Raw genomic sequence first — 228,205 nt, 5'->3', positions numbered from 1 at the left:
GTCGGTCAGTTCATCGAGCGCGGTCGGTTGCAGTGGAGCGTTGAAGGGCAGTGCCAAGCCTGCCCGAAGACATGGTGCGAGATGGACACCGGCCCAGCTCCCGAAGAGATCAGGCAGGCCCTACTGACCGAACACGGGCCCGCTCGGCTTCGCCTTGCGGACAAGGACGCAGGCTTCGTTCCTGTGCTTCGGGCCCTGCGCGAGATGCAGCTCTCGCTGGGCGAAGCGCGGCTGATGGCCGCCGACCTTAAGGAAGTCGGCCTGGTCGGCACGTCCGTGGAAATGGCCTACCTCGCTGAGGGGCTACGCAACCGGTTCGTCACCGTAACCATCACCTCGTCGCCTACCTGACCAGGGATGGGTTGACAAACGGCTGAGCCGGGACAGTTCGTCGACGCTCGCGCCGTGGCGGGTTCCGTTACTTCCTGGTGACGTTTTCGGCCTGGGGTCCCTTAGTGGTCTGCGTCGTAAGTCCTTCGGGGGTTGATCACGCTGCCTTGGCGGCGGAGGATTCTTCTGGGTGATCGGCGGTGTGCCGGTCGAGCCTGGCCAGCAGATCGTCCAGGTCGGTGGTGGTGAACTTCCACTGGAACGGCTGTGCCGTGGCGTTGTAGCGGTCTTCGAATGCTCGGAGCCGGTCCGCGACCTCGTTGAGGTCGGTGAAGTCGTTGGGTGTCACGACCTTGCGCTGCACGACGGAGAAGTAGATCTCCACCTGGTTTAACCAGGAGGCGTGGACCGGGGTGTGGACGAGGACCGCGTTCGGGTAGGCGGCGGTCAGCCGGTCGGCGGCCTTCTTGCCGCGGTGGGAGGAGCCGTTGTCCACGACCCAGAACACGCGTTTCGCGCTGGCGTAGGGCTCTTGGGCCATGACCTGGCCGACCAGGGCCATGAACGGGGCGATGCCGGTTCTCGGCTCGCAGCGGCCGAAGGCCTTCGCGTGGTGGACGTCGTAGGCGGCCAGGTAGGCCAGGGCTCCGCCACGGCCGTAGGTGTGGTTCACCCGCATCGCCCTGGCCTGCCCGGGGGCCAGGGTGGGGTGACAGCGGCAGCGGGCCTGGACCGAGGTCTTCTCATCCGCGCTGATCACGTACTCGTCCGCGCCGAACGCGCCATGCGCCGCCTGGCCCGACAGGCCAACACCCTCGGCTTCACCGTCCGCTTCGACCCCATCGAAGCCGCATAACACCACCGTCACCACGGCCTCACTGACCTGGGCTCAAGCTTTGTTTTCGGACCAGGCCAGCGTGAAGATGTCCATCACGAACCCTCGCTCGGCAACAAACACGGTCCGCAAATACGGGATCGGCATCGGAATGACCGCCTAACGGATCGGTGAGGGTGGGCCGCTGGCATCCGTCGCATCCCGCGCCGAGGACCCGCCCATGCGGGCGGGCCCCGGAACCACGGCGGTTCCGGGGCCCGCGGGAGCCGTAAGGGGCGTCAGGGCGCGACGAGTTGGTGCTCGGCGCCGATTCCCGACGCGTTGCCCTCGGTGTACAGGCTCAGTTCACCGTCGGACCAGCGGACGAGGGTGTCGTCCGGCCACGGGTTGTCGCTGAAGTCGCCGCCGGTGACGAGCATGGCGTGCTCCCACAGGTTGTTCGGCGCCTTCCACTGGTGCTCGCCCCAGCTGTCTCCGGTGCCGGTGAAGTCGTCGTAGCAGGTCACTTCTCCGTCGGACCAGCGCACCACCAGGTCCCAGGTGTCGTTTCCGGTGTAGTCGCCGGAACCGATCTCCACGGCGTGCTCCCACAGCTTGTTCGGGTTGACGACCTTGATCTCCTTGCCGAGGCTTGTGCCGGTGTTCTGATAAACCGTCAGTTCCCCGTCCGACCAGCGGACCACCAGGTCGTCCTGCCACTTGTTGCCGCCATAGCGTCCGGCGGTCAGGGCCTCGGCATGCTTCCACGTCGCGTTCGCCGGCATCAGCTGCTTCTCACCGTGGAAGCCGTTCTCGTCCACCGAGGGATACAGAGTGAGTTCGCCGTCGGACCAGCGGACCACCAGGTCGGAGCCGTTGTCGCCGGTGAAGTCGCCCGCGACGACCTGCACGGCGTGGTCCGCCCAGAGCTTGTTCGGCCCCTGGACGCGGATCTCCTTGTCGAAGTAGTTCAGCCCCTTGCCGGCGCCCCGGTAGATGGTCAGCTCCCCGTCGGACCACAGGACGAACATGTCCATGAGGTCCTCGGAGACCGGCCCGTTCAGCGCGAAGTAACCGGAGGCGATGTCCTTGGCGTGCTTCCACGTGGACGCGGCCGGCAGGACGATCGGCGTCGGCTGCCGGCCGGCCACCGCGGCGTCGTAGATCCGCTTCAGGTCGCTGTCGAAGTACGAGGAGTACGAGGTGTCGGCGCTGTGCCCGCCGGTCTGCCAGCCGCCGGTCACGCCGACGACCTTCGGATCGTCGCCGCCGATAATGAACGGTCCGCCGGACGTGCCGGACACGTAGCCGTCGCAGTCGATCTGCGAGAACGTGCCGCCCTTCCACTCACCCTCGTCCCCAGTGGTGAACTTCTTCATCGGCGAGGTGCAGTCCAGCGGATCCTGCTTCGGGTGGTAGTGCGGGTCGCCGTTGTCCAGCCACGGGTAGCCGATCACCCGGGTCTTGGGGTGATCGAAGCCGGTGTCGTAGCCAATCGGGATCGCGCCGACGACGTCCTGGACCTTCTTGCCGTCGGACCGGGGCTCGGTCTTGAGGATGGCGAAGTCCAGGTCAGTGTTGTCGTGGTCACCGCCGCGGCGCAGATAGCGCGGGTCGGCGTAGATCTGCCCGACCTTGATGGGGAACAGCCCGTACGGGGCCGGGTGGTCCTTGCTGTGCTTCGGCACGAAGACCTGCTTCATATGCTGGTCCTGGTTGTCGAAGCAGTGCGCCGCGGTCAGGACCAGGTCCTTGCCGGGCGACGGCACCACGGTGCCGGCGCAGTAGCGGTGGTAGAGCTCGCCGTCCCTGCGCTCGTCCCAGTAGAACGTACCGACTTCCTTGATGCCCTCAAACGTGTGCGACGGCGACCGCAGCAGCTTCTTGCGCTGCGCGGCGGACAGCCTGGCCTCGCGGGCCTGGTCCTCCTGCGCGGGCAGGGCCTCGGCCATGCGCTCGGGGGTCCAGTACTTCTCCAGCTCGGACAGTGAATCGGAACCGTCGTCCGGGGCGCCGCTCGTGGGAGGCATCGTGGGCGTGGGCGTGCCAGACGGGCTCCCAGTCGCCGTGCCGCTTACGCCTGGGGCGGACGGGGTGGCAGGACCGGTGGTGATGTTCGACGGTGACGGCCCGGTGGTCGTGCCGAGCGTCACGGTCGGCGAAGCGGACGAACCGGCCGGCGAAGCGGTTCCGGCGGACGCGGTGCCGGGCGTCGGACCGGCCCACGCGGGCGCGGACAAGGTGAGTCCGGACAAGGTGATTGCGGCGGTCACCGCGGTGACGGTGACAAGGCCGTGCCTCAGCCTCATTTTCCCCCTCCATATGGTCATTCCGGACCGTGGTCAGAGATCCGGATCTTGTACGAGCCATCGACCGTAGCCAATGACGGCCCCCCATGCCGAATCTTTGTGCGACATCACTCCATGCGGCGCGGCCGGGCAACCCGAGGTCGCGAAAAGGCATCTGACCCGGTATGGCGACGACACCTCACCCCTTCATCGGCTCAATCCGGCGGGCCCGCGCGCTCGGTCTCGTCGTAGGAGCGTGCCTGGCCGCGTCCGCGTGTACTTCCACGGGCGACTCCGCCCGGCCGTCGGCGCGGCCGTCCGGCGGGACCGGCCAGCCGTCCGCCTCCGCGCCCGGATACCGGAAGGCGTACGACGCGGGATTCGCGGTGGGCAAGCGGCTATTCGAGGACGGCGGCAAGGGCGCCGCGGTACGGGAGGTGAACGGCGGGTGCCTCCGCCGCTCCCTCACCGCGAAGCCCACGGCGGTGGTGGACCTCGACCGGGGAGCATGGGTCCTGGGCTGCAAGCAGGGGACCGGAAACAGCACCCCTAACCCGCCGAGCGGCCCCGTCACCCGGCACGAGCCGGACACGGACCTGCTCCATCGCTTCGGGAGCTGGGCGCGGAACAACGAGGCCGCCGAATCCGCCCGCCACCTCACCCGGGTCACGCTGGTCCACCTCGACGCCACCGAGTACGACGTCGAGCTCACCACCACGTACACCGCCGGAGCCGACGGTCCCGGCGTGCGCCGCCTGGCCCGCGACTTCGCGCGCTGGTGGGACGGCGACGACGGTGACGGAACAGCCTGGAATCTCGTCGTCGCCGACACCGATGGGCAGCGCCTTGCTACCCGCAACCTGCACTCCGTGGGGGAATCATCGTGACCGACGCACCGCGCAGCCTTCTCGTCTCCCTCCTCGCCGCGGGCCTGTTCGCGCCCGTAACGATCACGACGGCGATGGCGACCAGTGGGGGTTGCACTTCATGGCTCAGCAACTCCGGGATGAGCGGAAACGTCAAGTGCACGGACAGGTGAGTGACTACTGGACGCCTGCGCACCATGCGGTCGAGCACGAAGACGCCGAGACCTTGGCCCGGCTTCTGACTGCCGGTGCTGATCCCGACGGGGTCTTCAATAATCTGACGCCGCTCACGCACGCGATCGACACTGAAGGCGATGGTGCCCTGCAGAGCGGCCAGTCACTGATAGGACTCCGTTAGGTCTGTCTCGATCTTGGTGTCGCGGGTGTCCTGCTGGGCAGGGGCTGTTGGCAGGTGGTGCAGATGCCGGTCCAGCACTTCAGGGTGTTCTGGAGGGTGTCGAGGACCTGGTAGAGGGTGAGGCTGGGCCGGGGACTTTTGGGCCAGGCGTTGTTCGGTCAGGAAGGCGTGGGCGGCGGTCACGACGGTGACGTGGTGGTGCCAGCCGGGCCAGGAGCGGCCTTCGAAGTGGTCCAGGCCCAGGCCGTGTTTGAGTTCGCGGTAGTCGTGCTCGATGCGCCAGCGGACCTTGGCCAGCCGGACCAGGTCGGTGATAGGAGTGTCCGCCGGCAGGTTGGACAGCCAGTAATCGGTGGGGGCCTCGGCGTCTTCGGGCCATTCGATCAGCAGCCAGCAGCCAGGCAGGATGCCGTCCCACCAGCCTTGTTCTGCTGAGGCTCCGGCTTTGATCGGGTGCTCGACGGCTTTGCCTGCCGGACGGACACGTGTGGCGGCGAAGCGGGAACGTAACTCTCCTCGCGAGCCTTGCCGCCAGGTGAGGGTGGTGAAGGCCTCTCGCTCGAGTCCCTTGGCAAGGGCCGCCGCTGAGGGTGCCCGGTGTCGGTAGCGGGGCTGGGGCCAGCAGCCGACCGGCCCGTTGCGGGCGGGGGCCTCAGGTTCCGCGTCGAACGGGTGGGCCGTCACATCGGCCCGGATGGCGAGCACGTAGGCGAGTTGGCGGTCGTCGAGTGCGGCCCGCAGTTGTGCGTTGGTGCCGTAAGCGGCATCGGCCACCACCGCCGGCGGCGTCATCCCCCAGTCGGCGAGGGTGTCGAGCATGTCCAACGCCAGGCGCCACTTCTCGCGGTGCGTGACCTCGGGCGGGATGATGGTCTTGGTCCGGCGGTCGCTGTCCGAGGCCCATTCCTCGGGCAGGAACAGGCGCCATTGCAGCGGGCAGGAGGCGGTGTCACTCACCGCGTGAACACTGACGGCGACCTGGCAGTTGGCGCGTTTACCCAAGGCTCCGCAGTACTGACCTCGTTGGCGAATTCGTCAGGCGGCCGCGGAGAGCCCTTGGATGGACTGATGATGGAGGCAACCAGTCGCGGGGACGGCGTCCATGAGGTGTTGGCCATGTCCCTGCCTGCCCACGAACCCCTTCCGGTACCGGACTTGACTGCGCAGGTCGCACGGGCCGCCTTCCCGGACGGCTGCCTCGGCATGCGCCTGCGCGATGCCCTGGGGCCGGTCTTTCGCGACGACGACTTCGCGGATCTGTTCCCACGACGCGGACAGCCGGCCCTCTCGCCGGGGCAGCTGGCACTGGTGTGCGTTCTGCAGTTCGTCGAGGGACTGTCCGACCGCCAGGCCGCGACCGCAGTCCGGGAACGGATCGGATGGAAATACGCCCTCGGCCTGGAACTGACCGATTCCGGCTTCGACTTCTCGGTTCTGAGTGAGTTCCGCGCCCGGCTTATTGCCGGCAAGGCCGAGCGCCGGGTACTCGATCGGCTCTTGAAGGTGTGCCAGGACCACAAGCTCCTCGGCAGAGGCGGAGCGGCGCGCACGGACTCCACTCATGTGCTGGGCGCGGTGCGCGTGTTGAACCGACTGGAGCTGGTCGGCGAGACCGTGCGTGCCACACTGAATGCTCTGGCCATCGCCGCTCCTCGCTGGCTCGGCGGCTGGATGCCTCCGACGTGGGCCGACCGCTACGGGCATCGGGTGGAGAACTACCGGCTTCCCCAGACCGAGGCCGGGCGACTGGCCTTCGCGACAGCAGTGGGGGCCGACGGCGCGGCGATCTTGACCCGGGTGGACGCCGACGACGCCCCTGCCGTGCTGGAGGAACTCGAGGCGGTGCAAATCCTGCGGGCCGTGTGGCCGCAGCAGTACCACCTTGCTGGGGACTCCCCGCGCTGGCGGGCACCCGAGGAGCTGCCCTCCTCGCAGGAGCGAATCGCTTCCCCCTACGACGTCGAATGCCGTTATGCGATCAAGAGGACCACGAGGTGGACCGGCTACAAGTGCCACCTGACTGAGCACTGCGGCCCCGACCGGACCCATCTGGTCACCGACGTGGACACCACCGACGCCTCCCGAAGCGACCAGAACGTGATCGCGTCGATCCATGACCGCATCGACGAGCGGAACGTGCTGCCCGACGAGCACCTGGTCGACACCGGCTATATGGCCGCGGCCACCCTTCTCGGCGCGGCCCACAACCGCGGGGTCCGCCTGGTCGGCCCGATGCCACCAGACACCAGCTGGCAGGCCAAAGCCAAAGAAGGCTTCGACCTCACTGCCTTCGCCGTCAACTGGCAGGCGCAGACCGCAGTCTGCCCCCAGGGCGCGGTAGCCCGGCAGTGGCGCGAGCGGCTCGACAGCCGCGGCCACCCCGTCATCCGGATCCGGTTCTCCGACCAGGATTGTGCGGCATGCCCGGTGCGCGGCAAGTGCACACGGAGGGCGCATGAGCCACGCGACCTGGTCTTACGTCCGCAAGCTGAGCACGAGACCCTGCAACGGCAGCGACAGGAGCAGGGTACGACCGCTTGGAAGGAGAGCTACGGTCGGCGCGCAGGGGTGGAGGGAACGATCTCGCAGGCCGTCCGGGGCCCCGACATCCGACACGCCCGCTACCGCGGGCTGGCCAAGGTGCAGCTCCAGCAGATTTTCTCCGCTGCCGCCCTGAATCTCCTCCGGATCGACGCCTGGCTCACCGACACGACCTTGGCACGAACCCGGGCCTCACGCCTCGAAGCGCTGCCCGCGGTGGCCTGACGAATTCGCCAACGGGGTCAGCACTGCGGAGCCACGGCGACCGACATCTGGCCGTCCTTGGGCACCGACACATCGTCGATCACCCAGGCGGCCGGGTTGACCAGCGGCAGCAGGCGTTCGTTGATCCGCCGCTGCACCGGAACCGGATCCCAGGTGGACTGGTTCACGAACTGCTGCAGGTTCTGCTCGTTTCCGTCCGGCAGCCGCGAGGCCATCGCCTGGATCGACTTGCGGCGGCCGTCCAGCATCAGTCCCCGCAGATAGCAGTCGCCCTTGGCCCGCTGGTCCTTGCGCGACACCGAGGCGAACACATCAGCCACGAATAACGCCAACTTCGCCCGAGCACGGTTCACTTCATATGCGTCCACACACCCACCATGCTCCTGAACACGCGAGACACAAAGACCTAACGGAGCACTACTAAGGGCGTCTGAAAAGCCTGTTAGTGAGCTGATCTCGGGAGGCGCCGCACGAGGAGCATGGCCATGGTGAGGTAGATGGCGTTCTCCGAACACACGCGCAGGTACTCGTAGTCCTTCGACAGGCGGCGGCACCGTCCCAGCCAGGCGAACGTCCGCTCTACCACCCAACGCCGCGGGACCACCGCGAAGAGGGACACTGCCGGAGGCGGTGCCCCCACCCGAGTCCAGGTCGAGCGGAATCCTCCGTCGCGGCGCTGCACGACCTCCACGGTGATGCCGGTGGCCTCCCGGGCCCAGGCGTGGAAGTCGGCGCCGCGGTATCCCTGGGCCGCCCACACGTGCCGCAGACGCGAAAAGGCATCGACAGCCCGGGAGAACAGCACCACGGCGCCGTCGCGATCGCCGACGCTCGCCGGGCTCACACAGGCCACCAGGACAGTGCCGCGGGTATCGACAAGCAGGTGGCGCTTGATGCCGCTGACCTTCTTGCCGCCGTCGTACCCGTGCAGGCCACCGCGCTCACTGGCCCGGACGCTCTGACTGTCCACGATGGCCGCGCTGGGCGTGGGATCACGGCCGAGTTGCACCCGCTCGCGTTCGCGCAGCGCCGTCAACATCCGCTCCCACACGCCTTCTTGCTGCCATCGCCGCCAGTAATGGTAGACGGTTTGCCACGGCGGCAGATCATGCGGCAACAGCCTCCAGGCGCAGCCGGCCCGCAGCGAGTACGCCAACGCGTTGAGGATCTCCCGCCGGGTGTGTCTCGCCGGTCGTCCATCGGGCTTCACCGCCGGAACCAGCGGACAGAGGATCTCCCACTCCGGATCGGACAGATCCGTCGAGTAACGGGTACGCAGCCCGCACACCCCAGCCCCCCGTTACCCGGTGGGGCGCGACGCTCGTCCGGGCCGCGGTGTTCGCGTGGTGCAACGCCTCCGTCACCGACGCCCACATCCTTGCCTGGGCGGCGGACCAGGACTGGTTCGCGGTGACGGCCGACGAGAAGGAGACGGCTCAGCTCGCCGCTGTCGGTGCCTCGGCGCGGTCCATCGTGGAGGCGAACCCGGACTTCGCCCCCGGAGCAGCGGAAGACGACGAGCCGCCGCTCGCTGGCGACGGAAAGCCTGTGCGCGCTGCCGCCGTGGCCGTCGTCCGGCGTGGGACCGGTGCGGCCCACCGCGCCTTCGGGCTGCTGACCCTGCCCGATGTGCACAGCGGCCGCCCGCGGCATGTGCCGTCGGCCAGCTGACGGCATTGGGCCGGAAATCACCCCGGCCAGCTCCTAGACGGCACCCCCCGGAGGGCGCCGAAGGTGCGCTGTGCGTCCAGGGCGCCGTCCCACAGCTTCCCCGACGCCTTGTCCTCGTGTGCGTGCGGCCACCAGGCGAAGCCAGACGGGCTCTCCGGCGGCGGCGCCGGCCGCGGATTGACCTCTCCGCTTCCTCGCTCGTATGCGCTTCATCTGAGTTGGATCGCGCAGGATGCAAACTGAATCGGAGCAGTATCGCCTTCGACGCCGTCACCGATGACGAGAAGTGCACCCGCAACACCTACGCCCGCCCCACCGGCACCAGCTACACCACGACCGGCTACCTCTATTCCGCCGATAGGACAAGGCGGCAACCGCCGCTGAGACACGACAGACGCCTTGTCGCTGTTCGTCGTGGACCGCAACGGTGCCGACTGCGGGACCATGGCCTCGTCCCGGACTGCTGGGCGCGCTCGTCACAGGCCCGGCGCAGCGCCGGGGCGCGGGGGTATCGGGCTTGCGACGGGGGCGGGCCACCCGCCGGGCCGGCTGACGCCCCGTGTGGCGGACCGGCAACGGTGTTCGCCACACGACAGGCCGTTGATGTGGGGCGAGGACGACAGCGGTGTTCTTCTCATCCGCGTGCCGTTCACGGCACCGCGTTCGGCGAGCCTTCTGCCATACGGTGCCGGCCCGGCAGAGGTTCTACCGGACCACTTCGCGACCCAAGCCGACCTGGGACTACAGCTCTACGATGCGCTCGTGGACGGGGCCACCCTGTTGAACCTGCTGGCCATAGCGATCTCCGTTTCCGCAGTGCTCGCCTCGATGTGGTTCGGAGCACGGCAGGTGCAGATCGCTCGGCAGGCGAACTACATACCCGCTTTGATGGACCTGCTCGCCGAGTTCCGCTCCGCCGAGCTGCACGAGCAGTACGCCTACGTCTGCCGCGATCTCAACCGTGAGCATGCGCCGGACGGTGGCCTGCGGGGCCTGCCGCCTCCCGCGGCGGCCCAGCCGCTTCCGCAAACGGCTCCCGCGAGCGCAGTAGCTTCTCGATCCGGGGCTGCTGCGCTGATGAGGGCTGCGGCGATGCCGACGAAGACGAGGAAGTGCTCGGCTGTCGGTGATCAGGTGGATTTTCGATCCCGGCTTGCCACGGTCGGTCGGATTCGGTCCGGTCAGCAGCCCCCTTTTGCCGCCCGCACGCTGACGGAGTCCCCGCCAGGGGCCGGGGGTGATGGTCACCTTGCTGGTGAGGCGGCGGACCACCGAACCCGCCGGCGCCAGCGTTCGGGGGCACGTTCCCGCGGGGGTGCGGGGTTGAGGTCGCTGACGGCGACGTTCACCGCCTCGGCGGTGGCGGTGAGTTGGAGGGTGTATCGGCCGCCGCCGTGGCGCAGGCCGTTGGTGGTGAGCTCGGACACCCCGAGTGCGAGGGTTTCCGCCGTCCCGGGGGCCGCGGCCAGCTCGTCGGCGAAGGCGCGGGCGGCGTCACGAGCGTGAGCGATACCGGCGGGGCTCTCGCCTTCGACACGCACAGAGACCCTGGGGCCTCGCGCGCGCGTCGTCTGCGTGTCGGTCATGCGCTGCCACCTCGCCCTTGGATCGGTTGTGCGGCCCGGCTCAGCGTGTGCCCGCCCGCCAGGGCTTCAACCCGGGACGGGACTCTTCAAGGTGCATTTGCGGCAGAAGCCCGCGCATGGGCTCGCAAGAAAACCTGTTGTGGTCACAGTAGACATTGGCTCGGCGCAGGGTTATTGTTTCTGGCGTACCCAGGAAGTCGATGAGGGTGCGGCAGAGATGAACTGCCGTGCATGCAGGTCAAGCAGGACGCGGCCCCCTCCCCCAGGGGTTGCGAGCAGTACCCGCGTTATCCAGCAGTACAACCGTGTAACCGAATGAGGTAAGGAGCAGACGCCATCAGGATCGCCCGGGCGAGGAAGAAGTCCGCCCGGGTACCGCAAGGCCCCGGATTGGAAGGTGGTCCCCGGTCACGCATCGCGATCCCCGCAGCCCCGCCCTCCCGGGCGGAACCTGCGGACAAAGAAGGCCGGCGCAGTTGGCCGGTAGATGGTGTTGAAAGCTCGGGGCCCGGGTGCCGTACGGCGCTCGGGCCCCCCGACGTGTCCCCTGGAAGAAGAGGTCTATGCCCCCTGCCAGTTCCCGTCCCGTCGACAATCTCGACGATGACGACTACCCCGCCTACACCATGGGCCGGGCCGCCGAGATGCTCGGCACCGCCCCCGCCTTCCTCCGCGCCCTGGGCGAGCACCGCCTGATCACCCCGCTGCGCTCCGAAGGCGGCCACCGCCGCTATTCCCGCTATCAACTGCGCATCGCCGCCCGCGCCCGCGAACTCGTCGACCAGGGCACCGCGATCGAGGCCGCATGCCGCATCGTCATCCTCGAAGACCAGCTCGAAGAAGCCCAGCGCATCAACGAGCAACTGCGCACCCAGGGCGGCGAGGCACAGCCGAAGGCCCCGGCCTGATCACCAGGCCGGGCGACAGGCGGACAACACCGACCGCCGGTGAGTGAAGCCGCCTTCATCAGAGTGCGACGGCACGCGCTCAGGCCGCTTGGGTGAGTTCGGCGCGGCCGAACAGTAGCGCGTAGCCGGTGGGGAGCTGGCGCAGGATGCGGGTGAGCAGTTCGGGGCCGGCCAGGGCGGCGACGGCGGCGAGGACGGAGCCGGTGTCCCAGCGGGTGGTGGCCAGGGTCATACCGCTGCGGGTGGCGAGGTCTTTCACGAAGGCCCAGCCGGTCAGGGGCTGAATGTCGGGGATCTGTTCGGTGAGGATGCGTGCGGCTTGAAGGGGCAGGCTGGCGGCCAGTTCGACGCGTTCCTCGCCCGTCAGCTGGCGTCCGAGTCCCGAAAGGACCAGGCGGACGGCTTCTTCGGCCCGTTCCCTGGTGGGGTAGGCGCCTTCGTAGCGGACCTTCTCCAGCATCTGCTCGTACGTCATCACGGGCGCGTGCTGGAGCAGTGCACGTCGGTCGGACATCACTGCGGTGGTTGCCTTTCTGTCACCGAGCGTGGTGTCGGTGCTCCGACACCGGGGGTGTGGTCACGTGGGCTGGGGGCGGCCGAAGAGGAGGTCGTAGCCCGGGGGGAGCTGGAGCAGGATCTGCGCCAGTAGGTCGTCGCCGGCCGCGTCGGCGACCGTGCTGAGGACGGCGCTGACGTCCCAGGTAGCGGTCTGCTCGGTGGCCCCCTCGATCCAGGCCGCCGTCGCCCTGATGAACCGCTCCGGTGGCAGCGGTTCGGCGCTTTGCAGCGGGTTGAGCAGGATCAGGGCGAAGCCCTCCGGCAGGCGCGCCGCCAGCTGGGCACGTACCTCGCCGACCAGGTGTGCGCCCAGCAGGGCGAGGACCACGCGGGCCGCGCGTTCTGCTTCCTGCTCACTTTGGTACTCGCCGCGCTCCTTGACCTGGTCGAGGAACGCTTCGATTCGCAGGGTCACCTCGGCCACCACCCTTCTTCGGCTGCTGTGCTCCGGTGGGTGCGGAGGGCGGGGTGAAGGGGAGATCAGGTCCCCGCCCTCCGCCGTTGATCGGCTCTTTTCGCCGGGGTCAGCCGGAGATCTCCTTGCGGGAGGATTCCCCGCCGATGGCGATCTTGCGGGGCTTGGCGCGCTCGGCGATCGGGATGCGCAGGGTGAGCACCCCGGCGTCGTAGTCCGCCTTGATGTGGTCGGTGTCCAGCATGTCGGCCAGCACGATCTGGCGGGAGAAGACGCCCAGCGGCCGCTCGGAGAGTTCCATCTGCACGTCGTCGGCCTTCGCCACGGGCCGGCGCTCGGCCTTGACGGTCAGCATGTTCCGCTCGACGTCGATGTCGATCGCCTCCGGGCTCACCCCCGGCAGGTCGAAAGCCACCACGTACTCGTCACCCTCGCGGTAGGCGTCCATCGCCATCGCGGACGGCCGCGACCACGTGCCCGGGCCCACCAACTGCTGAGCCAGCCGGTCGAGCTCACGGAAGGGGTCGGTGCGCATCAACATCGTGAAACACCTCCAGAAGGATTCGCGGCAGTACCTGCCAATGCGCCTTACGCAAACCGTTGTAACATGTCATCCAATCGATGACAAGCACGCAGTCATCGAACCGACGACACTCGGGAGGTGCCCATGACAGCAGCCGACCAGCCGGCCTCTTCCCGCACCGACGGCCGCAGCCCGACCTCGTTCCTCGCCGCCGCCGCGGCCCTGCACGCCATAGACGACGCTCTGCATGCCGCCCGACAAACCACCTCCGACGCCCCTGATGCCGGCCCCGAACCGGAGCAGGCCCTGGCCTCGCTGCTGCTGCTGCGGCAGGTCCGCGAACAGCTCGCCGGATGGGAAACCGGCCTGATCGAAACAGCACGCGGCGCGGGCGCCAGCTGGGCCGACCTCGCCCACCCGCTCGGCGTCGCCAGCCGCCAGGCCGCCGAACGCCGCTACCTGCGAGGCCGACCCGGCCCCACCGGAACCACCGGCGAACAACGCGTTAAGGCCACCCGCGAACGCCGCGCCGCCGACCGCACCCTCACCGCCTGGGCCCGAAACAACGCCGCTGGCCTGCGCCGCATCGCCGGCCAGATCACCGCCCTCACCGACCTCCCCACCGCCGCCCGCCTCCCGCTCAGCCAACTCGACGCGGCCCTCGCCCAGGACGATCCCGCCGCCCTCGTCCGCCCCCTGAACGCGACCCGCCCCCACCTGACAACCGTCCACCCCGACCTCGCCGCCCGCCTCGACACCCTCACCAACTCCGCCGACGCCACGATCGCCGCCTCCGACTGAGTCGGCGCTTCCAGAGCCGGTACAGCTGTCGGCGCTGAGAGGGATCTTGCTGCCGGAGGCGCCGTCAGCACGTACTGGGCACGGCGCGGGCGGAGGGGTACGAGCCTGCCGCCAGTTCGCGGACCCGTGGTTCGCTGTCCACCTCGTACAGCACTCAGCAGACGGGGCCGGCAGAGGAGTCGGCGGATCCGCCGGAAGCGGATCAGACGAAGGACGGATCCTCGGAAAACATCACCGCAATCCCCACACAGGCGAAGCTCGTTTCCGGTAGTTTCCAGCCGGAATTCCCGGACAGACGGCCTCGCAGAGGAGGGGCTCATCGTGAACCAGCAGGCCGGAAGATGGGAGTTCTTCACCAACCACGCCCGCGTGCTGCTGACCATCGCACGCGACCCTGCTGCCACCCGCATCCGCAACATCGCCACGGTGTGCCATATCGCCGAACGCACCGCCCAGAGCATCGTCACCGACCTCGAACAGGCCGGCTACCTCAGCCGCGAGCGCGTCGGACGGCGCACGTGTTACACCCTCCATCTCGACGGCACCCTCCGCCACCCAGCGGAGGCCCACCTGCCCGTCCGGGAACTGCTGGAGCTGTTCACCCGTCACGACAACGAGCACTGAAGCCACGGCCCGCCCGCCCACGCCGTCGATACAGAGCTACCGGCACCGCAAACGACTGCACAGCGCCCCTAACTTCTCATGCATGCATCAGGAACAGGCACTGCACAGGACAGGGCGAACGGCAGCCGCTGAGATCCCACACATCAGACTATGGTCCCCACCGGACTGCGCGTGGCCTCTACGGGCTCGGGGACCTGGGACGGGATCGACCTCGTCGAGGCGGACCCGCACAGCGTTTGGGCGCGGGTCGGGCTGGTACCGCAGGATCGGTGACACGCTGTTCGCTGCCCACCGCCGCGCGGTCCCGTCCTCCCGGCCACGAGACCGCCGACGATTCCGAGCCCGGCTCCGGACCGAGCTGCCGAAGACGGCGCTGGTTGGCCCGGTGCCGCCGCGGGCAGTGGTGAGGCCCGAGTACATCAAGGCCGTCACGGAACCCGGCCACAACACCTTCCCCGGCAGGCTGCGGGGCGTCAGTGACCACGGCGCGCAGCGCGTGCTCGAGGTCGAAGTGGCCGGACAGCTCCTGAGGGCCAAGACGCCCCGGGAGGAGGGAGTTCCGGCGGGCGGGTCCTATTTGCACGGCCGGATAGCAGGAGAAAAGGCGCGCCCACCCGCGGATCGGCCTGTCGCCCCATGCCCGTCGCGTACACAACGCATGTTGGCTGCGGGCGAATGCGCTGCTCGGAGCGGGGCAGCCGTCTCCCCTCCGCCGCCACACCCGGCGGAAACGACCCCAGAACAGCGAAGGATGCCCATGATCTTCATCACCGCCAAGTTCCGAGTCCGCCCCGAGCATGCCGACCGTTGGCCCGAGATCACCGCTGACTTCACCCGGGGCACGCGCGCCGAACCCGGCTGTCTGTGGTTCGACTGGTTGCGCAGTGTCGACGACCCGACGGAGTACATCCTGGTCGAGGCCGCAGGGCCGCTTCCTTGAGGATGTCGATGAGGGCGACGGTGCCCCACTTCTTGCGGATCGCCTTCTTGAGCTTGCGCAGATTCTTCGGTTCCTTCTGCGGCTCGGGTTCGGTGAACTTGATCGCGCCGCCTCGGTGCTTGCCGCTGATGGTCACCCACGGCAGCTTCGGCAGCCTGGTGTCCAGGGCGCCGAGCTCGGCGCGCATCTCGCTCTGGAGCTGGGCGATGAACACTTTGGCGTCGCGCGGCTTGTTGAGCTTCTCGTAGTACTCCGCGCGTCGGACCTCGAAGTCGTCGGGGAGGTCGTCGTCGGGGTTGCGCCACTTGTCGGCGCCGACCACCCAGATCTCCTTGCAGCGCAGCCGGTCGCGCAGAGCCTGGAAGACGCACGCCTCGTACACGGTGCGCATGACGCCCTTGGACCCCTTGTCTGGGGTGAAGATCGCGAACTCCAGCCAGTCCTTGCGCACCACCCCCTCCAGCGGGATGGTCCCGCCGAGCGGCAGGTAGGTGGTGGAGGAGTCCTTGTGCCGCTCGATCAGCTTCAGGGCCTCGATGACGGGCTCGTGCCTGTCGTTGGAGGAGCGGAAGTCCAGGACGCCGAGCAGCTTCATCAGCCCGCTGCGGTAGTGGTTGCTGTACAAGGACTTGAACACCTCCCTCTTCGAGCGGGCGAAGGCAGCATTGGTCGCTTTCATCTCGGCGACCAGGTCCTTGAGAGTCTTCTCCCCGCCGGCCGCCGGGAACACCACGTCGCGCACGCTGCCCTCGGGAGCGCCGAGTGAGGCGGCGGCGATCTTCCCGAGGAGCCCGGCCTTGCCTCGGACCTTGGTGAACTCGGCGACGAACGCCTCGGTCACCTTCTTCTCCGCTCGCGCATTGATGCGGTGCACGGTGGAGTTCAGCAACTCGACCAGGGTGTCGGTGATCTCCCGCTGCCGCTGGAACAGCAGCGCGGCCAGCAGCACGTGCCGTACGGGGCCGTCGAAGCGCCGCAGATGGCTCGGGGAGGCGGCCGACGCTCTGGCCCTCCACGCGTTGATGACCTGCACGCCGATCCCGGTGAACGCCTCGGCCGGGACGCCGACGGTGCGGACTTGCCCCAGCTTGGATATCTCGTCCAGCAGCGAGTTGGGGCTGACGTTGCCCGGATGGGCCTTGATGTCCGCCAGGACCGACTCCACGTCGTCTTCGTCGTCTTCCGGGGCGTCGCCGTCCACGGCCGTGCTGTCGACCGGCTTTGTGCCGTCGCTGGTTGGGTCGGTGAAGACCAGCGCGTCCAGCCGCGGCGTGCAGTGCTTCGCCCGAGCGAGCCGTGCGGCGACCTCGGTGACGGCCCGCTCGTCGGCCTGGTACAGCGCGGAGCGGATGATCGTGTTGACCTGGGCCGCAGTGGGCGGCTCGATCAGGTCCACACGCATCTGCCGAAGCAGCTCGGCCCGCACTTGTTCCTCGCGGCGCTCGTCGTGCCAGATCACGTCCACCAGGTTCGAGACGAGCTTGACCAGGTCGGTCTTGGTGCACTCGTGCCATCCGGTCAGGTCCCGCAGCTCGCTGCGGTGCCGCTTCGCGGCACGCGAGGTGAAGTCATAGAACCCCAGCTTGGACGCGGCGACGCCCACTTGCCGGGCGACGTGCTCGACCGCGTCGGGCGGCAACTCCATACGCATCCGGGGAAACCGGCCGCGCCAGGTCAGGAATTTGAGCTGGACGGCGAAGCCCAATCTCGTCGCCCCGGTCTTGTTCCGTAACCATCCTGCCTCGTCGCCGGACAGGGTGAAGTGGTCCACCACCCCGTCCAGACCCAGATCCCGCCCCACTCCACAGCCCCTTCCGTCACCCCCGTACCTGGCATCGGGCTGGAAGGTAGAGGCGCGCTGTACTCCGGGCGCGGAAATCCCGGAACCGCGCTGGCCCGGTGGCCGGACCTGGAGGGCGCCTGGGGGCCGTCACTCTCCCCGTCCGGGCGCCTGGAGCGTAATCCGGCACGATCGCGAAGCTCGGGACGGCCGGCGAGTGGTCAACCCTTCAGTCGTCGAAGCGGTGGCGGGAGGCCTCGATGTGACCGAGGTACCGGTGGGTCCAGTCACACAGTCCGTCGATCGTCACTCGCAGAGCCTGGCCCGGCTCGGTGAGGGTGTACTCGACCCGCGGCGGCACGACCGGGTGCACCGTCCGCTCGACCAGTCCGTTGCGCTCCAGCATGCGCAGGTTCTGGGTGAGCATCTTGTGGCTGATGCCCTCGATCTCGTCCCGCAGTTCACCGAAGCGCAGGGTGCGCTCCCCCAGCGCCTCGATGATCAGGAGGGCCCACTTGTTGGCGACGTCCGAGAAAATCTCCCGAGCCAGAGAGTCGGCGCGCCTCACGTCCGCTTCGTCGGGCGAGCCTATGAACTGCTTGGTCACCATAAGGTTCCCCAGTCACTGAAAAGTGCGTTCTTCCATGTCAGCAACCACTCTCTTACGGTTCCCAAGTAACCACAAGAGAGTAAATGCGTTGCGACGCGCCCTCATGACAAGGAGGCAGCAGCATGCCCATCACCCTGGTGAACCCCAGCGGACTGCCGAAGATCGATGCCTACCGGCAGATGTCGATCGCGACCGGCTCGAAGCTGCTCTTCATCGCAGGCCAGGTCGCTTGGGATGCCGACGGTGTCACGGTCGGCGAGGGTGACCTCGCCACTCAGGTCGAGCGGTGCTACCTCAACATCGGCACCGCCCTGGCCGAGGTCGGTGCCTCCCTCGACGACGTGGCGAAACTGACCGTCTACGTCGTCGACTGGACCCCTGACAAGATGCCCCTGCTCATGGAAGGGATCAACCGGGCGGTCACGAAACTGGGCGTCACCCCGGCACCCCCGGCCACCCTGCTGGGCGTTGCGGCGCTGGACGTACCCGAGCACCTGGTCGAGATCGAAGCCACCGCAGTCATCGACTGAACAGGCCCTCCTCGCCCGGGGCAGCTGGCTTTGCTCATGAGCTTTGGGTTTTGAAGTCACTGGGGCACTTGCCACGGAAGCATTGAGGCACTTCCGGTGAAAGGCCCTGGCCATATCGCAGATGTCGCGAATCCGGGGCGTCGCGCCCCTTGGTCGCGGTGACATCGTGGGGTTGCCGCAACGAGGATGGCCCTGGACCACGATCGTGGTCCAGGGCCGTGGCCCGTGCCTGCACGGGCCACGGCAACGGGCCGGCGCCCGGCTGGGCTCAGCGCTTGGCCACGAAGACGTGCGCGGCAGTCTGCGTGGGGAGTTCAGCGGCCTCCCCACCGCTGCCGACCATCACGCCGCCGGGCAACGACGTCACGCTCACGACCGCGCCGGGCTGTACTCCGGCGTGCCGCAGGATGTGCATCAGCCGGGGGTCGGTCTGAATCTGCTCCCCGATGCGCCGTACGACCGCGCTCGCACCGTTCTGCCCGGGCTCCAGATCGCTGAGGCTGACCATGCTCTCGTCGGGCAACGGATCCACCGTGCTCGTCCCGCCGAGCTCCTCCAGGCCCGGGATTGGGTTGCCGTAGGGCGACCGCGTCGGGTGCCGCAGCAGCTTAAGGACGCGACGTTCGACGGCCTCGCTCATCACGTGCTCCCAGCGGCAGGCTTCGGCGTGGACCTGCTCCCACTCCAGGCCGATGACGTCGACGAGCAGGCACTCCGCGGGGCGGTGCTTGCGCATCACGCGTGTCGCCAGGTGGCGGCCCTCGTCGGTCAGCTCCAGGTGCCGGTCGCCGGCGACGGACACCAGACCGTCCCGCTCCATCCGCGCCACCGTCTGGCTGACCGTCGGACCGCTCTGGTGCAGGCGCTCGGCGATCCGGGCACGCAGGGGGACCGCACCTTCCTCCTCCAGCTCGAGGATGGTGCGCAGATACATCTCCGTGGTGTCGATGAGTCGGGACATGCTGTTGGTCAGGCGGGGGTTTCGGCGGTGGCGGTCAGGACCGCGCGGCCGAGGATGTGGCCGGCCATGGTGAAGCCGAGGACGGCCGGGGTGGCGTCGGCCGCAACGCCGATGGACTCGACGTCGAGGGCGTGCACGACGATGAAGTAGCGGTGCGGGCCGTGCCCGGCCGGCGGGGCGGCGCCGATGAAGCGGGCTGCGCGGGCGTCGTTGGGCAGCTGGAAGGCGCCCTCGGGCAGGCCCGAGCCGGTGTCATCGCCGGCGCCCTCGGGCAGTTCGGGGACGGTGGCGGGGATGTCGGCGACCGCCCAGTGCCAGAACCCGGACCCAGTGGGGGCGTCGGGGTCGTAGACGGTGACGGCGTAGCTCTTGGTGCCTTCCGGGGCGTCGCTCCAGGACAACTGCGGGGAGACGTCCTTGCCGCCGGGGACGCCGAAGATGCCGGAGAACTGCTCGGGCGACCAGGCGGCGCCGTCGGTGATGGTGGTGCTGGTAACGCTGAAGGAGGCCGCCTCGGGGAGGCGGTCGAAGGGGTCGTTGGCGCTCATCGCGTCGTTCCTTTCATGCCGTGCTGTTGGGTAGCGGTGATGCGGCCGACGCAGGGCCCGCAGCGTCGCGTAGAGGCACCGCCGTCGCCGTTCATCGCCATAGATCGACGATAACATTAATAATCGATTATTTGCTGGATCGTCTATGATGACGGCATGACTCAGACGGCCCACACCTCGACCTCGTCGGGGAAGCAGATGCTCTCCGAGCAGGTCTACGCGCATCTGCGGGGCGCGATCCTGCGCGGGGACTGCGCCCCCGGTGACGCACTCAAGCCCCACGACTTGGCCAAGGAACAGGGCGTGAGCCTGGCCGTCGTGCGCGAGGCGCTCGTGCGGCTGGTCGGCGAGGGCCTCGCCGACCGGCTGCCCAACCGCGGCTTCGCCGTTCCGGCCTTCTCCGACCGCCGCTGGCAGGAGATCGCGGAGGCCCGCCGGGCCATCGAACCGGTCGCGCTGCGCATGTCCGTCGAGCGCGGCGACGTCGACTGGGAGGCCCGCGTACGAGCCGCCCACCACCGCCTGGCCCGCACCCCGGCCCACGTGCCGCAGGAGGGCGAGTACTACAGCGCCGCATGGTCCGAAGCCCACCGGGTCTTCCACCGCACCCTGCTGGAGGGCTGCGGCAACCTGGTCCTGCTGGAGACCTTCGACCGGATGTGGACCGCGAGCGAGCTGGCCCGCCGCTGGTCGGCGCACCGCCACCCCGACCGGGACCACGTTGGCGAGCACCACCGGCTGGAGGAAGCGGCGCTGGCCCGCGACGCCCACACTGCGACCGAGGTACTGACCCAGCACCTCACTCTGACCGCAGCCGGACTGACCGGCTGCACCCACCACGAACCCGCGAAGGGAGCCTGATCGCCTCGCCATGACCTGATGAGTCGGCCGGATCTCCGCGGCCGACTGGGCTGAGATCCTTGCCGCCGCCCTGCGAGCCATGCGGCCACAGGGCTCCGCAGAAAGGCTGCGGAGTCCCGTCGCCGGGTGGTCGGGAACCTCCACAGTGACCTCGATACGGACATGAAGCCCGCTGGGGAGCCTCACCCTGGCGAGAACGCACGAGCCGCCGACGCCTCAACCGTAGGCGGCGAGACGGCCCAGCCACTCCCTCAGCAGATGTTGTTCCGCGCTGCTGAGGGTGGTCTGTTCGGGAAGCGCTGCGCGCAAGGCGCGGGCGGCGCCCGCCGGGCCCGCGTCCTGCACGGACGGCCGTTGATTGGATACGGCGGCGACCATGGACTCCCGCAGAGTGGTCAATAGGGCCGGGTTGCGCCGGTGCTCCGGCAGGGACAGCCAGGTGAGCACTGCGCCGCGCGCTGTGGCATGGATGATCTGCGCCGCGAGTTCCTCGTCGACGCGGAGCCAGCCGCTGGCGGCGAGGCGCCGGATACGGCCCATCAGGATCTCCATGCCGGCCCTGAAGGCGGCCGAGGTGGCCCTCGTGGGTTCGCTGTACATCAGTGTGTACAGCGCGGGATTGGCCAGGCCGAACTCGACCGCGACGTCCCAGCCGGCTCTCAGGTCCTCGACGGGGTCCCGCGGGTCGGGGTCGACGTGCTTGGTGGCGAGAAACGCGGTGAAGCCGTGCTCGGCCACTGCGTCGAGCAGCCCGTCCTTGTCGCCGAACAGCCGGTAGATGGCCGGCGGCTGCAGGCCCGCTGTTTCAGCGACCGCGCGGGTGGTGACCGCGTCGCGGCCCCCCCGCGTCAGCAGGTCGATGGCGGCCTCGATGACCCGCTGTCGAGCCTGTTCGCGGCCGATGGCCGCAGCGTCGGAGGCGCTGCTCCGGCTAGGTGGACGTGGCGACATAGATCAACGATACCGCGTGAACGGTTCCATCGTTAGTATCGATGATACGCTTTGAATGATTCCACTGGAAACCGAGTGCGGAGGAGCATCGCATGTCTGACCGACTGCGGATCATTGCATTGGAAGAGCACGTCGTCCCGCCCGCGATCATGGAGGCGTGGTCGCGGTCCGGGGTGCCGGAGCTGCCGAACCTGGGGTTCGGCGACGGCCCCGTCGCCCAGCGACTGCGCGACACCGCGGAGATGAGGCTTGCGCACATGGACGACCAGGGAGTCGACATGGCGGTGCTGTCGATCTCGTCACCGGGCGTGCAGAACCTGCCTGACTCGGATGCGGTCGCCGCGGCCCGCGACACCAACGACCAGCTCGCGGCGATTGTGGCCGGCAACCCCGACCGGTTCCAGGCGTTCGCGGCGATCCCGACACAGTCGCCGTCGGCCGCGGCCGCGGAGCTGGAGCGGGCGGTCACCGAGCTGGGCTTCCCGGGCGCCATGCTCTACGGGCGCACCGGATCCAAGCTCGCCGACGACCCCGAGTACGACGAGCTGTACGCCGCTGCGGAGAGGCTGCAGGTCCCCCTCCACTTCCATCCGCAGATGCCTGTGCAGGCGGTGATGGACGCCTACTACTCCAACATCGGCCCCATCGGGACCGCACTGGCAGGGCCCGCGATCGGCTGGTACTACGACCTGGGCGTGCAGTACCTGCGAATGATCTTCTCCGGCGTCTTCGACCGGCACCCCGATCTCCAGGTCATTGCCGGCCACTGGGGAGAGGTCGTGCTCTTCTATCTCGACCACACCGGGTTCTTCGCCGACGCCGGTGGCCTGGCCCGCCCACTCGCCGACTACTTCAAGCAGAACTTCTGGGTCGCCGGCAGCGGCACCGTCAGCCCCCGCTACCTCCGCTGGACAGCCGAAGTCGTGGGGCCCGAACGGATGCTGTACTCCACTGACTACCCCTTCACCTACGGGTTCCGCCCTGGTGGCTTCCCCTACGTGGACACCAGCGCCGGCATCGCCCGGTCCTTCCTGGAGGACGCCCCCTTCACCGACGAGCAGAAGGCCGACATCGCGCACCGCAACTGGGAGCACCTCACGTCCCGCGCCACAAACCACACCCGGCGACCTAGCTAGTGCTGCTGCCGCGACACGAGGATCAGCGCGTGACAGCCCAGACCGGACGTGGCGGCCGGCCCCTCGTCACCACCACCATGGCCGCGTACTCGCTCGGCATGAAACCCGACAGCTTCCGCACGTGGGCCCGCCGCCGCCAGATCACGGCCGCCGCCTACCACCGAGAGCCCGACAGCACCGGCCAGGCCGCCGCACTGTGGGACCTCACAGATGGCCCTGCACATGCAGCGCGGTGGTGAAGTACCACAGCAGGTAGGCCGCCATGACGAGGATGACCGGCACACCGACGAGGAGGCGGGCCAGCAGGATCAGGGTCCTGGCCCATGGCTGTCCAGGTCCCACGGCGACATCGGGGCCGGCGGGGTCGTACGAGATCGCTATTTCGTCGGGCCCCCACTGAAAGCCGGTGCGACGGACTTCGTGAGTGGCTCCGGTGGCGTCGGTGAACTCGTACACCCGTTCCCCTGGGGTGTTCTCGTCCGCCCCGGGCGCGTAGCCCACGTATGCGGCGACGGTGGTCACGCCGTGATGGTCCAGCAGCGACCACATCACTGCGGCGCGCCACGTGCCGCGAACGACGGCACATCCAACCACTAGCCCCGCGAAGTTGCAGGCCCACAGCACGGCGAGGGACCGGTCACCCTTCAGTATGGGGAGCAGAAGGCCGACGACGAACAGGCAGGTGAGCGTGCCCCAGGCACACCACCGGCCCGCGGACAGGCGCCGGTCGGGTCGCGGCCGCGACCCACGGGCCGTTGTCCTGGACGTATTGATCTCCGCGGGTTCGACGGAATCCATTAGTGCGCACACCCAATCCTCGAGAACGGGAGCAGTACGAACGGGAGCGGTACACGGGTACGTTGTGGGGGCCGTACGAATGTCATTCGCGAGGGCAGCGGGTCATCCCGGCGGGACGGCCCCGACGACAAGGGCGGTCGTGGCGTCCGCGCAGCCCCAGGCCAGGGTGACTCCGGCGCCTCCGTGGCCATAGTTGTGGACCATCCGTTGCACCCTGCCCGGCGGTCGGGCGTCGGCCTCCAACCGGACGCCGCCGTTTCGATGGGGCCGCAGGCCCACCAGGTGGCCGACGACCGGGGCGCCGGCCAGTTCCGGCAGCAGTTCGGTGCAGCGGCGCAGGATCGAGGCCGCGGTGGCCGGGGACGGGGTGGTGTCCCACTCGCCGACCTCGAAGGAGCCCCCGAGGACGATGTCCGTGCTGCGGGGGTGGACGTAGGTGTAGCCGTCGGCATTGTCCTCGTCGCGGATGGACGTGTGCAGCCCCGGGTTGGCGACGAGGACCAACTGCCCCCGCACCGGCCGCACTTCGGTGTCCCCGCACAAGGCGCGGGCGCCCAGCCCGGAGGCGTTCACCACCGTGGGAGCCCATACGCCCGCCTGTTCCAGGGCATCGATACGGCGCGGGATCAGCGTGCCGCCCGCTGCGGCGAAGGCCTGCTGGAGCCAGGGCAGGTAGCGCGACATCTCCACGGACGGAACGGTGAACGCCCAGCCCGAGGTGAAGGGGGCCCGCACCTCCTCCCTCCGCAGGGTGCGGAGGTCCGGGATGGCCGCCGCCCACCAGGGAACGCCGTGGGCCTCGCCGCGCAGTAGCATTCGGGTGGGGCGCATGACCACACCCGGCACCTCGTGTGCCGCCTGGCGGGCGAACTCGTCGTAGGTCCGGGTGGCCCAGTCCAGTACGCGCGTCTCGAACCGTGTGCGGGTCGGGTACCAGACGGCCGCCGCGACCGATGACGTCGTCTCGGCTGACGGCTCGGCTGTGACCACGGCGACCCGGGCCCCCGCCTGCTGCAGGCGCAGTGCAGTGGTGAGCCCGATGACTCCGGCGCCGACGACGACCACGTCGAACATGCCGCTCATGCCACCCATGTCTCCCCCTTGATCGCCGAACCGTCTGCGAACCACTGTCGGCGGGGAGTTGGCGCACTGTCCAAGACCAGTCATGTTCAGAACCATAAGAAACGCTTATAATCGGACGATGGACTTGCGGCGACTGCGGTACTTCCTGGTGCTGGCAGAGGAGTTGAACTTCACGCGAGCCGCGCGTCGGCTGCACATCGCCCAGCCCGCCCTGAGCCAGCAGATCAAGGCGCTGGAACGGGACATCGGCGCCCCGCTGCTCGAACGGAACAGCCGAGGCTGCCGGTTGACCGCCCTCGGTGGGGTCGTCGCCCGCGAAGCCGGCGAACTGCTGACCCACGCGGACGCGTCACAGGAGCGGATCCGTGCCGCTCTCGGCGGACGGCAGGGGCAACTGCGCCTGGCCCTCACGCGATCGGCCCGCGGCGGTGCCGTCGACGCGCTCATCGCCGCGTTCCGTACCCACCATCCGGATGTCGATCTCGTCGTACGGACAGGGTGGTCGGCGCACAACATCACCGAACTGCTCGCCGGGAGGCTGGACGCCGCCTTCGTCCGCCCCCCGTTGGACAGCGCGGGGCTGGAGTGCCGGCCCATCGCCCGCGAGGAACTCCTCCTGGCTGTCCCCACGGATCATCCGCTCGCCCACGAACGCAAGATCACCCGCCGGGACATCGCCGCCGAACCCGTGATCCTCTGGCCCCGAGAGAACGCCCCCGGCATGCACGACCTGATCACCCGGCAACTGTGGCCCGACGGCGGACCGCGCATCGTGCGGGAAGAACCCGACGACGAGCAACTTCTCCTCAGCGTCGCCGCCGGCACCGGCATCGCGCCGGTGCCCGAAGGACGCGCCCGTGCGCTGCGCGTATCCGGGGTGCGGCTCAAGCGCGTGACCGCACCCATGCCCACCGTGGACCTCGCCCTGGCCCATCAGCCACGCCGTGTTGTTCCGGCACTGCGAGGGCTGCTGAGCCTCGTCGACGCGCCGGACAGCACCCCCAGAAGGCCCAGAACTACACCGTCCACACCACCGTCGCATTCTTCGCCCACGGCCTGAACAGCCGCTCACGGCGCTAACGCAACGGTGTTGCCGTCATGTGCGTCGGATGATCAGCACGGCCACGTCGTCGAGGTGGTCTACCGCGACCGCGGCGTCGAGGATGCGGTCGGCGGTCTCCTCGGCGTTCAGCCCGTCGTGGATGGCTTGGGCGGCCAGCGTTCCGGCTCGCTCCAGTCCGGCGTCCAGTGGCAGGGCCGGCCCTTCGACCACGCCGTCGGTGACCATAACCAGCGCGGCGTCGTCGCCCAGTGTGAAGGTTTCTTCGGCGTAGTCGGCGTCGGGCAGGACTCCCAGCACCGGGCCGCCCGGCATCTCACGGATGCTGTGGCTGCCGTCGTCGCGTGCGTACAGCAAGGGCACATGGCCGGCGCTCGCGCCGGTGACCCGCCCATCGTCCGGGTCGATACGCAGCATGGTGCAGCTGGCGAATCGTGCCGCGTCCATCGTGACGAGTAGCTCGTTGGTGCGCGTCAGCACGGCTGCGGGATCCGGTTCGTGGGCGGCGATCGCGCGCATGGAGGCGCGCACCTGCCCCATGGCTGCGGCAGCGTCCACATCGTGCCCTTGGACGTCGCCGATTTCCAGGGCGATGGCACCGTCGGGCAGGACGAAGGCGTCGTACCAGTCTCCGCCGATGTCGAGCCCGTCGCGGCTTGGTTGGTAGCAGGCGGCGGCCTCCAGGCCCGGGAGGTGCTCGGGCAGCGTGGGGAGCATGGTCTGCTGGAGCGCCGTGGCCAGCTCGACTCGTGCCTCTTGCAACCTGACGCGCTTTAGTGCCTGGCCTGCAAGGTCGGCAAGAGTACCCATGAGGGCCCGCTCATCCGGGGACGAGTGGTGTTCGCTGTCGTAGGTCACCAGCCAGGCCCCGAGCGGCTGATCGCCACCCGGGCTGAGGGAGGTGATCGAGATGGCGTAGCCGGAGTCGAGCTGGTCGAAGTACGGCACCATGGCCCCGTGCGGCCAGCGGCGGACGTAGTCCTCCTGGTTGGGAATGAACTGCGGCTCGCCAGTGCGGATCACATAGGGCAGCGCGCTGGGGGCGTCCAGCGGCAGGCCGTGCAGGGCGGCCACCGGTATCGGGATCCCGGCATCGGAGGAGACGCGCAGGCGGCCTTTCGTGACGAACGCCAGCGCGGCGCCGGTACCACCGAAGGTCGCGGCGAGCCGGGTCAGGACGACCTGCTGTACTTCTTGCTCCGTGACTGCGGTCATCACGGCGGAGGAGAAGGCCGCGATCTCGTCAGCGCGCTGACGCTCAGCACTCAGCGCGACCAACGCTCTGCGTCGGCGCGCTTCCCTCTTGGTGTCGTCGCGGATCACTCCGAAGACCCGCTCAGGGCCGCCAAACCCCAGAATGACCCGACGGGCCCGGCAGACCAGAAGGTGCCAGCCATCGCGCTCGGTAAGGAACCGCAACCTGATCCAGGGGGACCTGGCGGCCGTCGAACGCACGAGCCGCCGCAGAGCCCCGCGGGCATCGGGGTGGACTCGCCGAACCACCTCGGACAACGACATGGAGGCCTCCGGGAACAGCGCCGCCAAGGCGGGTGCACCACCCAGCCACTCCAGCTCGCGCTCCTGGGGTGAATACATACACAGACCGAGGTTGGCGGCCTTGGCCGCGAGACGGAACGGGATCAACAGGCCGCCCCGGTCGTTTCCCGCGTCCAACGAGTGCACCCACAGCGCCTCGCCACCTACGGGATCATTCACTGGTCGCGCCTCGACAAGGCAGACGACAGATGCTGCACCTGCCCCGGGGAACTCCAGCACCCGCATCGCAACCGTCTTCGTCGTGGCGGCGTGGGCCACGAGACTCTCGACCGCATTCAGCTGACTTGCGGGCAACAGATCACCGAAGCCACGACCCACGCACTGCTCCACTGACCTGCCCAGTGTCCTGGCCATCGCCGCGTTGAGGCTGCGGATAGCTCCGTCCAAGGTCAAAAGAGCCGACGGTGTAGCCATCTGAAGAAGTTCGTCCGAGGCATCCATTTCGCCGCTCACTACCCATCTTCGAGCGATATGACCTCGTTGTCCTTCAATAACAGTATCTGCGTGCAGAGCAGGTCCCTCCACCAGCAGGGGCATGCGACAGGGCGCAAAGCGCGGGACACCAGCGGACAGCCGACTACCTGCGGGTCGACCGCCTGACCGCCACCCACCAGCTTGACCGGCTCCCGGGCGAGCTGGTCAAGCTGGGCCGCTACCTACTGATCACGCTGATTACGATCGACGGGGTATATCACCATCGGTGATCCGGTTGTCGCGATCGGCGTGCGTCGGTGCGCTCGAGTGGCAACCCGCTCAGGGTCGGGTGAGGCCTGGATGATGGTGAGGATCATCATGATTACTCACCGTACTGGTCGTGTCGGTGTGCGGGTTGCGTTCAGCGAGGACGGTGAACAGGGTGGCGACGATGGCAAGTCCGCCGTATCCGAGGGCGATCTGCGGTAGCGAGAAGGCGTTCGAGAGTTGGCCCGAGATGAGGCTGGGGAAGGCGGCGCCGCTGTAGCAGAGGAGGTAGATCGCGCTGAAGGTCGGCGCCCGGTCGGCGAGTGTGCTGCCGTACAGCAGGCCGCGGGTGGCGGCGCTGATGGCAATGCCTTGACCGGCGCCGGCGACGACGGTTGCGGCGATGAACAGCGCCAGTGTGCTGATGGCGATCGCTGCAACGATGCCGATCCATCCGGCCAGGAAGATGGTCATGCCGATGCGTTGGGCTGCCGCGGATGTGAAGCGGCCGCCGATCGGAGCGCCGAGAACGCTGGGGGGCATGTAGGCAGCGAACACCAGTCCCAGGAGGAGTGGGACGTGGGTGTGGGGTTGATCTGCGACCAGTGCGGGCATGAAGGCCTGGTAAAAGGCCCCGGTGGCCCAGGCGGCCAGGAACACCGCGGCCGCGACAGGGAGCAGGTGCCTGACCCGGGCCGCTACGCGGACCCGGGGTATCAGTGATCGCCAAGCGCCCGGCGTCGACTTCGCGGTTTCTGGGCTGATGACGATGAGTGCGGCTGCCAGTACGAGGAGACCGGCGCAAACCAGGTAGATGAGGTCGCGTGGCCAGGGGGCGAACTGGACCAGGGCGCCGGAGGCGATGGCGCCGAGGGTGAGGCCGAGCATGGGTCCCTGGCTGGACGCGACGGAGGCCAACCATTCCGGCCTGGTGGGTGCGGTGTCGACGATGTAGGAGGTGAGGCTGCTGCTGGCCAACCCCGCACCGACGCCCATCAGTGGCCGACCGGCCAGCAGGGTGCCGATGTCGTGCACGTTCAGCAGGAGCAGACAGCCCAGCAGGAGCAGTCCGAGGCTGGCGATCGCGGTGAGCCGCCGGCCCAGATGATTGGACAGTCGTCCCAGCACCAACAGTGTGGCGATAGTGCCGACGGAGTACGTGACGACGGCCAGTGAGATGCTGGCGTCGGTGAACCCGTCCTCGGCCCGGTAGGTGTTGAACAGGGGGATCAGTGCGGCCGTCGCAGCAAACGAGGCCACCAGGGAGACCACCGCAGATGAGAATGCCAGCCGGGGCGATTTACCCCCACGAGCCAGGTTGCTCACCAGGGCGGTTTCAAAGTCTTTTCGATCAAGGATCTGTGCTGGTCACGGCATCATGACGAGGGGGTGGTGGGCCGCCACACATGCAACGAAGCTCCGGTTGATGCCGGTGACCTACCAAGTCGCCTGTATCGCCCGGAGCTTCGATGTGTCGTCAGTCTGCCACCGTGTGTCTGGTCAAGTCGCCCTCGCGTCAGCACCGCGTGATCGGCGACCTGCCGTCCCGGCTGGCGACCTTGCCCGATCCACGTGACCGGCGCGGAAGGCGTCACCCGTTCGTGAGCGTGCTGCTGATGGCCTGCTCCGCGGTCATGTGCGGGGCCCGGTCCTTCGCGGCGATCGGGCAGTGGGCGCGAAACGCTCCGCAGGACACCCTGGCCCGGCTCGGCGCCCGGACCGTGTCCGCCTTCGCTGCGTGCATCGCGCCGAGCACCGCGACAATCCGTCGGATCATCAACCGAGTCTGCCCCGGTGGCCTTGCCGACCTGCTGGGATGCGACCCGTCCGGTGCCCACACCCTGGCCGTGGACGGCAAGAGCGCCCGAGGCTCCCGTCACGGCGACGCCCCGGCTGCACATCTGCTTGCCGCCATGACCGGTGGCAGGCTGACCGTCACGCAGCTGCGCGTGCCGGACAAGACGAATGAAATCACCTGCTTCGCCGGCCTGTTGGCCCCGTTCGACCTGACCGGGGTGCCCGTGACGGCCGATGCCCTGCATGCCCAGCGCGGCCACGCCCGCTTCCTCGTCGAGGACAAGAAGGCGCACCACGCCCTGTGCGTGAAGAAGAACCAGCCCGGTCTCCACGAGCGGCTGCACATGCTGCCCTGGAAGGAGGTGACCGCGAAGTTCTACGACCGCACCGAGGGGCACGGCCGCAAGGAGACCCGCGTGGTGCAGGTCCTGACCGTCGATGACCTCGACTTCCCGCACGTCGCGCAGGTCGCCCGGGTCGTACGCCACCGCACCTGCCTGAAGACCGGCAGACGCAGCCGCGAGACGGTCTACGTCATCACCGACCTGACCAGCCAGGAAACCTCCCCACAGCGGCTCGCGAAGATCATTCGCTCGCAGTGGGTGATTGAAAACCGGCTCCACTTCGTGAGAGACACTGCCTTCCGCGAGGACGCCTCCGAGGTCCACGCCGAGCACGGCCCCGAGAACATGGCCACCCTGCGCAGCTTCGCGATCAACTGCCTCCGCGCCGCCGGCCATCACAACATCGCCGCCGGACTCCGCGAGATGTCCTACGAGCCGTTCACCCGACCCCTGGCTCTCCTCGGACTCTGCTGACCAGCACGGACGCGCCACCACGGGGCCGTCGGGAATCTACGTGTTGCTTCCGGGACTTGGGCTCGTTGACATGGTATGGGGTGTTTCGATGAGTTGATCGGTCCGTTGCGGGCGAAGTTCGAAGCGGTGGTTCCGCACTTGAATGAGCGCCAGCGCCGCTTGTTGTACGGCGCGGAGGCCCGGCAGCTCGGACACGGCGGAATCGCCGCCGTCGCCTCGGCCGCCGGAGTATCGAAGGGCTGTGTCAGCCGGGGCATGGCCGATCTCGAGCAGGGTGGCGAACCGGTGGGCCGGGTGCGCCGCACCGGCGGGGGCCGCCCGACCGCGGCCGACAAGGACCCCGGACTGCGTACCGCGCTGCTGGACCTGGTCGACGACAGCACGCAGGGCGACCCGATAGGGCCGCTGACCTGGACCACGAAGTCGCTGCGCAACCTCGCGCGGGAGCTGGCCGCCCGGGGACACGACGTCGGACGGGACACGGTCGCGGCACTGCTGAAGGAGGCCGGATTCAGCCTGCGCGGAAACGCCCGCGTCCTGGCGGGCAGCGCGCATCCCGACCGCGACGCCCAGTTCCGGCACCTCAACGCCCAGGTGAGCCGGTTTCTGGACGCGGGCGACCCGGTGATCAGCGTGGACACGAAAAAGAAGGAACAGATCGGACTGTTCGCACAGGCCGGACGGGCGTGGGTCCGGGTGTGCCGGTCAAGGTCCTCGACCACGACTTCCCCTCCCAGGCCACCGGCACCGCGATCCCGTACGGCATCTACGACGTGGGACGCAACGCCGGCTTCGTCGTGGTCGGTACCGACCACGACACCGCCGCGTTCGCCGTCGCCAGCCTGCGCCGCTGGTGGAACGAGGAAGGCCGCGCCGCCTACCCCGACGCGAAGCGCCTGCTGATCACCGCCGACGGTGGCGGCTCCAACAGCTCCCGCGCCAAAGCCTGGAAGGCCAACCTCGCCGTCCTGGCCACCGAGACCGGCCTGGAGATCAGCGTGTGTCACCTGCCTCCGGGAACATCGAAGTGGAACCGGGTGGAGCACCGGCTGTTCTCCTTCATCTCCATGAACTGGCGCGCCCGCCCGCTGACCAGCATCGACGTCGCGCTGAACCTGATCGCCTCCACCACCACCCGGACCGGACTGCGCGTGACCTCTCGGCTGGACGAGACCAAATACCCCACGGGGATCGAGATCGACGCTCAACACGCCGCCGCCCTGAAGATCAACACCGATGGCTTCCACGGCGAGTGGAACTACACCATCCCGCCCCAGCCCGGCGTCCCGCCGGTGCCGCTGCAGCCGCCCGGCCGCCGCGCTCACCCCCGCACGGCCCACACCTTCGATACGGCCCTGGTCACCCACCCTGCCCTGACCGGCATCACCCGCCAGGCCCTGGACCGCCTTGTCGCCGAGCTCCGCGACATGATCGACGCGATGCCGCCGGGACAACGGCCCCGGCACCGGAAACTGGCTGTCGAGAACATCATCTGGGCCGCCGTCCTGGACCAGCGCGGCCTGCCCGCCTCGCTTCTCGCCCACCTCTTCCATATCGGCGAGAACCAGATGCGCACCCTCATCCAGCAGGCCCGCCCCCTGCTCCAACGGCACGGCCACCGCAGCGAGCCACTCCCAGTCCGGCTCGTCGACCCCGCCGAACTGGCCAGATACGTCATGAACGCGACGTCAGGCACGAGTTGACACGACACGCGCTACTAATTCATCGACGGCCCCGGGGTTGCTCACTGGTGCCACGTCTTGCATCTAGTACTACAGCCGGACTTCGCGCGGGCCGTCGCCGACAGCACTCGCGTTCCGAGTCGGCGGGCCGGGATTCTGCCTGGCGAGCGTCGCGAGAGTGACCTCGCAGCTGACGAATGGTCAGTTCTGAATGCCTTCGGTGACGCCGCTGACCTGCGGGAACGCGGAAGTCCGGCTGTAGTACTAGCCGTGCCTTTCTGTTGGTCTGAATCACCCCGGGAGTTTGTGGAAGTCCTGGGCTGTATCTCTGCCGAAGGCACCGACGCCGGGCAGAGCTGGGCCGACACACGCCGGCCAAATGACGCACCACGCGACACCACTCGTAAGCAAGAAGTCACAACGAATGGAGGTCAGCGTCCGTCTTGTTAGTGTCGAACCGCGGCGCCGTCTTGCCAACCACTTCGCGATCTCGCCCGTTCCTCGTCGCCCTCCCGCCGCTGCCTGCGCCGGTGAGCGTGGTACGACGCGGAGGGGCGGTGCATCTAAAGGATGGTGAGCCGACGAGGCGCCAAGTCGGTCCAGGGCGAATGACCCGTCGGCACTACCTTCCTGGCCGTGCTGGGGTAAACCCGTCGCGCGCTTCGGATGCCGATACAGGCAATCACGTCTGAACGCCGGACAGCTACGCCAGGTCGTGCTCGATCGCCGTGAGCTCCTCGTCGTGGCCGCCTTCCGCGGGTTCGTGCTTGGGGTAGGCAACGGCGCCGGGATGGACCTTATCGATGAGGTCGGCGTACTCGAGGTTGCGGTCGATGAACTCACCCACGACCGGGCAGATGCTGGTGATTTTCTTCCCGCTCTCGCGGATCTCGTCCAGCACACGAGAGACGAGCTCCGTGGTCACCCGATTTTTGCGGTAGGCGGGACCGACCCAGATCGTCAGCAGCACAACGCGGCCGGCCACGAACCGGTACGAGAGCTCGGCGATCGCTTCATCACCGAGGGGGCGATCCAGCGATCGTGCTCCGCGTCGTTGAGGACATCGAGCTCCCAGCTGAACTCACGTCGCTAAGACCGGGCCGGTCAAACGAACAGGGTGCCGTCGCGAGTCCAGTCCGCGAAGCCGAACACCCGCTGTCCCACTGACAGCCCCGTCGTGCCATAGCCGAGAGCGGTGACCACTCCGGCAAGCTCGTGCCCGGGAATCGACGGTGTCCGGTCGCGGCCGAGGCGATCGGTCGAGGTCGAGGGCCACGTCAGCTCACCCGGAGTGAATCCCGACGCATGAACCTGAACTGTGCGCCACGCCTCAGCGCCCATCATGCTGGGGCTCATACGGCGGGAGACACTGTTCTGCGAGGTGTCGGACGGCAGCAGTGTGACTCCTTACCTGCAGCACGCCCAGCCCAGTGACGAGAGCGGGCGCGGCCTGCTCATCGTTGCGGAGACCGTCCTTCGATGGGGGTACGGCGCGACCTGACGGGCAAGACCATCTGGACGGAGCAGGAGCTGTCGCATGATGGCCCCAGCGGGCTTCGAGCCCCTTGACGGATTGAGGGGCAGGGAGGCGGCTGCACGCCGGGATCGCGGCCGAGCAGGAACACATTGAGGACCGCCCAGAGAGCCGTCGTGTGCTGAGGGCACTCTTCGGCCGTGGACGATCCGCAGGAGGATGTGCCGGAGCTACTTGTCCGGCTGCGTTGCTTCGACCCTGATGTTTTTGGCAGCCACAGCCTCCTCGGCTGTGACCTCCTCTGCGATGTCGATGACCCGGTGCAGGCTCGCTGAGGGGATCACCACGCCCCCCGCGTTGTCCATGTAGACGTAGTCGCCGGGGTTCACGCACACGCCTGAGATTTCGACGGTGATGCCGAAGTCATGGGGCATCACCGTGTCGCCGCCCCAGCGGACGGCCTCTCCTCTGCACCACGTGGCGAAACTGTAACCGCGCAGCTGGCCGAAGTCCCGCAGCCGGCCGTCGGCCAGGACGCCGGCGAGCCCGTGGCCGTCTGCTCTGGAAAGTTTGGTTCCCCCGCCGTGCGACACATCGGGGTAGCCCCCGCTGGAGAGCACGAGGACTTGGCCCGGAGTAGGCGCCCGTCCGCCGAGTGCCCCGTAGAAGAAGTACGCGAAGTCGCGGCCTGGCTCTACCAGGTCCTCGCGGTATGGCATGAAGGAAATGGTGGCTGCACGTCCGAACAGTGTGCGGTTGGGGTCGGGGCTCGCCATGGAGGGAATGTGGACCCGGTGACTGTGGACTCGTCCTATGGCATCGACGAGCGTGGCGCACCCCAAGCGGGCGGTTTTCGCGGCCAGGGTCTCGTCCTTCATGTCCGGTCTCTCCTCTACAGTCATCCGTCGCGGACCAAAGATTAGAGCGCTTGCCGGGCCGTTTTCGCGGCGAATCAGGCGACGCACCTTCCCTCATGAACGCTACGCCGTGGCACCCTGCCTCGCCTCTGCGCGCGTCTAAAAAGGGTCTATCAGGAATGAGGCCCTGCCTCACATTCGTTGGTGACGGAGAGTTGTGAGGGTCGTTGACCTTCATGTGATGGATGTCAACGAGCTTGTGCAGACGGTGTTTTCGGGTCTGTCCCCGCTGGTCATGGAGGATGTGGCCGACGGAGGTGAGCGGATCGTGGTGCGGGCCCGGACGCAGCTGGACACCGTGGTCTGCCCAGCGTGCGGGGCGTCGTCGGGGCGGGTGCACGGCTATCACTGGCGGACGGTGGCTGACGTTCCGGTCGACGGGCGACGGGTGGTGGTCCGTGTGCGGGTGCGGCGTCTGGTGTGCCCCACGCGAGGCTGCCGCAACACCTTCCGCGAGCAGGTGCCCGGGGTGTTGGAGCGATACCAGCGACGCACCGCTCGTCTGACCAGGCAGGTCAAGGCCGCGGTCAAAGAGTTAGCGGGCCGGGCGGGATCACGTTTGCTGGCGATCCTCGCGGTGGGCCTGTCCCGTCACACGGCTCTGCGCACCCTGCTGCGCATCCCGTTGCCCACCGGGCGGGTGCCCCGCGTGATCGGCGTCGACGATTTCGCCCTGCGCCGGCGGCACCGCTATGCCACCGTGGTGATCGACGCCGAGACCCATGAGCGCATCGACGTGCTGCCCGACCGCACGGCCGACATATTGGAAGCGTGGCTGCGCGAGCATTCGGGTGTCGAGGTCGTGTGCCGCAACGGCTCAACCACCTACGCCGAGGCCATCCGCCGCGCCCTGCCCGACGCGGTCCAGGTCGCGGACAGGTGGGGCCCCTGACCCAAGGCCGGGTAGTTAGCGTATTTCCGCTGGCGGCAAGGGGGTTGAGCGAGTTCCCGGGCTGCTGTAGGTGGCGGGGCCGGTCTTGGTGATGAGTCCGTTTACGGCCCATCTGTCGAGCTGTCGGTACACCGTGCTGAGGGTGATGTCGCCGAGGTGGCGGGCGAGGTCGCGGGTGTGCCACTGGCGGTCGGGTTCTGCGTGAAGGAGTTCCAGGACGCGCTGTCTGCACCGGTCGGCGGCCGGTGTGTGCCGATCGTCGTGCGAGACGGTGGGCAGGTCGGGATCGGGTTCGAGGATGGTGACGTCGAGGTCGGTGACCAGGCGGCTTGTGTCGGGGCGGCCGTCGTCTTGGCGTTCGGCGTACCGGGAGACCGGTGACCTGACTTTTCGGGTGCTGATGCGGGGGCGCCGCTGCGGGAGGAGCCCGGCCAGGACCCGGTTGCCGATGACGCCGGTGGTGCGGTTGCCCAGGGTGGCGGGCTTGATGACGTCGGCGGCCTGGACCACGAGGTCGCGGGCGGTCTGGATGGCTATGGTGAAGCCGCAGCGGTCCGGGTCGGTGCCCGGCCGGGACTCGGCGGCCTCCACCATCACGGTCCGAAGCGTTCGATGATCACGGGAATTCCGAGGCCGCGCTGGCGGCCGTTGGCCTTCGGCACGAACACCCGCTTGACGGGCCGGGGCTTCCAGAGTGCCGCCCGGTGCTGCATCCAGTCGGCCAGCTCGGCCTTGCCCTGGGGCAGCAGGACGACTCTCCCGTCGACTTCGGCCGTCTTGCGGCCAGCGTTGATCTCCGTCACGCGCCGCACGCTCAGCCGCGTGTTGGAGCGGGAACGGAGCATCAGTTTCTGGAGATTGCGGACCTTCCTGAGGGTCCCCTGCCCGTGATGCCGTGAAGATCCTCTGTCTCAGCCGCCGTACTTCCTCCTCCGCCTTGTGCCAGTCGATCGACTGCCGGTCGTTGGGGCCGTCCTCCGGTCCGTTCACCGCGCCGCTGTCGCCCAGGGCGGTGTGCACCCGGGTGGTTCCAGTCGTCATGGCGTCCAACTTGTCCTTCGGTTCCGGTGCTGATGGTCATCGCTTCCTCACAGGCTCACCTGACCCACGTCTGCACCCTTTCGGGTCCGGGCAGAGCGCCCGTATCCGGCCGGTTATCCGGAGCTCCAGCGGAGGTGCTGGCCATGTGCTCCGGTTTCCCGCTGCCTTTCGGCCACCGGCGTTGGCTTCTTGGGTCATCCTGTTCCCGCTGGGGAGTTGGGCCTTCCTTGCGGTCGGCTGACCGGACGTCTGTCCGGACCTCAACGGGGTTTCCACGTTCCGTACGAGTGAGATACGACCGGGGTGGGTGCCCCCTAAACTCCGGGACGGCGGTGCTCTCCCGGCTGACGATGGGTGTTCAGCCGGCGCCTGCCGCTTCTCAGCGGCCAGTCCTGCACCCCGCTGGTGCTTTCCATCTGCGGAGCCCAACGATCACGAAGCATCATCAGGGGTTCACTCGCGTTCACCCGTCCGGTCTTCCCCTTGCCGGTGACTCCCGGATGGAACGGGAGTCCTTGGGCGTCTCCTCCGGGCTTCACACCCCGCCGTTGCCAGCGGCAGGACGGTTGCAAGTTCCGGGGTCGTGTGGCTGGTCGGGTTGTGACCGGTTGGGGCGCATAGCAGAGCAGGCACGGGCTTCGTGATCATTATGGTGTCCAAGCCAGATGATCACGAGGTGGCCCGCGCCTGCTGCTGCATCCTCTCCCATCCCTGCCGTGCTGGTGAAACCGGGACCGCTGGACACCGGCCGGATCGCCGACCTGCGCCCCTGCTTCGACTCGGTACCCGACCCGCGCGCGCGGCGGGGCCGGTGGTACTCACTCACAGCGATCCTGCTGGTGTGTGCCTGCGCGGTCGTCTCGGGAGCGAGGAGCATCGACGAACTCGCCGAGTGGGGTCAGCGTGCCTCGAACGCACTCCTGGCAGTGATCGGGATCCGCCGGCACCTGCTCAGATGGCGGCGCACCCCGGCGCCGGCCACGATCGGCCGTGTGCTGGGGGCTGTTGACGGTGACGCCCTGGACCGGGCGGTCGGCGCCTACCTGGCCGACCGGCACCGCGCCGCCACCGAACCCGCCCAGGCTCCGTCGCCCTCCGCGTCCGGGCTGTCGCGCGCGATCGCTGTCGACGGCAAAGCGCTCAAGGGACCAGCCCGTCTCACCGCGACGCGCCGGCATCTGCTCTCCGCTGTCACTCACGGCACCGTCGTGACCCTCGCCCAGGTGGAGGTCGGCGCGAAGACGAACGAAACCACACACTTCCGGCCGCTCCTGGCACCGCTGGACCTGACCGGCACCGTCGTCACCTTCGACGCCCTGCACTCGGTCAAGGCGAACATCTCCTGGCCGGTCGAGACCAAGAAGGCCCACTACATCGCCGTGATCAAGACCAACCAGCCCATCGCCCACGCCCAACTCGCCGCCCTGCCCTGGCAGTCCATCGCAGTCCAGCACACCGCCTCCGGGACCGGACACGGACGCCGCGAGTCCCGCTCGATCAAGACCTGCGGGATCGCCGACGAACTCGGCGGAATCGCCTTTCCCCACGCTCGCCTGGCCATCCACGTCCATCGCCGCCGCAAGCAGACCGGCCGGCGTGAGACCCGTGAGAGTGTCTACGCCGTCACCAGCCTCGACGCCCAACCAAGCCGGGCCCGCCGACCTGGCCGCCGCGATCCGCGGGCACTGGGGAGTGGAGAACTCCTCGCACCACATCAGGGACGTCACCTTCGCCGAAGACACCTCCACCGTCCACGCCGGGACCGCGCCACCGGCCATGGCAACCCTCCGCAACCTCGCCATCGGCGTGCTGAAAACCCTCGGAGCCGACAACATCGCCAAGACCACCCGGGCGATCCGCGACGAGCCCCAACGAGCACTCCCCATCCTGGGCATCACCAGCAATCCGGACACCTACGGAACTTGATCAAGCCCTGTCGTCATACGGTTCTTGTCGTTCTGGTCACCAGACGCGGGGGGCGTGGGTGGTCCAGGTCTGCCAGATAGCGGGGGTCCGCCTCGAAGCCAGCCCGGAGCGTCTCATTCCGCCTCCAGGGGGATTGACAGGGCCACGGTGCCGCGCATGTCGACCCAGACTGCCCCCTTCGTGCGCACGATCCGCAGGACGACCTCGCTGCAGCTCTGGCACCGGGCCAAGAGCCCCGGCGCGTCTGCGTAGACGTGGAGGCGTGCTACAGGTCCTGTGCATCCGCAATGGGCGCATTGGCTTGTTGCGACGGTCACGTCGGCCACGAAGACTTCGGACAAAGGGCCCGCCAGCACGTTGCCGTCCACGTAGCGGGCATCCGCTACGCCCTGCTCTGCAGGAATCATGTCAACCTCCACTGCCGCCGAAGCGTTCGGTGCGGATGCGTCCCGGGTCGTGCCCGAGTAGCACGAGGTAAGCCGCGACCTTCTCGACGAACGCTGTGGGCCCGCAGACGTAGCAGGTCGGTTCGAAATCCGGCGGCCAGCCGTGCCGGACCAGGTCCTCCGGGGTAATACGTCCAGGCGGCCTGGGCGCTCCCGGAGGAGCCTCACGGGTGTGGATAAGGGTCGTGTCCAGACCCGGTGAGCCGCCACGCAGTTCGGGCACGTAGAGGTGCTCGGCGGGTGTTCGCAGGGAGTACACGAGCCGGAAGGGCGTGCGGCTGCCGGTCGCCGCGCGGGAGCGGATCATACACATGAGCGGCACGAGCCCTGAGCCACCGGCAACCAACAAAACCGGCTCGGTCTGCTCCGGGCTCCACACGAACCACCCTCCGACGGGCCCCCGCAGCTCCAACTGGTCACCGGGCATCAGCTCATCTGCCAGGTAAGGCGACACCTCTCCTCCGGGTGTGCGCTGAATCGTGAGGTCCACGCGGGCACCGTCCGCCACCGAGGCGATCGAGTAGCTCCGCTGAGCGCTGTAGCCGTCCTCTGCGGTCAACCGCACGTCCACGTGCTGCCCTGCCAGGTGTCCGGGCCAGTCCGAGACCTCCAGGGACAGCGTGCAGGCCGAAGCGGACTCCTCACGTCGGCTGGTCACGTCGGCCACCCTCCAGCGGAGGCGGTCGCCTAGTCTCCCTGGTACCGCTGTTCTCGCCATGGGTCTCCGTAGTTGTGGTAGCCGGCGGTTTCCCAAAAGCCAGGCGTGTCGCTCTCCAGCAGTTCGATCCCGCGCACCCACTTGGCAGACTTCCACAGGTACAGGTGGGGTACGAGCAGCCGGGCCGGCCCACCATGTTCGGGTGCGAGGTCGTCACCGTCGTAGCTGTAGGTGATCCACGCCTTGCCATCGAGCAGATCCGCGAGCGGGACGTTTGTGGTGTAGCCCCCGTAAGAGGTAACGAGGGCATACTCGGCGGCTGTCTCCACATCTGCGAGCAGAACGTCCAGTGATACTCCTCGCCACTCGGTGCCGAACTTCGACCACTTGGTCACACAGTGCAGGTCGACTGTCGGAGATTCCGACGGAAGCGCCATCAAGGCGGCCCAGTCCCGTGTATGCCGTCGTCCGTCCTCAGTGGTTACAGAGAGCTCCCAGCTGCTCTTCTCTACGTGAGGCGTGGGCCCGGCGGACAGCACCGGGAAGCCATTGGTCTCGTACTGCCCAGGTGGCAGTTTCGTGCCTTCGGACGGCCTCCGCCCGTGAAATCCGCGCGAGATAATCGTCATGCTCACCGTTCCCTTTTGTCGGTTCTCGTACAGTCGTTGCGACGGCTTTCCGATTAGCGTCTGCGGGAAGCTTTCTCTTACCCCCATGTCACCGGGCGGGCGAGGCACTCTCAGCACCAGAGACAGTCGGACACGCCTGGAGAGTGGCCGCGAGCCCTAGCAGTCATGGATGCGCTCAGCAAGCGGGGAGGGGCGCCTGCACTCAACGCTACCTGGGTATCCAGACAGGCGCCGCCGCTACCGTCCCTCGGAGTGGCTACTCGCCGCGTCATGTAACACCGTGTCCCGCGAGTGAGCGAGTGGTCCGTGGCTCCGGGCCTGGCGCGAGCGCGGGGAGGCCAGGATCCTTTCAAAAGGATCTCCCGCCGACCTTGGCTTGACTCTGTCGGTGATCTTGGTGTTTCCCAGTGCGCGAGGATGATCGGCGGGCATGCTCAGTGCTGTTTCGAAGGCCGATACAAGCGCAGCACCGGCTGGGGCAGTGGGGCGAGCGCTGCCGCGAGGAAGGCCCGGTCCCCCGGGGCGAACGCGACTCTCGGCGGGCCGAGTTGTCGTCCCAGGACCGCGCGCTGGTGCCGCAGCGCCAGGATCTCGGCGTCTTTCTGACGGTCACTCATCGGCAGCAGAAACGGCACGCCAAAGGCGCGGGTCACGGTCAGGTAGGCGAGCCGAAGCAGCACGAGCGGTCATCATGCCCTGACTCGCGCAGTCCGTTCTGACCAGGGCGGACGAAATGGTCGGCACGCACAGGATCACCGCGTCTGGTGCGGCCGCTGTCATTGCGTGCAGTACGCCGTCTTTTTGTCGAATGCGTCCGCTTGGACGGCTGACGCGCCCTGACGCCGCACGCGCTCGGCCCCTGCAGGCGAGCGGGACAGGCCTGTGACCTGAGTAGGGTCGGGGACTGGCGCGGTGGCCGATGCTCCGTTTCCAGTCCCCGACCCTACTCAGGGCATTGAGGACGCCGTGAAAGCGGGCGGCCCTGATGTCGTGTACCGCACCGGGCAGTGCTGGCGGCGCCCAGCGCCGTGCCGTCAAAGGTTGTTCCGACCGAAGGGAACCGTCCCACACCGAGGCGGTGTGGGACGGTCCCTTCATGCGCGCGGCGGGCTACCCGGACAGCCCTGGCGCTCAGCGCGCGGGCAGGGTCACCGTGCCCCAGAGGGGCTGGTGGTCCGAAGGGTTGGCGGTGTTCGAGCCGATGGTGCAGCCGGACCAAGCAGCGGAGAACGAGGCGAAGAGGTAGTCCAGCTTGGAGCTTCCCCTGGTGGGCCTGTTGGCGGGCTGATCGCACTCCTTGTAGTACAGCGGCTGGAGGACCGGCACGCTGCTCCCGTCCGGCGTCACGTCGGGGTGGCGTTCAGGCACGTTGTGTTTGGCCCAGGCGGTGCGGAACTCCTCGCTGCGGGTGACGAGTTCGCCGATGAGTCCGGTCAGCTCGCTGTCGTGCGGGGCGCATCCGGCCTCGGTTCGCAGCAGTGAGACTGTGGTGTTCAGGGACTCCTCCCAGTCAGGCTCGACGGCGTCGTACCGGGCCAACAGCAGCGTGACCGGAGCCGTCGGAGTTCCGATGACCCTGCCGATCACCGCTTCGGCGGTGGTGCGGGCGCACTGGCGAAGTGTCGGTATGCAGGTGCTGCAGTATTCCCCCGCGCTCTCCGGTCGCTCATCTCATCTGTGACGAGACGCTCGCGGTCGTCGCGGTGCCGACAGCCGCGCTGCTGCGACACGTGCGACCGAGCCGGGCGGCTCAGCGCGAGGCGGTCGAGGCTGCGGGGGACGCCGTTGGGGTGCTCGACGGCACCGCTCCGGCGCCCCCGCCCGGCAAGGTCTTGCCACCCGTCTGAGGCGTCGCGCCCCCGAGCGCCGGCAGCGCGAGGCAAAGCATCGTGCCGCCTGCTGCTGGCGTCGCGGCCGTCACCGTACCTCCGTGGGTCTCCGCGATCTGCCGCACGACCGCGATGGAAGATCATAATCATCGTGCTGACGGCAGGGATCGCCGTCTTGGTCCTGTGCATGATCTACGGGCCCCACTACTTCATTCGCTGGGCGGACGACCCGGGCAAGTGCGGACGACCCGGGCAAGTAAGGCCCACGAGACACCGACCGGGCACCATGTCGGCGATCTACTCATCCCACACTGGTTCGGTCCGGGCCGTCCCTGGGCCGCGCGAGGGCGCCCAACGCTGACAGATGACGACAGCGGCCAACAATTGCTGATCCCTTCGGACTGTTGTCGGGTGGCGGTAAGGGCGCGTCCGGTGCCGGCCGACGACCTCGCGCACGGTTGCCCGTGGCTCGGCGACCAGGCGGCTCGTTGAGCTGTGCATGATGGGGCGTGGGGCGCGTGCGTGGACGGTACCCGCCTGCTCGCAGCGATCACCACCGCCTCACACCTACTGCACGAACTCCTCGGCGCCTGCAGGCTCGTTGACGACGCGCTGACTCCGACCGTTCCACGACCACGGAGGTGCCGGAAAGCAGGCCACCCTACGGCCTGGAATCACACAGCCACCGTGGACCGCCCGAACGCCTGTGCCCAGGGGGTGCTGTCAGCGGCAGGGCGGGGATTTCGGCGTGTGGCCCCGGTCCGGCCGGGACGTGGCGTCGCGAGCGGAAGAACGCCCTGGCCCGTCCCGTGCGATCAGACCGTCTCCGCTCGGGCTTCAACGTCCTCGATACCGGTCGGGCGGCCGGCCCGGCTCCAGCGGGCGTAGAGGCCGCCCGCGATCAGCAGCGTGGCCGCCAGCGACAGTACGGGCCAGCCGCGGAGCAGGTTGACGACGAGCGTGAAGGCGACCGCCGCCGCGGCCAGGCCGTTGACCCAGGCCAGAGCGGGCTTGCGCTCCCGGCGCGCGAAGCGGGCCATGGCGACCAGGCCGACCAGGAAGCTGACGAACACCGCGACCGCGTAGAACAGCACCAGCTCCTGCTCCTGACCGGCCGCCGCCACAATGATCAGCGCGGCTGCGGCGAGGTACACCACGACCGACCAGTACGGGGTGTGGTGGCGGTTGGTCCGGCCCAGCACCGGCGGCAGCACGCCCGGCCGCTCGACGGTCCCGGCCAGCGCCTTCAGCAGGCCCGGGCCCGCCTGGAAGGACGAGCTGGCCGCGGCGAGCAGCAGCAGCGAGCTGGTCAGCTGGAACGCCCCGTACAGCCAGCCCGGTCCGGTCGCGGCGTGCGCGATGTCGGCGATCTGCGTGGAATCGGTGCCGGGGATGCCGATGTGCAGACGTACGGCGAGCGCGGTCAGGGCGAGGGTGAGGCCGCCGACGATCACCACGAGCAGCGCGAGGGTGCCGCGGCCGAAGCGGCGGCGGTGGCTGTCGTCGAGCTGGCCGAGCTGGGCGATCGCGGTCGACGGCGCCTCGACGCCGGTGGCCAGCGCCATCGCGACCGGGAACGCCAGCACCACCGCGAGCATCGCCGAGCGGCCCGGGTCGGCTGTCGTCGCCGCGTGGCCGCTGGTATGCGGCGCGGTGAAGCCGAGCACCAGGACGGCCACGGAGATCACCACGAACGCCACTGTCATCACGGCGAACAGCAGCCGCCCGCCGTGCCCGAACCAGGTCAGCCCGGCCACCACCAGCAGCAGGACGAGCGCCAGCGGGATGCGGATCGGCGCGAGGCCCGGGAACAGGGCGATCACCGCACTCGCCGCCGCCGCGATCGAGATGCCGATGGTGAGGACGAAGTCCACGACCAGGGCACCTATCGGCAGGAACGTCCAGCGCGGCCCGAACGCCCGCCCGGCCGCCGCGGCCGCGCCCCCGCCCTTGGGGAAGCGGCGCACCAGCTGCCAGTAGTTGGCCGTGACCACGACGACGAGCCCCACGACCAGGCTCATGGTGGGGAGCAGCAGTGCCAGGTCCCCGTGCAGGGCGCGCAGCGCCGCCTCGATCGCGTACGCCACGGAGGACACCGGGTCGGCGATCACCGCGAAGGCGAACGCGAAGAAGAGGACACTGCGGCGCGGTGTACGGCCGCGGGTGAGGGAGCCTGCCGCCGCGACGGCAGCCTGGCTGGTAGTGGTCACGCGAAGACCTTTCATAGACAGAGAGTTGAAGGAACTTCGCCGACCAGACTTCCCGGCACACCGGCCTCAACATTACGTCAGGAGAGCATCAGTGAGCCGTCAAGAATGCGTTAATTCGACCAGGAGGATCACTGGCCGGCGCCGCCCATCTCCGCCATGAAGAGCACAGGATCGCTGTCGAACCCGTGAATCATCCCGCGCAGCTCCCAGGCTCCGGAGTCGTCCGGGGTGAACTCCGCGACCGTCGCCGCAGTGGACCCAGCGACCTGAGCGAAGTCGTCCCCCATCAGTTGCCGGTACCCCTCGACGACCACCACTCCGGCGTTCGACAGGTCCCCGAACGTACGAGGACCACCGTCCTGGTGGATGGCCACCCCCACCACCACCCGCCCATGGGCGGACGGCATCCGGTCGAACTCCAGGACCATCACCTCGACGAAGCCGAAGCCCCGGCCGGTCTCGCTGTGCCGGCTCATGTTGATGGTGCCGTCCGGGGAGCGGCTCTCGGTGTGAACCACGTACACCGGTCGTCCGTGCGGAGCGTCCGCGGAGTACACCGCGCCGATGATGTCCAGGTGGCGAGGCGGCTCCCCCAGCGGACTCGGGTCCCACCGGAGCCTTACCTCGACCTTTCCCAGCCCTCTACTGACGCTGCCCACGCCGCCTCCCCCGCCTCACGCTGTCACGGGACATCCCCCGCATGGTCAAGTATGGCCACTGACCAGCCTATTGATGCTTCCTTAGCGAAGGACCGCCGACTGCAGCTGCGCCGACGCGGCTCCCTGCCCATGCGTCACGACAAGCGGTCTCGGGGCTCGCCGCCGCGGCGCCGCCCCGGTCCCGGCCCCAGCCCCAGCCCCAGCCCCAGCCCCAGCCCCAGCCCCAGCCCCAGCAGGCATTCTCGGTCCCGGCAGGCATTCTCGATGTCCCCACCGACCATGCAAAGGACGCCGGACAAGAGCGGGCATCACGTACGGCAGGGCCTGGGGACGTTACCACCGGCAGCGGCAACAGACGGCCTCCAGAACATCGAGGCAGAGCTGTCCATCTGGGAAGAGGAGCAGGTGGTGTGGTCCCAGAGGGCGTTCCCCGTGGCCGAGCTGGCGTCCCACCTGACGCTGTGGCTCCAGAGTCCGGCTGCCGACCAAGAGGACTTCGAGCTCGACTCGATACAGGCGGAGCCGGGGCCGATCCCCATCGTGAGCTCCGATGAAGGCCGGTGGGTCGGTTCCATCGTCACGCCGGACGTCTGGACCTCACTCGTCGCTTGGGATGTTCTTGTGGCAGAGATCAAGCAGTTCGACCGTTCCGTGCGCGAGGGCGTTGCCGCGATGGGCATCGAGCTCGTCTCACCCCAGAGCCCTGACGGCTGTTCCGGCCGGGTTGACCGAGCGGGATGATCACGGTGTGGCTGGTGTGATCATGGCGTCGGAACCGTCCTGCATGGTGCCGTTCGCCGGGCTGAGCCCGCGCTGCTTCCGCAAGCTCGCGGCTGCTCTGCCCCGCGAGGGAGCGGACGCCGTCCGGCGCGGCCGGCATGGAGTCTTCCGCTGGAGGACCGTATCCTGCTCGTCGCGGCGTACTGGCGCACCCACTCGGAAGAGTCGATACCCCGGACAAGTACGCACCTTTCGCCGAACAGCCTCATTGGCCTGCGGTGCATCCAGCAATCGACTAGGACGTGTGTCGAACGAGCTGGTCACGGTGACTCGTTGGCGGTAGCGAGGGGAACGGTCGCCCGGTAGCGGACGGCAAGGCTTTGTCGTCCTCCTGGCGCGCCCGCGACAGTCGGCCGTGTCGAACTTCGGTGGCCGGTGCCGTCCTTGCCGATCCTGCAGAAAGTGCCTGCGCCATCGGTGAGGGGTGGCCGCACTACGATCGCTCCCGTGCCTGATACCACCACCCTGAACGGGAGCGGTCTGCCCGCCACGGTCATGAATGCGTGCCTGCGTGAAGGCCGCGGCGGCAGCCCGACCGCAGTGCTGGACGAGACGGCCCTGAGCGACGATGAACGCCGCGCTGTGCCTGTCCTGATGGGGACGTCGCATGCCGTCTTCGTCTCGGTTGAGGACAGCGGGCAAGACGGTCCCGACGTGTCGCTGCGCTTCTTCACCGCCGCGGGGGAATTGCCCGCGTGTGGTCATGGAACGGTCGCGGCTCTGGCATTCCTGGCCGAGTGCGGAGGGGGCAAGGAGTGCCAGGCCACCGTCCGCACGTTGGGAGGCGTCTTCACCGGCCGGGTCGCCCGGGTGAACGGCCAGTTCAAGGCCGCCTTCGAACCGGGGTTTGTCGACGTGTGTGAGCCTGCAGTGGGCGAACACGATTCCGTCCTTCATGCCTTGGGCGTCACCCCGGACACGCTCGCTCCCGGCACCTGCGTCGCCTCGCTGGGGCGGCCGCGGCTGCTCGCTCCCATGTCCACGCGATCCGCTCTCGCCGCCCTGGCCCCGGACTTCGACAGGCTTCGTGACGCCTGCGACCGCCTTGGACTGCTGGGCTGTTACGTGTACTGCGTGCCGACAGTCGAAGGCCGCGTCACGGCCCGTATGTTCGCCCCGTCCATCGGCGTCCCAGAGGACATTGCCAATGCGAACAGCACCGCCTGCCTTGCCGCGTGCCTGGCCCGTGAGGGCATGACCGACATCACAGTGGACATGGGCGACGCCCTCAGCGCCCCCTCCACCATCACCGCTGCCGCCTGGCAGAGCGAGGCAGGCCCTCGGGTCCACGTCGGTGGCACCGCAACGATTGCGCGAGTCGTCCGCCTTTAGTGCGGGGAGAAAGAGCTGGTCACAGCCGCTCGCGCAGCGGTGCCCGTTCGCCGGAGCCGGCGACCTGAGCGTCTCCCGGGGAGCGGCGGCGGGCCGGGCTGCGGTCACCGGGCGTGGATCCGCTCCTTGATCTCGTGCCGCAGCGCTGTGTTCGGGTCGGGGTCGCGGTAACCAGAGGAAGATTGTCCGGATCACGTCCCTCGACCGCGGTGAAGCCGTCAGTCACCTCCCGGGACGAGATGTGGCAGGGCGCTCCTTGAGCATCCGCTCACACCGGTGGAGATCCTGAAGGCTGTCCGTCGTCCAGATCACGTCCTGGACGCCAATGCCGCCCAGGACGTGGGGATCGCGCCCATACGCCGCAAGTACAATGCGGACCAGGTGCAGCGCGCGGTCGGCGTCATGATCCCCTCGTCGAGCGCGGCGTGGAGGTGGGTGGAACGGCCGGTCGACAGCAGGATCGACACCCCGCCCTGGATTCCCGCCAGCAGCGCCGCCGCGGTCCGGTCGACGTCGAGCGAGGCAGGCACATGACCGGCGGCCTGCATGACCGGATGCCCGTCGCCAGGTGCTCCTGCCACTGGCGCAGCAATTCGTTCACGATCACCCTTGCCCCGGGTGTGTCGCGGCCGATCTGCAGGAAGAGCGAGCCGAGCGGGCAGTGGTCGCCCTGTTCTTCGTAGCGCTCGATGACCGCGTCACGCCACCGGTACCCGGCATCCCACGAGTCCAGACACCCGAGGTAGGGCTGCTGGTCTTCGAGCGTCGGCCGGGACGCTTTCGCGCCGCTCGCCTTGTCGACGTGGATGTTGTCGCGGTCGACGCCGGCCCGCAGCAGGGCGTCATCTGATGCTCGGGGTTCCAGTCGGCGGTCGAGACCTGGGCGTAGCCGATGAGCATGTGCCGGAATCTATCGGCCGGACCCTTCACCGACGTTGATTTCTGACGTGAGTTGCCGACGCCGTCCACCTGCGGGTTCGTGATCACCGGGGTGAGGGTGCCGTCGTTTGCCGACACTGCGACTGGTGGCAGTGGGGATTGACATCACTGGTGCGTCAATCATCCTGATCTTGGTGTTGGTACTGGCGCGCCGCGCGATGCAAAGCTGAAGCCCCATCTTCCCCGGTGATCTGGCGGGTAGCGAGAGGCAGTCTGAATGGACACCTTCAAGACGAAGAACGGTTCGGCCCAAGGCTTTCGGGCCTCTACCGACGTCGTCGCCGTCCTTGGCATCCCCTATGCCGCCCCGCCGTTCGGCGCCAACCGGTTCCGGGAACCTCTCCCGGCACCGGCGTGGACCGGAGTGCGGGACTGCACGGACTTCGGCCCGGTCGCCCCGCAGTCGGCACAACTGCCCGGCGCACCCGCGTGGTCTCCCGACGACGAGGACATCCTCACCGTCAACATATGGACCCCGGCCCCGGAGGGCGGCCGCTTGCCCGTCCTGGTCTGGATCCACGGCGGCGCCTACACCTTCGGATCCTCAGCCCAACCCGACTTCAACGGCACCGAACTGGCCCACGCCGGTCTGGTCGTGGTCACCCTCAACTACCGGCTCGGCTTCGAAGGCTTCGGCCACATCCCCGCCGCCGAAGCAACCACCTACCCGGACAACCGGGGCCTGCTCGACCAGGTCGCGGCCTTGTGCTGGGTTCGTGAGAACATCGCCGCCTTCGGTGGCGATCCGGGCAACGTCACGGTCGCCGGCCAGTCCTCCGGCGCCGCATCGGTTGCCTGCCTGATGGTGATGGGTCGCGCCCGTGGCCTGTTCCACCGTGCCATCGCCCACAGCGCCGCCAGCCCTTGTTACACGCTCGAAATCGCTGCGGCAACCACCCGCGAGGTCGCTGCAGCGGCGCGCTGCCCTGCCACACCCGAGGGCCTGACATCTGCGACTCCACAGTCCCTGGTCATCGCCTCCGACCAGGTAGTCGACGACTACCGGCGGAACCCCGCCTCCGGATCCCGCCACTACGACCCCTCGCTCTACGCCCCCATCCTTGACGGCGATGTCCTGCCCACCGACCCACTCACAGGGATGGCCGCCGGTGTGACCCGGGGAGTGGACCTGCTGGTCTGCCACACCACGCAGGAGTACTGGTTGCTCGACGCCGTCGGCAGCAGCGCGAAGATCACCACCGATGAACAGCTGGCTCTCTTCGCCGAAGACTTCGGCCTTCCTGACGGCCTGGTGGCCGGCTATCGCGCTGCGATGCCCCACGCCCCGGTGCTCGACGTCTACCTCGCCGTCTTCGGTGATCTACTGTTCGGCGAGTACAGCAACCGACTTGTCGAGCTTCACGCCCAAGCCGGTGGCCGGGCGTTCCTGTCGCGTTTCGATCGTCGGCGCACCGGCCCGAACGCAGTCGTGCGGGCCTGGCACTGCGCGGACATCCCCTTCGCCTTCGGCAACCTGGACAGCGACTGCCTGGCATTCCTCATCGGCGGCGCACCCACCTCCGCGGACCATGGACTGGCACGCCGCATGGTGCGCGCGTGGGCCGATTTCGCTACCACCGGAAACCCGGGCTGGCCACCGGTCAGCAACTCCACGACCCAGGCCAAAATATGGAGCACCGACGACGCCCCCACCGACGACAAGCCCGCCGCGGTCCGTGCTCTTTGGGGCAACGTCGAATTTCCAGTCCTGTGTCCGTGAACTGGGGAACCACCCCGGCACCCCGAATGGGTCGGAGACGTGCGGCCCCCGCGGCCCGACGTACTACCCGCTACACCCGCACTGATCCCTACGTGCAGGTGCAAATACGCAGACTGTCGGGTCAGATGACCGTCTGGTCCGGCCGGTCCCGCGCACTCTCTCGGTTATCGCCGTCCGGTGGGTTGCGGGGCGCGTGACGGTAGCCGCTGGGAGGTTCAGGCGGGCGGCCATGTCGAGGTTTACCTCACCGTCCGGGCGCACATGGGACCAGAACAGCGGAGTCAGACCACGCCGGTCGGCGGGGGTGAGTAGGTCCGCCCACTCGGGTTCGTCCAGGACGTCCTGGAGCATGAGGGCGCTCGAACAGCCGTACCGGTGCGCGGAAGGGCAGAGTCATAGTCGTTGCGATGGCGGTGGTGATGCTCCCCAGGACGTCCGCTATCGCCTTGAGCAGGTAACCGTCTCCCACGAAACCGCGGCGGGATCGAGTCGCCGGGAGTGACACCACATCGGTTTCCCCAGTTCCGGCAGGAGAAACGGCCCGCTCCTTGAGCGCGACCGCCGTCTCCGGGTTCCCGGGGCGGGCTGATACCACTGCCGAGTGAAGTCTTCCGGCGAAGGCGGCCCGTGAACGGTACGACCACAGGAAGCGGCGCCGTAGAGAGGCGCGACGGGCGAAGACCGGTCGCGGAACTACGCCGTCCAGCACTACGTCGACATCCTCGCTGCCGACCCGGAAGTCCTGCGATCGATCATCGCGTCAGGTCCTCCGTCCGGTCGGTGCTCGGTTGCTGGGTGGTACGTAGGGCCACCGACTGACGAGCACTCCGCGACGGGTAGGGACCTTGAGGACGTACGGTCTACCCACCCTCTCCACGAGCGTCCTACTGACGATGGCATGCCCGAAAGCTGATACAATCTCGCCCGCGGTCACCCATCGTTGCGACTGGACCGCGTCGCACGGAGCGACTCCTGATCACGCGAGGTCGCCAGTTTCAGCCCCCGCCACGGACGCCGTGCGGGGAACTCATCCCCGGTCCGGCCATCGAGCAGACGGCCGTCGGCCTTCTGGGTCAGCCCACCGACCTGCTTGAACAACAGAGCCACCCGGAGATCGACACACCGGTCTCGAATATCGCGGACCCAGGCCAAGTCCAGCGACCGGTGAACCGAGCCGCTCTCGCCGCCGACGATCACCCAATCGATCCCCGACAGCTCCCGGGACGGCACCGGCCCCAGCAACGGCTCCAGCGACAAGAACCGGACGGCAGCCGGGATCCTCCGCAGCTCATCAGCCCGCCAGCAGTACTCATCCGACTCGATCGAAGTGCCGATCCAGACGTTGGACAGCGACTACGGACTCAAGGCGTTCCAGTTGGCCACACGCTGGCGCACGTCCTCGCGCACGGCCATCTCCGGCGCGCCGTTACGCCGAACTTCCTCAACGGGCTTCACGACGGGTCGGTCGCCTCTCCGTCGCAGGCGGAACAGCAAGCCCTCCCGACGCCGTCAGCCGGCCGACGGAACGTGCCGCGGGCGGCCGCCGTGCACGTCGGGCAGGGCCAGCAGCCCGAAGGCGCGGTGGGCCGCACCCGTCCCACGCCGGACGACGGCCACGGCGATGAGGGCCGTCGCGGCGGGCACGCCGAGCCACCAGCCCAGCAGATGGATCAGAACACTTGAGGCTACGGCGCTGCCGAGCGCCACTCCGAAGACGGCACCCAGCACCGCGAGCACGATGCGGACGTGCCCGGGTGCCGCACCGCTGCCTGGCTCACGCTCGCCCGACCCGAGCCAGGAGGCCATCGCTCCCAGCATCACGGGTACGAGGACGGCTCCCATCCCGTACAGCGTCAGCGCGACCGGCGAAGACAGCCAGTCGCCGACGCGCGACAGGACTTGCCTGAAGCCCGGGTGCTCCGGCCAGGCCGCGAAGGTTTTCCGGTCGGCCGAGAAGAACCGCTGGTACCCGCGCCCGTCCCAGCCGTGGACCAGGATGAAGAACATCCCGAGGTATCCCACTCCGGCCTGGAGGAAGGCGGCGTACGCGCGGCCGGCCGCGATCAGCCGCGCAGCGACCCAGTATCCGAGTAGGCCCTGGCTCACGTTGGTTGCGGCGAACAGGGCGACCAGCCAGGCGGGCAGCGCTTCGTGCCCAGGCGCCACCTGCATCGTCTCCCAGTCCGGGAAGCCCCAGAGCAGCCATGCGCCGCTGGGCGCGAACAGCACCGAGCAGTACAGGACGGTGCCCATCAGGTACGGGTCCGAACACCGAAGGACGCGGCGGCGGGGCGAACCGGGCCTGCCGGCGAGTTGGTACGCGGCGGCGGTCGCGAAGCTTGCGCCGATGCCGTACGACCAGAAGACGTCGACCTGGACCATCGTGCTCTCCTCTCCGGAATGACACGTCATTCCGCTTCGAAGGCAGAAGAAATGAACGGTCCTTGCGGGCCCGCGGCTCAGGAGGAGCCGAGGCCGTCGAACATGAGGGTTTCCACCGTGTGAATCCACGGCTGACGCATGCCGGCGGGGTCCTGCACGTGCAGCAGGCGTACGGCTCCCGTCACGATCATCCCGTTCACCGCGAGCCCGACCACATGGGCGTCCAGATCGCGACGCAGAAAGCCACGGTCCTGGCCGTTGCGGATGAACGCGGCGGTGTACGCGGCTGCCGCCTCCATGGCCTTGCCCGCAAGGTCGGGCTCGGCGCGGTCGATGGCTATCGCGTCGTAGAACAGAATGCGGCCCAACTCCGGCTCGGCAACGACGAGTTCGAACAACTTGTGGCCGATCCGCCTGACCTGCTCCCGGTACTGCGACAGTGTCTCCGAGGAGCCGGGGTCTTCGTCGGACAGCGCGTCCGTTATCCGGCCGAGCGCTCGCGATACCACGCTCCGCGCGATGTCCTCCTTGTTCCTGAAGTAACGGTAGAACGTGCCGTGTCCGGCGCCGAGTTCCCGCGCGATGTCAGAGATGCCGGTCGCGTGGTAGCCGCGTTCGGCGAATACCTTTCCCGCGGCGCGCAGGATCGCGTCCCGCTTGTCGACCACGCCTCCGGGCACGGAGTTCCCCTCACGTCAGCGGAACGCGGAATGACGTGTCATTCTCGAACTGGCCACCGGCCACCGTCAATAGACCCGACTCCGTCCGCCGGGCGAGGAAGCCGAAGCAGACAGCGTGATAGGGCCGCCTCGCGGCGGCGCTGGGCACGGGCCGCCTCGATCGGGGACGGCTGGTCGGCCAGAGGGTTCCGTGGCCGGGGATCAGCGGGAGGGGAACCGGCGTCGGAACCGAGTTACGCGGGGCTGGTGCGGGCGGCCGTCCGGTGTCGTGCAGCGCGAGCCGATCCGGGCGTGCAGTTGCTGCGCCCGCTCGCAAGGAGCGGTGATCCGGACGGTGCGGTCGGTACCGACGGGGGCGTCCTCGTCAAGAACAGAGCCAGACTCGATTCCCCCAGCGGCTGAAGCCGCTGGTCCCAGGAAACTGATGGAAGGCGGCCATCAACTCCCATAACACGCTGCCTCTTTGGCGTCGCCGACTCTCAACGGGCTCGTGGCGCAGGCTTTCCTGTACGTCATCCTGGGGCGACAGCGTCAGGGCCGTTATCGCCCGCTGCGAGGAGTTCCTGGCGACCATCTTGGCCCAGCCCGCCTGGACCACCCCCTGGGGCAGGTCCCAGACCCAACCGCCGGCCATCCACCTCAACCCAGTGCGCGTCCTGCCGAACAGCCTTGACTCCGTGATGCCCCCGCCCACCGGGCATAGGTGGACCTTCCCGCAGAGCAGCTACCTTCGGCGGCAGGCACGCGAACCACTCCAGGCCACCGAGCCTGACGACGCGGCGTACCAGGCTGCCTGTACCCGCTTCGAGTTCCTCGCCTCCATGATCGCGTTGGACTCTGCAGATGAGCGCCGACGTATGCCCTGGGTAGGACAGTTCAACCTGCCGCTGTTTGAACGCACACGGCACTTCACGGCCTGCTGCTCCGACGTGGCGCCCGGCTTCCTCCAGACGCCCGGCTACGCCACCGCGCCACTACGAGCGATCGCCGCCATCCGGCACCTGCCCGCTGGCACCGGAGCCGTCCGGTCTCATCAGTGCAGCCGGCAGGGCCTTTTCGCGCCGTCGAACGCCGACTCAAGCAGTGTCCTGGCCTGGGCGACGGCTGGACGAAGCAGTGGCCCGTCTCGTGGCGGGCCGACGGGGACGACGCATCCTGCTCGGTACAGGACCTCGTACACGAGCAGTTGCGTGGATCGCAACCCGCCACCGAACCGGCGTGGGAGCACGTTGCCCGTGCGAGGCGGTGCGGTGAGGTTGCCGTCGCTTCAGCCGCGCGGGCAAGTGGTGCGAAACGACGCCTGAGCGGGTCCTATCGGTGGGCGTCGGCGGTGATCAGACGGGCCAGTTCGGCGGGCATGGACAGGAAGGGAGAGTGGCTGGAGGGCAAACGGTATGAGCGATCAGCTCGGGCCGCCATCGCCTCCTGGAGCACGGGCGGCAGTACCGCGTCCTTCTCACAGACGATGTAGCTGGAGGCCACTGTCTTCCACGCCGCTGCCGTGAGCGGTTCGCTGACGGATTTCACCGTCTGCAGGACCAGCCGTTCGGCGGCGCGGTCGGCGTCCTCCTGGGCGGCGTCGGCGTAGAAGTACGTGTACGGATCGTCGGGGGCCGGGAGCGTGCCGCTGTCACCGCTGGGAAGCTGCCCTCCGCTCTGGCCGGCGAGCGAATCGCCCTCCTCGAGCTGGAACGCGGACAGATACACGAGGCGGGACACCTTGGGGACGCCGACGGCAGCCTCCGTCGCGGGCAGGCCGCCGTAGGAGTGCGCGAGGACGGTTACCGGCCCCTCGATGCCGTCCAGGCAGGCGCGGACGGCGAGGGCGTCGTCGTACATGCCGGCGGTGTTGTCGGGGTCGGCCGAAGCGCTCGGCAGATCGACGGTGGCGACACGCCATCCCAGCGCGGTGAGTTCGGGGACGAGTTTCTCCCAGCACCAGGCGCCGTGCCAGGCACCGTGGACGAGCAGGATCGCGGGCTTGCTGTGTACTGCACTGGTCATGTAACGGCCTTTGACGGGGAAATTTTGCGGCAGGAGCGCGCCCTGCACAAAAGCGGAGTGGTACCCGATGTGGTCCCGGGCGCATGGGGCAGGCCGGGAGCAGGTGAAGGCGCTTGGCTCATCGTCGACGCTAGGGGGGCGGTGCGGGACGGGCCATGCTTCACCGTCCGCGCTTCTTGCGCGGTCGTCCCCGACACGTCCGGCGAGGCCTGCCGAACACGTCGGGGAGGCCTCGCCGGACGATCGGTCAAGAGGAGCGGACCGTGGAACATTCCCCGGCTTCACGGGGTGTATTAGGTTCTGCGGCAGGCCGCGGTCACGCACACCACTGGCCGCGGCGTCACCGAGGAGCAGCACGTGGGAGCCGGGGCCGACCGCGTGGTTTGCGGAGTCCGCGGTCCGGGCCGCGCCCGGACCGCGGCTTCCGCATGGTCTGCCAGGCGATGTCGGCGCACCGGGCCGCAGGATGCCGCCCGGCGCGGGTGCCGGACCGGGGCAGCAAGCAGGACGAGGGAGTGAGCAGGCACGTTGTGCGCGTGGTGCCGAAGGACAGCCGCCGTCGCATGGTCGCGTGGATCGGTCGCTGCACCTCGCCCAGCCGGCCCGTTCCTGCGGCACACGCTGCCCGCGTCCAGAACCTGTGAGACAGTGCGCCGCCGACCCGAGCAGGGCCCGCTGACCGGACCGCTTGGGCGACTGCGGCCGGAGGACAGCCAATGGACCCCCTGACCGACGTACTCGGCCTACTCGACCTGCGCACCGCCCAGTTCGGGCGGCTCGAAGCCGCGGAGCCGTGGGCCGTCGGTTTCCCGGGCTACCGGCACATCAAGTTCGGTGCGGTGCTGCAGGGCACGTGCCGGGTCACCGTGGCCGGCCTCCCGGAACCCGTGACGCTCGCCGAGGGCGACTGCTACCTGATCGGCAACGGCCGGACGTACGAGCTGTCCGGCGGCCGGACGGTGCGTGCGGTCTCCAGCACAGAGGTCTTCGCGAACTATGCCCCGGGATCCACCGTCCGGATCGGATCGGCACGGGACGCGGTTGTCGTAGGGTGCGGATTCGACCTCAGCGAGGCGGACTCCGCGGTGCTCCTGGACGTCCTCCCGCCACTCATCCACGTCGGTGGCTCGTCCGGTGTCGCGGACGCCGTCCGGGGCGCGCTCGAGATGCTTCGCGCCGAGACCGACGCTCCCGGTCTGGGTACTCCCTTTGTCACGGAACGGCTGGCGCATGTCCTGTTGGTCCATGTGCTCCGGGCCCATGTCGCAGACCGCGGCGCCGCCGAGGGTGCCTGGCTCACCGCCCTTGCCGATCGCCAGGTCGGGGCGGCACTGGCTCTCCTGCACGACATGCCGGCGCACCGCTGGACCGTCGCGGAACTCGCAGCCAAGGTCGGCATGTCGCGGTCCCAGTTCGCCGCCAGGTTCACGGAAAGCGTGGGCGTACCGCCCCTGGAGTACCTCGCGGGCTGGCGAATCCGCTCCGCGGCACGCGAATTGCGAACCGGCGACCGCACTGTGGCGGCAATCGCCACCCGCTGGGGCTACAGCTCCGAGAGCTCCTTCAGTCACGCTTTCAAACGCGTGATGGGAGCTTCGCCAGGGCACTACCGGCGGCAGAACCGCTCCCACTAGCCTCGGCGGCGCACCACCGGAGGCTGTGCCGTGCAGGCCACCGCGCCGCACCAGGCACTGCGCGGTGCGGCAGATGCAGCAGCGCCCCGGACGAAGGGGAAGTCCGGGGCGCTGCTGCATCAAAGTGAGGTCAGACCCGCCAGGAGCGGATGCGGTCGGCTGCGTCGTATCCGTCGGCGCGGCCGGCGTCGATGTCGCGGGCGAGGTCGATCAGCGCGCCGTACGGCGGGTCGATGGTCTCGCTGGCGGCGTCCATGTACGCGGTGACGATCGCGGCGCCGTACAGGGCGTTGCGGGCCGGGAGGGGGCGCAGCCGGATGATGGCGTGCATCAGGGCGGCTGCGCGCCAGGCGTTGTCGACGGTGATGCCGACCTGGGGGGTGTTGACGCGGTGGCGGGCGACGGCGGCCACGAGGTTGGAGAAGTCGTGGACCGAGGGCTGCTTGGGCAGGACCTCCGCTTGGCGTTCGAGGAGCCAGCGGATGTCGATGTGAAGCTCCACGTCAGGCCGCCCGCCCCGAGGCGTCCAGCCGGTCCGGGGCCTCGTCGGGGAAGGCCGCGTCGAACGCAGTCGCGTTGTCGGCGATGAACGTGCGGAAGACCTCCGCGGCGCTGTCCAGTCTGGGGTCGCGGACCACGTTGTGCGCGGCCTCGGTGATGAGCGCGGTGACCGTGGTGCCCTCGGCTTCGGCCCGCTCCCGCAGTTGCGCGTGGAGCTCTTCGGGAACCCGGATCGTCACTGACTTCGACATGTTCCGACCGTACAGCAGGGTGTACAGCACGGGGGCAGATACGGCGGAACCGAAGCCGTACGAGGCCCCATTCCAACCTCGGGTTTGGGGCGCCGGTGGCACAGACGACAGAACTGATCAGTGACACCACCTGGGAGAACGCCGGGTTCATGAGACGGATCGGGCCGCTGAAGAGGTCCCGACCCTGGATCCAGGACCCAGCCCCGTGCGCGGAGACCACCGGGAGAAACAGCGATCTCGCGATCGCGATCGTCACGCACGCCTACTGGAGCCCGGCCGACGCCGGCGACCGGCCCAAAGCCCCCTCTCGATCAGCTCCGCGCGCACCTGTTCCTCGCGACGCTTGTCGTGCCAGATCGCGTCGACCAGGTGCGCGGTGAGCTTGACCTCCTCGTTCACCCCGTACTCGTGCCAGCCGGTCAGCCGACGCAACTCACTTCGGTGGCGTTTGGCCGTGCGCCCGGTGAAGTCGTAGAACGCCAGCTCCGCGGCCAGTACTCCGACCTGCTTGGCGACGTGCTCCACCGCATCTGGCGGCAGCTGGATACGCAGCTTGGGAAACCGGCCCCGCCAGGTGAGGGACTTCAACTGCACGGCGAACCCGACCGGGTCGCTCCCGTCTTGTTGCGCAACCACGTCACCTCGTCGCCCATCAGCGTGAAGTGCTCATGACCTGCCAGAACGGCCACCAACTTCTCCTACGCGGCGAAGACGGGGACCGTGGCGAATGGCATCTGCTGGCCGCCCGCCACAATCTCCGCAAGATCTTCCGACACGCCGGGATCACGGGACTTGCTGCCGCGACCGGCTGACCGCTCGGGCACACAGGCCCCCACCGAAGCTCCGCCATCTTGAAGTGGCTGGTCAGCGGGGCGGCGTGACCTCGTTTCGGGGTGCTCGTGCTGGTCGTGGGCGGCAGTCTGTGTTGTAGATCGTCCGGCGGGGTGGTTTTGCCGATGCGTTCGCCTTCCTCGATCGGTCTACCCAGCGACACGACCGTTCTCGACAGGAGTGCCATGTCCACCATCCAGCCAGTGATCGTGACTGCCGACCAGGCCGTTCTGCTCGGCTTCTATACGAAATTGTTCGGCGCTGAGGAGATCTTCCGGGTACCGGCGGAAGGCCCGGCCTTCTACCTCGGCTTGCGCATCGGCGACACCGACCTCGGGCTGGTGGCCCAGGCGAACCCGGGGACTGGGGCGGCGTCGCGGATCCTGCTCAGCATCGGTGTCGACGACGTCGACGAGACGCTCGGCCGGGTGGAGGCGCTGGGCGGCTCGGTCCGCGGCGGCCCCAACGACATGCCGTGGGGACAGCGCGTCGCCCACATCCAGGACCCCGACGGCAACCCGGTGAACCTCACTCAGCCGATCCCGGCCCGGTGACGCTGTTCCGGGGACACCTCCGAGCACGCCAGGCCACCAACGGCGATCACGCCCGATCACGACCACACGGCCAGTTGCCGTGAGGCGCCCCAAAGAGCGTCCAAAAAGCCTGCCAGCAGTCCGATCACACCGACCCGTGTCGGTGAGAACCCGGAACGGCTTCGGCCCCATCCGGACGCTTCGCAGCGGGCAGTGTCGCCGACGCGGGTATCGTCGCGCAGCTCGGTGAAGGTCTGGGCGACGTCGTCGGCGGAGACGGTGGTCATGACGCGGTAGACATCACCGGCGTCCCTAGCCCACCCGGGCTAACAGACGCGCATGTCCCCGGCATCGGGCGGCACAGTGTTGATGCGAGCTCCGGGAAGCTGCTTCCCTCGTCGCACCGCCTCTGCCGCCAGGAGCAAACACCCTCGAAGCGATGAGCACTGTATGACGTGCTGGGAGGATCCGTGCACGACAAACCGCTGAGCAGGATCGTCAACGAACTCTTGCGTCTGCGCCACGACTCGTCACACACGTCACAAGACCGGTCGTCGCCTGCCGGTTTCGGCTTGGATTCCGCGCTGGTCAGCGACTTCGTTGCCGGCACACTGGATCCCCAGGGCGAGGCGGCACTTGCCGACCAGGTAGCGCGGCTCCTGCCGTTCCACTGGGTCCTGCCCACCAAGACCACCGAGTCGGTAACGCAGGTCATCGACCACCTCGGTGGTCAACGTGAGCTGATGGCATGGCTGGACCGACACGCAGGACTGCCTCGACTGGTGGCACGGATGTACGTCCTCGAGGGACTGCTCGATCAATTCAGCGAAGAGCCCGCGGTCGTCACCGCCCTGCGCGAATCACGGGAGCAGACCCCCTATCCACCCGGCCTCAAGGGTTACCTGGTCCCGGAAACCGACGACGAAACCCTCGGCAGCATCGCCTTCAAGATCGAGGAGCTGCTGGGCGACGGTCGAAAGGATGAGGCTGTTGAGCTTGCGCTGGCCACGGTGGCATGGCTCCGCCAGGTGGCGCCGCGCGCGGAACAACTCGATGCCAAGGTCGGTGACATGGGCGAGCTGATGGATCATGTTCGCCAGGACATTCAGGCCGCGGCAGCCGAGACCTGAGCAACGCAGCCCTCGGAGGACTCGAGGCTCCTACGAGCCCGCAAGTCGCGCTGATCGTCGGCCGTCGTGCGTGGGCCGCGGCTCCAGGAACGGCCGACGCGTCCGTTCGCAAGGTGGTCGGACGGGCCGTCCGGGCGGGTGAGCCGGTTCAGTCTGCCCGCCAGGTCCAGGCCCATAGGCAGTACGACGTTCCCGCGAAGGTCAGCTCGGCAGGCGCTGTGCCGAGGCGCATGCCGGACGCCAGGTGGGCGCTGAGCACGTATCCCTCTGAGAGCAGAGGCCTCACTGCCCGACGTCTGCACGTCTGCACGGTCCTTGTCGCACGCGAGGTCCCCCCGCCGACACCGCGCTTCGGTCGTCACCTTCGCCTCAGCCATGGGGCCAGTGCGCGAGACCGCTGCCCGATGGAACCTGAAGCGTTGCTTCCCCTGGTGAGTCGTAGAACTCGTAAGCATCGTGGAGGCCGCTGATCTCAAAGACCTTACGCAACCGCGCAGAGGGACACGTGATACGGAGTGAACCCTCGTGCTCACGGATGCGCTTCGTGCTTGCTACGACCGCCCCCAGCCCTACGGAGTCCAGGAACGGTACAAAGCACAGGTCCAGGACGAAGTGGCGGTGCCCCTCATCGAGCAGCTTGATCACTGCTTCGCTGATCCTGGGCGAGGTGTGGACGTCTATCTCGCCATCGACCTCGAGAACGGTCCAGCCGTTCACCACGTCGTAGCTGATGACCATGCGCTCGCCGCGGATGATGTTCGTTCGCATTGCCTGCCATCCCTCTTCGCCTTCCGGACGGCATAAGATCCCCAGCATGGCGCGTAGCACGGGCGTGCTCAGGTGCCTCTGGCCGCCTGCAGATATGTCTCACTCCACTCCAAGTCGCCCGCATGCTGATCGCAACCTGGAATCATGTCGCCCCTCGCCCACGGCGGGGGGGACGGAGCCCCGACCAGTGGAAATGCGGCGACGACAGCATCCGGCTGCGGCTCCCGAAAAGCTGATCAGACACGAAGGCACGGAGTACGTCGTGGTGATCGCGTAATCGCGGCTCGGGCGCGTGACCATCGTTCTCATGCCTTCCGGTCGATCGGCGCTGTGGTGTGGACCTCGGCGTCCGGGGCCAGCCGCAGGCCGGCCATGGCGGGGAAATCGGTGAGTTCGATCCAGCCGCCGTCGGTTCCGTCGTCCCAGCTGGCCCAGAGCCTCGACTCCTCGCCGCACCAGGTGTCGATGTCCTCGCCCGGCTGCTCGACGGTCCCCTCACCGTGCCGGTACCGCAGGTACAGGTATTGGCCCGTGGTCGTCCAGGCTCGGTCACGACCTGAACGATGTGATCGTCATCGGCGACGGCGAGACTGGTGGCGACCATGCGGTCCCCCTTCGTGGAGGAGAAACGCGCGTCGAGGGCGGGGCAGCCATCGACCCTATGGTGCGTCTGGCTGGTGACGGAGGCAGCGCCCCAATCGTCGGCCAGGTGACGGGTGCCCTCAGCAGCATCCTTGAGTTCAGCCGGCCCGGCTCCGTGTACATCCATGACCAAGGAGGCCCCGATGGAGCGCCACGACGACCATGCCGCACGGCGCGCAGCGCCCAGGCTCTGCCGACGCGCCACACGCCCCGCCGCCCGATGCCCCAGGCGGCTCACCGTGACGGATCCCGCGACCCTCCCCCGTCGCCAACAGCCGTGCCATGATGGTGAGTTATGACTGAGGGGGAGGATGTGGCAACCCGTGCGATCCGGGTCCGGCTGGACGGGACCGCTAGCCAGAGCGACATCGACGCTCTGAAGAAATGGCTGGAGCGGGAGAAACCACTGGAGGAGCTGGTCAGAAACGGCGATCTGCGGATCCAGGAGAGCGCCGGGACCGACAAGCAGGGGACGGACGAGCACGGCAGGCCCATGGGTGCCGCGATCGAGATCCTCATGCTGCTCTCCGGGGCGGCTGCCCAGTCCGCGTTCGACACCGTGTTCAAGCAAGTCGGGAGGGGCGTCAAGGCCTGGTACGAAAACCGCCGTTCCGTGGAGAGCGGCGATCCGCCCGACTACGACGTCGACCCGGTGACCCTCGACGAGAGGTAGGCCGGTGCTCCGCTTCGACCCGCGTGGAGAGGTGAACCGGGCACTGCTGATCGGCGTGTCCGCGTACGACTCCACGCGGCCGGACGACCCGCACGGCGTCCCCGGCGACCTCGCCGCCGTGGCGCACAACATCTCCCTGCTGGAAGAGGCGTTGCCGCGCGGCGGTGTCTTCCGCAAGGGAGAGGTCGTCGTCTCCGGGTCGCCGTACCTGGACGCGTTCAGCGAGTCGCTGCGCATCGCCGCCGACGAGGCCGAGGGGCTGCTCCTCTTCTACTTCGCCGGTCATGGGGCCGTGCCCAGTGCCGGCGACGAGCTCTGGCTGCAGATGCGCAACGCGCGCGTCGTGCCCGGCAGCCGCGCTGTGTTCCCGGGCGCCGACCCTTTTTCCAGCGTGCTGACCGTGCTCGCCACGAGCCGGGCCCGACATGTGGTCGTCGTCCTCGACTGCTGCAACGCGGGTAACGCCGCCCAGGTGTGCGAGGCCCTCGCCGATCGGCGGCGCTTCTCGGTGCTGATGAGCGTGCAGGCCAACAACCGGATCGACGCGGGGGACGACGCGAGCGCCACCCCGTTCACGGCGCGGCTGGTGCGGCTCCTGGAAGGCGGCATCGACCGGCAGGGCGCCGACGTGGGGTTCCAGGACCTGTCGGAGGCGCTCACCGCACACATGTCCCACCACAGGACCCTCCGCAACGAACGGTGGGAACCGCAGCGGTGGGGCGACACGGACATCCTCCTCTCGAGCCCGTCCACCGCGACACCGCCCGAGCCGCCGGCAGCAACCCCCGGCGTTCGGCCGCCACCCGTGCATCCGCTGCCATCCGCGAAATCGCCGCAGGAGGCCTCGAAGGGGGCAGCCGAGCCTCGCGGTGAGCCGGAACAGCCGTCCGGCTCAGCGGAGTTGGAACAGCCCTCACCGCCGTCGCGGCGGCCCCCGGCGCAGCCGGCAAAGGCCGCCGAACGTGCCGGTGAACTGCCGTGGTGGCGACGCCTGTTCACCCGGTTTCGCGCCTGGACCCTCGCCGTGCCGTCCGCGGCCGGCCGGGTGCTGCTGTGGCTGCGGAACAAGCCCCGCCACACGGCGGTGGCCGCAGCCGTCCTGATGGCCGCGGGCATCGGCGGCTACCTGGCCTTCGCCGGCACCGGTCCCGACCAGTCCTCCTGCGGCCCGCCCCTCGAACTGCGCCTGCTCACAGACCCGGACATCGAGTCCACCGTCCGTAAAGCCGCGGACGCCTATCTGACGTCCGCAGCGAACACCACGCCCGGCGGCTGCCGACGCAGCGGGATCACGGTGTACAGCGCGGGCACGGCGGACGCCGTGACGGGTTTCCGCGGCCAGTCCGACCCCTGGCAGCGTCCCGTCAGCGACGACCTCGACCCGCAGCGCGACATCGGCCCGCAGCCGGACATCTGGATCCCGGCGACGTCCGCGAGCGTGGCCCGGGCGCAGCCGGTCGAACCGCCGCGCACGTACCTGACGCTGGAGCCGGACGGCCCGTTCGCGTACTCCCCGATGGTGCTGTCCGTGCCGCAGAACATCGCAGAGGCCTCGGTGAGCGGCCGGACCGGGGTTTCGCTCGCCGCGCTCAGGAAGAAGCTCACCCGGCAGCAGAAGGACGCCGACGTGCGGCGCACCGACCCCGAGTACACGGATTCGGCGTTGCTGGCGACCGTCGGCCTGTACGGCCCCGGCGCGGCCGGCGTGAGCACGGCGGAGGGAAGCGTGGCGCAGTCGGGACCGCCCTCGCTCACGGGCTCGGACCTGCTGTGCACACTGCCGGACGACCGGGCGGTCGACGACCGCACCGCCGCGCTCGTACCCGAGTTCCTGATGGTCAGCGGCGTCGGCTGCGACCGGACGACGCGCAGCAGGCGAATGGCCGAGTACCCCACGGACGTCCCGGCCCTGGACCCCACCTTCGTCCGTGTCCGCTGGGAGGACGCCGAACGCGACAAGTCGGCCCGGGACGAGGCCGTCGGGCGCTTCCGTGTCTGGCTCACCCACGGAGACGGTGACGCCGAGAAGCCCGGCGGCGGACTGGACGTCTTCGGCGACGACGGCTTCCGCACCGTTTCCGGCGCCCACGACTTCCTCACCGCTCCCGACACGGAGGCCGGGACCCTCGCCCACCCCGGCCGGCTGCCCTCCCCCGCCGATGCCGACGCGATGACGACGGCTCTGCAGCGCTACCGGAACGCCAACGGCCCGGGCCGGGTCCTGTTCCTCCTCGACAGCTCCGGCTCGATGGGCGACCTGTGGGAGGGGCCGGGCGGCGCCCCCGGCATCCTGAAGCAGTCGCTGGGCGGCCTCGGCGATCGGGACGAGTACGGCATCTGGGCCGTGGCCTCACGCGGCGGCAGCCCGTCCAGCGTGCTGTTGCCCTTCGGCCGCCACCGGCGGGCGGACGCCGAGAAGACCATCGACCGCAAGACAGCGGTCCACGACGTCGAAGCCGATCCGTACGGCGCGCTGAAGGCGGCCCTGGACTACATGGCCGGGCGTGGCAAGGACGATGAGCGTCCCCAGCTGATCGTGTACGTCACCGACGACGAGGACAACAACCACCTCACCGGCGGAAAGCTGGGCGATCTCCTCACGAAGGCCGAGGACAAGGGCGTTCCGGTGGTCATGGCGGCCCTCGACAGCGGCGGCTGCGACCGGGGCAAGCCGGACGCGCGCGTCTCCGAGGCGAGCGGCGGCCGCTGCCTGGACACCATGAGCGATCTCGTCGCAGGCCTGCGCGACGAGGTGGCGCGCACCGGAACGGGAGACGAGTGATGCGATCGCGGACACCGGGGTTGCGGTGGGTGCTCGCCGCTCTGCTCACGGCCTGCGCGGCCTGCACCGGCGGCGGCACCTCCCCGCAGTCCGGTGCCACGATCGCTCCCGGCAGCTCCGGGGACATCGTCGTCGCCAGCGGGCGGGACGTGACGGGCAAGGGCGGCATCCGCCAGCAGCTCATCGACGCGTGGAACACCCAGCAGGACCGGCTGCACACGAACCGCCACGCCCGCCTGGTGGAACTCCCGGGCTCCGCGGACGAACAGCGCAGCCAGCTCCTCGGCGCGCTCCAGTCCGACAGCGCGCAGTACGACGTGGTCAACCTCGACGTCACGTGGGTGCCGGAGTTCGCCGACGCGGGGCTGATCCGCCCGCTGCCCGAAACTATGGTCGACGGCGACGTCATCAAGTCCGTGGCCGGCACGGCTCGCTGGGACGGCAAGGTCTACGCAGTGCCGTTCAACAGCGATGTCGGGCTGCTCTATTACCGCCGTGACTACCTGGACCAGGCGGGCGTGCAGAACACCGACCTGAGCAAGGGCCTCGACTGGGCGGAACTGAAGGAGCTGATCGGCACGCTCGACGAGAACACGGGCAAGGACAGGCCGAGCGGCTACGAAAAGGGCTGGACCGCGCAGTTCGGCGCCTACGAGGGCCGCACGGTCAACGGTGTCGAGGCGTTCGCGTCCGCCCCGGGCGGCGTCACCCTCACCGACGGCGACGGCCGCTACACCGCCTCCGTACAGGATCTGGAGATGGGCCTCGCGGAACTGCGCAGCCGTACCCAGGGCCCGTACCTCCTCAAGGACGCCCTCCATTCCGACGAGGCCGCTTCGCTCACCGACTTCGCGAACGGCCGAACAGCGTTCCTGCGCCACTGGCCGTACGCGTACCGCACCCTCCACCAGTCCCTGAGCACCACGCAGCTCGGCGTGGCCCCGCTCCCCGGCACGGCTGTGCTCGGCGGGCAGAACCTCGCGGTCACCCGGTCGTCCGGACAGGAGGCCGGGGCACTCGACTTGATCAAGTTCCTGACCGGCGCGGAGAGCGAACGCTGTCTGCTCGACGCGGGGTTCGCGGCTACGCGGAAGTCCGCGTACCGGGACAACGACGTGACGTGCCGGTCCGCGAAACCCTCCGGAGCCGCGACCGTCACCACCTCGCCCTCATCGTCGGGCGAGAGCACGGACCGGATGCCGCGCGACGACCACGGACGGCCCGAGTACGCCCGCGGCATCCTCCTCCCGGCCCTCACAGGGGCCGTGTCACGCCCACGCACCCCGCTCTACGGCGCCTTCACCCAGACCTTCACCACCGAGCTCGGCAAGCTCTTCACCGACGACCCGCCGAGCGACAGCGAACTGGCCAAGGAGCTGGACAAGGCGCTTCGGGGTGTCCTGCCCGACAGCTGATCCCCTCGGTGTAACCCGGCGTGCGGCATGGTCGCGTTTCTCCGGGATGGCGTGCCGGCTCTGCGGTCCGCATAGGGGGCGCGACGGGGCGGCGGCGCCGGGACGCCTCAACGGGCAGGGTCGAGAAGAATCTTGCGGACTCCGTCGGCGCGGCTGTTGAACAGTTCGTATGCTCCGGAGCCTTCGGAGAGGGCGAAGCGGTGGGAGACCACGACCTCCGGGGTGATCCGGCCGGCTTGGGTGAGGGCGATCAGGGCAGGGAGCTCGTAGTGGATCGAGCACAGTCCGATGGCGAACTCCAGCTCCTTGATCTGGGCCAGTCCCATGTGGAAGGGAAAGGCCTTGTTCTGGCTGACCCCGATGACACTGACCCGGCCGGCCTGACGGACGGCTTTGAGAGCGAGTTCGATGGTGGCGTCCGAGCCCACGGCCTCCACCACGGCATCCGGTCCGCGTCCCGCGGTCATCTCCCGTATGGCCGCCCGTGCGTCCTCGCCCTCGACCGGCTCGACGCCCAGGGTGGCGGCGAAGGCCCGGCGCTCCGCGACCAGATCCGCGCCCAGTACACGCGCGGCGCCCATCGCGAAGGCGGACTGGGCGGCCATGAGCCCGACCGGGCCGAGGCCGATGACCAGGACGGTCTCGCCCGGCTGGATGCGGGCGCGACGACAGCCGTACCAGGCCGTGGGAGCGTTGTCCGTGAGGACCACGGCAGCGGCGTCGGAGATGCCCTCGGGCAGGTGCACCAGGTTGATGTCCGCGTAGGGCACGGCCAAGGCCTGGGCTTGACTGCCCGGGAGCTGCGGGCTCACGCCGTAGCAGAGGTCCGTCGGATTCTTGGCGCGCTCGCAGCGGGCGGTGAACCCGGCCGCGCACGTCCGGCACAGGGTGCAGCCGACCGAGGCGGGAACCATGACCCGGTCGCCGGGCTTGAAGCGCGTGACCTGGTCGCCCGTCTCGACGACCACGCCGACACACTCGTGTCCCGGGGTGTAGCCCAGTTCCGGGCTGAACGGATTGCCCCCGTAGATGTGCAGGTCGCTGCCGCAGATGCCGGCCGTGGTGACCTGGACAACCGCGTCGGTCGGCCTGGTGAGGGTCGGGTCGGGGACATCCTCGTAGCGAATGTCGTGGCGGCCCTGGTAGGTCAGCGCCTTCATCGGTTTTCTCCCTTCTCGCTGCCCTGCTCCTCCGCGACCTTGAGCACCAGCTTGCCGCGGTTCTCACCGCGGAACAGCCGCATAAGGGTCTCGGGGAACGCCGCCACTCCACCGGACACCACGTCCTCGAGCGACTTCAGCTGCCCCTTCGCCCGCCACTTGGCCAGCTGTGCGATGCCCTCGGCATAGCGGTCGGCGTAGTCGAACACCACCATGCCCGTCATGGTGGCGCGGTTCACCAACAGTGACATGTAGTTGGCGGGGCCCTTCGGCTCGGTGCTGTTGTACTGGGAGACAGCGCCGCAGATGACGACGCGGGCATCTCGCGCCAGCCGGAGCAGCACGGCGTCCAGGACCTCACCGCCGACGTTGTCGAAGTACACATCGACGCCGTCGGGAGCGTGTTCGCGCAGCGCCTTGCGGACGTCCTCGGTCTGGTAGTCGATCGCGGCGTCGAACCCCAACTCTTCGACCAGCAACCGGCACTTGCGCTCGCCGCCGGCGATGCCTACGACCCGGCAGCCCAAGGTCTTGGCGATCTGGCCGACGACGCTCCCGACCGCCCCGGCCGCTCCGGAGACGACGACGGTCTGGCCGGGCTCGGGACGTCCGATGTCGATCAGACCGAAGTAGGCAGTCAGGCCCGACAGGCCGAGGGCGCCGAGGTAGGTCGGCAGAGGCGCCGCCGCCGGGTCGGCCTTGGTGATGTCGCGCCCGTCCGACAGGCAGTACTCCTGCACGCCGAACGCGCCCGACACATGGTCGCCGACCGTGAAGCCGGGGTGCCGGGAGGCGATCACCCGTCCCACCGCGCCGGCACGCATCACCTCGCCCACCTCCACCGGGCGGATGTAGGACCTGCCCGCGTTCATCCAGCCGCGCATCGCCGGGTCGATCGACAGGTAGAGCACCTGCACCAGGAATTCCCCGTCGCCCGGCTCACCGACGGGCTCCTCGACGTGCTGCCAGTCAGTGTCACGCGGCTCGCCCACGGGACGTGCGGCCAGGCGCACCTGGTGGTTGATTGTGGTCATCTCCGGCGGCTCCTGCAGTCGGCGGTGGATAGGGGCCGGCGGGCACACCCGGCAGGCTGCTCGTCGCCGCGTATCGGCCCCTGAGGCATACCGTCCAGTCGGTACGTCGCCGTGAGCGTACGGTGCCGCCTGGCCGGGGGCAAGAGAGTCCGGGTGCGACGTACGACGCATACGCACGCCGCGGCGCCTCGCACCGCGCGCCCGCCGGCGTCCGCGCGCCCGGAGACCGCACTGCGAGGCTCGCCCTCGCGGGCCTGCTCGCCGTGGCCGTGCGGGGCGAACTGGCCCGCCCCGAACTCCAGTTCGTGAACGAGCACACTTGCAACCAGGTCTTCACCATCCATGGCACCGTCATGATGCTGCTCTTCGCGACACCCATGACGTACTTGATGTTCGGCGGCCTGACAGTGGTCTCGGGTTTGTCGTGCCCGGCGGCGCGGCCGCGTTCGGCTGCCCCCAGTCAGCCGGGCGAGTACTTACGTCCGCGAAACACTCACTTCGCGGGACCCATCCCACCATCACTCGAGGCCGTGGCACGCGAGATTGCTCCCAAAGAGAGCCTGACCCCTGTCACTCGCATGAGAAAACGGATCCATGTCCGGGCCCGGAGGTCCGAAAGGACATCGCACGGACATGGTGGCCTGATGGATAAGCCGTCCCACTCAGCTGGCTGCCCGGCCTGATCCTCGGCGTCTCGCGTACGACGCTGGCGATGTCCCGTGACCGGCACGTGCCGCACGCCCTGCCCGTCGCCGACCCGAGCTCGCACGTGCCGCACCGCGCCGAGCTACGGGCTGCTCTCGAAGAGTGGGCATGCCGAGAGCCTGACGCGCGGGTCGGGTGGTCCTCGGGTCATGGGTGGTCACTGACGGTTTCGTCGGGTCAGGTGGCTGGTTCGGGGCAGTGCCGCGAGGTGGCTGAACGCGACGGTCAGCTGGTGGCTTCAGGGCTACGTGACGGGGAGCTGTATGAACGTTGAGCGGCGGATCCGGCAGGCACGCCCGGGTCACCACCGCCAACGGCCGCGACCGCCACGCGTTCGAGGCACACTCCTGGTCCCTGCGCTGCGGCATGAAGAGGCAAGGCCATGATAGGAGGGCGGGTCGCTGCGAGTGGGGTGACCTACTGATGGGCGGTGTCGTCCTGACCGGCCGAGGTGAACGACCCGTGGACGCTCTCCATGGCGAGGGAGGCTTTGGGGTATCCGATGTAGCCGGCCAGGAGCGTCATGAGGGCGGTGAGCGTCTCCTCGTCGAGCCCGTGGCGTCGTGCCAGTTGCAGATGGGTGCCCAGGCGGTCTTCGGCCACGCCTTGGGCGGCCAGGGCAGTGATGATGGCGATGCTGCGATCCCGTCCGTTCAGTGCGGGATGTGCCCATGCGGTTCCGCCGGCGGCCTGGAGCGCCTCTTCGGCGAACGGCAGCCCGACGCGCCTGGAGAAGGCCGCGAGCACCTCCTCCTCCGGCACGGCGAAGATCCTCGCGTAGGCTGAGATACGGCGCTCTCGTCGGCCGTCGGATTCTGGGACGTTTGGGCTCGCTGCACCCGGTTCGGTCTGTGTGCTCATTGCGTGGATTCCCTTCTGTTCACACTGCGGGCCAGCGATGTGCGCGCCGCGTCCTGGCCGACAGGGGGCAGGAGGTCGGGCGAGCGGGTGGCTGTCTGGATGTGCCGTGGGTTTCAGCCTGCGGGGTCGGCGTCATAGAAGGTCCGAGCGGCGAAGCTGATCCATTCGGGCCGTTCCCAGGTGTTCCAGCGAGCGCGGGCGTCCTTGTCGATCGTGGCCGCCGCTTCGTCGGCGGAGGCACCGGCTGCCCGCAGGCGACCGGCTTCGTCCCGGACGTAGGCGAGGTAGTCGCGGACATCGCGAATCAGCGAGACGTCGCTCACCTCGCCGTGGCCGGGGACGACGATCTCGGGGTTGAGGGCGGTGAGCTGGTCGAGCACGGTGATCCAATGCGCGCCGTCGACGTCGGCGTCGTACGGCGGAAAGTACGGCGTGATCGGGAAGATGCGAGTCTCGAACAGGTCACCGCCGAACAGCACGCGGTCGTCGATGAGCACGGTCTGGTCGGAGGCGGTGTGTGCCGGGCCGACGGTGCGCAGCACCGCTGTGCGACCGCCGAGGTCGATCTCGGCCTGGCCGTCGTAGGTGAGGTCGGGGTCGATGAGGTCGACGCCCTCGAACTCGGCCGCGACGGCGGCGCTCAGGCCTTTGAACATGTCGATGTATGCGGCGCCCTTGCGGCGCAGTTCGTCGCGCTGGCCCCGGTTGTAGATGATCGTTGCGGCGCCCTTGAAGGCCTGGGCACCGAAGCCGTGCTCGGGGTGGAAGTGCGTGACGGTCAGGTACAGGCGCCGCTCGCCGGCCAGTCGTCGGGCTTGGTCCAGGACGTAGCCGCCGTTGCGGGGGCCGATGCCCGTGTCGATGACCAGCGCGGCCTGCTCGCCCACGATGATGCCGACGTTCGGGACGAGCTCCACGCGCTGGTCGGGGATCACGAAGACGCCGTCGGCGACCTGCACCGGCTCGCCGCTCACGATCGGCGCCGACGCCTCACTCACGTCAGGCGCGCGGTGCCCGGTCGGCTCGGTCCTCGCCTCGCTCGGCGAAGGTTCTGTGGTGCACATGGACCTACTCCAATCTAAACAGTGTTCAGATGACGCTTCGAGCGTAGCATCGATCTGAGCACTGCTAAGATGGGGACATGGCCAAAGGGCACTACCATCACGGAGAACTGCGGAACGCACTGCTGGGGGCCGCAGAGGCGCTGGTCCGCGAACGCGGAGCCGAGGGCTGGTCACTGCGAGAGGCCTCAGCCCGGGTCGGAGTCAGCTCGAGCGCCGCCTACCACCACTTCGCCTCTCGCGACGCCCTCGTCCGCGCACTGTCCGAGCGCGTGCTCGGCGGGCTCGGGGAACGCATGAGCAACGCCGCCGGGCATCCGGACGGACCGAGTGCCGACCACCAGCAGCGCCTGGTCGCCGTCGGCCGCGCTTACGTCCGTTGGGCCCTGGAAGATCCAGCGGTCGCCCGTCTGGCCTTCGGCGCGGGGGGCACGGACCCGGAGACCGTGATCTCCCCCCACCCGCACGACGTGCTCGATGTGGAACTCGACCGGCTCGTGGATGCCGGTGCCCTGACCGCCTCAGCCCGCCCTGGAGCCGCGTTCGTCCTCTGGGCGGCTATACACGGGCTCGCCACTCTGCTCGGCGATGGGCTCATGAGCCTCGACGGCCCGCAGGCCGTCGATCGAGAGGTTGAGCGCGTCGTACGAGCCGTCCTCAGCGGCCTGACCCAGGAAACCGCACCGTCCCGAAAGTGGCCGACAGCGCGTTCCGCCCATACAGAACGCCGGTCCAAGCATCAAGGCGACACCTCCGCGGACGAGCCGCAGGCGGTCGCTCCGACTTCGCCCAAGGATCGACCACCGCACTGACCCGGCGGCGACGAAGACGGACGGGCGATCTCGCCGTCGCCCTCGGCATCTCCCCGGATGGATGGAGACGTCGTTGCGGCCGCATGCGCGCGGGAGCTCGGCGAGAAGACCGACGGCCGCCGAAACGCCTCGCCGCGTCAACGCCCGAGGTTCTCGGGGGCTGGACCTGGTCGCCATCGGCGCGGTCGAGGACCGATCGCCGCCAGCTACTCAAGGCGTGCCCGACCAGCGCAAGATCCTCTCCCTGCCCTCACAGGAGAGGTGGCTCCGCATGACGCTCAGGCCGCGCCTTGGGCGGCGCCTGCCGCGGTGCTGACGGGGTGGACGGTGGCCGGTGAGGCTGTTTGCCCTGTGACCTCCTGCGCCTCGGCCGGCGATTGAGGGCCGACAGCAGTGTTCTTACGGCGTTTGCGAGGGGCGGCCGAGCGGGGTGGCTGGCTGCGCATGTGGTCGCGGACGCGGGTCATGATGTCGCCGAGGGCGTGCACGTCCTGGTCGGACAGGGGATCGAACAGCAGGAGGCGTGCGACCTGGATGTGGCCGGGCAGGACGTTGGCGACACGGGCAAGGCCGGTGTCGGTGATGGTGACCAAGGTGGCGCGCTGGTCGTCGGGGCAGGGGCCGCGCGTGATGAGGCCGGCTTTTTCCAGTAGTCCGGCCTGGTGGGTCAGGCCACTGCGGCTGTAGACGACACCGTCGGCCAGTTCTGTCATGGTGAGCTGCCCCTTGGCGTCGGCGAGGCGGGCCAGCAGCTGGAACTGGACGTAGCTGAGATCGCCCTCGGCCCGCAGCTGCTGTTCGACGGCGTGCTGGAGCAGGCTGACGGCCTCCATCAGCGCGAAGTAGGTCCCCAGCTGTTCGGGATGCAGGGCATCGGTGTCGGCCATCTCGCCATTCTATTTGCTTCGAGTTCGAAGCACACCCCCAAGTCGAAGTGACGGCCGTCACAGTCGTTAAGCATTGCTTCGATCTCGAAGCAAGCTATGGTTGGTACATGCTTCGACATCGAAGCAATTGAGATGAGGAGGAACCGATGAAGGCCGTGCGCTACCACCGTCATGGCGACAGTGAGGTCCTGGTCCACGAGGAGGCCGCCCGTCCCGTCCCGGGTGCGGGACAGGTGCTGGTGAAGGTGGCCGGCACCTCGTTCAACCCGGTCGATGCAGCGATCCGTGCCGGCTACCTGCAGCAGGTGTTTGCTGTCGCCCTCCCGCACGTGCCGGGGATCGACGTCGCCGGAACCATCCTCGAACTCGGCCGCGGAGTCACCGACTGGAACGTCGGTGACGAGGTCGTCGCGTTCCTGCCGATGAATGCGGCCGGCGCGGCCGCCGAATACGTACTCGCACCGGAGAAGGTGCTGGCCGCCGCTCCCAAGACGGTCGAGCTGGCTGACGCCGCGGCCCTGCCCGCGGTCGGGTTGACCGCCTGGCAGGCGCTGTTCGAGCACGCCGACGTGAAGGCCGGCCAGACCATCCTGATCAACGGGGCCGGCGGAGCGGTCGGCGGCTACGCCGTCCAGCTCTCCCACCAGGCCGGAGCCAAAGTGACCGCGACCGCCAGCGCACGCAGCGCCGAGCGCGTCCGCGGCTACGGCGCCGACCGGATCATCGACTACACCGTCACACCCGTCACCGAGGCAGCAGGCGAGCAGTTCGACGTCGTGCTCAACCTGGTGACCACCTCGAAGCAGGAGACCGCCGACCTCGTCGGCCTCGTCAGGGAGGGTGGGGTGCTGGTCAGTACCACCACCCCGGCGTCCGAGGATGCCACCCGCGGAGTGCGGACCGTGCGGGTCTTTGCCCGCAGCGACGCCGACCAGCTCACCACCCTCGTCGCCCGCGTCGACGCCGGCGAGCTGAGGATCGACGTCGCCGACCGCCGCCCGTTTGCCGACCTCGCCGCCGTCCACCGCGAGGCCGCCGCCGGCCAACTGGCAGGCAAGACCGTCCTGCTGGCCGGCTGAGCCCCGCGGAACACCGGGCGGCCCCGGCCCACCCCGGGTTCCTCGCTGGACGGACCACGCGACCAATCGCAGCTGAACCCCGCGATCCCGAAACACCCCTCCACTGCCCGACCACACCCTCTTCGGCAAGGAGCACGCCATGTCTCTCTCCCTCGACCCCGAAGTCGCGCAGGCCCTGGCGCCCATGGCCGCAGTCACGGCCGACGCGACGCCGCCGGTCGGCGACGTAGCCACCCGCCGCGCCGTACTGGAAGGCATCATCGCCCATGCCGGCGACGCCCAGCCGATGCCCGCCGACGTGACCACCACCGACTACCACGTCACTGCCGGCGACGGCGCGCAGATCCTGATGCGCTGGTACACCAAAGACGGCTCGTCTCCCGGCTCGGCCGCGCTGTTCCTCCACGGCGGCGGCATGATCCTCGGCTCGGTCGACCTGTTCGACGGGCCCGTGGCCCGGTATGTGTCCGCCAGCGGCGTACCCATCCTGTCGGTCGACTACCGACGCGCGCCCGAGCACCCGCACCCCACCCCGGTCGAGGACGCCCACACCGCCCTGACCTGGCTGCACCACCACGCGGCCGACCTCGGTGTCGACACCGGGAGGATCGCCGTCATGGGCGACAGCGCCGGCGGCGGACTGGCCGCCGCCCTGTCCATCCTGGCCCGCGACCGCGGCGGTCCGGCCATCGCCCGGCAGATCCTCATCATGCCGATGCTCGACGACCGCACCACCGTCCCCGATCCGCACATCGCCCCGTTCGCCCTGTGGTCCTACGACGACAACGCCACCGGGTGGGGCGCCCTGCTCGGCGAGGCCGCCGGCGGCTCGGACGTGCCTGCCCACGCGGCCCCCGCCCGCATAAGCGATCCGGCCGGGCTGCCGGCCGCCTATATCGAGGTAGGGCAGCTCGACATCTTCCGCGACGAGGACCTCACCTATGCCGTGCGCCTGAGCCGCGCCGGGGTGGACGTGGAGTTCCACCTCCACCCCGGAGTCCCCCACGAGTTCGAGTCCATCGCCCACACCACCGACATCGCCCGCCGCGTCACCGCCGACCGCGTCCGCGTCCTGCGCTCCCTGTGATCTCACCCGGCCCGGCCGCTCGGGCCGGCCCGGGCCGGGCGCGGACTGCGCAAGCCCCTGCGGCGACAGGACCGACCGCCGCAGCCCCCTCACTCCGGCCGCAGCACGGCCGGTCACCCACACTCACTCTGCTAAGGAAATGATCATGACGACGGTTTTCGAACCGATCGAGCTGGGCGGCAAGCGTCTGGCCAACCGCATCGCGATGGCGCCGATGACCCGCAGCCGCGCCTACGGACCGGGAGCCACCGCGACGGAGCTGACGGCCACCTACTACGCCCAGCGGGCGAGCGCCGGACTGATCATCACCGAGGGCATCCAGCCGTCGGTGGTCGGCCAGGGCTACCCCGACACCCCGGGCCTGCACTCTGCCCAGCAGGTCGCCGCCTGGCAGCAGGTGACCGACGCCGTCCACCGTGAAGGCGGCACTGTCTTCGCGCAGCTGATGCACACGGGCCGGATCGGCCACCCCAGCCTGCTGCCCGACGGCCTGACCCCGGTGGGCCCCTCTCCCGTCGCGGCGAAAGGTCAGGTCTTCACCCCCCAGGGCCCCAAGGACTTCGTCACGCCGAAGGAACTGGGGTCCGAGGAAATCGCCCGTACCATCGCCGACTTCGCCGACGCCGCGCGCAACGCGATAGCCGCCGGTTTCGACGGGGTGGAGATTCACGGGGCAAACGGCTACCTGATCCATCAGTTCCTCGCCCCGGGCGTCAACCGGCGCACCGACGACTGGGGAGGCTCGGCCGCAGACCGTGTCCGCTTCGGCGTCGAGGTCGCCGCAGCCGTCGCCGAGGCGATCGGCGGCCACCGGACCGGTTTCCGTATCTCCCCCCGCAACCCCTTCAACGACATCGCCGAGACCGATCCGGCGGATGTCGAGGAGACCTATGCCACCCTGGTGGCCCGCCTCGCCCCGCTGGGCCTGGCCTACCTGCACATGGTCGAGGGACCCGACCGCGACCTGACCAGCCGCCTGCGCAAGGACTGGCCCGGCCTGTTCATCCTCAACCCCTTCACGCATCCCGAGCCCACCGGCCCGGACGCCCTCGGCCTGATCCAGGACGGCACCGCAGACATGGTCGCCTTCGGCACGCTGTTCCTGGCCAACCCCGACCTGCTTCACCGCCTCGCGGTCGGCGGCCCGTTCAACACCCCCGACCCGGCCACCTTCTACGGCGGCGACCACCACGGCTACACCGACTACCCCGCCCTCACGTCCTGACCACCCCCGCCCAGACGGGTCGTCCCGCCGGAAGCCAGATAGAACAGGGATATCACCAGCGTGGCAACCCCCAGGGCCATGTGGACAGGGCGCGGCCGGAGATGGTGCGCGAGCACGTCGCCGACCGTGTAGCGGCCGGTGTTGTGAAATGGCTCTGCGACCAGTAGGAGGATGACGGCCCAGGCAACGATGGGGCCCACCAGACAGGGGATGCCGTCGAACCCGGCCAGAGCGATGAGCCCGGGAGTGCCCAACAGCGTCGCGGCGGAAATGAAGTCGCCGAACAAGGCGATCCCGTTGCGGGCGCAGGACAGGCGACCACCGCTGACGAAGAAGCGACGGGGCGTGTCCGATTGCGAAGCGTCCAAGAGGGAGATGAGCAAGACACTGACGACGAACACCGCGAAAACGGTGATGCCGAGTCCGGTGTGGGGCGCCCGGGCGAGCACGGAGGCGGTGATCAACGCTCCTCCCCTCGGTGCCCGAGCCGGGCGCGGACGCTTTCGACCAGCGGATCCAGGGTGGTGCGCGCGTATCGCGCGTACCACCGGCAGACCGCGAGCGTGGTGCCGCACTGCAGCAGCGCCAGCCCCAGCCCGACGTTCACATGACCGACAAGTCTGAGCGCCATCACGTCTGACGCCGTGCTCGCCAGGAGGGCGTTCAGCAGGTACAGGCCGACCACGGCGGCGGCGACGGGGACGGGGACGGGGACGATCCTGGAGCGGCGCGCGGCGCGCAGCCTCGCGAGGGAGGCCATCGCCTCAGGCGTGGCGCCCTCCTCGGGGGTTCCCCCGCGTGCGACGGCGGTCGCCTGCGTGGCCCGTGGAGCCCGTGGGGCGGCTCATGGATCCCGTACACGACATCAACTCCTCATTGCGGCGGTGGCGCGAGGTCGTGTCCGAAACGGGGCCTCACACCCTACAACCGAACGCCGTTCGGTTGCCGGAGCCTAGGCTGAGTCACGCCGCCGGACAAGGCGTTGGTGCAAAACGTCGCCGGAAAGTCGGTGGAGGGCGGGGCTGCGGCCATGGACCCGGCGTGCCGCTGCCGTCGGCGCCGCCGCGCAGTCGGCGCGCGGGCGGGTCCCGTCAGTCGTGCGGATCAGGAGGAGCCCTCGGCGGACCCTTGGGGCGCCGCGACGCGTGCGTGCAGGCGGTCGAGGCCGTCGAGGAACATCTCCAGGGCCAGTTCGAAACTGTCCCGGTCGATGGTGTCGGCGTGGTCCCGCAGGCGGTACGCGTCCGTCAGGTGCGCATACTGCTCGACGTAGACCTGGGCCTCGCCCTCGAACCCACGGGCGAACGAGGTCATCGCCGATCCGATGACCAGATACTTGGTCGAAGCTCCGATCATCGTGGCGTAACGCGGCGGCCACCCGCCCCGCACCAGGCCCCCGTGCACGGCATCGGCGCGGCGCAGCGACGCCTCACGGCGGGCCGGTCCGTATGCCAGGAACGGCACGATGTGGGGATGGGCGGCGAGGGCGGCGCGGTAGGACCGGGCCCAGGACGCCACGCCGTGGCGCCAGTCGCCGGTCTCGAAGGCGGAGACGTCCACACTCTCCATGATGGTGTTGGCGACATCGTGCAGGACGTCGTCCTTGGTCTTGACGTGCTCGTACAGCGAGGAGACCTGGACGCCGAGCTCCCGGGCCAGCTTGCGCATCGACAACTCGGCGAGCCCGTCACGGTCCACGATGGCCAGTGCCGCGGCGCAGATCCGCGCCCGGCTGAGGATCGGCCTGGTCGGTCGGGCCACCGCTGCACCCCCGCATCGCTCCGCGCTCCGCCCTTCGTAGCGCCCTGACTCCCGCACTCACGGTAACCCGCGGTCCGGTAACCGAACGTTGCTCGGGTCACACAAGCCCGATCCGGCATTCACTTGCTAAGCGTTCAGCCAGTCTCCTAAGGTGAGCGCCTCACGTTGGAGGTCTCGATGTCACAGCCCTACGAAACCGCCGGGCAGGCTCAACCGCGACTGATGCCACTCCCCGAGGAGCACTGGGATGCAAGGACCCGGAAGCTGCTGGCCACCGCGGCTCGCGACCCGGGGGGCCGGATCCCGAACATCTTCACCACGCTCGTGCGCCATCCCGAGCTCTACGAGCAATTCATGCCCTTCGGAGGTCAGTTGCTCCGTCGGGGCCTACTGCCAAAAAGGCTCCGCGAGCTGCTGATCCTGCGTACCTCCTGCAACACCGGCGCCCGGTACGAGTGGGGACGGCACCTCCCTCTGGCCAAATCCGCCGGCGTCGCGGATGCGGATATCCACCGCATCACCGACGGACCGGAAGCGCACGGTTGGACGGACCTCGAGAGGCACCTGCTCCGCGCGGCGGACGAGCTGAACCACGATGCGCGGTTGTCCGACACCACCTGGGAGGTCTTGGCCGAGCACTTCGGCGACGCCGAACTGATCGAGATCGTCATGCTGGTGGGGCAATACCACATGGTGGCGTTCTTCCTTAACGCCACCGGTGTGGAGCTGGACCCCGGTTTCGACAGCACAGACTTTGTGGAAGGGAACCGGAACCATGGCTGAGGGGCATCTGGAGCAAGCGGCACGTCGCCTGGCCGGCCGCAAGGTACTGGTGGTCGGCGCGGGCACACGCCCCGACGACGACCCGCGAGCACCCGTCGGCAACGGCCGGGCGATCGCCGTCCTGGCCGCGCGGGAGGGCGCCGACGTGGCGTGCGCCGACGTGGCCGCCCCGGCCGCCGCCGCGACCGCCGAACTGGTCGGCTCCGAAGGGAGATTGAGCGTCACCGTGGTGGGTGACGCCACGGATGCCGATCAGTCGGTCGCGATGGTCACCGAGGCGGTCCGCGGGCTGGGGGGACTGGATGCGCTCGTGATCAACGTAGGGGTGGGTCTCGGTACCGGGCTGGAGGGTTCGTCTCCCGAAGACTGGGACCAGGTGCTCTCCCTGAATCTGCGTGCGCCCTTCCTCGCCGCCAAGCACGGCCTTCCAGCGATGGCCGACGGAGGCTCTGTCGTCTTCATCGGGTCGGTCGCCGGATTGCGCGCCGCCACGAACTCGCCGGCCTACGACAGTTCCAAAGCCGGCCTGTTCGGGCTCACCCGCCATGTCGCCAAGGAGGGAGCAGCGCGCCGGATCCGCGCCAACCTGGTCGTCCCCGGCCTCATCGATACCCCCATGGGACGGCAGGCCTCGTCCCATCGAACCTCCCGTACAGCCTCGTTCGAGCGCATCCCGTTGGGCCGCCAGGGAACCGCCTGGGAGGTCGCGGAGACCGTCACGTTCCTGCTCTCCGACCGCGCCTCTTACATCACCGGCCAGAGCCTCGTGGTGGACGGCGGGCTGAGCGCCGTATGACAGCGCGGCATCCCGGTCCCGGTCGGCCCCCGCCGGACGCAGCGGGCGGCGGGGCCGCGGGCGACCGAAGTCTCAGTCGTCACCCCGAGTCGACGCGAGCGCGAGCACCAGCGTCTCGTGGCCGGCCCGTGCGATATCCGCCAGGCGGGTCCGGGCAGAGTCCAGTTGATACTGCAGGAGTACGCCGCGAGCGATGCTCTCCACCAGATACGCCTGCGCGACCACGTCCACGTCCGGGCGGATGCTCCCGTCCGCGACCCCCCGCCGGATGTCCTCCTCGACGCCGGCCCGCACGAGACTGAGATGGTCGGCCATCAAGCCCTTCACCCCGTCGGCGCTGCCGACCGCCTCGGCCAGGAGCACCAACAACGCCCGCACCCGCACCCCGGGCTCCGGTTCCGCCAGACGGGCGAAGAACTGATCGAGCTTGGCCAGCACGGCTTCGAGTCCACTCATCCGGGCATAGCCCGGCAGCGCCTGGAGCACGTCGATGAACGTTTCGCGGATATCGGCGACCACGGCTTCCACGAGCCCGGCCTTGGACGTGAAATGGTAGTTGACCATGCCTCGGCTGACTCCGGCACGGTCGCCGACCTTCTTGTTACTTCCCGCTCGAAGATCCACCGTCGACCGTACAGACCCGCTTTCCGACGGCTTGGCGGGACAGCGTTTCGCACGCCTTCCAGTCCCGTCCGACGTCCAGGCTCGGCCGGTGGGGCAGCCGGAGCAGCGCGCCGAGGGCGCAGGACCGTTCACCACCAGGCTCACGTGGCGCCTTCCCGACGGTGGCACCGCGGTGTGGGAGTCGCGTCTCGCGCGGCGGCGCGGAATGCTCGTCGTCCGTTCGCCCGGCGCGGCGGCCGGTGGGCGCACCCGTGCGGATGCTATTGCCATCGGCCGGCTGCGCAGACTCAACGTCATCGCGGCGATCGCCTTCGTCGTCGGCGGGGCGCTCTTCGCGGCCGGCGCGGCCGTTGCCCAATTCGGCTCCGGCGACGCCACCGAGTGCGCCTCGATCTACTTCGTGCGCGGCTTGTTCTTCAACACCGGCGGCTACGCCTCGCTGCTTCAGGTGATCAACGCACCCCGCTACGTCGGCGATGGCCAGGGCCGGCTGGTCTACCCCAAGACGGTCCGCGACGAGGTGAAGGCTCTCGCCGATCAAATCGTGGACCTGGTCAACGTCGGCATCGACCCGACTGAGTTGGGGGAGCCGACCCCGGGCGCTGCCCGCCGTCACATGCTGCCGTCCGGCGGCTGGTTCGAGACCCAGGCCCTGCCGCGGATGCGGCCGCGCCTGCTCGCGGTGGTGCTCGTCGTCCCGCCGCCGCACCTGCTGTGACCCCAGCCGTACGCTGCGGCCTGCGCAGCGATCGGCAGCAATCGGCGCCCGCTCCTGCCGATTCATGGCGGGCGCCGTTGCGCATCCCGGGTCGAACCCTCCCTCGCCTCGCAAACCAGTCGACAAACGCTACTACTCGCAGCATCGACTCACCGTGGAGGCCGCGCCCGATCCGTCGGTCCGGCCACACTGGCCCGAGGCGAAGGTCGACCGGATCGTGGCCGCCTGCTCGTTCCGCGCTGTGCCCCCGACCCTGATCTCGCAGGTCCGGTGGGCGGGAAGATCCTGCTCACCCTGTCGCGCTGGTTCTACGGATACGCCCGCGTCCTGGCGTCTCGCCGGTCGCCCCGGCATCCGCCGCGACCGCCGCATACGTACGCTTTCCGCCCGTCGCGCGGTACAACGCCACCGCGTCATTCCTGAACTCCGCCGGATACGGAGACTTATGTCCCACCCGGACACCCTTCCTCGGATCCACAAGATCCATTGTCAGAGTGTCCACACGGAGGGGGTCCGCCTCAGGCCTCATTCGAGGCTGCTGGCCAAGTGGGAGTCCGGCGGAGTGCGAAAGTTCCTCGTGCTCGCACAACGGTGGTGGCGGGCGGCACCTGGAGCATTGGCTTCAAGCGGGTTCGACTGGCCAGGACAGTCGAGACGTCCTTGAGCGGCTTGGTCTCCTTGTAGTGCAGTACAGTCCCATCGTTCTTGATCAGGACGGCTTCCCACTCGAACTTCGACCCGTCGGCGACCTCGTTGTTGTACGGGAACTCGATGGCGAACTTGTCAGGCGACGCCTGGATGCCGGCACCGTCGTAAAGCACTCCGCCGCCATAGTCCTTCGGGAGGTTCGGCCTGGTTCCCGGAGGGTTCGGCGCGAAGACCGTCCGCCACTCGAATGAGGCCAGTTCGCCCGGTTCCGCCTTCAGCAGGTCGGACAGCACGGCGATCTTCCTGATGTACGTGCCCGGGGTGAAGACGTGCATCACCCCCGAGGGACCGTTCGCCTTCTCCGTCAGTGTCGAGAAGTCCTCCCAGTCGAGTTGTTCGTAGTCCACGCCGAACTGGATCTCGGTCTTCGGTGGCTGAGGCTCGTGCGCGTCCCACTGCACAACACCTTGCAGCAGCAGGCCGTTCGCACCTGTTCCCTCCGCGGAGGCACCGTTGAAGGAGCCGTCGAGTTTTCGGTACCCGTACTGCATCAGATACTTCTGAACGTGAGCCGGGTCCTTTCCAAGATTGAGGGTGACCGGTATTACGTTGTCCCCCGTGATGTCCACTCCGTACTGACTCCGGTCCAGGTTCCTGAGCTGAGCGAAGGAGAAGGAGAAACTGAAGGTCTGGGTGCGCATGTCATTCTGCTTGAACTCACCCGACAGGTTCATCTTTTCAACCTCGTGGAAGTCCTTCAGTCTGACAGAAACCCCACCGAAATAGCCTTCGGGAGCGGGAGCTTCACGGTCCGGCACGACGTCCGCGACCATAAGGTCCAGGGCGGATTTCGCGAAGGCGTCGAGGATGCTGCTCTGCAATTGCGCAACCCGACTGTCATCGAAACCCTCAGGGCGTACTAACCATTCAATTACCACGGCTCCGCTGCTGGTCAGTTCACTCCGGATCAGATCCAGATCCGCTTGCGCTCCCACCAACCCGAAGTAGCTGGCCCGCGCCTTGGCGTTGGCGCTGAAGTAGTCGTACACCTTATGGGTTTCGGCGGTGATCTTGTAGTGGGCTCCCGGATAGAGGACGTCGTAGTCGTAGTCGAATCGCACGGTGACGGGAAAGCCCGCCGGTGTGCCCAGAATGCCCCACGCGGTGTCAGCGCCGTCCGCCGTCAGCGGAAGTGTGATCGGAAGGCTCGTCTGCACGCCGATCGGAACGTCGCGATAGGCGACCGGGTTCTCGACCAGCCCTTCGAGACCTCCGATTGTCATCCGCCCGTTACGCAGGCCGAGAGGCCTCAAGGTGACGCGCTCGACATCAGGGGGAACGAAGGGGCTGTTTCGCTTGATGGCCTCGGTCCAGGCCCTCTCTTCGTCCACGGACCCGATCACCGGCGCGAGGTCGATCTGGGTGGCGAGCATTCCGCCCTTCGTCTCCAGACCACCCCCGCCCTTCTTCCTGTTGCGGACCAGTACGAGCCGGTACTTGTCGCCGTCCATAGCGATGCGGCCTGCCCTGGAGGCGTAGAACCACGTCTCGGGCGGTGTGGCCTTGAAGAAGGCGAGAATGGAGTCGTCGGAGAAGACGAGCGGTGCGGCGGCATCGACAAATACGTCGTCAGACATGTTCTTTCCTTCTCGGTGACACGTTAATGCGACGGAATCGCGGCGAGAAATGCCGGATCTTCTCGGACCGCGAACTGTCCGAACGGCACAGTCATTCTCCTCGTATGCGATCTCCCAGTCGCAGCGCCGCGATGAAAAGAGGTCGGCCCGAGCATGCTGGCCCAATTCGCCCTCGTCAAGAGCCTGCGGGTAACCACATCTCGTTTAGTACTCCGATCGTAGAGTTGATTGACATGTTCCCAGGCTGCGGCATCGCGTGACTGCGGTGACTGTTGGGAATTTCTCTAGTTACGCAAAACTGCTTCGGGAGAGCTGGGAGGCAGTCGTGGACCGAGTGCGGTCACAGGCCGTACGGACGGCAAGATCTCTGCGGCAGCGGATGATCTCGGCTTGCGAAGTGGTCTCCATACGCCGCTCCGTGTAAGCGCACATAATGAACTCTTGCCAAGTTAATCGCACACAGGGCGAGTTGGCGTAGGAGCCGACGCGACGCTGGGTCGTCGAGCGAACCTTCGGCCGGCTGATACACCACCGCCGGCTCGCCCACGACTACGAAACCCACCCGCACCGCTCCGAAGCCATAATCCACGTCGCGATGATCGACCTCATAAGCCGACGCCCCACCCACGAATCCACCCCGAACCGGCGCAACACCTGAGCCCGGAACCAAACAGGACCGCCGGGACACAAGCGCTCTTTGAGGACGGTTCGCCACCCGGCGGCGCCCAGGTCAGTGGCACTCAGCCTCGTCGCGAGAGCACCGCCCTCGCGTCGGCGAAGCCCGCCTATCCAGGTGATGACCACCGACGCGTACGGAGTGCCGGCACGGTGAAAGTTGGTCCATGAGCACTGTCATGGATCGCGCGGAGATCGTTTTGTGGGTACGGCATGCGAACGGCCGGTGGTCGACCAGGGCGGTCTGGGTGGTGGTGCTCGACGGGGAGGCGTATGTCCGCTCGGCTTTCGGACGGCGCAGTGCCTGGTACCGCCGGGTCCTGCGGCACGCGGACACGGAGGTGGAGGTGGCCGGGGTCCGGCTGTCCGTCACCCTCCAGCCGGTGGACGACCCCGAGCTCGTCCAGCGCGTCTCCGGTGCCTACCGGGCCAAGTACGGGCCTACCTGGCCCGGCCCCGTCGAGTCGATGAACCGGCACGAGGCCGCGGCCACCACCATGCGGCTAACGAATGTCGGGCAGGTCTCGCAGTTGCCTGCGTGAGGTGAGCCCAAGCTTGCGAAAGATGTTGCGCAGGTGCGCGTCGACCGTCCGCGGACTGAGAAACAGCTTCGCCGCCACCTCCTTGGAGGTGGCGCCGTCGGCGACCAGGCGTGCGATGTGCACCTCCTGCATCGTCAGCTGGTCCGATGCCTTCGACGTGCGGCTGCGGGCCTGCTCGCCCGTGGCGCGCAACTCGCCGGCGGCGCGCTCGGCGAACGCCTCCACACCGAGGTCGGACAGCGACTCGTGCGCCAGCCGCAGCGCGGACCGGGCGTCACGCCGTCGGCCCTGGCGGCGCAGCCACTCCCCGTACAGCAGATGTGCCCGGGCGCGGTAGACGACCAGTGCGCTGTCGTCGAGCAGGCCGATCGCCTCCTGGTAGGCGGACTCGTCCTCGGTCACCAGGGCCCGCGCATAGGCCTCGACGCCAAGACCCCACGCCTGCCGGCCCGCCTGCGTGCGCTCTTGGAGGGATGCGAGGGCCACGGCGGCGACCTCGGTCTCGCCGCACCGCATGGCCGCCTCGACCAGCTCGGGCAGGGCAAGGCCCGCCGTGCCGACGGCGCCGTACTCGACCGCCTGCTTCGCCGCTTTCAGCGCGGCCGGGTAGTCGGCCAGGCCGTTGCTGAGCACGGCCGTCGCCCACTGCACGCTGAGGCTCATCCGGTGATCCACCGACGCGAACAGTTCGACGGCATCTTTGCGCCGGCCGCGCATCGCGGCCAGGTGGAGGCACGGGTAGACCAGCGGTGCCGCGCCGGTGGCGTCGGCGATCGCCTCCTCCTCGGAGATCAGCTCCATCGCGGCACCGAAGTCGCCCGTGTGCACTGTCGCGGTGGCCTGCATGGCCAGTCCGATGGGCAGCGCGTGGAAGGAGCCCGACTCGCGGCCGGCCGCGACGGCACGGGTGGCGATGCCGTACAGGGCGTCGAAGTTCCACAGCTCGGTGGCCACCATGAAGCCCAGTGACGGCCGCCTGGCCCACACCTCCTCGCCGGCGTCGCCGACGACCGGCCCGAGGATCTCCCCCGCCGCCGGACGCCCGTCGCTGACCAGCCTGATCAGGCCGGTCAGGACCGACGCCGCGCCGGATACCGGCTCGCCCCACGGCGGGGCCTTCCTGACGGCGTCCACCACGTGGTCGAGGCCGCCGAGCAGAAGGCCCATCTCGATGGCGTCCAGATAGCACTCCCGTGACCAGGCGGGGTCGGTGGCCGCCAGCCGGGCGGCGGCACGCAGGAGGTACGCCGTGGGGCCTTCGTCCCCCCGGCGGCGGACGAACGACAGCCTGCCGCGGAGCAGGTCGGCCCTGGCGGCCTGCCTCAAATCGTCGGTCCGGACGGTGGTGAGCAGGTCGGCCGCCATGTCGAAGTCGCCCACCGAGAGCTTGGCCTGGACAGCGGCGAGGACCCGCTCGGCGCGTTGGACCGGGCTGATCGTGAGCGCGGCCGAGCGTTCGAGGAAGGCCGCCGCCGCCGCGACACCGCCACGTTCCTGGGCGCGCGTGGCGGAGGCTTCGAGCTCGGCGGCGACCTCCTCGTCCGGGCCGGCACTGGCCTGGGCGCGATGCCAGGCCCGCCGGTCGGGGTCGGCGACCGGGTCGGTCACGGCGGCCAGCGCCTCGTGCGCCCTGCGCCGCTCCGCCGGCGCCGCGGCGCGGTAGGCGGCCGAGCGGGCGAGGGGGTGGCTGAATCGGATCCGAGTGCCGAACTCGACCAGCGGGACGGACTCCGCGGCGGCAGCCGCGTCGATGCCCAGGAGTTCGGCCGCACGCCACAGGAGGCCCGGATCGCCGATCGGGTCGGCGGCGGCGACGGTCACCAGCAGCCGAGCCGACGGCGACAGGAGCTCCAGCCGGGACCGGAAGCTCTGCTCGATCACGCCGGGTACCGAGTCGGGTTGGGCGAATCCGCCCGCCATCCCGGCGAGTCCGGCGGTCCTGGGAAGCTCCACCAGCGCGAGGGGGTTGCCACGTGCCTCGGCCAGGATGCGGTCGCGCACCCGCTCGTCCAACGGAGCGCGGATCGCCGCGGCCAGCAGCGCGCGGGCATCCGATTCGCCCAGCGCTTGTAGCGAGTGGCCGGGCAGCTCGGGCAGGAGGCTCGGCTCGCGGGCCGCGAACACGACGGCGATCGACTCGGCAGAGACCCGGCGGGCCAGGAAGGCCAGCGCCTTGGCCGACGCCTGGTCCAGCCACTGTGCGTCGTCGACGAGGCACAGGAGCGGGCGTTCCCGCACGGTCTCCACCAGGAGGCCCAGCGACGCGACGCCAACCAGGAACGGATCGGGTGTGCCGGCGTCGAGGCCGAAAGCGATCTCCAGTGCCTTGCGGTGCGGCGCGGGCAACGCCATCAGCCGGCCAGTGACGGGCGCGAGCAACTGGTGCAGCGCGGCGAACGGCAGCTCCATCTCGAACTCCGCGCCGGACGCCTGCATGACGAGGAATCCGGTCGCGGCCTCGTCCAGATGCCGCAGCAGCGCGCTCTTGCCGATGCCCGGCTCACCGCGCAGGACCAGGGCGCCGCCCCGGCCCTCGCGTGCCGCTTGGAGCAGGGCGTCGAGCTGGCGTATCTCGTCCTGACGACCGATCAGCACATCTGTGTATGTCTCGGGCATGTTCGAAAACCTATGCGGTCGTGCGCCGCAGGGGAATCCGGGAACGACCCAGTCGCCCAAGGGCCTTGCGCAGGGAGTCGTATAGGCGATGACTACCGACGCGAGCGGCGGACGCCCGCTGCGAGTGTCGAGCCATGACCCGCACCGCACCGCAACGGACCACCACCGGCTGGATACCGCTGGCGGTTTTGGCGACCGCCCAGTTCCTGGTCGTGCTGAGCACGTCGATCGTGAACGTCGCCCTGCCCCAGATCCGGGCCGGGCTCGATCTGTCGGACACGGGTCAGGCGTGGACGGTCAACGCCTACGTGCTGGTCTTCGGCGCGCTGCTGCTGGCGGGCGGGCGCGCGGGCGACGTATACGGCCTTCGCCGCGTGTTTCTGCTCGGCATCGGTCTGTTCGTCCTCTCCTCCCTGGGCGCGGCACTGGCGCCCACGTCGATCGTGCTGATCACCTGCAGGGCAGTGCAGGGAATCGCCGCCGCGTTGCTGGCGCCCACGGCGCTTGCCCTCGTGCTGACGCTGTATCCCGACAGGGAGCGGCGTGGCACCGCGCTCGGAGTGTGGGGCGCGGTCTCCGGTGCCGGCGGGGCAGCGGGCGTGCTGCTGAGCGGGCTACTCACCGGCCTGTACGGCTGGCGCGCGGTGTTCGTCGTGATGGTGCCCCTCGCCCTGGCAGTCCTGGTGGCCACCTGGCTGCTGGTCGGGGCCGACCGGCCACGCGGCGGAAGCCTGGACGCGCCGGGCGCGGTGACGGTGACGGCGGGGCTGGTCGCGCTCACCTACGGCCTGTCAGGCCCTTGGCCGCTCGCCGTGATCGGTCTGGCGCTGCTCGGCCTGTTCGTGGTGCTCCAGCGCCGCGCCGCCGGCCCGCTGCTGCCGGCGCGCATGAGCGTGGTGGCGGTGCCCAACGTGCTGATGTCCCTGCTGGGCGCGGTCTGGCTCGGCCTGTTCTACTTCCTGCCCCTCTACCAGCAGCACACCCTCGGCTACTCGCCCTTGGAGGCCGGGCTGACCCAGCTTCCCCTCGCCCTCATGATCACCCTCTCGTCGTGGGTCACCGGCAAAGTCTCCGGCCGCCATGTGCTCCCCGTGGGCCTGCTGGTCCTCGCGGCCGGACTGGCCTGGCTGTCCCGAACTCCGGCCGACGGCACCTTCCCTGTGGACCTGCTCGGCCCGACGCTCCTCATCGGCATCGGGCTGGGGGTGGCCTTCGTCCGGCTCACCGCGATGTCCTACACGGGCGTCTCGGCCGCCGACAACGGCCTGGCCGGCGGGCTGGTCAACGCCACCCGGCAGATCGGCGGAGCCATCGGCCTGTCCTTTTTGACCCTGCTCCCCTCCTTCGGCGCGGCCTTCCTGGCGTGCGCCGTCCTGACCCTGCTCATCTCGGCCCTCTCGACGCGAAAGGCATGACCATGCCCCTGGACAAGCCGTACATCAGCGGCCACTTCACCCCCGTTGCCGACGAGATCACCGGCCGCGAGCTGAAGGTGCGCGGCACCCTCCCGCCCGAGCTGAACGGCCGCTACTTCCGCAACGGGCACAACCCCAAGCCGGGCATCACCCCCACCCACTGGTTCCGCGGCGAGGGCATGATCCACGGCGTCCGCCTCACGGGCGGCCGGGCCGAGTGGTACCGCAACCGCTGGGTGCGCACCCCCTTCCTGGACGGCGTGCCGTTCACCGGAACCGAGCTCGAAGTCAGCGCCGCCGCCACCAACATCATCTTCCACGGGGGCCGCTACCTGGCCCTGCAGGAGGCCAACCTGCCCTGGGAGGTCAGCGCCGACCTCGACACGATCGGCGTCTACGACTTCGGCGGCAAGCTCACCAGCGCGATGACCGCCCACCCCAAAGAGGACCCGGAGACCAGCGAGCTGCACTTCTTCAGCTACAGCCCCTTCCCGCCGTACCTGACCTACTACGTGGCCGACGCCTCCGGCGACATCGTCACGTCGGAGGTCATCGACGGCTGTGGCCCGTCGCTCATGCACGACTTCGCCATCACCCGCGAGCATGTCGTCTTCATCAACTCGCCGGTGGTCTTCGACCACGCCGAGCACTCCGGCATCCCCTACCGCTGGCACGACGACGTACCGCTGCGCATCGGCGTGATGCCGCGCGCCGGGGGCAAGACCACCTGGTTCGAGGTGGCCGACCAGGCGGCGCTGTTGCACGTAGCCAACGCCTACACCGACGCGCAGGGCCGGATCGTCCTCGAAGCACCGCGCTTCGACCGTTCCGCCTGGGAGAACTCGTGGAAGTGGTGGGTCGGCGCTCCCGGCTACGGAACCAGCCCCGACGCCGGCTCGACCTTCTACCGGTGGATCATGGACCCGGCCACGGGCAAGGTCAGCACTGAGTCCCTCAACGACCTGGCCACCGAGTTCCCGTCGATCAACGACGCCCGCACCGGTTCGGCCTACCGCTACAGTTACGCCATCGCCTTCCCCGGCGCGGGCCTGTCGGGCTACCACACCGTCAAGTTCGACACGCGGACCGGCCAGGAGAAGCTGCTCGCGCACGGCGAGGGCCGGATGCCCGGCGAGGCCGTCTTCGCGCCCGCCGAGGGCGGGACCGCCGAGGACGACGGCTACCTGCTCACCATCGTCAGCGACCTCAAGGCCGACGCCTCGGAGCTGCTCGTCCTGGACGCAGGCGACCTGAGCACCGTGGCCGCCGTCGAACTCCCCCGCAGGGTGCCCGCCGGCATCCACGGCCACTGGATCCCCGACTCCGAACTGCCCGCCTGACCCGCCCCAGCCGCCCGGGCCGCTGTCTCGCCGATGCGGCCCGGGCTCCGAACCCGCCCGGCGTCCAGGGCCGCTGGATCCCCGACTCCGAACTGCCCGCCCGACCATTCCCAGCCGCGCGGGCCGCCGTTGACTCCCCCACGGCGGCCCGGGCCCCGACACCGAGGAACCGCCATGACCTACCCCACGACCATCGACAAGAACGCCCCCGTCGTCGCCGACCGCACCATCCGGATCGCCGCTCCTCTCGAGCAGGTCTGGCAGCTGCACACCAGGATCGGCTCCTGGCCCGTCTGGCAGTCCGCCATCACCGAGGCCCGGCTCAACGGCCCCATTGCCCCCGGCACCACCTTCCACTGGGTGACCGCGGGCCTGTCCATCGACTCCGCCGTCTACGCTGTCAACGCCCCGCACCGCATCCTGTGGGGCGGTCTTGCGCACGGCATCACCGGCGTGCACGAGTGGACCTTCACCGAGGACGGCGACGGCGTCGCGGTCCGCACCCGGGAGTCCTGGGCGGGCGCGCCGGTCGACGCCGACCCGGACACCCTCGCCGCCGCGCTGGACGCCTCGCTCAGCACGTGGCTCGACGCCCTGAAGAAGGCGGCGGAGTAGTGGCCGAGCCGCTCTTTCCTCACCGATCTGGTATTGGCCTTCGTGCTGGCGATCAGCGGCGGCCTGCTGGGCCGCCGGGCCGGCCGCCCCCGCGCAGGCCGAGCGGCCTTTCGGCCGTACAGCCGGACACGGCTCGTCGGCCAATCTGTGCTGTGCACGGCCCCCCTGCACAGCCCTGTGAACTGCGAAAAGAGGATGTGACACAGCTTCATGCCGGGCGACCACTTGAAAGCCGTTGGCTACCTGCGCCGGATGGCCTGGTCCGCCAACGAGCTGTATGAGCGCCTCGGTCCGATCAAGTGCCTCAAGGAGGCGTACCTGCGCGTCCTGGAGTTCGCGCCCGGCCGGCACCGGCTCTACTCGCGGACGAGAAACCCCAGCTGGACCGGGACATGCGGGGCGTGCTGTGGGCGCGCTGCGCGTTCAACCCGGTCGATGAGAACAGGATGCCGACGAGCGAACTCCAGTGGAGGATGATGCCACCCGCACCGGCAGATGGTGACGATGCAGACCCTCCGCCGCCAAGCTCGCACACCACGCACGGGTCATCAGCAGCGCCACCTCAGATCCGACGGGATCAGGCCACGACTCCACAACCAGGAACATCGGCGCCGGCACACCGCGCCGAGGCACGCCGTCTAAACCTGCAAGGCTCACCGATCACGCCCACGGGCAGGCGGCGAACCTGCGGCGGGCCTCAGCCTGGTGCACGCCTGCCCGGGGTTGCGGGCACAGTGCGTGCGGTTCCCCGTCGGCGACCGCGGTTCCCCTCCCGCCGCACGCCTGGCTACCGGGACTTATTCGCAGTGCATCGGCCTTCAGGCCGATGGTGAAGCGAATCTCGCGATAGCCACGCGGAGTGTCGCGGTGACGTGCCTGCGGAAGCAGGCCGGTGAGGGGGTGCGGAGCGACGGAGCATTCAACCTGGCGGAGCCGGGCGGTGCTTGGTTCAGGCGGGGCGGTTCTGTTGCTCGATGTACTGCTTCACGATGTTCAGGGGGGCGCCGCCTACGGTGCCGGCGAAGTAGGAGCCGGACCAGAGCTTGTTGGCGCGCCAGTAGTGCCGCACCAGGTCGGGGAACTCCTGGCGCAGACGTCGGGAGGAGACCCCTTTGAGGGAGTTGACCAGCTTGGTCACGGCGACCTTGGGCGGGAAGTTCACCAGGAGGTGGACGTGGTTGTCCTCGCCGTTGAACTCCGCCAGTTCGCATTCGAAGTCCGCGCAGACCGCCCGCATGATCTCCTCCATGCGCCGAAGATGAGCGTCCTTGAACACCTTGTGCCGGAACTTGGTCACGAAAACCAAGTGAACGTGCATGACAAAAGCACAGTGGCGACCAGTGCGAATGTTCTCCGTGTCAGGCATAACCCAAGTATGCAAGATGCCGGTCATACAGCTTCGGTGCGCCTTCAGGGTGTACCCGGAGCCCGGTCAACGCGGGGCGCTGGCGCGGGCGTTCGGGTGCGCCCGGGTCGTGTTCAACGACGCGGTGCGCGCCCGGGAGGACGCCCGCGCGGCGAGGCTGCCCTACCCCAAGGCCGCAGCCCTGTCCCAGCAGCTGATCACCCGCGCCAAGAACACGGCGGAACGCTCCTGGCTTGGCGAGGTCTCCTCGGTCGTCCTGCAGCAGGCCCTGCGGGACGCGGAGAGCGCGTACAAGAACTTCTTCGCCTCCCTGAAGGGGGAGCGCAAGGGCCCGAAGGCGGGCGCGCCGCGCTTCAAGTCGCGTAAGGACTCCCGGCAGTCGATTCGGTTCACCGCGAACGCCCGCTGGAAGATCACCAGCGGTGGGCGGTTGTCCCTGCCGAAGATCGGCGAGGTGCGGGTGAAGTGGTCCCGGATCCTGCCCGCCGTGCCGTCCAGCGTCACGGTGATCCTGGACTCGGCGGGAAGGTACTTCGCCTCCTTCGTCATCGACACCGACCCCGCCACCGACCAGGCCCGGCCGCCGGACTGGCGGCATCGGCCTGCGGAGCGCCGGTAAGACCAGAACCCGTTCTGGCACAGCGTAAAGAAACAGGAAGCCACGGAATCCCCGCCGAAAACCGTGCCGCGTAGCGGCAGCAACCGGTAGGGACGGCCAGAATCCTCGGGCTTCAGCCCGAGGAGCATGTCAAAACGTGCCAACTTCTGTGCGACGAGCCGCAACGGTGCAGGCTGCCGGGTGCTGGTGTCTGCCGCATGGTGCCGCGGCACCATCCCGCAAACCGCGGGTTCGGCCGTTCCTCATGCCTGCCGCGATGTCCCCAGAGACGTGTGGCTGCCGTGCCACGGGTACTCAAGCTCCCATATGGAGATCGGCCCATCGGGTAGTCCTCTCGGGGTGGCGGGATATTCCGTGTCGTTCGGAGAGGGCCGCGATGATGCCGTTCCCGCGACCGTTTTCCTTGTGTTCGGCGGGGTGGGAGCCGTCGGGCGATGTGGGCCGTTGAGGTACTGGCCCCGCGTCGGTGACCTCGATGCGAAGCGCGCGACAGTTGCTGTCCTCGGGCATGGACAACCGAAGCACTGCTGGAGGCAGTGCGTGGACGATCGCGTTGGTGGTCAGCTCCGAGATCACCAGGAGGGCGTCGTCGGCTGTCGGGGTGGGCACGCGCCATTGGGCGAGGACGGTGCATGCGAGTCGGCGTGCGGCGGAGACGGCCTCGGGGACGTGCGGCAGTGCGCAGACGTGCTCGACCCTCGAGGGCGGGGCCGTATCGGCGTCAGACGTGCTGGTGGCCGGGATGCTCATCCTCGGCCACCTCCACTGGTCTTTGCTTCTCATGTCGGAAGCGCCGGCTGGTTCGGTGCCGGTGGCGGCGGTCGGGTTACTCGGCGGTGGCGAGGATCCGGGCCAACGCCGTGACGGCCTGTTCGGCGTCGCGGCCTTCAGCGCGGACAGTCACGGTGCTTCCGGCGGTGGCGCCCAGGCCCATCACGGCGAGGACACCGGTCGGATTGACTGTCCGGTCGGCGTACTCCAGCTGTATGGCGCTGGTGAATCCGGCTGCGGTGCGGGCGAGTTGGCCTGCAGGGCGGGCGTGCAGGTTGGCGGGCAGGACGACGGCGGTCTCGTGCTTGGACGTGGTCGTGGCGGTCGTGGTGGTGGGGTCAGAGCTTGTGGACATGGCGGGCCTCCTTGGCGGCGTTGGCGACGGTCTTCAGGTCGGCGCCGGATGCGGCGGTGACGACGGCTGCGACGGCTCCTTCGACGAAGGGGGCATCGACGATCAGCACCTCGGGGTGGGGATGGTCTTCCAGGACGGTGCGGGCGGTCAGGACGGAGCTGCCGAGGTCGGGCAGGACGACGACGCCCGTGCCGCGGTCGGCGTGCCGGATGGCGGCGAGGACGAGGTCATAGCTGGTGCCGATCCGGCCGTCGTCGGTGCCTCCGGCGGTGGCAAGGGGGACCGTGTCGGAGCCGATCTGCTCCACCAGCAGGCGAAGGCCGGCGACCAGCTCGGCGCTGTGGGACACGAGTACTATGCCGACAGGTGTTCTCATGAACAGCTACGTTAAATCTCGGAACGCTATTCATCAATACTGAATGAGGGAGAAATTTTCTATGGTGCAGGCGGTGCAGCGGGCGGTGCAGATACTGCGGGAGCTCGCGTCCACCGGACCCCGGCTCGGAGTGACCGAGCTGGCCGACCGCCTGGGCGTGGCCAAGCCGACCGTGCATGCGCTGTTGCGCACGCTGGAGGCCGAGGGGCTGGTGGTGCAGGACCGGGACAGCTCGAAGTACCAGCTGGGCCCTGACCTGGTACAGCTGGGCAACGCCTACCTGGACACCCAGGAACTGCGGACCCGTTCGCTGACCTGGGCGGACCAACTCGCGAACCGGACGAACGAGGCGGTGTGGGTGGCCGTGCTCACCGGCGACCACGTGCTGGTGGTGCACCATGCCTTCCGGCCCGAGGGGGCCGTGCAGATCCTCGAGGTGGGCGCCAGCATCCCGTGGAGCACCTGCGCCCTGGGCAAGGCCATCGTGGCCTTCGTTCCCGCCGGCGAGCGCGAGCGGCTGCTCGCGGGTGAGCTGTCGGTGCTCACCGGCGCCAGCATCACCGACCCGGAGGAGCTGGCGGGCCAGCTGAAGGAGTTCCTCAGGACGGGTTATGCGATCGAGGACCAGGAGTCAGCCATCGGGGACGCGGGTATCGCATCTCCCGTCTTCGACCGCTCCGGTGAGGTGGTCGGCGCTCTCGGCATCGTCGGCCCCGTCGAGCGGCTGCTGGCCGAATCAGCACGTCAGGAGCTTGCGGTCGCAGTCCGGGAGACCGCCCGCAACCTCTCCCGCGACCTGGGCGCTCCCCGCGGGACGGCCGCACGCGCCACGATGACCTGACCTGCCCGCGCAGCCCGGCAGCGGCTGCCCTCCTTCCCTCACCCCGCCCTCTGATCCAGGCCCCTCGGCGCGCCGAGGGGCCTTCTCCTTGCCGAAGGATCGCGATGGCTGTCGAACCTCTTGACAGGTAGGAAACGCGGGCTTAACTTCCGGAACAGCGTTCATCCATAGTGAACTGCCTACAGCCGGATACTTAAAGCTGCCCGGTTTCCCCTGAGCCGGGCCGCCAGGTTGCCCGACCCCTGACCACCTGGCGGCCACCTCCCTTCACAACCCGCTCGCATGCGGAGGAGGTGAGACGCCCAAGCTGCCGCTCGGCACTGGGCGCCATCATGGAAGAGAACACTTACCCTCAGAAATTGCTCGCCGAAATGCTGGGCACCGCGATGCTGGTGTTCATCGGCGTCGGTTCGGTCCCTGCAACCCTCATCGTCAACGGCAAGGCCCCCTTCACCTTCGCCGATCTGGGCATGATCTCGCTGGCGTTCGCCACCGTGGTCATCGCGATGATCTACGCGATCGGCCACATCTCCGGCTGCCAGATCAACCCGGCCGTCACCCTCGCGCTCGCCGCCACGAAGAAGATGCCCTGGCGGGACGTCCCCGGCTACATCACCGCCCAGGTCGCCGGTGCGGCCCTGGGGGCCCTGGCAATCATCGGGGTGCTCGGCCACAAGGCTGTAGACCTCGGTCTGGGTATCGCCTCCTACGGCCCTCAGGTCAGTGCCGGCCAAGCCTTCTTCGCCGAAGCTGTCGGCACGGCCATCCTCGCCTTCGTCGTCTTCGGCGCCATCGACCACCGCTCGGCCGGCGGCTTCGCCGGGCTCGCCATCGGCCTGGCGGTGTTCGCCATCATCATGGTCGTCGGACCCGCCACCAGCTCCGCGATCAACCCGGCCCGCGTCGTCGGCCCCATGCTGGTCGGCCAGTTGTTCAACGGCACGGTCCACTGGAACCAGCTGCCGGTCTACCTGATCGGCGACGTCGTAGGCGCGGTCGTCGCCGGATTCCTGTACGTCGCCCTGAACGCCCGCCGTGGCATTGCCACCGCCACCGAGACGACGACCGAGCCGGTCGCCGCCGCTGAAGGAGCCCTGTCATGAAGAAGCTGATCAACGCCCCTGAAACGGTGCTGGCCGAGGCGCTGTCCGGGATCGCCGCCGCCCACACCGGACTGAAGGTCGACGCGGAGAACAAGGTGATCGCCCGCGCCGCGGGTACCAAGCCGGGCAAGGTCGCCCTCGTCTCCGGCGGCGGTTCCGGGCACGAGCCTCTGCACGGCGGCTTCGTGGGACGGGGCATGCTCGACGCCGCCTGCCCCGGCGAGGTGTTCACCTCGCCCGTGCCCGGTCAGATGCTGGCCGCGGCCCAGGCCGTGGACGGCGGCGCGGGCGTGCTGTTCATCGTGAAGAACTACACCGGCGACGTCCTCAACTTCCAGATGGCCGCCGAACTGGCCGCCGAAGAGGGCATCACGGTGGAGACCGTCCTGGTCGACGACGACGTCGCCGTCCAGGACTCCACCTGGACAGCCGGGCGCCGCGGCACCGGAGCCACCGTCTTCGTCGAGAAGATCGCCGGCGCTCTCGCCGAGCAGGGCGCCGACCTCGCCGCCGTGGCGGAGATGGCCAAGCGCGTGAACGCCGCTTCCCGGTCCTTCGCCGTCGCGCTGACCGCCTGTACCGCGCCCGCCTCCGGCAAGCCCGGCTTCGACCTGACCGAGGACGAGATAGAGGTCGGCGTCGGCATCCACGGCGAACCCGGCCGCAGCAGGGAAAAGCTCCGCCCGGCCAAGGAGATCGTGGCCACCGCCCTGGACGCCATCCTCGCCGACCAGCCCCTCGACGCCGGTGACGAGACCGTCGTCATGGTCAACGGCCTGGGCGGCACCCCGCTCATCGAGTTGTACGTGGTCTTCAACGAGGTTGCCGCCGCACTCGCGGACAAGGGCGTGGTCATCGCCCGCAACCTCGTCGGCAACTACGTGACCAGCCTGGACATGGCGGGTGTTTCCCTCACCGTGTGCAAGGCCGATGCCGACATGCTGTCCCTGTGGGACGCGCCCGTGAACACCCCGGCCCTGCGCTGGGGCATCTGAACCGAGCCGGGGGCGGGGCCGCGCAACACGCGAGGGCCGGGCCGGTGCCTTCCCGCTGCCAGCCTGCCCGGACCGCACCCCTCACGCCGTCGCCCCCGCCCCCGGCTCATCCCACCGCCAACCAACCCCGTACCGACCACGAACGGAGACTCCGTGGACACCGACCTCGCCCGCACGTGGGTGCAGGCCATCGCAGCCGCCGTGGACAAGCACAAGGACCACCTCACCCAGCTCGACTCGGCCATCGGCGACGCCGACCACGGCACCAACATGCACCGCGGCTTCTCCGCCGCCGTCACGGCCTTGGCCGACTACGAGCCGGATACCGTCGGGGCCGTACTGGTCAAGACCGGCACCACCCTCATCTCCACCGTCGGCGGCGCCTCCGGACCGCTCTACGGCGGCGCCTTCCGCGCCATCGGCAAGGCCCTGGACACCCCCACCGCCGACACACAGCAGCTCGCCGCCGCACTGGCCGCCGGCCTCTCAAGCATCCAGAAGCTCGGCGCGGCCGCACCCGGCGACAAGACCATGATCGACGCCTACGCCCCCGCTCTGGCGGCCTTCCAGCAACAGGCCGACGCCGGAGCCGACTTGGCCGCCGCGGCCGTGGCCGCCGCCGACGCCGCCGAAGAGGGCATGCGCGCCACCACACCGATGCAGGCCCGCAAGGGCCGCGCCTCCTACCTCGGCGCCCGCAGCATCGGCCACCAGGACCCGGGCGCCACCTCCACCGCCCTCGTCTTCCGCGCCCTCGCCGAGACGCTGGGGGCCCGATGACCGACCGCCGCACCTACACCGGGCACACCGCCGCACCCGGCATAGCCCTCGGCGTCGTCCACCGCACCGACCGGCCACCCACCCGAACGGCGCTGCCCCACCGCACCAGCGGCGACCCCACGCAGCAGATCACCGACGCCTTCGACGCCATCGCCGCCCGCCTGCTCGACCTGTCCACCTCGCTGCGCGAGCAGGGCAAGGACGAACAGGCCGACATCATGGAAGTCAACAGCTACATCGCCCAGGACCAGGATCTGCGCGACCAGGCCATCAAGCGGGCGAACGACGGCCAGCCAGTACCCGTCGCCGTCCGGCAGGCCGTCGACACCTACGCCGGAACCATCGCCGCCCTGGACGATCCCACCCTCGCCGAACGCGCCGCGGACGTCCGACAGGTCGGCCGCCGCGTCCTGGCCCACCTCCACGGCGACACGGGCCCCGCCCCCGACCAGCCCCTCGTCCTGGTCGCCCACGAGATCGGCGCCGCCGACCTGCTGGAACCCGGCCAGACCGTGACAGCAGCCATCTCCGTGACCGGCGGCCCGAATTCCCACGCCGCGATCGTCGCCCGCTCGCTTGGCATCCCCTTCCTCCTGGCCGTCGACCCCCAGCTGCTCGAACTGCCGGACGGGCAGGAGATCCTGGTCGACGCCGACCAGGCCCGCGCGGTCGCCCACCCCGACGACGAGGAACGCACCAGGGCCCTGGAAGCAATGGAGACCGCCCGAGCTCGCAGACTCGCCCTCGCCGAAGAGCGCCACCTGCCCGCCGAGACACTCGACCAGCACCGCATCGTTCTGCGGGCCAACGTAGCCACCCCGGCCGAGGCCCGCGCGGCCCTGGCCACGGGCGCCGAAGGTGTCGGCCTGCTCCGCACCGAGCTGCCCTTCCTCAACCATCCCGCCTGGCCCACCCGCGAACAGCACGCGGCCACCCTCGTCCCCGTCCTGCGCGCTCTCACCGGACAGGTCGTCACGGCCCGCACGCTCGACTTCGCCGACGACAAACTGCCGCCGTTCCTCGCCCGCCTCCAGGGCGCGCGGCTCGGGCGTGGCCTCCCCCTCATGCTCGCTCAACCGGACGCCTTCGCCGACCAGTTCAGCAGCCTGCTCAGCGCCGGAGCCGACACCGACCTGCGCATCCTGATCCCCATGGTCGCGAGCGTCGACGAACTACGCGCCTGCCGACGCCTCCTTGAGGCCGCAGCCACCGAAGCCGACGTCCCGATGCCACCCCTGGGCATCATGGTGGAACTCCCCGAAGCGGTCGCCGCGGCCGACGACCTCGCCCGCGAAGCCTCCTTCTTCTCCATCGGCAGCAACGACCTCACCTGCCAGATCCTGGGCCTGGACCGCCGTGACCCAGCAGCCACCCCGGCCATGGCGGCACATCCCGCCGTACTCGACGCCATCTCCCGCGTCGTCACCGCCGCCCACCGTCACGATCGCCAGGTCTCCGTCTGCGGTGACGCCGCCGCACACCCCCTCGTGACTCCCCTCCTCATCGGCCTCGGCTGCGACAGCCTCTCGGTCGGCCCCGCCGCCCTCGACGAGGTCCGGGCCCGCATCCGCCGGCTCCGGCACGACACCTGCGCCTCCCTGGCCGCCGTCGCCGTCACCCGCGAAACCCCCGAAGAGGTCTGGCAACTCGTCGAGCAGTGCTGCCGGCCGTCGCTGCCCTGAGAAGAAGGCACCCGAACTGTGAAGAAGCTCATCAACTCGCCCGATGAGGTGCTTGCCGATGCCCTCGTCGGTATGGCCGCCGCGCACCCCTCGCTGACGGTCGACACGTCCCACCGCTATATCGCCCGCGCGGGCGGCCCAACCCCTGGGAAGGTCGGCCTGGTGTCAGGCGGCGGATCCGGGCACGAGCCGCTGCACGGCGGGTTCGTCGGGTACGGGATGCTCGACGCGGCCTGTCCCGGTGAGGTGTTCACCTCACCCGTGCCAGACCAGATCCTCGCCGCCACACGAGCCGTGGACAGCGGGGCGGGGGCCCTGCACATCGTGAAGAACTACACCGGCGACGTACTGAACTTCCAGATGGCCGCCGAACTGGCCGCCGACGACGGCGTGCGGGTAGAGGGCGTCCTGGTCAACGACGACGTCGCCGTGGAGAACAGCACGTGGACCGCGGGCCGACGGGGCACCGGAGCGACGGTGTTCGTGGAGAAGATCGCCGGTGCGGCAGCCGAGCTCGGCGCGGACCTGGGCACGACCGCGGCTTTGGGCCAGGAGGTCAACGACCGATCCCGTTCCTTCGGGGTCGCGCTCACGCCGTGCACGGTGCCCGCGTCCGGCAAACCCGGTTTCGAACTGGGCGAGGACGAGGTCGAGCTGGGCGTCGGCATCCACGGCGAGCCCGGTCGCGCCCGCGGCAGGCTCGCCTCCGCCCGGGAGCTCGTGGGTATCGCACTGGATGCCATCCACGCCGACATGCCGCTCTCGGGCGAGGTGCTCGTGATGGTCAACGGCCTGGGCGGCACCCCGCTGATCGAGCTGTACGTGGTGTACGCCGCCGTTGCCGAGTGGCTCGCCGGCCACCGCGTGCGGATCACCCGCAACCTGGTCGGCAACTACGTCACCAGCCTCGAGATGGCCGGCTGCACGATCACGGTGTGCCAGCTCACGCCACGGCTCACTCATCTGTGGGACGCCCCGGTCGCGACCTCCGCGCTGCGCTGGGGATGCTGAGCGGCCGAGGCCGTCGACGCCAGACCGTACGAGATCGTACGAGGGAGAGGGACGACGATGGACGCAAGCATGTTCCGGGCCTGGATCCATGAGGCCGCCCGATCGGTGACCGACAACGCCGATCATCTGACCCGCCTCGACTCCGCTGTCGGCGACGCCGACCACGGCATCAACATGCGACGTGGTCTGCAGGCGGCGGTGGCGATGCTGGACGAGACCAACCCCTCCACCCCGGGTGCGGTGCTCGCCACCGTCGGCCGGGCATTGATCAGCAAGACCGGCGGCGCCTCAGGACCGCTGTACGGCACCGGCTTCCGGCAGGCCGCGCGCACCCTGGGCCAGCATCCCGACGTCTCCGCCGCACAACTCGGCGCGGCGTTGGAGGCTGCCCTCACCGGCATCCAGCGGATCGGCGCGGCGCTCGAGGGGGACAAGACGATGATCGACGCCCTCAGCCCGGCCGTGACCGCGTACCAGACCGTCATCGACACCGGCGGCGACCTGACCAACGCCACCCGCGCGGCGTACGACGCCGCTCTGCGGGGCCTGAAGCAGACCGCCGACATGCAGGCCCGGAAGGGCCGCGCGAGCTACCTCGGCGCCCGCACCATCGGCCACGAGGACCCCGGCGCGGCGTCGACCGTCCTCATTCTGTCTGCCCTCGCGACCGTCAGCTCGGCGGGCGAGCGGCGTGCGGACGGTCATCAGTAGGCCCCTACACGTTTGGTTGGCCCCCGGCGGCGAGGCGGCCTCGCCGCCTGCACAGACAACGGGCAACCTCGCCGTCGATGCCAGGCCCCACCCCGCCGGGCAAAGACGACGGACGGCCGAGCCCCGGTACTGAGCGGATCGCCACAGCGACCGCCGCCGAGGAAGTGGTCGAGGTCTCGAACAGCTTCGAGGCTGACGCGTAGTTCGCGTCCGCAGACATCTGCCACAGGACGCACGAGGCCATGGCCTCATTCATCGACGTCACGTTCATCACGACACGACAAGCGCACTCGCGCGATGAGCGGAGCGTCCGCGACGCGTGGACGCGCCCCTGAATCGCGCACGTTCAATGGCGGGGAGAAGGTGCGAGGGCAAGTGCAAAGACAACGGGACAGCAACCTGAGGCGGTGCGCCCCGAGTAACTGGAGCGTGCGCACCCAGCTGCTGGCCGTGGTGGTCATCCCGATCATCACCGCGCTCGTACTGGGCGGTCTGCGGGTCGAATCCGCCGTGCGGAACGCACAGGACATCGACAACGCCCGTCAGCTCGTCCGTGTCGTCGACAAGGGCACGGTGCTGTTGCAGGAGATCGAGGACGAACGCGATCTCACCGCCCTCTACGTCGCGGCCGGGCGTACGGGCGACACGAGCCGACTCGAAACGCAGCGCTCGAAGGCAGACGCGGCCCTGGCCCGGGCCCGTGGCGAAGCCGCTCGTGTCCATGGAAGGACGAACGCGGTCCTGGCCACCCAGCTCGCGGTGCTCAACGCCTTCGGGCGGAAGGTGGCGTCACTGCGCCACACGGTAGCCCAGTCGACGATGCGCTGGCCGACCGTGGTCAACGCATACACGGCCTTGATCACCGAGCTCACCGACGCCCTTCACCTTCTCGCGCCGGACATCGCCGACCAGGCCCTTGTCATGAGGGCCGAGACACTCGAGACCTTCGCCCAGGCCACGGAGAAGGCGTCTCAGCAGCGCGCACTGCTCAGCGGCGTACTGGCCCAGGGACTCTTCGATTCGGACGAGGCCCAGAGCGTGACCCTCGCCAGCCGACAGCAGCAGGCATTGACCGGCCAGTTCCTGTCCAGTGCGCCGTCGGCTCAGCGTCAGTTCTACGAGCGCACCGTCATCGGAAGGGACGTCGACAAGGCCGACACGTTCCAGAAGCAGACACTCGCCCTGCAGGACTCCAGCCGCCCCAGCCTCGATGCCGACGCGTGGTTCGACACCATGACGAGCAAGCTGGACCTGATGCGACGGGTCGAGCAGCGGCTCGTCGGATCGGTCGAGGACGAGAGCTCGCGCGAGCAGCGCCAGGGCGAGCGCGCACTGTTCACAGCCTCGCTCGTCGAGCTGTTGATCCTCCTGCTCGTGCTCGGTGTGACGCACGTCCTGGTGCAGTCGATCGTCGGCCCGCTGCACACCCTGCGTGCCTCCGCTCTCAATATCGCGCAACGCCGCCTGCCCGACGTGGTCCGGTTGCTGCGGGAGCCCAGCGGCGCGCAACTGAAGCCCATCGAGGTCGAGCCCACGGCCGTCGACTCGACCGACGAGATCGGTGGTGTCGCCCGAGCGTTCGACGACGTCCATCGCAACTCCGTACGGCTGGCGTTCGAGCAAGCGCAGCTACGCGGCCGCATCAACACGACGTTCGTCAACCTCTCGCAGCGCAGCCAGAGCCTGGTGGAACGGCAGCTGGAGCTGATCGACCACTTGGAGAACGGCGAACAGGACCCCGACCTGCTCGCCAGCCTCTTCAAGGTCGACCACCTGGCCACCCGCATGCGCCGCAACGGTGAGAACCTACTCGTCCTCGCTGGCGAGAAGGCGGGCCGCCGCTGGAGCGCTCCGGTCCGGCTCGTGGATGTCCTCCGGGCCGCCATCAGCGAGATCGAGCAGTACCAGCGGGTGCAACTGCGCGGACTGGTCACCGCGGACGTCGACGGCCGGGCGGTGAACGACGTCGTTCATCTCATCGCGGAGCTACTGGAAAACGCGACCACGTTCTCCTCGCCGGACACCGAGGTGCTCGTCACGTGCCTGCTGCTGTCCGGCGGTGGAGCGAGGGTCGAGATCCAGGACAACGGCATCGGCATGTCCACCGAGGACCTGGCGGAGGCCAACGAGAGGCTCCTGAACCCGCCGGTCGTCGACGTCGCGGTGGCGCGCCGTATGGGCATGTTCGTCGTCGGCCGGCTCTCCGGCCGCCACGGCATCCGCGTCCAGCTCCGCGGGTCATCGCCCCACGGCGTCACAGCAGCCGTCATGCTGCCCCAGAAACTGGTCCGGGAACACGAAGATCACATGGATCCTCCCGGCCTGTCAGCCAGGTACAACGCGCAAGGGCGCCTCACCGGCTGGCGCAACTACGACACGGTCGAGCAACTCGATAAGAGCGCGCCGGCCGGACGCGCCCACCGGACACGTCACGGCGCCCGCCCGGCCAGTAAGGAGTGAGCATTGTCGGATCCTCGACGAGCCATGGTTGACGGAGCGGCCCCACGCATGGCGAATCCCGGCTACTTCAAGGCGTCTTCGATGGCCTCGAAGATGTCGGCGTCAGTCTCCTTCTGCCAGTCGGGCAGGTCGGGCCAGTCGGCGACGTACTCGGCGCCACGGTGCCCGGGCCACGTCGGGATGTGCCCGTGTCCGTCAAGCCGAGCTCGCGGTGGAACGGGGCGAGGAGCGGTGAGCACTCGGCATGCGCTGGGGGTGAACCGGCTCGGTGCTCTGGCCATTCGGGGCTATCCCCCGTGAGTACCGCCTCATCCAGACGCGAACGCGTCGGGGCTGCCAAATAGCCATGCTCATCACGGTCGAGCCGAGGCGTTGGACGGCGGCGCGGCGGTCGGCCGGCTGCATGGCGCGCCCTTGCGGGGCGATGCCCGGCGGTGAGGCCGGGCTGGTTGACCCAGGAGGTGGCGACCGACGGTAGTGGGCGGCTCGGCCACCGCCTGGCGCGCCGCGCCGGCCGGGCGGCAGTCGAGAGGAGACCTAATTCCAGCGTCTCTCGGGCTGTTAGCCTGCGCGCATGTCAGACCTGGGGCCCGTCGCCTGGCCGCCTGAGCCGATCAGGACCGAGAGGCTCGTGCTCCGTGAGCCCGAGGCCCGGGACCGTGCGGCGTTCATCGAGCTGCTGGCGTCGCCAGAGGTGCACACCTACCTCGGCGGCCCCCGACCGCGTGACGAACTTGGGCGCGAGATGCCCGGGGCGCCCGAGCGGTGGCCCGGGAGTTTCGTCGTTGATCTCGGCGGGGCGATGATCGGCCAGATCCTGCTCAGGAGAGCAACGGGGCACCGTCGCCCGGCTGCCGCGGGGAAGGCCGATCTCGGCTACCTGTTCCTGCCGCGAGCGTGGGGATTCGGGTACGCCGCCGAGGCGTGCGCGGCGGCACTCGACTGGTTCGACGGCGTCCTTCCCGGCGAGCCGGTGGTACTCCACACCCAGACCGCCAACGTCGGCTCGATGCGCCTCGCGGCAAAGCTGGGGTTCACCGAGGTAGAGCGGTTCCATGCCTGGGACGCCGAGCAGTGGCTCGGCCTGCGGTCCCCGGTCACGCGCTCCGATTGAGCCCAAGGCCGCGAGGTTGGGTAGCCCGAGGGTAAGACTCCCTCGGGCTACCCGACCTCGCGCGCGTGCACCCGCAGAATGTCCAGGTGGTCGGTGCGCAGCCGGCGCAGCGACACCTCTACCGCCTGCCGGAGATTCTTGCGGTGGTTGCCGGCCGCGTTCACATCGCACGCCCGGATTCTGAAGGATGGTCTCCGAACTGCTGGCGGTATAGGTGGTCGCGGTGTCGATGAAGCTGCCGCCTGCGTCCGCGTAGGCGGTCGAGGATTCTGCCGCCGGCCTTGGTGTCGAGGCCCCAGCTCTCAGTCGCTGTCGTCGATATCCGCGGGCTCGTCCGGATCCCGGAAGGGCCGCAGTCCCTGGCCGGCGCCGCTGGCGGTGATATTGAACTGGTAGCGGCCGAGGAAGTTGATGTGTCGGTCCTTGAGCGGGGAGAGTCGGGCCACGTCCTCGTCCTTGATGTCGTGTCCCTCTGCGCGAAGCTGGGCGACGGCGGCGTCCAGGTAGCGGGTGTTCCACAGCACCACGGCGTTGAGGACCAGGCCGAGTGCGGCGAGCTGGTCCTCCTGTCCCTCGCGGGACGCCTGGCGGATCTGGCCCCGGCCGCCATGGCAAATCGCGCGGGCCAGCCGGTGGCGGGACTCCTGCACGGTCAGCTGCCGGTTCATCAGCCGCCGGTAGGTGTCGTCAACCGGGTCGACGACAGCGAGCAGGTGATGGTCTTGTCGATCCGCCCGTACTCGGCGAACGCGGCGCCCAGCGGGGTCGGGTGCCTCTCGCGGCCGAACATCCGCAGCGGGTCGTAGGCGGACCTGGTTCGTGATGAGCGACCCTGCGACGCGGAGCATGTCCGGCCAGTGCTTCGCGATCCGCTTCACGTTGACCTTGTTGCAGGCGACGGCCCCCGACGGCCTTGACGGCCGCCCCCAACTCCCAACGGAGGCTGAGGTGTCCAGGTAACTAAATACGAAGCGTTGTCGGTCGCGACCATCTCCGGCTTCACCCCGCCGTCGAGGCTCAGCAGGGTGTAGGGGCTGTCGCGAAGGCCAACAGTCCGCCCACAAGCGCGGCAAGACCATCGGCGGCGCGGGCGTCACCGACGAGTCCATGCTGTCCATGGCCCTTCACCTGCGCGATCAGGAGATGAGCCTGCGCGACATCGCCAAGCGGCTCGTCATCACCACGGGCGCGAAGAAGGGCCAGCACCCCTCGCCCGCCACCGTCATGCGGATGCTGCGTGAACACGACGAGCAGGCCGCCACGGTGGTGAGCGCGTGATCACTTCGCTATTTTGCGGCTGGTGTCTGGGCTAGGACTTCGGGGCTATACGCCCCGCGCCCGGGCCGGCTGGTGGAAGTGGCCGAGGTCACGCACGGCACGATCCTCATGGTCCGCCCGCGTCGCCTAGCCGTGGTGCTGTCGGCGGCAAGCTGCTGATGTCATGCGCCACTCAAGCGTAAAACGGACGCAAAATAAGCACAAACGGACTCAATCGGGCTAAATGCAGGCTAAAGTGGGCTTTACGCCAGTAGGCGAACTAAGTTTCGATCCCAGGAGTTACATGGCCTCCGAAGTGACCCCCGCTCCCGACTCGATCCCTCACGCCAACGCCGCCTTGGCCGCCGACTGCGACCAATGCCATGGCTGGGGAACCTTGATCACCCGCCACGGGCGTCTTGAACTGTGCCCCACCTGCCAGGCCGACGCCGACCGGGCGCACCGTGACAGCCACCCAGCCATCCGAGGATCTACACGACCGGAATGAACCCGACGCCAGGGATGCTCGTTTCGCCGTCGCCTTCGGGGCGCCGCAGCCGATGTCGGAGTGGTGGAGGAATCCGGGCCATCTGCATAGCGGGCTCCGCCGTGGGCACCGGCAGGAGGTCGTCGCCCAGTGACGCTGGACGTCAGTGGCGTCCGGGGCCCGGCTGATGGGTGCAAGGGTGCAAGGCCGGAGTGGAGGGCACGGGCGGAGATCACAGGTTCTGGGAGAGCGTCTCGCAGTAGCCCAAGGGGGACCGTCCCTGGTAGAGGTCGCCTCCAGCAGGACCTCGGGCCAGGCACCGGTGTGCGTCATCGGGATCCCGCGTACTCGGAGGCCATGCACAGCATCGTTCTGACGCTGTTCAGCGTCTCGCCCTCGCCGCCGGCCTCCACCAGGCGGGCGCGCAGGACGCGGTGCGCCTGGTCCAGCTTGCGGAGGCCTACGCTTGGCCCGACCTGAGGGGGCCTGTTGCCGTCGCGGGCGGGTCTCACGTCTCCGTTCGTCGGGTTGACCCGTGGTGGTCGCAGCGACGATGGAATATCGCGCGGTACTCCCTCGGCCGCCGGCCCGTGTGCCTGGCAAAGATGCCGCTGAACGCCCCAGGGTCGCGGTACCCGACGTCGGCGGCGATGCTTGCGATGGTCCTGTCGGTCGTCTCCAGCAGGTGTCTGGCTCGACGCACCCGCACCGTGTGCAGGTACGCGAGTGGCGTCTCGCCGGCTTCGTCGCCGAAGCGACGGAGCATGGTTCTCGTGCTTACGTGGAACTCCTGGGCGAGGGCGGGCAGGTCATAGCGAGCACTGAGGTTCTGGTCGAGCCACCGCTTGACGCTGAGTGAGAACTCCCTGCCCACAGTGGGTATGAGCCCCGAGTCGACATAGGGAGCCTGCGTGGAACGTGCATCATCAACGAGTGCGATACGCGCGGTGCTACGGGCGACGCGGGGACCGTCGTGCTCGCGGATGAACTGCAGCGCGAAGTCGTACATGGCACTGAAGGCCGCTGTGGTCGTCACCCCTCGGTCGGTCACGACCAAGCTCTCCGGGCGGGGCGCACGTCGGCGTACCGGCGGGCGAACCGATCCGCGAACAACCAGGATGTGGTCGCTTCGCGTCCGCCGAGCAACCCGGCTTCAGCGACCAGGAAGGCGCCCACGCAGATCGATACGACAGCTGTCCCCGAGGCCGCCTGCGACCGAATCGAGCTACTTCCGGTCCCAGGTTTGCGAGTGTCGCGTCGAGATCGAGCGTGGGCGAAAGCTCGAAGCCCGGCACGATCAGGACGTCCACCGGGCGAACGGCCGAGACGTCGAGCACCGAGCCGCCGGACGCGATCACAAGCCGCCGGGTCGAGATGACCGACGCCTCGTAGGCCGGCTGAACCGACCCTTGCGCCGCGGCGACGTGGGAGAAGCCGGCATCACGCACCCAACGCGCGAACCGCGCGACGTCGGGGCTGATACCCGGCATTTCGGGCATGAGGATGACTGCCGGTCCTGACCCGAGCGCGAGACGGATTGAAGGTTCTCGCCTACCGCTTCGACAACGACAGGTGGTGCACTGGCCGGCGGTTCGCCGCTTACCGAGCGCTGCTCGGGGACGCATTCGACGGCCGCGTACTGAAAGCCGAGACGGCGAACACGAACCCTCCGCCCTTCTTCCGTGACGTCGTCGATTGCGCCCACAGCGTCGTCACGGCACACCTCGTCGACCAGGACGGTCACCCCACCATGCGGGCCCGGAACGAGATCATCGCCTTCCTGGCCGAGCGCCTCGGGACGCGGCCGGAATGAGCCCTTGGCGCTCCGGCACCTGGCGATGCGACGGAGCGCCGCCGCATCCCGATGCGATCGGGTCGTCGACCTGGGGGCACTCGTGACCGACCCTCGGTGACCGCGAGTGACACAGGCCATTCAGACTTCGATGACACACGCTCAACCTTCAGTGGCACAGGACAAGCGCGATGACCCGGCTGCTGTCCACTTCGCACTGGACGGCTCCGGGGCATGGCGGGCACTGGACTCGAACTGTGCGGCGATGCTGTTCCACACAACGCCGTCCCGCCACCGTCGACCTGCCGCCGACCCAGGCCGGCAGCATCCCCGACGAACTGCGTCCGCGTCTGGAAGCGCCAACGCGACGCCGAGGTTCAAGGACTCAACGCCCTCCGCGCCGGCCTCACCCTCACCTCAACTCCCGTCCCTGGCAAACGCGTCGTCCTCGTGGCCCATTCCAAATGCACCACGACGGCCGGCTCCAGGGACAGCTGCCCCATGGGCGATCAAACCCCCTATGAAATTCAGACATTGGTCCCCAAATCCGTTGTCGGCAACAAGCCCAACTGCGAGACTCCTCGGCACCTGACCGGAGAATTTCGCCGGTGTCTTCAGTAGACAGCTTCAAGACTCGCGACGCTCGGACCTCTTCCTCCGCACCTACCGGATGTCGTTCGGCTCTCCACCAGTCTCCAGTGAGAAACCGGGAGAAGCTCATGTCCACACGACGCAGCCTGTTCGCGCTCGTCACCGCGGTATTGACGATGCTGGCCATCGCCGTGGCCGGCACACCTGCGCAGGCCGCAGGCTTCAGCCCAATCAACGTCTGGAACTCGAGCCACTGTCTCGACAATGCCACTGAGAACGCCGCGAAGCTCCAGATGTGGTCGTGCAGCGGTGGTTCCGAGCAGAAGTGGCTCGAAGGGTTCAACACCCAGACCGGCCTGTTCACCTTCACCAACCAACGCACGGGACGATGCATCACCGCGCCGGCCTCGGGATCGGGAACGGTCACGATGGCGTTCTGCAACGCGGCCGCGACCACCCAGCAATGGCGCGTCTTCTTCGCGGACAACCCCAATGGGCCGCCCTCAGGCTGGTACGACGTTTGGCAGAACGTGTCGAGCGGGCTCTGCCTGTCGACGCCCAGCGTCGGAAACGGCACCCTCCTGCAAACGACGCCCTGCGATCCCTCTGATCAGTACGACAGGTGGCACCAGCAGTAAGAACCCGCAGGCAGGGGCGCCTCAACTGTCGTGATGACCGCAGTTCGTCGGGGATGCTGCCGGCCTGGGTCGGCGGGAGGCCGACGGTGGCGGGACGGCTCCATGTGGAACAGCATCGCCGCACAGTTCGAGTCCAGTGCCCGCGATGCCCGGAGCCGTCCTGAGCAGGGCAGTCAAGATCCGAGGGCACGAACCGCCCAGTGGTCCATCTTCGGTGACAAACGCTCAACGTTCAGTGGCACAGGACATCAGCGCTACCGAGGCAGTCTCCGACGAATTGCGGTGTTGCGAGTGACGGAATGCGGATGGATCTGGAGAGGGGCCACTCCGTTGCGGCACGAGCCGCGCCTGCGCAGTTCAGCGAATTCCGGATCCTTAGATCAGACGCCACCCCGCCGTGCTGCCTACCCTTCCCGTCGGAACGCAGCCAGGATTGATCAGCGCGGTGCCGTCGGCCCAGTGCTCGGTGGGCAGCCCGTGACGTCCGGCAGCGGAAGGTTCAGCGACCGGCCACCAACGTTATTGGCCACGTTCGTGGTACCTGCACTCCGTCACCTGGGCCAGGTCGGGGATCGCAGGGGCGAGCGACGGATACCCGGACACACGGTCAGTTCCGGCGAGCAGGGCACGCTGGAGCACGGTGTCTGGCGTGTCGGCGACGACCGCGTCGAGGGCGTCATCCATGGCCTTTTCCCCTCAGGAGACCACCGTGATCTCACTGTTCTCCCTCTCCGGCAAAACCGCCCTAGTGACCGGGGGTTCCCGCGGCATCGGCCTGATGATCGCCCGGGGCCTGGTCGAAGCGGGAGCCAAGGTCTACATCAGCTCCCGCAAGGCGGAAGCCTGCGAGGAGGCCGTGCGCGGACTTTCCGGTCCCGGCCAGGCGGTCGCGCTGCCCGCCGACCTGTCCCGCGAAGAGGAGTGCCACCGACTCGCCGCAGACATCAGCGAGCGGGAGGAGCGGCTGCACATCCTGGTGAACAACGCCGGCGCCACCTGGGGCGCGCCCCTGGACGAGTTCCCGGTCAGCGGCTGGGACAAGGTGATGGACCTCAACCTGCGCAGCCCCTTCCTGCTCACCCAAGCCCTCCTGCCGAAGCTGCGCGTCGGCGGGTCGACGGAGGACCCTGCGCGGATCATCAACGTCGGATCCATCGACGGCCTGCACGTCAGCCCGGCCTCGGCCTACTCCTACGCGGCCAGCAAGGCGGGCCTACACCACCTGACCCGCGTCCTGGCCAAGGAGCTCGGCCCACAGGGCATCACGGTGAACGCCATCGCGCCCGGCCCCTTCGAGTCGAAGATGATGGCCGCGACCCTGGACACCATGGGCGAGGCGATCGCGGAGGCGGCTCCGCTGCGCCGGATCGGGCGGCCGGACGACATGGCGGGCGTCGCCGTCTATCTGGCCAGCCGTGCGGGCGCCTACGTCACCGGCGCCGTCATCCCCGTCGACGGCGGCCTCGGCACCACGGTCTGACCTGCCAGCGACCGCTCCCCTCCCCCTCGCACAAGCAACCCGAACCCGAGAAGAAGAGCACCGGACCGCGGCAAGGTCAGGGGGGTCGCGCGGGGCGAGGCGATCTCCTTCCGGGGAATCCCTTATGCCGCGTCGCCGGTCCGCTGCCGGCGTTGCAGGGTGGTGAGCTGCGCCCGGTCTTGGTCTGGTGGCGCTTGGGCGGTTTCACCAGTGGCTCCGGCGGATGGGACTGGTTTTCCCCGGCCGCCTTCGACTGGAGCGGCAGGCTGCTGTCGGAAGCCGAGCTGGCCGGCCTGCGCCCGCTCACGGCGCGCATGACGTTCCCGTCCGCCAGGCTCGCACCATCCCCGAGTTTCTGGACCTGATCCGGCAGCGGGCCAAGGCCACGCCCGAGGGCGAGCAATCCGCACCACCACCAATCTCGACCAGGCCACCGACCGGCACCCGGTTCTGGTCAAGCGCGACGGCCACAACGACGTCGTCAAGACCTACGCGCTGCGCCTGGCGGGCATCACCGAGGACACCCCCGTACCGCCGGGCGGAGTCATCGGCCGCGACATGCTCCGGACCACGCTCTAAAACCGAAGTAGAGATTCCACAGGTGGTCAGATTCTCAGCGCGGGACCCCGCCGACTGTCCGGATCCCGTCGGGAATCGGGCAGTGAACGGGCACATGTCAGTCGCCGAGCGGGCAACAGTCCTCCGCGCTGCGGAGCCCTCCAGGGCATCGTCCAGGGCCTCCGCACTCCAGGAAACGGGCACATTCGGTCGTGAACTGCTCTACGACGAACCTGGTCAGTATGGGCAATCCCCTTGTAGAAATTTGGCCACCGAAGTCCGAACGGGCCGGGCTCCGGGAAACAACCAGCGCGGGCGCAACGCGCAGAGCCGTGAAATGGAGGTGTCGCCGTGGATGCCGATGAACGAAGACGCGGAATTGTGGAAACGGCACGCCGTTCCGGATCCGTGGACGTCGGAAAGCTCGCTGCCGACCTCGGGGTCTCCAAGGAAACCGTGAGGCGCGATCTGAACCTATTGGAGAGGCACGGGCTGGTCCGGCGTATCCACGGCGGTGCCCATCCTGTGGAGAGCGCGGGCTTCGAGACCACGCTCGCCTTCCGTACCACCATGCACGTCCCCGAGAAATCCCGAATCGCGGTCGCTGCGGCCGAACTGCTCGGGGATGCCGAGACCGTCTTCATCGACGAGGGCTACACCCCGCAACTCATCGCCGCCGCGCTCCCCCGCGACCGGCCACTGACTGCGGTCACCTCCTCGCTGGCCACCGCCGGGGACCTGGCTTCCGCCGAGAACATCACCGTGCTGCTCCTCGGCGGCCGGGTGCGCGGCGGGACCCTGGCCACGGTCGACCACTGGGCGACCCGCATGCTGTCCGGCTTCGTCATCGACCTGGCGTACGTCGGCGCGAACGGCATCTCCCGTGAGCACGGACTCACCACCCCCGATCCCGCGGTCAGCGAGGTCAAGGCACAGGTCCTCAAGGCCGCCAGACGCCGGGTCTTCTCCGGGGTCCATACGAAGTTCGGCGCCGTGAGCTTCTGCCGCTTCGCGGACGTCACAGAGTTCGACGCGATCGTCACCGACACCGGGCTGCCCGCCTCCGAAGCGCACCGCTACTCCCAGCTGGGTCCCGAGGTCATCCGGGTCTGAGCGCAGTTCATTTCCATCTCGCAACCCCCGCAGGTCCTGGGGCTTGGTTCCCCACTCCCTCGAAACATCTCCTTGGAGTCAGTCATGCGCACACGAAGAATGATCCATGTCCTCACCACGGCCACGGCCGCGGGCTCGCTGCTGGTCGCCTGTAGCGGGGCGGGCGGCTCCTCAAGCTCTGGTGGCGGCGGCAAGTCCGTCAATGTGCTGATGGTCGGCAATCCGCAGATGGAGGACATCGCGAAGCTGACGAAGAGCACGTTCACGAAGGACACGGGCATCAAGGTGAACTTCACGGTCCTTCCCGAGAACGAGCTGCGCGACAAGGTCACCCAGGACATCGCCACCCAGGCCGGCCAGTACGACGTCGCCACCATCGGCGCCTACGAGGTACCGATCTGGACCAAGAACGGTTGGCTGCACGAGCTCGGCTCCTACGCCGGCAAGGACACGAGCTTCGACAAGGGTGATCTGCTCAAGCCGATGGTCACGTCCCTGTCCGGCTCCGACGGCAAGCTCTACGCCCTGCCGTTCTACGGCGAGTCGTCCTTCCTCATGTACAACAAAGACGTCATGAAGGCGAAGGGCATCACGGTGCCCGCGCACCCGACCTGGCAGCAGATCTCCGACATCGCGGCCAAGGTCGACGGCGCCGAGCCCGGCATGCGGGGCATCTGCCTGCGCGGTCTGGCCGGCTGGGGCGAACTCGGGGCGCCGCTGACGTCGATGGTCAACACCTTCGGCGGCACCTGGTTCACCAAGGACTGGAAGGCCCAGGTCAACAGCCCGGCGTTCAAGAAGGCGACGAACTTCTACGTCGACCTGGTCAAGAAGCACGGGGAGGCGGGAGCGGCGCAGGCCGGCTTCACGGAGTGCCTGAACGCCATGAGCCAGAAGAAGGTCGCGATGTGGTACGACGCGACCAGCGCGGCCGGGTCTCTGGAGGACCCCAGCTCCAGCAAGATCGCCGGGCATGTGGGCTACGCCTACGCACCCACCGTCGAGACCAAGAGCAGTGGCTGGCTGTGGAGTTGGGCGTGGGCCATGCCCAAGACCACCAAGAACGCCGACGCCGCCTCGAAGTTCATGCTGTGGGCCTCCAGCAAGAAGTACGAGAAGCTGGTCGGTGAGAAGCTCGGCTGGGCGCGCGTTCCGGCCGGCAAGCGGGCCAGCACGTACGAGATTCCGCGGTATCAGAAGGCCGCTGGAGCGTTCGGTGACCTCACCCTGAAGTCCATCGAGCAGGCCGACCCGGCCAACCCGGGCGTCCAGCCCAGGCCGACCGTGGGCATCCAGTACGTGGCCATCCCCGAGTTCCAGGACCTGGGAACCAAGGTCACCCAGGAGATCTCCGCCGCCATCGCCGGCAAGACCAGCGTGGACAAGGCCCTCAACGACGGCCAGAAGCTCGCCGAGGACGTCGCGAAGAACTACCAGTGACCGTCACGCCCGGCCGGCCCCGGCGCCGGCCGGGCACCGCTTCCGCACCCCCGCCGTCACCGGCAGAGGAACCATCCATGACCACGCTCACCGCTCCCCCCAAGACAGCACCACCGCCCAGCCGACCGCGCACGTCCACCGGCGTCAGCAGATGGAAGCGCCGCATCCCGCTGCTGCCGGCGCTCGTCTTCACCATCGCCGTCACTCAACTGCCCTTCGTGGCCACGCTCGTGATCTCCACCTTCCAGTGGAACATCCTCAAGCCGGGCGACCGGCACTTCGTTGGCCTGTCCAACTTCGAGTTCGTCTTCACCGACGAGCGGCTGCGCAACGCGGTCCTCAACACCATCGTCCTCACCGCATCCGTGGTGCTCATCAGCGTGGTGCTGGGCCTCGGTCTGGCGATGCTGCTCGACCGCCGGTTCGTCGGTCGCGGCCTGGCGCGCACCCTGCTCATCGCACCGTTCCTCGTCATGCCGGTCGCGGCGGCGCTGCTGTGGAAGCACGCCCTCTACAACCCCGACTACGGCCTGCTCAACGGCACCCTCAACGCCGTATACCGGCTCTTCGGCGCGGACAACGGCCCCACCATCGACTGGGTGTCCTCCTATCCCATGCCCGCCGTCGTGGTGTCGCTGGTGTGGCAGTGGACGCCGTTCATGATGCTGATCCTCCTGGCCGGTCTGCAGGCGCAGCCCGGTGACGTCCTGGAGGCGGCGAAGGTCGACGGCGCGTCGGCCATGGCGACCTTCCGCCACATCACCCTGCCCCACCTGCGCCAGTACATCGAACTGGGCATCCTGCTCGGCACGATCTACGTCGTGCAGACCTTCGACGCCGTCTACACCATCACCCAGGGCGGCCCCGGCTCCCAGACCACGAATCTGCCCTACGAGATCTACCTGACCATGTTCCGCAAGTACGAGTACGGCCAGGCCGCCGCCGCCGGCGTGGTCGTCGTACTCGGCTCGATCGTGATCGCGACCTTCGCGCTGCGCACCATCGCGTCGCTGTTCCGCGAGGAGGTATCCCGATGACCGCTCACGCAGCAGTCGCCGCGCCCGGCACGCGATTGAAGAAGCTCCTCCGCCGCAACGACGACCACAGCGGCACGCCCCGGCTGTCACCTCTGTGGACCTTCGTCGCCTGGCTCGCCACCCTGGCGTTCTTCGCACCGGTCGCGTGGATGGTCCTCACCTCCTTCCACCAGGAGGCGGACGCGGCGACCAACCCGCCCAGCCTGCTGGCGCCGCTCACCTTCGACCAGTACAAACTGCTGTTCAGCCGGGACATCACTCCGTTCCTCCTCAACTCGGCCATGGCCAGCGTCATTTCGACGCTGCTGGTGCTCGCCCTGGCCGTGCCGACGGCCTATGCACTGTCCATCAAGCCGGTCCGGAAGTGGACCGACGTGATGTTCTTCTTCCTGTCCACCAAGTTCCTGCCGGCCATCGCGGCCCTGCTGCCGGTATACCTGATCGTCAAGGACATCGGGATGCTGGACAACGTGTGGACGCTGATCGTCCTCTACACCGCCATGAACCTCCCGATCGCGGTGTGGATGATGCGCTCCTTCCTCGCCGAGGTACCCAAGGAGATCCTGGAGGCAGCCGAGGTCGACGGCGCCGCACTGCCCACCGTGCTGCTGCGCATCGTCGCACCGGTCGCCATGCCGGGACTCGCGGCCACCTCGCTGATCTGCTTCATCTTCAGCTGGAACGAGTTCATGTTCGCCGTGAACCTCACCGCGACGCAGGCGTCGACCGCGCCGGTCTTCCTCGTCGGCTTCATCACCAGCGAGGGCCTCTTCCTCGCCCGGCTCTGCGCCGCCGCAACGTTGGTCTCCCTGCCCGTCCTCATCGCCGGGTTCGCCGCCCAGGACAAACTGGTCCGCGGCCTGTCCCTAGGAGCAGTCAAGTGAAAGCCGCTGTCATCGAAGCCCCCGGCAAGGTAACCGTTACCACGGTGCCCGACCCCTCTCCCGGGCCGCGCGAGGTCGTGGTCGACGTGGCGGCCTGCGGGCTGTGCGGGACCGATCTGCACATCCTCCAGGGTGAGTTCGCACCGACCCTGCCGGTCGTGCCGGGCCACGAGTTCGCCGGCGAGGTCGTGGGCCTCGGCGGTGAGGTCACCGAACTCGCCATCGGCGACCGGGTCGCCGTGGACCCCTCGCTCTACTGCAACGAGTGCCGCTACTGCCGAGTGGGACGCAACAACCTCTGCGACCGGTGGCAGGCGATCGGCGTGACTGTGGCGGGTGGCGCCGCCGAATACGCCGTGGCACCCGTCGCCAACTGCGTACGCCTGCCGGACCACGTGGACCTCCAGGACGCGGCCCTGATCGAACCACTGTCCTGCGCCGTACGCGGCTACGACGTCCTCAACAGCAGACTCGGCGCCCACGTACTGATCTACGGCAGCGGCACCATGGGCCTGATGATGCTCGAGCTCGCCAAGCGCACCGGTGCTGCCTCGGTGGACGTCGTCGACATCAACCCGGAACGGCTGACGACGGCCGAGGAACTGGGCTGCTCCCAAGCCGCGCTCTCGGCCGACGAGTTGGGGCGGCCCACCGGCTGGGACGTGGTCGTCGACGCGACCGGCAACGCCGCTGCCATCCAGGACGGCCTGGACCGGGTCGCCAAGGCCGGGACCTTTCTGCAGTTCGGGGTCTCCGACTACGCGACGACTGCCACCATCTCGCCGTACCGCATCTACAACCACGAAATCACCATCACCGGCTCCATGGCAGTGCTGCACAGCTACGAACGCGCGGCGGAAGTGTTCGCCACCGGGGTGCTCGATCCGCAGGCGTTCATCAGCCACCGACTGCCGCTGACGGAGTACCCGCAAGCACTCGACCAGTTCGCAGCCGGCCAAGGACGCAAGATCGTCGTGCTGCCCTGACTTTCAAAGGCGTGACGGCGGGCCGGGCGTCCACGGTCCATCCATTCCTGGCCCCGGCCGGCCGTCGGCGCAGGACACGCAACGGTCAGAGGTGTTCGCACGGCAGGCCATGCAGCCACTTTCTGCCTGTACCGAGCGGTCGTCCCCGGAGAACCCATCGATCTCCGGGGCCTTCGAGGCCCGTCTCACCTCTTCGACGTGGCCAGCGGGCAAGGAACCACTCAACGCCAAGGAGATCGCGGTGGAGTTGGGCCCGAAGGCGACGCCGGCGAAGGTCGAGGGGGCCCGCTCGAAGGCCCGGCGCCTGGCAGAACGCGGGTGGCTCCGACAGGAGCGTCGGTGATGTTCAGCGCCGGCCGGCGACCCGTGGCCGCGCCGGACGCCGGCCCATCCGCGTGGCCATCGACCACCGGATCATCGCCTCGCTGGAAGCGGGCAGAGTTTCGTAATCACGGGCCGGACGACGGGAGTTCATCACCCACGTGAACGTGCGCTCCCCAGCGCTTCGGGAACACCACGAACCCTGCCATGCCGTCGGTGCGCTCGACGATCTCCAAGGTCAGAGCGGTTTGTTCCGGCACCGGCCGACGAGGACTCACCGCCGCCCGCCAGCTGACGCTCTACGCGGCCCGAGAGGCAGAGGCGGGGCGCCGCGTGGACATGGAGGCGGGTACGGCGAAGCTGTTCGCTTCGGAGACAGCCATGCAGCTCGCCCTCAACGCCGTCCGCATTCATGGCGGTTACGTCCACTCCACCGAGTTCGACGTCGAACGCTACTTCCGCAACGCCCCGTTGATGATCGTCGGCGAGGGCACCAACGAGATACAGCGCCATGTGATCGCGAGCCAGCTTGTCAGGCGCGGAGGGCTGGACGCCTGAGTGTCGGCGTGTACGTGAAGTACGTGCACGACACCACTGGCGGCCAGTACTTCACAGATGACCTGACCGCCGACCGGGACGACGGGGACGGTCTCCGTATGGCCTTGTTGGCCACCCCCTCGTCTCCCGCGACGGTGCGCACGAACCGTTGGTGCGGGAGTTCCTGCCCATCGCGCCAGCCGGGCCGCAGCCGGCGCCATGAGGGTCAGCCGGCCGGGGTGAGGGCCGGGCGGAACCCGGACGAGCGGGAGACGACGGCTTCCTACCTCTGGTCGCAAGAACCAACTGGCCGGTATACAAGCCCAGTCAGGCTTGCGCGGTCGGACCGGACCTGGCTCCGGCCCCGTAAGCCGCCACGGACTGAGGGGGAGGACCTCGATGAAGCAGCCTACGCATCCCGGCACCACGGCGACCAGGCGCCGACGAGCGACCTCCATCGGTGCGGCGGTCGGCAGCTGTGCGCTGATCGTCGCGTCCGTCGTTTCCGCGACACCCGCCGCGGCGGACGGCGCTGGGCACGGCCGCGGTTCGCGTTACGTGTCCCTCGGCGACTCCTACACCTCGGGGCCGGGGATCCCGCAGCAGGTGGACGCGAACTGCGCCCGCTCCGACCACAATTATCCCTCGCTGGTCGCGGCAGAGCGAAGAACGACTGCTTTCAAGGACGTGAGCTGCAGTGGAGCCACCACGGAGAACATGTGGAAGCCGCAGGGCACGAACGGCCCGCAGCTGGACGCCCTGGGGCGCGACACCGACCTGGTGACCGTTCAGATCGGCGGCAACGACATCGGTTTCAGCTCCATCATCGGCACGTGTGCCCAGCTCTATGCCACCGATCCGACGGGAAACCCCTGCCAACGCCACTACCTCTCCTCCGGGATCGACGAGTTGAGCCTCGACGTCCTGGAAACGGCGCCGAAGGTCGCCAGTGTGCTCCGGGCCGTGCACGGCAGGGCACCGCACGCGCGCGTGCTCGTGGTCGGCTATCCGGATCTTTTGCCGGACGACGGCAGCGGCTGCGCCCCCGCGGTGCCCTTCGCAGCCCAGGACTTCCCCTACCTGCGCGACACCGGCAAACGCCTCAATCTGATGCTCCGCCTGGTGGCGCAGCTGAACCGGGCCGAGTACGTCGACACATACGGGCCCACCCTCGGTCACGACATGTGCAAGGCGCCCGCGGACCGCTGGATCGAGCCCCTGCGGCCAACCTCCCCTGCGGCTCCCGCACACCCGAATGCCAAGGGCGAGGAAGCCATGGCGCGTGCTGTGCTGGAACGTCTGGGCGGCGGGCGCGGGCACAACTGACAGACCCCGCCATGGTCCTCGTTCCGGATCGGCTGACGTACCGGAGGCAAGGGTCCGCCGAGGGCCATGGCCGGGCTGACTAGTATTTCAACTGTGACGAATAAAGAGTCGCAGCGTGGACGCCGGCCGGGTAAGCCCGATACGCGTGCCGTCATCCTTGCCGTGGCGCGTCGGCGCTTCCTCGAGGACGGCTATCACGCTGTGACGTTGCGATCGATTGCGGCCGAGGCCGACGTTGATCTGGCGTTGCTCAGCTACTACTTCGGGTCCAAGAAGGGTCTTTTCGGTGCGGCTCTGGCGCTGCGTGCCAATCCCGCGGAGGTGCTGGCGCGGCTTCTGAACGAAGGGGACCCTGGCACGCTTCCCGAGCGGGTGCTGCGGCAGGTCATCGCTGTGTGGGATGCCCCGGAATCCGGCCCGGCTCTGCTGACGCTGCTCAGGAGTACTGCACAGGACGCCGCTGTCGCTGCCCTCGTCCACGAAGCGCTGGAGCGGGAGATCGTTGATCGGATCGCGGAACGCGTCGGGGGACGGACAGGCAGGCAGCGCGCGGCTTCGTTCACTGCTGTGCTGGCGGGTTTGATCACCACGCGTTACTTGCTGCGGCTGGAACCGATGGCCTCCATGAGCAGCGACGATGTGGTCCGACTGCTGAGCCCTCAACTGCGCCAGGCGCTCGGAATGCCCGTGCGCAGGTCGCCTGCTGCTTCCCGGCCGGAGAGTCGCCGCACACCCTGATCGGCGGCGCCGGTGGGCGGTGTGGTCCCGCCGACCGGTGATGACGCCACGGGTGCCGGACACCGCAGGAGGCCGATGCCAGGCGGCATCGGCCTCCGTATCGAGGTTCGCTCAGGCGTGAACGTGGTCTGCGGATTCGTGCGTGGTCACGGTGGGCGCGGTGGCGTTCGACGCCCGCTGGGGTGAGCGCAGCAGGACAGCGACGGCGACAGCGGCGAGGGCTGCGGCTGCGGCGCCGCCGAGCAGGGCGAACTGCATGCCGTCGAGGAAGGCGCTGCGGGCCTGCTCAGCCACGGGCCCGCCGATCGCGTGGGCAGCCGCCAGTGAGGAATGGGCGGCCTCGGAGACGGGTGCCGGCAGGTGGGCGAGGTGAAGATGGCTGCGATAGGAAGCGCTCAGCAGGCTGCCGAGGATGGCGATGCCGAGGGCGCCGCCGAGTTCGCGCGACAGGTCGTTCATGGCCGACCCGACACTTTGCAGTGAGCGGGGAAGGGCATCGGTGATCGCTGCGGTTGCCGGCGTCATGGCCAGGCCCATTCCGGCGCCGAGTGGCACCAGCCCTGCGGCGATCAGCCAGTACGAGCTCGCGGCGTCCACCCGGGAGAGGATGCCCATCGCGACGGCCACAGCCACCAGTCCGACCGTCCACGGTCCACGGAGACCGAATCGCGTCACCAGACGCGGCGTCAGCCTGGAGAACGAGCCCATGGCCAATGCCATTGGAAGCATGGTCACAGCAGCCATCAGCGCACTGTCGCGCCGGACGAGCTGCAGGTACTGCATCATCACGAAAATGAAGCCGAAGAACACGAAGAACTGCAGCATGATCGACAGCGATCCCGCGGCGAAGTGACGGTTCTTGAACAGGCGCGGGTCCAGCAGCGGCTGCTGCCTGCGCAACTCGAAGAGCACGAACCCCACGAGCACGATCAGCCCCAGGCCGATCCCACCCAGCGTGGCCGGATCGTCCCAGCCGCGCGTCGGGGCTTCGATCACCGAGTAGACGAGAGCGACCAGGCCGACCACGGCCAGGATGGCGCCGGTGACATCCAGCCGCGGCTGCTCGGGCTCCGCCGACTCCGGCACCTGCCACAGCGTGCCCATGAAGGCCACGAGGGCCAGCGCGACATTCAGCAGGAACACGGAGCGCCACGACCACTGTTCGAGCAGCGCGCCCGTGGCGAGGATCCCGAGCAGTCCGGCGGCGCCTGCCACCGTGGCCCACACGCTGACCGCCCGTGCCCGCTGGGCACGCGGAAACGTACCGGTGATCGTCGACAGCGTAGCGGGCATGACCAGCGCGGCACCCACGCCCAGGAGTCCCCGCACGGCGATCAGCGCGGACGGATCCGTCGTGAAGACGGCGGCCGCCGAAGCTCCCCCGAAGATGGCGAGACCCACCAGCAGGGCCCGGCGGCGACCGAACCGGTCGCCCAGAGCCCCGGCAGGCAGCAGCAAAGAAGCGAAGACGAGGCTGTAGGCGTCCACGATCCACGACAGGTCCGTCTGGGTGGCGTGGGTGTCCCGCGCGAGGTCGGGCAGCGCCACGTTGAGCGACGCCATCGCGGCGACCACGGTGCCCAGGCCAAGGCACGTGACGACCAACACCAGATTGTGACGCACCGTCGGCGGGGAACCAGTGGCAGAGCTTGACGAGGACATACGGTCTCTTCTTCCATCGGCAGGGATCCGGCATCTTGGCAACGGACGGACTCCAGGCTGGCCAGGAGGAAACGGGAATTCCATGCTGATGAAATAACGGTGGCGACCACCGAGACCGGCAACAACCCCTCACCCCGACCGCGAAACTGCCCAACTCAGCAGGTCACGCGAGGGCGACAGTCGAACAAGCGCGGCCCGCTCACGCTCGCAACCATGCAGGCCCGGCGGTCGCGGGTCTGCCCTGATGAATTCAGAGGCCGTGCGGATCCCGCGGTGCAACGATGATGCTGATCATTTCGACACGGCCCGATGATCAGCGGCCGAATCCTGCCCGCAAGGCCGGCGACCGTGCCCTGGCTGACGCGATCCGCAGGCTGCGACGTCCCGGTCTGTCGGCCTGGGCCGGCAACCACCCGGTGCGCGAGCAGCCCGACGCGATCGAGTCGCTGCTTCATCTGGGCCAGGCGCTGCGGCAGATGCACCGTGATCCGGACGGTATGCAGCTGCGTGAGCTGAGCCGTCGGCAGCGGCTCTGGGGCGACAAGCTTGCGCAGCGGGCACAGCAGCCGGCTGCGAAGGCGGGTCGAAGGAAGCGGGGCACGGCCTCGCCGGACTCGTGATCAACATGTGAGTAGGCTCATCGAAGACGGCCACGACGTACGCCGTCGCAGCAGTCCCGACCCTCGATGCGGCACACTCGATGCGACGAAGGAGAGCTCCATGGGAGCGTACGAGGATGTCTTCCGCGCCAGCACCGAAGACCCGGAGGCCTTCTGGCTGAAGGCGGCAGAGGGAATCGACTGGGAGGTCACTCCGCAACGCGCCCTGGACTCCTCGAGCGCGCCCTTCTACCGCTGGTTTCCCGACGGGCGGCTCAACGTCTGTTTCAACGCCCTCGACCGGCACGTCGAAGCCGGCCGGGGCGAACAGCCCGCGCTCGTCTACGACTCACCCGTGACCGGCACCCGGCGCACCTACACCTACGCGCAGTTGAGGGATGAGGTGGCAGCCTTCGCCGGAGCACTCGTGCAACTCGGCGTGGGGCACGGCGACCGGGTCGTGATCTACATGCCGATGGTCCCCGAGGCGGCCATCGCGATGCTGGCCTGCGCACGGATCGGCGCGGTCCACTCGGTCGTCTTCGGCGGATTCGCCCCGCACGAACTCGCCGTCCGCATCGACGACGCCGCCCCCAAGGTGGTCGTCTCCGCCTCCTGCGGCATCGAGGGCAAGCGTGTCATCGCGTACAAGCCACTCCTCGACCGGGCCATCGAACTCGCGGACCACAAACCGGAAAAGAATGTGATCCTGCAACGCCCACAAGACCGGGCCGAGTTGGGCACCGACGATCTCGACTGGGCCGACCTGGTCGCCGCCGCACCGTCGGCCGATTGCCTTCCCGTCCCCGCGAACGACCCCCTGTACATCCTCTACACGTCGGGAACGACCGGAAAACCCAAGGGAGTCGTGCGTGACTGCGGCAGCTACGCGGTAGCCCTGCAGTGGTCGATGGGCGCCGTGTACGACGTCGGCCCAGGCGAGACGATGTTCACCGGTTCAGACGTCGGCTGGGTCGTCGGGCACTCGTACATCGTCTACGCACCCTTGCTGGTCGGCGCCACGACCGTCCTGTACGAAGGCAAGCCGGTCGGCACCCCGGACGCCGGCCAGTTCTGGCGCGTCGCCGCCGAGTACCGCGTCAAGACCATGTTCACCGCGCCCACCGCCTTCCGCGCCATCCGCAAGGAGGACCCGAAAGGAACGCTCACCGCGGACTACGACCTCTCCCACCTGCGCTACCTCTTCCTCGCCGGCGAGCGCCTCGACCCCGAGACCTATCACTGGGCAAGCGCTCTCCTGGGCGTCCCGGTGATCGACCACTGGTGGCAGACCGAGACCGGCTGGCCCATCGTCGCCAACCCGGCCGGCATCGAACTCGCCCCTCTCAAGCCCGGCTCCCCCACGCGCCCGCTGCCGGGGTGGGACGTCCGCGTCCTCGGCCCCTCGGGCGAGCCGGTGCCCGCAGACGTCGACGGTGCGATCGTCGTGAAGCTCCCCCTGCCACCCGGCGCGCTCCCCACCCTCTGGAACGACGACGACCGCTACATCGCCTCCTACCTTTCCGCATACCACGGCTACTACCTCACCGGCGACAGCGGACACATCGACGACGACGGCTATGTCTTCGTCATGGGCCGCACCGACGACGTCATCAACGTCGCCGGACACCGCCTGTCCACCGGCAGCATGGAAGAGGCCCTGGCCGCCCACCCCGACGTCGCGGAATGCGCCGTCATCGGCGTCGCCGACGCCCTCAAGGGACAGGTACCGCGTGGCTTCGTCGTCCTGAAAGCCGGCACCGGCCGCGACCCGAGCGTGGTCGAGGCCGAACTCGTCCAGCTCGTACGCGAGCGTATCGGCGCCATCGCCTCCCTCAAGGACGTCACAGTCGTCGCCGCCCTGCCCAAGACCCGCTCGGGAAAGATCCTGCGCAAGACGATGCGCGGTATCGCCGACGGCCGCGACGAACCCATCCCCTCCACGGTGGACGACCCCAGTGTCATCGAGGTCCTGCGCCCTGTGCTCCGCCGCGCGGGCCACACCCGTTGAAGGCAGCCTGAGCCGTTACCGGGAGGGCGGCGCCGCCAGGACGTCCGGCTGTGTCGAGCTGCAGCGTGTCATGTGCGGCTCGCGGCCTGTTCTTCTGTGTTCTGGGGTGCGTTCGGCGCTTCCGTGGAAATCGGCTGCCTGGATGTGCAGCGCCGCCGCTGAACAGGGGCAGACAGGCCGTGCCGTCCCTGACACGGCCCTCACCCTCTTCGGACCACGACGATCAGCCGGGTGTCAGCGTCAATGACCAACCGCGACAAGGAGCCCACCGAGCGAGTCGCCGTCATTGGAAGCCCTGCAAACGATGGGGGTCGCACTCGAGCATGGCGCGGTCCCACCCGCCACGTTCGGCTGCCGCCTCGTAGGTGGTCTGAAGGAATGCGATGAGCGTGGCGTCCGGGTCACTGGCGGTGCGAACGACCTCGTACGGCAGGAGGAACTGGCCGTTTTCTCTGCTGTAGAAGGCATCACCCGGAGTGACAGGGTATTCGGCGAAGCCATCGGGCTCCGGGTAGGCATAGGCGTAGAAGGCTCCTTCCTCTCCGCCGCCGGGCCAGAAGCCGCAGCTGCTCAGCTCGCGGGAATAGCCTTCCACCATCACCCAGTCACCGCAGTTGGGTGCGCCGCCCGGGTGCTGTGGGGCGGGGCGGCCGGAGAACCTCGTGCATGCCAGGTCCATGGCTCCCCAGAAGTAGTGCACCGGGCTGACTTTGCCAGTGAAGCGTGAGCGGAAAACGTCCATGACGCGATGGGCTTGCAGTAGTTGATGCCAGAAGAGGCGGGCTGCTGTGCTGTCGTAAGAGGCATGGCGGTGATCCTCGGCGAACGGGATCGCCGGTTCCACTTCGTTCGGGTGGGCCTGGATCCGCGCCTCGATTCCCACCTCGTCCAGGGCGCGCATCGTCTCGACGTAGAACCGGGCCACTGGCTTGGGCTCCAGGGCCACTCTGCGGACGGCACCATCGCTGGTACGGATGCACAGCTGGTGGTCGATGAAGTCGAACTCGATATCGAAGGTTCCGGACCCGTACGGGATGGCGGAAGTGGTCAGCCCGCGTGGACTGACGTACAGCGTGACCTGCCACCAGTGGTTTATCAGCGGTGCGTGCGCCAGGCGCACTTTGCCGACGATCTGGGTCCACATGTGCAGGGTGTCTCTTGTGCCGGCCCAGTCGGCCACCCGGAGCTGTGGCCAGGCTCCGTGCGTGTGCGTTGTCTGCTCTGTCACCGTTGTGCCTTCCGGATCGGCGTCATCGGTGTTCGGGAGGGAGGCAGGTTCGGCCAGTGGGAAGGGCCGATTGGCTGCACAACCTCCCGGGGGCAGGGACGCTCTTGGCCGCTGCCGGGGACGGATTCCCTCCTAAGCAGGCTCTCCTCCACACGCCGCATGGGCAACTCGAACGGCTGCACGGCCGCCGGCGCTGTCGGGCACCGGCGAGACGCACTCCTGACCTGGGTAAACGGCGACCCTGGGTGTCACGCCGGCCTCCTATACCGGTATCAAGCCGCTTATTCCCGGATCAAGCGGGAACCCTGGCTGAGGCGGTCCGGGCACGAGAAGTGGGCCCGGGGCGCGGCCTGGCCTCTGCACCCGCACGAGAGGGTTATGACGATGACGACTCCTGGCGATCTGCCCGCACCTGAGCAAGGGCTTGTTCTCACCCACTTCCTGACCGTGCGCGACGTCGCGAGATCGAGTCGCTTCTACGCCGAGATCCTCGGCGGTGAGGTCGTGCTGAAGGAGAACCCGGCCATTGTCAAAGTGGCCAACAGCTGGATCATCATGAACCCAGGAGGCGGACCCACCCCGGACAAGCCCGGCGTGACCCTGGCAACGCCGGAGAGCAGCGACACCGTTTCCAGCTTCCTGAACGTCCGTGTCGCCGACATCGGCGCCTTCTACGCCGACGCCGTGGCCAAGGGCGCGGAGTTCCTCACGGAGCCTCTCGACCGGAAGGCCGAGCTGCGCTGCTACATGCGTGACCCCGACGGCTACCTCATCGAGGTCGGCCAGGCCACCGGCATGCGCCACGGCGTGTTCGCCGACCCACCCGCCGGATCGGGTCGCTAGCTAGCTAGGTAGGGCTTGGTCATCTTCATTTGTGAGTGGCGTGTCTGCTGGTTCCGGTGAGCGGGCCTCGGCCGCGGTGAACTGGCGGCTGTTCCTGCCGGCGTCCTGAGATCCCGCCTCGCCGGTACCCCGAGCCTGCGCAGACCGTGAAGGAGCTGGTGTTGTCTGGGCAGAAGGCTTCAGGTATGTGAGACAGGGGGCCTTGCGCCGTACGTGCCTCACAAGTATCTGGGGGCTGTTGAAGCACATTGGGCACGTGAGCCACGACGGGCCGCGCCGTGCCCCCCACCGGCCACGGCAGAGACCGTCGCGCTCACCTTCGAGTTGTACGCGGAGGGGGACCGCTCCGAAGAAGGGCTGCGCAGCCCGGTCGCGGTGACGGCCCTGGCGGCCCGTCAGGTGCGGTTCGGTGCCGGCTCCGGCTCGGAGAGATGTGCTGCCGCGCGGCAGGGAAGCAGCAGCGGGGTCGCCAGCAGGAGCACGCCGGCCAGGCCAATGGCTGTACGCGGGCCGAGCAGGCTGCCCAGCACGCCCCAGACGGCCGTCAGGAGGGCGGTCGAGGCCTTGGTCGTCACCGCCCAGGCGGTCAGTGTGCGGGTGACCCGGTCGGTCGCGGTGCGTTCGAGGCGGTAGGTGGTGTAGACGGGGTTGAAGACCCCGCAGCAGAAGATGAGCCCGAGCTCGACTGCCATCACCAGCAGCAGCCCGGCGGTGCCCTGCCCCAGGAAGGCCAGGCCGATGGGCCAGAGCGCGCGCAGCGTCCCGACCACGACCAGGACCTGGTGCTGCCCGTACCGGGTGACGAGCGGTCGGGCCAGCCGTGAACCGAGCAGCCCGCCGATCGAGGGCGCGGCGAAGGCGAGGCCGTACTGCCACGGTGTGAACCCGAGTCGGCCGAGCATCAGGACGGCCAGCAACGGCTGGGCGGCCATCACCAGGCCGTTAAACAGGGCGGTGTTGAAGAACAGCGGGCGCAGCGTCGCGTCGGCGAGGACGTACCGCCAGCCGTCGAGCAGGTCCCCGGCCCGCATGCGCGCGGCCTCCCGGTGTTCGGGCCGAAGCTCGTGCCCGCCCGTCGCGCGGATGCCCAGGGCCGAGAGCAGGTAGCTGACCGCGTCGGCCACCACCGTCGCCACCGGACCGAGGAGCCCGATAGCGGCGCCGCCCAGCGGCGGTCCGATGATCGTGGTCGCCCAGGCCGTGGACTCGAATCGGGCGTTGGCGACGAGCAGGTCCTCGGCCGGCAGCAGCGTCTTCAGGTACGCGCCGGAGGCGGCACGGAAGGTGATGTCGGCCGCCGCGACGACGACCGAGACCAGCAAGACCTGAAGGAAGGTGAGCACGCCGAGTGCGAACGCGATGGGGATCGTCAGCAGCGCCGCGAAGCGCACCAGATCCATCGCGATCAGCACCGGCCGCTTGCGGCGGAACTCCACCCACGGGCCGAGCGGCACCGCCGCGGCCGCGCCCACCGCAGACCCCACGGAGGAAAGCACGGCGACCTCGACCGGTCCGGCGTGCAGCGCCCGTATGGCGATCAGCGGGAACGCGCCGAAGGCCAGCCACGTGCCGAGCGCGCTGGTCCCGTACGCTCCCCAGAGCCACCCGAATCGCCGCCCCAGCCGATGTCCGCGCAGATGTCCCAGCCGGTGCCCGCTCCTCATGCCCGACGCCCCTCGCCACTCACCCGCACAACCGATCCGCGATCGGAAGCATCAAAGCGAGCACCACAACGGGAGATCAAACAACTGCAGAGCCGTCGGCCACAACCAACAGTTGTGCCCATAGGGTATCGGCATGGACCTCGACACCGTCCGGACCTTCGTCGCCGCCGCCGACGCGGGGCAGTTCCAGGAGGCCGCCGCGGAGCTGGCGGTCACCCAGCAGGCTGTCTCCAAGCGCATCGCCGCGCTGGAGCGCAACCTCGGGGTGCGGCTGTTCACCCGCACCGCGCGCGGCGCCGAGCTCACCATCGATGGGCAGGCGTTCCTGCCCCACGCGCGCGAGCTGCTGCGCGTCGCAGAGCGCGCGGTCGCGTCCGTACGCACCGGCCGCCGTCCGCTGCGCGTCGACGTGATCGCCTCGCGCAGCGCGGCGTCGGGCCTGATGCGCGGATTCCACCGCGCGCACCCCGAGATCGAGCTCGACGTGGTATGGCTGTTCGACATCGAGACGGCCGTCGCCGCCATCCGGTCCGGTGCGATCGACGCGTCCTTCCGCGCCGTCGCCGTGCCCGGCCGGCCCCTTCCCGAGGACATCGAGTCCGTCCGGGTGCTCGACGAGCAGCTCCAGCTCCTCACCGGCCCCGCTCACGCGCTGGCGGGCGCCCGGTCGGTGACCGTCGCTCAGCTCGCCGGACACCGGATCTGGATGCCCGGCATCGTCCCCGGTACCGAGTGGGCCGCCTACTACGACGACCTCATCGCTGAGTTCGGCCTCACCATCGAGGCGACCGGCCCCAACTTCGGCTCCGACGCACTCCTCGACACCATCGCCGACACCCCGGCCTTGGCCACCTTCATGGGCGAGCAGACCCGCCTCGTCTGGCCCGCGGACCACGGCCTGCGCCGCATCCCGGTGACCGACCCGACGCCCGTCTACCCGCACTCGCTCCTCTGGCACCGCGACAACCCCCACCCAGCGCTGGCCACCCTCCGCGCCCACCTCGCCGCCAGAGCGGCCGACCACGACGCCGCCGGGACCTGGGCGCCGGGCTGGGTGATTCCGGCCTGAACGCCGCCCCGTCTGCGCTCATCGTGGCCGGATCGACGGACGCTTGGGGACACGCCCCCTGCACGGCCGTGGTGGCCGTGCAGGGGGCGCTGCGGCCGACGGGCTGGGGTGGAGGACCGGGGCTGGGTCGGTCCATTGGCGTGTTCGGCGACGAAGTCCGCGATGAGTGCAGTTCCTCTGAACCTCGATCCACCGCGTGAATTCTGGTCACGGGTGTCGGGCGGGTTCCGGGTGTTTCTTCGGGACGCGGGCAGCGGTGATCGCCGGGTGGCCGTCCGTGCGGGGTCTCCGAGGTCTTTCGGGGCGTGGGCGGGCAGGGCGGTCGCGCGGGTCAGGTGACCATGCGCTGTCCGGTCGCCGTCCACAGGTCGGAGAAGTCGCCGGCCCAGCGCCAGCGTTGGGGCAGGTGGAGCGTGAGACGGCGGGCGCCGGTGGCGATCCGGGCGGGGATGTGGATCAGGTGGCGGCGGATGGTGCCGGTCCGTGCCCTGGTATGGAAGACAGAGGCGAGGTGGCCGGCGACGCGGGTGAGGTTGTAGGCGGTGGCGGCGAGGGTGAGCCAGGCGGCGTTCGCGGTGAACTTCCCCGAGGGAAGATGGGCGAGTGCGGAGTCTTCCAGGTCGGCGAAGACCTGCTCGACCTGGGCGTGTTCGCGGTGCATGGGTTCGGCCTGGGCCAGGACGTACGGGCTGTCGGTGAAGATGACGTGGTGGCGCCAGACGCCGACCAGTTCGCCCTGACTTGTCGTCCGAGCCGTAGGCGGTGTAGCCGTACGTGGCCTTGGTGTTGCCGGAGTCGTCGGTGAGGGTCTCGACGTCGGTGTGGCTGTTGTAGCCGTAGTAGCCGTCCGAGGTCGTACCGTCGCTGTTGTGCGTGATCTGCGACAGGCGCTCGCCCCACGGGCTGTACTGGTACGACTTGGTCAGCGTGCCGGCGACCTTCTCGTCCACGACCTGGTTCGACAGGCCGAGGTAGTCGAAGTCCGTCGTCTTGCTGTTCGCCGTCTTGGAGGCGGTGCGGTCCAGCGGGTCGTACGTGTACGTCGTGGACTGCATCGTGCCGGTCGAGTCCGTCTTCTGGGACTCGCTGACGTTGTCGAAGCCGTCGTACGTGGTGCGGGCGATGATCTTCCCGCCGGACGTGACCGATTCCTGGCGGCCGAACGGGTCGTAGTTGTAGTCCGAAGTCCCGCCACCGGCGCTCGCGGTGAGCAGACGGTTGCGGTCGTAGGTGTAGGTGGTGGTGGTTCCGCCGACGGTCTGGCTGATGACGTTGGCGTTGTTGTCGTGGCCGTAGGTTTCGGTGTCGGCGCCGTTGCCCGTCTTGACGGCCTTGGCCAGGCGGTCGGCCGGGTCGTAGGTGTAGTCCGTCGTCGACGACAGGTACGCCGTGTGGTCGTCGGCGTTCATCTTCTTCGCCACGTCCTGCGCCTTGTTCCCGTTCGGGTCATAGGTGTAGGTGTGCGAGTCGACGAGGGTGGTGCCGTCGGACTTGTTCTCCGTGGTTGACTTGACCGGGCCGTCGAGGTAGTAGGTGTAGTCGACGGTGTTGCCGTTGGCCTTGGTCTCCTTCAGTTTCTGGCCGCGGGCGGTGTACGTGAACGAGCTCACCTTCGGTGACGAGTCCGTGGACGAGGTGCCCACAGACACGGACTTGACCAGGGTGCGCAGGTCGTAGGTGTAGGCCGAGTACTGGCCCGGGTGGTCGACGGTCTTGGGCTGGCCGTCCGCGTTGTAGGTGTACGAGGTGGACGTCTTGGTCACCCCGCCGGACAGCTCCGAGACCTTCTGGACCTGGTTGAGGCCGGTGTAGGCGATGTCGTAGGTGTCGATCTTCGCCGTGGAGGAGGTGTCACCGATCGTGGTCAGGTTGCCGTTCGCGTCATAGGAGTACGTGAACGACTTCTGCTCGGTGTCGGTGTCGGCGGAGTTGTCGCGGACCAGCTTCACGCTGTCGGCGACGACCGTGCCCCCGCTGTTCTCGAACAGCTGCAGCTTGGCCGCGTTGCCCTGCTTGAAGGCGTACGAGCCGAGCGAGACCCAGGTGCCCGCACCCGACGTCTGGTCGACCGTCTTGTCGGTCGTCCCGCCGTCGTGCGTCACCGTGTACTTCGCCGTGGTCGTCGCGCCCGACACGGTCGGGAACTTCACGAACGCCTCGTACGTGCCATCCGAGGGGATGTTCAGCGTCCAGGTGAACGCGTCCGTGCCCGTGCCCGCGGCGTGGGTGAGGTGGTCGTAGCCCTCCTGGTCGGTGGCGTCACCTGTCGTCCAGGTACCCGTCTTCGACGTGTTCTGGGTGTCGGAGTTGTCGACCAGGACCACGTCCTTGCCGACCGGAACACCGTCGTCGGAGCGGGACTTGAGCTTGCCGTCCGGGTAGTAGGACCAGTCCATCGTGCGGTTCGAGGAACCGCCCGCCGACGTCAGCGTCCGGGCGGTCTGCTTGCCCAGGTCGTTGTAGTCGTAGGTCGTGGTGATGGACCACGGGTCCGTGGACGACTGCGCCCAGCCGTTGTCGAAGTAGCTGTAGTTGGTCGTGTTGCGGACCGTCTGGCCCTCCGACGGCGGCAGCGACGTCGACTTCACACGGCCGACCGCGTCATATGTGGTCTGCGTGTAGACGTTCGGGTCGTTGTAGCGGGCGTCGCTGGGGTCGTAGGGCTGGTAGTTCTTGACCGGGCGGTTCAGCGCGTCGTACTCGGTGCGCTGGGTGAACGCGTCGGTCGACCCGGCGTCCACCGAACGCGGCGTGAGGACCTTGGTGACGTTGCCGACCTGGTCGTACTCGTACTTGGTGGTGCGGTACGTGATCGGCGAGGTGCCCTCGTGCGGGACCTGCACCTGGGCGGTCTTGCCGCGCTCGTCATAGGTGATGAGCGTGGTGTTGTCGTCCGCGTCCGTGGTCGAGGTGACGCGGCCGTCCTTGTCGTATCCCTTCTTCGTCGTGTTGCCGGCCGCGTCGGTGACCTGTGTGACGCGGTGGTCCAGGTCGTAGGCGGTCTTGGTCGTGTAGTCGGTGGTGTCGGTCGTGGCGTTCTTGATCGGGTCGATGACCGTGACCGTGTTGCCGACGTTGTCGTACTCGTACGAGATCGTGTCGCCGTCGGCGTTGACCACGGAGGTGATCTGGTTGATCGCGTCGTAGTTGTTGGTGGTGACGTAGTCGGTGGCGTCCGACGTGGTCAGGGTGCCCTTGGGCTCGGTCGTCGTCTTGAGGTTGCCGACCTTGTCGTAGGTGTAGGTCGTCACCCGGTCGTCGGAGGTGGAGGTGTCCTTGGGGGCCGTGGCCGAGGTGATCTCGTCCGCGTCGTCGTAGACCGCCGTGGACACCGCGCCGTTGGGCGCCGTCGACGTGGTGACGTTGTCGTTGGCGTCGTAGACCGGGGCCGGGGTGGTGATGTACACCCCGTTCGCCTGGTCTTTGGGCACCGTCTTGACCAGCGGACGCCCGTACGTGTCGTACGTCTGCGTGGTCGTCTTGTCGTCGGCGTCGGTCACGGAGGTGACCTGGCCGCGCTCGTCGTACACGTACGACGACGACTCGCTCTTCGCGTCCGTGATCGTCTTTGGGTAGCCGACCGCGGTGAAGTCGCTGTAGGAGGTCGGGTTGTTGTCGGCGTCGGTGGCGGTTGTCAGTTCACCGTAGGAGTTGTATGCGTAGGTGGTGGTGTAGTCGCCGGTGGTGGATGTGGCGGTGCCGTCGGGGTCGGTGACCGAGGTCAGGTTGCCGAACGCGTCATAGCCGAACTGCCACGTGTGGCCCTCGGGCGAGGTCTTGGTGTACAGGTCGGCCGAGTCGGTCGTCGCGGCGCAGTCGTTCGCGAGCGCTCGTGGCGTGGCCGAGGCGCTGCAGAGCCGGGATCCGACAGCGGTGCTCCAGCCTTGGGCCGAAGCGGCGCGGAAGCGTGCGGGCGTGGATTTTGTCGTCGCCATGAACACGAAGGGGATTCGTTATACGTATCCCTACACGCGGGAGATCGGGAAGAAGTTCGTCGGCACCATCGAACCGGCGCTGGAGGGCCGTACCGTCGTGGAGCAGGCCGGTGGGCCGCCTCTGCCCGCGGGCAGAGGGACGGACGTGCAGGCGGTGGTCCCCGTGACCGACTCGCGCGGCAAGGTCGTCGGCCTGGTCTCCGCCGGGATCACGGTCAAGAACGTGGCGGGACTGTGGATGCCGCAGCTGCCGATCATTCTGGGCAGCGGCGCGGCCGCGCTGGCGCTGGCCATGACCGGGACGACGCTGGTGTCCCGGCGGCTGCGGCGGCAGACGCGCGGCCTGGCCCCGGTGGAGCTGGCGCAGTTGTACGAGCACCACGACGCGGTCCTGCACGCGGTGCGGGAAGGAGTGCTGATCACCGACGCCGACGGACGACTGTTGCTGGCCAACGACGAGGCGACGCGGCTGCTCGGACTGCCGGCGGACGTGCAGGGGCGCCCGGTGCGGGAGCTGGGACTGCCGGAGCAGATCACGCGCCTGCTGACGTCGCGGGAGGCGGTCACCGATGAGGTGCATCTCGCGCAGGACCGGTTGCTGGCGGTGAACAAGCGGCCCACGTACCCGCAGGCCGGCCGGGGAGGCAGCGTGGTGACGCTGCGGGACACCACGGAGCTGGCAGCGGTCTCAGGGCGGGCCGAGGTCGCGCGGGAGCGGCTGAAGCTGCTGTACGAGGCCGGGGTGGGGATCGGGACCACGCTGGAAGTAAAGCGTACGGCCCAGGAACTGGCCGACGTGGCGGTGCCGCAGTTCGCCGACCTCGTGACGGTGGATCTGCTCGAAGCGGTGCTGCGGGGGTGGGAGGCCACGGCGGAGGGCTGGCGGCATCTGCGCCGGGCGGCGATCGGCGGATGATTCCGGTGTATCCGCTGGGCCAAGTGATCACGTTCTCGCCCCGGACACCGCAGATGCGGGCGCTGCAGGAGCGACGGATCATGCTCGAGGCGGACCTGCGGCAGGCACAGGGCTGGCGGGAACAGGATGCGGAGCGCGCCAGGCGGGCCCTGGAGCGCGGGTTGCGTTCCCTGGTGGCCGTTCCGTTGAGGGCGCGGAACGTACCGCTGGGCGTGGCGAACTTCTACCGGACGGTGGACTCCCCGGCGTTCGAGTCGGAGGATCTCACCTTCGCGGAGGAACTGGCCGCGCGGGCGGCGGTAGCCATCGACAACGCCCGGAGGTTCACCCGGGAGCACGCGATGGCGGTGACGCTGCAGCGCAGCCTGCTGCCGCGGGGGCAGCCGGAGCAGGACGCACTGGAGGTGGCCTGGCGGTATCTGCCCGCGGAGGCGGGGGTGGGCGGGGACTGGTTCGACGTCATCCCGCTTCCGGGCGCACGAGTGGCGCTGGTGATGGGTGACGTCGTCGGTCACGGGCTGCACGCAGCGGCGACGATGGGCCGGCTGCGCACCGCGGTACACACCTTCTCATCCCTGGACCTGCCCGTGGACGAGGTGCTCGGCAACGTGGACGACCTGGTCGTCCGAATGGACAACGAGGAGAGCACGGGCGATGCCGCGGAAGGCCACGAGGGGGAGGGGGTGACCGGAGCGACGTGCCTGTACGCGGTCTACGACCCGGTGGCGGGGGCTTGCACGATGGCTCGTGCGGGACACCCGGAACCGATGGTGGTGCGCCCTGACGGGACGGTCACCTGTCCCGGCGTGCCGGCCTCGGCGCCGCTCGGCCTGGGAGGCTACCCCTTCGAGACCGCCGAGCTGTCCCTGCCGGAGGGTTCACAACTGGTGCTGTACACCGACGGCCTGGTGGAGGACCGCACCCTCGACATCGACGTCGGGCTGGAGAGGCTGCGCCGGGCGTTGGGCGGGTCTGGGGGCCGCACTCCGGAGGAGACGTGTCAGGCGGTCATCGACACGTTGAAGCCAGCACACTCCTGCGACGACATCGCGCTGCTGGCTGCGCGTACCCGGATGCTCCCGCCCTCGCGCGTGGCCGAGTGGGACGTGCCGCCGGACCTGGCGGTGGTTCCCTCGGTGCGGGCGCGCTGCAGGGAGACGTTGCTGGAGTGGGGGCTGGAAGAGACCGGGTTCACCACGGAACTGATCCTCAGCGAATTGGTCACGAACGCGATCCGGTACGGATCGCCGCCGGTCAAGGTGCGGCTGCTGCACGGACGCTGTTTGATCTGCGAGGTGTCGGACGGCAGCGGCACCTCGCCGCGCTTGCGGCGGGCGGCGACCACGGACGAAGGCGGGCGGGGGCTGTTCCTGGTGGCGCAGTTCGCCCAGCGATGGGGAACGCGGTACACAACCCGCGGCAAGGTCATCTGGGCGGAACAGCTTCTTCACGACGGCGCATCCGCCGCCACGGGCCGCGCGCCGATCGACGTTCTCCTTGAGCAGTTCGATGATCCCAACCTGTGAGCTCGGACGGCGCGCTCACCGGGGCTGCTGCCCTGCCTCGTCTTCTTCGCGGACTTCTTCTTCGCGGTCTTCTTCTTCGCGGTCTTCTTCTTCGCGGGCGCCTTCTTCACCGTCTTCTTGGCCGCCGTCTTCTTCCTCGGCATCTCGTGGACGGTGGCGTCCTCGCCGCGGGATGCCCACGCCTTCGTCACGGACTCCGGTATCGCCCACGGGCAGAACCAGTGTCACAAGCGCCGTGCGCCCGGCCGACGCCGAGTAGCAACGGGCGGATGCGAACGCACTGCGCCTGCACGCTGCCGTGGAGAGGCCGGCGACGGTGTCCCGGTCCGTCAAAAGCCGGCGCCGTCATCCCGCGCTCCACCGCGCACTGGACAAGGACGTCGGGCAGGGAAGCGCCGTAGCGGGCCGAGTAGCCGGATGGCCACATGTAGATGAGTGAGTCCAGCGCCTGCACCTCCCGTCCCTCGCGTAGCCTCGGCCTGACCTGTGTCTCCTTGGGTATCCACCACAGCCCAGAATTTTGGGAAGGTGTTCAATCATGCCGTTCGGGTGCGCCGCACGTGTGTGACGCAGCGAAAGATGGGCCCAGCTCAGGTGACCAGCCAGCCCCCACACAGATGAGTCGCCCACCTCGCAGGCGGGCGACTCATCACGATGCTGTTACAGCGTCCGGTCGATATGCTTCTCCTCGATCTGCTCTTCCACCTGCGTCTGCTCGTCGCGGACGGTGTACTTCACCTTGGGTTCCTGACCCCGGATGCCCTGGATCTGGCCCGTGTGCTTCTGGTTGTCCCGCCCCTGGTACTGCACGCGATCTCCCTGGTTGTACTGCATTGCTGTCTCCACCTTTCGAGGTTGACTTGGCCGGGCTCGCCTGCCTGAAGTGCGCGGCCCGCCGCGCATCCGCTCTCGAGAGCGGGTCGCGATGTCATGACACCTCGACCGATGACCGCCGGCCACCGCTGTCGGCCGAACGAGGCAACGCGGCCGCGTTGGCCAACTGACACTGCTCAAAATGGCCAATTGCCGCTTCCCACTCCCCCCTCACCTGCAGCGTTCTGGGCGTGACGGGCTTTCCAATGCCATTTGCATCGAGCGTGGGCAGCGTGCCGCCCGCATACCGGGGCGTCGCCTCGCGCATGCGCTCCACGTTCCAGAACTCGTACGGAGAAGGCCGGCTGAGGCGTGGATGCCGCGGGCACGGTGACCGGTGCGCCGTGCCGTCCGTTCCGCTGCTGCCCCGAGCCGGGGCGACTGCTGTTTCCAGGCGCAACCGCCCGGGCGGGCACACCTTGAGACAGAAGCGGGCAGCGGACCGCACATCGGCCCGGCTCCACCTTCACGTTCACTGCTCCCACACATTTCTGTCACCTGACAGGCACGTGTCCGGTATGCTCCGGGAGCTTCATTCGCACCACTGAGGGGGGATCCTCATGCGTATACGCACTGCCCTGGCTACCGCAGCCGCCGCCGGGACGCTCGCTGCCATTGCCGCTGCCCCGGCGCAGGCCACCGAGTACTCTTCCGCGCTGAAGATCAAGGGCGTCCAGTACGACGCGCCCGGCCGGGACTCCAACAGCTGCTCCACCGGCAACACCAAGGACGAGTATCTGACGATCAAGAACTACTCGGCCCGCACAACCGTGAACTTGAAGGGCTACGTGGTCAAGGACGCCGCCGGGAACAGGTTCGTCTTCCCCGCGAACCACTACCTCCAGCCCGGCGACTACATCAAGCTCCGCGGCGGCCACGGCACCGACTCCGACGCCAACAACGTCGTCTACCGCCAGAACTGCAACTTCATCTGGAACAACGACAAGGACACCATCTACCTCTACAAGTCCTCCGGTGCCCGCGCCGACGTCCACTCGTACACCAAATCGGGCAACGACCGTGACGGCAACGGCTACATCACCTATCACGGCTGACCTGGCCTCCACGGGCGGTCACTGACGGCGGAGCCCCGCAACGCGCCGGCCGGCATGGACAGCGCGTTGCACCGCAATGGAGGGTGGAGGGCCGACGACGGCGGTGCCGATGCGCCAACTCTGACCGCGCTGGCCTTCACCATCACCGGCCAGCCGCGCTGCTGGCTATGGCCGGCAAGCGGATGGTGGCAGGCGGGCCCGCCGGAAACGTGCGATGCGGGCCGGCACGCAGCCGACTGTCGGTGGCCGCTCGGCACGGTTCGTGCCGGCGGGCAGAGGGAGCGCGACGATCACAGCGAGGGCGACAGTCCCGGCCGCGGCCCAGCCCCGTGCGTCAGCAGGAGGATGCCGACAACGGGCAGGGCTGCCAGGGCGATCGCAAAGGTGAGCCTCGACGCGCAGCCAGCCGGTACGGCTCTTGTTCACCGTATCCAGCAGGATGTTCCTCGCTCACAGCGGTCGCGCCCGCCTTGTATGCATCAGACGCATGGGTGGTGGAACCGTCCACGCCAACGGAGCCGCGGCGAAACGATCGGCGGCGTACGTCACTTGAGATGAGCTCCGCTTCAGCGCAGTGTCCCTCTCCTCGAAACCCGCTCGGCTCCCTGGAGCAGGGCCTCGGAGCGTCCATGGCAACTCCCCAGCCCTGGAAAGGGCCTTGGCCTGCCGTGACAGCAGCCGCAACCCCGCTCGGGCGGGGTTGGACCCAGCGGCAAGGACGGCGCACGCTCGCCCCCATGCTCAACGATGTACCCGATCTGCGCCGTCGCCGCGGCCACGTTCGGCACTCCGGGATCATGCCTGCTTTGCATACTGACTGGCATGGCCACCTATGACGCGCTCGGCACAACGTATGCCCGGACACGACAGCCTGATCCGCGGCTCGCCGCGCAAATCCACGCTGCGCTCGGGAACGTCACGGACGTGATCAACGTCGGAGCGGGCACCGGTTCGTACGAACCACCGCAGACGGTCCTCGCGATCGAACCCAGCCAGGTCATGATCGCCCAGCGTCCCCGGAGATCCGCGCCCGCCGTGCAGGCGGTCGCAGAAAACCTCCCACTGCACGACAACGCCGCCGACGCCGTCATGGCACTGCTGACCGTCCACCACTGGACCGATCTGACAGCCGGAATCAGCGAACTGCGCAGGGTTGCCCGCTCCCGCATCGTCATCCTGACCTGGGACCAGCACATCTTCCGCGAACGGTTCTGGCTCGTACGCGACTACCTTCCGGAGGCAGCCGCGTTCGACGACGCCCGCGCCATCCCGACCGACCAACTGGTCGACCTGCTCGGCGGGGGGCGCCAGGCACCGGTCTGGGTCCCCCACGACTGCACGGACGGATTCGGCGCCGCATACTGGCGTCGCCCCCACGCCTACCTCGACCCGCAGGTACGCGCAGGGATTTCCATGCTGGCCCAGACCAGCGAGGACACCATCACAGCCGGCCTGACTCAACTCGCGGACGACCTGCGGAGCAACCGCTGGCATACCCGTCACGCCGAGTTGCTTGCGCTGGAAACCATCGACGTTGGTTACCGGCTCCTCGTGACCGATCTTTGACCCGTGTACGGGGCCCCGGTCGTGGCCGCCAAAGCCAAACCATCTGTTCCGTCAGCAGCTGTGAGCCGGTCTGCGTCGGCCCGTTGTTCAGCACGCGACTCGTGTGGAGCTTGCCGATGACTACTGAAGGTCTCCGTGCCCTGGGACAGAACAGACAACACCTGAGGCACGGCGTCGGGTCGGCGCCGGGTCGCCGAGGCAGCTCGCGGCGGGGGGAAGGCCGTCGACCAGGGCGAGGGTCCGGGCCGGGCGTGACTGAGAGGCAGCCATCGGGGTCCGTAGCCATGATCGGCTGGTGCACGAAGACCGTATGGTCGTCGGCCGGTCGCTCCCGGCTCACGTCGCCTCGGATGAGCACCGCCCGCACCCCTGCGTACTCCGGATGCGCCGGCAACCCGGGCCCGGAACGGCCGGCCGGCCGGCCGAGCAAGGATGCCGACACATGACTCCCCCATCCCGTCGACCGGTACGCCGGCATCCAGGACGAAAGAAGCGGCAGGAGCGCGTCCTACTCGTCCGCGACGCGTACGACCGCCAGCGTGATGTTGTCGGGGCCGCCCGCCGCGATGGCGGCCTTCCCCAGTTCGAAGACCGCCCTGCCGTCATCGTGCTCCCGCATCACCTCATCGAGCACATCCGTTGTCACCGGGTCGGTCAGACCATCGGTGCAGATGAGGTAGCGGTCGCCGGACGAGAGGGACGCTGCGCTCACATGGGGGTGGATGGCGCGGTAGCCGGAGGTACCGCCCAGGCACTGGGTCACGAGGAACGTGGTGCGCTGCCCGGGTTCGAGCCGAGGGCTGTCGTCGACGCTCACCTGACGCAGCCCGTCGCGGGGGGCCGCGAAGACCCGGCTGTCGCCCACGTTGAACACCAGCAGCGAGCCGGGCTGTACGACGACGCCGGCGACCGTCGTCCCCATGGTGGCGAGCCCGTTTCCCTCGTCGCCACCGGCAGCCTCGTACACGGCGCGGTTGCAGGCACTCAAGGCGTCACGGACGGCCTCCTCGCTACTCAGGGCGGCACCGATCGACGCGATCCGGCGCACGACCAGGGCGCTGGCCACGTCCCCGCCGGGCTGCCCGCCGAGACCGTCGGCGACAGCGACGACGAGGGGCGTCCCGAGCGGGAAGACCAGAGTCTGCGGATTCGCCGTCACGGCGGCGCACAGAATCCACGGCCCGATGACGAGACTGTCCTCGTTCCGTTCGCGGCGCAGCCCGGGATGGCTGAGCGCACTCACCACGACGTACGGCATGCAGCGCCACCGCCTTCCCGCACCGGGCACACCGCCAGAGGCCGGGCTTCCGCTCCAAGTCTAGGAACGGCGGCACCCGGCCCACCAGTGCAGTTGTCCAGCAGGGGCGGTCCACGAGCTCGGCGCGTACTGAGAGTCGGGTCCCTTGCGGTGCGTGGGTCGGACGCTACGGCGCACGGCCGGGTTCCGTGCGACAGCCCTCAGGTACGACTCTCGGCGCGGCACTCGGCAGGCGCGGGCTCTCCCCCGGGGCCAAACCGCCCAAGGCGGAAAGTAGGGACTTGGTTCAGGCCGCCCGGCGGAGTTTCACGACTGCGGTTCTCTGTGGCTTCGGCGGTATTCGCCTGGGGGCATTCCGTAGCGTGTCTTGAAGGTCCGGCTGAAGGCGGTGGCATCGGAGAAACCGGCGCGGATCGCGATCTCGGCGACGCTCCGGCCGGCCAGACTCGGGTCGGTGAGGTCGGCCCGGCTGCGCTCCAGCCGTTGCTCGCGGATGAATTCGCCGACCGTCCTGCCGTTCTCCCGGAAGAGGTAGTGCAAGGCGCGCAGCGAGATGTGGTGGGCCGCGGCGACGGCCGTGGGGGTGAGCTCCGGCTCGCCGAGCCGGGCCCGGATGAAGGACTTGATCTGGTGTAGTTGTGCCACCCGCCGTGCCGCTTTGGTCTGCGGTCCGTCAGCGTCGCTCAGACTCGCCAAAAACGCGGTGGTCAGGTCGACCACGGCAGATGCCAGCCGGTGGGTCTGACCGGCCTCCAGCTTCGGCCCCTGTTCGACGAGTCCACCGAGCAACTGGCTCAGCAGGGCGCCGATGCCCGTCCGGGACGGCAGCGCAGTTGCCACCATCCGACGCAGCGCCTGCTCCGGAACGGGTACCGTGCGCCGGGGCAGGTGCAGGACGACGGACTGGGCCAGGTCGTCGGTGGCGATCGATGCCCAGTACGGCTGAGAGGTGTCGTAGAGCACCAGGTCACCCGGGCGCGGGTTTACATGGTTGCGGCCCTGCTCCCTCTGCATGGTCCCTTTGACGACCAGGGCCAGTACCCACAGTTCGGGGTCGGAACGCTGGATGAGGCGTCGCGAACGTATTGACTGCATAGCAGGGAACGCGACGCTGGAGACACCGATCCCTTCGCCCAGCGACAAGAGCGTCGCCGAGGCTGGAAAGTCCGATACGTGCTCGGTGACAATGTCATGCGGTGCCATGTCGCGGGCCACCAGCTCGCAGAACCAGCTGAACCGCTCGGCTGCCGGCAGGTCCCGGCTGCAAAGCGTCATCACCCTATTCGTCCCACCATTAGTCCCACCCCGTCTTGGCAGCCGCCCTGGACAGACGGCGAGGCGCTGCTTCCACCCCACCTGCATTGTCTTGCACCGTAAGCGGCCTGGGGAAGCGCGTTATGCGTCAAGGACAGCCGTGCCGAGTCCGATGGCCGCGGCGTTCAACGCCTCTCTCCGCCCTGTGTCGCCGGGGACTGACATCTGGTCGGCCACTCCGCGCACGAACCCGCCCAGCAGCGCGCCGGCAATCGAAGCGCTCGGCAGTCGGCACGCCACGAATGCCGAGTTCGACCCCGAACACCCCCGTGTGCCGTGCGCGGATCATCAACAGTTCCTGCGCTGGCGATCAATGACCTGCAGAGTCGTGGGCGGCGAGGATAAGGCCGTACCACACCGGACGGACCGTGGTACGGAGCGGCCGCGGGCCGCCAGGCGGAGCCCGGGGATTCCGGGGGGAGGTCCCCCGGGCCCCGCCTGGCCCAGACCCGGTCTGGCCAAATCCGGGCCCGGTGCCGGCCGTTCCGGTGGTGTGCCGTCAAACAACGGGCCTCTTGGGGCTCGCGGCCCTCGGTGCCTCGTGCGGCAGAAAGGCTGCCCCAAAGCAGTCGGGTCGCTGGATCCCAGACGCCCTCGAACAAGGTGCAAGCCGCCGCCCCTGCCGCGGGCGTGAGTCCGACGTCCACCCCGGCGGGCCGGCCTGGGCACGAGTGACCCGGGCGACTCGCTGGTCCAGGATCAGCGCACGAGGAGCAGCGGGAGCTCCCATCGCCAAGTCGAGGAAATAGAGAAGCTTCGTGGAGAATGCCGGCCCCAGCGCCCTCACCGTGACGACACCGCACGGCCCCGCCCCCTGTACCAGGGCTCCCGCGGGATGTGGCGTCCGCGGATGCCTCGCGGCTCCCAGTCCGAACCGAGAGGGGAACCTGGTGATCGAGGCAGAGTTGAAGGCACGCGTTCATTCACCCGAGGCGGTCATGCGGCAGCTCGACGAGCGCGCCGAGGCCCGCGTCGAGGTGTACCAGGACACCTACTACGACGACCTGGCGGGCAGCCTGGAGAGACGGGACCAGGAACTGCGGGTGCGGACCGTCCACGGCCCGAACGGTCTGCGAACCGTGCTGACCTTCAAGGACACCACGGTCGACGCATCTTCCGGCTCGAAGCCTGAGCACGAAACCAGGGTCGAGGATTCCCAGGAGGCACACTCCATCCTGCAGGGCCTCGGCTACATCCCGGCGATCGCCTTCGAGAAGCGGTGCCGTAACTACGACTTCGAGGCCTACGGCCGGCACATATTCGCCACGCTCGTCCGTGTCCCCGAGATCGATGGGATGTTCCTCGAGGTCGAGACGATCGTCGACGAGGCCGACGTGACATCCGCACTCGACGACATCCGTGCCCTTCTCGACGAGTTGGGCATCGGGCCCGAGGACCTGACGCGGGAGACGTACACGAGCGCCGTCGCCGCGCAGGGCCGCTGACCTCCGGACATGGTCGAAGGAGCAGCCGGCCCAGCACCCCGGTTCGTTCGCCGAGTGCCGCAGTACCTGACACTCGGCAGCCGTGACAAAGCTGCCCACAGCCCAGCTCGCCTTGGGTGACCCAGGCAGTCGCGGTTCGTCAAGCGAACCCTTTGGGGTCTACTCGGGATGAGGTGCGCCCGTGACCACGCCATGAGGTGGAGCCTCGCCCTCGGCGCGGACCTCGACGGCAGCACCACCGGCATCGAGGCCGCCTCAAACGGTGCCGTCCTCGGCATCGCCGAACGCAACCGAGAGCCCCTCTCCTTTTGGCAGTCCACGAAGTACGGCCTGCTCGTCACCGCAGCGCCGGTGACCAGCCGTACCCACATCACTGCCAGGGACCAAAAGAACCTACTGAGTTCGCCGGTCCGGGAAGGCGTCGCTGATCCCCCCGATGTGGGTCAGGGCCTCGGTGGCGTGCGTATGGTCCACGCCGCAATCGGCGTTACCTGCGACGCAAGCAGATCACCCACACCATTCCCGAACGCAGAGACCAGCGCGCCGACCGCCAGAAGGCAGCTCCCCGGCATGGGGAACCGCCTTCACTTCCAGCCGGTCCGCAAGCTCGCGCAGCTTCTTGATCACGGCCAGGGCGGCCAGCGGGCGGATCTCGCCCAGCTCAACCGTCCAATCCCCAACGGTGACTGTCGGTCCGTCGTGATCAGTCGTGCGGTACCAGCCGGATCCGATGAGGTGCTGGAGCCGCACGTCCAGGCGGTCGAGGTCGCGGTCGAGTTCCTCTGGCAGGGAGGCGGCGAGCGCTACCTCCGCGTGATGGGCCCAGTCCCGGTACGGGGCTTTGGATGCCTCGTCGGGATCACTGAAGTCGGCCTGTCGGCGCGGGCCCTTCCAGCCACAGGGGCAGATGGCCCGGATTCCCGTGGCACGAGGACGGCTGTCCTGCCCGTCGTAGCGCTCCCGCCCCCAACGGTTGGCCTTGTGCATTCGGGCCGCGGCAGTGAATACGCCTCCGACGAACTCCGGTGCGAAATAAGCCGGTTGGGACTGGGCCAGAGCATGGGCCGCACCGGCTCATGCTTCGACAACGCCGCCGAGTCGTTCTCCGCACTGCTGAAGGAGGAGATCAGAACCGGCCGCTGGCCCGACCGGGCCGGCGCCCGCGCGGGTATCTTCGCTTTCGTCGAGACCTTCTACAACCGACGGCGCCTACGCCGACATCCAATCTGGGGCTACCTCACCCCACTGGAGACCGGACAGCGCCTCGAACAAGAACACGCCCTCGCGGCGTAAGCATCGAGTATCCAAGGTCACGGGGAAGCTTCAACTTCATGGCCATCATCAGCATCGTCTGCGCCCTCATCTGTTATCGCCGCCTCGTCAAGTGAGAACGGCAGAGGTGCTGGCAGATGAAGTCGCGCCAGAGGGTGATGGCGCTGGGCTTGGTCTCGGTGTGGGTACCGGTGTAGCCGACCAGTTGTTTGTCCCGCGATCCCAGGGTGTCGAAGAGGCCCAATTGGCCGTCCCTGGGGAAGACCTCGTCCTGCCACTGGATGTGGAACAGGGCTGGGGAGGTAATCCGTTGGGCGTCTGCGGCAATACGTTCCGGCGCGTCCAAGCCCTTGTGCAGGGCTGGTCCTTGCCGGAGGCCGAATTTACCGAGGACCACACAACGGAGTTGGTCGCCCAGGGCAGCCGCCAGGGGAATGCCGAACCGCGTCCCGCAGCTCCAGCATCGCTTCCACCCTGGCCTGGCTACTGAGCCTCACCACATGAAATGACCTGTAGGTGCCGGGCACATCCATGTGTTGGTGGCAGCAAGCAGCGCGGTCTCGTAGTAGCGGAGGGTGAGTTTGTTCTGGAGGCCGGCCAAAGACTCGCTGGTGATGTCAGGGTCTGCAGCGCACGCGGCGCACCAAGTCTTGGGCGGCCTCGGGCCACTGGGCATGGTCGAAGTCGAAGCCCGCTGCGAGCAGGCGGCCGGGGACGACGCGGCGGCTCTTCAACAGCAGCTCGGTGTCCGAGCGCAGGGCGAACGCACCGATTTCCGCCATCCATTTCGTTGCGGGCAGGCCAACGGGAACACCCCACGAGGCGCGCAGCGCGCGCATGAACGCGCGCTGCGGCAAGGGAAGGGGTGCGGCGAGGTTCACCGGCCCGGCGAGGTCCTCCCGGGCGACCAGGAATTCGACTGCGCGGACAAAGTCGCGGTCGTGGATCCAGGACACGTACTGCGCACCGCCCGCGACCGGACCGCCGAGGCCAGGCCGCGCCAGCCGCAGCAACACATCGAAAACGCCGCCGCGATGGGGGCTCATCACCATGGCAGAACGCAGGGCGACCTTGCGGGTGTACGAGGTTTCGGCTCGCTCTTGCGCCAGTTCCCAGGCTTTGGCGATCTCGACGCTGTAGGCCCAATAGCCCGGGACGCCGGGTTCAGTGCCGCCGAGCACACCGGTCGCCTCGTCGTGGGGTGCATCGAAGCGGTGTGCGTAGACGGTTGCAGTGCTCATCTGCAGCCAGATTCGTGGAGGCCGCGCGGCGGCTGCGATCGCTTGGCCCACCACTCGGGCGGAGTGCACGCGTGAATCCATCATGGCCTGCAGGTTGGCCGCGCTGTACCGGCAACTGACGCTGCGTCCGGCCAGATTGATCACGACGTCACTACCGTCGATCACCTCGACCCAGGGGCCCAGAGTCGCTCCGTCCCAGCCGACTTCGCGGTCGCGCACCGGTCGTCTCGTCAAAACCACGACTTCATGGCCTGCGACGGTCAGCGCGCGGTTCAAGATCGCGCCCACCTGCCCAGTTCCTCCGGGTATCACTATCTGCATCGAGCTCCCCCTTGGGCATGTCCGGCGAGCCCAACGCAAAATTGAACGCGTTCAAGAGTGAGAGGTGCGCAGGGGGTCACGTGCCCGGCAAAGGTGCCGGGGAAAGGCGCTCAGGTTCCCAGCGACGTGTAGTTCCGTGCGAGCCCACGGCCGAGCTCAGCCGTGGTCGAAACTGGGCCGGCCCAGACCTGCGTGATGTGCGGCTGAGTGAGACCGGGGCGCCAGAACACATCGTGGGCGACATCGCGGTCCTGGATGTCGGTGGGCGTCACCGTGATCATCACGGGCAGGCCGAGCGTGTCCACCGAGTTCGATTCTCGTCACCCGCTCCAGCACAAGCTCCCGGGTCGGTGGCCTGAGAGTCTGTTCGTCACCTGGAGTTGTTCGCCGCGAGCCGGGGGCTCCGGCCGAGCGCGTATGTGCCGACGCCGCTACCCCTCGGACACCACCGCTGCTGGGTCGGCGCTGATCGAGCCACTGCTACCGGTCCCGGCCTGTGAGACCAAGAAGGGAGGCAGGCCGGAAACCCACCCACGACGGGAGATCGTGGATGCGATCCGCTACGTGGTGGACACCGACTGCAACTGGAGGGCCCTCCCGCGCGACTTTCCGCCCTGGTCCACGGTCGACAAGTTCTTCGCGCGCTGGGCGACGGCCGGAGTCGTCGCCGTCCTGCGCAGCCAGCTCCGTCGCAAGATCCGCACTACAGTGGGCAAGACGCCGCAGGCCGTGGCTGTGGTCATCGGCTCTCAGTCGGTGAAAGCCGCCGAGACCGTCGGCCGCGAAAGCCGCGGCTACGCCCCGGCGAGGGAGATCAACGGCCACAAGCGCCACCTCGTGGTCGACACCCGCGGATTACCTCTGCTGGTCATGGTCCAGCCGCCGACCTGACCGACCGCGACGCCGCCAAGAAGGTCCCTTTCCGCCTCCGGCTCATGTACCCGGAGATCACCGTGGTCTGGGCCGACTCCGCAGACGCCGGCCAGCTGATCGAGTGGGCGAAGAAGACCCTGAAGCTGACGATCAAGACCGTCTCCCGGCCTCCCGGCCACCCTGGCTTCATCGTGCTGCCTCGCCGCTGGATCGTGGAACGGTCCCTGTCGTGGATCATGCGCGCCCGCTGCAACGTCAGAGACTACGAACGACTGCTCCAGCACTCGGAAGCTCACATCACCAGGGCCGCGATCACCCTGATGGCCAGACGACTCACCCGGCGGTCAGTACCGGGATCCCAGCTTGGGTAGGGCCAGCGGGCCGCCGCTTGACCTGCGCGGATACAGCCCACGCTGTGGCCCTGCACTGACGTCTTGATCTGCCCTCTGGTGGGCCGGACGCCAAATTGCTCGTAGATTGGAGGTACAGGCGGTCGTGCTCGCGAGCCACGGAGCGCGTGATGACAGCGGACATCGATTTCACGGCGTTCTTCGAGGTCACACCAAGCCCGTACCTGGTACTGGACACGGACCTGGTGATCCGCTACATCAACCTGGCATACCTTCAGACCACCGGGCGGACCAGAGACGACCTGATCGGGAAGTACTTCTTCGACGCCCTGCCGGAAAACCCCGACGCCCCCGACGAACATTCTGGGCACAACCTGAAGACGTCACTGCGCCGGGTTCTGGACACCGGGAAACCGGACACCCTGGTGCTGCAGCGCTACGACATCCCCGCCCCCAACCTGCCGGGCAGGTTCGAGGAGCGATGGTGGTCGGAGATCCACACCCCGCTTCCCGGGCAGGACGGCGCAGTGAAGTGGATCGTCCAACGAGCCGAGGACGTCACCGCCTTCGTCCGCTCACGCCGGGTGCGCGAACTCACTGAGGAGTTCACCGACCGGGAAAAGGGCATGGCAGCCGAGCTCTACGTGCGGGCCCGCGAGCTGCACCGGCTGAACCAGGAACTGCGCCAGGCCCACGCCCGCGAACGCCAGATAGCCATCGCCCTGCAGGAAGCCATGCTCCAGGCCCCCGACCTGATCCAGCACCTCGACAACATCGCCGTCCGGTACCTGCCCGCGACGAAAACACTCAACGTATGCGGCGACTGGTACGACGTCGTCGACCTGCCACCCGACCGCTACGCCGCGGCGGTCGGTGACGTCGTCGGCCACGGCCTGCAGGCCGCGGCCGTCATGGGTATGCTCCGCAGCGCCCTGAGCGCAGCCATCCGAGCCATCCCCAGCCCCGCCCAGGCCCTGGAAGTCCTCGGTCTGTACGCCCGCTCCGTCGAAGGCGCGACGGCCGCAACCGCGGTCAAGGTACTCATCGACACCCGCAGCAGACTGATCATCTACAGCAACGCGGGGCACCCACCCCCCGTCCTGCTCCACCCCGACGGGACCTGCGAACTGCTGGACCAGGCCACCGATCCGCCGCTCGGCGCCCGCCCTTACCACGTCCCCCGCCCCCAGGCCGGCCTGCCCTACACCCGAGGGGACACTCTCGTGCTGTACACCGACGGTCTCATCGAGCGCCGCGACGAGGACATCGACGCCGGCCTGGCACGTCTGACCAAAGCCCTGGCGCAGAACAGCACCCTCGCCCCCGACCAGCTGGCCGACACGCTGCTGGCCAGCCTCAACCTCGCTGGCGGCGCCCCTGACGACATCGCCCTCATCATCATCCGCCTATAGTGCGGCCTCGCGACAGCTCGCGGCACTGCCTCCGTCAGGGATCTGGAACAGGCACTGGGTAGGGTCGCGGACTGGCGCGGTGGCTGATGCTCCGTTTCCAGTCCCCGCCGCTTCAAACCGTGCATGCAGTTCTCCCGCACACGGCTTTCCGACATCGTTCACCGGCTGGCATGCGCCGTCGCCCTGTGCACGTTTCCGGTAAGACGGTAGACACCGAGCCGGGTGATCCACCCATAAGTAAATCGAGTGGTCCAGTTCCTGCCCGCTAGTCTGTGTTTCGCGCCGGCGAAAATCGCCAGCCGTTCATGGACGTAGCCGTCGACCACGTTGAACTTCCGTCCGGAGTTCCCGTTGCGGAAGTACGCAGCCCAGCCCCGCAGGACCGGGTTGAGGTCGGCTACCGCGGCGGATACCGGCCGCTCAGTCCTCGAACGAGTGGTCGCCGCGCGGACTTTGTCCCGCAGCGCCCGCATCGCTCTGGCCGAGGGCCAGCGTTGCAAGTAGTACCTGCCCCGCCATTTCCACGATTCCATCTTCCGGTGGTGGAAGCCGAGGAAATCGAAGCCCTGCCCGCCTCGGGTGAGGCAGACGACGCCGGTCTTCTCGGGGTGCAATCGCATCCCGAGCCGTTCCAGCACTCGTGCCGCCAATTCACTGGCCTGTTCGGCCCGTTGCTCCGTCGGCGACAGGACTACGAAATCTGAGGGGCCTCGCGTTTTCCGGACAGGTATCTGACCGTCTATTTCACGCGGCGATTCGCAACTTCTCGTACTCGGCGTGGACTTCGCGTGGAGGGCGGTAACCCACCGTCGAGTGGAGGCGCTTGCGATTGTACCAGAATTCGATGTAGCGAGTGATGTCCTGCCGGGCGGCCTCGCGGGTCAGGTAAGTCACCCTTGATACACGCTCGTTCTTCAGTGCGCCGAAGAATGATTCGGCCATGGCGTTGTCGAAACAGATCCCGGTGCGGCCGGAAGATCTGCGGAGCCCGAACCGGTCGAGCGTCTTCCCGAACTCGGCTGACATGTAGTTACTTCCGCGGTCGGAGTGAAATATTGCGCCGGCCGAGAGGTTCCTGTTCCGTGCCGCGTTGCGGATCGCCCTGGATATCAGTGGGGTTTGGTAGTGGTCGTCCATCGCGTAACCGATGACTTCCTTCGTGCAGCAGTCGATGACCGTTGCGAGGTACAGGCAGCCTTCCCCAGTCGCGATGTAGGTAATGTCGCCGACGAGCTTTTCGCCGGGCGCGTCAGCGGTGAAGTTGCGGCCGACGAGGTCCGGCACCTGACCGGCCGCGGCCCGGGTGAGGCTGAACCTCTTCGGCCGCGGCTGGCAGGGCTCAAGGCCCAGCTCGCGCATGAGCCGGCGGACCAGTTCCAGGCCGGCGGTGACGCCCCAGCGGTGCAGCTGGGCCTGGATGCGCCGATGTCCGTAGGTGCTGTCGGACATATCGAAGGCTTTCTCGATGAGCAGCTTCAGTTCGTCGCGCCGTTGGCCGGTCGCGGTTTCCGGGCGGGCTCGCCAGTCGTAGTAGCCGGATCTGGATACGCCGAGTCGGCCGCACATGAACTCGACGCTGTATGCGTACTCCTCGGTGTCGAGCCGCATCTCGTCGATGAACTCGTACTTGCTTGCTACCGGGGATCCTTCGCGAAGTACGCTGCGGCTTTTTTCAGGAAGGTAACTTCCATCTCCAGCTCGCGGTTGCGTCGTTCGAGTTCCTTCAGGCGCGCCCGCTCGTTCACTGTCAGTTCCGAGTCGGGGGCCGGTTCCTGCTGCTTCTGGTGCTTCTTGACCCAGCCGCGTAGCGTCTCCGGGTTCAGCTCAAGCTCCCGGGCGACTTCGGAGATCGTCTTGCTCGACCTCAACGCGATCTGGACGGCTTCCTCGCGGAACTCCGGTGAGTACTTGCTGGGCAGGGCCCCGGCAAAGTTGTTCTGTAGCCCTGTGACGTGGGATTTTGCGGGTGGAAGAGGTGCGCGGGCGTGGTCCAGTCCGGTTGGATGGAGGTTCCTACGCCTTACCGTCCGACCAGGGGATCACGCCCGCGCCATGCCATCGTCCCTCATCCCTGCGCCTGTTCGCACGCCTGCCCCGGATCATGAGGTCCTCGTCCAGCTGCTTGCCGGGATACCTGATCCGCGCCGTCGGCGCGGTGTCCGGCACCCGGTGGGTGCTCTGATCGCGGTGGCGGTGTGCGCGGTGGTGGCCGGAGCCCGGGGGTTCACCGCGATCGGGGAGTGGGCCCGGGACGCGGGAAGTGCCGCGCTGCAACGGCTGGGCCTGGAGCGGGGCGGGGTGGACGAATCAACGCTGCGGCGCCTGTTCGCCCGCCTCGACGCGGACCGTCTCGATGCGGTGCTGGGAGCCTGGGCCCTGACCAGGACCGCACGTGTCGCGGGCCGCAGGGTGATCGCCATCGACGGCAAGACGGTCCGAGGAGCACGCGGCGGCGGCTCCGCGGCCCCGCACCTGGTCGCCGCCCTCGCGCACGGGTCCGGGGCGGTGCTCGGCCAGGTCGCGGTGAGCGAGAAGAGCAACGAGATCCCCGCCGCCCGACAACTGCTTCAACTCCTCGATCTGGACGGCGTGGTCGTCACGATGGACGCACTGCACACTCAGCACGACACCGCGACCCTGGTGACCAGGGCCGGGGGAGACTACGTCCTGACCGTGAAGGCGAATCAGAAGTCGCTGTACGCACAGCTCAAGGCGCTCCCCTGGGCTTCGATCCCCGCTGTCACCAGGACGGACCGAGGACATGGGCGCCGCGCCACTCGCACGATCAAGGCCGTCGACGTGCCGGCATGGGTCGGGTTCGCCGGGGCCGGGCAGGTCGCCCAACTGCGGCGCACCGTCACCCGCAAGGGCCGACGGACCATCGAGATCGTCTACCTGATCACCAGCGCGGACGCCCGCACCGCGCCGCCCGCCGTCCTGGCAGCATGGACGCAGTCGCACTGGGAGATCGAGAACCGCCTGCACTGGGTCCGCGACGTCACCTTCGACGAAGACCGCTCCCAGATCCGCACCGGCAACGCACCCCGCGTCATGGCGGCCCTGCGCAACACCGCGATCACGCTGCTGCGCTTGGACGGACACCAGAACATCGCCGCCGCCCTACGGCATCACGCACGCGCCACCGACCGCCCCATCAACCTGCTCCTGACAGCGTGATCAACAACTTTGCCGGAGCCCTGACTTGCTGGGTGGCGCCACTGCTTCCTCATTTCCTGTTCAGGACAACCCTATTGGGTCCCTGTCCGGAAACTTCGTGGCCCCTCACCCACTAGCTCCGGCACCGCGGAATCCCGCTCCCGGAGTATGCGGGGACGGTCCCGATCAGCCCCTGGTACAGGGGCACGGTCGGCCGAAACCGTGTACCAAGTGCCGCTGTTCGTCCGCTCTTCAGGCCCGTCCTGCCGCGACCCGGACGCGCAGGGCCTGCAGCCCGCCGAGATTGTGCTCCAACAGAGGGCGGGCGGTGCGCTCGCGCGGCGTCGGCTGCGGCGGGGCCGCCTGGTGCCCGTGCGGGTGGTGGTGCAGAGCCCTGTCGCACACGAACAGTGCGCTGCCAGCTGGTTACTTGGCGGTCCATCGGCTCGGTTCATTCCCGCCGGCGTCCACCGCTCGCCGCAGCGCATCCGGGGAACTCCGCATGCCGTGCGGCAGAGAGTCGGACCGGACGCCCAGCTCCCGGACGACCGTCACCCTGGGTCCCCGTGCAGTGGCTGTTCGGTCCAGACCGTCTTGCCATCGCGGCTGTAGCGGGTACCCCATCGCTCGGCCATCTGAGCCACCAGGAACAGGCCGCGTCCTCCTTCGTCGGTGGTGCGGGCCCGGCGCAGGTGTGGTGAGGTGTGGCTGCCGTCGCTGACCTCGCAGACCAGAGAGCGTTCCCGGATCAGCCGCAGGGTCATCGGATCGCCGGCGTAACGGTAGGCATTGGTGACCAGTTCACTGGCGATCAACTCGGTGGTGAACGCGAGGTGCTCCAGCCCCCATTCGGTGAGCTTGTCCGTGACGAGTGCTCTGGCTCGGGAAGCCGTGGCGGCTTCCCGGGACAGCTGCCAGGAGGCGACATCCTGCTCCGGCAGCACGCGGGTGCGGGCGATGACCAGAGCGACGTCGTCGGCCGGACGAGTGGGCACCAGGGCGCTCACGACTGCCTCGCACGTTTCCTGCAGGGGGTCCGACGGGCGAGTCAGCGCCGCGCACAGCCGTGCCACGCCCTCGTCGACGTCGATGGTACGTTCACCGATCAGTCCGTTGGTGTAAAGCGTCAGCAGGCTTCCCTCGGCGAGTTCGAATTCCCGGGCCTCGAACGGCAGACCGCCCAGGCCCAGCGGCGGGCTGGCCGGCAGGTCGAGCAGACTCGCCCGCCCGTCCGGGGTGGTCACCACCGGCGGTGGATGGCCGGCGCGTGCCGCGGAGCATCGGCGGGAGATGGGGTCGTAGACGGCGTACAGGCAGGTAGCGCTGACGACCTGCTGCACCACCGGCCGTTCGCCGGCTGCCTCCTGCTCGGCCGCCAGCAGGTTGACCAGGTCGTCCAGGCGAGAGAGCACTTCGTCCGGTTCCAGGTCGAGGCTGGCCAGGGTGTGGACGGCAGTACGCAGTCGCCCCATCATGGCGGCGGCGTGCAGGCTGCGGCCGACCACGTCGCCGATGACGAGGGCGACCCGCGCTCCGGACAGGGCAATGACATCGAACCAGTCACCGCCCAGGCCCGAGCCCGCGCCGGCGGGCAGATAGCGGGGGGCCACCTCGACGGCCGACTGCTGCGGCACCGCGCTGGGCAGCAGGCTGCTCTGCAAGGTGAACGCAGTCTGCTGCTGCTGGATGAAACGCCGGGCGTTGTCGATGGCGAGGGCGGCGCGCGAGGCGAGTTCGTGCGCCAGGGTGAGATCATCGGCTTCGAACGGATCGGGGCGCCGCGAGCGCCACAGGCTCATCACGCCCAGTACCAGGCCCCTCGCCGCCAGCGGCACCACGATCAGCGAATGGGCGCCCAGTTCCGGGGCGGACCCGCCCGGCTCGAGGGACACCCGGTCGGACAGAAGAACGGGTTCCAGCACGGGAAGGCCGTCGGCCAGGCATCTGCCCTGAGGTGTGTCCGGCTCGTGCTCGATCGGCTCGCCCCGCGGCTCGCCCGGGGCGGGTCGCTGTGCAGCGATGCTGGTGGCGGCGACGCGTACCACGGGCGCCGCCAGGGCAGGCGTCAGCTCCTCACCACGGGTGACCCGTTGCATCAGGTCCACCGATGCGCTGTCGGCGAGGTGGGGGACGACCACGTCGGCGAGTTCCTGGGCGGTCTGCCACACGTCCAGGGCCGTTCCGACACGGGAGCTGGCTTCGGCGAGGAGCGCGAGCCGTTGCTGGGCTCGGTGGCGTTCGGTGATGTCTTCGATCATCTCGGCCACTCCCAGGATCCGGCCGGCGGGATCCTTCATGGCGAACGACGACACCGATGCGACACGCTCTCGCGCCGGGTCCTGTTCCAGGCGCACGAACTGCTCCGAGTAGACCAACGATTTCCCGGTCCGGATGACCTGGCGCACACGGTCCGCGGCTTTTCGTGCGTCGTCGGGGACTAGCAGAACTCCGGTGGGCATGCCGCGAAAGTCCGCGGCCGGAACGCCGGTGAACCGTTCGATCGCACGGTTCACCCGCAGAATCTTCATGTCGGGGCTGTGAACGACCATGCCGATCGGGCACCGGCGGTACAACCCCTCGAGAACCGCGCGGTCCCTCTGCCACTCCAGGACACCAGCCGCAGGTGCCCCGACAAGAAACCACTCGCGGACCTGGCCACGTGAAATCGCAGAGACCCTCAGTCCCAACTCCACCCGATGCCCGCTGCGGTGGCGCAGCGCAAGTACCCCGAACCAGCCGCCGGTTCTCCTGCATCGCCCCGCGGCATCCTTGACGGCGGCCAGATCGCCGGCAGCGACCAGAACATCGAATGCGGCACGTCCGATCACGTCAGGGCCCGGATAGCCGACCAGGTCCTGTGCCCGCCGGCTCCATCCGACCACGGTCCCCCCGTCGTCGAGCACCGCCAGGGCGGCAAGGTGCAGGCCGAGCGGATCGTCATCGCCCTCGCTGAGCTGCATCACCGGCTTCTCCACTGCTGGACATCACCTCGTACACGCTTGCCCACACCGCGCGGGGTCTTCGTCCACGCCCGTCAAGGACGTGCTGACGCTGTGTGAGCCTAGGGAATCCAGCCGTATCCGCAGGTGTGGCACCGCCGTGAAGTGCGGATGGCCAGCACGATGGCCTAGCACGGCCCGCCGCGGCTGACGCAGAACTCCGGACGACGCCCGGCCGATCGATCCGCCTTGTCTCGGGGACTCGCGCCCCGCCTGCGTACCGGTCCGCGATCCCGCCGGCGAGGGACGACATGTCCGGCGACACTCCCGGCCTCTGGGAAACCGACCCGTGACGGGCGGCCGCGTTCGAAAAGCCGCCTGCGGTCCTGGACGGCAGAACAACCGCGCAGCGTTCACCCGCTACTGACCGGGCCTGGCCGCCGCGATCTCCTTCACTCGCCGGAGAGCTGTGAGAACGACGCCCGCCGACCGTACGGTCGGGCAGCGAGCGAATCGTCGCCGAGGACACGCTGCCTTCCGGGGCCGATGTCGTGTTCCTCGACGGACACAGTGTGTCGGCCTCGGACATTGTCGCCCTGGCCTCCCGGGGACGTGCCCGATCCGAACCCGCCCACTGGTCCGCGCGCATCCGCGCATCCGGGGCTTGCAGGCCTGCCGTGGGCCGTGGTGTCCTTCGACCGGTCGAGCCCGGTCCGGTCGAAGGCCGTCGGCCGACGGCCGACGGCCCGGCGAAGTCGACACCGGGGGTCTGGAACCAGCGGCTCACCGCCCCGGCGTCGACTCCGTCGGCGTCCGCGCTAGACGACGATGCGGGCTTCTTGCCGGAACGGGAGGGCGTCACCGAGCAGCTGTCCGCCGTCGATCACCATGGTGTCGCCGGTGATCCAACTCGCGGCGTCCGAGACGAGAAAGGCGACGGCCGAAGCGATGTCGGCAGGCTCCCCTATGCGCCCGAGCGCCGTCGACGCGGACACGGTCTGCTCGTGCTCCTTCCACAGAGCCTCGGCCAGCTTCGTACGCACCACGCCCGGTGCCACCGCGTTGACGCGAACCTTCGGCGAGAGCTCCAGGGCCAGTTGTTTCGTGAGATGGATCAGTGCGGCCTTCGAGGCGTTGTACAACCCGATGTTGGCCTCGAAGGCCATACCTCCGACCGACGTGGTGTTGACGACCACCCCGCCGTGCTCGCCCATCCAGGCCCGCGTGGCCAGACCCGTCCACAGGACGGGAGCCCACAGGTTGACGTCGAAGGTCTTGGCGAACCGACCGTGGTCCTGGTCGACTACCGGCCCGAAGGCAGGGTTGGTCCCCGCGTTGTTGACGAGGATGTCCAGGCTTCCGAAGCGCTCGAGCGTCAGATCCACACAGCGTCGGGCCGCCTCTTCGTCGACCGCGTGGGCACCGACGCCGACCGCTGTGCCGCCGATCTGGGCCGCGGCGGCGTCCGCTGCCTCCTGGGAGCGGGAGGTGAGCACGACGTTTGCGCCGGACGCTGCGATGGCTTGGGCGATCGCCAGCCCGATACCGCGCGAGGCGCCGGTGACGACCGCGGTGCGACCGGTGAGATCGAGTCCTGCCATCTCAACTCACCGCTGCCGTGGCCGCGTCGCGGTACTGCCGCAGTTCCTGACGGGCGATGGCCCGCTTGTGGACCTCGTCAGGACCGTCCGCTATCCGCAGCGTCCGCAGATACGCGTACATCATCGCCAACGGGAAGTCGTCGGTCACTCCTGCTGCCCCGTGCACCTGGATCGCACGGTCGATGATCTTCAACGCGATGTTGGGGGCGGCCACCTTGATGGCCGCGATCTCGGTGCGCGCTTCCTTGTTCCCGACCGTGTCCATCAGGTACGCGGCCTTGAGCGTGAGCAGGCGGATCATCTCGATGTCGATACGCGCTTCCGCGATCCAGTCCTGGATGTTGGACCGGTCGGCAACCGGAGCACCGAACGTCACCCGTGACTGCGCGCGCCGGCACATCAGCTCCAGCGCCCGCTCTGCCGCGCCGATCGCCCGCATACAGTGGTGGATACGACCGGGCCCGAGCCGGGCCTGGCTGATCGCGAAACCCTCACCCTCGCCCTTGAGGACGTCCTTGGCCGGCACCCGTACGTCGGCGAAATCGATTTCGGCGTGCCCCTCGCGGTCCTGGTAGCCGAACACCGGCAGCCCGCGCATCACCGTGATGCCGGGGGCGTCGATCGGGACGACCATCATCGACTGCTGCCGGTGCGGGGCAGCGGTGGGGTCCGTCTTCCCCATCACGATGAGCACCTTGCAATTGCGGTGCAGGGCGTTGGATGCGAACCATTTGCGGCCGTTGAGCACGTACTCGTCGCCGTCGCGCTCCATCCGCAGCTCGATGTTGGTGGCGTCGGAGCTGGCGACGCGAGGCTCGGTCATCGCGAAGGCCGAGGCCATCGTCCCGTCGAGCAGGGGCTTGAGGTACTTCTCCTTGTGCTCGTCGGTGCCGAACAGGGTGAGCACCTCCATGTTGCCGGTGTCGGGGGCGTTGCAATTGGTCGCCTCGGAGGCGATGTGGCTGCGCCCCATGATCTCCGCCAGCGGCGCGTACTCGAGATTGGTCAGCCCCGGGCCCCACTCGGCGTGCGGGTGGAAGAGGTTCCACAGTCCGCGCTTGCGGGCCTCCGCCTTGAGATCCTCGAGGATCGGCGGATGGAAGTGAGGGTCACCCGACGCGCGCATCTGCTCGTGGTACACGGCCTCAGCGGGGTAGATGTGTGAATCCATGAACTCGAGCAGATCCGCCTGGTACTTCTTGGCGCGGTCCGATATCTCAAACAGGGACATCTGAACTCCTGACGGGGAGAGAGGGGAAATTCGGTGTGCGCTTGTCGAGGTGACTGGCCACGCCTTCGACGAAATCGGCCCCGCGGAAGGCCTGGAGCATGGCGCCTTCCGCCCGAGTCACGGAATCGGCGTAGGTGCCGTCCGCGTCGTTGCGCAGTTGGCTCTTGATGGTGGCCATGGAGGCCGGGGAGCAGCGCGTCGCCAGATCGGCGGCGTAGGCGACAGCGGCATCGACCACACTGCCGGTGGGGACCAGGTGGTCGAGGAGTCCGATGCGGAGTGCTTCCGCGGCGTCCACCATGCGACTCGACAGCAACAGGTCCGTGGCCCGGCTGTGTCCGACCAGTCGGGGCAACAGCCACGAGATCCCGTACTCGGCGATCAGCCCGCGCTGCGCGAAGGCCGTGGTGAACCGGGCCGAGGGCGAGCCGAAGCGAACGTCGCAGTAGAGCGCCTCCACCATGCCCAGGCCGGCGGCCACCCCGTTGACCGCACCGATCAGCGGTTTGCGCGAGGCCAGCGGCATGTCGCGCGGCCGGCGCCGCGCCCTGTCCGCCTCAAGGACGTCGCCGACCGCCTGCAGCCGCTGGAGGTCGGCGCCGGCGCAGAATCCGCGTCCCGCGCCGGTGACCACGACGGCACGTACGTCCGGGTCGTCTTCGGCGGTGTCGAGCAGCGTGAAGTAGCGGTCTTCGAGTTCGTCGGTCCAGGCGTTCAGCTTGGCGGGCCGGTTGAACGTGAGCACCAGCACGGGCCCGCGATGTTCGGCGAGGACGAGTACACCCGGGGCGCCGGTCATGCCTGCGCCAGCAGGGAGCTCTGGTAGCGGCGCATCCCGCGCAGCCACCGGTCGTAGTCCGAGCCCTTCTGCCGGTACATGGCCAGAACCTCTTCGTGCGGCAGGATCAGGAAGCGCTCGTCGTCGATGGCGGCGACGACGGCGTCGGCGACCTCGGCCGGATCGAGGACGTCACCCGCGGACGTGACGGCCTGCGTGGCCGCTCTTCCCAGGAGGTCCCGGGAGTCCTTCCCGGAGGACAGCATCCTGGTGTTCACCCCCATCGGGCACAGACAGCTGACACGGACCCCACGATCGCCATAGGTGACGCTCAGCCATTCGGCGAAGCCGACGGCCGCGTGCTTGGTGACGGCGTACGTGGCGGAGCCGATCTGGGTGAGCAGCCCGGCCGCCGAGGCGCTGCTGACGAAGTAGCCCTCGCCGCGCTCGAGCCACCCCGGCACCAACAGCGTTGCCGCACGGATGTGGGCTCGCAGGTTCACGTCGATCGAGAGGTCCCAGTCCTTCTCGCCCGCGTCGAGGCCGGGCTCCCCGGCGATGCCGGCGTTCGCGAAGTAGAGGTCGACCGGACCGAACTCGCTCTCCGCCAGGGCGATCAGCTGCTGGATCTGGGTGGTGTCCGACGCGTCCGCGCCGGCGCTGACGGTGCTTCCCGGATGGTCGGCGTTGACTCTCTCCGATACCGCCCGCGCGGTGTCCGCGTCGAGGTCTGCGACGACGACCCGGGCACCCTCGCGAGCGAGCCGTGCGACCAGCGCACCGCCGATGCCTCCACCGCCACCGGTGACGATGGCGACCCTTCCTGCAATGTTCACAGCGAACCCTCTCCGTGGCGGGGCGTGCGGTGGCGGGGCACGCGCCTCGGGGCGAGGTCACCGTGGTCCCCCCCATATGTATAATTGAATCCGACGTCAAGTTCAATCGTCGGGGTGAGCATCAGCCAGCGGAGAAGGCCGCTCGCCCACACTGTGGAGAGGGAATTTGCGGACGCCGCCGCCCCCTTTTCGTCCCACTCCGGAGGTGCGGTCGGCTCACCGAACGAGTCGGTAACGAGCTCGGTCCTACGGAGACCAGAAGCGGGTCAACGCCTTCGTCGGCGCGAGAGACGGCCACCAATCGGCCACGGGGGCCCGCCGGTGAGGCCCGTTGAGGGGAACCATCGCGCACCGGCTGCACGCCTCTGACTCGGCCCGGCGGCGGTGTCGTAGCAACTCCTGAAGTTCGCCGGCTTCGCCCTGAGCCTCAACGGCCGCTACGGCCAGGTACTCCGCCGCCCCTGACCGGTGGACTCACCCCATCTGCCTGCGCACGATCGTCACATCCGCGAGGGACGGGAGACGGAGACAAGGCGCCCGGCGGGTACCAGGTGCAACGAATGGTCAGGGGGCGAGCGTGAAGGCTCGCGCAAGCTGGTCCTCGTCGCCGATGCGGGCGCCAGGATCCAGGATCGTCGAACGGTCGCCGACGGCCGGCCCCACCCGGGCCTGCACTACTGCCGGATCAGCGGCGGCCGGGGAAGCGCAGGGCGTTCGCCCAGAGCCGGGTGACCGCGGACACGAGTTCCTCGAAGTCCACCGGCGTGCCGTCCCCTTGCCCTTCGCCGAGCGTGAAGGCGTTGTAGGCCATGACGCTGACCATGCCCGACAGTGCGCGGGAGGCCATCATCGGGTCGACCCCACGGTCTGCGACACCGCGCGCCTGCAGTTCGGCGATGCCACGCGCGTTGCGGCGGATGAACGTGTCCGAGCGCCGGCTGCGGAACTCGCGGAACTCCGGCTCCACTTGTGCGACCTGCTCAAGCAGTCCCATCAGCTTTGCGTTCCGTTTGTAGGCCTCGAGATACGCGCGATTGCTCGCCTCGAGTACCGCATACGGGTCGTCCGTGTCCTCCACTCGCCCCATGCCGGGGTGCAGCATGTCCTCCTGTGCCTCCAGAAGGACGGCGGCAAGCACCTCTTCCTTGTTGGTGAAGTAGGTGTAGAAGGATCCCGCCGCGCATTGGGCCTCTTTGGTGATGTCGACCAGGCGGGCGTCGAGGTAGCCGTCCCGCTCGAACACCTTCCGCGCGGCCTTCACCAAAGCCGCGCGTGTCCGCGCTCCGCGCTTTGTCGTCGGCGGCTCGCGAAGTGTCGAGAAGGGCGCCATCGGCGGTGCCGTCTCGCTGTAATACTCCTCGGGCGCCGTGGTATCCATCCTCGAGACGATACTTGAATCCGACGCCAGAGTCATAAATTCGCCAGGTCAGCACGGGGCTCGCTGCACGATGTCCGCAGCTGTCGGGTCCATGCTCATCTGCTTGTACTGGTCCGGTGTGTCTGCCTCGTCGGTAGCGATGAACGCCGAACCCACGTAGGTACCCGACCCCCGGGGGACACGCCCGCGGCGGCCAGGGCTCCCGCACATCGCACGCCGGCACCGCCGCTCGGCCCGCGGGCGGCGGTCGATCCGGCGTGTGACAGGTTTCCAGCGACCGGTCGGCGGTCGACCGGCATCGGTCAGGCGGTGATCCCGAAGCGTTCGGCGAGTTGGCGGCGGGTGTCTGCGGCACCGGTGTGCAGCACACCCCCGATCCCGATCCGCGCAGCTCCGTCGAGGTTCTGCTGCAGATCGTCGATCATGACTGCCTCCTCGGGAGAGATGCCGAGGCGTTCACATGCGATCGCGTAAATCCGCCGGGACGGCTTGCGGATCCCGACCTCGGCGGAGATGACGACCGCGTCGGCCACAGCGGCGAGGTCGACGCCCTCGTAGGTTCCGGTCCCGAACGAATTGGACACCAGCGCAACGGGATACCCGGCAGCGCGAAGCCCACCGAGCAGCGCGAGCACGTCCTGGTCGATCGACATTCCCGCTTGCATCCGGGCCGTGAGCCCCTCAGCCGGTACGTCGGCGCCATGGGCACGCAGACGCTCGGCGAATCCCCGCTCGAAGGCTTCGGCGTCGATGCGGCCGCACTCGTGGTCGGCCAGGAGGGAGCGTGAGGACTGGTCCCGGCTGAGGAGGTCCAGCGGCAGACGCGGGTCGCCGCCCAACGCGGCGCCGAAGTCGGTGAAAGCCTGCAACACGCTGGAGGTGATGACCCCGCCGAAGTCCACCAGAACCGCGGTCCGGGCCTTTTCCACCACGCTCGACACAGTATCCACACCCTTTCTCTCACGGCCGGCTTCCCACCGGGCTGGTGGGACGGAACCGTGTTTCCGCTGGCTTGCTCGAGACCCATAAGTGAACTGACGCGCAATGTCATCGTCGCCTTGGAGGATCGCGTCCTCGAGGGTGAACCCAGTGCCGCGGCGACCGGCCGGCCCCTGTCGCCGCGGTCCAGCAGGATGCGTACCTCAGGCGACCTCGAACAGCCCGGCCGCGCCCATGCCGCCACCGACACACATCGAGATCACCACATACCGGACGCCACGGCGCTTACCCTCGATCAGGGCGTGGCCCACCAGACGGGCGCCGGTCATTCCGTAGGGATGGCCGACCGAGATCGCGCCACCATTGACGTTGAACCGCTCCGGGTCGATGTTCAACTCGTCACGGCAGTACAGCGCCTGGGAGGCGAACGCCTCGTTCAGCTCCCATAGACCAATGTCATCGATGGTGAGGTCGTGCTGCTTCAGCAGTTTGGGAATGGCGAACACCGGACCGATCCCCATCTCGTCCGGCCCACAACCGGCCACGGCCATCCCCCGGTACACGCCCAGCGGCTCCAGTCCTCGGCGCTCGGCTTCCTTCGACTCCATCAACACCGACGCCGAAGCCCCGTCCGACAACTGAGAGGAGTTGCCCGCCGTCACGCTGGAATGCGCGGTCACCTGACCATCCGGCATCACCGGCGCCAAACCCGCCAGGCCCTCGAGCGTGGTCGACGCACGGTTGCCCTCGTCCCGAGTCAGGGTCACGGCTTCGTCCCGCACCTCCCCGGACTGCTTGTCCAGGACCTTCTTGACGCTGCCCAGCGCGACGATCTCCTGGTCGAACCGCCCGGCCTCTTGTGCCGCCGCGGTGCGCTGCTGTGACACCAGAGCGAACTCGTCCTGGCGTTCGCGGCTCACGCCGTAGCGTTCGGCGACTATCTCCGCCGTCTGCAACATCGGCATGTAGATACTCGGCTTGTGCTCAACCAGCCAGGGATCCGCCATGCGGTGGGTGTTCATGTGGTCGTTCTGCACCAAGGAGATCGACTCGACACCGCCGCCGACCGCGATCTGCATGCCGTCGCCGACGATCTGCTTGGCGGCGGTCGCGATCGCCATGAGGCCCGACGAGCACTGCCGGTCGATCGTCATGCCCGCCACGGTGTCCGGAAGCCCGGCACGCAGAGCGGCCTGACGGGCGACGTTGCCACCGGAGGACCCCTGTTGCACGGCGCAGCCGAAGATCACATCCTCGACCTCGCCTCCCTCGAGACCGGCTCGCTGCACCGCGTGCGCGAGGGCATGGGCGGCCAGTTCCTGCGCCTGGGTGTCGTTGAACGCACCGCGGTACGCCTTCCCGATCGGCGTCCGTGCCGTCGAAACGATGACTGCTTCCCTCATCTGGTTACCTCCGTGGATAGTCCGCCCTTCAGGGCGGAGAGGAAACGGACTCCTGCGGAGCAGGGCAGGCAAAGACGATTCGCCGTCAGGGCGGATCGTCGCTCGGCCCCAACTTCCCGCAGAGGATCACGAGTTGATTTGATAGTTTGTGAGAGGTGAAGACCGGCCCTGTGGAGCGGGCGTATCGGTACCGCTTCTATCCGACTGACGCGCAGGCAGCAGAGCTGTCGCGCACTTTCGGGTGTGTGCGCAAGGTCTACAACATGACGCTCGCCGCCCGTAGCGAGGCGTGGGCGCGGCAGGAGCGGCTCCATTACAACGCCACGTCGGCGATGCTGACGGCGTGGAAGAAGACCGAAGAGCTCGCCTATCTGGGCGAGGTGTCGTCGGTGCCGTTGCAACAGGCGCTGCGGCACTTGCAGACGGCATTCACGAACTTCTTCAGCAAGCGGGCCAAATATCCGCGGTTCAAGAGCCGCAAGAAATCGCGGAAGTCTGCCGAATACACCACCAGCGCCTTCCGCTACCGGGATGGCCGGCTCACGCTTGCGAAGATGAACGAGCCGCTGGCGATCGTGTGGTCCCGGCCACTCCCCGAGGGCGCGGAGCCGTCCACGGTGACCGTGTCCCAGGACAGCGCGGGGCGCTGGTTTGTGTCCCTGCTGTGTGCAGACCCCGACATCACGCCGCTGCCCGCGACGGACGCAGCGGTCGGTATCGATGTCGGCCTGGACCATCTGCTGACCCTCTCCACCGGGGAGAAGATCACCAACCCGCGGCATGAGCGCCGCGACCGCGTCCGCCTTGCGAAGGCCCAGCGGGCGCTTGCCCGCAAAGCTACGGGAGACGGGGCCAACCGGGTCAAGGCGCGGCGCCGGGTCGCCCGCATCCATGCCCGGATCAGCGACCGCCGCAGGGATCACCTGCACAAGCCGAGCACTCGACTCGTGTGTGAAAACCAAACGCTCGTGATCGAGGATCTGACCGTGCGCAACATGGTCAGGAATCGCAGTCTTGCCCGCGCGATCAGTGACGCGGCGTGGGCGGAGTTGCGGAGCATGCTGGAGTACAAGGCCGCCTGGTACGGGCGGGAAGTGATCGTGGTGGACCGCTTCTTCCCGTCCTCCAAGCTGTGCTCCGCCTGCGGCAGTCTCCAGACGCAGATGCCGCTGAATGTCCGGTCCTGGACCTGTGACTGCGGGGCGGTCCATGACCGGGACGTGAACGCGGCGAAGAACCTTCTGGTCGCCGGGCTGGCGGTGTCTGTCTGTGGAGCTGGTGTAAGACCTCAACGGAGTACTCCGGGCGGGCAGTCGGCGGTGAAACAGAAACCCTCACAGCGCGAGCCGTGAGAATCCCCTCGTTCACGAGGAGGAGAAGTCAAGTGGCTTCGCTGCTTCCCCTCCTGTCGGTCCGGTTCGTCCGGGAGCTTCGTGGCTGGAATCCCGAGCTCCGTGAGCCGGGCTCGACGCCGGCAAACGGTGCTGCACGCCAACCGGTGGGCCGAGAGCAGTCGGTGTCCGTCTCCTGCTGCACCGATCACGTGCGCCACGGTCGCGGGGGCGACGGGAGCCGACCTCCGGACCTTTATAGTTGAATCCGGCGTCATGTTCAATCATGCTCTTCCGGGTGCTCGGCGAAGTGTGGGTTCACGGCCCGGCGACGAGGGTGCCCTGATTGCCCCGGCCCCTGGGGCCCTCGCTTCGGGCGTGGCCCGCAGGCAGCGCCCCGGAGGGCCGGAACCCGCCACGTCGGGCGCGATGCCTGGCCAAATGGGCGGTGCGCGGCCGCCATTGCGGGAATGTATGGGCCTCGGACCTTGACAATCCACGTGCACGACTGAAGGCTGACCGACCAGTCGGTATGAAAGGGTGGATCGTGACTCAGCTGCGCATCACCACTGATGCGGGTGTGTTCGACGCGATCGTGGCGGGTCCGGCCGAGGGCCGCCCGGTGCTGTTGCTGCACGGCTTCCCCCAGACGGGGCTGGTGTGGCAACAGCAGATCGCGGCGCTGGCCGAGCACGGATACCGGGTGGTGGCACCCGACCAGCGCGGGTACTCCCCAGGGGTCCGCCCCGAACGACCCGAGGACTACCGCATCAACGTCCTGGTCGACGATGTGGTCGCGATCACGGAGGAACTGGGCTGGGCATCGTTCGACCTGGTCGGCCACGACTGGGGAGGCGCGGTGGCGTGGTGGACCGCCGATGCCCACCCCGGCCGCGTCCGTACCCTGACGGCTGTCTCGACCCCGCACCCCGGCGCTCTGGCCGCCGCTCTGCGCACCGACCAGGACCAGCGCGAACGATCGGGCTACATGATCGACTGGCGCGAAACGCCCGCGACCGAAGAGCGCATGCTCGCACGCGATGCCGAGAAGCTTCGCGCCACCTACGCCGGAAAGGTCCCGCCGGCCAGTGCCGAGGCCTACGTGCGGCACCTGTCCCAGCCGGGCGCTCTCACCGCGGCGCTGAACTGGTACCGGGCCGGCCGCCCTGACGGCGCGATCGGCATCATCGACGTGCCCACGCTCTACGTCTGGAGCACGGAGGACATCGCGTTCGGCCCGGTGGCCGCGCAGGAGACCGGGCAGTGGGTCAACTGCCCGTACCGGTTCGAGACTCTCCAAGGCGTGAGCCACTGGGTCCCCGAGGAGGCGCCCGAGGCGCTGAGCCGCCTGCTGCTCGAACATCTGCGAGCGCACGGCGAGTACGGAACCACAGCGAATACGGCCTCTGCCGACTCTCAGAAGAGGTGATCCCATGCAGGCAGCGCGAGCAGCCTGGCGCAGGCTCGAGCCCGTACACGGCATGATCTATTTCGCCCCCGAGGGAAGGCGACGGTACGCGGACCTCGGACTGAGCGGGCGCGCCGGGTACTTCGCCTCCCGGAGCGCCGCCTTCGGACGAGCATCCGCTGAGCTGATCATCTCGAGCTTCTACAACTTCAACCCCGTTTTCGTACGGAAGACGGTCGACGGGGTCTGGGACACGGCGGCGCCGCAGCAGGTGTTGGATGCACGGCACGCCGCCGCGAGCGAGGCCCTGCGACGGGCCGGGATCCACGAACTCCCCGCTCTGGACGAGGTCCTGGCGCTGACCCGCAGGGCCGCCGAGGCGGCCTGCGAACACCCGCAAGGGCGCCCGCTGTTCGGCGCGCATGCCGCGCTGCCCTGGCCCGAGGAACCGGTACTGCAACTGTGGCATGCCCAGACGCTGCTCCGGGAGTTCCGTGGAGACGGCCATGTCGCATGCTTGCTGAGCGAGGGCGTCGGCGGCTTGGAGGCCCTGATTCTGCACGCTGCCACCGGTGAGGTTCCCGTCGACTTCCTCAAGTCAAGCCGCGCATGGCCCGAGGATGCGTGGGCCGACACCGAGGAGCGTCTGCGCACGCGAGGCCTCCTCGACGGCGACTGCCTCAGCCCCGAAGGCGTACGCCTGCGCCGGCACATAGAGGGCCGCACCGACCGCTTGGCCCTTCCCGCCTACGCTGCCCTGGGGGACGCCGACTGCGCACGTCTCGCCGAACTCGCGAGCGCCTTCGGCCGCGCCGTCGTCGAAGCCGGCCTCCTCAAGCTCGGCTGACCGGGCCTTCCACCCTCCCTCCGCTTCGTGGTCGAGTGGCGCGAGGCCCCGGACCCCGAGCTCCGGTCCGACCAGATGGCGATCGTCGCGCCGGTTGCCGCGACCTCCTGCGACGTGGACTCCGCGGTCCTGGCCGGACACGCCTTCATCGATCCGCCGTTCGCCCTCGGGCATGAATGCGTCGCCCGCGTGGTGGACGTCGGCGACGCCGTGACCACAGTGGCTCCCGGCGACCTCGTCGTCGTGCCCTGGTCCATCAACTGCGGCACCTGCGACCCCTGCCGCGCCGGACTCACGGCGCACTGCACCGCGGTCCCGCACATGGCCATGTACGGCGCGCCGATCGGCGGCAGTTGGGGCGGGCCCCTCGTGAACGAGGGGGATTCCCACGACTCGCGCTGTGAGGGTTTCTGCTTCACCGCCGACTGCCCGCCCGGAGTTCTCCGTTGAGGTCTTGCACCAGCTCCACAGACCGACACCGCCAGCCCGGCGGCCTTGAGGTGGATGGCCGCGTTCACGTCCCGGTCATGGACCGTCCCGCAGTCACAGGTCCAGGACCGGACACTCAGCGGTGCCGGCTGCGCGCCCTCGGGGAGCGGCCTGGACCACACGATCGCCCGCGGCTCGCTCATCTTCGCCACCGTCAGTCGGCCATCCCGGTAGCGGAACCCGCTGGTGGTGTACTCCGCAGACTTCCGCGACTTCTTGCGGCTCTTGAACCGCGGATATTTGGCCCGCTTGCCGAAGAAGTTCGTGAACGCCGCCTGCACATGCCGCAGCGCCTGCTGCAACGGCACCGACGGCACCTCGCCCAGATAGGCAAACTCTTCGGTCTTCTTCCACGCCGTCAGCATCGCCGACGTGGCGCCGCAATGGAGCCGCTCCTGCCGCGTCCATGCCTCGGTACGGGCGGCGAGCGCCATGTTGTAGACCTTTCGCACACACCCGAACGTGCGCGACAGCTCAACTGCCTGCGCATCAGTGGGATAGAAGCGGTACCGATACGCCCGCTTCACAGGGCCGGTCTCCACATCTCATCGTCGCCCTGGTCACCCAGGCCGTCGGTCTCCTCGGCGCCGCTCTGGGCCTGCCGCTCTCTGCCATGCTGCATCAGGAGCCGCCCCCTTGTCCGGTTCGTCCTGATCATGGATCGTGACGGTGCGGGCACCGTACTCATGCGCCGTCATGACAACCCGCAGCGCCGCTGCACCCGTTGCGCGACCATCAGGGAGTACCGATGCCGCCCTCTTCGCGTCATGGAGTGGGAACGCGCCACCGGCACGCAGGACCGTGGACTGTGTCCTGCGTGCCGGTGGGCGTCAAGGCATCCAGGAGAGATACCAACTGGTCGGTTTGTGATGCTCGGGGGCATGGGATACGCCCCCGGGCCCTACCGGTGGCTCACTTGGTGAGCGGGCCGAACTCCTTGCGGGTGTCCACCGGCTTGCCGAAGAGCTGCCAGCGTTCGCCCTTGAACCGCATGAGCTGCATGGTCTCGATCGGGAAGGCATCATCAGGCCCGGTGGACAGCGTGACCCCGGGCAGCAGCATGCCTACCTTGACGTCCTTCATGCTGCGCACCGCGTCCCGCAGTCCTTCCCTGGTGGGGCACTTCATGGCACCCAGGGCCTTGTGCAGGCTCGCGGCGACGGCCCAGCCGTAGGCGTTGAACTGGTTGGCCGGGTCGGCGTCCGGTGCGTACTTGTGCATCGCTTCCTGGTAGGCCTTCATCTCCGGGTCCTTCGCCCACTTCTGGTCGGCGGGGTCCTTGAAGTACGTGGCCGATATGACGCCTTGGACGTTCTTGAACCCGACGGGCTTGAGCACGGCGGCGGACGAGGACACGTTGTTCACGATGTGCAGCGGATTCCACTTGGTGTTCTTGGCATCGGCGGCGAGGGCCTGGCTGCCGAACTTGGGCGTGGAGATGTTCAGCAGGACATCCGCCCTGGAGCGGGCGAGGCTTGCCATCTGCGCAGAGACGGACGGGTCGGTGACTTCGTAGCTCTCCGCGGCGACCACCTTGACGCCGCTGTCGGCGACGGCCTGCTTGAACCCGCCCAGCAGGTCCTTGCCGAAGTCGTCGTTCTGATAGAGGACCGCGACCTTCGCCTTCGGCTTGTTGTTCTTGAGGTACTTGGCGTACACCCGTGCCTCTGCCACGTAGTTGGGCTGCCAGCCCGTGGTCCAGGGGTGCTTGTCGTCCGTGCCCCAGACGGAGGCGCCTGTGGCGACGAAGGGCTGCGGCACCTTCTGCTTGTTCAGGTAGTCCCACACGGCCGCCGTGGACGGCGTGCCAAGGGTCTGGAAGACGGCGAAGACCTTCTCCCGCTCGACCAGTCTCCGGGCCTCCTCCACGGCCTTGGGCGGCTGGTAGCCGTCGTCGCGGACGACGAACTCGACCTTGCGGCCGTCGATTCCGCCCTTCTCGTTGACGTACTTGAAGTAGGCGTCCACGCCTTTGCTGATCGTGCCGTACGCGGAGGCGGGCCCCGACAGCGGGTAGATCCCGCCCAGCTTGATGGTCTTGTCGGTGATGCCGGTGGTGTGCTGGCCCTTGCACGCGCCGCCGGCGGTGCTGCCCTTGTCCTCCTGCCCTCGCTGGGTGGCACAGGCAGTGGCGGTGAGCAGGGCTGCGGTCGCGGCCGCGGCCGCCCGCAGAGCGGTTGTCTTTCGCATGTGATTCATTCCTTTTCCGTGCGGGGCGGGGCGCCCACGGGTTCGGCGTCGACAGGTGCGGGATCCGCGGGGGTGGGGATGGCGGAGGGTTGGGAATCGGGCTCCGACCGGGGCTCGGGTGCGGACGTCCCGTCGGGTGCGGACGTCTCGTCGGGTGCGGACGTCCGATCGAGTGTGGCGGGGCGGGCGCGGAGACGGGCTGCAACGCTGGGGACACGGCTCGCCAGGCCGGCGAGTCCTGTCGGGGCCACGAACATCACCGCGATGATCAGCAGGCCGAACACCACACCGGGTGCGGCCTCGCTGATGTCCTGAGCAACGCTCGGAACGTACATCACGAACGCGGCGCCCAGCAGCGGGCCGTACAGCGAGGCGAGCCCTCCGACCACCAGGCCGGCCAGCAGCGTGATGGACAGGACGAAGCTGAACGAGTCGGGCGAGACGAAGCCGATCACCCAGGTGTACAGGCAGCCGGCGACGCCCGCGAACATGGCGCTCCATGCGAAGGCGAGGGTTTTGTGCAGCGACAGCCGCACGCCCATGACCTCCGCCGCGCTCTCGTTGTCGCGCACCGCGAGCAGCGCACGACCGACCCGGGACCGCAGCAGGTTGCGGGCGAGCAGCAGCGCCACCGCCGTGACGGTGAGGACGACGAAGTACGTCCACTGGTCCTCGGCCAGCCCGCTCCAGGCAGGCGGCTCCAGCTTGTCCACGGTCAGGCCCATGGAGCCGCCTGTCACCCATTCCAGCCGCTTGAGCAGCGGCGGCAGGAACACCGCGAAGGAGAGGGTGACCAGCGCCAGGTACAGCCCGCGCAGTCGCAGTGCGGGCACTCCGAATCCGAGTCCCAGCAGGAAGCATGCAGCGGCCGCGACCGGCAGGGTGGCCAGGTGGCCGGTGTCGAACCGGTCGAGCATGACTGCCGCTGTGTAGGCCCCGGCCGCGAAGAACGCGCCGTGTCCGAGCGAGATCTGTCCGCCGAATCCGACCAGCAGGTTCAGTCCTGCCAGCGCCACGGCGTACAGCAGCACCATGGTCAGCTGGAAGACCTGGAAGGGAGCGAAGTAGAACGGTGCGGCCACGGCGACGGCCGCCACGAGCAGCGCGGTCAGGGTGACCCGCAGGTACCGGGTGCGGTGGGGAACTGCGGTCATCGTGCTCATGCCCGCTCCACCGCCGCTCGTCCGAACAGGCCCTGGGGCCGTACCAGCAACACCGCAAGGATGATCGCCAGCGGTACACCCACTTTCAGATCGGCGCCGATGACGTCCACGTACGCCCCGGCCAGCGTCTCGGCGACACCGACGAGCAGGCCGCCGACGACGGCGCCCACCGGGCTGTCGAAGCCCCCCAGGGTGGCCGCGGCGAACGCGTAGATGAGCACTCCGCCCATCATGTTGGGCTCAAGGAACAGCAGCGGGGCGACGAGCACGCCCGACACTGCGCCGACCGTCGCGGCCAGTCCCCAGCCGAGCATGAGCACCCGGCCGACGCGGATGCCCGACAGCCGGGCGGATGCGGGATTGCAGGCGACCGCCCGCATCATCAAGCCGGTCGAGGTGTGCTGGAACAGCAGATACAGCAGCCCCATCACGGCGGCCACCACCCCGATGATCCCGAGGGTGGACCAGTCCAGCTGGACACCAGCCATGTCGACCCCTCCGTCGGGGAAGGGCTGTGGGAAGTCCTTGACGGTGTACGACCAGATCAGACCGGCCACCGCGTTGACGAAGATGAACAGGCCCACCGTGACAATGACCACGGTCAGCTCGGGCGCCGCCTGCACGGGACGGATGACGAGCCGCTCGACCAGCATGCCGCCGGCGAAGGACACCATCAGGGTGACTGGCAGCGCCAGCCAGAACGGCATTCCGGATGCCACCAGTTGCCAGGCCACGTACGTGGAGAGCATGGCGAGCTCGCCCTGCGCGAAGTTGACGATCCCCGTGAACCGGTGGATCAGCACCAGGGCCAGCGCCAGGCTGGCGTACACCGCTCCGGAGCCGATCCCTTCCACCACTTGCTGGAGCAGTTCGGTCACGGCGCTCACCCACCCTTTCCCGAGCGGACCGAGACCCCGAGATAGACCTCGGCGACCTGTCCGTCCTCGCGGATCTGCGCGGCCGGTCCGGACAGCACCAGGCGTCCGGCCTCCAGCACGTGGGCCTGGTGCGCGATGTCCAGTGCGAGCCGGGCGTTCTGCTCGACGACGATCACAGTGGTGCGTTCCTCCTCGTTCACGGTTTTGACGATCTCGAACAACTCCCGTGTGACCAGCGGCGCAAGCCCCAGGGACGGCTCGTCCAGGAGCAGCAGCGCGGGCCGCAGCATCAGCGCCCTGCCGATGGCGAGCATCTGCTGCTCGCCGCCGCTGAGACTGCCTGCGGCCTGCCCGGACCGCTGGCGCAGCTTGGGGAAGTACTCATAGATCCGGTCCAGGTCGGCCGCCACGGCCACGCGCTCGGCGCGGGCCCGCCGCCCGTGACCGGTGCGCAGGTGGGCGCCGATGCGCAGGTTCTCCTCGACGGTCAGGTCGTTGAAGGTGCCGCGGCCCTCGGGCACGTGCGCCACTCCGAGGCGGGCGGCCTGCTCGGGAGAACGGCCCAGCAGCTCCGTACCGTTCAAGGTCACCGACCCGCGGCCGCGGACCATGCCGCACAGGGCCCGCAGGGTTGTTGTCTTGCCCGCTCCGTTGGGTCCGAGGACGGCACACACCTCGCCGCGCCCGACGGAGAAGTCCAGGCCCTGCAGCACGCGCGCCTGGCCGTATCCGGCGTGCAGGTCGCAGACTTTCAGGAAGTCCGGCTCTGAGCTCGCCCCGGCCTCGGCGCGGTCGGTGGTGGGCGCGTTCACGCAGCCACCCCCAGGTACGCCTCGATGACGGCCGGATCGCGCTGGATCTCCTCCGGCGGGCCCTCGGCGATCTTGCGTCCGAAGTCGAGGCACACCACCTTGTCGCACAGGCCCATCACGAATCCCATGTGGTGTTCGACCACGACGAGCGTAAGGTCGAAGTCCTGGCGCACCGCCCGGACCAGATCCGCGAATTGGTCGACCTCGCCGTGGCTGAGGCCGTTGACGGGTTCGTCGAGCAGCAGCAGCCGGGGCCGTACCGCAAGGGCACGGGCCAGTTCGACGCGCTTGAGGGTGCCGAACGGCAGCCCGGAGGCAGGGTGGTCGGCGACTTCCGCCAGACCGAGTCTCCGCAGCAAGTCGTCCGCCTGGTCACGCAGTTCCCGCTCCTCTCGCCGCACGCGGGGCAGCCGGAGCGCCGCGGCGAAGTGTCCGGTGCGCCCCTGGCCGTGGGCGCCGATCATGACGTTCTCCCGGACTGTGAGCCGCGGGAACAGGCCCAGGTTCTGAAAGGTGCGGGCGATCCCGCGCCCGGCCACGGCGTGCGGCGCCAGGCCGAGCAGGTCCTCACCGTCGAACCGCACCGCGCCCGCGTCGGGGCTGCAGCGCCTGGTGAGGCAGTTGAACAAGGTGGTCTTGCCGGCGCCGTTCGGCCCGATGAGCCCTACGGCGGTGCCCGGCTCGACGGTGAACGCCACACCGTCAAGTGCCGTGATCCCGCCGAAACGCACGGTAATACCGTCGACCGTGAGCATGAGTGACGCCCTTTCCGACGTGCTGGGGGGTGGGCGAGCGTCACAGTAGGTGGGGGCCTTCTGGCCGCACATTGGGTGCGAGCACCCAACTTCATGTCCGATGACCTGTGCGCCGCGCACAAGTCTTCGCGCATCTTCTTCGCCCAGCCTGTTGACGGGACACGAGGAAATGACGACGATCGGCGCCATGCCGCGCGGTCTCGCCCTGGGCGCCCCAGGTCTGTCCGAGCCGCTGCTCCAGGAGCGGCGGCGGATCCTGCGTGCCCTCGAGGAGCGCGTCGAGGAGGTGGCAGAGACCGCCGTTGCGGTGATGCGTGCGGAGATCCCGTCGTACGCGCTGGGGGACGCACGGTTCTTCGAGGACGTACGCGATCAGGTGCTCACGCATTACCGCATCAAGGTGGCGGCGCTCGCCGGTGACCGGGAGATCGCCCCGGAGGACCTGGGCTTCAGCCGCGCGGCAGCCATGCGCCGAGCACGAGCAGGGTTCGCCCTCGAGGACTGGATGAGCGCTTTCCGGGTCGGCCGGCAGGTCTTCTGGAACGCGTTGCTGGAGAGCGTGAACACCTCGGACGTGGCGCAGCAGGCCGCGTTGTCCCTGGTCACACCGCTGATGCGGTACGTGGACTATGCCAGCACGCATGCCGCGCAGGCCTATGTGGAGTACCAGCAGCACGTTGTGGCGGACGCAGACCGGGAGCGCCGGGACGTCCTCGAGCAGCTCCTGGAGGGCGTAGCACCGACACGCGGTCCGCTGCTGACGGCGGCGCAGGCGTACGGCATCGGACCGAACTCGCCCATGATGGTGGTGGCGGCGGTCTGCGCCGAGGACAACCGCACCGGAGACATCACCTCGGCCGAGACCGGCTACGCCACCGGCGCGGCAATCAGCGTCGCCGGGGTGTGGGCCAGCAGGACCCTGGTCGTCGTGCGTCAGGACGAGGTGGTGGCCGTGCCCGTGGTGCGCACCGGCATGGACGAAGAGGACATATGCGCTCACTTCGAGGCCGTGCAGCAGCGGCTCGGCCGCCAGGGGACCGTCCTGTCCATGGGCATCAGCACGGTCGCTCGGGGCGCGTCCGAACTGCCGCGCGCCTACCGGGAGGCGCGGGCCGCCCTCGACCTGGTACCGAGCCGGGGCGGGGTGGCGGCGCTGCCACGGCTGTCCCCGTTCGACTACCTGGCACTGCGGGCCGACGACCTCGGCCGCCGGCTGGTCGACCCCCGCGTACGTGCGCTGCTGGAGGAGGACCGCAAACGGGGCGACACGCTGGCGGCCACCATACGGGCGTTCGCGGACGCGGACCTCAACCTGCGGCTGGCCGCCGACCACCTGCGGGTGCACCACAACACGGCGCACTACCGATTGCGCCGGATCGAAGAGCGCACCGGACGCAACCCGCGCCGGATCGCCGATCTCCTGGAACTGCTGGTCGCCCTCGCCATCCGCGAGGGGTCCGAGGAAGGTGGGAATTGCCGGTGAGCAGCATCGTGGAGCCTGCCGAGACCGAGGCGGCACGTCATCGGCCGGGCGGGACCGGGAGCACCGGCCTGCCGGAGGCGCCCACCGGGCAGGACCGTTCGGTCCGACACGCGCTGCTCGGCGCGGCCCTGGAGGTGTTCACCGAGCGCGGCTACGCCTGTGCCGGCCTCGCCGAGATCTCGGCGCACGCCGGCATCCCCGTGGGCAGCCCCTTTCAGCACTACGGCGGCAAGCGAGGACTGTACTTCGCGCTCTGGGAGGAGTTCCGGGAGGAACAGGAGCGCCGGACCGCGGCCGCGGTGGCCGCCGAGCGCAGCCGCGGCGTGGACGACCCCGTCGCCGTCTTCATGGCGGGAGCGAGGGCATATCTGGAGGGGGCCTGGAACAACCGGCCGCTCGTCAGACTCTTCGCGGACGACGACGGCCCGGCGGGCTTCGACGCGGTACGCCGCCAGTGGGACCGCGCGTGGGTGCGGCGCAACGCCCGGCTCCTGAAAGTCGACGAGCAGCAACGCGCAGGCCGGGTCCGGGTGACCGTACTGACCACGGTCATCGGAGGAGCCGCTCGCGAACTGGGCGACTGCGTGGACGAGACGGAGGCCCGGGAGATCGTGGACGAGGTGTGCGGCATTCTCACCCACCTGTCGACGCCGCCCGGCTGACCGGTCGGCGCAGGCGCGCTCCCCCATCTCACCCTTCGGACGGCAACAGCATCTGCGCCATCCCCAGGACCCTTGGGCTCCGATCGGGCGAGGCGACACATGGCGCCCGCTGCCTGCAAAGCGGGGCGATGCCGATCTGCGGTCACCCTGGGAAAGTCGGGCTTGGTGGGATGCGGTCCGCGCCGGCGGCAAGGGCCCCGGCGCGGACCGCGGCATCGACGGTCAGGACGCCTCCGGCGACGAACCTGACCCTGCCAGCGGTGTGGTGTCGAGGTAGCTGACCTCATAGACACGCTCCTCGAACTTCCAGCCATCCTGGGTGCGCCGGTAGCGGTCGTGGTAAATGGAATAGTTCAACCCCGACCTGCCATCGCGCATACGCCCGAGCTCTTGGATGTAGGCACGGCCGGAGGCTGTGTCGCCCTCCAGCTGGATCGCGCCAGAGTGCGCGGTCTGCACGAAACACTCCCACGCATTCTGCAGCCGTTCGATCCCGGCACGAATCTCCTGCGGACCGGTGAACTCCACATCGGCTTCGGGGATTCGCCACACGCCATCGTTGGCGAACAGAGACGGACCTTCCAGGCCGAAACGCCCGGAATACCAAGAGCCACTGAGGCTCTCGGTAACGGCAGATCCGACCCAGGGATCCTCCGGAACCATGACCCACCACTCGGAGCCAGCACACGACCGGTCCGACGCGGGCCTGAGCGCGATCATCAGCGAGCGGCGTCAACTGATCAATCTCACCTACAGGCTCCTCGGCTCCCTGGCCGAAGCCGAGGACGCCGTCCAGGAGACCTACGCCCCGCTGGTATGCCATGTCCCGGCAGCAGGACGCCATCGAGTCGTCCGGCGCCTGGCTGACGAGGGTCGCCAGCCGCATCTGCCTGGACCTGCTCGGCTCGGCGCGAGCCCGACGCGAGCAGTACGTGGGCGAATGGATCCCCGAGCCGCTGCCCGACCGAACCGAGTGGATCAGCGGACGACCCGGCACCGCCGCGGCCGACCCGGCCGACCGGGTCACACTGGACGAGTCGGTCAGCATGGCCTTCCTCGTCGTCCTCGAATCGATGACCCCGGCACAGCGCGTCGCGCTCATCCTGCACGACGTCTTCCGCTACTCCTTCGCCGAAGTCGCCGAGATCACCGGCCGCACCCCGGCGGCATGCCGCGAGTTGGCCTCCTCAGCCCGCCGCCGCGTCCGCGCCTGCGGACCGCCAGAGGCCCCGGCAGCCCACCAGGCCGGCCTGGTCAGGAACTTCAAACAAGCATGGGAAGCCAGGGACATCGACACTCTCATCGGCCTCCTCGACCCCGGCGCCACCCTCACCGCAGACGGCGGCGGCATGGTCAGCACCGCGATCCGCCCGATCGACGGCGGCGAGCGGATCGCACGTTATGTCGTCGATATCGCCGACAGGACACCCGACAACGTGACGATTCTGGAGCGCTCGGTCAACGGCCGGCCCGGCCTGATGGTCCAGCGAGGGGGCTTCACCACGGCGGTGTACGCATTCGAGGTCGCAGACGACCGGATCAAGCGCATCTGGGCGGTACGCAACCCCGACAAGCTCCGGCCCTGGATGATGGGCTGACTCGCTGGCCTGTGGCCAATTTGGTCTCGGCGATTCATGGCCTTGGGTGGAACATCGGTACAGCGGTTTTCGGGCCATGGGGTGGATCGGAACGGTCAGTAGCGGGCGCATCACGACTTCTTCACCGTGGTCTTCTTGGGCCGACGGAGGATGGTCGTGGCCTTGTCGAGGTGCCCGTACACCGTCGACCTGGGGCACCCGAAGATAGCGGTGATCTGCTGGACGGTCTCCTCGCGGGCGTCGTAGGGCGGTTGGGCGAGGGCGGCTTGGTCGGGCGTGAGCTTCGGCGGCCGCCCGCCGACGTGGCCGCGGGTGCGTGCGGCGGCGAGCCCGTCGTTGGTGTTCGCCACGGTCAGCTCGCGTTGCAGCTCGGCGAGGCCGGAGAGTGTCACAGCCAGACGGGCACCGCACAGACGCCGGTCACCTCACTGCTTGGCGCCGAAGTCCTGCGTCCACCACGGGCCGCCCGACCCCTTGTGGACACCCACGCCGATGTCCTTGAACGAACAGTTGAGGATGTTGGCGCGGTGACCGGGGCTGTTCATCCAGGACTCCATCACCGCCTGCGGGGTCTGCTGGCCCTGAGCGATGTTTTCGCCGTACGTGGACCAGCGGTAGCCCGCGGCGGTGATGCGCTGCCCGGGGTCGGCACCGTCCGGGTTGGTGTGATCGAAGAAGTTACGGGCGGCCATGTCGTCGGAGTGGCCCAGCGCGGCCTTCTCCAGCTGCGCGTCCTCGGCGAGCGGACCGCAGCCGGCCGCCGCCCGTTCCTTGTTCACCAGCGCGACCACCTGTGCGACGGTACTCGTCGGGGCCGACTGCACCTGTGGCGTACTGGTCGGAGTCTGGGTCGGCCGGGCGGACTGCCGGGGCGTCGGCACGCTCTTCTTCGCGGGGGACGGGGACTTGGAGGGGGTCGCCTTCTTCGATGCCGACGCGGACGGCGACGCAGAGCCGGAGGCCGACGGCGAGGTCTCGGCGGCACTGGGAGCCGAGAGATCCACGACGTGGTCGTCGGCGGTCGGCGCGGCGGTTCCCCCTTCGGCCCCGTTCCCGGTCCCGGAGTCCGAGCCGTAGTACCAGAGGCCGCCGCCGGCCAGGCAGGCCGCCACGACGGCGCCACCGACGGCCCGGCGCCGGATGCGCCGTCGTCGACGGGCCTCGCCGCGGGACGTCGTCCGGCCGTGTGCGGCACGGTGGCGGGCTCCCGCTCCTGCGGACGCGTCGAGCGGTGACGCCGAGCCGACCGGCGTCATCCCGCCGGTGGCGGAGCGCACTCGCTCCAGCAGCGCGGGCGACGCCGCCACCAGCGCCGGGCCGGCCAGCAGCCCCTCCGCGGGCATCAGCTCGCTCCACAGGCCGGAGCAGCGCCCGCAGCCGCGGGCGTGCCGGGCTATTCGCTTGCGCCAGAGCGCCGAGGGCCGACCGTCCCAGGAGGCCAGCACGCCTCGCAGTTCCTCGCACGGCGGCTGCGCGTCGAGTGCCCTCACCACCACGCGCGCCGCCTCCAGTTGAGCCTTCATGCGTTGCACCCGGACGGCCGTGTGCTGAGCCGACAGCTCCAGGGCCGCGGCGACCTCGGTCCGGGTCAGCTCGCCGGCGCACTCCAGCCACCACAGCGACAGCAGTGCCCGGTCGTCCGGCTCCAGCCAGCGTGTCGCGCGCGCGGTCTCCTGGCGCTGGCCGGACAACTGGAGCTGCACCATCGTCAGATCCACGAAGTCGGCGCCCGGATCGGCGAAGTCCTTGGCGTCCTCCACGGAGCCCGGGACGAACTGTCGGTCATGCCAGTGCGCCCGTACTCGATTCATCGCGATCGCCACGAGCCAGGAGCGGAAGGTCTCGGGGGTACGCAGACTTCCCAACGCGTCCAGGGCACGGAGCATGGTCTCCTGCACCACGTCGTCGACATCGACCGAGCCATTCAGAGCCCGCCCCACGACGTTGTAGACCAGCGGGAGGTACGCACTGACCAGAGCGTCCTGAGCCTCCGGGGCGCCCCCTCGGGCAGCGGTCACCAGTGCCGCCGCATCCACCGTGTCCCATGTGCTCATCAAAAGCTTCCCTGTCCTCGACGCCGAACGGTTGCTGTCCGATATATGGGAGACCGCTCGGCGAGCCTCGGATAACAGTTCTTCGAAGACTTGTTCCGGGAGAGACTCACCGCTGCGCCCGGCGATCGCAATGAAGGACGTCACATCGGGGGACGGACAGCACAGTGACGGTGGCGTTGCCGACGGCGAACCGGGCCTGCAGGTACGACGTCAACTACGACACCGTGGCGCGCGGTCACACCCCGGCGCCGCGCGCTTCGGCCGCATCCTTCGGCGCCGACCGGCTCATGCTCGGCACAGACTTCCCTTATCAGAGGGGCCATCAACTGGTGCCGGCGGTGTCCTGCATCCGGCAGGGACTGCCTACCGAGGTAGCCGAGGCAGTGCTGAGCGCGGGGAAACATCTGCTCGACCGATCAGGAAGGCGCTGCCCCATAGGGAAGGGGCCCGTCTGCTCGGCCGATCAGGAAGGCGCCGCCCTATCGGGCACGGGCAGGGACGACCTCGTCCAGGGGCAGGCGCCGGACAGGCCCGTGACGCGCTCAACCTCTTACTCAGCCGGGTCGGCCGGCTTCGCGCAACGGACATCCAGTACCGATGCGCGTGGCGAGATCGGCGCGCAGGACAGCGAGTTCGGCCATCCGCGCGTCCACGATCGAGATCTTCTCCCTCAACAGCTCCGACAACGCCTCCGACACGTCCGGAGCGTCACGCAGTTCTTCACCATGCCGCACGATCTCCGCGAGTGAGAATCCCAGGGTCTGCGCGGTGCGCACATAGTGCAGCCAGGGCACCGCCTCGGGCGCGAAGTCCCGGTAGCCATTGGCCAGTCGCTCCCCCTCGACGAGCCCGACCTTCTCATAGAACCGGATGGTGTCTCTGGTCATGCCCGTCCGCTCGGCCAGCTCTCCGATACGCATGCCTCCGCGCCGCCCCCTCCGGTCGATGAGCTTGACCTTGGACCGTACTCCACTGTTTAGCGTGAGACGTCGCTGTCACGAGACCAACAGGAGACTCACGGTGATCCGTCTCTTCACCCCCTCCCACCCCACCTACCTACGCGTCGTGCGCGCGAGCGCCTGGTACGACCTCGTCGTCACGGCGGGATTCGCGGCGCCGTGGACGTACGCGCGTGACGTCTTCGGGCGGCCCACCAAACAGAACAGCACCTTCCAGAACGGGCTCTACTGACCACCTCGAAGTGCCCGACGGTGATCACGGGCGCCTTCGGCGAGTTCTCGCCCGGGCGACGGAGCTGGGCATCTGGGCCGCACCCGGCTTGACCGGTCAGATTGTCAACTGCCACGTGGGCCCTCGCTCCCAGGAGAGGTCACAGGTGCCGAGGCTGCTGTGTGCTCCACCTCGGCCCCCGACGGGGAGGGGACCCAGGCACAAGCCAGGGAGCCGCCGACAAGGCCGAAGAACAGTCCGAAAAAGAGGCCCGCGAAATTGGCGAGGGGGAAGGAGACGAGGGTGAGCAACAAGCCCGCGACCCCGACGAAGACGCGCACCTGCTGATGGAACCAGAGCGTGATGCCCAGGGTCATGAGCAGGATCCCGATGATCAGTGATGCGGCACCGGCCGTGGTGGACAGTGCCACAGGAACGCCCTCCAGCGTGATGTGGACGTAAGGGAAGTAGATGATGGGCGCCCCCGCCGAGAACATGAACAGGCCGGCCCAGAACGGGCGCCCACCGCGCCAGGTCCTGAATCTGCGTCGTGTGCCGTCGAACCTGTCGCGTAGTCCTGGGCGGGTGCCGAAAGGCTCGTTGATCACGTGCGGCTTCCAGGGTGAAGGAGTGGGTGTCGCCTGCGACGGCCCGGTACGTCGCGTCCATGCGCGTCCGGTCCCAGCCGATCGGGTACGGCCGGCTCGGTCCACGACCGGGCCCGGCACGGGGCCCGGGGCCGCAGCGGCGGGCGCGGAGTCAGAAGCAGTTGTGGCTGCCCCGCTTGAGACTCAAGTCGAGGTCAGGAACGTTGAGAGTGGCAGCCGAGACCGCAACCACTGTGGAGCGCACGTCGGTGAGGGTGGCCGATTCGGCTTGCTGGGCAAAGCCATTGGGATCGAAGAGCCCCGAGCGGTCACCCGGATCGATCGGACCCTTGGTCACCGAGCCGGCGGCGACACCGATGTCGATGTCATGGAAGGTCGACCCACCGGCCGCCAAGGATGTCATGTCGAGGAAGATGTCCCGCGCGTCGACCGGCTCACCACGGTCGCCGCCGGTGAGTCGCAGGGTGTACAGGCCCAGAACCGGGACTTCCATCGCTACGGACTGGCACAGGCTCTTGATCGTCGCATGCCTGGCGCCTGTGACCACGACTGGCACATGGCTACCCTTCCTGGTCACGTCCACCACGCCGTAGATACTCAGACCGCGAATGGCAAATGTGTCTGCGGCGACCTGGAATCGGTCGCCGGAGATGAAGAACGACGCGGCCAGTGCACCTTGCGCCATACCGATACCCAAGGCCGCGGCGGCCACCGTGCCCGGAAGCAGAAAAAGGGAGAAACGCTTCCACCGCGTCCTGCCGCAGCCGTGCGACATGCCGTGCCTCTCTCGTATGAAATGCAAGCCGCCCTCAAACACACCGTGCCTTCGGACAGGCTCGTCCGCCAAGCGGGACGGCGGCATTCCGGTCGCGAATCAAGCCTCGCAGGTACCGACCGTCCGGCGCGGACCACGGCCCTGCGCCTTGGATGGACTCTAGAGTGCGGACAGGGAAACCAGTCGGCACGCCAGCCCGCCCAGATGGGTGAAACAGAGTCACCGCATCGCCGCCACCCGCCGCATACGTCCCGTTTGCCGCAGGCGCCAAAGGGCTGGCGTACGGAGGACAATTCATTCCCCAGACCCTGTGTTCGGGGTGGGGCAGTACTCGGACTTCTTCCATTGGTATGAAAGTGGCGAGTGGCGCACTACGTTCGTGTGCCCGCGGTGAGGACCAGTTCCGCGACGACCCCGACCCGGCGGAAGAACCGACTGCGTCGAGGCGGAGAGCGTTGGACATCTCGCGCTGCTCGGGATGGCGATCGGCGGGGCCAAGGTTCAGGCCCCGCACGGGTACACCCTGGCGCTGTGGACCGCAACCGCGTTGACAAGGACATCGTCTGGGCGCAGACGGCTCCAGGGCCGGGTCTGGGTGTCGCCGCCCACCGTGTGGAATACGACGTCCACGTCGGCCACGTGGTCTTCGAACCGGTTGCCCGCATAGTCGATGGCGTTCCGGGCGCCGAGGCCTCCTCGTCGGTGTCCGCGTACCGCGCGCATCGTGTTCATGAGGCGGTCACTTCCTGATGAAAGGCGGTGCCGTGCCGGTGGCCACGCCGTCGCGACCAGCATCACGGGTACGGCCGGAGCCGGCATCGCCCATTCAAGGCATCCTTGCCGCCGCGCCCTGCCGGTCGGGGGCACCGCTCAGTCCGCCCCGTCGGCGACACCACCCCGTTCGATCGCCAGCCGGGTCAGTTCGACTCGCGTGTTGATACCCAGCTTGGTGAAGATGTGCTTCATGTGCGTGTTGACGGTGTGCACGGACACGAAGAGCCGGTCGGCGATGGCCCGGTTGGTGAGACCGTCCACGACGAGCGGGATCAGTTTCCGCTCGGATTCGGTCAGGTTCCCCCACTCCGGGGGGCCGGTCGTGTGGTGCCGTGGGGCGCCGGTGCGCACGCCGAGCTGTCGAAGGCGCCGCCTGATCCGTTCGTGATCGCGCAGGGCTCCGGAGGCCGACGCCAACTCGCCCGCTTCTTCGAAGTACGGGATCGCCGGCGCAGTATCGGCTGATGCGGCCATGACCTCGCCGAGGTCCTCGCAGGCCGCGGCCAGGGCGAGCGGCCTGCCGGTGCTCCGGTAACCGGTGATGGCGGACGCCAGTGCATGGGGGTCGCTGTGGAGCAGGCCGTCCACGTGGGCGCGGACTGCCCCGATGATCTGCTGGCTGTTGTCCTGTGCGGTCAGGCTGCGCAGTGCGCCGGACACGGCCTGCGCGACCGACGGGTCCTCGCCGCGGAGCGCGATGCGCACGATCGCGGGCCAGTGGGAGGGAGGTACCGCAAGCAGCCGCGTCGGCTCGCGGTCTCCGAAGCTGCCCGTCAGTGCCGCTGTCGCTGTGGCATCCCGGCCCTCCGCGTCCGCCAGACTGGCGCGCGCGAGCGACACCCACAGGCCGTACCGTTGCGGGTTCGTGCCGGAACCGGCTTCGGCGGCGCGGAGATGGCCATTGGCCTTGGCGAGGTCACCGCGTCTGATCTCCACCAATGCCAGCACGGAGCGGGCCTGGGGATTCGGCTGAGTGATCTCGAGTTCGTCCGCCACCGTCAGACTGGCCTCGGCCTCCACGGCCGCGTCGTCCAGCGCCCCCTGTTCGAGGAGCGCGCAGGCGCGGCTCGCATGCCAGTGGGGAAGTGACCAGCCGAGGCCCAGCGCCTCCGCTTCGCGCTGTCCCTCCCGCAGAATCCGCTCGGTGTCCGCGAGGCGGTCGGTGGCGGTCAGCACCGTGGCCAGCCACAGCGCCGGAATCCGCGGGGGGCGCAGGTAGAGCACGGCGAACTCGGTGCCGGCGCGTCGGGTGGCCTGCTCGGCAAGCTCGAGGGCGCGGGCAAGGCGCCCGCGGTAGAAGAACGTCTGCGACTGGAACACCATGGCGCTCACGACGATGGCCGGATCGTTGCTGCGGTAGGAGGCCTCGACCAGTCCGGTGTCGGTCCGCTCGGCAGCGGTGATGTCCCCGAGGTACACGTGGCCCGTCGCTTTGGTCTTCAGCAGTCGGACGCGCAAGTCGGGCGGCAGCGCGGGAAGGTCCAGGGCCTGCTGGAGGTGTGTCATCGCGGCGGCGTCGTCGCCCGCGGCCTGGTGGATCTCGGCGGCCACCAGGCGCAGGCTCGCCTCCTGCGGCGCCTCAAGAGCGTCCGACAGGGTGGCGTCGACCAGGTCGAGCGCCTCGTGGACCCGGCGGGTCCGGCCGAGGTACTCGGCGGCGTCGGTCAGCAGGGTGATCCGGCGCCGGTCGTGCGGGGGCAGCAGTCCGGCGACCCGCTGGGCGAAGTCCGCGGCCGCGTCGGGGGCCGTCGACGACAGTTCCCGTACGGCGGTGTGCAGTGTGGTCACGGCGTCGTCGTCGACCGGGCCGCCCGACATGACGACGTGCCAGACCACCTCCGCCGATCGTGCCCCGGTGCCACGCAGACTGTCGGCCGCCTCCCGGTGCAGAGCGGTCCGTACGGCCAGCGGCAGGTTCTCGTGGACAGCCTGCCGTAGGAGGTCATGGCGGAAGGCGAGTCGCGGGCCGTCGGCCGAGAGCAGACCGGCGTTCAGGGCGGCCTCGACGCCCGACAAGAGGCTGCCGACCTGTCTGCCGAGCATTCGGGCGGCCGTGCCGAGGTCGAATTCGCGGCCGAGGACGGACCCGATCTGGAGCAGGTGCACGGCATCCTGCGGGAGCCGTTCCAGACGCGCGGCGACACTCAGCCGGAAACCGACGGGGATGCCGTCGTTCAGGAGGCCGGCCACGCCCGCCTCCAGTTTGACGGCATCCGTGTCGGCAAGAGAGCGCACCAGTTCAATCGCCAGGAACGGATTGCCCGCGACGCCTCGCAGGAGCCTGGCCAGACCGGGTGACGGCTTCGCCCCGAGCACATCGGCCGCGATGTGCTGCAGCTCCTGCTGCGGCAGGGGGCCGAGGGTCAGCCATCGGGCTCCGAGGCGTTCGAGGTCCTCCCGCACCCGGGCCACGGTCGGCCGCTCGGTCTCCGACCGTACCGCCAGCACCCACAGGATCCGCGAGCCGGCCATGCGTGCAGGCAGGGTACGGAGGGCGAAGAGCGTAGCCGGATCCGCCCACTGCGCGTCGTCCACGACCACGGCCACCGGGGCACGCTGGGCCCGGTCCTCCAGAGCGTCCGTGATGCTGTCCAGCAGCCAGAGCCGCTGGTCGTCGGTGGGTGCGGCGGATCGGTGGGAACCATCGGAGGACTGCAGGGCGGACTGCAGGGCGGCTCCTGCGGCGTACTGGTCGAGCTCGTCGGCCCGTACGGACACCACATCGAACCCGAACCGCCGCGCCATCTCGTCCAGTTCGGCGAGCAGGCGGCTCTTGCCGACGCCGGGCGCGCCTTCCACGACGACGCAGGCGCCCCGTCCACCACGCACCGCTTCCAGGGCCGCGCGGATAGCCACGATCTCGCGGTCTCGTCCCCTGAGGCGCAGCCCGGTCATGGCCTGGTTCCCGCGCCCGTGCCCGCGGGCCCGGTCGCCGGCGGGGTCTGTGCTGCGCATGGGGCAAGCATGCCGCACGGCCACATCGCCCTCAACGACGGTTCCCCGGTGATCGACGCTTTCACCCGGGTGATTGCCGATTCCGCGCCGTCCTGTCACCCCGCCGCGACGCATGCTCCGAACTGTCCAGATCTCTTGCCCCCGGAGAGGAGCACGACGTGCGTACAGGCAAGGAATACTTGGCGGCGCTGAACGACGGCCGCACGGTATGGGTGGGTGACGAACTCGTCGACAACGTGGCCACGCACCCCAAGACCAGGGCGTATGCCCGGAGCCTCGCGGACTTCTACGACCTGCACCACCGCCCGGACCTCCAGGACGTCATGACGTTCGTGGACGAGGAGGGCATCCGGCGGTCCATGACGTGGTTCCAGCACCGCTCCAAGGAGGACCTGCTGCGCAAGCGGCGCTACCTGGAGACAGTGCAGCGGGAACTCGGCGGCGGGGCGATCCCGCGCACACCGGATGTCAACAACTACGTCCTGCTGACCTACGTCGACGACCCGGAGCCCTGGAGCAGCCAGTCCGTCGGGACCGACGGGCGGGACCTCACCGAGGGGATCCGCGACTTCTGGAACGAGGTGCGGGACGGTGACCTCAACGCGACGCCGGCCTTCGTCGACCCGCAGGCGGACCGCTCCCGCGATTCCGCACAGGCCGAGTCCCCTGCCCTGCGGGTGGTCGGCACCTCGGACGAGGGCATCACCGTGCGGGGTGTGAAGTCGATCAGCACCGGCGCGGCCTTCGGGGACGTGATCCACATCGGCGTCTTCTACCGACCCGGCATTATTGCGGAACAGATCATCTACGGGGCGGTGAAGGCCAACACCCCCGGGGTCACCATCATCTGCCGGGAGAGCAACGTCCGGGACGGCGAGGAGGTGGAGCACCCGCTCGCCTCGCAGGGTGACGAGCTGGACAGCATCATCGTGTTCGAGGACGTGCTCATCCCCTGGAACCGGGTGTTCCACATCGGTAACCCCCAGCACGCAGCGCTGTACCCGCAGCGCGTCTTCGACTGGCTGCACTACCACTCGCTGGTGCGTGCGATGGTGAAGGCCGAACTGATGCTCGGTCTGGCCCTGCTGATCACCGAGCACATCGGCACCTACCAGTTGCCCCCGGTGCAGGCCCGGATCGCCCGGTTCGCCGGCTTCCTCCAGACACTCAAGGCGCATGTGATCGCTTCGGAGGACGAAGGGTTCTTCACTCCCGGCGGCATCTACAAGCCGAACGTCCTGATGTTCGACTTCGGGCGGGCGTACTACATCGAGCACATCACCGAACTGGTCCACGAGCTCATCGACCTGTCCGGTCGCGCCGCGCTCATCTACCCCACCGAGGGTCAGTGGCAGCAGCCCGAACTGCGGCCGTGGCTGGAGGCGCTGCAGACGGGTCCGGTCGGGAGGCCGCACGACCGGCTGAAGATCAGCCGAGTGATCCGCGACATGTTCCTGTCCGACTGGGGCGACCGCATCAGCACTTTCGAGAACTTCAACGGCACGCCCCTGTTGGCCATCCGCAGCCTCACCATGAAGCGCGCCGAGATGTCCCCGAGCGGCAGCATGGCAGACCTCGCGCGCAAGGTCTGCGGCATCGAGAGCGTGAGCGACGACGAGGACAAGGAGACCGCGTACAAGGCTCAGGCGGACTACGCCCGACGCCAGGACGCCTCACGCCTGAGCGCCTCGTAGCAGGATGCAAGGGCCCGGGTCAGAGCACACCGCACTCCCGGGCCCTTGCGACCGCTCCGCTCCTGTCGTGCGCGTCGAGTTTGCGGAAGATCGCGCGTACCTGTGTCTTGACGGTGTTGTGGGACACATAGAGCTCGGAGGCGATCTCACGCAGCGTCAGCGGACCGCACAGGGCGCGGAGCACTCGGCGCTCCCCCATCGACAGGTCCTGGGAACTGGGCCCGGCAGGGGTCACGGCCGTGCCCTCACCGGTGCGCTCGAGCAAGTCCGCCAGTACCCCTGGCGACTCGCACCGGGCCGCTGCCCGCTCCGCCGCCTCACGGGCCTCGCGGGCCGCGTCCGCGTTGTGCCGCGCACTCTCAAGTCGCGCCCGCGTGAAGTGGCACAGGGCGCGTACATGGGGTTCGCTTCCGGTCTGGGGCGAGCCCGCCAACGCTGCCTCCGCGCCTGCCAGAAGCTGTGCGGCCTCTTCGATCTCTCCCTCTTCGAGGAGTAGACCGGCTCGGCCGATGTAGGCGGACACGGCGACGAAGTGCCCGCCCAGGCCGGTCGTCGCGGCCGCCCGGAGGGCCTCGTCGCTCAGCATGCGCGCCTGCTCGTGCCGTCCGGCCAGCAGCGCGCACACCGCCCGCAAACCCAGTGCGCGGACGAGCACCAGGCCGTGCCCGGCGGCATGCGCATCACGGGTCGCCTCGCCGAGCAGCGCCTCAGCCTCCTCGTACCGGCGCGTCCACAGCAGTGCGGTACCGCGGGCCGTACAGACCAGGGCACGCCAGGAAGTCAACGGCATGGTGCCGGCAACGGCGGATTCGCCAAGTCGGTCGGCGGTCAGGATCTCCCCCTTCAGATAGCAGGCGACGGCCTCGGCGACGGCTGCGGCGTCGGAGACCGTGCTGCCCTCGCCGACCATCTCCGGTCCTGTCTGTCTGAGCTGGGCCACGTCCAGCCAGCGCCGGGCTGTTTCCGGGGCGCCCCCCGAGAGAGCCGCCATCGCCGCGACGACGCACAGTCTCGCGTCGGCGGCGACCGTGCGGGGCGGCAGGAGGTCCAGCCAGTGCGAGACCTCCGCACTACGGCCTGCCGAGATCGCCTTCTCCCAGCCGTCGAGGACCGACGCGACGGCCGCGGACTCATCGCCGCCCAGCACCCAGTGCCGTACGGCCGCCGTCGTCTCCCCCTGTCGGGAGTACCACTGAGCTGCCGCCTCGTGCAGGGACACGACGGTTGCCGGTCCTTCGGAGTCAAGGACGTCGGACAGCAGCGGAGACAGTGCTCGGTGATGCCGGTACGCCGACGGATCGACGGCGACAGGCACGAGCAGTTGCACGGTCCGTGCGAGCCCGCGCAGCAGTATGCCCGCCCGGTCCCCGGCGAGGGCCTGGCACGGCCCGGCGCTCAGCTCGTCGAGCACACTGGTGCGCAGCAGGAACTCGCGCTGTTCGGTGGTGAGCCGGTCCAGCACCTCGGTGGCCAGATACTCGGTGACCGCTTGTCTGCCGCGCGCCAGGTTCCCTGCCGTATCAGCCTCGTTCATCGAGCGGGCGAGGGTGCGCCCCATGATGCACAGCCCCGCCGCCCATCCCTCGGTGGCCTCGTACACCGTGCTCGAAGCGTCCGCGGTCGGAGCGGAGCCGAGCAGACCGGTGAGGAGTGCCCGTGCTTCCTCGGGGGTGAAAGCCAGGTCGTGCTGGTCGAGTTCGGCGATCAGACCCTGGGCGCGCAGGGTCGGAAGGGGACTGCCGGGAATGTGCCGGGTCGACAGAATGATGCGGAAGCCCTGGGGAAGCCTGGTCAGAAAGTCCGCCAGGCTACGGACCGCGTCGGCGTCCGAGATGCATTCCAGTCCGTCGAGGATCAGCGTGAGCGGTCCCTCTCCGTCCAGTCCGGTCACCAGACCTGGCAGGATCTCCTCGAGCCATACGTCGAGCGTCCACTCATCGCAGTCGAGGCGGGCGGGCAGCTTCGGTCGTACCTGGTGCAACGCCCGCAGGATGCCGGCCCAGAGCCGACCCGGGGCGTTGTCGTACGCGTCCAGGCTGAGCCAGGCGCACTCCCGGCGAGCCGCCGGGCCTCGCGACCACTCGGTCAGGAGCACCGTTTTCCCGGCACCGGCCGGGGCGGAGACCACCACCACCGGCTCGGTCGCCGCGTCAAGCCGACGCAGCAGACGCGGGCGTGTCAGGAGATGCGGGGGCTGGGCCGGAGGATGCAGTTTGAAGGTCGGCACGGAGCTGGTCATGGCACCTGCAGTGGAGTCGTCGGGACGAGCGGAGCCCCCGACGTCCATGGCTCGCCTCGCAAGAGCCGGACTTCGGGGGCGGTAGCGGGCCGGTCACGGGCCCCGCAGCGGCCTCTTCGGACCGCTGCCACCCGTGCCAGTGCCGCGTCAGCCAGGGTTTGCCCGCTAAGGAGCGGCGTCCGGTGCGTGCTCTGGGGGTCCCCCCGGCCGAAGGCTGGGGGAGTGTCGGCCGGAAGTCCTCGTACTGGATGTACTTGGGCTTTCGGCCGGTGCGGCGAGCGGGGGCACCTCCCACGCCCTTGAGGCAGTGGGGGAGCGTGCCGGGCGTCGCGACGGGGCGAACCTCGGCTGACGCGGCGCTAGTGTCCTGCGCCATCAATTCGTCGTTAGTTCTTGGTGCCCCACTGCCGCCGACTTGGCCGAATACTCGCAGGCCGGGGCTGGATGGGCGGACAACCAACCCGGCCGGGCAAGGCGCGAATCCACCGACGAACTTCTGGCGCAGCGCACTAGTGCGGAGCCTTGAGCACGCCGAAACCTCCCGCGAAGTGGAGCAGCGGTCGGCAATCGACCGTGTGTGCGCAATAGCGGACGTCACCCACGAAGATGGTGTGATCGCCGCCGGGGAGCGCCTCGGCGACATCGCACACGACAGCCGCGATGGCGTCCTTCAACACCGGCACACCGTGATCGTCGATGGTCTCGACGCCCGCGAACTTGTCCGGCTTGGAAACGGCGAAGTTCCGCGCCAGGGCCTCGCTGTCCTCGCCGAGGACATTGACGGCGAAGCGGCCGTGCTCCGCGATCGCGGCCCGCGTGTACAGGTGGTTGCTGATGCATACGAGCAGCTGGAGCGGGTCCAGGGACAGGGCGGACACGGCGCTCGCCGTCATGCCGATGGGCGTGCTTCCGGAGCGCGTGGTGATCACGCTGACACCCGTGGCGAGCCGGCTCATCGTGGCTCGGAAATCGACTGTCATGTCAAGGGTCTCAATCATCGGACGACCTCCGTGAAAGTGGGGCTGGGCCCTGGTGCCTGAAATGAACTGTGCAACTCCGGCTGTTAATGCCGGAGAAATCGCGGCTTACGCCGGGCACCACCCGGCATTCACACGGTCTGACGGCTCATCGACGCAGTCGGTCGACCAGGCGTCTCAGGTCCGCGGACGGCGGCACTCCGAGCTCCTTCATGGCGCGCAGGTAGCCTCGGTACAAGTCGAGCAGTTCGTCGTCGGAGCCGACCGCTTCCGCGGCGCACAGGGCAAGCCGCCAGGCCTGTTCCCGGTACGGATCGCTGTCCAGCACGACACGCGCCAGCCGACGGGCATCCCTGACGCGGCCGAGGTGCAACGCGACGGTCGCCGCGTCCACACGGGCGTGCATGAGCGCGGCGTCGAGTTCGGCGCGTCTGGTGTCGAGCCAGTATGTCGAGAGCGAGTCGAAGTAGGAGCCGCGTTCGGCGATGGCCAGGGCGCGCTGGAGCGTGTCCCACCGGTGCTCGCCGTCCTGCCGCGCGGCTTCCGCCAGCAGTCGCTGGAGGGTCCCTGAGGCGCTCAGGACCGCGGACGCCGGTGTCAGCCGGTACACGTCACCGTCCTGAAGGAGCGACAGCCCGTCGGGCAGCACCTCGCGCAGTCGGTAGACGGCCTGCCGAAGGTAGCTGCGCCCGGTCGCGTCGCTCCGCCCAGGGAACAGCTCCTCCAAAAGGGCCTGCCGTCTGGCACTCGCGGCGGGCCGGGACAGCAGGTAGGCGAGCAACTCGACGCTCTTGGCCAGACGCGGGTGGACCTCCCGCCCGTCGACGACCAGCCGCACCGGGCCGAAGTCCTCCTGCGTCAGTCGGGGTACGGCGCACCCGGTCACCGGTCTCGCGGTCGAGAGAGCGGACACGAGCTCGTGCCAGCGTGAGGAGTGCGTGGGTTCCGCGTCGGCTCGACGCACCGCGACGGACGGCACGTCCTCCAGAGCCTGCAACAGCAGATTGCGGGGACCCTGGGCCGTCGCGACCTCCAGAGCCAGGTCGGCAGCGGTATCCGCGCCGTCCTCATCGCCGGTGCGCCACAACGCCTCGCTCAAGTAAACGGCCGCCGTGGGAAGTTCCAGACGTCTCTTGCCCGTGCGCATTGCGGAGACCGCGGTGGTGAGGTGGGGCACGGCGTCGTGGTCGCGGCCGGCCAGCAGCAGCTCCAGACCTCGCCAGACGCCGGCCAGTTCCGCGGTGAGCGCATAGCGCGCGCACCCTCTGCGCTCCGCCTCGGCAAGCGCCCGAGCCGCTCGCGGCAGGTCGCGATCCAGGCGCAGGGCCAGTTTTGCCTCAAGGAGCAGGCTGAGGATCTCGTACACGCGGGAACCGGTCGATGCGATCCGCTTTCGCCCGGCCAACAGTGCGGCCCACGCCTCGTCCCGGCGTCCGACATCCGCCATCAACTCAGCGGCCTCGAACGCCGCCAGCCAGACGGGCCCCGGTCCATTTTCGACCGCCGCGTACGCCTCCTCCGCCTGGGAGATACGTCCCTCGGCGCGCAGTGCGGCGACCGTCCATGGCGTCCCCGCCACTCTCCGCCAAGTGCCGGACACGCTGTCCTGCACTTCGCGCAGTTGCCCAGACCTGTAGGCGACGCGCATCACCATGGCCTCGAGGGGTCCCGCGACACGGTCGAGAACGTCCGGGGCAAGCTGGGGTGTGCTGTTGTCCGCCAGAGCCAGCACAGCACCCGCGATGTCGCGAGGGTGCCCCGGAGGCATGACGGCCAGGATCTCGCGCGCCCCCTCGATCCTCCCCACGTGCCAGAAGCACCACACCAGCAGGGCCAAGTCCTCCTCGCCGCCCGGTTGGTCGGCGAGACCGCTCCACCACGCACGACCGTGGTGGTCGGCCAACTGCACGCCTCGCCAGCACTGTTCGAGCCCGAAGGCTACGCGGAGCGCCGCTGAGGCCAAGCTGGGTGTGGGCGCCGGGCGCATGCGGTCGAGCCAGCTCTCGGCGGTCGCCAGGTCGAGTCGGCCCAGTACGTCGGGCAGGGCACGTTCCGCGGCGTGTCGGGCGGCGTCGGTGTCGCCGCTCATGAGCAGCTCGGCCACGGCATCCTCATGGCGCCCCCGGCCCTGGAGCAACGTGGCGTACCCCCGACGCAACACACGCAGAGTGTTCTCGTCCAGGCATTCGATCTCACGTTGGAGATGGTGGCGGAACCGCGGCAGGGCGGTCATCCGGCTGCCGTCCGGGGACCAGATGAGCGGCAGCCGTCGGCCGCGGAGGGCGGCCATCGTCCGGTCCGGCGAAGCCAGTCCGAGGGCATTCGCCTGTTCAGCCGTCACGCCGTCGTCGAGCAGGCTCGCGCGGACGAGCAGTGACACCTCCGCGGGCATGAGCTGGGCCAGCAGCTCGGCCGCGAGGCACTCGTGCTGTGCGGCGGAGGCGGAGGGGTCGGCTCCCCACCAGTCGTACAGGACTCCGGTGACCCAACCGCCCGTCGCATCCACCAGTTGGGACGGATCGCCACCTCGGTCGATGCCCCGCAGGGCTTCGGCGGCTTCGGCGGCTTCGGCCACATCGAAGGCCAGGTCCCCGTCCTCGAGGAAGGCGACGCGATGGATATCGCCGAGACCTCCGAGGCCTTGGGGCAGATCCACTCGGGAGACGAGTACCAGCCGCGGCCCGTCCGGCAGACTCCCGACCAGTGCGTCGAGCAGCCCCTGCGCACCAGCGCACCCACCGATCGTCTCCACGCGGTCGAGCACCAGCACCAGTTCCGTGCCGACGAGCATCCTGGCGAACAGGACGCCGGTCTCCGACGCTGAAAGCCCTCGCGCCAGTGCCCCGGTCAGTGCGGTCGCCGCGGCGGGCACATGGGGCTCGACGGCCGCCTTGAGAAGGCGCGTCAGCGCCGGTCCGTCGGTACCGGGATCACCGGCACCGGCATCGACGTTGCCGGGTATCCCGGCGAGCGATACCCAGGCGACGGGGCTGGACAGCGCGTGAGCGGCCTGGACCGCGGCGGTCGTCTTGCCCGACCCCGCCGAAGCCGCCATGACGAGTACCGGGTACTGGTCCAGCAACTGATGGATTGTGCGGACCAGCCTCGGCCGGGGTATGACATGGCTGGGCAACCGGGGCAGGACACCACCCGTGTCACCGGGATCGCTGCTCCTCATGGATGACCGCCTCTCCACGGTGTGTGCGCCGGCCGTGGAGATCAGTCCGCCGGGCGGGGTTCGAGGATGAAGGTGTGGCGCAGCAGGGTGTACGGCACGTCGGTCAGCCCGCGGCAGGGCCCGGCGTCGGCCGCGTACGTGTCATAGGACTCGACCAGCGACTCCTTGACCCCGAACACCGGATCAGTGTCCAAGTACTGGTCGTCCGAAGGGAACAGCATGGTGGTCACGCGCTGGAATCCCGGAGCCTCGATCAGCAGGTGCACATGGGCGGGACGCATGAGCGACCTGCCGGTCGCGCTCATGAATTCGCCGACCGGGCCGTCGCCGGGTATCGGGTAGCTGGACGGGCGAATGGAACGGAAACCGAAGTGTCCCGTCTCGTCGGTCCGGAACAGCGCGCGCATGGCTGGGTCGACCTGTCCGGGCACCTCCATGTCGTAATGGCCATCCGCGTCGCTGTGCCAGACGTCCACCGCCGCGTCGGCCACCGGCGCTCCCGCACGGTTCACGACCCGTCCCTCGAAGAACAGCGGAGTGCCGGGCAGGCCTCCGGAGATGTCGGCGGCGTCGTCGTGCTGCGGCCTGTCCTCCCTGAAGTAGGGGCCCAGGACGCTGTTCTGGGTGGTTTCGGCGGGGCGTCGATTGCTCAGGGCGTCGACCAGCATGGTGACGCCCAGCACGTCGGACAGCAGGATGAACTCCTGGCGCGTCGGCGTGCACATCTGCCCGGTGCGAGTCAGGAAGTCCACTCCCTGGGCCCACTCCTCCTCCGTCAGTGCGACGTCGCTGACGAAGGAGTGGAGGTGCCGCACCAGAGATTCCAGGATCTTCGCGAGGCGGGAGTCCTTGGTGTCCCGCATGGTCGAGATCACCGCCTCGGTGATGGTGTCGCTGGTCAGATCACGCATGGCGTACTCCCGTGGTGGTCGAGTGTTCGATGACGGAGTCGGACTGGGGGTGTTCGTTGCCGGGTGACGTCCGCGGCGTCTCCCCGGCCCAGGCGCGGGTCAGCAGGGCGCGGGCAGCGGTCCGATCCACTGGTCGTGGATTCCAGTAGCCGTCCCGCACGATGAGTTCGGCCGCCTGCTCGATCCCTGATTCCGGCATGCCGAGGTCCCGCAGTGCCCTGGGGGCGCCGAGCCGGCCGGCGAAGTCGAAGAGACCGCTCGCGGCGTCGTCCCCCGGCAGCGCCTGCGTGATGCGCGCCATGGCCTCGGGGGCCGACGGCCCGTTGTAGGCGACGACGTGCGGCAGGACGACCGCGTGGGTTTCGGCGTGCGGAAGCCCGAAGGTGCCGCCCAGCACGTGACACACCTTGTGATGCAATGCCATGCCCACCGTGCCGAGGCAGGTGCCCGCCAGCCACGCCCCGTACAACGCATCCGCCCGCGCCGCGCCGTCGTCCGGGCGCCGCGCGATGACCGGAAGGGATCGGGTGAGGGAATCGAGCGCTTCACCGGCCATCAGGAAGGCGACCGGGTCCTGGTCCTGTGCGTAGAGGGCCTCCACGGCGTGCGCCATCGCGTTGATGCCGCTGACCACCGATGTCGCCGCGGGAAACGTGAGCGTCAAGTCGACGTCGTACACCACCGTGTTGAGCAGCGCTTCCGGCAGACGCCGGGTCGTCTTCCGGTGGCCCTCGGTCTCTCCGAGGATCGGCGTCATCTCCGAGCCGGCATAGGTGGTGGGCAGCGCCAGCTGCAAAAGACCGGTCCGCACGGCGATCGCCTTGCCGAGGCCGATGGTAGATCCACCGCCGATGGCGAGCACGGAGTCCGCTCCCACGGTTCTGGCGTACGCGACCGCCTTCTCCGTGACCTCGATGGGGGTATGCGGGGCCGCTTCGGTGAAAGTTCCCGCGGCTGCCGCACCAAGCAGGTCGCGCATTTCCGCTGCCTGGTCCACTTGACCAGGTGTGCACAGGATGAGCACCCGACGGCATCCGAGAGCATCAGCCTCTTCGGGGATACGGCTGCGCGTACCGCTGCCGAAGACCACCTTGGTGATCTGTCCCCGATGCACAAATGTCTTCATGAGAATTTCCTCGGTCTCGCCGATCCTCTATTTATGAAATAGAGCGTCGACACTCGAATGATGTGCGTCAACGGAATCCGCGAGTGATAACGAGAACCGGTGTGGAAATACCTTGTTCGAGCGACAGGAACCGACACCGTGGCCTCGGGATCGCGACCGATATCACTCATCTGCGGGATGCCGAGGGATGCCAAGGGGCTGGACCGTGGAAGCAGTCTCAGTCAGGCGAGATGCGAATTAAAGGGACATGCCTGCGGCGGCGCGGAACTGCCCCTGCAATACCTACAGACCCGACCGAATGCTTGACCTTTCCTTACGGAAACAGCATCCGATGGGTCCGCATGAGCGAGAGGCGGAGCAGTAAAGATGGACAAAGTGGTCGCGGCCCTGGAGGCGGTTGCGGATGTGCCGGAGGGCGCGTCGTTGGCGGTGGGCGGGTTCGGGTTGAGTGGTGTGCCGAACGTGTTGATCCAGGCGATGTTCGAGCGAGGGGTGTCGGGGCTGTCGGTCGTCTCGAACAACTGCGGGGCGATGGAGTCGGGCCTGGCGGTGCTGCTGGCGGCTGGGCGGATCGCGCGAGTGACGGGCTCGTATGTCGGGGCCAACAAGGAGTTCGCGCGGCAGTATCTGGCCGGGGAGCTGGAGGTGGAGATGATCCCGCAGGGCACGCTGGCCGAGCGGCTGCGGGCCGGCGGTGCCGGGATCCCCGCTTTCTACACCCCGGCCGGAGTGGGCACGCAGGTCGCGGAGGGCGGGCTGCCCTGGCGGTATGACGGCTCGGGCGGGGTGGCGCTGGCCTCACTGGCCAAGGAGGTGCGGCTCTTCGACGAGGTCGCGTATGTGCTGGAGCGCGGGATCCGTACCGACTTCGCGCTGGTACGGGCGGCGAAGGGCGACCGGCACGGCAACCTGGTCTTCAGCAAGTCGGCCCGCAACTTCAACCCGCTGGCCGCGATGGCCGGAAGGGTGACGGTCGCGGAGGTGGAGGAGCTGGTGGAGCCGGGCGCGATCGATCCGCATGCGGTGCATCTGCCGGGGATCTTCGTGCAGCGGGTGGTGGCCCTCGCGGCGGAGCAGGCGGCGGACAAGAAGATCGAGCAGCGCACGGTGTCCGTGCCTGCGGCACGAGGGGCGGTGAGCGGCTGATGGCCTGGAGTCGTGAGGAGATGGCCGCCCGGGCCGCCCATGAGCTGGAGGACGGCCAGTACGTCAATCTCGGCATCGGGCTGCCGACGCTGATCCCCAATTACCTGCCCCAGGGCGTGGAAGTGCTCCTGGAGTCGGAGAACGGAATCCTGGGCACCGGCCCCTACCCCACCGAGGATCAGGTCGACCCCGACCTGATCAACGCGGGCAAGGAGACCGTAACGGTGCTGCCCGGCGCCTCCTTCTTCGACTCGGCACTCTCGTTCTCGATGATCCGCGGCGGCCACATCGACGTGGCGGTGCTCGGTGCGATGCAGGTCTCCGAGCAGGGGGACCTGGCGAACTGGGCGATCCCCGGGAAGATGATCACAGGGATCGGCGGGGCGATGGACCTGGTGCACGGCGCCCGCACGGTCATCGTCGTGATGACACACACCGCCAAGGACTGCTCGCCGAAGATCCTCACCGAGTGCGTGCTGCCGCTGACCGGGAAGCGTTGCGTGAACCGGATCATCACCGACCTCGGCGTCCTCGACATCACCGACGAGGGCCTGGTGCTGGTCGAGTGCGCGCCGGGCGTCGACGTCGAGGAGATCATCACCAAGACCGACGCCAAGCTGACCGTCGCGGAGGGCCTGAAGTGAAGAACGTCTACATCGTCGACGCCGTGCGCACACCGATCGGGCGTTACAACGGCGGCCTGGCCTCGCTACGCCCCGACGACCTGGCCGCACACACCATCCGCGAACTCCTCACCCGCACCCCCCCAGTTGGACCCCACGCACATCGCGGTTTCGTGTACTTCGGCAACGCCAACGGCGCCGGCGAGGAGAACCGCAACGTCGGCCGCATGGCGGCGCTGCTGGCCGGTCTGCCCACCTGCGTACCGGGCGTGACGGTCAACCGGCTGTGCGCCTCCGGTCTGGAGGCCGTTATTCAGGCCGCCCGCGCCATCGCCGCCGGCGACGCCTCCATCGCCGTCGCCGGTGGCGTGGAATCGATGACCCGGGCTCCGTACGTGCTGCCCAAGAGCGACAAGCCGTTCCCGGCCGCCCACGCCGAGCTGCACTCGACCACCTTGGGCTGGCGCATGGTCAACCCGAAGATGGACCCGCAATGGACCATCCCTCTCGGGGAGTCGGCCGAACTCATCGCCGACAAGCACAAGATCAGCCGTGCACAGCAGGACGAGTTCGCCCTGCACAGCCACTGCAAGGCCGCCCGCGCCCAAGCTCAGGGCCTGTTCGACGCCGAAGTCGCCCCCGTACCGGTCCCGCAGCGCAAGGGCGACCCGTACCTGTTCGCGGCCGACGAGTGCATCCGCCCGGACGCCTCCCTGGCCGCGATGGCCAGACTCAAGCCGTCCTTCCGCACCGCGAGCGAAGCGAGAGGGGGGTCCCCCCGGCCGGCGGCCGAGGGAGGCACCGTGACCGCGGGCAACGCCTCTCCGCTCAACGACGGCGCCGCCGCTCTGCTCCTGGCCGACGAGGAGGGCCTGAAGGCCACCGGCCGCGAGCCGCTGGCCCGCGTCTCCGCCACCGGAGTGTCCGCAATCGACCCGGACTACTTCGGTCTCGCCCCCGTCGAAGCCGTCAACCGGGCCCTGGTCAAGGCCGGCCGGACCTTCGCCGATCTCGACGTGCTCGAGCTGAACGAGGCTTTCGCCGCGCAGGTCCTCGGATGTGTGGCCGAATGGCCCGAGTTCGACCCGGCGATCCTCAACCCGCAGGGCGGCGCCATCGCCCTCGGTCACCCCCTCGGCGCCTCCGGCGCCCGCCTCGCCGGAACCGTCGCCCACCAACTCGCCCGCCGCGGCTCCGGCACCGGTATCGCAACCCTCTGCATCGGTGTGGGCCAGGGCCTCGCTCTCGTCCTCGAACGCTGAAGCGGATTCACCCGCATCGCCGTCGATCCCGGCTGCGGCAACCCCACGGAGGTCTCCGAGACCTATAGGTTCCTCAAGGGGCAGGCCCGGCATGGGCCACGGTAGGCCGCGCCAGGCGCGGGTCCGCTGCTGCCAGTAAGAGCGCGTCTGTGAATTTGTCAGCCCGACGTGGTCCGTGCAGGCTCGGCCGAGGACGCCCCGCTGCGATGAGTTCCGGCGAGGTCGCGAGTCTGTTCTGGTGACCGTCGTCGAACGTCGTACGACACTGCCCGGCACGAGACACCACGGAGGACACCATGACGACCACGCCGGACGACCCGGCCACCGCGCTGCCCGGCCGCCCGCCCGTGGTCGACCCGGCCACCTGGCAGACCGCCCGTGACGAGCTGCTGGTCCGGAGACCACTTCCGTGGACGCAAACCCATCACTCATCCCGTTAGGAGTTCTTGGCCCACCTGGCCCAAGCCGTGGCGGCGATGGCGCGTGCCTGCGGCCCCGTGTGCTTGCCTCCCGCCAGGAGGCACTCATGATGGCTGACGATCGACAGCAGAACGACCACCCGCGAGCGGGTGCGACGCGGCGGCGGGTTCTGGCCGCGGCCGCCCTGGCACCGGTGCTGGCCGGGGCGCCGAACCCCGCTCGTGCCCTGTCCGCTGGGGAGACGAGGGGGAGAAGCCGCTCCCTGGTCAAGCCGGTACCCACCATCCTGTCGGACTGGACGGGTGTGGCCGACGTGCTGGGGCGAACAGGCGACATGAAGCGCGGGCTGATGTACCACACAGGCCTGCCGCGCCGGGACCTTGTGGTGGTCTCCCGTGGCATCGTCGTCAAGCCGGCGCTCGCCCTGGGGTCGCACGTCTCGTTCGTCCGTTACGCCGACGGCGGCACTCTGGTGATGGGCGATGTGGTCGTCACTGAGTGCGAACTCCAGCAGTTCACCGATGTCCTGCACGAGCAGGGGATCGCGCAGACCGCGATCCACAAGCACCTGCTTTCCCAGGCCCCCGACGTCTGGTGGGTCCACATCCACGCGCACGGCCACGACCCGGTAGCCCTCGCCCGTGGCCTGCGCGCGGCGTTCGACCGTACCGGCACCCCGCCCCCGCCCCCGCCCTCGCCCGTTCCGCCGCGGCCCGTCGACCTGGACACCGCCGGGATCGATGCCGCGCTGGGGGTCAAGGGCACCACCGACGACGGGATCTACCGGAGCACCTTCGTGCGCCGTGAGACCATCGCCGACGGCGGCCTGGTACTGCCTCCGGGCCTGGGATCGACCAGCGCGATCAACTTCCAGCCGTTGGGTGGCGGCCGGGCCGCGGTCAACGGCGACTGCGCCATGATCGCCGCAGAGGTCCAGGACGTCCTCGTGGCCCTGCGGCGTGCCGGGGTGGAGCTCGTCGAGTTGCACAACCACGGTTTGACGGACGAACCCCGCCTGTTCTTCACCCACTACTGGGCGGTCGGTGACGGCGTGAAACTCGCCCAGGGCCTGCGTGCCGCGCTGGACGCCACCAATGTGGTGCCGGTGGCCGGTGCGGCCGGCTCGGGCTGACACGGGAAGCGGCCGGTGTAGCGCAACTGGAGGTATTCCGACGGCCGCGCACCACGGAAGGGCATATGCATGGAATAAGGCGAAATAGGCGAGAGAAGGAGAACTGCGCGATGACCTCAGGCGGCGAAGCGCTCATGTGTCCGTTCGACTTCAGCGAGGGCCTGGATTTCGATCCGTCCCTAACGGCGCTCATGGACCGCGGTTCCATCACCCGCATCCGGCTGCCGTACGGCGACGCCGATGCCTGGCTGGTCACCGGGTTCGAGGCGGTACAGCAGGTGACCACTGATCAGCGCTTCAGCCGGGCAGGGATCGTGGGATCCGACTACCCGCGGCTGACGCCGGAGCCCATCGTCTCCCCCGAGTCGATCAATGTGATCGACCCGCCGCACAGCAGCCGCCTGCGGCACCTGGCCTCGCAGGCCTTCACCCAGCGGCAGGTGGACGGCATGCGGGGGCGGATCACCCGGCTCGCAGACAACCTGCTCGACGAGATGGCCGCGCAAGGGCCGCCGGTGGATCTCGTACGCCATCTGTCGAACCCCCTCGCCCAGCACACCATCTTCGACCTTCTCGGGCTCCCCCGAGACGACTGGGCCCCCACGCAGCAGAAGTTGCAACAACTGCTCGCCACCGGCCCGAACAGCCGCAAGACCGCCGCAACCGCCAAGGCCGAGCTGCGGGAGTACTTCGGCGAACTGGTCGAACAGCGGCGGAGTTCCCCCGGGAAGGACCTGATCAGCGCACTGGCCGCCGCCAGGGACGGCGAAGACGTGCTCGACGACCAGGAACTGGCGGTCATGGCGCTGACGCTGACGCTCAGCGGGCAGGACACGGCCACCTGCCAGATCAGCAACATCTCCTACCTCCTCCTGACCCGTCCCGAGCTGATGAAGCACATCGACAGCCGGCCGGAGGCCCTGACCGACGTCCTCAATGAGCTGCTCCGCGTCATCCCCTTCCGCAAGGGGGTCGGCATCCCCCGAGTGGCACTGGAGGACGTGGAAATGGAGGGGGTACGGATCCGGGAGGGTGACTTCGTCCATGTGTCGTACCTGACGGCGAACCGCGACCCGGAGCGCTATCCGGACCCGAACGTCATCGACCCGGACCGGCTCCCTGCGCCGCACATGACCTTCGGCTGGGGCGGACACCGCTGCATCGCCGTGCCACTGGCCATGGCGGAACTGGAAGTGGCCATCGGGCGGCTGCTGGAACGCTTTCCGGACCTGCAGCTGGCAGTACCGCCGGAGGAAGTGCGCTGGGACACGGAGACGATCCGACGCTTCCCCATCGAGCTGCCCGTTACCTGGTAGGAGCTGCCTGGTGGTCGGCTTCGCTGAGCGCCAGTTGGTGGCTTGACTTGCTCTCCCCCTGAAGGACGCAGATTCTGGCTGCGCGCTCGGTGCTGTGCCGCTACGCGGCACACGCATCGGGCGGGCGTCCGTGGCTTCCCGCTTCTACGCGCGGCGCCAGAACGGGGTCTGGTCTTACCTCCGCTCCACAGGCTGTCACCGCCGGTCCGGGGCCGGTGCTTGGCGGCGTTCACATCCCGGTCGTGCACCGTGCGTCCACGATCAGAAACGCTCGCCCGCGTCAGGTTACCTATTTAGAACGCGCGGCCTGCCAGGGGCCGTGCAGTGGGTGCCGGTGGGCGAGCGCTGGTCAGTCACCGTTGGTGCCGATGCCGATGCCGATGCCGATGCCGATGCCGATGCCGATGCCGATGCCGATGGGTAGGCCTACGGCACCCCGGACAAACGAGGACAGCTGGACGAGTAGTTCCGAAGTACTGAATGGTGGAAGGGAGTTGTCGGACCTGCAGGCTACGTCGACCGCATGGCCTACGTAGGGAGCAGGACCCAGCGCATCAGGCGGCAGCAGTTTCAGGAGACCGTCGGCCTGGAGGACTGGCGTGTGGGTGAGGGGGCGCCGACCTGAGGGTCGACGGACCCACGCCCGCTCCTCGCCCCCCCACTTGCCCCAGACGCTTCGGAGGCCAACGAACCGAGGCGAAGAGCACCTGACGGCCTCCCGGACCGTGAAGTCCCGCTTGTGGACAGCCGTTGGGCTCGCGGCGACCCCTGGTAGCGCTGCGAGACCGCATCGGCAGTCAACCGCGGACAGAGCCACGGCTCTGCCCGCGGTTGCGTGAACTCAACACTGAGACGTCAGCCAGGTGAGGGGGCAGGCCAGGGGGACCGCCGGGCGAGGCGTCCGGCGGCCGACCACCGTCGCCGACGCCGACGCCGCAGGTGAAACAGGCTCGGCGGCGGCGCGGGCGGGAACGGCGCCACCGCCACCGTGCCGTCGGGCACCGTCACCCTCTACCGCCAACGTCAAGGACCACCAGCAGGTCCAGATGCCCGTGCCGCTGCACGGTGGCGCACTCCCGCTCGATGTCGACGACGGCAGAGGTCATGCCGTCGCCGCCGAAACTCAATAGAGCCTTGCTGCCGGCATCCGCAGCCGACGCATAGAGGCGGTCGATCGCGGTGGGATCCAGCGGCACACGCGATGCCCTCTCAGGCCTTCAGGTGCTCTCGGTCTCCCATCACCACGACGGGGTGGCGTGCCGGATCGAGAGTGCGGAGCAGGGACTTCATGCCGGCCTCAGGGATGGTGACGCAGCCCGACGTGCCGTCGCCGTGGTCCAGATGCAGCCAGATGCCACCGCCCTTTTCCACGCCTTCCGGTCGAGTCCAGTCATAGGGTGGGGTGCCCTTGAGCCGGTTGTAGTCGATGGCTATGACGTAGTCGAAATCGTGCTGGTGGGCTTCGTCCCAGTACATCGTGGACGCGAAAGCGTTGTCGTCCTGCCGGTACCGCAGCCGGCTTCCCGGGTCGGCGAGCACTCCGCCCGCGTCCGAGAGGGTGAACACGCCGACGGGACTCCGCTCGTCGTCCATGTGATGGTCGGTCGTCCAGCCCCTCTTGGCGTTGTGCGCGGGCCAGCTGCCGGTCCGTTCCCAGGTCGCGCCCCGCTTCTCGTAGAGGACGACGAGGCTGTCCGGCGAGTCCTTGTGGTCGCCGTAGACAGCCACCACCTGACGGGTGTTGGCCGGTACCTGCTTCCACATCCGATCTCCGATGCCTGGAACGCCGGAAGCCGGTGCCGGACGGGGCAGGGCTGACGCCGGTCCGTTGGTCCCCGGTGCACCACCGGGGCTCGTCCGTGCGTTCGTGTCACCGCATGACGTAGCGGCTGTCAGGAGAAAGCCGCAGGCAATGGTCGCGGCTATCGCATGGCGTGCACCGCCACGCTGTATTGCTCGGTGAGCGTACCTAGTTCCAGAGAATCTCCACATGATCAGGATTTTGTGGCGGTGTGGGCAGGGGGCGCATCCGGACCGGGCATCCGGCCTAAAGGCCATCGAGGTCGTCGACCCCACCCACCACAATCCCCTCCCAACTAGTTCCCAAGTGACCGAGGTTCTTGCCTGCCCAGCCGCAGGCGGAGCGACTGGGCATCGGCGGCCAGAGCGCCGGCCGGGGGCCTGGCCGCCGCGGCCGCCCGCCAAGCCTGGGAAGCAGGCACCCCGGCGCTCGGGCTGCAGGTCCTTAACTACGCCCCCTTCGACATGGCGACCGACGGGCGCAAGAAGCGGGCCCTGGCAGCCAAGCCCGTCGTACGGCCCGGCATCACGCCCCTCCGCCAGGCCGCCTACCTGCCCACAGTGGTCGACCGCACACACCCCCTGGCCTCGCCCCTGTACGACACCAACGACGACGAACTCACCGGCATCGCTCCCGCTCTGGTGATCACCTGCCAACTGGACCTACTGCGCGACGAGGGCATGCACTACGCCGAGAAGCTGCGCGCCTCGGGCGCTCTGCTGGAGCACCGCGAGTTCCAAGGCGTCGACCACGCCTACAACATCCTGACCGAAGACACCGAACTGACCCGCGAGATGTACGACCTGATCGCCCACCACATCGCCGAGATCCAGACCGCATAGCCTGACACCGGTCGTACCAAAGTGCGGCTGCAGGCCGCGACATTCCCGTCCAGGAACCTGTGCGAGGAGGCCGCCCCATCGACGGGGCGACGCACAGGTTCCCCTCTTCTTAGCTCCAAGAACCAATCGGACACCGACGAGGACGAGGAGGGTGGAGCTCCAGGTGTGCTCAGCCGGCGGCGGCATCGCCGTACGCGGCGCGTCACCGCTTCGGGAGAAGCCTGTCCATCCGCAGGGGATCCCTCCTGCAGGAATACGTGGCCGGTCCCGCCGCACCGCACCCGGGTCCGGTCGCAGGCCGCGCACCGCCGCGGCGGTCAGCGCGCGGCGGCGCTCCAGGTAGGGGCGGGCATGCTCGACCGGGTGGGTGGTGGCGCCGGCTCCGGTGGCGGCCAGGTCCGCGGCCGTCTCTTCGGCCGGAGTCGTCGGCGGCGGGTCGGGGGCGGACGCCATGCCGCCGAGTCCGGGCAAGTAGGGCCGGCCAGTGCGGCTGTCTCGCCGAAGCCGTCGGACGCGCTGGCGGTGCACGGTCGCCGTCAGCGCGATGAGGGCGATCACCGTGATCACTCCATCGCTGGGTTCCCGTTATCTGACCTGCGCACACTGGATGTATGCGCGGGATGATCGTCGGCGAGGCGGCGGAGCGTGAGGACTTGCTCGCTGCAGCCGTTGTGGAAGCTGTCCAAGGAACGAGCGCGTACGCGGGCAGCATCTTCCTGCGCTCCCGTGACCACCGGTCGATCGTGCTCGCCGCGACGTGCGGGGTGCCTCCGTCTCTGCTGGGTGGATGGCACCTCATTGCGGTGAGCAGTCGCATCCCGGTCGCCGTGGCGTACGAGTCCGGGCGCACGGTCCACCTGGCAAACGCTGAGGAGACGATGCGGCGATATCCGCAGCTCGCCATGGCGCTGCCGTATGCCTTCGGCTCCTGCTCGGTGCCGGTGCGCGCAGGTGGGGAGACTTTCGGAGCGTTGGCGATCGTATGGGCGGCAGCACCGGGCAGCGAAGGGCTGTCCAAGGCCCAGCGCCGCCACCTGCGGACCGTCGCCGACCGGCTCGGTAATGGTCTGGCCGCGCTCCGTGCCCGTACCGGTGACCCTGTGGAATGCGCCCCGGGGACGGTTCCCGTCGAGACCCCGGCTCCCTCGGCAGCTGCCGTGCGGGTGGGCTTGTTCGACTGGAACCTCGACTCCGGCATCTTCAGCGTGGACGACGCGCTCTGCGGGATCTTCGGTCTCGACCCCGATGCTTTCGACGGACGAGCCGAAACACTTGCTTCGTGCCTGCACCCCGGTGATCGAGCGGCCTTTCGGGCCTGCGTCCGGGAGGCAGTCGGCAAGGGCCGGATCACCGCGCGGCGTATGCGCGTACGGGATCGCAGCGACGGTGGCGGCGAGAGGTACCGCACGATCGAGCTGCGGGGCCGCGTACCGGAAGCCGACGACGCGCGCGCACATACGCATCTGGTCGGTGCCGTTGTGGAGGCCCAGGCCGGCTCTGCGGCCGTCGCAGCGGTCGAGCGACTGCAGGACGGGCTGTTCTCCCTGGCCCCCGATGGGCGTGTCACCTACGCCAACCACAGCGCACTGAAACTGCTCGACGTTTCTGCCGACGAGGTGATGGGCCGGTTCCTGTGGGACGTGTTGCCGTGGCTGTCCGACCCCAGCGTCGAGTACCGGCACCGGTCCGCGATGATCTCGCAGACGCCGTCCTCTTTCCTGGTGAGCCGATCGCCCGACCAGTGGTTCTCCTTCTCCCTCCACCCACAGGCGGACGGGGTCACCGGCCGGGTGGTCCCCACCGCCCGTCCCCCAGCGGCCGTTGCAGCCTCCGCGTCTCCACCGACTGCAGAACCCGCTACCACGCCGGCGCGCCTGGGCGTCATGTACCACGTCCTGCAACTCGGCAGCGCGCTGACCGAGGCAGTCACCACAAACCAAGTCTGCGAAGTCGTCTCCGACCAGCTTCTGCCGGCCTTCGGAGGCCAGCAGATGGCGATCTATGTAGTCCGCAACAAAACGATGCACCTGCTCCATCACACCGGCCACCACGAGGAATTCCTCGACTGGCTGCACGGCGTCCCGCTGCACGCACGCCTGCCTGGAACAGAGACCCTCACGTCCGGTGCTCCGCTCTTCATCGAGTCGCAGCAGGACCTCGCCCAGGGCTACCCCGGCACCCCCATGGGCCAGGTGAGCTCCTGGGTGTATCTGCCCCTGATCGCCTCCGGCCGCCCGATCGGCACCTGCGTCCTCGGCTTCGACGAGATCCGTCACTTCACAGAAAAGGACCGGGGAGTCCTGACCGCACTCGCCGGGCTGATCGCCCAGGCTCTGGAACGAGCACGGCTGTACGACTCGGAGTTCGCCGTTGCGCACGGCTTGCAACAGGCGCTCCTGCCGCACCGCCTGCCGGCAGTCCCGGGCATCCGGGCCGTCGCACGATACCTGCCCGCCACCAGCGGGATGGACATCGGTGGCGACTGGTACGACATCATCCCCACCGACAGCGGGGCCTGTCTCGTCATCGGTGACGTAGAGGGACACAGCATTGCCGCCGCGGCCACCATGGCCCAGTTGCGCAGTGCAGTACGAGCCTTCGCGGCTGCCAGCCATACGCCCGGCGAAGTGATGGCGGGCGTCAACCGCACCCTCATCGACCTCGACTGCAACCTGCTGGCCAGCTGCTGCTACATCCATGTCGAACCCCGCAGCGCCCACGCCTACGCGGTCACCGCCGGCCACCCCGCACCCCTGTTCCGCCGCCCCAACGGCACGACGGACGTCCTCGGCCTCGAAGCCGGACCGCTCCTCGGCGTGGACCAGGCGAGCGCCTACCCCCAAACCCGTATCGCCCTCCCGCCGGGATCCGTCCTCGCCCTGTACACCGACGGACTGGTGGAGAAACCCGGAACGGACATCGACGTGGGAATCGACCGCCTGCGCGCATCACTGGCCCACGCCCGCGCGGGCTCACTGGACGAACTCGCCGACCGGCTCCTGCACAATGCCCGCGGCTCCTCCTACCGGGCCGACGACATCGCCCTGCTGCTCACCGAGCACGGCTCCGGCCACGGGATGAGCGTGACCTGAGCCGGTGTCCTACCCGCAGGGCGCCTGAAAGGCTGTCAGCGGGGCAAGTGGCCGGCAGCTCTTGTGGAAGCGCCGCCCGATCACCGTCTTGATCCGCGAGAACGTCCACCGCTGGTCCGGCCCACCGTGCACTACCGGGCCCTTGGCCAACTCCACCTTCAGCACAGCAAACTGAGCCTCGCTCAGCCGCGGCGGCGAGGCGGAACCCACCGACCGCAGATGGCCCGGCCCCACCACAGCGCGAGGCGAGCGCGCGTACACGTGGCACGCTCGCGGGCGACTATTCGGGCAGGGGGCGGTCGTCGACGACGTGTTTCATGACGAGGGTGGAGGTCAGGCGTTGGACCCCGGGCAGCCGGGCGAGCTGCTGATCGTAGAGCTGCTGGAAGGCGGTCAGGTCGGTGGTGGCGACGCGCAGGAGGTAGTCGGGTTCGCCGAACAGGCGCTGGGCCTGGAGCACGTGCGGGACGGCGGCCACTGCTTCTTCGAAGGAAGAGACGGTGTCGGGGTCCTCCCAGCGCAGGGTGGCGAAGACGAGGGCCTCGAAGGTGAGGCCGACGGCGGCCGGGTCCACTACGGCGCGGTAGCCGCGGATCGCTCCTTCGCGTTCGAGGTCGCGCAGGCGGCGGTGGCAGGGCGAGACACTCAGCTTCACGCGGGCGGCCAGTTCGGTGACCGTGAGACGGCCGTCCAGCTGTAGCTCGGTAAGAATCTTCCGATCCAGGGCATCCATGAAGAAGATTCTCCCCCAGAGGGCGCGGTCACGGGGTAAATGCGGGAACACATTCGGGTAGATCCGGCCTAGCCTTCCTCTCGTAACCAAGCACGCGAGAGGGATCGTTCCATGGACACGACCACGCTTGCGGCATTCCTGGCAGTGGATCTCCTACTGGTGTTCACCCCGGGCTCGGTCGGACTGGGCCTATGCGATCTCGGCCGGGCTGCGGGACCGATCGGCCGGCGGTCGCCGGGCTGATAGCTGGATACACGCTGCTCGCCGTGGCGGGCTTGGTGGTGATCACTGCCGGCTCGGCGACCCTGCTCACCGCGCTGACCGTCGCCGGCGCCGGCTACCTGGTGTGGCTCGGCTGGAATGTGCTGAGGCAGCCGGCCACCTTGGCCGCCTCGGCGGAGACCATGGGCTCCTCCCGCGTGCAGATCATGCTCAAGGGAGCCGGGATCAGCGGCCTGAACCCGAAGGCGCTACTGCTGTACTTCTCGCTGTTCCCACCGTTCAACCACCCGGCGACGGGCTGGCCGGTCGCGGCGCAGACCGCACTGCTCGGCACGCTCCACATGACCGCCTGCGCCGCCGTCTACCTCGCCGTCGGCGTCCTGGCCCGCACCGTCTTGAAGACCCGGCCCTCGGCGGCCCGGGCGGTCACCCGAGCCTCCGGTGCCATGATGATCGCCATCGGCGGGTTCCTCCTGGTGGAACGCCTGGCCGGCTGACGAACCCGCCTCACCCCGTACGCACAGCGTGATGTCCGCCCAAGGAGAGCACGTGGAAGACCGGACGCAGCAGGAACAGGCGAGCTCCGAGACAGAGGCACGCATCCACGGCAGCTTCGACCGCCAGGGACTGATGCGCCATCTCGGTGCGCGGATCACGCGCATCGCGCCCGACCGCGTGCACATCACGCCGAGCCCAGTCCCAGCCGGAAGCGGCCGCCGGACAGCAACTGCATCGTTGCCGCCTTCTGCGCGACGATCGCCGGGTGGTACCGCAACGTCGGGCACGTCACGTACGCCATCAGGGGAATCCGCGAAGTGGCCTGCGCGGCCGCTCCCAGCACGCTCCACGCGTAGGAGGAGTGCCCTGCTCGTCCAACCACGGAAAGTAGTGATCGGACGTCACCGAGAAGTCGAAGCCGACCTCCTCGGCCCGCACGACATGGGCCACCAGGTCCTGGGGAGCGGCCTGTTCGGTCATCATCGTGTATTCGAAGTGCGTCATATGTGCCGATTCCCGACCGGCTCTCGAGGAAACGGCATCGGGCGGTCAGCCGCCGCCCCGAACCGGGCGGACCATGACCCAGGTGTGCTCGACCAGCGCTGCCGCAGGGCCGAGTGCCAGGCCTGCCTCCCCTCGCCGCAGGCGGACATGAGGACGCTCGTCCTGAGCACCGCAGACTCACCATCCCACGCCACCGATATGACAGCGGAGCCCTCAACTCGCGCCTGTGGGGCGGAGAAGAAGCACGGCTATGTCGTCGGTGTGTTGGCCGGTGGGCCAGACGTGGTGGATGAGGCCGTCGGTCAGGGTTTCCAGGGGTTCGTCGGTGGCGGCCAGGTGCTGGACGAGTGCAGCGGTGGTGTGTGCCGCGTCGATGCCTGGGGCCTCGACGAGACCGTCGGTGTACAGGGCAAGGACGCTTCCTGGAGGGAAGGGAACGGTGGTGACGGGATAGTGAGCGTGGGTGTCGACGCCCAGCAGCGGTCCGGGCTCCGCGTTCAGGAGCCGGGCAAGGTGGGATACCTCGCGCAGCAGGGGCGGTACGTGTCCGGCGCTGGCCAGGGTGAGGCGGGCGCGGGCCAGGTCGAGGTGGACGCAGAGGCAGGAGACGAGGAGTTCGGAGTCGAGGTCGGCGAGCAGCCGGTTGGTGCGGGCAAGCACCTGGTCGGGGGGCGCTCCCGAGGTTGCGTGTGCGTGGATGGCGGTGCGGACCTGTCCCATGAAGGCGGCAGCAGCGATGCCGTGTCCTTCGACGTCGCCGATGACAGCTGCAGCCGTCGTGTCGCCGAGGCGGAGTAGGTCGTAGAAGTCGCCGCTGACCTTCAGACCGTGGGTGACGGGCAGGTACCGGGCGGCGACGTCGAGGCCCGCCACGGTGGGCAGCCTTCGCGGCAGGAGGGCCTGCTGCAGGCACTGGACGAGGTGATGCTGGGCATCGTGGAGGCCGGCGCGGTCGAGTGCCTGCGCGATCAGTCCGGCCAGGGAGGTCAGGACGGCGCGTTCGTCAGCGGTGAAGGTATGGGCCCGGTCGTAGGAGAGGACGCAGCAGCCCACGGGACGACCCGAGATGATCAAAGGGAGAAACGCCCAGGCTTGTTTGCCGCTGACCCGGGGGGCTCTGGGGTAGCTGTCGGCCATTTCGGCCGGGTCGGCGAAGAAGGCGGGCGCGCCGCTGGCGAGGACCTGGCCGGCGGGGGTGAGTTCGGTGTCCAGGGGCAGGACGTTGAGGTGCTCGATGACGTCGCCCGGGTAGCCGTGCCAACCCGTGATGTGAAGGCGCCCGGCGTCCGCGATGGAGAGCGCCAGGCCCTGGGCGCCGAACGCGGGCAGAACGTGTTCGGTGATCAGACCGACGAGGTCGCGCACGCTGACCACTTCGCTGAGCATGGCGGCCAGATGGATCAGCTGATACAGGCGCCCGGTCGCCGCGGTGGTGGGACGCCGCATGGCGGTTGGTGGACCGGTGGTCTCTGTCTGCTCCTCGCCCCGGGTGATACGCAGGCTGATGCCACTGGCGTCGGGATAGAGCTGGAACGTGAGCCAGTTGTCCGGTGGGCGCAGTGCGCTGAATGAGACTGGTGCGCGGCTGATGACCGCGGTGCGGTAGTGGTCTTCGTAGACCGGGTCGTCGAGCCAAGGCAGCGCCTGCCAAAGGCGTGTGCCCAGCAGTTGACCGGTGTTGCAGCCGAGTAGACGGGCGGCGGTGCCGGTGAGGAAGGTGATCCGGCCTTCCAGGTCGAGGGCGACGGCGCCCTCGGGGAGTCTTTCGGCGTAGTCGGCGGCGGCCAGGCCAGTCTGCAGGGGGTGTGGGGCGCTGCTGCGGGGCACGACGCGTGGCGGGTGAGGCATGGAAGGCGGGTCGGTCGCCTCGTCCAGGAGCCGGGAGAGACCGGCGGCCTTCGCGGTGATGTGGTTGCGTTCGCGGGCCGTGATCTCCCGGGGGTGGTCGGCGGGCCACATCAGGACCACGCCGCCCCAGCAGCGGGCCAAGCCGGTCAAAGGAATCGCGGCGAGCGTGAACCCGTAGGGCAGAACCGCAGCGGCACGTGGATAACGACGGGCCATCTCGTCCTGACCCCCCACCCAGACGAGGCGGCCCTCGTGGATCGCGTCAGCGACCGGCACCGGGGCGGTCAGAGGCAGCCTCCGCCAGGGAGCGGTGAACTCCAGCGGCAGCCCGCACAGCGCTACCAAGCGCAGCACCGGCTCCGACCGCTCGGTCAGGTAGAGGCCACCGATCGAGGCGCCGGTAACACGCACCGTATCGGCCAGAGCCACATCGAGAGCGTCATCCAGCGTCCCTGTGAGACCCGATGCCTCCTCGATCCCTGACATTCCGTCCTCCGTGCGTTCTGGTGCCGCGACCGTCCCGGCCCGACCAGTTCCGCGTACCCATTTGTTCTGCTTGTTCTGCGCTATCGCAGCTTGAGCATGCGCGTGTGGAGGGAGGCAGTGATTCGCAGCAGCTGCTCCCCCGCTTCGACGGAAGTGTGGTGAGCGTGGACTCCACGGCGTGCGGCGCTCATCAGCATGCCGCCGGGCTCGTCGGACGCCGGCTCGAGTGCCAGGGCAGCGCTCCCACCCCGCCGAGCAGCGCTCTGACGAGGCGGATGGCCGTTCGCCGGGGGCAAAAGAGGGTCGGCTGGTGGTGGCGGTCGGGGTACCGCTGCCCGGCAACCGCAACGACCGCCGGGCGTTCGCCGAGCCCGGTGTCCACCACACCTGCCGCAAGGCCCGAGTCATTGCTCACGGCGGTTACCAGGGCACCGGTGCACTCATCGCACACCGCAAACGGCATGGTCACAGGCGTCTGAGCCCGCAGCACGAGACAGAAAACAAAGTGCACCGCCGAGCTCAGGCGAGGCTGGAACATGTCCTGTTCCGGCTGAAGAACGGGAAGGTGTTTCCAGGACCGCCGCCTCAAAGGCGATGGCGTCCATCAGGCGATGCTCGCCATCGCCCGCCTGCACAACCTCGCCTGGGTCGGATGAGCTGTTCCTGTGCGTGATGCCACGCTCAGCTCAGCGTCAGGAGCACCAGGTCGATCTCCTCGCCACGAGCCCGCGCGAAGTACCTGCTCTTCCCGGTGACGAGGAAGCCGCACTTCTCCAGCACGCGAATGGAACCGGCATTGTCAGCAGCGGCGTCGGCATGCAGCGGCCGCGCGGGCTCCAGCTCGATCAGTTCGGCAAGCGCCGTGGTGGCAACGCCCTGACCCCAATGAGCTCGTCCGATGACATACGTGACCTCACGCTCCGACGGCGGTCCGAAGACAGCGGCATGCCCTGCTACCGCACCGTCGGCAACAATGGTTCGCAAGATCACGGACGGGTCCGAGCGCACCTTCGCCCAGTGCTGGTCGAAGGGCCTGTTCAGCTTGTCCCAGGGGGATGGGCAAGCAGGAGCCCACTGCCGCATCCGGTGGGCGCCGCGTTCCACGGCTCCGTGAGCGTGTACTTGCTTGTCTGGATGAGGCTTCTTTGCTGGTCAGCCGGATCGTGTGCCGTGCGCGCCGGTGCTTCTTCGGCAACTGGGCCGGCTCGAGCCCAAAGCACGAGGCTCGTGCGGGCCGGCTGCTGCAGGCGTCATCGGCTGGGCATCGGCTCTGGAGGACGGTTCCGAATAGGCACAGGGCATCGGGTGGCTTGGCGGGGGTGCCGGGGCAACGTTTACCGCGTCCCGGCCCGGCCACTCGCCCTATATGAGCGAAAGCAGGGCAAAGACGAACATGCTGCCTACCATGTTGGATGCCGTCGAGGATCAGGAGTGGTTGGACGGCTTGGCGACCACCCTACGTATGGCCGTTCGTGCGGTCCCCCTGGGCGGTGGCCGGGACGTACTGCGCGGGCTCTGGCTCGGACATCCCGTACATCCGGCGCTGGTGCAGGTGCCGATCGGAGCCTGGACGGCGGCGGGAATCCTCGACCTGCTGCCCGGGGAAAGCCGGGCAGCGCGCCGTTTGGTAGCCGTGGGCCTGCTCGGCGCGGCGCCCGCTGCCGCAGCCGGATGGGTGGACTGGGCGGATCAGCCGCCCCGCCAGGCACGCACCGGGCTCTTCCACGCAGCGGCCAACCTCGTAGCCGTCGCGGCGTACGCCGGCTCTCTGGCGGCGCGCTGCAAGGGTCGTAGCGGACTCGGCCGCGTGCTGGGATTCGGTGGCATGGCCGCTGCCACCACGGGAGGTGTGGTCGGCGGTCACCTCGCTTACCGGCAGGCAGCCGGAGTCAACCATGCCGCGGCGGTACCCCTTCTTGTCGAGCCGGTTTGGCACGACGTGGGGGTAGCGGACGAATTCCCCGTCGACGAACCAGTACGACGCATGGTGGGTGAGGTGCCCATCCTGGTGGTGCGGAAGACAAACGGACAGTGGCACGCCCTGGCCGATCGTTGCAGTCACATGGGCGGTCCGCTCCATGCGGGCAAAATCGTCGCGGACTGCATCGAATGTCCCTGGCACGGCAGCCAGTTCCAGCTCGCCGACGGCGAAAACATCCACGGGCCGGCGACCGCTCCTCAACCCTGCTTTATATGTCGCCCCTCGCCGAACGGCCACGTCGAAGTCCGTCTCGCAAGGACCTGAGCCGCGAGGAGATGCCCCATGCGCCCCGACCCCGATGTCCTTGGGATCTACCTCAACGACCACCTCGCCGGTGCCACCACCGGGACACTGCTCTCCCAACACTTGGCTGAGGAAATGCGCTCCACGCCGCACGGCAGCGACCTGCGCCGTGTCGCGGACGAGATAGCAGAGGACCGTCAACACCTTCTCGAGGTGATGTCGTTGCTCGGTGTGCCGGCACGACGGCACAAGTTCTACGCGGGATGGCTGGCCGAAAAGCTGCGTCTGCTCAAGCTCAACGGCCGGATCGTGCGCCGGTCTCACCTGAGTACGCTCATCGAGCTGGAAACGCTGCGTCTGGGTATCGAGGGGAAGAGCCTGCTCTGGCAGACCCTGCTGGGGCTGACGCCCGCACGCGGACTGGACGAGACACGGCTGAAAGACCTGGTCCGCCGCGCGGTCGACCAGGCCGAGACGGTCGAAACCACGCGCCGCGGAACGGTTGGCGCCGTCTTCCGCTGACCGGTTGCACAAATGACGCGTATCTCATCTGTTTCAACAGTGCAGGCCCGTGCCGCGACCGGTTACGCCAGGCGGACAGATTGGACGCGATGTCGGTCGGTGAGGCGGTGGCTGCAGCCCGACCGGACGTGATCGTGCACCAGATGACCGGGATCAGTGTTGCGCACGCCGGCAAGCCCGATCTGAAGCACTTCGACCGGTGGTCCGTCCCCACCATCAGGTTGCGCACGGAGGGGACGGATCATCTGCTGGCCGCAGCCGAAGCGACCGGCGTCTCGCACTTCGTCGCGCAGGGCTACGCCAACTGGAACGGGATCCGCGAGGGCGGATGGGTGAAGACCGAGGAGGACCCGCTGGACCTGCACGAGGGGACGGCTGTGCACGCGGCGATGGCGGCGCTCCGCCATGTCGAGGACGTGGTCGGCAGGGCCGGCGGCGCGGTGATGCGGTACGGCGCGTTCTACGGGCCGGGCGCCACCGACGACCAGCTCGTGCTCGTGCGCAAGCGGCAGTTCCCGCTGGTCGGGGACGGCATCGGCTACGCCTCGTGGGTGCATCTCGACGACGCGGCGAGTGCCACCGTCCTGGCCGTCGAACAGAAGGCGAGGGGCGTGTTCAACATCGTCGACGACGAACCGGCCCCGGAGAGCGAGTGGCTGCCGTATCTGGCCGCCTGCGCGGGCGCGAAGCGGCCGATGCGGGTCCCCACGTGGCTGGCCCGGCTGCTGGCCGGGGAGGTGGTGGCGACGATGATGACCGAAAGGCGCGGCTTCTCCAACGCCAAGGCCAAGCGGGAGCTCGGCTGGGAATTGCGCTACCCGTCGTGGCGGCAGGGCTTCAAGGAGGGGCTGGCGTGACCCGGGTCGAGGAGTTCGAAGAGCTTCGGCCGCTGCTGTTCTCGATCGCCTACCGGATCCTGGGCAGCGTGAGCGAGGCCGAGGACGCGGTCCAGGAGACCTGGCTGCGCTACGAGCTCTCCCCCACCCGGGCCTCGTCGCCCAAGGCGTTCCTGTCGGCCGTGGTCACCCGGGTCTCGATCGACGTGCTGCGCTCGGCCCGCCTGCGGCGGGAGGAGTACGTCGGGCCGTGGTTCCCCGAGCCGCTGCTCACCGACCCCTACGAGGACCCCGAGCGTTCGGCGGAGCTGGCCGACTCGCTGTCGATGGCATCCCTGTTGCTGCTGGAGCGGCTCAGTCCGCTCGAGCGGGCGGTCTTCGTGCTGCGGGAGGTGTTCGCCTTCGGCTTCCCGGAGATCGCCTCGGCGGTGGGCAGGTCGGAGGCGGCGTGCCGCCAGCTCGCGGTGCGGGCGCGCCGTCACATGGACGAGGGTCGGCCCCGGTTCGAGGCCGACCGGCGGGAGCGCGAGGAACTCGCCGGGCGGTTCTTCGACGCTTTCCGAGAGGGGAAAGTCGAGCAGGCTACGCGCCCACCACCGCGGACAGGAAGTCGCCGCCGACACGGCCCACAAGCCGCCCGGTGCAACGGCTTGCCGTGTCCCAGGCAGGAACCAAGCAACAACAGGTTCATCACACGAGAACCAGAACCAGGAGAATCAGACATGATCAGGATCGGCATCATCATCGGCAGCACCCGCCCCGGCCGCAACGGCGACCGGGTGGCCCAATGGGTGCGGGACCTGGCGGCTGAACACGCCGGCGCCGCCGCGGAGTTCGGCGGCCCCGAAGCGTCGGGCGGTCGCCAGCCCCAGGCCGCGGCCGGCGCCGACGAGAGCAAAGGTCGTCACGGTGAGTCCTTCACGGCAAAAGTGCACGGGCAGGTGCACCGCCAGGGCCGCAAGGAACCCGGCCCTGGCGGTGCGTCGGGAAGTCAGGGCTTGAGGAGGGCCTTGATGGCGCGGCGCTCGTCCATGGCCTTGTAGCCCTCGGCAACCTGCTCCAGGGGGAGAGTGAGGTCGAAGACCTTGCCCGGGTTGATCCGGCCGCTCACGACGCGATCGATCAGGTCGGGCAGGTAGCGGCGCACGGGGGCGGGGCCGCCGCGCAGACCGACATGGGAGAAGAAGAGTTCCTGGCCGTCGATGGCCACGTCGTGGGGGACGCCGACAAAACCGACGTTGCCGCCGGGCCGGGCCGCGTGCAGGGCCTGCTGCATGGATTGCGCGGTGCCGACACACTCCAGCACCGCGTCGGCGCCGATCCCGTCGGTGAGGTCCTTGATCCGGGCGACACCCTCTTCACCACGCTCGGTGACGATGTCGGTGGCACCGAATTCCAGAGCGAGCTTCTGGCGGGGCTCGTGGCGGCTCATCGCGATGATCCGCTCCGCACCCAATTCCTTCGCCGCGATCACACCGCACAGGCCCACCGCGCCGTCGCCGACCACCACGGCGGTGGAGCCCGGCTTGACCTCGGCGGCGTCGGCGGCGTACCAGCCGGTGCCCATGACGTCGGAGAGCGCCAGCAGGCTGGGCCAGAACTCCTCGCCCGGCACCTCGTCGGTGGCGACCAGAGTGCCTTGGGCGCTGGGGATGCGGACGTACTCGGCCTGGCAGGTGCTCATGAACTCGCGGTTGAGGCAGCTGGACTGCCAGCCATTGCGGCAGTTGGCGCAGGTGTTGTCCGAGGTGGCGAAAGAGCCGATGACGAACTGGCCCGGCTTGACCGAGGTGACCGCGCTCCCGACCTCCTCAACGATGCCGACGTACTCGTGGCCCATCGGGTGCGCCTCGTCGACCGGATCCAGGCCGCGGTAAGGCCACAGGTCCGAGCCGCACACACAGGAGACGGCCGTGCGGATGATCGCGTCGGTCGGCTGGAGGATCTTCGGGTCGCCGAGGGTCTCGAAGCGCACATCGCCGGGGGCGTGGATCACTGCTCCGCGCATGAGGGGGGTTCCTTACGTGCTGAGGGGCGGGCTGCTGGTGCGGTCGCGGCCCCGTTGGGCCGCTCGTGCCCGTGTGCAGTTGCCTACCGGGCGCACGAGACGACACCGCTGTCATCGGCGCGCGTCCCGGACGGGCACACCCGACGTGCGCCGCCGTAGCGTCGGGGCCGGGAGTGCCACGTCATCCAGGTAACCGGCTTTCCGGGCGGGCAGCGAGTTACCAGCAAGGGGTGTACTGCCAGTACACCCCTTTCGCGGCGTGCGGCACGTACGGTCGAGGAGTGGACAACCGTGCAGAGGTCCGCGAGTTCCTCACCTCGCGGCGAGTGAAGATCGCCCCGGAACGGGCCGGGCTGCCCGCCGGGGCGCGGCGCCGTGTGCCGGGGCTGCGCAGGAGCGAGGTCGCAACCCTGGCCGACGTCGGCGTCGAGTACTACGCCAAACTCGAACGCGGCAACCTCGCCGGCGTCTCCCCCGCCGTCCTCGAAGCCGTCGCCCGCGCGCTCCAGCTGGACGACGCCGAGCGCGCGCACCTCCTGCACCTGGCCCAGGCCGCCGACGGCTCCGACGTCCTCACCCGCCGTCGACGCCGGGCCACCCGGCAGTGGGCCCCGCACCGCAGTCTGCAGTGGACCCTGGACGCGATCACCGCCGGGCCCGCCTTCGTGCGCAACGGCCGCATGGACCTGCTCGCCGCCAACCAGCTCGCCCGCGCCTTCTACACCGACGTCTACGCCGCAGCCCACAACCAGGCGAACCTCGCCCGTTTCAACTTCCTCGATCCCGTCTCCCGGCGCTTCCACCCCGACTGGGACACCTTCGCCGACACTGCGGGTGGCCATCTTGCGCACCGAAGCCGGTCGCAACCCCCACGACAAAGACCTCCACGACCTCGTCGGCGAACTGTCCACCCGCAGCGAGGAGTTCCGCACCCGCTGGGGCACCCACAACGTCCGCCACCACGGCACCGGGGTCAAACGGTTCCACCACTCGGCCGTCGGAGAACTCACCCTGGCCTACGAGGGCCTGGAGATGGCCGCCGAACCCGGTCTCACCCTCACCATCTACACCGCCGAACCCGGCTCGCCCTCCGAAGAGCGGCTGCGCCTGCTCGCCTCCTGGACCGCCACCCAAGAGGACCACTCGCCCACGCAACCATCCACAACAAGCTGAGGCCACCTTCAACGGCTGGCCCGCAGACGGGGCCACCGAGAGGACATAGCGCGCCCTTCAGCGGTCACCGCGCCCCCGAAGGGAAGGAAACACTTCCATGCGAGGAGCAGTCATGCACGCTGCCGGCGACGGCCGCGTCGACGAGCGGGACAAAGCGGCTGTCCGAGCGCCCCTCGGCTTCGCGGCGCCCGCCCCGGCCTCGCGCGTACGAGAGGCGGTGTGATCATGAGCCGGATCCTGGTGACCGGTTCCGCGGACGGCCTTGGACGTGCCACGGCGGATGCGCTGCTGTCCGCCGGACACGATCTCGTAGTGCACGCCCGGAACCAGGAGCGCGCAGCGGGCCTCGACTCGCTGCTCGACCGCGGGGCAGACATCGTCGTGGGTGACTTCACGGAGCGCGACACCGTCCGACGCGTCGCCGCTGAGTTGAACGACGCGAAGCCGCTCGACGCGGTCATCCACAACGCCGGCGTGTGGAGCGGGCCGGCGGTCATGCCGGTCAACATCATCGCACCGTACCTGCTCACGGCCCTGCTCCGCGGGCCGCGCCGACTGGTATACCTGAGCAGCAGCTCCCACCTGGGTGGACGCCCCTCGCTCGGCGGGGTCGACTGGCGGGGCGAGAGCGCGGGCTCGTACGCCGACAGCAAGTTGTTCGTCACGATGCTCGCGGCAGCGGTGGCCCGCCTGCGCCCCAACGCGCTGAGCAACGCCGTAGCGGCGAGACATGGCCAATCGCCGGGAAGTCCGCGCCTTCCCCGTCTCACGGCGAGCCACGATCACACCCGAACAGGCCGGACTACCCGCCGACAACAAGCGCCGCACCCCTGGACTGCACCGCAGCAAGGTCGCGACGCCCCCGACGCCCATCACGAGCAGCAACCGCACACGGAACGCCTACAGATTCCGGTCTGGGCCAACGCGGCGAGAGGGCTGCGGCGAAGGCCGCGGGCCCAAGAGAGGGCAGGGCGAGTGCGAAGGCGAGGAAGAACACGGCGGGTGCGGCCGACCCCATGACGAGGACGCCGAGGACGGCGATGGCGGCGTTCGGGCCGTGGACACGGCGCCGCGGCAGCACCGCACACGCACGTGACGGACGCACCCCCTGACGCGCCGGTCGGCATGCCGATTGGCTGACACTGCCGCTCTGCGCGGATCTGTTTCTTGTGGCAGCGGCCCGCTCACGGGGCGTCTTTGGCAAGGGTGGGCAGAGAATTGAAGGGAACCGGCCGGGTATCGGCGCAGTCTGACCGCGGAGGCCATGGTGACTGTGAAGGGGAGCGAGCCGGAGCGTACCTCTGGCACGGAGGCTGCGGAGCGTATGGAGGCGCTGGAGGACGAGAACGTTCAGCTTCACGAAGCGATACGCTCGCACGCCGTGGTGGACCAGGCGATCGGCATCGTGCTCGCCATAGGGCAGCTGACGCCCGACCAAGCCTGGGATGTCCTCAAAGAGGTGTCCCAGCGGACGAACATCAAGCTGCGGCATGTGGCGGAAATGATCATCGAATGGGCCCGGACGGGAGACTTGGGCGCCGACGTCCACGCAGAGCTGGAGCGGCAAATCGCGCAGCACTCCCCACCCTCGCAAGCCGACACCTGACCGCGCCGAGTCACCCGGTCGACGGAACCCTGGCGTCGGCACAGGCCGAACCTGGTGTTTCAGTCGCGCGCTGACCACACCTCAGGCCCGCCGCCATGCCACTCGATGACAGGCGAGTCGGCCACATCGATCTCGTCGATACCCGCCCAACCCGCCCGCTGCAGCATCTCCGCCAGACCACGCAGACTGCAGGCCGCCCCCACGATCTCCCCATCAATCCGCACCCGCCGGCCCTCGTCCTTGATGGGCGGATAAACGATCACGGAACGCTCGGTCATGCACACAGCTTGACGCGCACCCCCCACTCGGCGCACCTGGAGACCCACCCACTTGGCTACCAGGGGCCGGACCGCATCCGCCCGTGGTAAGCGCTCGAGCCGTTGCAGTGACCCGACGGGCTCCAGCGCCTGGTTTTGTACATCCCTTCGCCGTGCTCCCGGCCGGTGCGATCGACGCGGACCGTGTCTGGCGCAATTTCCTGGTCGGTGAGCGCCCTGGTCGACGCCCTGGGCATCGGGCCAGTGGGGCAGCATGTCGAGCCACAGGCCCAGGGCGCCAGGCGGATGCAGCAGCACGACGTGCCTCCAGATCGGACGGTCAGGACGCGTGCCAAAAGGCGGTGGCCGGGCCGATCGCGCCGGGGCCGTACTTGTCGCGGATGCGGTCCATGGCCGCTTCGGCGACCAGACGGGCTTCACGTGCCTGATCAAGACTGATCTGCTGGGCGACCTGGTCGGCGCGGACCACGTCCCCGCCCTTGAGGACGATCCCCGTCAGGCGGCCGCGTTGCAGGCCGGCCGCGTCCATCAGCCGGTAGGCCATCGAGCGCAGGTCGTCGTCGTGTGCCGACGCCTCGGGCAAGCGACGGGTCTTCTCCCAGCGGGTGCCGCCGGCGAACGTGAGGGTCAGGGTCACGGCGCGGGCCACCTGGTCGCGGCGGCGCAGCAGCCGTCCGAGCTGGACGACGAGCCCGAGCAGGGCGGCGCGGGCTTCGCTGCCTTCGAGGGTGTGCCGGGGGAAAGCGCAGCGGACGCTCGCGGAGGCAGGCAGGGCGCGGGGGACGACGGGGCGCGGGTCGACCCCGCGCGCCCGGTCGGCGGCCACGCGGCCCGCTTTGCCGCCCAGCAGGCGCTGCACGGTGACCGGTGGGACGGCGGCGAGCAGGCCCACGCTGTGGATGCCGTAGGCGCGCAGAGCCTCGGCCTGGCGGGGGCCGATGCCGTGCAAGGCGCCGACCGGCAGCGGCCCCAGCCACGCGGTGACGTGCTCGGGGTCGATGGCCAGGACACCGCCGGGGGCGGAGAGCTGCGCGGAGGCGGTGGCCGCCACGGTGATCGACGGGCCGATCCCGACCCGCACATCGACACCCAGGCGGGAAAGGGTGCGCACCCGCAGCACCTCCCCCAGGCGGCGAGCATCAACGCCGTGACAGCGCAGCGCGCCCTTGAGTTCCACCAGGGCCGCGGATGGCGGCAGTGCCTGCACCACCGGAGACAGCTCCGCGAGCTGTTCCAGGACCTGCCGGTAGACGTCCTCCGGCACCCGGTCCGGGCAGCGCACATGCATCACCGTCGACGCCCCTCTCGCCGGCATCGCACCCGTGGTCATCACCGTCACCTCCCACACCCCACGTTATCGAACATAAAATCGAACACGCGAGGGGTGAAGGATGGATCACGGGTGTCACGGAGCATCGTCGTCTGCGAGCGGAGCGCCGCAGTCTGCGAGCGGGCTCTTGATGCGATCAGATCACGGCGAGTTACGAATACTTTCGGTGATAGCCACGGCGCGTACCCGGTGCTGCTCCTGTGAATCCGTGGCTGTCCCGACCAAGGCGGTTGTCCCGTCCGACTCGTGCGGGCTGGAGATGCTGTTCACGGCGTACGCGGGTGACGAGGCGGTACGGGGCTGGCTGACGCTGTCCGAGGGGTGGTAGCGGCAGTGGATCACGCCGTGGCAGGTCGACGGCGGATCGGTGGCCTGGCCGGTAAGTGAGCTCGGTTCGGTGCCTGTCGGCTCGTCGTCACCGGTTCGCGGGTTCACCTGCCGGTCGGGGCACGGGCACCAACCGGGGTTGCCGGTTCATGGTGTCTAGCGGTCGCCACCATGGCTTCGAGTCCCTGGAAGAGCAACATCTGCTGCTCGCGCCGGACTTCGTGCGGGTCGTTGACGTGCTGGTCGTTGACGTGCTGGTCCAGCCGTTCGAGCTGGACTTCAAGCACGACGGGGGCGCGGCCGGTACATCCCGGACTTCCTGGCGGCGATGCCCGGCGAGAGCGGGTGGTTGTTCGACGTCCGGCCGGAGCGGCTGATGGCGCCGCAGGACGCGCTGAAGTTCGCGGCGGCCGGGCAGGTGGCCGGGGGCTGCGGATGGCAGTACTCGGCGGTGGCCAGCTGGCGCCCGCACGTCCACAGTGTCCTGGACTTCTTGTCGTCCCAGCGTCGTCCGCTGCAGGAACCGATGCGGCTCCAGGGCGAGTTCCTGGCCGCCGTCCCGGGAGGAAGGGATGCTTGGCGTGCTCACGTGCGTAGCGCGGCACGGATGTCGAGCGGGTGACGATGCCGCGGTCGCCGGAGCCCTCGGTGCCATGGCGGGAGGAGGCCACCCGACCGCCGTCGCGTACCGCGCGGGAAGCGATGTCCGCGACGCCCGCGGTATCGACGAGGCCGTCCACGCCGTCGGGAACCTGCTCGCGCACCAGCTCCGCGTGGATCACCCTGAGCAGGCGGGTCTCCCGGTGTACGGCCAGCGGCGGGTGCCCGGTCTGCGCCGTGGCGAGGTCGCGATGCTCGCCGGGGTGAGCGTCGAGTACTACATCCGCCTGGAGCGCGGCAACCTCAAAGGTGTCTCCGACAGCGTGCTGGATGCCCTGGCCAGGGCCCTGCGCCTGGATGACACCGAACGCATGCACCTGTACGACCTCGCCCGCGCCGCCGGGTCGGCGCCCCAGGCGCGGGCGAGGCAGCGGGAGGCCCAGCCGACGGTGCGGCAGCCGCCGACGTTCTGGACACGCCCCCAGAGGACGCCCCACGAGCCGCACGGCCGGCCGCGACGGGGGCCCGCGAGGTGGACACTGGGCCAGTGTGACGCGGATCACTGGCGGGACGGTCGTATTCCGCTTAACGTGTCCGGGCGGCCCCGCCGTCGTTCGCAGCGGCCCTTCGGGGTATGGGGGTAACCTCTCCGGCGGGCCGCACCAAAACGATGCACGCCCCCGTAGCCAAACCGGCTGGCGGGGGCGTTCGCATACCGGGGCTACCGCTGGCTGCGGCCGGGCGCGAGCAGGCCGGCCAGTTCGGCGATGGCTGCCGGTGAGACACCGACCATGCAGCTCCTGCCACGCCAACTCCAACTCCCAGGTCCGTTGTAGGCAGGCCACCGTGCGTGCCGGATCTGGCGGGTTCCGGTAGCGCCGCACCGTCTTGGGGCCAGTGCAGGCGGTGGGCGATGGCGCAGCGCGTCATGATCGCGCGTACCCGGCTCGGCGCTGTAGACGGTGAGGGTGAGGCCGGGCTGGGCGGGCAGGTCCATGGCGTCGAAGTCGAGGCGGATGTCGCCGATTTCGGGGTGCCGGAAAGGTTTGCTGCCGGTGTGATGGAGGCGCACATTGTGCTTGGCCCACGCGGTGCGGAACTCCTCGCTTCGGGTGACCAGTTCGCCGATCAGACCGGTCAGATCGCTGTCGTGCGGGGCACGTCCGGCTTCGGTGCGCAGCAGTGAGACAGTGGTGTTGAGCGAGGTCTCCCAGTCGGGGAAGAAGTCACGCCCGCCGGGCGTGAGCAACTTGAAGCGGGCGATGTTCACCGGGCGCGGTGCGTCGGCGGCGAACAGGGGTGCGTAGAGGGCGCGGCCGAGCCGGTTGGTGGCCAGGATGTCCAGGCGCCCGTTGCGGACGAAGGCCGGAGTGTCGGCCATGGAGTCCAGGACGCGCTGGACGCTGATGGGGATCGGGCCGCGCGGCTTCTTGGCGCGGCGGGCGGGTCGCCGGCGCTGAGCGGCCGCAGGCCGTAGAGGTGGGCACGTTCGGCCTCGTCGAGCTGGAGGGCGTTCGCTACCGCGTCGAGGACCTCCTCGGAGGCTCCGGCGAGGTGCCCGCGCTCCAGGCGGACGTAGTAGTCGATGCTGACACCGGCCTGGCGGGTGCTGCGCCGCTCGCACGCCGGGTGAACGCCCGGCCTCTCACCATCCCCGGGCTCGGAGAGACAGCTCAGGGGCCCCGGGTCCGTCGGATGCCTCATGCCCCTAGGGATTCGCCTTGCCCGGCACTGTGGTTGCGGACTGCCAGGAGCGCGGCGCCGAGGTCCGCCACTGCCCGCGGATCGGAGAGGGCGCGGCCGGTCAGTTCCTCGATGCGGCGCAGCCGGTAGCGGACGGTGTTGGGGTGGACGAAGAGAGTTCGGGCCGCTCCCGCGGCGGAACCGGCGGCGGCGAACCAGTGTTCCAGGGTCGTCAGCAGCCGGCCGCGTTCCGCGGCAGGGAGGTCGAACACCGGCTTCAGGACCACCTCCGTCAGGTGCGCGGCCTCGGCCGGAGCGGCGGCCACGACCATCGCCAGCAGGTTGTCGTCGAACCGCGCGACACCGGGCCCGGCACCCGGCAGGCCGGCCAGGGCCAGCCGGGCGAAGCGCAGGGCCTGCGGAACATCCCGCAGCGAGGGAAAGCCGGGGCTGACACCCACCCGGGCGCGGGCGCGGCGCAGCGTGCGCAGACAGGTGGACTCCGCCGTCGGCGTGGTCAGCGCGACCACGCCGATCTGCTGGTCGGGCAACAGGCGCCAGGCGGAGGGGAGTTGAGCCTGACGCAGCGCGGCCTCGATACCTGCCAGGGGTTCCTCGCCGGGAGCGTCCGCCACCGCCACGGCGACCGCGTAGGGTCCCTGTTCAGGCAGGCCCAGTTCGCGGGCGGCCTCCCACAGCGTGGTGCGATCGGAGATGACGCCGGTGAACAGCGCCTCCACCAGGGCCGAGCGCCGCGCCTCGCGCTGCAGCGTCAACTCGGCCGAGGTCTCCCGGTGAGCTGCTGCCACGGCCTCGGCGTACCGGCCGAACAGCGCCCAGATCTCGGCCGACTGGGACACCAGTTGGGCGTCGGTGACCTCGGGATGGGTGCGCGCCTCCGCGATGAATTCCGACCAGAGCAGTTCGAAGCCGATCCGATAGGCGTGCAGGGTGTCGGCCAACGGCATGCCCTGCTCGGCGCGGATGCGACCGGTCTCCCGGGCCGGGCTCGGTTCCGGGGCGTCCGCGGTGTGGAAGTGGCTCAGTATGAGGTCGGCGTTGGCGGTGCACGAGCGACGCAAGGAGTCGAAGGGGATCAGGGACGCGTCCTGGTAGGCGTCGACTTCGGCGCGGATGCGCTGCGCCATCCGCTCGCCCAGTTCCGGCAGCCGCGCGAGGAGCGCCGAGGCCACGCCCGAGAGGTCCATCATCGCAGCCTATTCCACCCATCTTGTTCCCAGGAACAATTCAGGAGCACAGACGCAGTGCCGCCGCCCATAGGCCGTCGCCACTGATGGCATCACCATGTCGTCCACGTGAACGGCGGATTTCGACGGCGACATTCCTGGAGGCGGACCATGGCCAACCTGGCGGAGTTCCTGGTGGAGACGGCCGCGCGGCAGCCGCAGCGTCCCGCGCTGCGCCTGGGCGGACAGATCACCTCCTACGCGGAACTGAACGAACGCAGTGCCCGCGCCGCGGCGCTGCTGCGGGCCGAGGGGGTGCAGCGCGGAGATCGGGTGGCTCTGATGCTGCCCAACGTCCCCGAGTTCGTCGTCCTGTACTACGGCGTGCTGCGCGCAGGCGGGATCGTCATACCGATGAACCCCCTGCTCAAGGCGCGCGAGAGCGAGTACCACCTCGCTGACTCCGGGGCGAGGCTGCTGTTCGAGTGGCATCAGGCGCCCGGTGAGGGAACACAGGGCGCGGCCGCAGCCGGGGTGCGACACCTGGCCGTCGAACCCGCCTCCTTCGCCGCCCTGCTGGCCGGACACGAACCGCTCCCCGAGGTGGCGCAAACGGAGGACGACGAGGTGGCCGTGCTGCTGTACACCTCCGGCACCACCGGCCGGCCCAAGGGCGCCGCGCTCACCCACGGCGGGCTGCGGCACAACACCGAGGTCAACACGGTGCACGTGCAGCAGATGACACCGCAGGACGTGGTCGTCGGCTGCCTTCCGCTGTTCCACATCTTCGGCCAGATCTGCACCATGAGCGTGGCCGTGCGCGCCGGCGCCTCCCTCACCCTCATCCCCCGCTTCGACCCGCAGACCGTGCTGGACGCCATCGCCCGCGACCGGGCCACCGTCTTCGAGGGCGTGCCCACCATGTACGCCGCCCTGCTCCAGCACCCCTCCGAGGCGGACGTGCCGACACTGCGGATGTGCATCTCCGGCGGGGCCTCACTGCCGGTGGAGATCCTGCACGGCTTCGAGCGGCGCTTCGGCTGCGCCGTGCTGGAGGGCTTCGGCATGTCGGAGACCAGTCCGGTGGTCACCTTCAACCAGCCCGACCGGCCGCGTAAGGCCGGCTCCATCGGCACCCCGATCCGGGACGTGGAAGTGCGACTGCTGGACGACAAGGGCCAAGACGTCGCCCCCGGGGAGATCGGGGAGCTGGCGGTGCGCGGCCCGAACGTGATGAAGGGCTACTGGAATCGGCCGGAGGAGACGGCGGCCGCCATCCCGGACGGCTGGCTGCGCTCCGGCGACCTCGCGCGGCAGGACGAGGACGGCTACCTCTACATCGTCGACCGCAAGAAGGACATGATCATCCGCGGCGGCTACAACGTCTACCCGCGCGAGATCGAGGAGGTGCTCCACGAGCACCCGACCGTCGCTCTGGCCGCCGTGGTAGGAGTGGCCGACACCCACCTGGGCGAGGAGATCGCGGCCGCGGTCGTCCTGCGCTCTGGGACGCACGCCACCCCCGACGAACTGCGGGAGTTCGTCAAGGACCGGGTGGCGGCGTACAAGTACCCTCGCAGGATATGGCTCGTGGACAAGCTGCCCACCGGCCCCAGCGGCAAGATCCTCAAGCGGGAGATCACCGCCCCGACAGGATGAATCACTCCCTCTGCGAGGCGGCCCAAGACGCCCCCCAAGAGCGCCGAGCCGTCTGGAGTCGTTCGGCCGGCAACTTGCGACGGCCGTGACCGAGCGCCTGCCGCGTGCTGATGGCCCCTGCAGGAAGAGGAGACCACGCTGACGATGCTCCAGTCGATCCGGCTGGACCATCATCAACCTCGCGCAGCCGGTCGGCGTCACAGCGCACCCTGCGGATCCTGCTGAGCCGTCCTGCTCAGTGGCTTCGCCTTGGTGACTGTGCCGTAGCCGGATGGGTGTTCTTTGACTGGCAGGACTGGCTTCGGTCGGCGCGAGCGTCGGCGCATCCGGCCCTGGCGTGTCAGTTCAGGTAGGCGGGTGCGACGGCGGAGGTCATCAGTCGGCGGGCTGTGCCGGTGCCGTTGGCGGGGACGGTCCACAGGTCTGAGCCGTAGTCGCCGGGAAGGGCGTAGACGAGGGTGGAGCCGTCGGCCCACAGGGCCTGGTCGTCGATGTTGCGCTGTTCGGCGGTCGCGGTCTCCTTCATGGTGCGCAGATCGAGGACGTACAGCCGCCAGGGAGCGTCGGGAGACGCTCCGTTGACGCGTTTCTTGTAGGCGATCCGGGTGCTGTCGGGCGAGAGGGAGGGGCATTCGACGTTTTGGTGCAGGGTGGTGAGGGTGCGTGCGGCGACGTCGCCGCGGACCAGGTAGGTTCGGCCGCCGGTCGCCAGCGTGGCGTAGAAGCGGGTGTCGTCGGCGAAGGTGACGCCCCAGATGTTGATGTCCGCGGCGCGGTAGGGCCGGCCGTCCTTGATGATGCGAAAAGTCTCCAGGTTGTCGTCGATCGCCCAGGTTCGGGTGTCGACGATGGCGGTGCGGGTGGAGAAGTTGGTGCCGGCATAGGAGTCTCCGCTGACGAAGACCGTCCAGGCCACCAGGTGGCCGGAGGGTGAGACCCGGGCCCGGGTGGGGATGCCCGCTGCCGGGAAGTGGTGCAGCTCGTGCAGGTGCGAGTCGAGTACCACCGTCCGGTAGGTGTCCCGCAGCGTGCCATGCACAGCCTGCAGGCAGATGCCGGTACCGGCCGCCGCGTGGAGTCGCAGGCACTTGAGGCCCGACGCGGTGCGCGGCCCTTGCGGATCGTCGGCGGGCACGGTGGCGATCTCGTCGCGGTGCGGGCCCCAGGCCAGGTTGCGCACCAGCAGCCGACGGCCGGCGGTCGGTTGGAGCGAGACGGTACCGGCCCGCACGGTCGGACCGTTCGCCTGCTGCTGGTCACGCATGCCCGACCGGTGGGCGGCATACAGCACCGCCCCGGTGCCGACACCTCCGAGCAGCAGGACGGCGACCAGCAGGATCACCAGACGGGTGGTTCTGGTCATGGGGACACCTCATCGGCGGGACGAAGGACGAACGAGGCCACGAGGGCGCTGATGGCCAGTGCGGCGGCGGTGGCGGCGAGCGCCGTGCGCCCGCCCCACAGGCTCCATGCCGCGCCGAAGGCGAGGGAGCAGGTGAACCGCGCCAGCGCCTGGCCGGTGCCGACCAGTGCCTGCCCGGCGCCTTGGTGCTGAGCCGGCACGGCGCCCGCGGTGGCGGCCGCGAGGACTCCGTCGGTGGCGGCGTAGAAGGTGCCGTGCAGGACGAGGACGGCGACCACGGCCGGGACGCCGTGCCACGGGGAGAGCACCAGGCCGTAGCCGAGCAGCAGGACGCCGTGGCCGGCCAGGAAGAGCCGGCGGCGGCTGATGCGGTCGGCGAGTGCGCCGAGCGGGACGGCGAGCAGCAGGAAGACGGCGGCGGTGCCCAGCGGCAGCAGCGGGAACAGATCGGCGGGCAGGTCGCCTTCGCGCTGGAGCAGCAGATAGAGGAAGGAGTCGCTGACGGTGGTGAGACCGAGCAGGGCCGCACACAGGGTGAGGCGGCGCAACTCGGGGCGGCGCAGCAGCCCGAGTGAATCGCGCAGCGCCGGCCGGGCCGTTTCGGGCAGCCGTACGGAACTGTCGGGGGTGATGTGGCGGGGTACGAAGAGCACCAGCACCAGGACGCCGACGACGGCGACGCAGCCACTGACCGCGAAGACCGCGTCGTAGCCGTCGACGGTGGCCCGCAGCACGGCGAAGGCGACGAGCGGGCCGAGCAGCGCGCCGGTGGTGTCCATGGCGCGGTGCACCCCGAACGCCCGTCCCCGGTGCTCGGGTTGGGTGGCGAGCGAGATCATCGCGTCCCGGGGGGCGGTGCGCAGCCCTTTGCCGGTGCGGTCGGCCGCGAGCACGGCACTGATCACGGGGAGGGTGTGGGCGAGCAGCAGCAGCGGCTTGCACACCGCCGACAGGCCGTACCCGACGCCCGCAACGACCTTGTGCCGGCGGCCTCCTCGGTCGGCGAGGTGACCGCCGGCCAGCCGGACCAGGGCCCCGACGCCGTTGTTGATGCCGTCAAGGAGCCCGAAGCCGAGCGGCGACAGGCCAAGGCCCGCGACCACGTAGAGCGGCAGGACGGCCGTGACCATCTCCGAGGAGATGTCCGTGATGAGGCTGACCGCACCTAGGGCCAGCACGGTGCCGGGTACAGCGGCCGACCGCCGCCCCGGACGGGTGTCCGGGGCGACGGCGGCCTTGGTGCTGCGGGAGTCCGCGAGATACACGGGCGTCAGTTCCAGATGC

At 68.8% G+C, this 228,205-nt stretch carries 199 protein-coding genes and 34 pseudogenes (2 of these 233 running past the window's edge); 111 read left to right on the top strand and 122 right to left on the bottom strand.

Going from position 1 to position 228,205, the window contains the following annotated elements; translation table 11 throughout:
• Positions 1-351: the 3' portion of a hypothetical protein gene (locus tag OG390_RS49740; protein ID WP_406177394.1), read on the top strand. It extends 72 nt beyond the left edge of the window; 351 of the gene's 423 nt are visible here — the last part of the coding sequence; its start codon lies beyond the left edge, outside the window; the stop codon is at positions 349-351.
• 136 nt (positions 352-487) lie between these two features.
• On the opposite strand, the gene OG390_RS49735 is transcribed toward OG390_RS49740, so the two are convergent.
• On the bottom strand, positions 488-1,198 hold the full coding sequence (locus OG390_RS49735; RefSeq protein ID WP_406177392.1) for a transposase: 711 nt from the start codon (positions 1,196-1,198) through the stop codon (positions 488-490).
• Positions 1,199-1,443: 245 nt separating this feature from the next.
• The gene (locus OG390_RS49730) at positions 1,444-3,174 is read right to left on the bottom strand and encodes a trypsin-like serine peptidase (protein ID WP_406177390.1); all 1,731 of its coding nucleotides are present in this window, start codon (positions 3,172-3,174) and stop codon (positions 1,444-1,446) included.
• A gap of 76 nt (positions 3,175-3,250) precedes the next feature.
• On the opposite strand from OG390_RS49730, the gene OG390_RS49725 reads away from it, so the two are divergent.
• From OG390_RS49725 to OG390_RS49710, 4 genes and pseudogenes are all read left to right on the top strand, one after another.
• Positions 3,251-3,523 carry a hypothetical protein gene (locus OG390_RS49725; protein ID WP_406177389.1) on the top strand — a complete coding sequence of 91 codons (273 nt, stop codon included), beginning with the start codon at positions 3,251-3,253 and terminating at the stop codon, positions 3,521-3,523.
• Positions 3,524-3,617: 94 nt separating this feature from the next.
• Complete coding sequence (locus OG390_RS49720) at positions 3,618-4,319, top strand: hypothetical protein (protein ID WP_406177387.1); 702 nt, start codon at positions 3,618-3,620, stop codon at positions 4,317-4,319.
• Positions 4,316-4,471, top strand: coding sequence for a hypothetical protein (locus OG390_RS49715; protein ID WP_406177385.1), 156 nt, complete (start codon positions 4,316-4,318; stop codon positions 4,469-4,471). Before OG390_RS49720 ends, OG390_RS49715 begins: the two co-directional genes overlap by 4 nt.
• Positions 4,468-4,641: pseudogene (locus OG390_RS49710) on the top strand (ankyrin repeat domain-containing protein); the annotation flags it as partial. The gene OG390_RS49715 and the pseudogene OG390_RS49710, both read left to right, overlap by 4 nt.
• A gap of 94 nt (positions 4,642-4,735) precedes the next feature.
• On the opposite strand, the pseudogene OG390_RS49705 reads toward OG390_RS49710, so the two are convergent.
• Positions 4,736-5,673 (bottom strand): annotated as a pseudogene (locus OG390_RS49705) (IS701 family transposase); the annotation flags it as partial.
• Between the two features lie 99 nt (positions 5,674-5,772).
• Between OG390_RS49705 and OG390_RS49700 the strand changes: the two are divergent.
• Positions 5,773-7,422 (top strand): IS1182 family transposase, encoded by a 1,650-nt coding sequence (locus tag OG390_RS49700; RefSeq protein ID WP_406177383.1) that lies wholly within the window; start codon positions 5,773-5,775, stop codon positions 7,420-7,422.
• Between the two features lie 23 nt (positions 7,423-7,445).
• Here the strand turns inward: OG390_RS49700 and OG390_RS49695 are convergent.
• Both OG390_RS49695 and OG390_RS49690 read right to left on the bottom strand, forming a co-directional pair.
• A pseudogene (locus OG390_RS49695) lies at positions 7,446-7,790 on the bottom strand (transposase); the annotation flags it as partial.
• Positions 7,791-7,864: 74 nt separating this feature from the next.
• Positions 7,865-8,710, bottom strand: a complete 846-nt coding sequence (locus OG390_RS49690) for an IS5 family transposase (RefSeq protein WP_406177381.1) — start codon at positions 8,708-8,710, stop codon at positions 7,865-7,867.
• A 47-nt stretch (positions 8,711-8,757) separates the two neighbouring features.
• Here OG390_RS49690 and OG390_RS49685 point away from each other — a divergent pair, with 47 nt between their 5' ends.
• Positions 8,758-9,093 (top strand): hypothetical protein, encoded by a 336-nt coding sequence (locus tag OG390_RS49685; RefSeq protein ID WP_406177379.1) that lies wholly within the window; start codon positions 8,758-8,760, stop codon positions 9,091-9,093.
• A gap of 741 nt (positions 9,094-9,834) precedes the next feature.
• Here OG390_RS49685 and OG390_RS49680 read toward each other — a convergent pair.
• The 3 genes and pseudogenes from OG390_RS49680 to OG390_RS49670 form a co-directional block, all read right to left on the bottom strand.
• The gene (locus OG390_RS49680; RefSeq protein ID WP_406178416.1) at positions 9,835-10,062 is read right to left on the bottom strand and encodes a hypothetical protein; all 228 of its coding nucleotides are present in this window, start codon (positions 10,060-10,062) and stop codon (positions 9,835-9,837) included.
• A 138-nt stretch (positions 10,063-10,200) separates the two neighbouring features.
• A pseudogene (locus OG390_RS49675) lies at positions 10,201-10,313 on the bottom strand (IS5/IS1182 family transposase); the annotation flags it as partial.
• Between the two features lie 24 nt (positions 10,314-10,337).
• Positions 10,338-10,679: an ATP-binding protein gene (locus tag OG390_RS49670; RefSeq protein ID WP_406177377.1), complete on the bottom strand. Its 342-nt coding sequence runs from the start codon at positions 10,677-10,679 to the stop codon at positions 10,338-10,340.
• Between the two features lie 563 nt (positions 10,680-11,242).
• Between OG390_RS49670 and OG390_RS49665 the strand changes: the two genes are divergently transcribed.
• Positions 11,243-11,587 carry a MerR family transcriptional regulator gene (locus OG390_RS49665; protein WP_406177376.1) on the top strand — a complete coding sequence of 115 codons (345 nt, stop codon included), beginning with the start codon at positions 11,243-11,245 and terminating at the stop codon, positions 11,585-11,587.
• Positions 11,588-11,666: 79 nt separating this feature from the next.
• On the opposite strand, the gene OG390_RS49660 is transcribed toward OG390_RS49665, so the two are convergent.
• The 3 genes from OG390_RS49660 to OG390_RS49650 form a co-directional block, all read right to left on the bottom strand.
• Positions 11,667-12,101 carry a DUF2267 domain-containing protein gene (locus OG390_RS49660; protein ID WP_406177374.1) on the bottom strand — a complete coding sequence of 145 codons (435 nt, stop codon included), beginning with the start codon at positions 12,099-12,101 and terminating at the stop codon, positions 11,667-11,669.
• A gap of 63 nt (positions 12,102-12,164) precedes the next feature.
• A complete protein-coding gene (locus OG390_RS49655; protein WP_399095911.1) occupies positions 12,165-12,560 on the bottom strand; it encodes a DUF2267 domain-containing protein in 396 nt (131 codons plus the stop codon).
• Between the two features lie 109 nt (positions 12,561-12,669).
• Positions 12,670-13,101 (bottom strand): Hsp20/alpha crystallin family protein, encoded by a 432-nt coding sequence (locus tag OG390_RS49650; protein WP_406177372.1) that lies wholly within the window; start codon positions 13,099-13,101, stop codon positions 12,670-12,672.
• 126 nt (positions 13,102-13,227) lie between these two features.
• On the opposite strand from OG390_RS49650, the gene OG390_RS49645 reads away from it, so the two are divergent.
• The 3 genes and pseudogenes from OG390_RS49645 to OG390_RS49635 all read left to right on the top strand — a co-directional run.
• Entirely contained in the window at positions 13,228-13,884 is a 657-nt protein-coding gene (locus tag OG390_RS49645; RefSeq protein ID WP_406177370.1) for a type III effector protein, read from the top strand.
• A 321-nt stretch (positions 13,885-14,205) separates the two neighbouring features.
• Positions 14,206-14,508, top strand: a complete 303-nt coding sequence (locus tag OG390_RS49640) for a helix-turn-helix transcriptional regulator (protein ID WP_406177369.1) — start codon at positions 14,206-14,208, stop codon at positions 14,506-14,508.
• 757 nt (positions 14,509-15,265) lie between these two features.
• Positions 15,266-15,430: pseudogene (locus tag OG390_RS49635) on the top strand (putative quinol monooxygenase); the annotation flags it as partial.
• Between the two features lie 1,372 nt (positions 15,431-16,802).
• Here OG390_RS49635 and OG390_RS49630 read toward each other — a convergent pair.
• Both OG390_RS49630 and OG390_RS49625 read right to left on the bottom strand, forming a co-directional pair.
• Positions 16,803-17,219, bottom strand: a pseudogene (locus OG390_RS49630) (DUF4158 domain-containing protein); the annotation flags it as partial.
• A 238-nt stretch (positions 17,220-17,457) separates the two neighbouring features.
• Positions 17,458-17,838: a winged helix-turn-helix transcriptional regulator gene (locus OG390_RS49625; protein ID WP_406177367.1), complete on the bottom strand. Its 381-nt coding sequence runs from the start codon at positions 17,836-17,838 to the stop codon at positions 17,458-17,460.
• A 122-nt stretch (positions 17,839-17,960) separates the two neighbouring features.
• Here OG390_RS49625 and OG390_RS49620 point away from each other — a divergent pair, with 122 nt between their 5' ends.
• Positions 17,961-18,368 carry a RidA family protein gene (locus OG390_RS49620; RefSeq protein ID WP_406177365.1) on the top strand — a complete coding sequence of 136 codons (408 nt, stop codon included), beginning with the start codon at positions 17,961-17,963 and terminating at the stop codon, positions 18,366-18,368.
• Between the two features lie 268 nt (positions 18,369-18,636).
• Here the strand turns inward: OG390_RS49620 and OG390_RS49615 are convergent, their stop codons facing one another.
• Both OG390_RS49615 and OG390_RS49610 read right to left on the bottom strand, forming a co-directional pair.
• Positions 18,637-19,329, bottom strand: coding sequence for a metal-dependent transcriptional regulator (locus OG390_RS49615; RefSeq protein WP_406177364.1), 693 nt, complete (start codon positions 19,327-19,329; stop codon positions 18,637-18,639).
• 8 nt (positions 19,330-19,337) lie between these two features.
• A complete protein-coding gene (locus tag OG390_RS49610) occupies positions 19,338-19,877 on the bottom strand; it encodes a YbhB/YbcL family Raf kinase inhibitor-like protein (RefSeq protein ID WP_406177362.1) in 540 nt (179 codons plus the stop codon).
• A gap of 156 nt (positions 19,878-20,033) precedes the next feature.
• Between OG390_RS49610 and OG390_RS49605 the strand changes: the two genes are divergently transcribed.
• Positions 20,034-20,738 carry a GntR family transcriptional regulator gene (locus OG390_RS49605; RefSeq protein ID WP_406177360.1) on the top strand — a complete coding sequence of 235 codons (705 nt, stop codon included), beginning with the start codon at positions 20,034-20,036 and terminating at the stop codon, positions 20,736-20,738.
• A 216-nt stretch (positions 20,739-20,954) separates the two neighbouring features.
• Here OG390_RS49605 and OG390_RS49600 read toward each other — a convergent pair whose 3' ends face one another.
• Positions 20,955-21,689, bottom strand: a complete 735-nt coding sequence (locus OG390_RS49600) for a TetR/AcrR family transcriptional regulator (protein WP_406177358.1) — start codon at positions 21,687-21,689, stop codon at positions 20,955-20,957.
• Positions 21,690-21,781: 92 nt separating this feature from the next.
• Between OG390_RS49600 and OG390_RS49595 the strand changes: the two genes are divergently transcribed.
• Together OG390_RS49595 and OG390_RS49590 are read left to right on the top strand one after the other, a co-directional pair.
• Positions 21,782-22,825, top strand: coding sequence for an amidohydrolase family protein (locus OG390_RS49595; protein ID WP_406177357.1), 1,044 nt, complete (start codon positions 21,782-21,784; stop codon positions 22,823-22,825).
• Positions 22,826-22,854: 29 nt separating this feature from the next.
• Positions 22,855-23,064 (top strand): hypothetical protein, encoded by a 210-nt coding sequence (locus tag OG390_RS49590; RefSeq protein ID WP_406177356.1) that lies wholly within the window; start codon positions 22,855-22,857, stop codon positions 23,062-23,064.
• Here the strand turns inward: OG390_RS49590 and OG390_RS49585 are convergent.
• Both OG390_RS49585 and OG390_RS49580 read right to left on the bottom strand, forming a co-directional pair.
• Positions 23,030-23,347 carry a hypothetical protein gene (locus OG390_RS49585; RefSeq protein ID WP_406177355.1) on the bottom strand — a complete coding sequence of 106 codons (318 nt, stop codon included), beginning with the start codon at positions 23,345-23,347 and terminating at the stop codon, positions 23,030-23,032. The two genes, OG390_RS49590 and OG390_RS49585, sit on opposite strands and share 35 nt — an antisense overlap.
• A 378-nt stretch (positions 23,348-23,725) precedes the next feature.
• Complete coding sequence (locus OG390_RS49580) at positions 23,726-24,706, bottom strand: FAD-dependent oxidoreductase (RefSeq protein WP_406177353.1); 981 nt, start codon at positions 24,704-24,706, stop codon at positions 23,726-23,728.
• Positions 24,707-24,824: 118 nt separating this feature from the next.
• On the opposite strand from OG390_RS49580, the gene OG390_RS49575 reads away from it, so the two are divergent.
• A complete protein-coding gene (locus OG390_RS49575) occupies positions 24,825-25,766 on the top strand; it encodes a LysR family transcriptional regulator (protein WP_406177351.1) in 942 nt (313 codons plus the stop codon).
• Between the two features lie 36 nt (positions 25,767-25,802).
• Here the strand turns inward: OG390_RS49575 and OG390_RS49570 are convergent, their stop codons facing one another.
• On the bottom strand, positions 25,803-27,860 hold the full coding sequence (locus tag OG390_RS49570) for a SpoIIE family protein phosphatase (protein ID WP_406177350.1): 2,058 nt from the start codon (positions 27,858-27,860) through the stop codon (positions 25,803-25,805).
• Between the two features lie 216 nt (positions 27,861-28,076).
• Positions 28,077-29,264, bottom strand: a complete 1,188-nt coding sequence (locus OG390_RS49565) for an MFS transporter (RefSeq protein WP_406177349.1) — start codon at positions 29,262-29,264, stop codon at positions 28,077-28,079.
• Between the two features lie 341 nt (positions 29,265-29,605).
• Here OG390_RS49565 and OG390_RS49560 point away from each other — a divergent pair, with 341 nt between their 5' ends.
• Both OG390_RS49560 and OG390_RS49555 read left to right on the top strand, forming a co-directional pair.
• A complete protein-coding gene (locus tag OG390_RS49560; RefSeq protein ID WP_406177347.1) occupies positions 29,606-30,619 on the top strand; it encodes an ISAs1 family transposase in 1,014 nt (337 codons plus the stop codon).
• Positions 30,620-30,694: 75 nt separating this feature from the next.
• Positions 30,695-31,896 (top strand): annotated as a pseudogene (locus tag OG390_RS49555) (ISAzo13 family transposase); the annotation flags it as partial.
• A 1,108-nt stretch (positions 31,897-33,004) separates the two neighbouring features.
• Here the strand turns inward: OG390_RS49555 and OG390_RS49550 are convergent.
• Complete coding sequence (locus OG390_RS49550) at positions 33,005-33,286, bottom strand: N-acetyltransferase (RefSeq protein WP_406177346.1); 282 nt, start codon at positions 33,284-33,286, stop codon at positions 33,005-33,007.
• A 128-nt stretch (positions 33,287-33,414) separates the two neighbouring features.
• Positions 33,415-33,657 (bottom strand): annotated as a pseudogene (locus OG390_RS49545) (alcohol dehydrogenase catalytic domain-containing protein); the annotation flags it as partial.
• On the opposite strand from OG390_RS49545, the gene OG390_RS49540 reads away from it, so the two are divergent.
• Positions 33,644-33,802 carry a hypothetical protein gene (locus OG390_RS49540; protein WP_406178414.1) on the top strand — a complete coding sequence of 53 codons (159 nt, stop codon included), beginning with the start codon at positions 33,644-33,646 and terminating at the stop codon, positions 33,800-33,802. The pseudogene OG390_RS49545 and the gene OG390_RS49540 overlap by 14 nt on opposite strands.
• Before the next feature lie 203 nt (positions 33,803-34,005).
• Here OG390_RS49540 and OG390_RS49535 read toward each other — a convergent pair whose 3' ends face one another.
• Complete coding sequence (locus OG390_RS49535) at positions 34,006-34,653, bottom strand: RraA family protein (protein ID WP_406177345.1); 648 nt, start codon at positions 34,651-34,653, stop codon at positions 34,006-34,008.
• 220 nt (positions 34,654-34,873) lie between these two features.
• On the opposite strand from OG390_RS49535, the pseudogene OG390_RS49530 reads away from it, so the two are divergent.
• A pseudogene (locus OG390_RS49530) lies at positions 34,874-35,575 on the top strand (ISL3 family transposase); the annotation flags it as partial.
• Positions 35,576-35,599: 24 nt separating this feature from the next.
• Here the strand turns inward: OG390_RS49530 and OG390_RS49525 are convergent.
• Together OG390_RS49525 and OG390_RS49520 are read right to left on the bottom strand one after the other, a co-directional pair.
• Complete coding sequence (locus tag OG390_RS49525; RefSeq protein WP_406177343.1) at positions 35,600-36,181, bottom strand: hypothetical protein; 582 nt, start codon at positions 36,179-36,181, stop codon at positions 35,600-35,602.
• Positions 36,178-36,429: a reverse transcriptase N-terminal domain-containing protein gene (locus tag OG390_RS49520; protein ID WP_406177341.1), complete on the bottom strand. Its 252-nt coding sequence runs from the start codon at positions 36,427-36,429 to the stop codon at positions 36,178-36,180. Before OG390_RS49520 ends, OG390_RS49525 begins: the two co-directional genes overlap by 4 nt.
• A 912-nt stretch (positions 36,430-37,341) precedes the next feature.
• Between OG390_RS49520 and OG390_RS49515 the strand changes: the two genes are divergently transcribed.
• Positions 37,342-38,631 carry an ISAs1 family transposase gene (locus tag OG390_RS49515; protein WP_406177340.1) on the top strand — a complete coding sequence of 430 codons (1,290 nt, stop codon included), beginning with the start codon at positions 37,342-37,344 and terminating at the stop codon, positions 38,629-38,631.
• 33 nt (positions 38,632-38,664) lie between these two features.
• Here OG390_RS49515 and OG390_RS49510 read toward each other — a convergent pair whose 3' ends face one another.
• From OG390_RS49510 to OG390_RS49475, 8 genes and pseudogenes are all read right to left on the bottom strand, one after another.
• Complete coding sequence (locus OG390_RS49510; RefSeq protein ID WP_406177339.1) at positions 38,665-38,958, bottom strand: DUF6510 family protein; 294 nt, start codon at positions 38,956-38,958, stop codon at positions 38,665-38,667.
• A 1-nt stretch (position 38,959) separates the two neighbouring features.
• Positions 38,960-39,715: a ferredoxin reductase gene (locus OG390_RS49505; RefSeq protein WP_406177338.1), complete on the bottom strand. Its 756-nt coding sequence runs from the start codon at positions 39,713-39,715 to the stop codon at positions 38,960-38,962.
• Positions 39,685-40,284, bottom strand: coding sequence for a molybdopterin-dependent oxidoreductase (locus OG390_RS49500; RefSeq protein ID WP_406177336.1), 600 nt, complete (start codon positions 40,282-40,284; stop codon positions 39,685-39,687). Before OG390_RS49500 ends, OG390_RS49505 begins: the two co-directional genes overlap by 31 nt.
• A 434-nt stretch (positions 40,285-40,718) precedes the next feature.
• The gene (locus tag OG390_RS49495; protein ID WP_406177334.1) at positions 40,719-40,964 is read right to left on the bottom strand and encodes a hypothetical protein; all 246 of its coding nucleotides are present in this window, start codon (positions 40,962-40,964) and stop codon (positions 40,719-40,721) included.
• A 262-nt stretch (positions 40,965-41,226) separates the two neighbouring features.
• Positions 41,227-41,307 (bottom strand): annotated as a pseudogene (locus OG390_RS49490) (IS5/IS1182 family transposase); the annotation flags it as partial.
• 330 nt (positions 41,308-41,637) lie between these two features.
• Positions 41,638-41,856: pseudogene (locus tag OG390_RS49485) on the bottom strand (transcriptional regulator); the annotation flags it as partial.
• Positions 41,857-42,928: 1,072 nt separating this feature from the next.
• Positions 42,929-44,323 carry an amino acid permease gene (locus OG390_RS49480; protein ID WP_406177332.1) on the bottom strand — a complete coding sequence of 465 codons (1,395 nt, stop codon included), beginning with the start codon at positions 44,321-44,323 and terminating at the stop codon, positions 42,929-42,931.
• Between the two features lie 128 nt (positions 44,324-44,451).
• Positions 44,452-44,982 (bottom strand): TerD family protein, encoded by a 531-nt coding sequence (locus OG390_RS49475; protein ID WP_406177331.1) that lies wholly within the window; start codon positions 44,980-44,982, stop codon positions 44,452-44,454.
• Positions 44,983-45,414: 432 nt separating this feature from the next.
• Here OG390_RS49475 and OG390_RS49470 point away from each other — a divergent pair, with 432 nt between their 5' ends.
• The 3 genes and pseudogenes from OG390_RS49470 (at position 45,415) to OG390_RS49460 (ending at position 47,094) form a co-directional block, all read left to right on the top strand.
• Positions 45,415-45,723: a hypothetical protein gene (locus tag OG390_RS49470; protein ID WP_406177329.1), complete on the top strand. Its 309-nt coding sequence runs from the start codon at positions 45,415-45,417 to the stop codon at positions 45,721-45,723.
• 7 nt (positions 45,724-45,730) lie between these two features.
• Positions 45,731-45,960: pseudogene (locus OG390_RS49465) on the top strand (IS5/IS1182 family transposase); the annotation flags it as partial.
• A 186-nt stretch (positions 45,961-46,146) separates the two neighbouring features.
• Positions 46,147-47,094 (top strand): PhzF family phenazine biosynthesis protein, encoded by a 948-nt coding sequence (locus OG390_RS49460; protein WP_406177327.1) that lies wholly within the window; start codon positions 46,147-46,149, stop codon positions 47,092-47,094.
• 308 nt (positions 47,095-47,402) lie between these two features.
• Here OG390_RS49460 and OG390_RS49455 read toward each other — a convergent pair.
• Positions 47,403-47,994: pseudogene (locus tag OG390_RS49455) on the bottom strand (recombinase family protein).
• A 256-nt stretch (positions 47,995-48,250) separates the two neighbouring features.
• On the opposite strand from OG390_RS49455, the gene OG390_RS49450 reads away from it, so the two are divergent.
• On the top strand, positions 48,251-49,753 hold the full coding sequence (locus OG390_RS49450; protein WP_406177326.1) for a carboxylesterase/lipase family protein: 1,503 nt from the start codon (positions 48,251-48,253) through the stop codon (positions 49,751-49,753).
• 930 nt (positions 49,754-50,683) lie between these two features.
• Here OG390_RS49450 and OG390_RS49445 read toward each other — a convergent pair.
• The 4 genes from OG390_RS49445 to OG390_RS49430 all read right to left on the bottom strand — a co-directional run bounded on the left by OG390_RS49445 (position 50,684) and on the right by OG390_RS49430 (position 54,819).
• Entirely contained in the window at positions 50,684-51,088 is a 405-nt protein-coding gene (locus tag OG390_RS49445) for a DUF5131 family protein (protein ID WP_406178330.1), read from the bottom strand.
• 174 nt (positions 51,089-51,262) lie between these two features.
• The gene (locus OG390_RS49440; protein ID WP_406177325.1) at positions 51,263-52,135 is read right to left on the bottom strand and encodes a hypothetical protein; all 873 of its coding nucleotides are present in this window, start codon (positions 52,133-52,135) and stop codon (positions 51,263-51,265) included.
• A 77-nt stretch (positions 52,136-52,212) separates the two neighbouring features.
• Positions 52,213-52,815: a TetR/AcrR family transcriptional regulator gene (locus OG390_RS49435; protein WP_406177323.1), complete on the bottom strand. Its 603-nt coding sequence runs from the start codon at positions 52,813-52,815 to the stop codon at positions 52,213-52,215.
• A gap of 1,311 nt (positions 52,816-54,126) precedes the next feature.
• A complete protein-coding gene (locus OG390_RS49430; RefSeq protein WP_406177321.1) occupies positions 54,127-54,819 on the bottom strand; it encodes an alpha/beta fold hydrolase in 693 nt (230 codons plus the stop codon).
• Between the two features lie 716 nt (positions 54,820-55,535).
• Between OG390_RS49430 and OG390_RS49425 the strand changes: the two genes are divergently transcribed.
• On the top strand, positions 55,536-56,453 hold the full coding sequence (locus OG390_RS49425) for an AraC family transcriptional regulator (RefSeq protein ID WP_406177319.1): 918 nt from the start codon (positions 55,536-55,538) through the stop codon (positions 56,451-56,453).
• Between the two features lie 130 nt (positions 56,454-56,583).
• Here OG390_RS49425 and OG390_RS49420 read toward each other — a convergent pair whose 3' ends face one another.
• The 3 genes from OG390_RS49420 to OG390_RS49410 all read right to left on the bottom strand — a co-directional run bounded on the left by OG390_RS49420 (position 56,584) and on the right by OG390_RS49410 (position 57,841).
• Entirely contained in the window at positions 56,584-56,955 is a 372-nt protein-coding gene (locus OG390_RS49420) for a toxin Doc (RefSeq protein WP_406177318.1), read from the bottom strand.
• Position 56,956: 1 nt separating this feature from the next.
• Complete coding sequence (locus OG390_RS49415) at positions 56,957-57,205, bottom strand: YlcI/YnfO family protein (protein WP_406177316.1); 249 nt, start codon at positions 57,203-57,205, stop codon at positions 56,957-56,959.
• A gap of 252 nt (positions 57,206-57,457) precedes the next feature.
• Complete coding sequence (locus OG390_RS49410; RefSeq protein WP_406177315.1) at positions 57,458-57,841, bottom strand: DUF4158 domain-containing protein; 384 nt, start codon at positions 57,839-57,841, stop codon at positions 57,458-57,460.
• A gap of 32 nt (positions 57,842-57,873) precedes the next feature.
• Here OG390_RS49410 and OG390_RS49405 point away from each other — a divergent pair, with 32 nt between their 5' ends.
• Positions 57,874-58,017: a hypothetical protein gene (locus OG390_RS49405; RefSeq protein WP_406177313.1), complete on the top strand. Its 144-nt coding sequence runs from the start codon at positions 57,874-57,876 to the stop codon at positions 58,015-58,017.
• Positions 58,018-58,221: 204 nt separating this feature from the next.
• Positions 58,222-58,590, top strand: a complete 369-nt coding sequence (locus OG390_RS49400) for a VOC family protein (RefSeq protein WP_406177312.1) — start codon at positions 58,222-58,224, stop codon at positions 58,588-58,590.
• A 56-nt stretch (positions 58,591-58,646) separates the two neighbouring features.
• Here the strand turns inward: OG390_RS49400 and OG390_RS49395 are convergent, their stop codons facing one another.
• A complete protein-coding gene (locus OG390_RS49395) occupies positions 58,647-58,856 on the bottom strand; it encodes a hypothetical protein (RefSeq protein ID WP_406177310.1) in 210 nt (69 codons plus the stop codon).
• A gap of 183 nt (positions 58,857-59,039) precedes the next feature.
• On the opposite strand from OG390_RS49395, the gene OG390_RS49390 reads away from it, so the two are divergent.
• On the top strand, positions 59,040-59,699 hold the full coding sequence (locus OG390_RS49390; RefSeq protein WP_406177308.1) for a hypothetical protein: 660 nt from the start codon (positions 59,040-59,042) through the stop codon (positions 59,697-59,699).
• Between the two features lie 369 nt (positions 59,700-60,068).
• Here OG390_RS49390 and OG390_RS49385 read toward each other — a convergent pair whose 3' ends face one another.
• Entirely contained in the window at positions 60,069-60,467 is a 399-nt protein-coding gene (locus OG390_RS49385) for an STAS domain-containing protein (RefSeq protein ID WP_406177307.1), read from the bottom strand.
• Positions 60,468-61,422: 955 nt separating this feature from the next.
• Here OG390_RS49385 and OG390_RS49380 point away from each other — a divergent pair.
• From OG390_RS49380 to OG390_RS49370, 3 genes are read left to right on the top strand one after another with little or no spacing between them, the layout of a single operon-like run.
• Positions 61,423-61,782, top strand: coding sequence for a hypothetical protein (locus tag OG390_RS49380; protein ID WP_406177305.1), 360 nt, complete (start codon positions 61,423-61,425; stop codon positions 61,780-61,782).
• 4 nt (positions 61,783-61,786) lie between these two features.
• A complete protein-coding gene (locus OG390_RS49375; RefSeq protein WP_406177303.1) occupies positions 61,787-64,564 on the top strand; it encodes a VWA domain-containing protein in 2,778 nt (925 codons plus the stop codon).
• On the top strand, positions 64,564-65,979 hold the full coding sequence (locus OG390_RS49370) for an extracellular solute-binding protein (protein ID WP_406177301.1): 1,416 nt from the start codon (positions 64,564-64,566) through the stop codon (positions 65,977-65,979). Before OG390_RS49375 ends, OG390_RS49370 begins: the two co-directional genes overlap by 1 nt.
• 107 nt (positions 65,980-66,086) lie before the next feature.
• Here OG390_RS49370 and OG390_RS49365 read toward each other — a convergent pair whose 3' ends face one another.
• Positions 66,087-67,139, bottom strand: coding sequence for an alcohol dehydrogenase catalytic domain-containing protein (locus OG390_RS49365; RefSeq protein WP_406177300.1), 1,053 nt, complete (start codon positions 67,137-67,139; stop codon positions 66,087-66,089).
• Complete coding sequence (locus OG390_RS49360) at positions 67,136-68,173, bottom strand: NADP-dependent oxidoreductase (protein ID WP_406177298.1); 1,038 nt, start codon at positions 68,171-68,173, stop codon at positions 67,136-67,138. The genes OG390_RS49365 and OG390_RS49360 overlap by 4 nt, the downstream gene beginning before the upstream one ends.
• Before the next feature lie 245 nt (positions 68,174-68,418).
• On the opposite strand from OG390_RS49360, the pseudogene OG390_RS49355 reads away from it, so the two are divergent.
• Positions 68,419-68,624, top strand: a pseudogene (locus OG390_RS49355) (cytochrome ubiquinol oxidase subunit I); the annotation flags it as partial.
• 671 nt (positions 68,625-69,295) lie between these two features.
• Here OG390_RS49355 and OG390_RS49350 read toward each other — a convergent pair.
• Complete coding sequence (locus OG390_RS49350; protein WP_406177296.1) at positions 69,296-69,640, bottom strand: carboxymuconolactone decarboxylase family protein; 345 nt, start codon at positions 69,638-69,640, stop codon at positions 69,296-69,298.
• A gap of 212 nt (positions 69,641-69,852) precedes the next feature.
• Positions 69,853-70,803 carry an MBL fold metallo-hydrolase gene (locus OG390_RS49345; protein WP_406177294.1) on the bottom strand — a complete coding sequence of 317 codons (951 nt, stop codon included), beginning with the start codon at positions 70,801-70,803 and terminating at the stop codon, positions 69,853-69,855.
• Positions 70,804-70,880: 77 nt separating this feature from the next.
• Between OG390_RS49345 and OG390_RS49340 the strand changes: the two genes are divergently transcribed.
• On the top strand, positions 70,881-71,612 hold the full coding sequence (locus OG390_RS49340) for a TetR/AcrR family transcriptional regulator (protein ID WP_406177292.1): 732 nt from the start codon (positions 70,881-70,883) through the stop codon (positions 71,610-71,612).
• A 278-nt stretch (positions 71,613-71,890) separates the two neighbouring features.
• On the opposite strand, the gene OG390_RS49335 is transcribed toward OG390_RS49340, so the two are convergent.
• Positions 71,891-72,499: a MarR family winged helix-turn-helix transcriptional regulator gene (locus OG390_RS49335; protein WP_406177290.1), complete on the bottom strand. Its 609-nt coding sequence runs from the start codon at positions 72,497-72,499 to the stop codon at positions 71,891-71,893.
• Between the two features lie 146 nt (positions 72,500-72,645).
• On the opposite strand from OG390_RS49335, the gene OG390_RS49330 reads away from it, so the two are divergent.
• The 3 genes from OG390_RS49330 to OG390_RS49320 all read left to right on the top strand — a co-directional run bounded on the left by OG390_RS49330 (position 72,646) and on the right by OG390_RS49320 (position 75,890).
• Positions 72,646-73,578, top strand: coding sequence for an NADP-dependent oxidoreductase (locus tag OG390_RS49330; RefSeq protein WP_406177288.1), 933 nt, complete (start codon positions 72,646-72,648; stop codon positions 73,576-73,578).
• 139 nt (positions 73,579-73,717) lie between these two features.
• A complete protein-coding gene (locus OG390_RS49325) occupies positions 73,718-74,665 on the top strand; it encodes an alpha/beta hydrolase (protein WP_406177286.1) in 948 nt (315 codons plus the stop codon).
• Positions 74,666-74,810: 145 nt separating this feature from the next.
• Positions 74,811-75,890, top strand: a complete 1,080-nt coding sequence (locus OG390_RS49320) for an alkene reductase (RefSeq protein ID WP_406177284.1) — start codon at positions 74,811-74,813, stop codon at positions 75,888-75,890.
• Here OG390_RS49320 and OG390_RS49315 read toward each other — a convergent pair.
• From OG390_RS49315 to OG390_RS49305, 3 genes are all read right to left on the bottom strand, one after another.
• Positions 75,869-76,354 (bottom strand): sodium:solute symporter family transporter, encoded by a 486-nt coding sequence (locus OG390_RS49315; RefSeq protein WP_406177282.1) that lies wholly within the window; start codon positions 76,352-76,354, stop codon positions 75,869-75,871. The genes OG390_RS49320 and OG390_RS49315 overlap by 22 nt on opposite strands.
• Positions 76,351-76,650 carry a DUF485 domain-containing protein gene (locus OG390_RS49310; RefSeq protein WP_406177280.1) on the bottom strand — a complete coding sequence of 100 codons (300 nt, stop codon included), beginning with the start codon at positions 76,648-76,650 and terminating at the stop codon, positions 76,351-76,353. Before OG390_RS49310 ends, OG390_RS49315 begins: the two co-directional genes overlap by 4 nt.
• Positions 76,651-76,994: 344 nt before the next feature.
• Complete coding sequence (locus OG390_RS49305) at positions 76,995-77,651, bottom strand: TetR/AcrR family transcriptional regulator (RefSeq protein WP_406177278.1); 657 nt, start codon at positions 77,649-77,651, stop codon at positions 76,995-76,997.
• Positions 77,652-77,828: 177 nt separating this feature from the next.
• On the opposite strand from OG390_RS49305, the gene OG390_RS49300 reads away from it, so the two are divergent.
• Both OG390_RS49300 and OG390_RS49295 read left to right on the top strand, forming a co-directional pair.
• Entirely contained in the window at positions 77,829-78,434 is a 606-nt protein-coding gene (locus OG390_RS49300; RefSeq protein WP_406177276.1) for a carboxymuconolactone decarboxylase family protein, read from the top strand.
• Positions 78,427-79,230 (top strand): SDR family NAD(P)-dependent oxidoreductase, encoded by an 804-nt coding sequence (locus tag OG390_RS49295; RefSeq protein ID WP_406177274.1) that lies wholly within the window; start codon positions 78,427-78,429, stop codon positions 79,228-79,230. The genes OG390_RS49300 and OG390_RS49295 overlap by 8 nt, the downstream gene beginning before the upstream one ends.
• Positions 79,231-79,302: 72 nt before the next feature.
• Here the strand turns inward: OG390_RS49295 and OG390_RS49290 are convergent, their stop codons facing one another.
• A complete protein-coding gene (locus OG390_RS49290) occupies positions 79,303-79,854 on the bottom strand; it encodes a TetR/AcrR family transcriptional regulator (protein ID WP_406177273.1) in 552 nt (183 codons plus the stop codon).
• Between the two features lie 88 nt (positions 79,855-79,942).
• On the opposite strand from OG390_RS49290, the pseudogene OG390_RS49285 reads away from it, so the two are divergent.
• Positions 79,943-80,350, top strand: a pseudogene (locus OG390_RS49285) (hypothetical protein); the annotation flags it as partial.
• 409 nt (positions 80,351-80,759) lie between these two features.
• Positions 80,760-80,902, top strand: a pseudogene (locus OG390_RS49280) (SAM-dependent methyltransferase); the annotation flags it as partial.
• 188 nt (positions 80,903-81,090) lie between these two features.
• On the opposite strand, the gene OG390_RS49275 reads toward OG390_RS49280, so the two are convergent.
• Positions 81,091-82,857: a hypothetical protein gene (locus OG390_RS49275; RefSeq protein ID WP_406177271.1), complete on the bottom strand. Its 1,767-nt coding sequence runs from the start codon at positions 82,855-82,857 to the stop codon at positions 81,091-81,093.
• A gap of 487 nt (positions 82,858-83,344) precedes the next feature.
• On the opposite strand from OG390_RS49275, the pseudogene OG390_RS49270 reads away from it, so the two are divergent.
• Positions 83,345-83,515, top strand: a pseudogene (locus OG390_RS49270) (IS5/IS1182 family transposase); the annotation flags it as partial.
• Positions 83,516-83,699: 184 nt separating this feature from the next.
• Entirely contained in the window at positions 83,700-84,074 is a 375-nt protein-coding gene (locus OG390_RS49265; RefSeq protein ID WP_406177269.1) for a DUF2255 family protein, read from the top strand.
• Here OG390_RS49265 and OG390_RS49260 read toward each other — a convergent pair.
• Positions 84,036-86,690, bottom strand: a complete 2,655-nt coding sequence (locus OG390_RS49260) for an AAA family ATPase (protein WP_406177268.1) — start codon at positions 86,688-86,690, stop codon at positions 84,036-84,038. The genes OG390_RS49265 and OG390_RS49260 overlap by 39 nt on opposite strands.
• 134 nt (positions 86,691-86,824) lie before the next feature.
• Here OG390_RS49260 and OG390_RS49255 point away from each other — a divergent pair, with 134 nt between their 5' ends.
• The 3 genes from OG390_RS49255 to OG390_RS49245 all read left to right on the top strand — a co-directional run bounded on the left by OG390_RS49255 (position 86,825) and on the right by OG390_RS49245 (position 90,060).
• A complete protein-coding gene (locus OG390_RS49255; protein WP_406177266.1) occupies positions 86,825-88,105 on the top strand; it encodes an MFS transporter in 1,281 nt (426 codons plus the stop codon).
• On the top strand, positions 88,102-89,445 hold the full coding sequence (locus tag OG390_RS49250) for a carotenoid oxygenase family protein (RefSeq protein WP_406177264.1): 1,344 nt from the start codon (positions 88,102-88,104) through the stop codon (positions 89,443-89,445). Before OG390_RS49255 ends, OG390_RS49250 begins: the two co-directional genes overlap by 4 nt.
• Before the next feature lie 174 nt (positions 89,446-89,619).
• Positions 89,620-90,060: an SRPBCC family protein gene (locus tag OG390_RS49245; RefSeq protein ID WP_406177263.1), complete on the top strand. Its 441-nt coding sequence runs from the start codon at positions 89,620-89,622 to the stop codon at positions 90,058-90,060.
• A gap of 949 nt (positions 90,061-91,009) precedes the next feature.
• Here the strand turns inward: OG390_RS49245 and tnpA are convergent.
• On the bottom strand, positions 91,010-91,426 hold the full coding sequence (tnpA, locus tag OG390_RS49240) for an IS200/IS605 family transposase (RefSeq protein ID WP_406177262.1): 417 nt from the start codon (positions 91,424-91,426) through the stop codon (positions 91,010-91,012).
• A gap of 25 nt (positions 91,427-91,451) precedes the next feature.
• On the opposite strand from tnpA, the pseudogene OG390_RS49235 reads away from it, so the two are divergent.
• A pseudogene (locus OG390_RS49235) lies at positions 91,452-92,012 on the top strand (RNA-guided endonuclease InsQ/TnpB family protein); the annotation flags it as partial.
• Positions 92,013-92,339: 327 nt separating this feature from the next.
• Here the strand turns inward: OG390_RS49235 and OG390_RS49230 are convergent.
• The 3 genes from OG390_RS49230 to dhaM form a co-directional block, all read right to left on the bottom strand.
• Positions 92,340-92,795, bottom strand: a complete 456-nt coding sequence (locus OG390_RS49230; protein ID WP_406177261.1) for an ATP-binding protein — start codon at positions 92,793-92,795, stop codon at positions 92,340-92,342.
• A 76-nt stretch (positions 92,796-92,871) separates the two neighbouring features.
• Positions 92,872-93,171: an HPr family phosphocarrier protein gene (locus tag OG390_RS49225; protein WP_406177260.1), complete on the bottom strand. Its 300-nt coding sequence runs from the start codon at positions 93,169-93,171 to the stop codon at positions 92,872-92,874.
• A complete protein-coding gene (dhaM, locus tag OG390_RS49220; protein ID WP_406177258.1) occupies positions 93,155-93,547 on the bottom strand; it encodes a dihydroxyacetone kinase phosphoryl donor subunit DhaM in 393 nt (130 codons plus the stop codon). The genes OG390_RS49225 and dhaM overlap by 17 nt, the downstream gene beginning before the upstream one ends.
• A 61-nt stretch (positions 93,548-93,608) precedes the next feature.
• Between dhaM and OG390_RS49215 the strand changes: the two genes are divergently transcribed.
• The 9 genes from OG390_RS49215 (at position 93,609) to OG390_RS49175 (ending at position 103,130) form a co-directional block, all read left to right on the top strand.
• Positions 93,609-94,388, top strand: a complete 780-nt coding sequence (locus OG390_RS49215) for an IclR family transcriptional regulator (RefSeq protein ID WP_406177257.1) — start codon at positions 93,609-93,611, stop codon at positions 94,386-94,388.
• 332 nt (positions 94,389-94,720) lie between these two features.
• Entirely contained in the window at positions 94,721-95,491 is a 771-nt protein-coding gene (locus OG390_RS49210; protein ID WP_406177255.1) for an MIP/aquaporin family protein, read from the top strand.
• The gene (gene dhaK / locus OG390_RS49205; RefSeq protein ID WP_406177253.1) at positions 95,488-96,486 is read left to right on the top strand and encodes a dihydroxyacetone kinase subunit DhaK; all 999 of its coding nucleotides are present in this window, start codon (positions 95,488-95,490) and stop codon (positions 96,484-96,486) included. Before OG390_RS49210 ends, dhaK (OG390_RS49205) begins: the two co-directional genes overlap by 4 nt.
• A gap of 153 nt (positions 96,487-96,639) precedes the next feature.
• Positions 96,640-97,266 (top strand): dihydroxyacetone kinase subunit DhaL, encoded by a 627-nt coding sequence (gene dhaL / locus OG390_RS49200; RefSeq protein ID WP_406177252.1) that lies wholly within the window; start codon positions 96,640-96,642, stop codon positions 97,264-97,266.
• Positions 97,263-98,948: a phosphoenolpyruvate--protein phosphotransferase gene (locus OG390_RS49195; protein ID WP_406177251.1), complete on the top strand. Its 1,686-nt coding sequence runs from the start codon at positions 97,263-97,265 to the stop codon at positions 98,946-98,948. Before dhaL (OG390_RS49200) ends, OG390_RS49195 begins: the two co-directional genes overlap by 4 nt.
• A gap of 18 nt (positions 98,949-98,966) precedes the next feature.
• On the top strand, positions 98,967-99,959 hold the full coding sequence (gene dhaK / locus OG390_RS49190) for a dihydroxyacetone kinase subunit DhaK (RefSeq protein ID WP_406177250.1): 993 nt from the start codon (positions 98,967-98,969) through the stop codon (positions 99,957-99,959).
• Positions 99,960-100,016: 57 nt separating this feature from the next.
• Entirely contained in the window at positions 100,017-100,670 is a 654-nt protein-coding gene (gene dhaL, locus OG390_RS49185; protein WP_406177248.1) for a dihydroxyacetone kinase subunit DhaL, read from the top strand.
• Positions 100,671-100,747: 77 nt separating this feature from the next.
• Entirely contained in the window at positions 100,748-100,873 is a 126-nt protein-coding gene (locus OG390_RS49180; protein ID WP_406177246.1) for a hypothetical protein, read from the top strand.
• 226 nt (positions 100,874-101,099) lie between these two features.
• Positions 101,100-103,130 carry a nitrate- and nitrite sensing domain-containing protein gene (locus OG390_RS49175; protein ID WP_406177244.1) on the top strand — a complete coding sequence of 677 codons (2,031 nt, stop codon included), beginning with the start codon at positions 101,100-101,102 and terminating at the stop codon, positions 103,128-103,130.
• 62 nt (positions 103,131-103,192) lie between these two features.
• On the opposite strand, the gene OG390_RS49170 is transcribed toward OG390_RS49175, so the two are convergent.
• On the bottom strand, positions 103,193-103,411 hold the full coding sequence (locus OG390_RS49170) for a hypothetical protein (RefSeq protein WP_406178412.1): 219 nt from the start codon (positions 103,409-103,411) through the stop codon (positions 103,193-103,195).
• Positions 103,412-103,704: 293 nt separating this feature from the next.
• On the opposite strand from OG390_RS49170, the gene OG390_RS49165 reads away from it, so the two are divergent.
• Entirely contained in the window at positions 103,705-104,244 is a 540-nt protein-coding gene (locus tag OG390_RS49165; protein WP_406177242.1) for a GNAT family N-acetyltransferase, read from the top strand.
• Between the two features lie 56 nt (positions 104,245-104,300).
• Here the strand turns inward: OG390_RS49165 and OG390_RS49160 are convergent.
• Positions 104,301-104,584, bottom strand: a pseudogene (locus tag OG390_RS49160) (aldo/keto reductase); the annotation flags it as partial.
• Complete coding sequence (locus OG390_RS49155; RefSeq protein WP_406178329.1) at positions 104,547-105,092, bottom strand: Tn3 family transposase; 546 nt, start codon at positions 105,090-105,092, stop codon at positions 104,547-104,549. The pseudogene OG390_RS49160 and the gene OG390_RS49155, both read right to left, overlap by 38 nt.
• A 259-nt stretch (positions 105,093-105,351) precedes the next feature.
• On the opposite strand from OG390_RS49155, the gene OG390_RS49150 reads away from it, so the two are divergent.
• Positions 105,352-105,522 carry a hypothetical protein gene (locus OG390_RS49150; protein ID WP_406177240.1) on the top strand — a complete coding sequence of 57 codons (171 nt, stop codon included), beginning with the start codon at positions 105,352-105,354 and terminating at the stop codon, positions 105,520-105,522.
• 795 nt (positions 105,523-106,317) lie between these two features.
• Here OG390_RS49150 and OG390_RS49145 read toward each other — a convergent pair.
• Both OG390_RS49145 and OG390_RS49140 read right to left on the bottom strand, forming a co-directional pair.
• Positions 106,318-106,500, bottom strand: coding sequence for a hypothetical protein (locus OG390_RS49145; protein ID WP_406177239.1), 183 nt, complete (start codon positions 106,498-106,500; stop codon positions 106,318-106,320).
• Positions 106,497-107,039, bottom strand: a complete 543-nt coding sequence (locus OG390_RS49140; RefSeq protein ID WP_406177238.1) for a helix-turn-helix domain-containing protein — start codon at positions 107,037-107,039, stop codon at positions 106,497-106,499. Before OG390_RS49140 ends, OG390_RS49145 begins: the two co-directional genes overlap by 4 nt.
• Positions 107,040-107,525: 486 nt before the next feature.
• Between OG390_RS49140 and OG390_RS49135 the strand changes: the two genes are divergently transcribed.
• Both OG390_RS49135 and OG390_RS49130 read left to right on the top strand, forming a co-directional pair.
• A complete protein-coding gene (locus OG390_RS49135) occupies positions 107,526-107,801 on the top strand; it encodes a hypothetical protein (protein ID WP_406177236.1) in 276 nt (91 codons plus the stop codon).
• 698 nt (positions 107,802-108,499) lie between these two features.
• Positions 108,500-109,009 (top strand): RICIN domain-containing protein, encoded by a 510-nt coding sequence (locus tag OG390_RS49130; protein WP_406177234.1) that lies wholly within the window; start codon positions 108,500-108,502, stop codon positions 109,007-109,009.
• A 519-nt stretch (positions 109,010-109,528) separates the two neighbouring features.
• Here OG390_RS49130 and OG390_RS49125 read toward each other — a convergent pair.
• Entirely contained in the window at positions 109,529-109,693 is a 165-nt protein-coding gene (locus OG390_RS49125; RefSeq protein WP_406177232.1) for a hypothetical protein, read from the bottom strand.
• On the opposite strand from OG390_RS49125, the gene OG390_RS49120 reads away from it, so the two are divergent.
• The 10 genes and pseudogenes from OG390_RS49120 to OG390_RS49075 all read left to right on the top strand — a co-directional run bounded on the left by OG390_RS49120 (position 109,692) and on the right by OG390_RS49075 (position 119,429).
• The gene (locus OG390_RS49120; protein ID WP_406177230.1) at positions 109,692-110,489 is read left to right on the top strand and encodes an SDR family oxidoreductase; all 798 of its coding nucleotides are present in this window, start codon (positions 109,692-109,694) and stop codon (positions 110,487-110,489) included. The genes OG390_RS49125 and OG390_RS49120 overlap by 2 nt on opposite strands.
• A 402-nt stretch (positions 110,490-110,891) precedes the next feature.
• On the top strand, positions 110,892-111,068 hold the full coding sequence (locus tag OG390_RS49115) for an amidohydrolase family protein (RefSeq protein WP_406178327.1): 177 nt from the start codon (positions 110,892-110,894) through the stop codon (positions 111,066-111,068).
• Between the two features lie 330 nt (positions 111,069-111,398).
• Positions 111,399-112,160 (top strand): DeoR/GlpR family DNA-binding transcription regulator, encoded by a 762-nt coding sequence (locus tag OG390_RS49110; protein WP_406177228.1) that lies wholly within the window; start codon positions 111,399-111,401, stop codon positions 112,158-112,160.
• Between the two features lie 84 nt (positions 112,161-112,244).
• Positions 112,245-113,600: an ABC transporter substrate-binding protein gene (locus OG390_RS49105; RefSeq protein WP_406177226.1), complete on the top strand. Its 1,356-nt coding sequence runs from the start codon at positions 112,245-112,247 to the stop codon at positions 113,598-113,600.
• A gap of 77 nt (positions 113,601-113,677) precedes the next feature.
• Positions 113,678-114,637 (top strand): carbohydrate ABC transporter permease, encoded by a 960-nt coding sequence (locus OG390_RS49100; RefSeq protein ID WP_406177224.1) that lies wholly within the window; start codon positions 113,678-113,680, stop codon positions 114,635-114,637.
• Positions 114,634-115,521, top strand: coding sequence for a carbohydrate ABC transporter permease (locus tag OG390_RS49095; protein WP_406177222.1), 888 nt, complete (start codon positions 114,634-114,636; stop codon positions 115,519-115,521). Before OG390_RS49100 ends, OG390_RS49095 begins: the two co-directional genes overlap by 4 nt.
• The gene (locus tag OG390_RS49090; protein WP_406177220.1) at positions 115,518-116,507 is read left to right on the top strand and encodes a zinc-dependent alcohol dehydrogenase family protein; all 990 of its coding nucleotides are present in this window, start codon (positions 115,518-115,520) and stop codon (positions 116,505-116,507) included. Before OG390_RS49095 ends, OG390_RS49090 begins: the two co-directional genes overlap by 4 nt.
• A gap of 594 nt (positions 116,508-117,101) precedes the next feature.
• Positions 117,102-117,386: pseudogene (locus OG390_RS49085) on the top strand (acyl-CoA dehydrogenase family protein); the annotation flags it as partial.
• Positions 117,387-117,764: 378 nt separating this feature from the next.
• On the top strand, positions 117,765-118,691 hold the full coding sequence (locus OG390_RS49080) for an SGNH/GDSL hydrolase family protein (protein ID WP_406177218.1): 927 nt from the start codon (positions 117,765-117,767) through the stop codon (positions 118,689-118,691).
• Positions 118,692-118,757: 66 nt separating this feature from the next.
• A complete protein-coding gene (locus OG390_RS49075) occupies positions 118,758-119,429 on the top strand; it encodes a TetR family transcriptional regulator (protein WP_406177217.1) in 672 nt (223 codons plus the stop codon).
• Positions 119,430-119,540: 111 nt separating this feature from the next.
• Here the strand turns inward: OG390_RS49075 and OG390_RS49070 are convergent, their stop codons facing one another.
• On the bottom strand, positions 119,541-121,034 hold the full coding sequence (locus OG390_RS49070) for an MFS transporter (protein ID WP_406177216.1): 1,494 nt from the start codon (positions 121,032-121,034) through the stop codon (positions 119,541-119,543).
• Between the two features lie 338 nt (positions 121,035-121,372).
• Between OG390_RS49070 and OG390_RS49065 the strand changes: the two genes are divergently transcribed.
• A complete protein-coding gene (locus OG390_RS49065) occupies positions 121,373-121,711 on the top strand; it encodes a hypothetical protein (protein WP_406177214.1) in 339 nt (112 codons plus the stop codon).
• 100 nt (positions 121,712-121,811) lie between these two features.
• A complete protein-coding gene (locus OG390_RS49060; RefSeq protein WP_406177213.1) occupies positions 121,812-123,701 on the top strand; it encodes a propionyl-CoA synthetase in 1,890 nt (629 codons plus the stop codon).
• Between the two features lie 283 nt (positions 123,702-123,984).
• On the opposite strand, the gene OG390_RS49055 is transcribed toward OG390_RS49060, so the two are convergent.
• Entirely contained in the window at positions 123,985-124,929 is a 945-nt protein-coding gene (locus OG390_RS49055) for a DUF5996 family protein (protein ID WP_406177212.1), read from the bottom strand.
• A gap of 384 nt (positions 124,930-125,313) precedes the next feature.
• Here OG390_RS49055 and OG390_RS49050 point away from each other — a divergent pair, with 384 nt between their 5' ends.
• Positions 125,314-125,772, top strand: a complete 459-nt coding sequence (locus tag OG390_RS49050; protein ID WP_406177210.1) for a VOC family protein — start codon at positions 125,314-125,316, stop codon at positions 125,770-125,772.
• A gap of 395 nt (positions 125,773-126,167) precedes the next feature.
• On the opposite strand, the gene OG390_RS49045 is transcribed toward OG390_RS49050, so the two are convergent.
• The gene (locus tag OG390_RS49045; RefSeq protein ID WP_406177208.1) at positions 126,168-127,436 is read right to left on the bottom strand and encodes an MFS transporter; all 1,269 of its coding nucleotides are present in this window, start codon (positions 127,434-127,436) and stop codon (positions 126,168-126,170) included.
• Positions 127,437-127,569: 133 nt separating this feature from the next.
• Here OG390_RS49045 and OG390_RS49040 point away from each other — a divergent pair, with 133 nt between their 5' ends.
• Complete coding sequence (locus OG390_RS49040; protein ID WP_406177207.1) at positions 127,570-128,505, top strand: LysR family transcriptional regulator; 936 nt, start codon at positions 127,570-127,572, stop codon at positions 128,503-128,505.
• A 331-nt stretch (positions 128,506-128,836) separates the two neighbouring features.
• On the opposite strand, the gene OG390_RS49035 is transcribed toward OG390_RS49040, so the two are convergent.
• A complete protein-coding gene (locus OG390_RS49035) occupies positions 128,837-129,166 on the bottom strand; it encodes a transposase (protein ID WP_406178325.1) in 330 nt (109 codons plus the stop codon).
• Between the two features lie 3,134 nt (positions 129,167-132,300).
• Between OG390_RS49035 and OG390_RS49030 the strand changes: the two are divergent.
• Positions 132,301-134,882: pseudogene (locus OG390_RS49030) on the top strand (SpoIIE family protein phosphatase); the annotation flags it as partial.
• A gap of 15 nt (positions 134,883-134,897) precedes the next feature.
• Here the strand turns inward: OG390_RS49030 and OG390_RS49025 are convergent.
• The 3 genes from OG390_RS49025 to OG390_RS49015 all read right to left on the bottom strand — a co-directional run bounded on the left by OG390_RS49025 (position 134,898) and on the right by OG390_RS49015 (position 136,023).
• Positions 134,898-135,092: a hypothetical protein gene (locus OG390_RS49025; protein ID WP_406177205.1), complete on the bottom strand. Its 195-nt coding sequence runs from the start codon at positions 135,090-135,092 to the stop codon at positions 134,898-134,900.
• A gap of 450 nt (positions 135,093-135,542) precedes the next feature.
• Positions 135,543-135,716 (bottom strand): hypothetical protein, encoded by a 174-nt coding sequence (locus OG390_RS49020; RefSeq protein WP_406177203.1) that lies wholly within the window; start codon positions 135,714-135,716, stop codon positions 135,543-135,545.
• Between the two features lie 94 nt (positions 135,717-135,810).
• Positions 135,811-136,023: a hypothetical protein gene (locus OG390_RS49015; RefSeq protein ID WP_406177201.1), complete on the bottom strand. Its 213-nt coding sequence runs from the start codon at positions 136,021-136,023 to the stop codon at positions 135,811-135,813.
• 292 nt (positions 136,024-136,315) lie between these two features.
• On the opposite strand from OG390_RS49015, the gene OG390_RS49010 reads away from it, so the two are divergent.
• Together OG390_RS49010 and OG390_RS49005 are read left to right on the top strand one after the other, a co-directional pair.
• On the top strand, positions 136,316-136,810 hold the full coding sequence (locus tag OG390_RS49010; RefSeq protein ID WP_406177200.1) for a lamin tail domain-containing protein: 495 nt from the start codon (positions 136,316-136,318) through the stop codon (positions 136,808-136,810).
• Between the two features lie 822 nt (positions 136,811-137,632).
• On the top strand, positions 137,633-138,376 hold the full coding sequence (locus OG390_RS49005; protein WP_406177198.1) for a class I SAM-dependent methyltransferase: 744 nt from the start codon (positions 137,633-137,635) through the stop codon (positions 138,374-138,376).
• Positions 138,377-138,884: 508 nt separating this feature from the next.
• Here OG390_RS49005 and OG390_RS49000 read toward each other — a convergent pair.
• The 3 genes from OG390_RS49000 to OG390_RS48990 form a co-directional block, all read right to left on the bottom strand.
• Positions 138,885-139,634, bottom strand: a complete 750-nt coding sequence (locus OG390_RS49000; protein WP_406177196.1) for a PP2C family protein-serine/threonine phosphatase — start codon at positions 139,632-139,634, stop codon at positions 138,885-138,887.
• A gap of 306 nt (positions 139,635-139,940) precedes the next feature.
• The gene (locus OG390_RS48995; RefSeq protein ID WP_406177194.1) at positions 139,941-140,909 is read right to left on the bottom strand and encodes a helix-turn-helix domain-containing protein; all 969 of its coding nucleotides are present in this window, start codon (positions 140,907-140,909) and stop codon (positions 139,941-139,943) included.
• A 538-nt stretch (positions 140,910-141,447) separates the two neighbouring features.
• A complete protein-coding gene (locus tag OG390_RS48990) occupies positions 141,448-141,735 on the bottom strand; it encodes a hypothetical protein (RefSeq protein ID WP_406177192.1) in 288 nt (95 codons plus the stop codon).
• Positions 141,736-141,838: 103 nt separating this feature from the next.
• Here OG390_RS48990 and cyaB point away from each other — a divergent pair, with 103 nt between their 5' ends.
• The gene (gene cyaB / locus OG390_RS48985) at positions 141,839-142,393 is read left to right on the top strand and encodes a class IV adenylate cyclase (protein WP_406177190.1); all 555 of its coding nucleotides are present in this window, start codon (positions 141,839-141,841) and stop codon (positions 142,391-142,393) included.
• A 458-nt stretch (positions 142,394-142,851) separates the two neighbouring features.
• A pseudogene (locus tag OG390_RS48980) lies at positions 142,852-142,974 on the top strand (IS5/IS1182 family transposase); the annotation flags it as partial.
• 1,308 nt (positions 142,975-144,282) lie between these two features.
• On the opposite strand, the gene OG390_RS48975 reads toward OG390_RS48980, so the two are convergent.
• Positions 144,283-145,227 carry a DUF1731 domain-containing protein gene (locus tag OG390_RS48975; RefSeq protein WP_406177188.1) on the bottom strand — a complete coding sequence of 315 codons (945 nt, stop codon included), beginning with the start codon at positions 145,225-145,227 and terminating at the stop codon, positions 144,283-144,285.
• Between the two features lie 110 nt (positions 145,228-145,337).
• Entirely contained in the window at positions 145,338-145,532 is a 195-nt protein-coding gene (locus OG390_RS48970; protein ID WP_406177186.1) for a hypothetical protein, read from the bottom strand.
• A gap of 112 nt (positions 145,533-145,644) precedes the next feature.
• On the opposite strand from OG390_RS48970, the pseudogene OG390_RS48965 reads away from it, so the two are divergent.
• Positions 145,645-146,456, top strand: a pseudogene (locus OG390_RS48965) (IS5 family transposase); the annotation flags it as partial.
• Positions 146,457-146,620: 164 nt separating this feature from the next.
• Complete coding sequence (locus tag OG390_RS48960) at positions 146,621-147,862, top strand: PP2C family protein-serine/threonine phosphatase (protein WP_406177184.1); 1,242 nt, start codon at positions 146,621-146,623, stop codon at positions 147,860-147,862.
• Positions 147,863-148,020: 158 nt separating this feature from the next.
• Here the strand turns inward: OG390_RS48960 and OG390_RS48955 are convergent, their stop codons facing one another.
• Both OG390_RS48955 and OG390_RS48950 read right to left on the bottom strand, forming a co-directional pair.
• Entirely contained in the window at positions 148,021-148,500 is a 480-nt protein-coding gene (locus OG390_RS48955) for a group II intron maturase-specific domain-containing protein (protein WP_406177182.1), read from the bottom strand.
• A 106-nt stretch (positions 148,501-148,606) separates the two neighbouring features.
• Positions 148,607-149,781, bottom strand: a protein-coding gene (locus tag OG390_RS48950; RefSeq protein WP_406178323.1) for an IS3 family transposase whose coding sequence is annotated in 2 segments (ribosomal slippage) — positions 148,607-149,523 and positions 149,523-149,781 — 1,176 coding nt in all. Because the reading frame shifts where the segments join, the coding sequence is not laid out codon by codon here.
• A 133-nt stretch (positions 149,782-149,914) separates the two neighbouring features.
• Between OG390_RS48950 and OG390_RS48945 the strand changes: the two genes are divergently transcribed.
• Positions 149,915-151,039: an ISAs1 family transposase gene (locus OG390_RS48945; protein WP_406177180.1), complete on the top strand. Its 1,125-nt coding sequence runs from the start codon at positions 149,915-149,917 to the stop codon at positions 151,037-151,039.
• 231 nt (positions 151,040-151,270) lie between these two features.
• On the opposite strand, the gene OG390_RS48940 is transcribed toward OG390_RS48945, so the two are convergent.
• The 9 genes from OG390_RS48940 to OG390_RS48900 form a co-directional block, all read right to left on the bottom strand.
• Complete coding sequence (locus OG390_RS48940; protein ID WP_406177178.1) at positions 151,271-151,423, bottom strand: hypothetical protein; 153 nt, start codon at positions 151,421-151,423, stop codon at positions 151,271-151,273.
• 146 nt (positions 151,424-151,569) lie between these two features.
• Positions 151,570-153,978 (bottom strand): SpoIIE family protein phosphatase, encoded by a 2,409-nt coding sequence (locus OG390_RS48935; protein ID WP_406178322.1) that lies wholly within the window; start codon positions 153,976-153,978, stop codon positions 151,570-151,572.
• A 797-nt stretch (positions 153,979-154,775) separates the two neighbouring features.
• Positions 154,776-155,558: an SDR family oxidoreductase gene (locus OG390_RS48930; RefSeq protein ID WP_406177176.1), complete on the bottom strand. Its 783-nt coding sequence runs from the start codon at positions 155,556-155,558 to the stop codon at positions 154,776-154,778.
• Between the two features lies 1 nt (position 155,559).
• The gene (locus OG390_RS48925; RefSeq protein ID WP_406177174.1) at positions 155,560-156,789 is read right to left on the bottom strand and encodes an acyl-CoA dehydrogenase family protein; all 1,230 of its coding nucleotides are present in this window, start codon (positions 156,787-156,789) and stop codon (positions 155,560-155,562) included.
• Complete coding sequence (locus OG390_RS48920; protein ID WP_406177171.1) at positions 156,776-157,588, bottom strand: enoyl-CoA hydratase-related protein; 813 nt, start codon at positions 157,586-157,588, stop codon at positions 156,776-156,778. Before OG390_RS48920 ends, OG390_RS48925 begins: the two co-directional genes overlap by 14 nt.
• Positions 157,585-158,403, bottom strand: a complete 819-nt coding sequence (locus tag OG390_RS48915) for an SDR family oxidoreductase (protein ID WP_406177169.1) — start codon at positions 158,401-158,403, stop codon at positions 157,585-157,587. Before OG390_RS48915 ends, OG390_RS48920 begins: the two co-directional genes overlap by 4 nt.
• Before the next feature lie 685 nt (positions 158,404-159,088).
• On the bottom strand, positions 159,089-159,781 hold the full coding sequence (locus OG390_RS48910; protein WP_406177167.1) for a TetR/AcrR family transcriptional regulator: 693 nt from the start codon (positions 159,779-159,781) through the stop codon (positions 159,089-159,091).
• A gap of 302 nt (positions 159,782-160,083) precedes the next feature.
• Entirely contained in the window at positions 160,084-160,713 is a 630-nt protein-coding gene (locus OG390_RS48905) for an HAD family hydrolase (protein WP_406177165.1), read from the bottom strand.
• A gap of 210 nt (positions 160,714-160,923) precedes the next feature.
• The gene (locus tag OG390_RS48900; RefSeq protein WP_406177163.1) at positions 160,924-162,123 is read right to left on the bottom strand and encodes an acetyl-CoA C-acyltransferase; all 1,200 of its coding nucleotides are present in this window, start codon (positions 162,121-162,123) and stop codon (positions 160,924-160,926) included.
• 170 nt (positions 162,124-162,293) lie between these two features.
• Here OG390_RS48900 and OG390_RS48895 point away from each other — a divergent pair, with 170 nt between their 5' ends.
• From OG390_RS48895 to OG390_RS48880, 4 genes and pseudogenes are all read left to right on the top strand, one after another.
• A complete protein-coding gene (locus tag OG390_RS48895) occupies positions 162,294-163,475 on the top strand; it encodes an RNA-guided endonuclease InsQ/TnpB family protein (protein WP_406177161.1) in 1,182 nt (393 codons plus the stop codon).
• Between the two features lie 523 nt (positions 163,476-163,998).
• On the top strand, positions 163,999-164,883 hold the full coding sequence (locus OG390_RS48890) for an alpha/beta fold hydrolase (RefSeq protein ID WP_406178321.1): 885 nt from the start codon (positions 163,999-164,001) through the stop codon (positions 164,881-164,883).
• Between the two features lie 4 nt (positions 164,884-164,887).
• On the top strand, positions 164,888-165,709 hold the full coding sequence (locus OG390_RS48885) for an SCO6745 family protein (RefSeq protein ID WP_406177159.1): 822 nt from the start codon (positions 164,888-164,890) through the stop codon (positions 165,707-165,709).
• Positions 165,710-165,736: 27 nt separating this feature from the next.
• Positions 165,737-166,072: pseudogene (locus OG390_RS48880) on the top strand (alcohol dehydrogenase catalytic domain-containing protein); the annotation flags it as partial.
• A 29-nt stretch (positions 166,073-166,101) separates the two neighbouring features.
• On the opposite strand, the pseudogene OG390_RS48875 reads toward OG390_RS48880, so the two are convergent.
• The 6 genes and pseudogenes from OG390_RS48875 to OG390_RS48850 all read right to left on the bottom strand — a co-directional run.
• A pseudogene (locus OG390_RS48875) lies at positions 166,102-166,740 on the bottom strand (helix-turn-helix domain-containing protein); the annotation flags it as partial.
• A gap of 370 nt (positions 166,741-167,110) precedes the next feature.
• On the bottom strand, positions 167,111-168,388 hold the full coding sequence (locus OG390_RS48870; RefSeq protein ID WP_406177157.1) for an ABC transporter substrate-binding protein: 1,278 nt from the start codon (positions 168,386-168,388) through the stop codon (positions 167,111-167,113).
• Positions 168,389-168,393: 5 nt separating this feature from the next.
• Complete coding sequence (locus OG390_RS48865; protein ID WP_406177155.1) at positions 168,394-169,551, bottom strand: ABC transporter permease subunit; 1,158 nt, start codon at positions 169,549-169,551, stop codon at positions 168,394-168,396.
• Positions 169,548-170,438, bottom strand: a complete 891-nt coding sequence (locus OG390_RS48860; protein ID WP_406177153.1) for a branched-chain amino acid ABC transporter permease — start codon at positions 170,436-170,438, stop codon at positions 169,548-169,550. The genes OG390_RS48865 and OG390_RS48860 overlap by 4 nt, the downstream gene beginning before the upstream one ends.
• Positions 170,435-171,241 carry an ABC transporter ATP-binding protein gene (locus OG390_RS48855; protein WP_406177149.1) on the bottom strand — a complete coding sequence of 269 codons (807 nt, stop codon included), beginning with the start codon at positions 171,239-171,241 and terminating at the stop codon, positions 170,435-170,437. The genes OG390_RS48860 and OG390_RS48855 overlap by 4 nt, the downstream gene beginning before the upstream one ends.
• Positions 171,238-171,996: an ABC transporter ATP-binding protein gene (locus tag OG390_RS48850; protein ID WP_406177147.1), complete on the bottom strand. Its 759-nt coding sequence runs from the start codon at positions 171,994-171,996 to the stop codon at positions 171,238-171,240. The genes OG390_RS48855 and OG390_RS48850 overlap by 4 nt, the downstream gene beginning before the upstream one ends.
• Positions 171,997-172,165: 169 nt before the next feature.
• Here OG390_RS48850 and OG390_RS48845 point away from each other — a divergent pair, with 169 nt between their 5' ends.
• Together OG390_RS48845 and OG390_RS48840 are read left to right on the top strand one after the other, a co-directional pair.
• Positions 172,166-173,479 (top strand): PucR family transcriptional regulator, encoded by a 1,314-nt coding sequence (locus OG390_RS48845; RefSeq protein ID WP_406177145.1) that lies wholly within the window; start codon positions 172,166-172,168, stop codon positions 173,477-173,479.
• Positions 173,476-174,141 (top strand): TetR/AcrR family transcriptional regulator, encoded by a 666-nt coding sequence (locus OG390_RS48840; protein WP_406177144.1) that lies wholly within the window; start codon positions 173,476-173,478, stop codon positions 174,139-174,141. Before OG390_RS48845 ends, OG390_RS48840 begins: the two co-directional genes overlap by 4 nt.
• A 222-nt stretch (positions 174,142-174,363) precedes the next feature.
• Here OG390_RS48840 and OG390_RS48835 read toward each other — a convergent pair whose 3' ends face one another.
• Complete coding sequence (locus tag OG390_RS48835) at positions 174,364-174,804, bottom strand: nuclear transport factor 2 family protein (protein ID WP_406177142.1); 441 nt, start codon at positions 174,802-174,804, stop codon at positions 174,364-174,366.
• On the opposite strand from OG390_RS48835, the pseudogene sigJ reads away from it, so the two are divergent.
• Positions 174,803-175,739: pseudogene (gene sigJ / locus OG390_RS48830) on the top strand (RNA polymerase sigma factor SigJ). The gene OG390_RS48835 and the pseudogene sigJ sit on opposite strands and share 2 nt — an antisense overlap.
• Before the next feature lie 110 nt (positions 175,740-175,849).
• On the opposite strand, the gene OG390_RS48825 reads toward sigJ, so the two are convergent.
• From OG390_RS48825 to OG390_RS48815, 3 genes are all read right to left on the bottom strand, one after another.
• Entirely contained in the window at positions 175,850-176,131 is a 282-nt protein-coding gene (locus tag OG390_RS48825; RefSeq protein ID WP_406177140.1) for a hypothetical protein, read from the bottom strand.
• Positions 176,132-176,164: 33 nt separating this feature from the next.
• Positions 176,165-177,793: a sigma-70 family RNA polymerase sigma factor gene (locus OG390_RS48820; protein WP_406177138.1), complete on the bottom strand. Its 1,629-nt coding sequence runs from the start codon at positions 177,791-177,793 to the stop codon at positions 176,165-176,167.
• 554 nt (positions 177,794-178,347) lie between these two features.
• The gene (locus OG390_RS48815) at positions 178,348-178,713 is read right to left on the bottom strand and encodes a MerR family transcriptional regulator (RefSeq protein ID WP_406177136.1); all 366 of its coding nucleotides are present in this window, start codon (positions 178,711-178,713) and stop codon (positions 178,348-178,350) included.
• Positions 178,714-178,813: 100 nt separating this feature from the next.
• Here OG390_RS48815 and OG390_RS48810 point away from each other — a divergent pair, with 100 nt between their 5' ends.
• A complete protein-coding gene (locus OG390_RS48810) occupies positions 178,814-178,984 on the top strand; it encodes a hypothetical protein (RefSeq protein WP_406178411.1) in 171 nt (56 codons plus the stop codon).
• Between the two features lie 104 nt (positions 178,985-179,088).
• Here the strand turns inward: OG390_RS48810 and OG390_RS48805 are convergent, their stop codons facing one another.
• The 4 genes from OG390_RS48805 to OG390_RS48790 all read right to left on the bottom strand — a co-directional run bounded on the left by OG390_RS48805 (position 179,089) and on the right by OG390_RS48790 (position 184,075).
• A complete protein-coding gene (locus OG390_RS48805) occupies positions 179,089-179,571 on the bottom strand; it encodes a DUF6114 domain-containing protein (protein WP_406177134.1) in 483 nt (160 codons plus the stop codon).
• A 151-nt stretch (positions 179,572-179,722) separates the two neighbouring features.
• Complete coding sequence (locus OG390_RS48800) at positions 179,723-180,346, bottom strand: DUF6230 family protein (RefSeq protein WP_406177133.1); 624 nt, start codon at positions 180,344-180,346, stop codon at positions 179,723-179,725.
• Positions 180,347-180,847: 501 nt separating this feature from the next.
• Entirely contained in the window at positions 180,848-181,078 is a 231-nt protein-coding gene (locus OG390_RS48795; protein WP_406177131.1) for a hypothetical protein, read from the bottom strand.
• A 138-nt stretch (positions 181,079-181,216) separates the two neighbouring features.
• Entirely contained in the window at positions 181,217-184,075 is a 2,859-nt protein-coding gene (locus OG390_RS48790) for an AAA family ATPase (RefSeq protein ID WP_406177129.1), read from the bottom strand.
• Positions 184,076-184,233: 158 nt separating this feature from the next.
• On the opposite strand from OG390_RS48790, the gene OG390_RS48785 reads away from it, so the two are divergent.
• On the top strand, positions 184,234-185,769 hold the full coding sequence (locus OG390_RS48785; RefSeq protein ID WP_406177128.1) for a 4-hydroxyphenylacetate 3-hydroxylase family protein: 1,536 nt from the start codon (positions 184,234-184,236) through the stop codon (positions 185,767-185,769).
• 19 nt (positions 185,770-185,788) lie between these two features.
• Here the strand turns inward: OG390_RS48785 and OG390_RS48780 are convergent, their stop codons facing one another.
• The 5 genes from OG390_RS48780 to OG390_RS48760 all read right to left on the bottom strand — a co-directional run bounded on the left by OG390_RS48780 (position 185,789) and on the right by OG390_RS48760 (position 194,200).
• Positions 185,789-188,008 carry a LuxR C-terminal-related transcriptional regulator gene (locus OG390_RS48780; RefSeq protein WP_406177126.1) on the bottom strand — a complete coding sequence of 740 codons (2,220 nt, stop codon included), beginning with the start codon at positions 188,006-188,008 and terminating at the stop codon, positions 185,789-185,791.
• Positions 188,009-188,517: 509 nt separating this feature from the next.
• Positions 188,518-189,006 carry a flavin reductase family protein gene (locus OG390_RS48775; protein ID WP_399091039.1) on the bottom strand — a complete coding sequence of 163 codons (489 nt, stop codon included), beginning with the start codon at positions 189,004-189,006 and terminating at the stop codon, positions 188,518-188,520.
• 127 nt (positions 189,007-189,133) lie between these two features.
• Positions 189,134-192,067: a BTAD domain-containing putative transcriptional regulator gene (locus OG390_RS48770; protein ID WP_406177125.1), complete on the bottom strand. Its 2,934-nt coding sequence runs from the start codon at positions 192,065-192,067 to the stop codon at positions 189,134-189,136.
• Positions 192,068-192,204: 137 nt separating this feature from the next.
• Positions 192,205-193,074, bottom strand: coding sequence for a dioxygenase (locus OG390_RS48765; protein ID WP_406177123.1), 870 nt, complete (start codon positions 193,072-193,074; stop codon positions 192,205-192,207).
• On the bottom strand, positions 193,067-194,200 hold the full coding sequence (locus OG390_RS48760) for a maleylacetate reductase (protein WP_406177122.1): 1,134 nt from the start codon (positions 194,198-194,200) through the stop codon (positions 193,067-193,069). Before OG390_RS48760 ends, OG390_RS48765 begins: the two co-directional genes overlap by 8 nt.
• Before the next feature lie 366 nt (positions 194,201-194,566).
• Here OG390_RS48760 and OG390_RS48755 point away from each other — a divergent pair, with 366 nt between their 5' ends.
• The 6 genes and pseudogenes from OG390_RS48755 to OG390_RS48730 all read left to right on the top strand — a co-directional run bounded on the left by OG390_RS48755 (position 194,567) and on the right by OG390_RS48730 (position 200,099).
• Positions 194,567-195,346: a CoA transferase subunit A gene (locus OG390_RS48755; RefSeq protein ID WP_406177121.1), complete on the top strand. Its 780-nt coding sequence runs from the start codon at positions 194,567-194,569 to the stop codon at positions 195,344-195,346.
• The gene (locus OG390_RS48750) at positions 195,346-195,990 is read left to right on the top strand and encodes a CoA transferase subunit B (protein ID WP_406177120.1); all 645 of its coding nucleotides are present in this window, start codon (positions 195,346-195,348) and stop codon (positions 195,988-195,990) included. Before OG390_RS48755 ends, OG390_RS48750 begins: the two co-directional genes overlap by 1 nt.
• Positions 195,987-197,231, top strand: a complete 1,245-nt coding sequence (locus tag OG390_RS48745) for a thiolase family protein (protein WP_406177118.1) — start codon at positions 195,987-195,989, stop codon at positions 197,229-197,231. The genes OG390_RS48750 and OG390_RS48745 overlap by 4 nt, the downstream gene beginning before the upstream one ends.
• A 296-nt stretch (positions 197,232-197,527) precedes the next feature.
• A pseudogene (locus OG390_RS48740) lies at positions 197,528-197,629 on the top strand (DUF899 domain-containing protein); the annotation flags it as partial.
• 128 nt (positions 197,630-197,757) lie between these two features.
• Complete coding sequence (locus OG390_RS48735; RefSeq protein ID WP_406177117.1) at positions 197,758-198,783, top strand: DUF1259 domain-containing protein; 1,026 nt, start codon at positions 197,758-197,760, stop codon at positions 198,781-198,783.
• Between the two features lie 110 nt (positions 198,784-198,893).
• Positions 198,894-200,099, top strand: a complete 1,206-nt coding sequence (locus OG390_RS48730; RefSeq protein WP_406177115.1) for a cytochrome P450 — start codon at positions 198,894-198,896, stop codon at positions 200,097-200,099.
• Positions 200,100-201,103: 1,004 nt separating this feature from the next.
• On the opposite strand, the gene OG390_RS48725 is transcribed toward OG390_RS48730, so the two are convergent.
• A complete protein-coding gene (locus OG390_RS48725; protein ID WP_406177113.1) occupies positions 201,104-201,295 on the bottom strand; it encodes a hypothetical protein in 192 nt (63 codons plus the stop codon).
• Positions 201,296-201,308: 13 nt separating this feature from the next.
• A complete protein-coding gene (locus OG390_RS48720) occupies positions 201,309-201,863 on the bottom strand; it encodes a L,D-transpeptidase family protein (protein ID WP_406177111.1) in 555 nt (184 codons plus the stop codon).
• Positions 201,864-202,223: 360 nt separating this feature from the next.
• Between OG390_RS48720 and OG390_RS48715 the strand changes: the two genes are divergently transcribed.
• Both OG390_RS48715 and OG390_RS48710 read left to right on the top strand, forming a co-directional pair.
• Positions 202,224-202,742, top strand: a complete 519-nt coding sequence (locus OG390_RS48715) for an alpha/beta hydrolase fold domain-containing protein (RefSeq protein ID WP_406178319.1) — start codon at positions 202,224-202,226, stop codon at positions 202,740-202,742.
• A 611-nt stretch (positions 202,743-203,353) separates the two neighbouring features.
• Positions 203,354-205,834 carry a SpoIIE family protein phosphatase gene (locus tag OG390_RS48710; RefSeq protein WP_406177109.1) on the top strand — a complete coding sequence of 827 codons (2,481 nt, stop codon included), beginning with the start codon at positions 203,354-203,356 and terminating at the stop codon, positions 205,832-205,834.
• A gap of 280 nt (positions 205,835-206,114) precedes the next feature.
• On the opposite strand, the gene OG390_RS48705 is transcribed toward OG390_RS48710, so the two are convergent.
• On the bottom strand, positions 206,115-206,567 hold the full coding sequence (locus OG390_RS48705; RefSeq protein ID WP_406177107.1) for an Lrp/AsnC family transcriptional regulator: 453 nt from the start codon (positions 206,565-206,567) through the stop codon (positions 206,115-206,117).
• 111 nt (positions 206,568-206,678) lie between these two features.
• Between OG390_RS48705 and OG390_RS48700 the strand changes: the two are divergent.
• A pseudogene (locus OG390_RS48700) lies at positions 206,679-207,286 on the top strand (LysE family translocator).
• A 191-nt stretch (positions 207,287-207,477) separates the two neighbouring features.
• Here OG390_RS48700 and OG390_RS48695 read toward each other — a convergent pair.
• A pseudogene (locus OG390_RS48695) lies at positions 207,478-207,791 on the bottom strand (LLM class flavin-dependent oxidoreductase); the annotation flags it as partial.
• Positions 207,792-208,004: 213 nt separating this feature from the next.
• Positions 208,005-210,125, bottom strand: coding sequence for a SpoIIE family protein phosphatase (locus OG390_RS48690; RefSeq protein WP_406177106.1), 2,121 nt, complete (start codon positions 210,123-210,125; stop codon positions 208,005-208,007).
• A gap of 304 nt (positions 210,126-210,429) precedes the next feature.
• Between OG390_RS48690 and OG390_RS48685 the strand changes: the two are divergent.
• Positions 210,430-210,781, top strand: a pseudogene (locus tag OG390_RS48685) (transposase family protein); the annotation flags it as partial.
• A gap of 25 nt (positions 210,782-210,806) precedes the next feature.
• Here the strand turns inward: OG390_RS48685 and OG390_RS48680 are convergent.
• On the bottom strand, positions 210,807-211,208 hold the full coding sequence (locus OG390_RS48680; protein ID WP_406178317.1) for a GNAT family N-acetyltransferase: 402 nt from the start codon (positions 211,206-211,208) through the stop codon (positions 210,807-210,809).
• A gap of 283 nt (positions 211,209-211,491) precedes the next feature.
• On the opposite strand from OG390_RS48680, the gene OG390_RS48675 reads away from it, so the two are divergent.
• From OG390_RS48675 to OG390_RS48660, 4 genes are read left to right on the top strand one after another with little or no spacing between them, the layout of a single operon-like run.
• On the top strand, positions 211,492-212,370 hold the full coding sequence (locus OG390_RS48675) for a Rieske 2Fe-2S domain-containing protein (RefSeq protein WP_406177104.1): 879 nt from the start codon (positions 211,492-211,494) through the stop codon (positions 212,368-212,370).
• An 18-nt stretch (positions 212,371-212,388) separates the two neighbouring features.
• Positions 212,389-212,871 (top strand): hypothetical protein, encoded by a 483-nt coding sequence (locus OG390_RS48670; RefSeq protein WP_406177103.1) that lies wholly within the window; start codon positions 212,389-212,391, stop codon positions 212,869-212,871.
• Positions 212,868-213,728 (top strand): NAD-dependent epimerase/dehydratase family protein, encoded by an 861-nt coding sequence (locus OG390_RS48665; RefSeq protein ID WP_406178315.1) that lies wholly within the window; start codon positions 212,868-212,870, stop codon positions 213,726-213,728. The genes OG390_RS48670 and OG390_RS48665 overlap by 4 nt, the downstream gene beginning before the upstream one ends.
• Positions 213,725-214,750, top strand: coding sequence for a sigma-70 family RNA polymerase sigma factor (locus OG390_RS48660; protein WP_406177102.1), 1,026 nt, complete (start codon positions 213,725-213,727; stop codon positions 214,748-214,750). Before OG390_RS48665 ends, OG390_RS48660 begins: the two co-directional genes overlap by 4 nt.
• Here the strand turns inward: OG390_RS48660 and OG390_RS48655 are convergent.
• Positions 214,699-215,715 carry a zinc-dependent alcohol dehydrogenase family protein gene (locus OG390_RS48655; protein ID WP_406177100.1) on the bottom strand — a complete coding sequence of 339 codons (1,017 nt, stop codon included), beginning with the start codon at positions 215,713-215,715 and terminating at the stop codon, positions 214,699-214,701. The two genes, OG390_RS48660 and OG390_RS48655, sit on opposite strands and share 52 nt — an antisense overlap.
• A gap of 281 nt (positions 215,716-215,996) precedes the next feature.
• Between OG390_RS48655 and OG390_RS48650 the strand changes: the two are divergent.
• The 3 genes and pseudogenes from OG390_RS48650 to OG390_RS48640 all read left to right on the top strand — a co-directional run bounded on the left by OG390_RS48650 (position 215,997) and on the right by OG390_RS48640 (position 218,494).
• Positions 215,997-216,888: pseudogene (locus OG390_RS48650) on the top strand (helix-turn-helix transcriptional regulator).
• 225 nt (positions 216,889-217,113) lie between these two features.
• The gene (locus OG390_RS48645; protein ID WP_406177098.1) at positions 217,114-217,908 is read left to right on the top strand and encodes an SDR family NAD(P)-dependent oxidoreductase; all 795 of its coding nucleotides are present in this window, start codon (positions 217,114-217,116) and stop codon (positions 217,906-217,908) included.
• Between the two features lie 304 nt (positions 217,909-218,212).
• Positions 218,213-218,494, top strand: a complete 282-nt coding sequence (locus OG390_RS48640) for an ANTAR domain-containing protein (protein WP_406177097.1) — start codon at positions 218,213-218,215, stop codon at positions 218,492-218,494.
• Between the two features lie 59 nt (positions 218,495-218,553).
• Here the strand turns inward: OG390_RS48640 and OG390_RS48635 are convergent, their stop codons facing one another.
• The 3 genes from OG390_RS48635 to OG390_RS48625 form a co-directional block, all read right to left on the bottom strand.
• The gene (locus tag OG390_RS48635; RefSeq protein WP_406177095.1) at positions 218,554-218,772 is read right to left on the bottom strand and encodes a hypothetical protein; all 219 of its coding nucleotides are present in this window, start codon (positions 218,770-218,772) and stop codon (positions 218,554-218,556) included.
• Between the two features lie 319 nt (positions 218,773-219,091).
• Positions 219,092-220,102, bottom strand: coding sequence for a hypothetical protein (locus OG390_RS48630; RefSeq protein ID WP_406177094.1), 1,011 nt, complete (start codon positions 220,100-220,102; stop codon positions 219,092-219,094).
• A 431-nt stretch (positions 220,103-220,533) separates the two neighbouring features.
• On the bottom strand, positions 220,534-220,716 hold the full coding sequence (locus OG390_RS48625; RefSeq protein ID WP_406177092.1) for a hypothetical protein: 183 nt from the start codon (positions 220,714-220,716) through the stop codon (positions 220,534-220,536).
• Positions 220,717-220,757: 41 nt separating this feature from the next.
• Between OG390_RS48625 and OG390_RS48620 the strand changes: the two genes are divergently transcribed.
• Both OG390_RS48620 and OG390_RS48615 read left to right on the top strand, forming a co-directional pair.
• Positions 220,758-221,051 carry a hypothetical protein gene (locus tag OG390_RS48620; RefSeq protein WP_406177090.1) on the top strand — a complete coding sequence of 98 codons (294 nt, stop codon included), beginning with the start codon at positions 220,758-220,760 and terminating at the stop codon, positions 221,049-221,051.
• Positions 221,052-221,181: 130 nt separating this feature from the next.
• Positions 221,182-221,484, top strand: a pseudogene (locus OG390_RS48615) (helix-turn-helix domain-containing protein); the annotation flags it as partial.
• Between the two features lie 461 nt (positions 221,485-221,945).
• On the opposite strand, the pseudogene OG390_RS48610 reads toward OG390_RS48615, so the two are convergent.
• Both OG390_RS48610 and OG390_RS48605 read right to left on the bottom strand, forming a co-directional pair.
• Positions 221,946-222,628, bottom strand: a pseudogene (locus tag OG390_RS48610) (helix-turn-helix transcriptional regulator); the annotation flags it as partial.
• A 101-nt stretch (positions 222,629-222,729) separates the two neighbouring features.
• Positions 222,730-223,920: a PucR family transcriptional regulator gene (locus OG390_RS48605; protein WP_406178314.1), complete on the bottom strand. Its 1,191-nt coding sequence runs from the start codon at positions 223,918-223,920 to the stop codon at positions 222,730-222,732.
• A gap of 150 nt (positions 223,921-224,070) precedes the next feature.
• Between OG390_RS48605 and OG390_RS48600 the strand changes: the two genes are divergently transcribed.
• The gene (locus tag OG390_RS48600; RefSeq protein ID WP_406177088.1) at positions 224,071-225,558 is read left to right on the top strand and encodes a long-chain-fatty-acid--CoA ligase; all 1,488 of its coding nucleotides are present in this window, start codon (positions 224,071-224,073) and stop codon (positions 225,556-225,558) included.
• 53 nt (positions 225,559-225,611) lie between these two features.
• Here the strand turns inward: OG390_RS48600 and OG390_RS48595 are convergent.
• The 4 genes and pseudogenes from OG390_RS48595 to OG390_RS48580 all read right to left on the bottom strand — a co-directional run.
• Positions 225,612-225,725, bottom strand: a pseudogene (locus OG390_RS48595) (IS5/IS1182 family transposase); the annotation flags it as partial.
• A 173-nt stretch (positions 225,726-225,898) separates the two neighbouring features.
• Entirely contained in the window at positions 225,899-226,921 is a 1,023-nt protein-coding gene (locus tag OG390_RS48590) for a TolB family protein (RefSeq protein ID WP_406177086.1), read from the bottom strand.
• Positions 226,918-228,186, bottom strand: a complete 1,269-nt coding sequence (locus OG390_RS48585; protein WP_406177084.1) for an MFS transporter — start codon at positions 228,184-228,186, stop codon at positions 226,918-226,920. The genes OG390_RS48590 and OG390_RS48585 overlap by 4 nt, the downstream gene beginning before the upstream one ends.
• A gap of 5 nt (positions 228,187-228,191) precedes the next feature.
• On the bottom strand, positions 228,192-228,205 hold the 3' end of the coding sequence (locus OG390_RS48580) for an alkaline phosphatase family protein (RefSeq protein WP_406177082.1). It continues 877 nt past the right edge of the window; 14 of the gene's 891 nt are visible here — the last part of the coding sequence; its start codon lies off the right edge, out of view; its stop codon occupies positions 228,192-228,194.

The sequence above is a fragment of the Streptomyces sp. NBC_00996 genome (assembly GCF_045162675.1).
In the GTDB taxonomy this organism is placed as follows: Bacteria; Actinomycetota; Actinomycetes; order Streptomycetales; family Streptomycetaceae; genus Streptomyces.
This window is presented reverse-complemented; position numbering and strand designations above follow the sequence as displayed.

Coding starts and splice junctions, on each gene's coding strand:
- OG390_RS49105 (WP_406177226.1), top strand. CDS start 112,245: ATGCGCACACGAAGAATGATCCATGTCCTCACCACGGCCACGGCCGCG.
- OG390_RS49505 (WP_406177338.1), bottom strand. CDS start 39,715: ATGGCGAGAACAGCGGTACCAGGGAGACTAGGCGACCGCCTCCGCTGG.
- OG390_RS48845 (WP_406177145.1), top strand. CDS start 172,166: ATGACGACGATCGGCGCCATGCCGCGCGGTCTCGCCCTGGGCGCCCCA.
- OG390_RS48865 (WP_406177155.1), bottom strand. CDS start 169,551: ATGAGCACGATGACCGCAGTTCCCCACCGCACCCGGTACCTGCGGGTC.
- OG390_RS49510 (WP_406177339.1), bottom strand. CDS start 38,958: ATGATTCCTGCAGAGCAGGGCGTAGCGGATGCCCGCTACGTGGACGGC.
- OG390_RS49020 (WP_406177203.1), bottom strand. CDS start 135,716: ATGCAGTACAACCAGGGAGATCGCGTGCAGTACCAGGGGCGGGACAAC.
- OG390_RS49150 (WP_406177240.1), top strand. CDS start 105,352: ATGCTGTCCATGGCCCTTCACCTGCGCGATCAGGAGATGAGCCTGCGC.
- OG390_RS49120 (WP_406177230.1), top strand. CDS start 109,692: ATGGCCTTTTCCCCTCAGGAGACCACCGTGATCTCACTGTTCTCCCTC.
- OG390_RS48920 (WP_406177171.1), bottom strand. CDS start 157,588: ATGACCGGCGCCCCGGGTGTACTCGTCCTCGCCGAACATCGCGGGCCC.
- OG390_RS49300 (WP_406177276.1), top strand. CDS start 77,829: ATGTCACAGCCCTACGAAACCGCCGGGCAGGCTCAACCGCGACTGATG.
- OG390_RS49575 (WP_406177351.1), top strand. CDS start 24,825: ATGGACTTGCGGCGACTGCGGTACTTCCTGGTGCTGGCAGAGGAGTTG.
- OG390_RS49625 (WP_406177367.1), bottom strand. CDS start 17,838: ATGGTGACCAAGCAGTTCATAGGCTCGCCCGACGAAGCGGACGTGAGG.
- OG390_RS49330 (WP_406177288.1), top strand. CDS start 72,646: ATGAAGGCCGTGCGCTACCACCGTCATGGCGACAGTGAGGTCCTGGTC.
- OG390_RS48675 (WP_406177104.1), top strand. CDS start 211,492: ATGAGCGAAAGCAGGGCAAAGACGAACATGCTGCCTACCATGTTGGAT.
- OG390_RS49430 (WP_406177321.1), bottom strand. CDS start 54,819: ATGACCAGTGCAGTACACAGCAAGCCCGCGATCCTGCTCGTCCACGGT.
- OG390_RS48820 (WP_406177138.1), bottom strand. CDS start 177,793: ATGAGCACATGGGACACGGTGGATGCGGCGGCACTGGTGACCGCTGCC.
- OG390_RS49660 (WP_406177374.1), bottom strand. CDS start 12,101: ATGTCCGACCGACGTGCACTGCTCCAGCACGCGCCCGTGATGACGTAC.
- OG390_RS49155 (WP_406178329.1), bottom strand. CDS start 105,092: ATGCTCCGCGTCGCAGGGTCGCTCATCACGAACCAGGTCCGCCTACGA.
- OG390_RS49600 (WP_406177358.1), bottom strand. CDS start 21,689: ATGTCGCCACGTCCACCTAGCCGGAGCAGCGCCTCCGACGCTGCGGCC.
- OG390_RS49645 (WP_406177370.1), top strand. CDS start 13,228: ATGACAGCAGCCGACCAGCCGGCCTCTTCCCGCACCGACGGCCGCAGC.
- OG390_RS48815 (WP_406177136.1), bottom strand. CDS start 178,713: ATGCGTATCGGAGAGCTGGCCGAGCGGACGGGCATGACCAGAGACACC.
- OG390_RS49520 (WP_406177341.1), bottom strand. CDS start 36,429: ATGCTCCGTTCCCGCTCCAACACGCGGCTGAGCGTGCGGCGCGTGACG.
- OG390_RS48760 (WP_406177122.1), bottom strand. CDS start 194,200: ATGAAGACATTTGTGCATCGGGGACAGATCACCAAGGTGGTCTTCGGC.
- OG390_RS49360 (WP_406177298.1), bottom strand. CDS start 68,173: ATGACCACAATCAACCACCAGGTGCGCCTGGCCGCACGTCCCGTGGGC.
- OG390_RS49230 (WP_406177261.1), bottom strand. CDS start 92,795: ATGAGCATCCCGGCCACCAGCACGTCTGACGCCGATACGGCCCCGCCC.
- OG390_RS48795 (WP_406177131.1), bottom strand. CDS start 181,078: ATGAACACGATGCGCGCGGTACGCGGACACCGACGAGGAGGCCTCGGC.
- OG390_RS49215 (WP_406177257.1), top strand. CDS start 93,609: ATGGTGCAGGCGGTGCAGCGGGCGGTGCAGATACTGCGGGAGCTCGCG.
- OG390_RS48690 (WP_406177106.1), bottom strand. CDS start 210,125: ATGTCAGGGATCGAGGAGGCATCGGGTCTCACAGGGACGCTGGATGAC.
- OG390_RS49370 (WP_406177301.1), top strand. CDS start 64,564: ATGCGATCGCGGACACCGGGGTTGCGGTGGGTGCTCGCCGCTCTGCTC.
- OG390_RS49265 (WP_406177269.1), top strand. CDS start 83,700: ATGAGCACTGTCATGGATCGCGCGGAGATCGTTTTGTGGGTACGGCAT.
- OG390_RS48925 (WP_406177174.1), bottom strand. CDS start 156,789: ATGTCCCTGTTTGAGATATCGGACCGCGCCAAGAAGTACCAGGCGGAT.
- OG390_RS48655 (WP_406177100.1), bottom strand. CDS start 215,715: ATGCGCGGAGCAGTGATCCACGCCCCCGGCGATGTGCGCTTCGAGACC.
- OG390_RS49540 (WP_406178414.1), top strand. CDS start 33,644: ATGCTGGGGCTCATACGGCGGGAGACACTGTTCTGCGAGGTGTCGGAC.
- OG390_RS49425 (WP_406177319.1), top strand. CDS start 55,536: ATGGACCCCCTGACCGACGTACTCGGCCTACTCGACCTGCGCACCGCC.
- OG390_RS49260 (WP_406177268.1), bottom strand. CDS start 86,690: ATGCCCGAGACATACACAGATGTGCTGATCGGTCGTCAGGACGAGATA.
- OG390_RS49365 (WP_406177300.1), bottom strand. CDS start 67,139: ATGAAGGCGCTGACCTACCAGGGCCGCCACGACATTCGCTACGAGGAT.
- OG390_RS49395 (WP_406177310.1), bottom strand. CDS start 58,856: ATGACCACCGTCTCCGCCGACGACGTCGCCCAGACCTTCACCGAGCTG.
- OG390_RS49250 (WP_406177264.1), top strand. CDS start 88,102: ATGACCATGCCCCTGGACAAGCCGTACATCAGCGGCCACTTCACCCCC.
- OG390_RS48775 (WP_399091039.1), bottom strand. CDS start 189,006: ATGATTGAGACCCTTGACATGACAGTCGATTTCCGAGCCACGATGAGC.
- OG390_RS49095 (WP_406177222.1), top strand. CDS start 114,634: ATGACCGCTCACGCAGCAGTCGCCGCGCCCGGCACGCGATTGAAGAAG.
- OG390_RS48680 (WP_406178317.1), bottom strand. CDS start 211,208: ATGCGGCAGTGGGCTCCTGCTTGCCCATCCCCCTGGGACAAGCTGAAC.
- OG390_RS48600 (WP_406177088.1), top strand. CDS start 224,071: ATGGCCAACCTGGCGGAGTTCCTGGTGGAGACGGCCGCGCGGCAGCCG.
- OG390_RS48975 (WP_406177188.1), bottom strand. CDS start 145,227: ATGCAGATAGTGATACCCGGAGGAACTGGGCAGGTGGGCGCGATCTTG.
- OG390_RS49535 (WP_406177345.1), bottom strand. CDS start 34,653: ATGAAGGACGAGACCCTGGCCGCGAAAACCGCCCGCTTGGGGTGCGCC.
- OG390_RS48605 (WP_406178314.1), bottom strand. CDS start 223,920: ATGGACCTCTCGGGCGTGGCCTCGGCGCTCCTCGCGCGGCTGCCGGAA.
- OG390_RS48710 (WP_406177109.1), top strand. CDS start 203,354: ATGCGCGGGATGATCGTCGGCGAGGCGGCGGAGCGTGAGGACTTGCTC.
- OG390_RS49000 (WP_406177196.1), bottom strand. CDS start 139,634: ATGCCGTACGTCGTGGTGAGTGCGCTCAGCCATCCCGGGCTGCGCCGC.
- OG390_RS49065 (WP_406177214.1), top strand. CDS start 121,373: ATGATGCTGATCATTTCGACACGGCCCGATGATCAGCGGCCGAATCCT.
- OG390_RS48750 (WP_406177120.1), top strand. CDS start 195,346: ATGGCCTGGAGTCGTGAGGAGATGGCCGCCCGGGCCGCCCATGAGCTG.
- OG390_RS48935 (WP_406178322.1), bottom strand. CDS start 153,978: ATGCAGCTCAGCGAGGGCGATGACGATCCGCTCGGCCTGCACCTTGCC.
- OG390_RS48870 (WP_406177157.1), bottom strand. CDS start 168,388: ATGCGAAAGACAACCGCTCTGCGGGCGGCCGCGGCCGCGACCGCAGCC.
- OG390_RS48640 (WP_406177097.1), top strand. CDS start 218,213: ATGGAGGCGCTGGAGGACGAGAACGTTCAGCTTCACGAAGCGATACGC.
- OG390_RS49050 (WP_406177210.1), top strand. CDS start 125,314: ATGACGACTCCTGGCGATCTGCCCGCACCTGAGCAAGGGCTTGTTCTC.
- dhaM (WP_406177258.1), bottom strand. CDS start 93,547: ATGAGAACACCTGTCGGCATAGTACTCGTGTCCCACAGCGCCGAGCTG.
- OG390_RS48645 (WP_406177098.1), top strand. CDS start 217,114: ATGAGCCGGATCCTGGTGACCGGTTCCGCGGACGGCCTTGGACGTGCC.
- dhaK (WP_406177253.1), top strand. CDS start 95,488: ATGAAGAAGCTGATCAACGCCCCTGAAACGGTGCTGGCCGAGGCGCTG.
- OG390_RS49325 (WP_406177286.1), top strand. CDS start 73,718: ATGTCTCTCTCCCTCGACCCCGAAGTCGCGCAGGCCCTGGCGCCCATG.
- OG390_RS48635 (WP_406177095.1), bottom strand. CDS start 218,772: ATGACCGAGCGTTCCGTGATCGTTTATCCGCCCATCAAGGACGAGGGC.
- OG390_RS49620 (WP_406177365.1), top strand. CDS start 17,961: ATGCCCATCACCCTGGTGAACCCCAGCGGACTGCCGAAGATCGATGCC.
- OG390_RS49130 (WP_406177234.1), top strand. CDS start 108,500: ATGTCCACACGACGCAGCCTGTTCGCGCTCGTCACCGCGGTATTGACG.
- OG390_RS49650 (WP_406177372.1), bottom strand. CDS start 13,101: ATGTTGATGCGCACCGACCCCTTCCGTGAGCTCGACCGGCTGGCTCAG.
- OG390_RS49005 (WP_406177198.1), top strand. CDS start 137,633: ATGGCCACCTATGACGCGCTCGGCACAACGTATGCCCGGACACGACAG.
- OG390_RS49580 (WP_406177353.1), bottom strand. CDS start 24,706: ATGAGCGGCATGTTCGACGTGGTCGTCGTCGGCGCCGGAGTCATCGGG.
- OG390_RS49170 (WP_406178412.1), bottom strand. CDS start 103,411: ATGGCCAGAGCACCGAGCCGGTTCACCCCCAGCGCATGCCGAGTGCTC.
- OG390_RS49320 (WP_406177284.1), top strand. CDS start 74,811: ATGACGACGGTTTTCGAACCGATCGAGCTGGGCGGCAAGCGTCTGGCC.
- OG390_RS49700 (WP_406177383.1), top strand. CDS start 5,773: ATGTCCCTGCCTGCCCACGAACCCCTTCCGGTACCGGACTTGACTGCG.
- OG390_RS49680 (WP_406178416.1), bottom strand. CDS start 10,062: ATGCTCACGGTTGAGATCGCGGCAGACGTAGGCGTACTGCTCGTGCAG.
- OG390_RS49180 (WP_406177246.1), top strand. CDS start 100,748: ATGCCAGGCCCCACCCCGCCGGGCAAAGACGACGGACGGCCGAGCCCC.
- OG390_RS48910 (WP_406177167.1), bottom strand. CDS start 159,781: ATGGATACCACGGCGCCCGAGGAGTATTACAGCGAGACGGCACCGCCG.
- OG390_RS49595 (WP_406177357.1), top strand. CDS start 21,782: ATGTCTGACCGACTGCGGATCATTGCATTGGAAGAGCACGTCGTCCCG.
- OG390_RS49570 (WP_406177350.1), bottom strand. CDS start 27,860: ATGCCCCTGCTGGTGGAGGGACCTGCTCTGCACGCAGATACTGTTATT.
- OG390_RS48835 (WP_406177142.1), bottom strand. CDS start 174,804: ATGGTTCCGGAGGATCCCTGGGTCGGATCTGCCGTTACCGAGAGCCTC.
- OG390_RS49335 (WP_406177290.1), bottom strand. CDS start 72,499: ATGGCCGACACCGATGCCCTGCATCCCGAACAGCTGGGGACCTACTTC.
- OG390_RS49400 (WP_406177312.1), top strand. CDS start 58,222: ATGTCCACCATCCAGCCAGTGATCGTGACTGCCGACCAGGCCGTTCTG.
- OG390_RS49075 (WP_406177217.1), top strand. CDS start 118,758: ATGGCCGGGCTGACTAGTATTTCAACTGTGACGAATAAAGAGTCGCAG.
- OG390_RS49440 (WP_406177325.1), bottom strand. CDS start 52,135: ATGGTCCAGGTCGACGTCTTCTGGTCGTACGGCATCGGCGCAAGCTTC.
- OG390_RS49385 (WP_406177307.1), bottom strand. CDS start 60,467: ATGCGAACGAACATCATCCGCGGCGAGCGCATGGTCATCAGCTACGAC.
- OG390_RS49720 (WP_406177387.1), top strand. CDS start 3,618: ATGGCGACGACACCTCACCCCTTCATCGGCTCAATCCGGCGGGCCCGC.
- OG390_RS49080 (WP_406177218.1), top strand. CDS start 117,765: ATGAAGCAGCCTACGCATCCCGGCACCACGGCGACCAGGCGCCGACGA.
- OG390_RS49500 (WP_406177336.1), bottom strand. CDS start 40,284: ATGACGATTATCTCGCGCGGATTTCACGGGCGGAGGCCGTCCGAAGGC.
- OG390_RS49615 (WP_406177364.1), bottom strand. CDS start 19,329: ATGTCCCGACTCATCGACACCACGGAGATGTATCTGCGCACCATCCTC.
- OG390_RS49415 (WP_406177316.1), bottom strand. CDS start 57,205: ATGTCGAAGTCAGTGACGATCCGGGTTCCCGAAGAGCTCCACGCGCAA.
- OG390_RS49195 (WP_406177251.1), top strand. CDS start 97,263: ATGACCGACCGCCGCACCTACACCGGGCACACCGCCGCACCCGGCATA.
- tnpA (WP_406177262.1), bottom strand. CDS start 91,426: ATGCCTGACACGGAGAACATTCGCACTGGTCGCCACTGTGCTTTTGTC.
- OG390_RS48780 (WP_406177126.1), bottom strand. CDS start 188,008: ATGACCAGCTCCGTGCCGACCTTCAAACTGCATCCTCCGGCCCAGCCC.
- OG390_RS49730 (WP_406177390.1), bottom strand. CDS start 3,174: ATGCCTCCCACGAGCGGCGCCCCGGACGACGGTTCCGATTCACTGTCC.
- OG390_RS48900 (WP_406177163.1), bottom strand. CDS start 162,123: ATGAGGGAAGCAGTCATCGTTTCGACGGCACGGACGCCGATCGGGAAG.
- OG390_RS48930 (WP_406177176.1), bottom strand. CDS start 155,558: ATGGCAGGACTCGATCTCACCGGTCGCACCGCGGTCGTCACCGGCGCC.
- OG390_RS48590 (WP_406177086.1), bottom strand. CDS start 226,921: ATGACCAGAACCACCCGTCTGGTGATCCTGCTGGTCGCCGTCCTGCTG.
- OG390_RS48850 (WP_406177147.1), bottom strand. CDS start 171,996: ATGCTCACGGTCGACGGTATTACCGTGCGTTTCGGCGGGATCACGGCA.
- OG390_RS49610 (WP_406177362.1), bottom strand. CDS start 19,877: ATGAGCGCCAACGACCCCTTCGACCGCCTCCCCGAGGCGGCCTCCTTC.
- OG390_RS49275 (WP_406177271.1), bottom strand. CDS start 82,857: ATGTCTGACGACGTATTTGTCGATGCCGCCGCACCGCTCGTCTTCTCC.
- OG390_RS49015 (WP_406177201.1), bottom strand. CDS start 136,023: ATGCGCGAGGCGACGCCCCGGTATGCGGGCGGCACGCTGCCCACGCTC.
- OG390_RS49450 (WP_406177326.1), top strand. CDS start 48,251: ATGGACACCTTCAAGACGAAGAACGGTTCGGCCCAAGGCTTTCGGGCC.
- OG390_RS49310 (WP_406177280.1), bottom strand. CDS start 76,650: ATGGCCTCCCTCGCGAGGCTGCGCGCCGCGCGCCGCTCCAGGATCGTC.
- OG390_RS49225 (WP_406177260.1), bottom strand. CDS start 93,171: ATGTCCACAAGCTCTGACCCCACCACCACGACCGCCACGACCACGTCC.
- OG390_RS48670 (WP_406177103.1), top strand. CDS start 212,389: ATGCGCCCCGACCCCGATGTCCTTGGGATCTACCTCAACGACCACCTC.
- OG390_RS49405 (WP_406177313.1), top strand. CDS start 57,874: ATGACCTGCCAGAACGGCCACCAACTTCTCCTACGCGGCGAAGACGGG.
- OG390_RS49605 (WP_406177360.1), top strand. CDS start 20,034: ATGACTCAGACGGCCCACACCTCGACCTCGTCGGGGAAGCAGATGCTC.
- OG390_RS49165 (WP_406177242.1), top strand. CDS start 103,705: ATGTCAGACCTGGGGCCCGTCGCCTGGCCGCCTGAGCCGATCAGGACC.
- OG390_RS48790 (WP_406177129.1), bottom strand. CDS start 184,075: ATGCGCAGCACAGACCCCGCCGGCGACCGGGCCCGCGGGCACGGGCGC.
- OG390_RS49340 (WP_406177292.1), top strand. CDS start 70,881: ATGGCCAAAGGGCACTACCATCACGGAGAACTGCGGAACGCACTGCTG.
- OG390_RS48720 (WP_406177111.1), bottom strand. CDS start 201,863: ATGTGGAAGCAGGTACCGGCCAACACCCGTCAGGTGGTGGCTGTCTAC.
- OG390_RS49245 (WP_406177263.1), top strand. CDS start 89,620: ATGACCTACCCCACGACCATCGACAAGAACGCCCCCGTCGTCGCCGAC.
- OG390_RS49060 (WP_406177213.1), top strand. CDS start 121,812: ATGGGAGCGTACGAGGATGTCTTCCGCGCCAGCACCGAAGACCCGGAG.
- OG390_RS49045 (WP_406177208.1), bottom strand. CDS start 127,436: ATGAGGAGCGGGCACCGGCTGGGACATCTGCGCGGACATCGGCTGGGG.
- OG390_RS49125 (WP_406177232.1), bottom strand. CDS start 109,693: ATGGATGACGCCCTCGACGCGGTCGTCGCCGACACGCCAGACACCGTG.
- OG390_RS49035 (WP_406178325.1), bottom strand. CDS start 129,166: ATGCACCGCGAACACGCCCAGGTCGAGCAGGTCTTCGCCGACCTGGAA.
- OG390_RS49010 (WP_406177200.1), top strand. CDS start 136,316: ATGCGTATACGCACTGCCCTGGCTACCGCAGCCGCCGCCGGGACGCTC.
- dhaL (WP_406177248.1), top strand. CDS start 100,017: ATGGACGCAAGCATGTTCCGGGCCTGGATCCATGAGGCCGCCCGATCG.
- OG390_RS49100 (WP_406177224.1), top strand. CDS start 113,678: ATGACCACGCTCACCGCTCCCCCCAAGACAGCACCACCGCCCAGCCGA.
- OG390_RS48960 (WP_406177184.1), top strand. CDS start 146,621: ATGACAGCGGACATCGATTTCACGGCGTTCTTCGAGGTCACACCAAGC.
- OG390_RS48755 (WP_406177121.1), top strand. CDS start 194,567: ATGGACAAAGTGGTCGCGGCCCTGGAGGCGGTTGCGGATGTGCCGGAG.
- OG390_RS49665 (WP_406177376.1), top strand. CDS start 11,243: ATGCCCCCTGCCAGTTCCCGTCCCGTCGACAATCTCGACGATGACGAC.
- OG390_RS48995 (WP_406177194.1), bottom strand. CDS start 140,909: ATGACGCTTTGCAGCCGGGACCTGCCGGCAGCCGAGCGGTTCAGCTGG.
- OG390_RS49210 (WP_406177255.1), top strand. CDS start 94,721: ATGGAAGAGAACACTTACCCTCAGAAATTGCTCGCCGAAATGCTGGGC.
- OG390_RS48765 (WP_406177123.1), bottom strand. CDS start 193,074: ATGCGTGATCTGACCAGCGACACCATCACCGAGGCGGTGATCTCGACC.
- OG390_RS49040 (WP_406177207.1), top strand. CDS start 127,570: ATGGACCTCGACACCGTCCGGACCTTCGTCGCCGCCGCCGACGCGGGG.
- OG390_RS49345 (WP_406177294.1), bottom strand. CDS start 70,803: ATGTGCACCACAGAACCTTCGCCGAGCGAGGCGAGGACCGAGCCGACC.
- OG390_RS49670 (WP_406177377.1), bottom strand. CDS start 10,679: ATGACCGACACGCAGACGACGCGCGCGCGAGGCCCCAGGGTCTCTGTG.
- OG390_RS49255 (WP_406177266.1), top strand. CDS start 86,825: ATGACCCGCACCGCACCGCAACGGACCACCACCGGCTGGATACCGCTG.
- OG390_RS48945 (WP_406177180.1), top strand. CDS start 149,915: ATGCCATCGTCCCTCATCCCTGCGCCTGTTCGCACGCCTGCCCCGGAT.
- OG390_RS48620 (WP_406177090.1), top strand. CDS start 220,758: ATGCCCGGCGAGAGCGGGTGGTTGTTCGACGTCCGGCCGGAGCGGCTG.
- OG390_RS49295 (WP_406177274.1), top strand. CDS start 78,427: ATGGCTGAGGGGCATCTGGAGCAAGCGGCACGTCGCCTGGCCGGCCGC.
- OG390_RS48705 (WP_406177107.1), bottom strand. CDS start 206,567: ATGGATGCCCTGGATCGGAAGATTCTTACCGAGCTACAGCTGGACGGC.
- OG390_RS48735 (WP_406177117.1), top strand. CDS start 197,758: ATGATGGCTGACGATCGACAGCAGAACGACCACCCGCGAGCGGGTGCG.
- OG390_RS48630 (WP_406177094.1), bottom strand. CDS start 220,102: ATGACCACGGGTGCGATGCCGGCGAGAGGGGCGTCGACGGTGATGCAT.
- OG390_RS48730 (WP_406177115.1), top strand. CDS start 198,894: ATGACCTCAGGCGGCGAAGCGCTCATGTGTCCGTTCGACTTCAGCGAG.
- OG390_RS48885 (WP_406177159.1), top strand. CDS start 164,888: ATGCAGGCAGCGCGAGCAGCCTGGCGCAGGCTCGAGCCCGTACACGGC.
- OG390_RS48800 (WP_406177133.1), bottom strand. CDS start 180,346: ATGTCGCACGGCTGCGGCAGGACGCGGTGGAAGCGTTTCTCCCTTTTT.